166 protein-coding genes and 4 pseudogenes (1 of these 170 only partly in view) are annotated in these 173,488 nt (G+C 64.5%); 84 read left to right on the plus strand and 86 right to left on the minus strand.

Annotated elements, in window-relative coordinates:
- From AAHM38_RS01010 to AAHM38_RS01045, 8 genes are all read right to left on the minus strand, one after another.
- Positions 1-1,068, minus strand: the 5' portion of a protein-coding gene (locus AAHM38_RS01010) for a porin (RefSeq protein WP_116575011.1). Its footprint begins 36 nt before the window's first position; 1,068 of the gene's 1,104 nt are visible here — the first part of the coding sequence; the start codon lies at positions 1,066-1,068; its stop codon lies beyond the left edge, outside the window.
- A gap of 46 nt (positions 1,069-1,114) precedes the next feature.
- Positions 1,115-1,756, minus strand: coding sequence for a maleylacetoacetate isomerase (gene maiA / locus AAHM38_RS01015; RefSeq protein WP_116575012.1), 642 nt, complete (start codon positions 1,754-1,756; stop codon positions 1,115-1,117).
- 10 nt (positions 1,757-1,766) lie between these two features.
- A complete protein-coding gene (locus AAHM38_RS01020; RefSeq protein ID WP_116575013.1) occupies positions 1,767-2,465 on the minus strand; it encodes a fumarylacetoacetate hydrolase family protein in 699 nt (232 codons plus the stop codon).
- A gap of 101 nt (positions 2,466-2,566) precedes the next feature.
- A complete protein-coding gene (gene gtdA / locus AAHM38_RS01025; protein WP_116575136.1) occupies positions 2,567-3,613 on the minus strand; it encodes a gentisate 1,2-dioxygenase in 1,047 nt (348 codons plus the stop codon).
- Between the two features lie 11 nt (positions 3,614-3,624).
- Positions 3,625-3,948 (minus strand): non-heme iron oxygenase ferredoxin subunit, encoded by a 324-nt coding sequence (locus tag AAHM38_RS01030; RefSeq protein ID WP_116575014.1) that lies wholly within the window; start codon positions 3,946-3,948, stop codon positions 3,625-3,627.
- Positions 3,949-3,957: 9 nt separating this feature from the next.
- The gene (locus tag AAHM38_RS01035) at positions 3,958-4,449 is read right to left on the minus strand and encodes an aromatic-ring-hydroxylating dioxygenase subunit beta (RefSeq protein ID WP_116575015.1); all 492 of its coding nucleotides are present in this window, start codon (positions 4,447-4,449) and stop codon (positions 3,958-3,960) included.
- A 1-nt stretch (position 4,450) separates the two neighbouring features.
- Positions 4,451-5,707: an aromatic ring-hydroxylating dioxygenase subunit alpha gene (locus AAHM38_RS01040; RefSeq protein WP_116575016.1), complete on the minus strand. Its 1,257-nt coding sequence runs from the start codon at positions 5,705-5,707 to the stop codon at positions 4,451-4,453.
- 34 nt (positions 5,708-5,741) lie between these two features.
- The gene (locus AAHM38_RS01045) at positions 5,742-6,728 is read right to left on the minus strand and encodes a 2Fe-2S iron-sulfur cluster-binding protein (protein ID WP_116575017.1); all 987 of its coding nucleotides are present in this window, start codon (positions 6,726-6,728) and stop codon (positions 5,742-5,744) included.
- A 130-nt stretch (positions 6,729-6,858) separates the two neighbouring features.
- Between AAHM38_RS01045 and AAHM38_RS01050 the strand changes: the two genes are divergently transcribed.
- Entirely contained in the window at positions 6,859-7,761 is a 903-nt protein-coding gene (locus tag AAHM38_RS01050; RefSeq protein ID WP_116575018.1) for a LysR family transcriptional regulator, read from the plus strand.
- A gap of 476 nt (positions 7,762-8,237) precedes the next feature.
- Here AAHM38_RS01050 and AAHM38_RS01055 read toward each other — a convergent pair whose 3' ends face one another.
- From AAHM38_RS01055 to AAHM38_RS01090, 8 genes are all read right to left on the minus strand, one after another.
- Positions 8,238-9,593, minus strand: coding sequence for an MFS transporter (locus tag AAHM38_RS01055; RefSeq protein ID WP_116575019.1), 1,356 nt, complete (start codon positions 9,591-9,593; stop codon positions 8,238-8,240).
- A gap of 165 nt (positions 9,594-9,758) precedes the next feature.
- Entirely contained in the window at positions 9,759-10,106 is a 348-nt protein-coding gene (locus AAHM38_RS01060) for a cytochrome C oxidase subunit IV family protein (RefSeq protein WP_116575020.1), read from the minus strand.
- Positions 10,107-10,113: 7 nt separating this feature from the next.
- Positions 10,114-10,806 carry a heme-copper oxidase subunit III family protein gene (locus tag AAHM38_RS01065; protein ID WP_009240112.1) on the minus strand — a complete coding sequence of 231 codons (693 nt, stop codon included), beginning with the start codon at positions 10,804-10,806 and terminating at the stop codon, positions 10,114-10,116.
- Positions 10,803-11,411, minus strand: coding sequence for a cytochrome c oxidase subunit 3 (locus AAHM38_RS01070; RefSeq protein WP_009240111.1), 609 nt, complete (start codon positions 11,409-11,411; stop codon positions 10,803-10,805). Before AAHM38_RS01070 ends, AAHM38_RS01065 begins: the two co-directional genes overlap by 4 nt.
- A complete protein-coding gene (gene ctaD / locus AAHM38_RS01075; RefSeq protein ID WP_116575021.1) occupies positions 11,408-13,201 on the minus strand; it encodes a cytochrome c oxidase subunit I in 1,794 nt (597 codons plus the stop codon). Before ctaD ends, AAHM38_RS01070 begins: the two co-directional genes overlap by 4 nt.
- A gap of 12 nt (positions 13,202-13,213) precedes the next feature.
- Positions 13,214-14,371 (minus strand): cytochrome c oxidase subunit II, encoded by a 1,158-nt coding sequence (locus AAHM38_RS01080; RefSeq protein WP_116575022.1) that lies wholly within the window; start codon positions 14,369-14,371, stop codon positions 13,214-13,216.
- A 234-nt stretch (positions 14,372-14,605) separates the two neighbouring features.
- On the minus strand, positions 14,606-15,118 hold the full coding sequence (locus AAHM38_RS01085) for a hypothetical protein (RefSeq protein WP_009240108.1): 513 nt from the start codon (positions 15,116-15,118) through the stop codon (positions 14,606-14,608).
- 97 nt (positions 15,119-15,215) lie between these two features.
- On the minus strand, positions 15,216-15,674 hold the full coding sequence (locus AAHM38_RS01090) for a DUF3293 domain-containing protein (RefSeq protein WP_009240107.1): 459 nt from the start codon (positions 15,672-15,674) through the stop codon (positions 15,216-15,218).
- 137 nt (positions 15,675-15,811) lie between these two features.
- Here AAHM38_RS01090 and AAHM38_RS01095 point away from each other — a divergent pair, with 137 nt between their 5' ends.
- Positions 15,812-16,267, plus strand: a complete 456-nt coding sequence (locus tag AAHM38_RS01095; RefSeq protein WP_116575023.1) for a universal stress protein — start codon at positions 15,812-15,814, stop codon at positions 16,265-16,267.
- A 105-nt stretch (positions 16,268-16,372) separates the two neighbouring features.
- Entirely contained in the window at positions 16,373-17,071 is a 699-nt protein-coding gene (locus tag AAHM38_RS01100) for a YceH family protein (RefSeq protein WP_116575024.1), read from the plus strand.
- A gap of 48 nt (positions 17,072-17,119) precedes the next feature.
- Here AAHM38_RS01100 and edd read toward each other — a convergent pair whose 3' ends face one another.
- A complete protein-coding gene (edd, locus tag AAHM38_RS01105) occupies positions 17,120-18,949 on the minus strand; it encodes a phosphogluconate dehydratase (protein ID WP_116575025.1) in 1,830 nt (609 codons plus the stop codon).
- A 313-nt stretch (positions 18,950-19,262) separates the two neighbouring features.
- On the opposite strand from edd, the gene zwf reads away from it, so the two are divergent.
- Genes zwf through AAHM38_RS01120 form a run of 3 tightly spaced genes read left to right on the plus strand, consistent with a single transcriptional unit; the run spans position 19,263 to position 22,481 of the window.
- The gene (gene zwf / locus AAHM38_RS01110) at positions 19,263-20,732 is read left to right on the plus strand and encodes a glucose-6-phosphate dehydrogenase (RefSeq protein WP_116575026.1); all 1,470 of its coding nucleotides are present in this window, start codon (positions 19,263-19,265) and stop codon (positions 20,730-20,732) included.
- Positions 20,732-21,436 carry a 6-phosphogluconolactonase gene (pgl, locus tag AAHM38_RS01115; RefSeq protein WP_116575027.1) on the plus strand — a complete coding sequence of 235 codons (705 nt, stop codon included), beginning with the start codon at positions 20,732-20,734 and terminating at the stop codon, positions 21,434-21,436. Before zwf ends, pgl begins: the two co-directional genes overlap by 1 nt.
- The gene (locus AAHM38_RS01120; RefSeq protein WP_116575028.1) at positions 21,417-22,481 is read left to right on the plus strand and encodes a glucokinase; all 1,065 of its coding nucleotides are present in this window, start codon (positions 21,417-21,419) and stop codon (positions 22,479-22,481) included. Before pgl ends, AAHM38_RS01120 begins: the two co-directional genes overlap by 20 nt.
- 13 nt (positions 22,482-22,494) lie before the next feature.
- Here the strand turns inward: AAHM38_RS01120 and AAHM38_RS01125 are convergent, their stop codons facing one another.
- Positions 22,495-23,328, minus strand: a complete 834-nt coding sequence (locus tag AAHM38_RS01125) for a MurR/RpiR family transcriptional regulator (protein ID WP_116575137.1) — start codon at positions 23,326-23,328, stop codon at positions 22,495-22,497.
- Positions 23,329-23,543: 215 nt separating this feature from the next.
- On the opposite strand from AAHM38_RS01125, the gene AAHM38_RS01130 reads away from it, so the two are divergent.
- From AAHM38_RS01130 to AAHM38_RS01145, 4 genes are all read left to right on the plus strand, one after another.
- Positions 23,544-25,268 carry a S53 family peptidase gene (locus AAHM38_RS01130; protein ID WP_116575029.1) on the plus strand — a complete coding sequence of 575 codons (1,725 nt, stop codon included), beginning with the start codon at positions 23,544-23,546 and terminating at the stop codon, positions 25,266-25,268.
- A 96-nt stretch (positions 25,269-25,364) separates the two neighbouring features.
- Positions 25,365-26,099, plus strand: coding sequence for a response regulator (locus tag AAHM38_RS01135; protein ID WP_116575030.1), 735 nt, complete (start codon positions 25,365-25,367; stop codon positions 26,097-26,099).
- A gap of 3 nt (positions 26,100-26,102) precedes the next feature.
- A complete protein-coding gene (locus tag AAHM38_RS01140; protein WP_116575031.1) occupies positions 26,103-27,419 on the plus strand; it encodes a sensor histidine kinase in 1,317 nt (438 codons plus the stop codon).
- Between the two features lie 147 nt (positions 27,420-27,566).
- Positions 27,567-29,048 carry a DegQ family serine endoprotease gene (locus AAHM38_RS01145; RefSeq protein WP_116575032.1) on the plus strand — a complete coding sequence of 494 codons (1,482 nt, stop codon included), beginning with the start codon at positions 27,567-27,569 and terminating at the stop codon, positions 29,046-29,048.
- Positions 29,049-29,173: 125 nt separating this feature from the next.
- On the opposite strand, the gene AAHM38_RS01150 is transcribed toward AAHM38_RS01145, so the two are convergent.
- Positions 29,174-29,752 carry a chorismate mutase gene (locus AAHM38_RS01150; RefSeq protein WP_371316219.1) on the minus strand — a complete coding sequence of 193 codons (579 nt, stop codon included), beginning with the start codon at positions 29,750-29,752 and terminating at the stop codon, positions 29,174-29,176.
- Positions 29,753-29,960: 208 nt separating this feature from the next.
- On the opposite strand from AAHM38_RS01150, the gene AAHM38_RS01155 reads away from it, so the two are divergent.
- The 3 genes from AAHM38_RS01155 to AAHM38_RS01165 all read left to right on the plus strand — a co-directional run bounded on the left by AAHM38_RS01155 (position 29,961) and on the right by AAHM38_RS01165 (position 31,988).
- Complete coding sequence (locus tag AAHM38_RS01155) at positions 29,961-30,311, plus strand: hypothetical protein (protein WP_004632707.1); 351 nt, start codon at positions 29,961-29,963, stop codon at positions 30,309-30,311.
- Between the two features lie 73 nt (positions 30,312-30,384).
- A complete protein-coding gene (locus tag AAHM38_RS01160) occupies positions 30,385-30,711 on the plus strand; it encodes a hypothetical protein (protein ID WP_179817517.1) in 327 nt (108 codons plus the stop codon).
- A gap of 104 nt (positions 30,712-30,815) precedes the next feature.
- Entirely contained in the window at positions 30,816-31,988 is a 1,173-nt protein-coding gene (locus AAHM38_RS01165; RefSeq protein WP_116575034.1) for a GGDEF domain-containing protein, read from the plus strand.
- A 130-nt stretch (positions 31,989-32,118) separates the two neighbouring features.
- Here AAHM38_RS01165 and AAHM38_RS01170 read toward each other — a convergent pair whose 3' ends face one another.
- On the minus strand, positions 32,119-32,502 hold the full coding sequence (locus tag AAHM38_RS01170) for a VOC family protein (RefSeq protein ID WP_116575035.1): 384 nt from the start codon (positions 32,500-32,502) through the stop codon (positions 32,119-32,121).
- A 150-nt stretch (positions 32,503-32,652) separates the two neighbouring features.
- On the opposite strand from AAHM38_RS01170, the gene AAHM38_RS01175 reads away from it, so the two are divergent.
- Genes AAHM38_RS01175 through AAHM38_RS01185 form a run of 3 tightly spaced genes read left to right on the plus strand, consistent with a single transcriptional unit; the run spans position 32,653 to position 34,084 of the window.
- Positions 32,653-32,958, plus strand: coding sequence for a DUF2164 domain-containing protein (locus AAHM38_RS01175; RefSeq protein WP_179817516.1), 306 nt, complete (start codon positions 32,653-32,655; stop codon positions 32,956-32,958).
- Positions 32,959-33,003: 45 nt separating this feature from the next.
- Positions 33,004-33,375, plus strand: coding sequence for a 2OG-Fe(II) oxygenase (locus tag AAHM38_RS01180; RefSeq protein ID WP_116575140.1), 372 nt, complete (start codon positions 33,004-33,006; stop codon positions 33,373-33,375).
- 19 nt (positions 33,376-33,394) lie between these two features.
- On the plus strand, positions 33,395-34,084 hold the full coding sequence (locus AAHM38_RS01185; protein ID WP_179817513.1) for a Crp/Fnr family transcriptional regulator: 690 nt from the start codon (positions 33,395-33,397) through the stop codon (positions 34,082-34,084).
- Here AAHM38_RS01185 and AAHM38_RS01190 read toward each other — a convergent pair.
- From AAHM38_RS01190 to AAHM38_RS01200, 3 genes are all read right to left on the minus strand, one after another.
- Positions 34,081-35,094 carry a 2-dehydropantoate 2-reductase gene (locus tag AAHM38_RS01190; protein ID WP_116575037.1) on the minus strand — a complete coding sequence of 338 codons (1,014 nt, stop codon included), beginning with the start codon at positions 35,092-35,094 and terminating at the stop codon, positions 34,081-34,083. The genes AAHM38_RS01185 and AAHM38_RS01190 overlap by 4 nt on opposite strands.
- 27 nt (positions 35,095-35,121) lie before the next feature.
- Positions 35,122-36,774: an alkaline phosphatase D family protein gene (locus tag AAHM38_RS01195; RefSeq protein WP_116575038.1), complete on the minus strand. Its 1,653-nt coding sequence runs from the start codon at positions 36,772-36,774 to the stop codon at positions 35,122-35,124.
- A 194-nt stretch (positions 36,775-36,968) separates the two neighbouring features.
- Positions 36,969-38,387, minus strand: coding sequence for a discoidin domain-containing protein (locus tag AAHM38_RS01200; RefSeq protein ID WP_116575039.1), 1,419 nt, complete (start codon positions 38,385-38,387; stop codon positions 36,969-36,971).
- 933 nt (positions 38,388-39,320) lie between these two features.
- Here AAHM38_RS01200 and AAHM38_RS01205 point away from each other — a divergent pair.
- Positions 39,321-40,073: an autoinducer binding domain-containing protein gene (locus tag AAHM38_RS01205; RefSeq protein ID WP_116575040.1), complete on the plus strand. Its 753-nt coding sequence runs from the start codon at positions 39,321-39,323 to the stop codon at positions 40,071-40,073.
- A 16-nt stretch (positions 40,074-40,089) separates the two neighbouring features.
- Here AAHM38_RS01205 and AAHM38_RS01210 read toward each other — a convergent pair whose 3' ends face one another.
- Positions 40,090-41,874: a phosphodiesterase gene (locus AAHM38_RS01210; protein ID WP_179817512.1), complete on the minus strand. Its 1,785-nt coding sequence runs from the start codon at positions 41,872-41,874 to the stop codon at positions 40,090-40,092.
- Positions 41,875-42,130: 256 nt separating this feature from the next.
- Here AAHM38_RS01210 and AAHM38_RS25645 point away from each other — a divergent pair.
- Positions 42,131-42,316, plus strand: a pseudogene (locus tag AAHM38_RS25645) (MerR family DNA-binding transcriptional regulator); the annotation flags it as partial.
- A gap of 354 nt (positions 42,317-42,670) precedes the next feature.
- On the opposite strand, the pseudogene AAHM38_RS01220 reads toward AAHM38_RS25645, so the two are convergent.
- The 3 genes and pseudogenes from AAHM38_RS01220 to AAHM38_RS01230 form a co-directional block, all read right to left on the minus strand.
- Positions 42,671-43,441 (minus strand): annotated as a pseudogene (locus AAHM38_RS01220) (succinylglutamate desuccinylase/aspartoacylase family protein); the annotation flags it as partial.
- Positions 43,425-43,618, minus strand: a pseudogene (locus AAHM38_RS01225) (helix-turn-helix domain-containing protein); the annotation flags it as partial. The pseudogenes AAHM38_RS01220 and AAHM38_RS01225, both read right to left, overlap by 17 nt.
- Positions 43,619-43,709: 91 nt before the next feature.
- Positions 43,710-44,594: an aldo/keto reductase family oxidoreductase gene (locus AAHM38_RS01230; RefSeq protein ID WP_116575042.1), complete on the minus strand. Its 885-nt coding sequence runs from the start codon at positions 44,592-44,594 to the stop codon at positions 43,710-43,712.
- Positions 44,595-44,703: 109 nt separating this feature from the next.
- Between AAHM38_RS01230 and AAHM38_RS01235 the strand changes: the two genes are divergently transcribed.
- Positions 44,704-45,606: a LysR family transcriptional regulator gene (locus tag AAHM38_RS01235; protein ID WP_116575043.1), complete on the plus strand. Its 903-nt coding sequence runs from the start codon at positions 44,704-44,706 to the stop codon at positions 45,604-45,606.
- 117 nt (positions 45,607-45,723) lie between these two features.
- On the opposite strand, the gene AAHM38_RS01240 is transcribed toward AAHM38_RS01235, so the two are convergent.
- Positions 45,724-47,373, minus strand: coding sequence for an APC family permease (locus AAHM38_RS01240; protein WP_116575044.1), 1,650 nt, complete (start codon positions 47,371-47,373; stop codon positions 45,724-45,726).
- A gap of 361 nt (positions 47,374-47,734) precedes the next feature.
- Between AAHM38_RS01240 and AAHM38_RS01245 the strand changes: the two genes are divergently transcribed.
- Positions 47,735-49,090, plus strand: coding sequence for an MATE family efflux transporter (locus AAHM38_RS01245; RefSeq protein WP_116575045.1), 1,356 nt, complete (start codon positions 47,735-47,737; stop codon positions 49,088-49,090).
- A 20-nt stretch (positions 49,091-49,110) separates the two neighbouring features.
- On the opposite strand, the gene AAHM38_RS01250 is transcribed toward AAHM38_RS01245, so the two are convergent.
- A complete protein-coding gene (locus AAHM38_RS01250; RefSeq protein WP_103518701.1) occupies positions 49,111-49,707 on the minus strand; it encodes a helix-turn-helix domain-containing protein in 597 nt (198 codons plus the stop codon).
- 87 nt (positions 49,708-49,794) lie between these two features.
- On the opposite strand from AAHM38_RS01250, the gene kbl reads away from it, so the two are divergent.
- The 10 genes from kbl to AAHM38_RS01300 all read left to right on the plus strand — a co-directional run bounded on the left by kbl (position 49,795) and on the right by AAHM38_RS01300 (position 61,941).
- Entirely contained in the window at positions 49,795-51,012 is a 1,218-nt protein-coding gene (gene kbl / locus AAHM38_RS01255) for a glycine C-acetyltransferase (protein ID WP_116575046.1), read from the plus strand.
- A complete protein-coding gene (locus AAHM38_RS01260; protein ID WP_116575047.1) occupies positions 51,012-51,995 on the plus strand; it encodes an NAD-dependent epimerase/dehydratase family protein in 984 nt (327 codons plus the stop codon). The genes kbl and AAHM38_RS01260 overlap by 1 nt, the downstream gene beginning before the upstream one ends.
- Positions 51,996-52,077: 82 nt before the next feature.
- Positions 52,078-52,347: a hypothetical protein gene (locus tag AAHM38_RS01265; RefSeq protein ID WP_223293312.1), complete on the plus strand. Its 270-nt coding sequence runs from the start codon at positions 52,078-52,080 to the stop codon at positions 52,345-52,347.
- A gap of 578 nt (positions 52,348-52,925) precedes the next feature.
- Complete coding sequence (locus tag AAHM38_RS01270) at positions 52,926-53,939, plus strand: LuxR C-terminal-related transcriptional regulator (RefSeq protein ID WP_009240074.1); 1,014 nt, start codon at positions 52,926-52,928, stop codon at positions 53,937-53,939.
- Between the two features lie 73 nt (positions 53,940-54,012).
- The gene (gene pgaA / locus AAHM38_RS01275; protein ID WP_116575048.1) at positions 54,013-56,484 is read left to right on the plus strand and encodes a poly-beta-1,6 N-acetyl-D-glucosamine export porin PgaA; all 2,472 of its coding nucleotides are present in this window, start codon (positions 54,013-54,015) and stop codon (positions 56,482-56,484) included.
- Positions 56,485-56,489: 5 nt separating this feature from the next.
- Positions 56,490-58,697: a poly-beta-1,6-N-acetyl-D-glucosamine N-deacetylase PgaB gene (gene pgaB, locus AAHM38_RS01280; protein ID WP_371316218.1), complete on the plus strand. Its 2,208-nt coding sequence runs from the start codon at positions 56,490-56,492 to the stop codon at positions 58,695-58,697.
- Between the two features lies 1 nt (position 58,698).
- Positions 58,699-59,982 (plus strand): poly-beta-1,6-N-acetyl-D-glucosamine synthase, encoded by a 1,284-nt coding sequence (gene pgaC / locus AAHM38_RS01285; RefSeq protein WP_103518706.1) that lies wholly within the window; start codon positions 58,699-58,701, stop codon positions 59,980-59,982.
- Positions 59,979-60,989: a PgaD family protein gene (locus AAHM38_RS01290; RefSeq protein ID WP_103518707.1), complete on the plus strand. Its 1,011-nt coding sequence runs from the start codon at positions 59,979-59,981 to the stop codon at positions 60,987-60,989. The genes pgaC and AAHM38_RS01290 overlap by 4 nt, the downstream gene beginning before the upstream one ends.
- A gap of 379 nt (positions 60,990-61,368) precedes the next feature.
- Positions 61,369-61,599 carry a hypothetical protein gene (locus tag AAHM38_RS01295; protein ID WP_004631329.1) on the plus strand — a complete coding sequence of 77 codons (231 nt, stop codon included), beginning with the start codon at positions 61,369-61,371 and terminating at the stop codon, positions 61,597-61,599.
- A gap of 156 nt (positions 61,600-61,755) precedes the next feature.
- Positions 61,756-61,941 (plus strand): hypothetical protein, encoded by a 186-nt coding sequence (locus tag AAHM38_RS01300; protein WP_009240069.1) that lies wholly within the window; start codon positions 61,756-61,758, stop codon positions 61,939-61,941.
- A gap of 7 nt (positions 61,942-61,948) precedes the next feature.
- Here the strand turns inward: AAHM38_RS01300 and AAHM38_RS01305 are convergent, their stop codons facing one another.
- Complete coding sequence (locus AAHM38_RS01305; RefSeq protein WP_116575050.1) at positions 61,949-62,872, minus strand: LysR family transcriptional regulator; 924 nt, start codon at positions 62,870-62,872, stop codon at positions 61,949-61,951.
- Positions 62,873-62,998: 126 nt separating this feature from the next.
- Here AAHM38_RS01305 and AAHM38_RS01310 point away from each other — a divergent pair, with 126 nt between their 5' ends.
- From AAHM38_RS01310 to AAHM38_RS01325, 4 genes are all read left to right on the plus strand, one after another.
- A complete protein-coding gene (locus AAHM38_RS01310; protein WP_004631332.1) occupies positions 62,999-64,087 on the plus strand; it encodes a tartrate dehydrogenase in 1,089 nt (362 codons plus the stop codon).
- A gap of 246 nt (positions 64,088-64,333) precedes the next feature.
- Positions 64,334-65,620 (plus strand): glycerate kinase type-2 family protein, encoded by a 1,287-nt coding sequence (locus AAHM38_RS01315; RefSeq protein ID WP_116575051.1) that lies wholly within the window; start codon positions 64,334-64,336, stop codon positions 65,618-65,620.
- Positions 65,617-67,035: a pyruvate kinase gene (pyk, locus tag AAHM38_RS01320; RefSeq protein WP_009240066.1), complete on the plus strand. Its 1,419-nt coding sequence runs from the start codon at positions 65,617-65,619 to the stop codon at positions 67,033-67,035. Before AAHM38_RS01315 ends, pyk begins: the two co-directional genes overlap by 4 nt.
- 101 nt (positions 67,036-67,136) lie before the next feature.
- Positions 67,137-68,438 (plus strand): MFS transporter, encoded by a 1,302-nt coding sequence (locus tag AAHM38_RS01325; RefSeq protein ID WP_039374424.1) that lies wholly within the window; start codon positions 67,137-67,139, stop codon positions 68,436-68,438.
- An 8-nt stretch (positions 68,439-68,446) separates the two neighbouring features.
- On the opposite strand, the gene AAHM38_RS01330 is transcribed toward AAHM38_RS01325, so the two are convergent.
- Positions 68,447-68,638 (minus strand): hypothetical protein, encoded by a 192-nt coding sequence (locus tag AAHM38_RS01330; RefSeq protein WP_125472811.1) that lies wholly within the window; start codon positions 68,636-68,638, stop codon positions 68,447-68,449.
- Positions 68,639-68,708: 70 nt separating this feature from the next.
- On the opposite strand from AAHM38_RS01330, the pseudogene AAHM38_RS01335 reads away from it, so the two are divergent.
- Positions 68,709-69,022: pseudogene (locus AAHM38_RS01335) on the plus strand (phosphatidylserine decarboxylase); the annotation flags it as partial.
- Positions 69,023-69,031: 9 nt separating this feature from the next.
- On the opposite strand, the gene AAHM38_RS01340 reads toward AAHM38_RS01335, so the two are convergent.
- From AAHM38_RS01340 to AAHM38_RS01350, 3 genes are all read right to left on the minus strand, one after another.
- Positions 69,032-73,966, minus strand: coding sequence for an NAD-glutamate dehydrogenase (locus tag AAHM38_RS01340; RefSeq protein WP_116575052.1), 4,935 nt, complete (start codon positions 73,964-73,966; stop codon positions 69,032-69,034).
- A 159-nt stretch (positions 73,967-74,125) separates the two neighbouring features.
- Complete coding sequence (locus AAHM38_RS01345) at positions 74,126-74,455, minus strand: DUF2322 family protein (protein WP_116575053.1); 330 nt, start codon at positions 74,453-74,455, stop codon at positions 74,126-74,128.
- 77 nt (positions 74,456-74,532) lie between these two features.
- A complete protein-coding gene (locus tag AAHM38_RS01350) occupies positions 74,533-74,928 on the minus strand; it encodes a DUF1801 domain-containing protein (RefSeq protein ID WP_116575054.1) in 396 nt (131 codons plus the stop codon).
- Positions 74,929-75,390: 462 nt separating this feature from the next.
- Between AAHM38_RS01350 and AAHM38_RS01355 the strand changes: the two genes are divergently transcribed.
- From AAHM38_RS01355 to AAHM38_RS01375, 5 genes are all read left to right on the plus strand, one after another.
- Positions 75,391-77,775 carry an ATP-binding protein gene (locus AAHM38_RS01355; RefSeq protein ID WP_116575055.1) on the plus strand — a complete coding sequence of 795 codons (2,385 nt, stop codon included), beginning with the start codon at positions 75,391-75,393 and terminating at the stop codon, positions 77,773-77,775.
- A complete protein-coding gene (locus tag AAHM38_RS01360; RefSeq protein ID WP_009240058.1) occupies positions 77,775-78,491 on the plus strand; it encodes a methyl-accepting chemotaxis protein in 717 nt (238 codons plus the stop codon). The genes AAHM38_RS01355 and AAHM38_RS01360 overlap by 1 nt, the downstream gene beginning before the upstream one ends.
- Positions 78,492-78,502: 11 nt before the next feature.
- Complete coding sequence (locus AAHM38_RS01365; protein WP_116575056.1) at positions 78,503-79,036, plus strand: hypothetical protein; 534 nt, start codon at positions 78,503-78,505, stop codon at positions 79,034-79,036.
- Between the two features lie 29 nt (positions 79,037-79,065).
- Positions 79,066-79,431, plus strand: a complete 366-nt coding sequence (locus AAHM38_RS01370) for a response regulator (protein ID WP_004631346.1) — start codon at positions 79,066-79,068, stop codon at positions 79,429-79,431.
- Between the two features lie 118 nt (positions 79,432-79,549).
- Positions 79,550-79,882 (plus strand): hypothetical protein, encoded by a 333-nt coding sequence (locus AAHM38_RS01375; protein ID WP_004631347.1) that lies wholly within the window; start codon positions 79,550-79,552, stop codon positions 79,880-79,882.
- A gap of 12 nt (positions 79,883-79,894) precedes the next feature.
- Here AAHM38_RS01375 and AAHM38_RS01380 read toward each other — a convergent pair whose 3' ends face one another.
- From AAHM38_RS01380 to AAHM38_RS01390, 3 genes are all read right to left on the minus strand, one after another.
- On the minus strand, positions 79,895-80,755 hold the full coding sequence (locus AAHM38_RS01380; protein WP_116575057.1) for a class I SAM-dependent methyltransferase: 861 nt from the start codon (positions 80,753-80,755) through the stop codon (positions 79,895-79,897).
- 24 nt (positions 80,756-80,779) lie between these two features.
- Positions 80,780-81,469, minus strand: a complete 690-nt coding sequence (locus AAHM38_RS01385; RefSeq protein WP_116575058.1) for a glutathione S-transferase — start codon at positions 81,467-81,469, stop codon at positions 80,780-80,782.
- 63 nt (positions 81,470-81,532) lie between these two features.
- Entirely contained in the window at positions 81,533-82,504 is a 972-nt protein-coding gene (locus tag AAHM38_RS01390; protein WP_116575059.1) for a GlxA family transcriptional regulator, read from the minus strand.
- 89 nt (positions 82,505-82,593) lie between these two features.
- Here AAHM38_RS01390 and AAHM38_RS01395 point away from each other — a divergent pair, with 89 nt between their 5' ends.
- The 6 genes from AAHM38_RS01395 to AAHM38_RS01420 all read left to right on the plus strand — a co-directional run bounded on the left by AAHM38_RS01395 (position 82,594) and on the right by AAHM38_RS01420 (position 89,146).
- Positions 82,594-83,853 (plus strand): MFS transporter, encoded by a 1,260-nt coding sequence (locus tag AAHM38_RS01395; RefSeq protein WP_103519440.1) that lies wholly within the window; start codon positions 82,594-82,596, stop codon positions 83,851-83,853.
- A gap of 76 nt (positions 83,854-83,929) precedes the next feature.
- Entirely contained in the window at positions 83,930-85,336 is a 1,407-nt protein-coding gene (locus tag AAHM38_RS01400) for an alkaline phosphatase family protein (RefSeq protein ID WP_116575060.1), read from the plus strand.
- Positions 85,337-85,338: 2 nt separating this feature from the next.
- Positions 85,339-85,596, plus strand: a complete 258-nt coding sequence (locus AAHM38_RS01405) for a hypothetical protein (protein WP_165835772.1) — start codon at positions 85,339-85,341, stop codon at positions 85,594-85,596.
- 57 nt (positions 85,597-85,653) lie between these two features.
- Positions 85,654-85,893, plus strand: coding sequence for a hypothetical protein (locus AAHM38_RS01410; RefSeq protein ID WP_257019798.1), 240 nt, complete (start codon positions 85,654-85,656; stop codon positions 85,891-85,893).
- A gap of 77 nt (positions 85,894-85,970) precedes the next feature.
- On the plus strand, positions 85,971-87,518 hold the full coding sequence (locus tag AAHM38_RS01415) for a methyl-accepting chemotaxis protein (protein WP_103518719.1): 1,548 nt from the start codon (positions 85,971-85,973) through the stop codon (positions 87,516-87,518).
- A gap of 191 nt (positions 87,519-87,709) precedes the next feature.
- Positions 87,710-89,146, plus strand: a complete 1,437-nt coding sequence (locus tag AAHM38_RS01420) for a M20/M25/M40 family metallo-hydrolase (protein WP_116575061.1) — start codon at positions 87,710-87,712, stop codon at positions 89,144-89,146.
- 324 nt (positions 89,147-89,470) lie between these two features.
- Here AAHM38_RS01420 and AAHM38_RS01425 read toward each other — a convergent pair whose 3' ends face one another.
- The gene (locus tag AAHM38_RS01425) at positions 89,471-90,244 is read right to left on the minus strand and encodes an SDR family NAD(P)-dependent oxidoreductase (protein WP_039375787.1); all 774 of its coding nucleotides are present in this window, start codon (positions 90,242-90,244) and stop codon (positions 89,471-89,473) included.
- A gap of 117 nt (positions 90,245-90,361) precedes the next feature.
- Positions 90,362-90,946, minus strand: a complete 585-nt coding sequence (locus AAHM38_RS01430) for a CGNR zinc finger domain-containing protein (RefSeq protein ID WP_103518721.1) — start codon at positions 90,944-90,946, stop codon at positions 90,362-90,364.
- A gap of 149 nt (positions 90,947-91,095) precedes the next feature.
- Between AAHM38_RS01430 and AAHM38_RS01435 the strand changes: the two genes are divergently transcribed.
- Both AAHM38_RS01435 and AAHM38_RS01440 read left to right on the plus strand, forming a co-directional pair.
- A complete protein-coding gene (locus tag AAHM38_RS01435; RefSeq protein ID WP_103518722.1) occupies positions 91,096-92,166 on the plus strand; it encodes an NAD(P)H-dependent flavin oxidoreductase in 1,071 nt (356 codons plus the stop codon).
- Between the two features lie 173 nt (positions 92,167-92,339).
- The gene (locus tag AAHM38_RS01440; protein WP_103518723.1) at positions 92,340-93,248 is read left to right on the plus strand and encodes an alpha/beta fold hydrolase; all 909 of its coding nucleotides are present in this window, start codon (positions 92,340-92,342) and stop codon (positions 93,246-93,248) included.
- Between the two features lie 9 nt (positions 93,249-93,257).
- On the opposite strand, the gene AAHM38_RS01445 is transcribed toward AAHM38_RS01440, so the two are convergent.
- Positions 93,258-94,175 carry a LysR family transcriptional regulator gene (locus AAHM38_RS01445; protein ID WP_103518724.1) on the minus strand — a complete coding sequence of 306 codons (918 nt, stop codon included), beginning with the start codon at positions 94,173-94,175 and terminating at the stop codon, positions 93,258-93,260.
- A 182-nt stretch (positions 94,176-94,357) separates the two neighbouring features.
- Here AAHM38_RS01445 and AAHM38_RS01450 point away from each other — a divergent pair, with 182 nt between their 5' ends.
- Positions 94,358-95,623: a serine hydrolase domain-containing protein gene (locus AAHM38_RS01450; protein ID WP_116575062.1), complete on the plus strand. Its 1,266-nt coding sequence runs from the start codon at positions 94,358-94,360 to the stop codon at positions 95,621-95,623.
- A gap of 70 nt (positions 95,624-95,693) precedes the next feature.
- Here the strand turns inward: AAHM38_RS01450 and amaB are convergent, their stop codons facing one another.
- The 3 genes from amaB to AAHM38_RS01465 all read right to left on the minus strand — a co-directional run bounded on the left by amaB (position 95,694) and on the right by AAHM38_RS01465 (position 98,192).
- A complete protein-coding gene (amaB, locus tag AAHM38_RS01455; RefSeq protein ID WP_116575063.1) occupies positions 95,694-97,226 on the minus strand; it encodes an L-piperidine-6-carboxylate dehydrogenase in 1,533 nt (510 codons plus the stop codon).
- Positions 97,227-97,293: 67 nt separating this feature from the next.
- Entirely contained in the window at positions 97,294-97,470 is a 177-nt protein-coding gene (locus tag AAHM38_RS01460) for an ABC transporter substrate-binding protein (protein ID WP_116575064.1), read from the minus strand.
- A 158-nt stretch (positions 97,471-97,628) separates the two neighbouring features.
- Positions 97,629-98,192 (minus strand): AAA family ATPase, encoded by a 564-nt coding sequence (locus AAHM38_RS01465; RefSeq protein WP_103518728.1) that lies wholly within the window; start codon positions 98,190-98,192, stop codon positions 97,629-97,631.
- A 911-nt stretch (positions 98,193-99,103) separates the two neighbouring features.
- On the opposite strand from AAHM38_RS01465, the gene AAHM38_RS01470 reads away from it, so the two are divergent.
- Positions 99,104-99,640 (plus strand): PadR family transcriptional regulator, encoded by a 537-nt coding sequence (locus AAHM38_RS01470; RefSeq protein ID WP_009277076.1) that lies wholly within the window; start codon positions 99,104-99,106, stop codon positions 99,638-99,640.
- Positions 99,641-99,643: 3 nt separating this feature from the next.
- On the opposite strand, the gene AAHM38_RS01475 is transcribed toward AAHM38_RS01470, so the two are convergent.
- The 7 genes from AAHM38_RS01475 to AAHM38_RS01505 form a co-directional block, all read right to left on the minus strand.
- Positions 99,644-100,648: an NAD(P)H-dependent flavin oxidoreductase gene (locus tag AAHM38_RS01475; protein WP_116575065.1), complete on the minus strand. Its 1,005-nt coding sequence runs from the start codon at positions 100,646-100,648 to the stop codon at positions 99,644-99,646.
- A gap of 51 nt (positions 100,649-100,699) precedes the next feature.
- Positions 100,700-101,143, minus strand: a complete 444-nt coding sequence (locus AAHM38_RS01480; protein WP_116575066.1) for a nuclear transport factor 2 family protein — start codon at positions 101,141-101,143, stop codon at positions 100,700-100,702.
- A 105-nt stretch (positions 101,144-101,248) separates the two neighbouring features.
- Positions 101,249-101,716, minus strand: coding sequence for a universal stress protein (locus AAHM38_RS01485; protein ID WP_116575067.1), 468 nt, complete (start codon positions 101,714-101,716; stop codon positions 101,249-101,251).
- 91 nt (positions 101,717-101,807) lie between these two features.
- Positions 101,808-102,707 carry a LysR family transcriptional regulator gene (locus tag AAHM38_RS01490; RefSeq protein ID WP_065858644.1) on the minus strand — a complete coding sequence of 300 codons (900 nt, stop codon included), beginning with the start codon at positions 102,705-102,707 and terminating at the stop codon, positions 101,808-101,810.
- A 26-nt stretch (positions 102,708-102,733) separates the two neighbouring features.
- On the minus strand, positions 102,734-103,054 hold the full coding sequence (locus tag AAHM38_RS01495) for an AtuA-related protein (protein ID WP_009240033.1): 321 nt from the start codon (positions 103,052-103,054) through the stop codon (positions 102,734-102,736).
- A gap of 1 nt (position 103,055) precedes the next feature.
- Complete coding sequence (locus AAHM38_RS01500; protein ID WP_116575068.1) at positions 103,056-104,411, minus strand: acyclic terpene utilization AtuA family protein; 1,356 nt, start codon at positions 104,409-104,411, stop codon at positions 103,056-103,058.
- 4 nt (positions 104,412-104,415) lie between these two features.
- The gene (locus AAHM38_RS01505; protein WP_116575069.1) at positions 104,416-105,714 is read right to left on the minus strand and encodes a CitMHS family transporter; all 1,299 of its coding nucleotides are present in this window, start codon (positions 105,712-105,714) and stop codon (positions 104,416-104,418) included.
- A 194-nt stretch (positions 105,715-105,908) separates the two neighbouring features.
- Here AAHM38_RS01505 and AAHM38_RS01510 point away from each other — a divergent pair, with 194 nt between their 5' ends.
- Positions 105,909-106,457 carry an RBBP9/YdeN family alpha/beta hydrolase gene (locus tag AAHM38_RS01510; RefSeq protein WP_116575070.1) on the plus strand — a complete coding sequence of 183 codons (549 nt, stop codon included), beginning with the start codon at positions 105,909-105,911 and terminating at the stop codon, positions 106,455-106,457.
- A 55-nt stretch (positions 106,458-106,512) separates the two neighbouring features.
- Complete coding sequence (locus AAHM38_RS01520; RefSeq protein WP_116575071.1) at positions 106,513-108,912, plus strand: heavy metal translocating P-type ATPase; 2,400 nt, start codon at positions 106,513-106,515, stop codon at positions 108,910-108,912.
- 216 nt (positions 108,913-109,128) lie between these two features.
- On the opposite strand, the gene cadR is transcribed toward AAHM38_RS01520, so the two are convergent.
- From cadR to leuA, 3 genes are all read right to left on the minus strand, one after another.
- Positions 109,129-109,605 (minus strand): Cd(II)/Pb(II)-responsive transcriptional regulator, encoded by a 477-nt coding sequence (gene cadR / locus AAHM38_RS01525; RefSeq protein WP_116575072.1) that lies wholly within the window; start codon positions 109,603-109,605, stop codon positions 109,129-109,131.
- 18 nt (positions 109,606-109,623) lie between these two features.
- On the minus strand, positions 109,624-110,010 hold the full coding sequence (locus AAHM38_RS01530) for a four-helix bundle copper-binding protein (RefSeq protein ID WP_103518736.1): 387 nt from the start codon (positions 110,008-110,010) through the stop codon (positions 109,624-109,626).
- Positions 110,011-110,137: 127 nt separating this feature from the next.
- A complete protein-coding gene (leuA, locus tag AAHM38_RS01535) occupies positions 110,138-111,850 on the minus strand; it encodes a 2-isopropylmalate synthase (RefSeq protein ID WP_116575073.1) in 1,713 nt (570 codons plus the stop codon).
- Positions 111,851-112,478: 628 nt separating this feature from the next.
- On the opposite strand from leuA, the gene AAHM38_RS01540 reads away from it, so the two are divergent.
- The 5 genes from AAHM38_RS01540 to AAHM38_RS01560 all read left to right on the plus strand — a co-directional run bounded on the left by AAHM38_RS01540 (position 112,479) and on the right by AAHM38_RS01560 (position 117,097).
- Positions 112,479-112,937: a (2Fe-2S)-binding protein gene (locus tag AAHM38_RS01540; RefSeq protein ID WP_116575074.1), complete on the plus strand. Its 459-nt coding sequence runs from the start codon at positions 112,479-112,481 to the stop codon at positions 112,935-112,937.
- 20 nt (positions 112,938-112,957) lie between these two features.
- Complete coding sequence (locus tag AAHM38_RS01545) at positions 112,958-115,201, plus strand: xanthine dehydrogenase family protein molybdopterin-binding subunit (protein WP_116575075.1); 2,244 nt, start codon at positions 112,958-112,960, stop codon at positions 115,199-115,201.
- Between the two features lie 150 nt (positions 115,202-115,351).
- Positions 115,352-115,786 (plus strand): organic hydroperoxide resistance protein, encoded by a 435-nt coding sequence (locus AAHM38_RS01550; protein WP_009240025.1) that lies wholly within the window; start codon positions 115,352-115,354, stop codon positions 115,784-115,786.
- Positions 115,786-116,382: a nucleotidyltransferase family protein gene (locus AAHM38_RS01555; RefSeq protein WP_009240024.1), complete on the plus strand. Its 597-nt coding sequence runs from the start codon at positions 115,786-115,788 to the stop codon at positions 116,380-116,382. The genes AAHM38_RS01550 and AAHM38_RS01555 overlap by 1 nt, the downstream gene beginning before the upstream one ends.
- A gap of 511 nt (positions 116,383-116,893) precedes the next feature.
- Positions 116,894-117,097: a hypothetical protein gene (locus tag AAHM38_RS01560; RefSeq protein WP_009277078.1), complete on the plus strand. Its 204-nt coding sequence runs from the start codon at positions 116,894-116,896 to the stop codon at positions 117,095-117,097.
- Positions 117,098-117,164: 67 nt separating this feature from the next.
- Here AAHM38_RS01560 and AAHM38_RS01565 read toward each other — a convergent pair whose 3' ends face one another.
- Together AAHM38_RS01565 and AAHM38_RS01570 are read right to left on the minus strand one after the other, a co-directional pair.
- The gene (locus tag AAHM38_RS01565; protein WP_116575076.1) at positions 117,165-119,834 is read right to left on the minus strand and encodes a putative bifunctional diguanylate cyclase/phosphodiesterase; all 2,670 of its coding nucleotides are present in this window, start codon (positions 119,832-119,834) and stop codon (positions 117,165-117,167) included.
- Positions 119,835-119,971: 137 nt separating this feature from the next.
- On the minus strand, positions 119,972-120,331 hold the full coding sequence (locus AAHM38_RS01570) for a hypothetical protein (protein WP_116575077.1): 360 nt from the start codon (positions 120,329-120,331) through the stop codon (positions 119,972-119,974).
- 455 nt (positions 120,332-120,786) lie between these two features.
- Here AAHM38_RS01570 and AAHM38_RS01575 point away from each other — a divergent pair, with 455 nt between their 5' ends.
- From AAHM38_RS01575 to AAHM38_RS01585, 3 genes are all read left to right on the plus strand, one after another.
- On the plus strand, positions 120,787-121,077 hold the full coding sequence (locus tag AAHM38_RS01575; protein WP_009240021.1) for an H-NS histone family protein: 291 nt from the start codon (positions 120,787-120,789) through the stop codon (positions 121,075-121,077).
- A 108-nt stretch (positions 121,078-121,185) separates the two neighbouring features.
- Complete coding sequence (locus AAHM38_RS01580) at positions 121,186-121,914, plus strand: GntR family transcriptional regulator (protein ID WP_037028890.1); 729 nt, start codon at positions 121,186-121,188, stop codon at positions 121,912-121,914.
- 260 nt (positions 121,915-122,174) lie between these two features.
- The gene (locus AAHM38_RS01585; protein ID WP_116575078.1) at positions 122,175-123,236 is read left to right on the plus strand and encodes a porin; all 1,062 of its coding nucleotides are present in this window, start codon (positions 122,175-122,177) and stop codon (positions 123,234-123,236) included.
- Positions 123,237-123,358: 122 nt separating this feature from the next.
- Here the strand turns inward: AAHM38_RS01585 and AAHM38_RS01590 are convergent, their stop codons facing one another.
- The 4 genes from AAHM38_RS01590 to flgA form a co-directional block, all read right to left on the minus strand.
- Positions 123,359-124,081 (minus strand): LuxR C-terminal-related transcriptional regulator, encoded by a 723-nt coding sequence (locus AAHM38_RS01590; RefSeq protein WP_116575079.1) that lies wholly within the window; start codon positions 124,079-124,081, stop codon positions 123,359-123,361.
- A gap of 459 nt (positions 124,082-124,540) precedes the next feature.
- Positions 124,541-125,002 (minus strand): flagella synthesis protein FlgN, encoded by a 462-nt coding sequence (locus AAHM38_RS01595; RefSeq protein WP_009240017.1) that lies wholly within the window; start codon positions 125,000-125,002, stop codon positions 124,541-124,543.
- A 127-nt stretch (positions 125,003-125,129) separates the two neighbouring features.
- Complete coding sequence (flgM, locus tag AAHM38_RS01600; RefSeq protein ID WP_116575080.1) at positions 125,130-125,450, minus strand: flagellar biosynthesis anti-sigma factor FlgM; 321 nt, start codon at positions 125,448-125,450, stop codon at positions 125,130-125,132.
- Between the two features lie 122 nt (positions 125,451-125,572).
- Positions 125,573-126,436 carry a flagellar basal body P-ring formation chaperone FlgA gene (gene flgA, locus AAHM38_RS01605; protein ID WP_179817511.1) on the minus strand — a complete coding sequence of 288 codons (864 nt, stop codon included), beginning with the start codon at positions 126,434-126,436 and terminating at the stop codon, positions 125,573-125,575.
- A gap of 422 nt (positions 126,437-126,858) precedes the next feature.
- On the opposite strand from flgA, the gene flgB reads away from it, so the two are divergent.
- The 12 genes from flgB to AAHM38_RS01665 all read left to right on the plus strand — a co-directional run bounded on the left by flgB (position 126,859) and on the right by AAHM38_RS01665 (position 138,395).
- Complete coding sequence (gene flgB / locus AAHM38_RS01610) at positions 126,859-127,314, plus strand: flagellar basal body rod protein FlgB (protein ID WP_103519443.1); 456 nt, start codon at positions 126,859-126,861, stop codon at positions 127,312-127,314.
- 215 nt (positions 127,315-127,529) lie between these two features.
- On the plus strand, positions 127,530-127,937 hold the full coding sequence (gene flgC, locus AAHM38_RS01615; RefSeq protein WP_065855977.1) for a flagellar basal body rod protein FlgC: 408 nt from the start codon (positions 127,530-127,532) through the stop codon (positions 127,935-127,937).
- Positions 127,938-127,964: 27 nt separating this feature from the next.
- Positions 127,965-128,621 carry a flagellar hook assembly protein FlgD gene (locus AAHM38_RS01620; RefSeq protein ID WP_116575081.1) on the plus strand — a complete coding sequence of 219 codons (657 nt, stop codon included), beginning with the start codon at positions 127,965-127,967 and terminating at the stop codon, positions 128,619-128,621.
- A gap of 54 nt (positions 128,622-128,675) precedes the next feature.
- Positions 128,676-129,884 (plus strand): flagellar hook protein FlgE, encoded by a 1,209-nt coding sequence (gene flgE / locus AAHM38_RS01625; RefSeq protein WP_116575082.1) that lies wholly within the window; start codon positions 128,676-128,678, stop codon positions 129,882-129,884.
- Positions 129,885-129,929: 45 nt separating this feature from the next.
- Complete coding sequence (flgF, locus tag AAHM38_RS01630) at positions 129,930-130,667, plus strand: flagellar basal-body rod protein FlgF (RefSeq protein ID WP_116575083.1); 738 nt, start codon at positions 129,930-129,932, stop codon at positions 130,665-130,667.
- A gap of 40 nt (positions 130,668-130,707) precedes the next feature.
- Positions 130,708-131,490, plus strand: coding sequence for a flagellar basal-body rod protein FlgG (flgG, locus tag AAHM38_RS01635; RefSeq protein ID WP_009240010.1), 783 nt, complete (start codon positions 130,708-130,710; stop codon positions 131,488-131,490).
- Positions 131,491-131,523: 33 nt separating this feature from the next.
- Positions 131,524-132,276, plus strand: a complete 753-nt coding sequence (locus AAHM38_RS01640; RefSeq protein ID WP_116575084.1) for a flagellar basal body L-ring protein FlgH — start codon at positions 131,524-131,526, stop codon at positions 132,274-132,276.
- Positions 132,277-132,286: 10 nt separating this feature from the next.
- Positions 132,287-133,405 carry a flagellar basal body P-ring protein FlgI gene (locus tag AAHM38_RS01645; protein ID WP_116575085.1) on the plus strand — a complete coding sequence of 373 codons (1,119 nt, stop codon included), beginning with the start codon at positions 132,287-132,289 and terminating at the stop codon, positions 133,403-133,405.
- Positions 133,406-133,421: 16 nt separating this feature from the next.
- Entirely contained in the window at positions 133,422-134,507 is a 1,086-nt protein-coding gene (gene flgJ, locus AAHM38_RS01650; RefSeq protein WP_116575086.1) for a flagellar assembly peptidoglycan hydrolase FlgJ, read from the plus strand.
- Positions 134,508-134,621: 114 nt separating this feature from the next.
- Entirely contained in the window at positions 134,622-136,559 is a 1,938-nt protein-coding gene (gene flgK, locus AAHM38_RS01655) for a flagellar hook-associated protein FlgK (protein ID WP_116575087.1), read from the plus strand.
- A gap of 65 nt (positions 136,560-136,624) precedes the next feature.
- Positions 136,625-137,584: a flagellar hook-associated protein FlgL gene (flgL, locus tag AAHM38_RS01660; RefSeq protein WP_103518749.1), complete on the plus strand. Its 960-nt coding sequence runs from the start codon at positions 136,625-136,627 to the stop codon at positions 137,582-137,584.
- A 67-nt stretch (positions 137,585-137,651) separates the two neighbouring features.
- Positions 137,652-138,395: a YoaK family protein gene (locus AAHM38_RS01665; RefSeq protein ID WP_116575088.1), complete on the plus strand. Its 744-nt coding sequence runs from the start codon at positions 137,652-137,654 to the stop codon at positions 138,393-138,395.
- Positions 138,396-138,409: 14 nt separating this feature from the next.
- Here AAHM38_RS01665 and AAHM38_RS01670 read toward each other — a convergent pair whose 3' ends face one another.
- The 9 genes from AAHM38_RS01670 to fliL form a co-directional block, all read right to left on the minus strand.
- Entirely contained in the window at positions 138,410-138,556 is a 147-nt protein-coding gene (locus tag AAHM38_RS01670; RefSeq protein ID WP_165835773.1) for a hypothetical protein, read from the minus strand.
- Positions 138,556-139,284, minus strand: a complete 729-nt coding sequence (locus tag AAHM38_RS01675) for a 3-ketoacyl-ACP reductase FabG2 (RefSeq protein WP_103518751.1) — start codon at positions 139,282-139,284, stop codon at positions 138,556-138,558. Before AAHM38_RS01675 ends, AAHM38_RS01670 begins: the two co-directional genes overlap by 1 nt.
- 85 nt (positions 139,285-139,369) lie before the next feature.
- Complete coding sequence (fliR, locus tag AAHM38_RS01680) at positions 139,370-140,164, minus strand: flagellar biosynthetic protein FliR (protein ID WP_103518752.1); 795 nt, start codon at positions 140,162-140,164, stop codon at positions 139,370-139,372.
- A 33-nt stretch (positions 140,165-140,197) separates the two neighbouring features.
- Positions 140,198-140,467 (minus strand): flagellar biosynthesis protein FliQ, encoded by a 270-nt coding sequence (gene fliQ, locus AAHM38_RS01685; RefSeq protein ID WP_004631435.1) that lies wholly within the window; start codon positions 140,465-140,467, stop codon positions 140,198-140,200.
- A gap of 19 nt (positions 140,468-140,486) precedes the next feature.
- Positions 140,487-141,236, minus strand: a complete 750-nt coding sequence (gene fliP / locus AAHM38_RS01690; RefSeq protein WP_116575089.1) for a flagellar type III secretion system pore protein FliP — start codon at positions 141,234-141,236, stop codon at positions 140,487-140,489.
- Positions 141,233-141,634, minus strand: coding sequence for a flagellar biosynthetic protein FliO (gene fliO / locus AAHM38_RS01695; RefSeq protein ID WP_116575090.1), 402 nt, complete (start codon positions 141,632-141,634; stop codon positions 141,233-141,235). Before fliO ends, fliP begins: the two co-directional genes overlap by 4 nt.
- Positions 141,635-141,702: 68 nt before the next feature.
- Positions 141,703-142,155 (minus strand): flagellar motor switch protein FliN, encoded by a 453-nt coding sequence (fliN, locus tag AAHM38_RS01700; RefSeq protein WP_065855871.1) that lies wholly within the window; start codon positions 142,153-142,155, stop codon positions 141,703-141,705.
- Positions 142,145-143,155 (minus strand): flagellar motor switch protein FliM, encoded by a 1,011-nt coding sequence (gene fliM / locus AAHM38_RS01705; protein WP_102065409.1) that lies wholly within the window; start codon positions 143,153-143,155, stop codon positions 142,145-142,147. The genes fliN and fliM overlap by 11 nt, the downstream gene beginning before the upstream one ends.
- A gap of 1 nt (position 143,156) precedes the next feature.
- On the minus strand, positions 143,157-143,654 hold the full coding sequence (gene fliL / locus AAHM38_RS01710) for a flagellar basal body-associated protein FliL (protein ID WP_116575091.1): 498 nt from the start codon (positions 143,652-143,654) through the stop codon (positions 143,157-143,159).
- A gap of 512 nt (positions 143,655-144,166) precedes the next feature.
- Between fliL and AAHM38_RS01715 the strand changes: the two genes are divergently transcribed.
- Entirely contained in the window at positions 144,167-145,903 is a 1,737-nt protein-coding gene (locus AAHM38_RS01715; protein ID WP_103519444.1) for a putative bifunctional diguanylate cyclase/phosphodiesterase, read from the plus strand.
- Between the two features lie 5 nt (positions 145,904-145,908).
- Here the strand turns inward: AAHM38_RS01715 and AAHM38_RS01720 are convergent, their stop codons facing one another.
- The gene (locus tag AAHM38_RS01720) at positions 145,909-146,544 is read right to left on the minus strand and encodes a LuxR C-terminal-related transcriptional regulator (RefSeq protein WP_009239997.1); all 636 of its coding nucleotides are present in this window, start codon (positions 146,542-146,544) and stop codon (positions 145,909-145,911) included.
- Positions 146,545-146,950: 406 nt separating this feature from the next.
- On the opposite strand from AAHM38_RS01720, the gene AAHM38_RS01725 reads away from it, so the two are divergent.
- From AAHM38_RS01725 to AAHM38_RS01740, 4 genes are all read left to right on the plus strand, one after another.
- Positions 146,951-147,772 carry a flagellin N-terminal helical domain-containing protein gene (locus tag AAHM38_RS01725; RefSeq protein ID WP_103518755.1) on the plus strand — a complete coding sequence of 274 codons (822 nt, stop codon included), beginning with the start codon at positions 146,951-146,953 and terminating at the stop codon, positions 147,770-147,772.
- A 198-nt stretch (positions 147,773-147,970) separates the two neighbouring features.
- Positions 147,971-150,019 carry a flagellar filament capping protein FliD gene (fliD, locus tag AAHM38_RS01730; RefSeq protein WP_116575092.1) on the plus strand — a complete coding sequence of 683 codons (2,049 nt, stop codon included), beginning with the start codon at positions 147,971-147,973 and terminating at the stop codon, positions 150,017-150,019.
- A 59-nt stretch (positions 150,020-150,078) separates the two neighbouring features.
- Positions 150,079-150,516 (plus strand): flagellar export chaperone FliS, encoded by a 438-nt coding sequence (gene fliS, locus AAHM38_RS01735; protein ID WP_065855861.1) that lies wholly within the window; start codon positions 150,079-150,081, stop codon positions 150,514-150,516.
- A gap of 58 nt (positions 150,517-150,574) precedes the next feature.
- Positions 150,575-150,931 carry a flagellar protein FliT gene (locus tag AAHM38_RS01740; protein ID WP_009239993.1) on the plus strand — a complete coding sequence of 119 codons (357 nt, stop codon included), beginning with the start codon at positions 150,575-150,577 and terminating at the stop codon, positions 150,929-150,931.
- On the opposite strand, the gene AAHM38_RS01745 is transcribed toward AAHM38_RS01740, so the two are convergent.
- The 15 genes from AAHM38_RS01745 to fliE (AAHM38_RS01815) form a co-directional block, all read right to left on the minus strand.
- Complete coding sequence (locus tag AAHM38_RS01745) at positions 150,925-152,007, minus strand: glycosyltransferase family 2 protein (RefSeq protein ID WP_116575093.1); 1,083 nt, start codon at positions 152,005-152,007, stop codon at positions 150,925-150,927. The two genes, AAHM38_RS01740 and AAHM38_RS01745, sit on opposite strands and share 7 nt — an antisense overlap.
- Positions 152,004-152,447, minus strand: a complete 444-nt coding sequence (locus tag AAHM38_RS01750; protein WP_065855855.1) for a MarR family winged helix-turn-helix transcriptional regulator — start codon at positions 152,445-152,447, stop codon at positions 152,004-152,006. Before AAHM38_RS01750 ends, AAHM38_RS01745 begins: the two co-directional genes overlap by 4 nt.
- Positions 152,448-152,522: 75 nt before the next feature.
- Positions 152,523-152,945: an organic hydroperoxide resistance protein gene (locus AAHM38_RS01755; protein ID WP_065855853.1), complete on the minus strand. Its 423-nt coding sequence runs from the start codon at positions 152,943-152,945 to the stop codon at positions 152,523-152,525.
- A gap of 152 nt (positions 152,946-153,097) precedes the next feature.
- Positions 153,098-153,427, minus strand: coding sequence for a flagellar hook-basal body complex protein FliE (gene fliE / locus AAHM38_RS01760; RefSeq protein ID WP_116575094.1), 330 nt, complete (start codon positions 153,425-153,427; stop codon positions 153,098-153,100).
- A gap of 18 nt (positions 153,428-153,445) precedes the next feature.
- The gene (locus AAHM38_RS01765; RefSeq protein WP_116575095.1) at positions 153,446-154,720 is read right to left on the minus strand and encodes a glycosyltransferase family 2 protein; all 1,275 of its coding nucleotides are present in this window, start codon (positions 154,718-154,720) and stop codon (positions 153,446-153,448) included.
- Positions 154,717-155,430, minus strand: coding sequence for a WbqC family protein (locus AAHM38_RS01770; protein WP_116575096.1), 714 nt, complete (start codon positions 155,428-155,430; stop codon positions 154,717-154,719). The genes AAHM38_RS01765 and AAHM38_RS01770 overlap by 4 nt, the downstream gene beginning before the upstream one ends.
- Positions 155,427-155,942 (minus strand): GNAT family N-acetyltransferase, encoded by a 516-nt coding sequence (locus AAHM38_RS01775; RefSeq protein ID WP_116575097.1) that lies wholly within the window; start codon positions 155,940-155,942, stop codon positions 155,427-155,429. Before AAHM38_RS01775 ends, AAHM38_RS01770 begins: the two co-directional genes overlap by 4 nt.
- The gene (locus AAHM38_RS01780; RefSeq protein WP_116575098.1) at positions 155,939-157,126 is read right to left on the minus strand and encodes a class I SAM-dependent methyltransferase; all 1,188 of its coding nucleotides are present in this window, start codon (positions 157,124-157,126) and stop codon (positions 155,939-155,941) included. The genes AAHM38_RS01775 and AAHM38_RS01780 overlap by 4 nt, the downstream gene beginning before the upstream one ends.
- 2 nt (positions 157,127-157,128) lie before the next feature.
- Complete coding sequence (locus AAHM38_RS01785) at positions 157,129-157,971, minus strand: phytanoyl-CoA dioxygenase family protein (protein ID WP_116575099.1); 843 nt, start codon at positions 157,969-157,971, stop codon at positions 157,129-157,131.
- Entirely contained in the window at positions 157,956-159,095 is a 1,140-nt protein-coding gene (locus AAHM38_RS01790; protein WP_103518763.1) for a DegT/DnrJ/EryC1/StrS family aminotransferase, read from the minus strand. The genes AAHM38_RS01785 and AAHM38_RS01790 overlap by 16 nt, the downstream gene beginning before the upstream one ends.
- Positions 159,092-159,685, minus strand: coding sequence for a dTDP-4-dehydrorhamnose 3,5-epimerase (gene rfbC, locus AAHM38_RS01795; protein ID WP_116575100.1), 594 nt, complete (start codon positions 159,683-159,685; stop codon positions 159,092-159,094). Before rfbC ends, AAHM38_RS01790 begins: the two co-directional genes overlap by 4 nt.
- On the minus strand, positions 159,682-160,788 hold the full coding sequence (gene rfbG, locus AAHM38_RS01800; RefSeq protein ID WP_116575101.1) for a CDP-glucose 4,6-dehydratase: 1,107 nt from the start codon (positions 160,786-160,788) through the stop codon (positions 159,682-159,684). The genes rfbC and rfbG overlap by 4 nt, the downstream gene beginning before the upstream one ends.
- Positions 160,773-161,546 carry a glucose-1-phosphate cytidylyltransferase gene (gene rfbF, locus AAHM38_RS01805; RefSeq protein WP_116575102.1) on the minus strand — a complete coding sequence of 258 codons (774 nt, stop codon included), beginning with the start codon at positions 161,544-161,546 and terminating at the stop codon, positions 160,773-160,775. The genes rfbG and rfbF overlap by 16 nt, the downstream gene beginning before the upstream one ends.
- Positions 161,547-161,556: 10 nt before the next feature.
- Complete coding sequence (locus AAHM38_RS01810) at positions 161,557-162,675, minus strand: glycosyltransferase family 2 protein (protein ID WP_116575103.1); 1,119 nt, start codon at positions 162,673-162,675, stop codon at positions 161,557-161,559.
- Between the two features lie 36 nt (positions 162,676-162,711).
- The gene (gene fliE, locus AAHM38_RS01815) at positions 162,712-163,053 is read right to left on the minus strand and encodes a flagellar hook-basal body complex protein FliE (RefSeq protein ID WP_116575104.1); all 342 of its coding nucleotides are present in this window, start codon (positions 163,051-163,053) and stop codon (positions 162,712-162,714) included.
- A 281-nt stretch (positions 163,054-163,334) separates the two neighbouring features.
- Here fliE (AAHM38_RS01815) and fliF point away from each other — a divergent pair, with 281 nt between their 5' ends.
- From fliF to AAHM38_RS01845, 6 genes are all read left to right on the plus strand, one after another.
- Positions 163,335-165,167, plus strand: coding sequence for a flagellar basal-body MS-ring/collar protein FliF (gene fliF, locus AAHM38_RS01820; protein ID WP_116575105.1), 1,833 nt, complete (start codon positions 163,335-163,337; stop codon positions 165,165-165,167).
- Positions 165,164-166,156: a flagellar motor switch protein FliG gene (gene fliG / locus AAHM38_RS01825; protein ID WP_004631464.1), complete on the plus strand. Its 993-nt coding sequence runs from the start codon at positions 165,164-165,166 to the stop codon at positions 166,154-166,156. Before fliF ends, fliG begins: the two co-directional genes overlap by 4 nt.
- 35 nt (positions 166,157-166,191) lie before the next feature.
- Positions 166,192-166,935, plus strand: a complete 744-nt coding sequence (fliH, locus tag AAHM38_RS01830; protein WP_103518769.1) for a flagellar assembly protein FliH — start codon at positions 166,192-166,194, stop codon at positions 166,933-166,935.
- Positions 166,925-168,385 carry a flagellar protein export ATPase FliI gene (gene fliI / locus AAHM38_RS01835; protein ID WP_116575106.1) on the plus strand — a complete coding sequence of 487 codons (1,461 nt, stop codon included), beginning with the start codon at positions 166,925-166,927 and terminating at the stop codon, positions 168,383-168,385. Before fliH ends, fliI begins: the two co-directional genes overlap by 11 nt.
- Positions 168,386-168,493: 108 nt before the next feature.
- Positions 168,494-168,958 (plus strand): flagellar export protein FliJ, encoded by a 465-nt coding sequence (fliJ, locus tag AAHM38_RS01840; RefSeq protein ID WP_065855816.1) that lies wholly within the window; start codon positions 168,494-168,496, stop codon positions 168,956-168,958.
- Positions 168,959-168,996: 38 nt separating this feature from the next.
- Complete coding sequence (locus AAHM38_RS01845) at positions 168,997-170,571, plus strand: flagellar hook-length control protein FliK (RefSeq protein WP_116575142.1); 1,575 nt, start codon at positions 168,997-168,999, stop codon at positions 170,569-170,571.
- Between the two features lie 374 nt (positions 170,572-170,945).
- Here AAHM38_RS01845 and AAHM38_RS01850 read toward each other — a convergent pair whose 3' ends face one another.
- The gene (locus AAHM38_RS01850; protein ID WP_009239973.1) at positions 170,946-171,923 is read right to left on the minus strand and encodes a DedA family protein/thiosulfate sulfurtransferase GlpE; all 978 of its coding nucleotides are present in this window, start codon (positions 171,921-171,923) and stop codon (positions 170,946-170,948) included.
- Between the two features lie 168 nt (positions 171,924-172,091).
- On the opposite strand from AAHM38_RS01850, the gene AAHM38_RS01855 reads away from it, so the two are divergent.
- On the plus strand, positions 172,092-172,628 hold the full coding sequence (locus AAHM38_RS01855) for a GNAT family N-acetyltransferase (protein WP_009239972.1): 537 nt from the start codon (positions 172,092-172,094) through the stop codon (positions 172,626-172,628).
- Between the two features lie 98 nt (positions 172,629-172,726).
- On the opposite strand, the gene AAHM38_RS01860 is transcribed toward AAHM38_RS01855, so the two are convergent.
- Positions 172,727-172,894, minus strand: a complete 168-nt coding sequence (locus AAHM38_RS01860) for a DUF6726 family protein (RefSeq protein ID WP_009277085.1) — start codon at positions 172,892-172,894, stop codon at positions 172,727-172,729.
- Positions 172,895-173,488 lie beyond the last annotated feature (594 nt).

Raw genomic sequence — 173,488 nt, forward strand, 5'->3', positions numbered from 1 at the left:
CTGGTTTCCACCGGCGGCGGGTGCGGCCCCCGTGGCGGCACTGTCTACAGACAGTGCCAGGCTGCCGCGGTTGTCGATATAGCCGACCGTGGCATACACCGACGAGCGCTTGCTGAACGCGTAGCTGGCGCGCACTGCCCCCAGCCATGCCTTGTTGGCGCTGTTGTGGAACCGCAGGTGGAAGACCTCGCCCGAGAGCGTGAGTGCCGGTGTCAGGTCGTACGCGGCGCCCGCATAGAAGAGGTCGCTGCGCGGCGTGGCCGATGCGCCATTGCGGCGGCCGATCCAGCCCAGGCCGATCTTTGCGCGATCGAACAGCCCATACCCACCGATGGCTAGGCGGTCATCCTTGAGCGAACTCGATGTCAAGCCGGCAAACGCGCCCGGGCCACCGCGCTGCGAGTCATACGCCGCAGACACGCCCCACTTACCGGTCTCGTACATCAGCATGGCCGACCACTCGCGGCAGGCCAGGGTGTCAGCCGGGTTCTCTCCACCGCAGTTGGTGCCGGACGGGCTGGGCCCGGCGTTGACGGCATCTCGGCCAAAGCTGTAGGTCGCACCGACCGTGAACCCGCCGAACTTGCCCTTGTAGGCAATGGCGTTGTCGGCCCGGGCATTGGGCAGGTAAGTGTCGAGCGAGCTGGAGCCGTACGCGTTGGGGCCGAGCAGGTCGGTATCGAGCGTGGCCCAGAACAGCATCGTGTACTGACGGCCGAGGCTGATTTGCCCCCAGTTGTTGGACAGGCCCACCAACGCCTGCCGACCGAACAGGCGGCCGCCCTGGTTGCTCGTGCCGCTGTCGGGCGCAAAGCCCGATTCCAAGGTGAACAGCGCCTTGGCGCCGCCGCCCAGGTCTTCGGTGCCGCGCAGGCCCCAGCGCGAGGGTACGGTGCTGCTCAGGTTGGGCATGCGCACGACGCTATTGCCGGTCGAGCCGATGCGGTTGACGTATTCGACGCCCGTATCGATGACGCCGTACAGCGTCACGGACTGGGCTGCTGATTGTGCGGCGGCAAGCGCGGGCGCAGCCAGCAGCAAGGGGAACGCCAGTTGGCGCAGGTTCATGAGGTCTCCTCCGTTGTGATTGTTTTTCAGCGATGCGTGATGTGCATCAGGCGGCGAAATCTGGTTGTTGTGCCGGCGCGGCAGCCTTGAAGGCCGGATGCGCACTGGCGTGTTGGTAGATCGCCATCGCGTGCTCGTACCGCTCCAGCGAACAGCCCATGCGCAGCGCGTTGGCAACCTGCGGGACGAGCGCAACGTCGGCGAGGGTCGGTGCATCGCCAAAGCACCATGGGCCGGCGCCATATCGCGCAAGCAAACGCTCGACGGTGGCCATGCCTTCGTCGATCCAGTGGCGATACCACGCGTCTTTCTGCTCGGGCGTGATCTTCAGCACGTCTTGCAGATAGCGCAGCACGCGCAGGTTGTTGATGGGGTGGATGTCGCAAGCGATGGCGTTGGCCAGTTCCAGCACGCGCGCCCGCTGCAATGGTTCGAGCGGAATGAGCCGTGGCTCGGGGTGGCGCGCATCGAGGTAATCGATGATCGCGAGCGACTGGCTCAATTGCATCTCGCCGTCGATGAGCGCCGGTACGCCCGCCGACGGGTTGATGTGCTCCACATAGCCTGCCGCGCGATGCTCGCCGGTGCGGATGTTCACCGGCAGCGTCTCGAACGGCAGCCCCTTGAGCGCCAGTGCAATGCGCACCCGATACGACGTCGAGCTGTTGAAGAAGCTGTAGAGCTGCATGGTGCGGCGCTTAGACGATGCAGGCCTTGAGCTCGCCCAGGCCATCGACGCCCATGACGATGCTGTCGCCACGCTTCACGGCCCCCACACCCTCCGGCGTGCCGGTAAAGACCACGTCGCCCGGCTCCAGACGGAAGAACTGCGAGAGGTACGCCACCGTTTCCGCCACCGACCAGATCAGGTGCGATACGTCGCTGCGCTGTTTGGTCTCGCCATTGACGGTCAGCCAGATCCCGGCTTGCTGCGGATGGCCGATCTTGCTGACCGGATGGATGGGGCCCATCGGTGCGGACACATCGAATGCCTTGCCGATTTCCCAAGGGCGGCCCATCTCACGCATCTTCATCTGCAGGTCGCGGCGGGTCATGTCCAGCCCGACGGCGTAGCCCCACACATGGTCGAGCGCGGTGTCCACGGAGATGTCGGCGCCGGATTTGCCGATCACGGCCACCAGCTCGGCTTCATAGTGGTAGTTCTGCGTTTGCGAGGGGTACGGCAGTTCAAGCGTTTGACCACCCGCCACCGGCACGATGGCGTCGGTGGGCTTGCAGAAGAAGAACGGCGGTTCGCGGTCAGGGTCGTAGCCCATCTCGCGGGCGTGGGCGGCGTAGTTGCGGCCGACGCAATAGACGCGGCGGACGGCAAACTGGTTGCTGCTGCCTGCAACGGGCACAGAGGTGAGGGCAGGGGGCGTGAAGACGTAGGTCATGGTCGGCTCAATGTGATCAATCACGGCGCAGGGGTCAGGGGTGAATGGGCCCGGCGGCGGTGCCGTCTGGAACGCCGCAAGAGCAATGGAGTGGGGTCTCGTCAGGTGCGCGCTTCGCGCAGCAGATTCAGCGCAGACTGCACGGGCCTGTCGGAATAGCTGAACAGCACCGCATTCTCCGATGCGTTGAGTTGCACCGGCGCCCACGACGGCGCGACAAACACGTCGCGCGGCTCGAACTCGAATTGCGCCTCGCCAATGCATACCGTGCCGCGGCCTTCCACCACGCTGTAGACGGTGGCGTCGGTGCTGCGGTAGGTCTTACCCGCAAAGCCCTTGGGCAGGAACTGCATGAAGGTGGCGATGGTCGGCATCGGCCAGCCGCCGGTGGCGGGATTCACATAACGCAGCTTCACGCCGTCCCAGGGGTCCAGTTCGCCGTGGCGGTAGAGCGTGTCGAGCGCTTCGAGCGAGCGCGCATACGGGTAGCTGAAGATCGGTGACGTGGGGTCGGTCACGCGATGGCGCACCGGCACCATGTTGTGGCCGAAGCGTGCGTAGCTGTCGCCTTCCGGGCGCATCAGGGGTTGCTGCGCTTCCGGGTAGTTCTCGGCAAAGCCGCAGTCGAACTGCTGCACCAGCGGAATGTCGAGGCCGTCCAGCCAGACGACGGGTTCGCCGCCATCCTCAAGCGTCGGGCAGCCGTGGTCGTGCCACGTCCACGAGGGCGTGATGATGAAATCGCCGGGGTGCATCGTGGTGCGTTCGCCGTTGACGGCCGTCCACGCGCCACGGCCTTCGACAATGAAGCGCAGCGCCGATTGCGTATGCCGGTGGCTCGGCGCGATCTCGCCCGGCAGGATCAACTGCAGCCCCGCGTACAGCGTGGATGTCACGCTGGCCTTACCCGGCAGCCCCGGGTTCTCCAGGATCAGAACGCGGCGCACGGCCTCTTCGGCGCTGATGACCGCGCCGGCCTGCATCACCAGCGGGCGCACGTCGTTGTACTTCCAGATGGCGGGCACGATGCGCGGCTTGGGCTCGCGCGGCACCAGCGAATGCAGCGATTCCCACAGCGGCGCCAGTCGCTCGCCATCGAGTTGCGCGTAGTACGCGCCGCGCTCGGCCTGCAGCGTGGTTGATGTCATGGCCATCCCCCTTACAGCTCGACAAAGACGTGGCCGTCTTCGATCTTGATCGGGAACGTGCGCACGTCGGTCGTGAGCGGTTCGCACATCGCCTTGCCCGAGCGTACGTCGAACTTGCCCTGGTGCAGCGGGCATTCGATCTCGTAGCCGTCGAGAAAACCGTCGCACAGGCGCGCGTGGCCGTGCGTGCAGACGTTGTCGGTGGCGAAGACTTCACCGGCAACGCGGTACACCGCGATCTCCGCGTCGCCGGCACTGACGGCAATCACGTCGTCGTCCGGCAGGTCGTCAACGCTGATGAGCTTGAGCCAGGTGGTGGTTGATGTATCGGTCATGGGCAGACCTCAGATCGGATAGATGATCGAGTTCGGGATCATTTCGCTGTCGAACACGCAGGTGCGCGACTTGAGTTTCAATCCCGTTTCGGTGCGGACGATGGTGTCGATGTAGCGGCCGACGTTGAACACCGTCGACAACTCATCGGGCTTGGTACGGAACACGGCGTAGTTGGCCTGCGCTTCAAAGCGGTCGCCTTCCACGTGCGTGACCTCGGGTAGGCCAACCACATGACGCTGGTAGTACGGGTCGTGGAAGATCGTCTCTGTGATGCCGTAGATGCGGTCCTTCAACATGCCCTTGCTTTCGAACGACAGCGTGGCGAGCGGAAAGCCGCGTTCGTAGTTTTCGCGCGGCTGGACCTTGTAAGTGCAGTCGTCGACGAAGAGGTCGGTCCATTGATCCCACGCCGCGTTGTCCACGGCGGCGGCGTAACGGGTATAGAGGGCCAGCAGTTGCTTGTAGGTCGAGAAATCGAGCGTGTCAGTCACGTCAGCCATGTCAGATCTCCATCACCTTGCGCCAGTATTCATACATGCCGCGGATGAGCGTTTCGGTGACCATGTGGTCGGTGTCGCCCACTTCGCGGCCGCCGAGTTCAGCTACGGTGCGGTGGCCCGGCTTCTGCTCGAAACCTTCCTGCGAGAACTCGATGACCTCGCCGTCATCTGCCGAGACAAAGCCGGCGGGCCCGAACAGGTTGGCCTGGCGCAGTCGGCGCTGCGTCATCTCTTCGGTGTCGTTTTCAAAGCCGAAGTGGGTCCAGACGAAATCGAATGAGCCGTGGCCATTGGGCTGGATGTGTCGTGTCGACACGGAATTGACCTGCTGCTGGATGATCACGCTCGGGAAGACGGTCATCATCACGGCCGTCGGGCCGCCCCACCAGGGTTCCTGCACGACATCGAGAAAGCGGTCGTCGTGCAGCGTCATCTTCTCTTTGAAGCTGGTGACGCCGCTGGTGACGGCGCCTTTCCCACCGGTGCCGCGCGTGGAGATCATCGCGGCGTGGCGATGCTGGGCATCCATCTTCAGCTCGGATTTGTTGTCCGCTCGCCAGAGCCCGAACGTGACGAACCATGTGTGCAGAAGCCCCGGGTGATACGGGTCTTTGATGTTCTCCTGCATCAGCTTCCAGTTGCCCGGAATGCGCTGCTTGTTGTAGCCAAGGATCTTCAGCTTGCGACCGTCGAACACGCGGTCGAAATAGCCAAGGATGGTAGGCCCGAGAAAGTCTTCCAAAGACGGCAGGTCGTGGTCGAACGAGGCAAAGATGACCCCGTTGCGCACGGCCACGTTGAGTTGCGTGAGGCCGTGTTCCTTCGGATCGAAATCGGCAGGCATGCCGCCCTGCACCCTGCCTTCGGACTTCACCCCCCGCCGAAAGGGCACGCCGATCAGGTTGCCTTTCAGGTCGTAGTTCCACTGGTGGTAGGGGCAAGTGAAGTCTTTGCGGTTGCCGGACCTCTCGCGGCAGAAGCGCACGCCGCGGTGCGCGCAGACGTTCTCCACCACGGAAATCGAGCTGTCCGGCGTGCGTGTGACGATCACCGAACGTTCGCCCACCACCGTGCGCTTGAAATCGCCCGCGTTGGGTATCTCCGCTTCCAGGCCGACGTAGCACCAGTGCCCGTTGTAGAACAGGCGTTCCAGCTCGCGCTGGTGGATCTCGTCGTCGGTGTAGGCGCGGAATGGAATCCGGCTGGAGCCATCGTCTTTCCAGACGGGTCTGGAAAACGTGAGGGTCGACTCTTTCATGGGTGTCTCCGAGGCTTGTAATGGGCGTGCTGCTTCAGACGCCAACGGCGTAGAAGGCATCCGCGTAGATGTGTTCGGGCAGCACGCCGCGCTGGCGCAACAGCAGGCTCGCGGCGTCCACCATGACGGGTGCGCCGGCCAGGTAAGCGCGCCAGCCCGCGAGGCTCTGCCAGTCGCTCGCCACTGCGTCGGTCACGACGCCCGAGCGGTAGCGGTGGTCTGTGTTGGATGTCGTGATGACTACGTGCGTGTGCAGGTTCGGCAGGCGCTCGCGCAGCGCATCCAGCCAATGCGTACCGTACACGTCGATGGGTGAGCGCACACCGAAGTACACGTGTACCGGGTTGGTCATGCGCGCATCGGCCATGCCGCGCAGGATGGAGAGAATGGGCGCGAGGCCGGTGCCGCCCGCAACGCAAACGATCGGGTCTGCATTCCGGCGGCGCAGATACGCCGTGCCCAGCGGGCCACTCACGCGCACGTCATCGCCCACCTTGAGCTCGCTGGCAACGTACGAAGTGACACGGCCATCCGGCACCACACGCACATGGAACTCAAGCGTGCTCCCTTCGTTGGCCACGGCCATCGAGTATGGCCGCACATGCTTGGGCGTGAACTGCAGCGTGGCGTACTGGCCGGGCGAGTAATCGAGTGGCTTGACGAGGTCCAGACGGATGCGCTTGATGTCGTGAGTCATGTCCTCGATGGACGCGACCTTCGACTTGACGATCCTGGCGGGGTGCACGACCACTTCGTCCACTTCCGGCAATTCGATTGCGCAGTCTTCCACCAGCGTGGTCTGGCAGGCCAGCACGATCTGGCCCGAGGCCGAGGGGCTGTTCATGTCGGCACCACCCGTGACGGCCACATTGCCGGATACGACCCGGCACCGGCACGTGCCGCAGCGGCCGGCCATGCAGCTATACGAGATGGGGACTTCGTTGGTGCGAAGGACTTCGAGCAGGTTATCGCCCGCGCGCGCGCTGACGATGCGCTGCAGTGGGGTGACGGTGACGTCCATGCCGTGTCTCCGGGCTAGTCGTTTTTCTGTGTGGAAGCATCATGGCCCGCTTGACGACATACATAAATAGAAGCAACCTGATGTCTCATATCACTCGCAGTGATAATGCAAGAACACGAGGAGACACGCGGTGGAACTGCAGGACATCGACCTCAACCTGTTGGTCGTCTTCAATGAATTGCTTCGGCAACGTCGTGTCTCTGCCGTGGCGGAAACACTGGGCATCTCGCAACCGGCTATCAGCAACGCGCTGAACCGCATGCGCAAGTTGTTTGGAGATGAGCTGTTCATCCGCACATCCAAAGGCATGGTGCCGACGCCCTTTGCCGAGACGCTTGCCGAACCCATCGCCTACGCGCTCGGGGCGATCTACAACTCGCTCAACGCCACGACCAAATTCGACCCCAAGACGAGCACACGCGCCTTCACCATCGCGATGACGGACATCGGCGAGATCTACTTTCTGCCCAGTCTGATGCGCCGCCTGGAGAAGGACGCACCCGGGGTCACCATCAGCACGGTGCGCAATCATGCCGACACGCTGCGCGATGAGATGGAGGCCGGCCGTGTGGATCTCGCCATTGGTTTTCTGCCGGACCTGAAGGCGGGGTTCTTCCAACGCAGGCTGTTCAAGCAGCGCTACGTGTGCCTCTTCCGAAAAGGCCATCCGCTCGCCAGGAACGGCATGACGATGAAGAGCTTCCTGGAAGCCGAGCACGTGTCCATCGTGGCCGAGGGAACGGGCCATGGCATGGTGGATTCAACCATCCTGCGGGCAGGGATGCCGCGGCGGGTGAGCCTGCGTGTGCCGCACTTCGTGGCGCTGGGGCACATCCTGCAGTCGACCGACATGATTGCGGTAGTGCCCGAGGCCTATGCCACGCGTACGCTCAAACCGTTTGACCTCGCCACGGCACCTTGCCCGGCCAAGATTCCGGATATCACCATCAATGTGCTGTGGCACGGACGCAATCACCGCGAGCCGGCCAACCAGTGGCTGCGGCAGTTGTTGTTCGAGATGTTTGCTATCTAGGCGGGCAGCGGGGGTGTGCCGCCTCGTTGCTTGCAAGTGCTAGAGCAGCGTTCCACCGTCGAACACTCGAATACCCGCAGGAGATCGTCATGATTGAGGCTCGAACACTGACGCGCCAACACCCGAGGGTCGAGCATCGGGCTCGATCGCTCGACGATGGCGCTCTGATGGACAAACTCCACCGTCTGGGAGTTGTGCCTCACTCTTGAACACTCGGCTGCCGCGTGCGGAGGCTCACGTTTCAGCCTCGAAGGCTCGAACGCGACTGTTGGAGGCTCGTGCTCGGCCCTGAAACATTCGACCCTTCTGTGCTTCGAGGCTCGCAATCCGCCTTCGGACCGTCGAGTTCGGCGGGTTGGGGCTGGCGTTCCGCTCTCAGATGGTCGAACGACGCGCTCTGAGGTCGAAATTTTCGACCTCAGACAGTGTCACTCCACTGTTTGAGGTCCCTCATCCGCCCGCAACAGGCCGAATGCTTACGAGCCTTCCGGGGCAATGGGCAATGCCGGCCCGGCGCCGGTACGTTTTGCCTGGCTGCCGCATAGGAAGATGGCCACCGCCGCAATTGCCGCCGGCACCGCCACGATCAGGAACAGCAACTGGAACCCGATGGTTGCCGTCAGCAATACGCCGCCCACCAATGCGCCACACACCGAACCGAGACGGCCTACGCCCAGTGCCCAACTGATCCCTGTCACACGGTTGGCGGTGGGGTAGAACTGGGCCGAGAATGCGTTCGCGCCGATTTGCGAGCCGCTGATGCAGAAGCCCACACCCGTGACGGCAAAGGCGAGCATCGTGCCTTGCGTCACGCCTGTCAGGGCAAGAAATATGGCACCCAGGCCGTAGGTGCCGCACAGCACGATCGTCGCGGGGTACCGATCCATCAACCGTCCGATGATGAGAGCGCCGATGGTGCCGCCCACCTGGTACATCACCGCAATGCGCGACGCCAGCGCGAGCGACACGCCACCCGCGTGAATGAGCGTGGGCAGCCAGTTCGTCAACAGATAGACGATCAGCAGGCTCATGAAGAACACCGTCCACAGCAGCAGGGTGCCCGTGCGGAAAGCCGGCAGGAAGAGCTGTCGCACCGGCGACCCCGGCGCCTTGGCTTCATGCAGCGCGAAGCGCGTGTCGGGCGTGACGGCCAATGGCGCAATGCGGTTGAGCAGCTTGCCGACCGTAGTGTTGCCTGCACCACTGGACACCAAGTAGCGCACCGACTCTGGCAGCGCAAAGGCCATCAATGGCACCAGCGCCAGTGGCACGACGCCGCCAAACAGCAGCACGCTGCGCCAGCCGAAATCGGGCACCAGTTGCGCCGCGACGATGCCGCCAAAGCCCGAGCCCAATGTGAAGCCGCAGAACATGACCGTGGTGAGGAAGGACCGCCGGCGCTCCGGGCAATATTCAGACGTGAGGGCGATGGCGTTGGGCATGGCGCCACCCAGGCCGAGCCCTGTTAGGAACCGCAACGCGATCAGCGCGCTGACGTTCGGCGCAGACGCCGATGCCACGGTGGCAACGCCAAACGCCGCCACCGTGATCAGCAGCGTGCGTTTGCGCCCGATGCGGTCGGCCAGTGGGCCAAAGGCAAGCGCTCCAACCATCAGCCCCGCCAGGCCGGCACTGAACACGGTGCCCAACACGCCGGGGGTGACGTGCCAGTCCTGCACGAGCGCCGGCGCGATGAAGCCGACGCAGGCTGTGTCGAAGCCGTCAATGGCGACGATGAAGAAGCACAGCGCAACGACGCGCCATTGGAACGCGGAAAACCGTTGGCCGTCGAGCCACGCTCGCACGTCGATGGTTGTAGGGCGGGGCAGCATGGTGTCTCCTCAGCTTTTTTGTAGGTGTGCGCTGAAGGTAGCGGGCACCGAGGAGGCACGCCAGTCGGCTGGTGAATGCGCGACATTCACCAGATTGATACTGGACGAAAACGGTAGACGTGGCCCGGCCTGGGCCAGCCGGTCAAGCGACAGTCGCGAGGCGACTCAGTGGAAGAACAACATGCGCATCCCGAACGTGTGATGTGCTTCCGCCGCCATCAGCACCATCAGCACCAGCAACGCCAGCGGCGGCAGCAGGATGGCGTACACCAGTGCCAACCGCTCCCACATCATGTGCATGAACACAGAGACGATCAGCCCCGCCTTGGCGATCATCAGCACGACGATCAGCACCCAGCGTGTGAGGCCTTCCACGCGAAAGTAATCGACCAGGTACGACAGCGTGCTGAGCACGAACAGCAGGCCCCAGATTTTCAGGTAGACGCTGATGCTGTGCTGCTGGCCGTGGCTGTCTGGTGCTACGGGTGTGGGCGATGGGTCGGTGTGGTTCATGGCTGCCTCACCACAGGTAGAACAACGCGAAGATGAACACCCAGACGAGATCGACGAAGTGCCAGTAGAGGCCCGCGATCTCCACGATCTGGAAGTTGCCGTGCTCGGCAAAGCCCGGTTGCCGGATCTTGCGTGCGACCAGCAGCAGGTAGATCACGCCGCAAGTCACGTGAAAGCCGTGGAACCCGGTGATCATGAAGAAGCACGCGCCAAACTGAGCTGCACCCAGGGGGTTGCCCCAGGGGCGCACGCCTTCGAGCACGATCAGCTTGGTCCATTCGAACGCCTGCAAGCTGACGAAGCAGACCCCCAGCAATGCCGTGGCCAGCATGAGCGCGGCGGCACGCTTTGCATTGCGCCGGTATCCGAAGTTGACGGCCATGGCCATGGTGCCGCTGCTGCTGATGAGCACGAAGGTCATGATGGCGATCAGCAGCAACGGCACCTCCACGCCCCCGATCTTCATGCCGAACACTTCGGCCGTATCGGGCCACGGCACCGTGGTCGACATGCGCACCGTCATGTAGCCGATCAGGAAACTGCTGAAGACGAAGGTGTCCGACAGCAGGAAGATCCACATCATGGCCTTGCCCCACGGCACCTTGAAGGTTTCGCGGTCGCCCGACCAATCGTTGACGATGCCGGGCCAGCCCTCGGGCAAGGCGTGGGTTGAGTCGGTGGGAAGCGTGGGGTTGCTCATGGCGTGGCTCCGTACAACGGCCCGCAGATGGCGCTGACGAAGGCGGGCGTGATCCACCACATCGCGGCCAGCAGCACGAGCCACACGGCCAGCAGGAAGTGCCAGTACGTCGCGCAGAGGTCAATGGCACGCCGGGTGCGATCGGCATGCTTGCGCACGCGTGCCACCGTCACCGCCCAGACGACGAGGCCACCGATGACATGCGCCGCATGCAGGCCGGTGAACACATACAAAAAGCTGTTGGACGGGTTGACCGCCACGCCTTGCCCGGTGGCCGACAGTTGCTGCCACGCTGCCCATTGGCCGAAGACGAACAGTGCGGCAAGCGCGCCACCCGCTAGCAGCCAGATTGTGAGGTGCGCGCGCGCGCGCCGTGCCAGTTCCATGGCGGCGCTGGCCAACGCCAGCACGCCGGTGTTCCACCACAGCAGAACCGGGTGCGGAACCGGCATCCAGTCCGGCTCGCGCATCCGCATGGCATAGGCGAGGATCAGCAACGAGAACAGCGCCGTCACCACGGCCATGAAGACGCGCAGGCCAATGCGCCCCGCGTGGGGCAATGCGGGCGACGCATTGGGTGCGAAGTGGCGGGGCAGGGTCGTCATGTGCGCACCCCGCTGGCGGGGAGGATGGAGGTTGCCGGCGCCGCTTCCGTTTCCGCTCCCATGTCGGGGGCGCCGGTGGGCGGTTCGTTCTGCGGCACGAAGTCATCCGCACGGCCGGGCGGGCTGTATTCGTATGCCCACCGGTAGACCACCGGCAGCGTCGGCCCCCAGTTGCCGTGCACGGGCGGTGTCTGCGGCGTCTGCCATTCGAGCGTGGTCGCCCGCCACGGGTTGGCCTCGGCCTTCCTGCCGCGCACGAGGCTCCACGCCAGGTTGAAGAGGAACAGCAGCTGCGCCAGCCCTACGATGATGGCGATGACGGTGATGAACGTGTTCAGCGTCTGCGCGGACGGCGGGATGAAGCTGTAACCCTCATACGCGTAGTACCGGCGGGGCATGCCGAGCACACCCAGGTAATGCATCGGGAAGTAGATCAGGTACGTGCCGATGAAGGTGATCCAGAAATGCGCGCGCCCCAGCGTGTCTTTCAGCATGCGGCCCGTCACCTTGGGATACCAGTGGTAGAGCCCGCCGAACACCACGAGGATCGGTGAGACGCCCATCACCATATGGAAGTGCGCGACCACGAAGTACGTGTTGGAAAGCGGAATGTCGACGCTGACGTTGCCGAGGAACAGCCCCGTCAACCCGCCGATCACGAACGTGCTGATGAAGCCGATGGCAAACAGCATCGGTACGGTCAGGTGGATGTCGCCCCGCCACAGCGTCAGCACCCAGTTGTAGACCTTGAGCGCGGTCGGGATGGCGATGATGAGCGTGGTGGTGGCAAAGAAGAACCCGAAGTACGGGTTCATGCCCGCCACGAACATGTGGTGCGCCCAGACGACGAACGACAGCACACCGATGATGAGGATGGCCCACACCATCATCCGGTAGCCGAAGATATTCTTGCGCGCGTGCGTGCTGATGAGGTCCGACACGATGCCGAAGGCGGGCAGCGCGACGATGTACACCTCGGGGTGTCCGAAGAACCAGAACAGGTGCTGGAACAGCAGCGGGCTGCCGCCGCTGTGCTTGAGCTGCTGCCCCATTGACACCACCGCCGGCACGAAGAAGCTGGTGCCCAGCGTCTTGTCGAGCAGCATCATGATGGCCGACACGAACAGCGCGGGAAACGCCAGCAGCGCCAGCACGGTCGCCGTAAAGATGCCCCATACCGTGAGTGGCATGCGCATGAGCGTCATGCCGCGCGTGCGCGCCTGCAGCGTAGTGGTCACGTAGTTCAGCCCGCCCATGGTGGCCGCCACGATGAAGATCGCGAGCGACACCAGCATCAGCACGATGCCCCATTCGGTGCCCGGGGTGCCCGGCAGGATCGCCTGCGGCGGATACAACGTCCAACCCGCACCGGTAGGCCCGCCCGGCACGAAAAAGCTCGCCACCAGCACCAGTACGGCCAGCAGATACACCCAGTAGCTGAGCATGTTCAGAAACGGAAACACCATGTCGCGCGCGCCCAGCATCAGCGGGATCAGGTAGTTGCCGAAGCCGCCCAGGAACAGCGCCGTGAGCAGGTAGATCACCATGATCATTCCGTGCATGGTGACGAACTGGTAGTAGTGGTTGGCGTCGATAAAGTCGAACTTGCCCGGAAAGCCCAGCTGCAGCCGCATCAGGTTCGACAGCACGAGCCCCACCAGCCCGATGGCGATGGCCGTGAGCGAATACTGCACCGCGATGACCTTGTGGTCCTGGCTCCAGACGTAGCGCGTCCAGAAGCTCTGCGGTGCGTGGCTGTGGTCGCCGTGGTCATTCTTGCCGTAGGACATCGTGCCTCCTCGCTACGGTTTTGCGGCTGTGGCGGGTGCCGGCCCACCTTGCGCCTTGATATAGGCCACGAGCGCCGAGACTTCCTGCTCGCTCAGGTCGAACATCGGCATGATCGGCGCGAAGCCCTTGACCACGCGCGCTTTCGGATCGCGGATGAAGGCACGCAGATAGGCTTCATCGGCCACAGCGGTCGAGCCGTCGGCCATGATCTGCGTGGAGCCGTACAAACCCTTCCATGTCGGGCCGACGCCAGGGCTGCCATTCACCGAGTGGCAGGCGACGCAGCCCTTGGCCTGGGCGAGCGTCTGGCCTTGCTCGGCCAATGCCTGGCCGCTGCCGCCGGCAACGCCTGAGGCGTCCTGCACTTTCGCCTTCTGACTCTGTTCGAAGGTGGTCTGCTGTGCCAGCCAGCGTGCAAACGATGCCTCGTCTTCCACGACCACCACACCGCGCATGTTGGAGTGCCCGATGCCGCAGAGCTGCGCGCACAGGATGTCGTAACGCCCTGCCTTGGTGGGCGTGAACCAGAACGTGGTGATCATGCCCGGCACCATATTCATGCGCGCACGGAACGGCGGCACGTAAAAGTCATGCAGCACATCGCGCGAGCGCGCCAGTACCTGGATCGGGCGATTGATCGGCAGGTGCAACTCGGGCGTTTCGATCAGGACGTTGTCGCGTCCGTTCGGGTCGGCCGGGTTCATGCCGAACGGGTTGTCGTTGCTCATGTAGCGCACGTCGGTCGTGCCGAGCTTGCCGCCGGGGCCGGCAAAGCGGAAGCGCCATTGCCACTGCTGGCCGAGCACTTCCATCTGCAGGGCGTTCGGTGGCGGCCGTACGTAATCGGCATAGACGAACAGGCCGGGCGCGAGCAGCGCCGCCACACCCACGCTGGTCATGCCGATCAGCCACCATTCCAGGCGCTTGTTGTGCGGCTCGTAGGCGGCGCGCCGGTTGGGCTGGCCATCGCGATGGCGATAGCGCAGCAGCGCCGCGACGACGAAGAGGTTGATGGCGACAAACAGCACACCGGTGATGACGATCGTGATCGTCAGCGTGTCGTCCATGCGCACCCAGTTGGAGGCGATTGGGGTGATCCACCAGGGGCTGGCAAAGTGAAACCCCACCGCCAGCACGACGATCAGCACGAGCGCAATCGCAAGGGCCATGGGCACCTCCCGGCGAGGGACTCCCTCAACACGCTAAAGACAGGCTAGGTCGCGCACCCGGATCGTGCAAGGCAACGTAAGGACGAGGCGCACCCCGCGTACGGATAGCGCCGATGTGGCATTTGTGTGCTGCGCCGCAATGTAAAACGGCCGCCTCCGGCATGCGTTGCCCGAGGCGGCCGCCTCCTGAAGGCGCCGCTCAGCTTGCGGCGCCGCAGGAAAAAGGTGGGGGTGTCAGTGCATCGGTTCGGGCATGCGCCGCTCCAGCATGCCGTACGTGATCGCCGTCACGACGCCAAACAGCAGGTTGGCAAGCAATGGCCCCGAGCCGCGCTCCGAAACAAACCACGGGAACACGGCCGTCATGCCGTAGAAGTTGACCACGTACGCCACGATCCCGAAGACCACGCCGACGGCCGCGAGCATGCCGGGGCTCGAATCGAAGTGGAACGGCGCGATGATGGCCCCCAGGATCATGCCCATGAGGGCGCCCAGCACGAAGTGCAGCACGAGCGCCGTCCCCACGATGCTGAAGCTGAACAGGGACATCTCTTCCAGTGCGCCGCGGCCCATGATCATGGCGGCGATCTTGTGGGTCGGGCGCCAGGGGCTTTCATTGAGCACCATGGTCGACCAGAAGAACTCGAGCACGATGACCAGTGCCCCGCCCACGAGGCCTGCCACGCTGGCGGCGAGCCAGTCTGGCATACGGCGCTCCCAATGATGCGATTGCATATGCAGTTCCATACAAACCTCCTGCTGATGTATCTACGCAAGCACTTAGGAATCGGAAGCGCCACTTGCGGTGCCGCAAAGCGCTGTGCGCCAAGTGCCCTGTGCAGAATCAGTCTGGCAGATACGGGTGCCAACGCAAGGTACAAAATCCATGCGCATCACACAGCACGACGGCGTTCTGCTCGAACGTGAGCATCAGCGTGTCGGCGATGGCCTCGTCTTCGATGAACAGCAGCAGGCTCGGCTCGGGCGGCCACGTGTTCGAAGGCGCATCCCCCGGCGGGCCGCCTTCGCCAGGCAGCCATGCCATGCCGCGCGCGATGGCCCAGGCAAGCAGCTCGGCCTGCCGCGCAGCGTTTTCATCGGCAGATACCGCGCGGGAGAAAGGCTGATGCGCCGTCACGAAGACGGCCCACGGTGAGTCGGCTTGCGTGAGCAAGGCCGCCACGCATGGGTTGATGGCGTCGACGCGCAGCAGGACATCGCCTTCCGGCGTGCTGACGCGGTACCGCGCGCTGCGGTAAGCGGCAATCAACTCAGGCGTAGGGGCGGGCGGATGGCGGTGCATTGTTGCGTCGCATGGTTGCGGCCATCTGATCTGGCGCAACGCAAAAGGGCCGTGGATGTCACAGAATAATGCGTGGGCGGCCATGTTGCTGCCCCGGCACAGTATTCCGACAACCACTCCCCTGAGAGGCTTGAACCATGTACAAGAAGATTCTGGTCGCCGTTGATGGCAGCGAAACCAGCAAGCTGGCCCTGGCCGAGGCCGTGCGCCTGGCCAAGGCATTCCAGAGCACCGTTCGCGCCGTCTATATCGTCGACAGCCCGGCCATGTTGTTCGACGTCGGCTATTACGACCCGACGGAGCTGCGCAAGTCGTTCATCGAAGCCGGCACGGCGTTGCTCGCCGACACCGCCGCGACGCTTACCTCCGCCGGCCTGCAGCAGGAGACCGTGCTGGTTGAAACCCAGCACGTGGGCGAGGATGTGGCGGGCGCCCTGCAGGCCGAAGCCGTGCGAAGCGGCGCCGATGTGGTCGTGCTCGGCACGCACGGCCGCCGTGGGCTGGCACATGCGATGTTGGGCAGCGTCGCCGAAAAGTTCATCCGCCAGGCGACCACGCCGGTGCTGCTGGTGCGCGGTGCGGCCAAGGGCTGAGTTTCGATTGTTGTTGCGCAGGCAGGGCCGCCTGCCTGCGTGCGCCGGATATGATGTTGGCGTTCGAATTTGCCCCAACCCAAGCGTATCCGTTGCCGTCCCGCCATGAATATCCATTCCGACGCCGTGCAGCGTCGCGCCCTCCGTACCCTGACCGCGCTTGAAGGACGTGTTCTCGGCGTCCTGGTCGAAAAACAGCACACGGTGCCCGACACTTATCCGCTCACGCTCAACGCGCTGGCGGCCGGCTGCAATCAAAAAACCGCACGTGCACCGGTCATGTCCGTCACCGAAGCCGAAATCCTTACGGCCATCGACGGGCTGAAAACGTTGAGCCTAGTCATGGAAGGCAGCAGCAGCCGTGTGCCGCGGTTCGAGCACAACATGAACCGCGTGCTGGGTGTGCCAAGCCAATCCGTCGCGTTGCTCACCGTGCTGCTGCTGCGCGGCCCGCAGACGGCGGCCGAGCTGCGACTGAACGCGGCGCGGTTCCACGCCTTTGCCGATATTTCATCCGTTGAAGCGTTTCTGGACGAACTGGCAGAGCACGATCCGCCCTATGTCGTGAAGCTGCCGCGCATGCCGGGCGAGCGTGAAAGCCGCTGGATGCACTTGCTGTGCGGTGAAGTTGCACAGGCCGAGATTCGGCAGCCAGGCGCCGTTGACGAGTCGATCGCGCCGTCGGAGTTCGAAGCGCTGAAAGCGGAGCAGAAGCAGTTGGCCGACAAGGTGGCGAGGCTTCAAATGCTGGTCGAACAGATGGCCGGTGAGCTGGGCATCTCGATCGACAAATCCATGCTGTAAACCCGGCCGGCCGAGGCACTGGGCCTGGGCCGGCTGCAGCATCCTGGCTTATGCGCCGGCCGAAACGAACAACGTGCAGGCGCCTTCTTCCGCTGGCGACACATTGCGGCGGAAACCCGAGAACAAGTCCCGCCCAACGCCTGCGTGGTAATGCGAGAGATCCGGCGCGGTGACCTGGCGGGCATTCCACTCCGCCTCCGGCACGCGCACTTGCAGCGTGCCCGCTTCCGCATCCAGCACGACGATGTCGCCATCGCGCACGCGCGCCAGCGGCCCGCCGTTGAGCGCTTCCGGCGTGATGTGAATGGCGGCCGGCACCTTGCCCGACGCGCCCGACATACGGCCGTCCGTCACCAGCGCCACCTTGAAACCGCGCTCCTGCAGCACCGACAGCGTCGGCGTGAGCTTGTGCAGTTCGGGCATGCCGTTGGCGGCCGGGCCCTGATACGGCAGTACGGCCACGAAATCGCGCTCCAGTTCACCGGCCTTGAACGCGTTGATCAGATCGTCCTGGGCGAGGAACACGCGCGCCGGCGCTTCCACAAAACGATGTTCCGGCTTGACCGCCGACACCTTGATCACCGAGCGTCCGATGTTGCCGTCGAGCACCCGCAGGCCGCCGTCCGGCGAGAACGGCTCGGCCACGCCGCGCACGATGTTGGTATCGAGCGAGGCAGCTGCGCCATCGCGCCAGACGAGTTTCTCACCGTCCAGGAACGGCTCCTGCGCATGACGGCGCAGGCCCTTGCCCATGATCGTTGTCACGTCGTCGTGCAGCAGGCCGGCGTCGATCAGTTCGCGAATGACGATGGAGAGGCCCCCCGCGGCCTGGAACTCGTTCACGTCGGCCTTGCCGTTCGGGTAGACGCGCGCCAGCAGCGGAATCACGCTCGACAAATCGTTGAAATCGTCCCACGTGAGCAGGATGCCGGCCGCACGCGCCATTGCAACCAGGTGCAGCGTGTGGTTGGTCGAGCCGCCGGTGGCCAGCAGGCCGACGATGCCGTTGACGAAGGCGCGCTCATCCAGCACGTCGGCAATGGGGGTGTATTGGTCGCCGCTGAAGACGAGCTTGAGCGCCTGGCGCGCCGACTCACGCGTGAGCGCCTCGCGCAGCGGTGTATTCGGGTTGATGAAGGCGGTGCCCGGCAGGTGCAGGCCCATCACCTCCATCAGCATCTGGTTGGAGTTGGCCGTGCCGTAGAACGTGCACGTGCCCGGGCCGTGGTACGACTTGGATTCGGCTTCGAGCAGATCGGCGCGCGAGAGCTTGCCCTCGGCATAAAGCTGCCGCGTGCGGGCTTTTTCATCATTGCTGATGCCGGTGGTCATGGGACCGGCCGGCACGAACACGGCGGGTAGGTGGCCGAACGACAGCGCGCCAATCACCAGCCCCGGCACGATCTTGTCGCACACGCCCAGGTACAGCGCCGCGTCGAACATCTGATGCGACAGCGCCACGGCCGTCGACAGGGCAATCGTGTCGCGCGAGAACAGCGACAGCTCCATCCCGTCCTGGCCCTGCGTCACGCCATCACACATGGCGGGCACGCCGCCCGCAAACTGGGCCGTGCCGCCGGCGTCCAGCGCCGCCTGCTTGACCCACGCCGGAAACGCCTCCAGCGGCTGATGTGCCGACAGCATGTCGTTGTACGCCGAGACAATGCCGAGGTTCGGCCGCTCCAGCGCTTTCAGGCGGATCTTCGCTTCGCCCGGCATGGCCGCAAAACCGTGGGCGAGGTTCGTGCACGAGAGCAGCGTACGCTCGACCCTGCGGCCGGCGTTCTTGCGGGTGACGTCCAGATAGGCCTGGCGGGGGCCGCGGCTGCGGTCGATGATGCGCTGGGTGACGGCGGCCAGAGTGCGGTGCAGGGCCATGCGGGTTCTCCTGGAAGTGGGGACTGTCCGGGTGGGACGAATCCTGTAATTTTCCTACAAACGGGCCGGTCGTGGGACAGGGTTTTCCACAGGTACCGAACTTGTCACTACCGTCGCGCACGCGAATTGCGTGCTACAAAGCGCGCCAAGAGCCAAGCGAATTCGGAAATGACGGGCCGCAAGCGCTTGCTCGGGCAGTTGCATACACGCCTTGCTTGCGATGTAGTAATACTACAAAATGCGCTAAAAACACGTGGTGTCTTGCTAGTCAGCTAGGCTAGCCTAATCGATGGCTCACACACAGGAGATGACGATGTCGGTGCCCGCATTCGACATGGTGTTGTTCGGCGGTACGGGCGATCTTGCCCGCCGCAAGCTGATTCCGGCCTTGTTCGATGCGCATCAGGGCGGCGAACTGCACCCGCGCGGGCGGATCTTCGCCATCGGCACGCAGCCGCTGGAGACAGCCGGCTACCTCGCCCTGCTGGAGCGCGAAACGCGCCCGACCATGCGCCTGTATTCCGGCGCACCCGTCTCCGACGACGCCTGGGCCTCGTTTGCCGAGCGCATCGTTTATCAGCAGGTGGACGCCCGCAAACCCGAGCAGTTCGACGCGCTGGCCGCCGCGCTGGGCGAGGACCGCGCCCCGGTCACGGTCTGCTATCTGGCCACGGCGCCGGGCTTCTTCATCGATATCTGCAAGCAGCTTGCCCGTGTCGGGCTGAATACGCCGAATGTGCGGCTGGTGCTGGAAAAGCCGCTGGGCACTGATCTCGCGTCGAACGAGCGCATCAACTCGGCCGTGGCCGAGTTCTTTGCCGAAGACCAGATCTACCGGATCGATCACTACCTCGGGAAAGAGTCCGTCCAGAACCTGATGGCAATCCGCTTCGGCAACGCGCTGTTCGAGCCGCTGTGGCGCCGCGAGTGGATCAAGGACGTGCAGATCACCATTGCCGAGCAGCTCGGCGTGGAAAAGCGCGGCGATTTCTACGACGGCGTCGGCGCGCTGCGCGACATGGTGCAGAACCACCTGCTGCAACTGCTGTGCATCGTCGCCATGGAGCCGCCGTCGAGCCTGTCGCAAGATGCCATCCGCGACGAAAAGCTGAAGATCCTCAAGGCGCTCAAGCCGATCCCGCTGCAAGAGGTGCCTGAGAAGACCGTGCGCGGCCAGTACCAGGAAGGCGCCATCGCGGGCCAGCCGGTGCAGGGCTATCTGCATGAGCAGGGCATTCCGCCCGACAGCCGTACCGAAACCTTCGTCGCCATCAAGGCCGAAATTGCCAACTGGCGCTGGGCCGGCGTGCCGTTCTACCTGCGCACCGGCAAGCGCATGCCGCAACGGCTGGCGGAGATTGTGGTGCGCTTTCATGACGTGCCGCACGCGCTGTTTCCAAAACCGCTGATCCAGTTTCCGGAGAACCGCCTCGTCATTCGCCTGCAGCCGGAAGAGAGCATCCGCCTGCAATTCCTGACCAAGACGCCGGGCGCGGCACTGGGCCTGCAGCCGTCCACGCTGGACCTGGACTTTACCGACCACGGCGGCGTGCGCCATGCCGGCGCGTATGAGCGTCTGCTGATGGATGCCGTCAACGGCAAGCTCGGCCTCTTCGTGCGGCGCGATGAGCAGGCCGAAGCCTGGCGCTGGGTCGAGCCGATCATCGAGGCGTGGAACGAAGCGCGCATTCCGCCCAAGGGCTACACCGCGGGCAGTTGGGGGCCGGCGGCATCGAGCGCACTGCTCTCGCGCGACAACGCCGCGTGGCACGAGGAGATGTAATGGCGATGCGCTGGCACGCAGTTCCGGAGGCCGCCGCGCAGGTGCAAGCGTTGGCAGCGTCCATTGCGAACACGCTCACGCATGTGATCGAGGTGCAGGGCAGTGCCTGCCTGGCCGTGTCGGGCGGGCGCTCGCCCATTGCGCTGTTTGCCGCGCTGCGCGTGTTGCCGCTGCGCTGGGCCGACGTGTCGATCACCCTGGTCGACGAGCGTGCCGTGCCGCCCGAGCATGCCGACAGCAACGCGCGGCTCGTCCGCGAGCACCTCTTGCAGGATGCAGCGGCGGCGGCGCGCTTCTTTCCGCTGGTGTTGTCGCCGCATGTGCATGGTGAATCGGTTGACGTGGATGCATGCGTGGCGACCGCCAACGATCCGTTTCAGCAACCCGACGTAGTGATTCTCGGCATGGGCGACGATGGGCATACCGCATCGTTGTTTCCCGACGCGCCCGAATTGGACGATGGCATCGACCGCACGCGTGCGCCGGGGTATCTGCCGGTACGCCCGGGCGCCGCGCCGCATCGGCGGATCAGCCTGAATCTGTCTGCGCTGTGTGCGGCGCGGCGGCTGTTCCTGTCGATTTCGGGATCGGTCAAGCGCGGTGTGTTCGACGAAGCCGCGCGAGGCGAGGCGCAGCGCGCGCTGCCGGTGAGCTATGTCATTCATCAGCGGGAGGTGCCGCTCGATGTCTATTGGACTGCATGACGTGAACGCGGGCAGCGCGGCCGAGCTGGCCGACACCTTGGCCTACCCGCGGCTGGTGGCCGACGTGGGCGGCACCAACGTGCGCTTTGCGTTGGAGATGGCGCCCATGCGCCTGGCTCATATCGGTGTGCTGGCCGGCGACGATTATCCGTCGCTCGAAGCGGCGATGCGCGCCTACCTGGCATCGCTGCCGCCGGAAATCGCGGCGGCGGGCGTGCGGCATGCCGCCATCGGCATCGCCAACCCGGTGCTGGGCGACCAGATTCGCATGACCAATCGCGACTGGGCGTTCTCGATCGAGGCAATGCGCCAGTCGCTGGGCTTCGACACCTTTGTCGTGCTCAACGACTTCGCGGCGCTGGCGCACGCATTGCCGTATCTGCCCGCCGACGAGCTGGAGCAGGTCGGCGGCGGTGCCAGCCTGGCGGATGCACCGCGCGCGCTGCTGGGCGCCGGCACGGGGTTGGGCGTTGCATCGCTGCTGCCGACGCCGGAAGGCCGCTACATCGCCGTGGCCGGCGAGGGCGGTCATGTCGCCTTCCCGCCGATGAACGACGAGGAAGCCGCGATCTGGCGCTTCGCACGTGAGCGCTTCGGTCATGTGTCAGCCGAGCGGCTGATTTCCGGCATGGGCCTGGAGCTGATCTACGAGGCCCTGGGTGCGTGCTTCGACCTCTGGCAGCAAGGCCCCACCTTGCGCCGCGCCGCCGACATCACCGCCATCGCGCTCGGCGATATGGAAGACGACGCCGGCGACCACGCACGCTGCCGATATGCCGTCGATACGTTCTGCGCGTTCCTCGGCACCATCGCGGCCAACCTGGCGGTTACGCTGGGCGCGCGCGGCGGCGTGTACATCGGCGGCGGCATCGTGCCGCGTCTGGGGCCGGCGTTTGCCAACTCACCGTTCCGGCGGCGCTTTGAAGACAAGGGCCGCTTCTCGGCCTATGTGGCATCAATGCCGGTGTATGTGATTCATTCACCGTACCCGGGGTTGATCGGCCTCTGTGCTGCCATGGACCACGCCGTGGCCCAGGGACACTGACGCCGCTTCAGCGCTACTCGGGTTGATCCGCGTGCTGAAGTGCGCTGCCCTTGCGCAGCGCCACTTCCAGCACCAGCGCATCGAGCAGCGCCAGGTGCAACAGGCGCGCGACCATTGAACGGTCGGCTACGGCATCGTCCACGTCGGCGGGCAGCACCACATCGGCGAGTGCCGCGAGCGGGCTGCCGGGTGCTGTCACGGCAATCACGTGCACGCCCAGTTCGCGCACGCGCTCCACTGCTGTCTGCAGTTCGGGCAACGCGCCCGATTTGGAAATGGCGATCACCACGTCGCCCGCCTGCAGCACGTTCAACGACATCGACACGAGATACGGATCGCTATACGCATTCGCGGGAATGCCGTAGCGGAAGAATTTCGTCTGCGCATCGAGCGCGACCACGCCCGAGCTGCCGAAGCCGTACAGGTCGATGCGGTGTGCGCTGTCGACCAGCGCCACCGCTGCATCGAGCGTGCGCGGGTCGAATCGATCTTGCAGCGTGGTGAGCGAATCGATGGCGTTCTGCAGGACGCGCGTGCCGGAGGGGGAAGCGATGCGCGCCGGCGCGGTATCCCGGGCGACGTTGCCTTGCGCTAGCCGCAGCTTGAAGTCCGACAGGCCGTGGCAGCCCATCGAGCGGCAGAAGCGGATCACGGTCGGCTGGCTGACACCGGCCTCACGCGCGATGGCGGCCACCGGCAGGCTCAGCACCGTACCGGGCTGGCGCAGCACCCAATCCGCCACCTGGCGTTCGGCCGGCGAGAGCGACGGGCGCGCCGCGCGAATGCGCTCGCGCAGGTCGGTCGGTGAATCAGGGGTGGCGGGGGAAGTGGCTTGCTGGGCGCTCATCTGCGCGCGGGTTCGAATGGCGGATCGCATCACGATAAAGGCAAGCGCTGCCTTGCGCAACCGCCCGGCGAGGGGTTGCTAGATGCAGCGCGCTCCGGATGCAACTGACTCTTTTTGCACTGTTGCAAGGGCAGCGCGTTGGATACGGTGAACGACGCCCACGTCGTCACAAGCGGCGTGGTCCCGCAACGTCGTACTCCTCAAAAGGACATCCGATGCTCCGTACTGCTCTCCCCATGCAGCGTTTTTCCACCCTGTGCCGCCATCTGGCGTATGCATGGCCGCTGGTGTTCGCGGCCGGGCCGCTGCATGCCGCCACCGACTGGGTCGACACCCACACCAAGGCGTTCGTGACCGGCCCGCAACTCCTGGCACGCGGTGCCACCAACGAGGTCGCCCCCGGCCAGACCACCGATGTGCTGGTCAGCCTCAAACTGCGCAACGAGGCCACGCTGAAGGCGCTCGCGCACGATGTGAACGACCCGCGCAGCCCGCGCTACCGCAAGTACCTGACCAGCGAGCAGTTCCTCGCCGACCACGCGCCCACGCAGGCGCTGGTGGATGCCGTGGTGCGTTATCTGCGGCAGAACGGCTTTGTCGATATCGATGTCGCGCCCAACCGCCTGCTGGTGTCGGCGCGCGGTACGGCCGGCACGGTCAAGGCGGCGTTCAACACGCCGCTGGTGCACTACCAGCTGGCCGGCCGCAGCGGGTTTGCGAACAGCGGCAAGGCGCAGGTGCCGCGCGCGCTGGGCGGCATCGTCGGCTCGGTGCTGGGCCTACAGAACGTGGCACGTGCGCGTCCGCTGCTGCGTGTGGGGGATGTGGCCGAAGCGCGCACGCTGGCGGCCGGCACCGCGACGGGCCACTACCCGAAGGAATTCCCGGCGCTGTACGGCGCGACCGGCGTGCCGACGGCGGCGGGCACCACCGTGGGCGTCATCACCATCGGCGGTGTATCGCAAACGTTGCGTGACCTGCGCACGTTCACGAGCAACAACGGCTACGCCGCGGTGTCCACCACCACGATCAAGACCAACGGCACCAGCGGCAACTACACCGACGACCAGGAGGGCCAGGGCGAGTGGAACCTCGACAGCCAGTCCATCGTTGGCGCGGCCGGCGGTGCGGTCGGCAAGCTGGCCTTTTACATGGCGGATCTGAATGCGCCGGGCAACACGGGCCTGACCAGGGCTTTCAACAAGGCGGTGACCGACAACACGGCCAAGATCATCAACGTGTCGCTCGGCTGGTGCGAGAACGACGCCAGCGCCGACGGTACGCTCGATGCCGAAGAGGCCATCTTCACCACCGCCGCTGCGCAGGGGCAGACGTTCTCCGTGTCTTCCGGCGACGAGGGCGTCTACGAGTGCAACAACCGCGGCTATCCGGACGGCGGCAACTACAGCGTGTCGTGGCCGGCATCGTCGCCGCACGTGCTCGCCATTGGCGGCACCACGCTCTACACCAGCGGGTCGAGCTTTGCCAGCGAGACCGTGTGGAACGAAGGCCTGGACGGCAACGGCAAGCTCTGGGCCACGGGCGGCGGCATCAGCCAGATCCTGCCGGCGCCGAGCTGGCAGGGCGGCAACGCGCGCCTGCTGCCCGATGTGTCGTTCGACGCAGCACAGAGCACTGGCGCCTACATCTACAACTACGGGCAACTGCAGCAGATTGGTGGCACGAGCCTGGCGTCGCCCATCTTCGTCGGCTTCTGGGCACGGCTGCTGGCGGCCAACGGCAACCTGGGCTTCCCGGCGGCGCGCCTGTACAGCGCCATTCCGGCCAACGCGTCGCTGTTGCGCTATGACGTGGTTTCGGGCAATAACGGTTACCAGGGCTACGGTTACAGCGCCGCCACGGGCTGGGACTACCCGACGGGTTGGGGCAGCCTGAACATCGGCGCGCTGAATCAGTTGATCAAATCGGGCGGGTTCTGATGCGGAGGTGAGTTTGTGGGCGGCTCTGCACAAAGTGTGAGCCGCCCGCGCGGCAGTTCTACAATGAGCCTTCCCCGGCTTATTTCTGATGCGTCCATGCGCGTACTGCTCGTAGAAGACGACGACATGATCGGCGACAGCGTGCGCAAGGGTTTGCGCCACGACGGTTTCGCCATCGATTGGGTGCGTGACGGCGAGGCAGCCGTGCACGCGGTCACGGCGCCTGGCGCTGCCGGTGCAGAATCAGGCAGCACCCTGTTCGACCTCATGCTGCTCGACCTCGGCTTGCCCAAGCGCGACGGGCTCGACGTGGTGCGCGAAGTGCGTCAGCGCGGCATCGCCATTCCCATCCTGATCCTGACCGCGCGCGATGCGGTGGCCGACCGCGTGGCCGGTCTCAACGCTGGCGCAGACGACTACCTCGTCAAGCCATTTGACCTGCAAGAGCTGGCGGCGCGCATGCACGCGTTGCTGCGCAGACAGGGCGGCCGTGCCGATCCGCTCATGCGCCACGGCGACGTGCTGCTCAACCCCGTCACCCGCGAGGTGCTGCGCGCAGGGGTGCCGGTCAAGCTGTCGGGCCGCGAGTTTGCGGTGCTGCATGCGTTGCTCGCGCGGCCTGGCAAGGTGTGGTCGATCGCCCAGTTGCAGGACAACCTCTACGGCTGGGACGAAGAGGTCGGCAGCAACACGGTCGAGGTCTACATCCATGCGCTGCGCAAGAAGCTCGGCAGCCATTTCATCCAGAACATCCGCGGCGTGGGGTATGTGATTCCACGTGAGGCGTCAACGTCGCCTGCGGAACCTGCCGACGGCGACGCGCACCAATAATCCATGCAATCGATCCGTAAAACCCTGCTGTGGTGGCTGGCCGGCGGCCTGCTGGCGGGCATCGTCATCGCCACCGGCCTGATCTACGCGCAGGCACGCCAGGAAGCCAACGCGCTGTTCGACTACCAGATGCAGCAGGTGGCCGCTGCGCTGCCGAGCCAGTGGATCGACCCGCCGCCGCCGGCGCTTGCCGGCATTGCGCGTGACGATGATGTCGTGATCCGCATCTGGGACGGCACCGGCCGCAGCCTGTATCTCTCGCACGCGCGCCCAAATCTGCCGGACCAGGCCGAGCTGGGCTTTTCCGACGCAAATACGCCGGAGGGCCCCTGGCGCATCTACAGCGTCGCCTTCGGGCCTGCCGTGGTGCAGATCGCCCAGCCGTACAGCGCGCGGCACGAAGTGGCGGCGCGCATGGCGTTGCGCACAGTGGCGCCGCTGCTGATCCTCTTGCCCCTGCTGGGCTGGATCGTGTGGCTGGCGGTCGGGCGCGGGCTGGCGCCGCTGGGCTCCGTGGCGAGGCAGGTGCAGGCGCGCGATGCGGCTGCGCTGTCGCCGTTGCCCACGCACGATTTGCCGGACGAGATCCGCCCGCTGACGAATGCATTGAACGATCTGCTGGCGCGACTCGGCACCGCACTGGCACACCAGCGCGCGTTCGTCGCCGATGCGGCACACGCGCTGCGCACGCCGCTGGCCGCGCTCAAGCTGCAGTTGCAGGTGGCCGACCGTGCCGAGAACGAAGACGAACGCCGCGCCGCGCATGCCGATCTGCATCGCGGAGTGGAGCGCATGATTCGCCTCGTTGGTCAGTTGCTGACGCTGGCGCGGCAGGAGCCGGGCGCTGCCGATACGCAGCGCGCAACGGTTGCGCTCGACGCCGTGGCGGCCGACGTGGTTGCCGAACTGTCACCGGCGGCGGTGCAAAAGCGCATTGACCTGGGGATCGCGGTGGAGTCGCAGCCGGCATCCGTGATTGGGAATGCCGATGCGCTGCGCGTGCTGCTGGTCAACCTTGTCGACAACGCATTGAAATACTGTCCGGCCGGCGCGCGCGTCGATGTGTCGACCGCACATACGCCCGACGGCGGCGCGCAGCTCGTGGTCGAGGACAACGGCCCGGGCATCCCCGCGGAGGAACGCGAGCGCGTGCTCGATCGGTTCTATCGTCCCGCGCAGGCGCCCACCGGAGGCAGCGGCCTGGGGCTCGCCATCGTTCGGGAGATCGCGCAGGCGCATGACGCTACCCTGGCGCTGGAAGCGCGCGAAGGCGGCGGCTTGCGCGTGGTGCTGCGCTTCCCTTTCAAATCCAACGCGTAGAAACATTTGGTTTCGTGTGATGTCCGGGTGCGTCGTCCACCTTTAAGTCTCGTTTAAGTCTGCCCGCCTACGATGCCTTCAACCGATGGGCACGGCAGGCGACTCCGCAGGCCGTGACCCTCGTGCTCAGCAAGAGAGGACACGACAATGACGCGTCAAACCCTGGCACGCAGTGCGGCTGGCCTGGCCGCTGTAGTCGCCGTTGCAGGCGGCTATGCCTATCTTCAGAAAGTCATGATTTCACGTGCGGTGGCGGCACCCGTTGCCACCGCAACGGCAACGACCGCGCCCGCTTCCGGCGTGGCGCCGGTGGCCGTGGCAGCGCCGATGGACTTCTCCGGCATCGTCGACCGTTACGGCCCGGCCGTGGTTAATATCAGCACCACCGCGCATGCCCAGCGCACCAGCATGCAGGGCCTGCCGCCCGGCATGAGCCCGGATGATCCGTTCTCCGAATTCTTCAAGCGGTTCATGCCGCAGATGCCGCAGCAGCGCGGCGACCAGATCGTGCGCGGTCTGGGCTCGGGTTTCATCGTCTCGTCAGATGGGCTGATCCTCACCAACGCCCACGTGGTCGATGGCGCGCAGGAGGTCAACGTCAAGCTGACCGACCGCCGCGAGTTCAAGGCCAAGGTGCTGGGCGTCGATAAGCAATCCGACGTGGCAGTGCTGCGCATCTCGGCCAAGAACCTGCCGGTCGTGCAGATCGGCAGCCCCGCCAACACCAAGGTGGGCGAGCCCGTGCTGGCGATCGGTTCGCCGTACGGTTTCGAGAACACCGTCACGGCGGGCATCGTGAGCGCCAAGTCGCGCTCGCTGCCGGACGACACCTATGTGCCCTTCATCCAGACCGATGTGGCCGTGAACCCCGGCAACTCGGGCGGCCCGCTGTTCAACCAGCGCGGCGAGGTGATCGGCATCAACTCGCAGATCTACAGCCAGACCGGCGGCTACCAGGGCCTGTCGTTTGCGGTGCCGATCGATGTGGCGATGAAGGTGGAGCAGCAGCTTGTGTCCACCGGCAAGGTCACGCGTGGCCGCCTGGGCATTGCGGTGCAGGAGGTCGACCAGTCGCTGGCCGATTCCTTCAAGCTGCCCAAGCCGGAAGGCGCATTGGTGAACTCGGTGGAAGACGGCGGCCCCGCAGCCAAGGCCGGCCTGCAACCTGGCGACGTGATCCTGCAGATTGGCGATGCGCGTATCGACCGGTCGGGCGATCTGCCCGAGCAGGTGGCCGACATCAAGCCGGGCTCGACCGTGCCGCTGCAGATCATCCGCCAGGGCAAGCCGACCACACTGACTGTGACCGTTGGCGCAGCGAAGGAAGCGAAGGTAGCGTCCAATGAAAAGGCGGCGCCGGACCAAGGCCGCCTGGGCCTGGCGGTGCGGCCGCTGCAACCGGAAGAGAAACGCCAGAACGGCCTGCCCGGCGGCCTGGTGGTGATGGACGTGACCGGCCCGTCGGCCAAGGTCGGCATCCAACCGGGTGACGTGATCCTGTCGCTCAATGGCACGCCGGTGTCATCGGTGCAGGAGCTGCGCACGCTGGTGGATCGCGCCGGCAAGCATGTCGCCCTGCTGGTGCAGCGTGACGATACGAAGATTTTTGTGCCTGTGGATTTGGGCTGACGCAAACCCCGGCGCTGCGGCGCTGGGGCCATCACCGCTGCTCGCATAGCCGGTCTCGGAGGCCGGCTTTTTTGTTCCGCTTTGCGGCGCGTCCGACCGATGTGGCCGCCGGGTTCTTCAGAGGATCAGCGGGTGGAGCAGAGCCGTGCCGTTGCACGGTCCAGTGCAATGCGATGCAGGGAATCGAGCGATTTCTCCTGCGCCACACGGCCGGTTTCGTTTGCCACCTGCACGGGGCAGTCCGCCTGGCCGCGTGCCGTGGCAGCCTCGCGCAAGGCTTGCAGGATGGATTTCTGCAGTTCGTCCAGCTTGGGGCGGATCACCTCCGGCAGGCTCTGCCGCTGCGCGGTGGGCGCGGCTCCAGTCCGGCGCCAGTCGTTCAGCAGGGCGTACTGCACTTCCTTGTTCGCCTCGATCTGGTCTGTGAAGACGTCGCTCACGTCCGCCGCCGTCAGGCCGTAGGCGGTCGCCTGCGACGAGGCGTTGGCGATGACCTTGGCTTCGCGCGCGGGGTCGTAGACCGGCTGGCCGCTGTCCCATTTGCTCAGTGCGACCTGATCCGCGGTAACGAGGCGATCGGCCAGATGGCGGAGCAATGGCGCGAAGGCGCTTTCCTGCGCGTGAGCCGGGGCGACGCAGCTTGCCGCCAACAACAGGGCGCAAGCAATTCGGGGTGTCATCAACGTGTTAAAGGTGTTCTTCATGCTCGGTACCGGCAGATTGCCGCGTGTCATGAGGTTGGGAGCGGCCATCATACCGAAGCGAGAAGTGTCCGGCGTGCGCAGCGTTGTTCCGATGCGCGCCGCTAGGCCATTTGCACGTGCTGTCCGCCATAAACCCAGGTATCATGCGGGCTGCGCGCCGTTTTTGTCTGCAAAGCCTGCGGCGGCGCGGCTAGCTGAGCATACGACGATGGATTTCTACCCCGATCTAGAAGGTTTGCCGCTGTTTGCCAAACCCGCTTTCGGCTGGGAGGAACCGGCGTCGGCATCGTCCGCCGAAAACTTCCCGACCAAACCCCGCCGCTTGCGCCGATGGCGCGGCCCAATCACGCATTGGGAACGCGGCTACCGCTCCCACTACTACCGCGACAAGCGTGGCAAGAAGCTCGGTGAAATCCACCTGAGCCCCCGCGGTCAGGCGCCGCTGCTTTACCGCTGGCTGGCCGGCACGCTCTCGGGCATCGAGGGGTCGCTCACGCACGCACGCATGCGGGTGGAGGAGGCAATCGGGTTTGGGATGCGGCAGATGGCGCTGTTCTGAGCGGGCGGCCCCGCGTGTCGCTGGGCACGGCCGATGCGTCAACCTTGGGTTCACCACGACGAGGAGAACCCCCATTCCGACCATCGTCCGCATCTTCACAGACCATGCTGCTGCTGAAGCAGCTCGCCAAGCCGTGTTGAACACCGGCCTTACCCGAGAGCACGTCGCGCTGTCGCACCAGGGTGACGAGGCAGGTGCCTTGTGCGGCAACTTCCTGTGCGGCGACTACGAGCCCGGCGGCGAAAGCGCCGGGACCTACGAGCGCAAATTCCAGAACGTCGTGATCGGGGGGCGCTTTGTGCTGACCGTTGACGCCGAGCCTGCCCAGGTGGACGCCGCCGAAGCCGCGTTGCAACCCGCCGGCGGATATGCCGTAGACGACCTCGGACCTCAGCGTTGAGTTTGGCCGCGGTAGCGGCTGCGGTGTGCCCCACCACCCGGTGATGTTCGCAACGCGCGGCTTTTCGTAGAATCCGCGCCACAAAAGACCTTGCGGGAGTGCTCATGCTGGATCCAGGCGTCGCCATTGCCACGTCGGCGCTGATGAGCTTCGTGCTGCTGGGGTTGCTCGGTTCGCTGCTGCGCGCCGGCAAAGCAGGCATCGCCGAATGGTTTGGCGCCAACTTGGCCGTGGTGGTGGCACTGCCGTTGATCCTGCTGCGCGGGAAGATTCCCGATGGCCTGTCGGTTGTCGTGGCCAATGTCCTGTTGGCCTTGGGTGGGGCTGCGTACTACGCGGGCTGTGCGCGTTTTCTCGGCCGTCGGCCGCAGTGGCCCATCCTGCTGGCAGGTGTGACGGCGGTGGGTGTCGCGGTCATCTACTGGCGCTACGCTGTCGACAGCATCCCCATGCGGGTGTTTTCGACCACGCTGTTTTCAGGCGCCTTCTGTACGGCACTGGTGTGGATGCTGTTGCGCCATTCGCCCGCCGGTCGATCGACGTATCCGTATCGTGTCACGGCCATCATTGCCTTCGTGTTCGGCGTTTGTCAGCTCATACGCGGCGTCTACTTCCTGACGCTGCACGCGGCGTCCAATCCGAGCATGTTTGCCACCGCCGGCAGCGTGCTGTTGCTCGTGGTGGCAGCGGCCATCATGCCCATCCTGTCGATGTCGGCCATGCTGATGGTGCATGACGCCCTGCTGGCAGACGCGCGCGATGCGGCCAACCGCGATTTCCTGACCGGTGCGCTGTCGCGCCAGGGCTTCGAGGCGCTGGCGCGCCGCCATGTTGGCCGTGTGCTGCGGCACGCGAGGCCGCTGGCATTGCTGATTCTCGATCTGGATCATTTCAAGCGCATCAACGACACCCTCGGCCATGCTGCCGGCGATGCTGTGTTACGCGCGTTCGTGCAGATGGCGCAAGCACAGTTGCGGCCCACCGACGTACTCGGGCGCATTGGCGGCGAAGAGTTTGCGCTGCTGCTGCCCGACACGGACAGCGGCAATGCCATGCACCTTGCAGATCGATTGCGCAAGGCCGCTGCCGCGCACGTTGTCATGGCCGGTGCGCAGTCGTGCCGCTACAGCCTCAGCGGTGGCGTGGCCGTGTGGCAGCCCGGCGAATCGTTCGATCGGTTGAGCGCACGCGCAGACCGCGCGCTGTACGACGCCAAGTATCAGGGGCGCGATCGCATCTGCGCGGCCGATGTGGTCAACGTGGCTGCGGTTGCGTAGCGTCGCGCGCAAGGCAACGGCAATCCGCGCGGCTGCTGTCGCGGTGCCGTACAAGATCGTGCCGATGCCTTACGAAGTCCGGCGGATGTGTGCCTTGGTCGCACTGCCCGAGAGGCGCAAGGTATGCGAGCTACGATCCCAGGTCATACGGCCGCGTCATGATCTCCAGAAAATGCCCATCCGGATCGTCGAAGTACAGGCCGCGCCCGCCGTTGTGTTCGTAGGTTTGACCCAGGCGCTTCTTCGCGGGGTCTGCCCAGTACGCCAGTCCCTTCGCCTGGATGCGCGCGAACGCCTGCTCGAATTCGGCATCGCTGACGAGAAAGGCGTAGTGCTGCATCGCGATGGGCGCCTCGCTGTCGAAAAAGTCGAGCGATACGCCGTTCGATAGCGGCACGACCAGCATCTGCCCGAACGGGATCGGCTCGGGCAGGTCGAGGATGTCGCGCAGAAAGCGCGTGGACTTCTGCTTGTCGCGGCACCAGACGATGGTGTGGTTCAGTTCGATACGCATGCGGGTTCCCCGGCGTGGCGTGCGATGCAATCGTGCTGATGACACGATAGGCGACGCATGCCCGCATGCGCAACCGCGCCGCGCATCAGCAAGTTCCTTGCCCGCAGAGCCCGATATGGCGCCATTTCAGCCGCTCCGGCACGCCGGCGTTTGCGCAAAGCCTGTCGATTTGACAACGCTGTCGGCGTCTCTTTTTCTGCACTGGCTTTCCGCGACGTCCGCGAAGAAGCCGTCCAATCCATCCAGCGCTACTTCACCGAGCAGTTGGACGAGCGCATCGGCAACATCCAGGCTGGCGCGCTGCTGAGTTTCTTTCTTGAAGAGATCGGCCCCGCGGTCTACAACCTTGCCGTGCAGGAGGTGCAGGAACGCCTGCAGACGCGCGTGGCCGAGCTGGACTACGAGTGCCACCAGGAGCCGTTCGGGTACTGGAAGAAATTCGACAAGCGCCGATAGTTCCCGGCTACCATGCCCGAATTCCATTCCGGCCGCTTCGTTTCCATGTCTTCCTTGCGCGCATTCTTCAGCACCGCCTTTCGCTGGCAGCGCGGCCGCCAGGGCACGGGCTACGACAAGATGCTGCTGGCCACCGCGTTGTGGCCCATCTCGTTCGACAGCTACCTGATCCGCTATCCGGACGGCTCGGAAATTCCACCGCATACCGACCCCGTCACCAACGGCCGGCACTACCGACTGAACATCGTGCTGAAGTCGCCACGCGCGGGCGGCGAGTTTGTCTGCGCGAAGCCGATCTTCCAGACACGACGCATCAAGCTGTTCCGACCCGATGCGTGTGAGCACAGCGTGACGCGCGTGGTGGGCGGCAGTCGATATGTGTTGTCGGTGGGTTGGGTGTTAGGCCGTCGAGGCTAAGTGCGGAAACTGAATCGTGATGAACGCATTTGCCGCCAACCCCTGGTTCCGGAGCCTCCCTCCGCACGTTGCCGAGGCGCTGCTCGAAGCCACGGTGCCCGTGCAAATCGCCGCCGGCGCATTTCTCTTTCGTCAGGGCGATCCCCTGGACGCCAGTTCGCACGCGTTCTTTGGCGTGGCCAGCGGCGCGCTCAAGCTCTCCATCTTCAATGCCGACGGGGATGAGGCCATCCTCGCATTGGTGGAGCCAGGCAACTGGTTTGGCGGGGTGTCGACGCTCGATCAACAACCGCGCGGCCATTGCGCCATCGCACTGGAAGATTCGGAAGTGCTGGCGGTGAGCGTGGCGCGCTTTGAAGCATTGATGCGTGATGCCGCGTTTGCCGGGGCGATTGCGCGGCTGGTGGCAGCGCGCTTGCGGCTGGCGTATGGCTCGCTGGCGAGTGCGGCACTGCACGGTACGCGGGCGCGTGTGGCGCGGCGCATTGCCTCGCTGGCGCACGGCGATGTGTCGCAATCGGCAGAGGGGCGCGCGAGCATCTCGACCTCGCAAGACGCCTTGGCGATGATGCTGGGCATCAGCCGGCAGACGCTGAGCAAGGAGCTGCAGGCACTGGTCAAGCTCGGTGCGATCCGCCTGCGCTATGGCCACATCGAGATTCAGGACATGGCGTTGTTGCGGGATGCCAGCGAAGCAGGCGCCGACTAACCCGCTGCACGCAAGGCCGCCAACAGATCGTTGCCGGACCAGCTCGGGCGCGTGGCAGCAGATTCGGCGGCATGCACCATCGCACACAGGTGTGCATTCACGGGGGCGCGTTGCCCCAGGCGCTCTGCCAAACGCACCACTTCTCCGTTGATCCAGTCGACCTCCGTCATGCGCCCGGCGGCCAGATCGTCGGACATGGACGAACGCGCGAGCGGATCCATGGCGAGCATCTTGCCGGCCAGCCGCGCAAACACGGCATCCGGCGTGGCAAGCAGGCGTGGAATCCAGGCGGGCGGTATGGGCGTCAGCTTGGCAGGCTGGATGCCCGCACGCGACAGCAGCCGGAGTGCCTCCGTTTGCGCCAGCGCGAGGCAGCGACGGTACGCACGCTGCGACAGCTCTTCCTTCAGCGGCCGGTTGGCCAGTGCATTGATGGCGTTGTTCAGGTTGAGCAGCAGCTTGGCCCATTGCACGGCTGCCATGTCGGTGCGTTCCGTGAGCGGCAGACCGGCGCGGCGGAAGTCATCGAGAAACGGCTGCAGCGTGGGGGATGCCGCCACTTCCAATTCACCGGCCGTGCCCTGATGAAAAGCACCCGGGCCAGGCTGCATCACGTTGAAGGGCACCATGCCGGCCAGTACGATCTGCTGCGGCAGGGCGGCGCGCAGGACGTCGGCATTGCGCAAACCGTTCTGGAAGCTGACGACGATGGCGCCCGCGCGCAGCACCGGCTTCAATTCATCGGCAACGGCTTGCGTGGCAGCGGACTTCACGGTCACCAGCACGAGATCGGCATCGGCGGCGTCGCCGGGCTCGGCCATGTAGCGCACCTCAGCCGGCGCCACGTGCCAGCGGCCGTTGCGGTAGTCCGTCAAGGTGAGGCCGTGTGCGCTCAGTTCGTTGCCGATGCGTGCGCGGCCCACGAGCGAGACATCGGCGCCGGCCGCCAGCAGACGGCCACCCAGGTAACAGCCGATCGAGCCGGCCCCCACGATGCAGATCTTCGCCATGCGTCTCCTTGTTGTTGCGCTGACTTGTCACGCCAGCCGCGGCACCTCGTACACCAGCGCCGGCTGTAGCGTATCGATGGCTTCCACCGGCTCGGGTGGGCGCCACATGAACAGCGAGAAGGTCATTTTCTCGGGCGTCACGTCGATGATGGTAAAGCCGTTTTTCTCCGTCGGGCGTAGCGCCTCCTGCATGGCCACGGACAGTGCCGGCGTGGTCTCGATGCTGCGGAATGCTGAAGGGAAAGCGAGGTCGCCAGTGCCCAGAGTGCCCGTCATGACCGCATGCACCGGTTGCGCGAGCGCCAGATCACCCGAACGCGACATCGACCCGGCCGCCGATGCATGGAAGTCGCCTTGCACGATGACGGCCGCGCGCTGTTTCTGCTGGGCAAGCGTCGCCACCAGGCGCTGGTGCTGGGCGTGCCAACCGCTTTGCCAGCCAGCCTTGGGTTCGTTGGCGACGAGGCGGCCGGTCTTTCTGTCGAGCAGATCCGGATACCAGTCGCCCAGCTTGCCCGACGAATACGCAAACGGCAGCGAGGGCACATGGAAGAAGTGCGCGGTGTCTTCAGCGCGTGTGCGCGCCACGAGCCAGTCTTCCACCCATTGCGGCACGACGCGTGCGTGGATGCCCTTGTTGTCGAGAAAGCGCCGGCAGTCGTACAGCACGGCCTCAAGCAATGCGCCGTAACGCAGCGTGCCGAAAGCGCTGTTGGTGTCGGTGGGCATGCCGGCCTTGTCACCGCCGGGCAACCAGACGGGGCGGTTGGCGTCAGGCAGGAACTCGGGGTAGTAGCGGCGCTGTGTCAGCTCTGCGCCGACCAGCCCGTAAGGCTCCGGCGGCAGGGTGGCCACTTTGTCGTCGAACTCGTCGTTTTCGAACGTGTCGTGATCGTCGGTCAGGAAATACGCGGGCGTGGAGCGCAGCGTGGTGCCGTACAGCCCGCTGATCTGGTAATCGCACACGCGCGTGAAGATGGCTTCGTTATTCGGGTGGGACATCGGCACCGACGTGTCGAGCGCGCCGCCAAACTTCGCCCACATCAGTTCGCGCACCTGGCGTGCGAACGGCTTGTTCTGCGAGGTCTGCAGATCCCAGTAGATGTGGTCGCCGTTGGCGATGACGGTATCTGGTGCAAACGACATGCCGCGTGCCAGCAGGCGCCGGCGCGCGGTCATGTCGAGCCACGCGGTCTTGCCGGCCAAGGGTGGGCCGTCATAACCGCCGGCACAGGTGTAGGCCAGGATGCGCAGTCGCGCGGGCGTGGCATCCGGTGACGGAAAGGTGCGCAGCGGCCACGCGTCGGCCAGCGGCTTGCCGGCCGCATCGACAATGCGCAGCGTGTATTGCGTGGCGGGCTGCAGACCGCGCGCATCGAAGCGCCAGAAGCGGCCGGCGGTATCGGTTTGCTCGCCGGCGACGCGCTTGCCGTTGACCATCAGCCACGGCGCACGTGCAAGCGGTGCGTGGAACGATGCCTTGATGAGAAAGCGTTCGTGGCTGGCGGCCGGGATCAGGTGCGCGAGCTGGCCCGCATGCCAGTCGGCGTCGGCGGCATGCGCGCCTTCCGGCAGGGTCAGACCCAGCGCGCCAAGACCGGCGGCGGCAGTGCTGAGCGTCAGGAAATCGCGCCGGCTCATGCCGTGCGCTGGGGTGTGCGGCGATTTGTGGGAGGGCATCGTCGATCCTCTGGCGTGGTGCGGAGACGCCATCGTGCCGAGCCGTGCCCAGGCTGAATGTTCAGCTTTTGACAATCTAGGGTAGGTCCCAATGCTGGCTGCTGATCGACCCCATGACCGATGACAAACGCCCCGATGGCCGAAGCCACCGGGGCGTTTGTCATGTCACGCGATGCTGATGCGGATACCGCGGCTTAGTAGCCCCACACCTGCATTTCATCCAGCGAGTAACCCCACTGCGTGGCGCGCTGCGTGCCGTACATGCGCACATAGCGACCGCTGCCCTTGAGGTTGGTCAGTGACGTATGGCCCCACGAGGCGCCGCTCGACGTCGAGTAGATGTTCGTCCAGCTCACGCCGTCGTTCGAGGTCTGGATCGAATAGACCTTGGCGCCTGCGTCCCAGTACAGATCGATACCGGTGATGGTGCGGGTCGCGCCCAGATCGACCATCAGCCATTGCGCGCCGGCCACGCCTTCCACGGAATCCCAGCGCGTGCTGGTGGTGTTGCCGTCGAACGCGTAGGCCGGGCCGAGGCTGGCGCTGTAGCTGGACGACGCTCTGGCCGGCTTGCCCTGGGAGAGCAGCGTGATGGCTTTTGCGGCGGCCGTCTGCGTGCCTGCGTAGTAGTTCGAGCCGAGCTTGGCCTTGGTCGTGTCCGAGTTCACACCAAACTGCGACAGGCTCCAGCGCTGGCCGGTACTCGCATCGCCGAGGTAGAGCTGATAGCCGCCGGCGCTGGTCGACGAGAAGAACACGTAGTTCGTGTTGTTCACGGGCGATGGGTCGGAGTTGTTGCTGTTGCAGTCGTTGAGCGCGAGCTGGTTGGGCGTGTCGCTCGGGTTGACCTTGGTGTAGATCTGGTCAGCCTGGCTGGTGGCGTCGAGCCAGCGGGCGTAGAAGACAGTGCCGTCGCTGCGCACGATCGGGTAGTACGTCGCCAGGCCGGCGGGCGTGTCGAACGCCACCTTGGCGGTGCTGCCCACGGTTTGCTTGTACAGCCCCATGTCCGAGCCCGTCCCGGTGGTGTAGAAGATGGCCGTGCCGTCCGGCGTTGCAAACGGCATCGAGTTTTCCAGCGTCGGTGCCGTGCGCGTCAGATTCACGGTGGAGGTGAAGACCGGGCCCGAGCTGGTGTACGACAGCGCGGCCTGCATGACATCGCCGTTCTGCTTGAAGAACAGCGATTTTCCATCGGTGCTGAACTTCGGGTCTTCATTGCGCGTCTGGCCGGTGCTATTGGTGAGGTTGATCGGCATGCTGGTCGAGCCGACTTGCCAGAAGAACACATTCCACGCGTTATTGGTGATGCCCATGAAGGCGATCCACTTGCCGTCAGGGCTGAACACGGCATTCATCGGGTCCTGGATGCCCCAGGCCGCCTTCGACACCTGTTGCAGCGTGCGGGCCGAAAAGTCGTAGATGAAGATCTGGCTGGTGCCGTCGCCGTAGCTGACATAGCTGTGATACGCGAGCTTGCCGGTCAGGCTGGCGGGGAAGGTCGTGTTGGATTGCGTGGGCGGATTGGCAACGCAGTTGGCCTGGGCGCCGGCAGAGAACAGGCCGAGAGCGGCGCTGGCGACAAGACCAAGTGAAATCAGAGTGGAGCGCATGAAACGGAACTTCCTAAACAAGTGGGTTAGTGGAGCGGGGCAACCGCCGCATTAAGTCCGCGTCACTTTTCCGATTTTTGGCAAAGCTCCGCCAATTCCGGAAAATCCGGATTTGAAAAAGCGCCACAAACCGGGGAAGTGACGAGGATGAAGACGCGCCAAAAACCCTGTTGCTTCGAACCGTCGTGTTTTTGTCGGGGTCTCGACTACATCGAGAGGGCGAGTCGCGGGGCAGACTGTAAGGGTTTCGCTGACAGAGCGAAACCCCAATAAGAAAGCCGTTCTTGCCTTAATTCTCTGCTGTGGGAGCAAATCGCCACACGCGCGTGTAAATCTGACACGTCAATTTTCCCGAACGTTGATTAACCTGCACGTACGACGTCGAGATTGTTATTTTTACTGCGGCGTTTTGTCGCTGGAGAGGGGTGCGCTCCTTGCTGGGTGTCGCGTTATCGCACCACCCAATGTGGCGCTGGCGCGCGCTTTGCGGCGTTTTCGACAGCGCAACCCGGCAACCCCTACAGAGGCGCACCTGGGGTGCCAGAGACGGGCAATATTGGAAGCCAACGATACGAATTTCGCTTACCCCGAGTGTGTAAGAAGAACACCCGCCCAGGCGGTGGGAGCGGCAATGTGGGCATGCCGGGCCTAAAAAAAATCAGATTCAAATAATGGGTGCTTTTTTGCGAAAAACCGTTTGGCTATCAATGAATTTATCTCTGTATTGCGCTATTCCAATATTCGAGAAATTCTACTAATTGCATCGGTTATGCACGGCGCGCAATTCGTTTCGGATTATGTATAGTTTCAAAACGCCAGCGATTGCGCTCAGCAAAACACAAGGCCGATCACGCTTTCCGTCAGTTTGAAATGAGGAAGGCCGGATAGCGGGATGCGCATGGCGATTCAGTGTGTGTTCTGGAGGCCGATGGGATGGGCGCTCACAACCAATTGCCGCATGACCGCGCAACAGCCTGGCGTGCGGCATTGCTGCATCAGTTGAACGGACTGCGCGATGCCGATGCTGTCATCCGCAGTCTGCAACCGGCGGTAGCGCTACTCGGTTTCGACTATTGCGCCTATGCCCTGCGTGCAGCGATCCCGATCACGCGCTTCAACACCCTCTGCTGGAGCACTTACCCGGAGCCCTGGTGTGAGCACTACCGCGTGCACGGTTATTTAGCCATCGACCCGGTGTTGCAGTTTGGGCAGCGCTGCGTCAAGCCTGTGCTGTGGTCCGGCATCGCCACGGCAGACGCGCGGTTCTGGGCGGACGCGCGCCAGCACGGGCTCAACCACGGGTGGTCGCACACCATTCGCGACCACACCGGCATCTTCGGCACCTTCAGCCTGGTGCGCCGCGCCACGCCCATCACCGAAGACGAACTGGCCGCCAGCGAGCCCGAAATGATCTGGCTGAGCCAGCATGCACACGCCAGCATCAGCACGCTCATGGCCGAGAAGGTCTTGCCCGATGCCGCCACGCGCCTGAAAGAGGTTGAACGCCAGACGCTGCACTGGACGGCCGAAGGCAAGACGGCGGCGGAAGTTGCGGCCATCCTGGAGATGACCGAGCGCAACGTGAACTTCCACATCCGCAATGCCGTCACCAAGCTCAATGCCGCCAACAAGACGCATGCCGTGGTGAAGGCCGCGCTACTGGGGCTGATTCCAGCGACGCTGTAGCGTTGTCCGAGATGTGTCAGCCCATGGCCCGCACGGGCTGCGTGGGGCGCATGGCTTCCAGATGGAAACCGCTGTCGCTTTGCTTGGCGCGCCGCTTGGCGAGGGCGGCGGCGGTGCCGATGTCGTCGCTGTTATGTGCGGCGCCGGGGAGCACGTGCAGCGCGCCCACCGCCATGGTCACGAAGCGGAAGAACGCCGGCAGCCCCTTGCGGTCTTCTGCATGCATGCCGCCCGCGGCGCGGTCAGCCGGCGTGTACATGGCGAGCGCGTTGGTGTTGAATGCCGCCATGGCCTGCGTGATGCGCGCCTGCCAGTCGGCGCTCTGGAACAGGATCAGGAAATCGTCCCCGCCCACGTGGCCGAGAAAATCCCGCGTGGGTTCGCATGCGTTGGCCAGCACGGCGGCGGCCATCTTCAGCATCTCGTCGCCCTGCCAATAGCCGTACTGATCGTTGAAGGGTTTGAAGTGGTTCAGATCCACATAGCAGGCATAGAACTCCGCGCGCGCTTCCAGCAAACGTTCAATGTGCAGGTTCAACGGAATGTTGCCCGGCAGGAACGTAAGCGGGTTGGCGTAGCGCGCGGCCTCGATGCGGATTTCGGTCACGGTGCGCACCAGTTCTTCGCCGGTGCCCAGGCCCAGGTAGCGGCCATGCTCGGTGATGATGAAACCGTCGGTCAGGTAGCGTTGGTCTTCGCTCATCAGCAGCGCCGACATGTCTTCCAGCGATGCGGATTTTTCCACCAGAACCGGCTGCCGGTTGGCAAATGCCAGCGCCGGCTTCTTGCCGTACAGCTCGCGGTGATACGGCATCGCATAGCGGTCGATGAATGCACGGCGTGCGATGAGCGCGAGCGGGCGTTTGTCTTCATCGAGCAGCGCCACGGTGTGCAGATCGGGGTGGCGGTTGAACAGGTGCAGCACGTCGTCGTTGCTGCTGCGCAGGGGCAGGGTGGGTGCCATGCGCAAGAGCTTGCTGGCCGTGATGGCGCGCCAGCCAACGCGCACGGCCTGCGGAAACACCGCAATCTGCGAAGACTGCAGCACGCGCGCCGCCTGGCTCGACATGTCGCTCGCGGGCTTGTCCTGGGGGCGTGCAAGGAAGAAGCCCTGTCCGAAGCGGATGCCCAGGTCGCGCACCACGCCCAGTTCGTCCTCGGTTTCCAGCCCTTCGGCAATGATGCTGGTGGCGCCGCCCTTGAGCGTCTGCTGCAGCGTGCGCGCGATGTCCAGCTTGGCTGGATGCTTGGCAATGTCACGCAGGAAATACTTGTCGAGCTTAATGAAGTCGGGCGTCAGTTCGATCAGCAGGTTCAGGTTGGCATTGCCGGTGCCGAAATCGTCCAGCGCGCACTGCAGGCCAAAATCGCGTGCCACCGACAGCGCCTCGGCAAAGCTGGCCAGATCATCAATGGGCGTCTGCTCGGTCAGTTCAATGACGATCCGCGAGGGGTGGAGGTCGTGGTCGGCAATGGCATGCAGCAGGCGCGCATGGTCTTGCAGCAACTGCCGCACGCCTTGCGCACTGAAGTTCAGGAACAGCTTGCCCGGCAGACGCATGGCCGAGAAATTGGCGATGGCCAGACGCGCGGCGGTCGTCTCCAGCGCAATCGTGCCCGCGGTGTCCGATGCGGCGGCAAACAGCGCAGCGGGCGACTCCATGGCCGAGCCTGCCGGCCCGCGCAGCAGTGCTTCGTAGCCGAGCACCTCGGTGGTCGACAGGCGGAAGATCGGTTGGAACACCGTGCGCAGCATCTCGGGCGCAATGCCCGGGGGCAAGGGATTCGGTGAGAAAGTCATGACGTTGGCAGCAGACGCTAGATCGGACATTCTGCTAAACGACCCGCTGAACACAGAGTTGAATGAACTTTTTGTGACGCACGCAGCGGCGCGGGTTCGCGGGACATGGTCCCCACGACAGAGGGGCCCGGTTCAGAATGCCGGAAGCGCCTGCGTCTTCACGGGGCGCTGTCCATTGCGATCCATCCATGCCGGGCTTGACCCTCACATTGTGTGAGGTCCTAGCCTGTGTCCAAGCCAGAAGACAGGAGCCACCATGTTGTTGAAAGTGGGCGATCTCGCCAAACGCTGCGGCCTCTCGGTGCGCATGCTGCATCACTACGACACCATCGGTCTGCTCACGCCTTCGGCCCGCTCCGATAGCGGTTACCGGCTGTACGACAAGGCTGACGTCGCGTGCCTGCACCAGATCCAGGCATTGCGGCGCCTCGGCATGTTGCTGGCCGATGTCGGGGCTTCCCTGGCCAATCCGGACATCCCCTTCACCACGATCGTGGAACGGCAGATTGCGATGCTCGATCAGCAGATCACGCAAGCCAGCGTGCTGTGCGATCGGCTGTTGCGCCTGCACGGCCAGCTCGTGCGCGAGGAGGAGCCCGAATTGACCGAGTGGCTCACGACCTTGGAATGGATGACCATGTACGGCAAATATCTTTCGCAGGAAGAACGTGCCCGCGCCGAACGCATGGATGCCGATACCGCCCGTCATGAGCGGTGGGTGGCGCTGGTGTCGACCGTGCAGGATGCGATGAAGCGCCAGGTGGCCTCACGCAGCAGCGAGGCGCAGGCACTCGCCGAAAAGGCGCCCTGCCAGTTGTCGGGCGCGGACTTGGTCGCCCAGGGCGAAGGTCGGCTCGAATACGCCGGCATGCGGTGCGTACACGTAGGGGCGCGCACCTTCCACGCGCTGCAAACCGGCTTCGACGATCGCAAGGTTGCCGGCGTCGCAGCCGGCATGGCCACCGAATTCGCCGCAGAGGAAGAGCTTGCCGTGGCGCTCGGCGGCAGCGGCGAAGGTCCGGTCTTCGCCAAGCAGATCCATGATCATGGTGTGCGGCGCGCCGAACTCGCGCACCAGGTCCAGGTACAGCGCGCGTTGATTCCCATGCGCCGGCGGGGACGCCAGCAGCGTCGGCAGATGGTCGAACGATGCGCCGCCGGCGTGAAGGTCGATCACGACATCTGCGCGCGGCAGCAGTTCGGTTTCGACATCGTGCGCAATCATCTCGGTCAGCTGCCCGTTGCGCACACCAGGAAACATGCGGTTCAGGTTGCCCCGGTCGATCGGGGAAGTGCGCGAGCCATTGATGACCGCCGGGAAATTCAGGCCCGGAATCACGATCAGCCGGCCACGCGTGGCCATCGATGGAAGCCGCTGGAGCAGTTTCATCAGGGCGACAGGGCCTTCGTATTCGTCCCCGTGATTACCACCCGTGAGCAGCACGGTCGGGCCCGTACCGGCGCCGGCATTGCACACCGCAATGGGAATCGGAATATGCCCGTAGGCGGAGCGGTCGTATGACCACGGCAGGCGCAGCGTTCCGGTCTGGAAGCCAACGCGGTCGAAGTGCCGTCAGCTTCAGGCCGCGTGGCGTGCGCTCGAACAGCGCTGCACCGATGGCGTCTTCAAGGTCCTGATCTGGCGCGAGATGGCCGGCTGCGTGACGTGCAACTGCTCCGAAGCCGCCCACACGCTGCGCAGCTCGGCAACAGCGATGAAATAGCGAAGATGCCGAAGCTCCATGATGGTCCCGCGCAGTCAGGTCGCCGGCAATGATAGAGCAGCGCCCGAACGGAATCGGCGGGCGCCGCGGATGCCAAGGCGGGACGTCGGATCAGGCGGCCTCGTCCGTGGAAAGTGCGACAGCGTCGAGTTCGCGCATCGCATCTTCCGGCAACGCAATCGCCGCTGCGCCAAGATTCTCGCGCAGGTGGGCGACTGACGAGGTGCCCGGGATCAGCAGAATGTTCGGCGACCGTTGCAGCAGCCAGGCGAGTGCGGTCTGCATCGGTGTGGCGCCGAGCCGCGCTGCGACATCGTTGAGCGTGGACGACTGCAGCGGGCTGAAACCTCCCAGCGGAAAGTACGGAACATACGCGATGCCGTCGCGGGCAAGCGCGTCGATCAGGCCGTCGTCGTTTCGGTGAGCGAGGTTGTAGTGGTTCTGCACGCAGACGATCTCGCAGATGCGCCGTCCTTCTGCGATCTGGTTGGCCGTGACGTTGCTCAGCCCGATGTGCCGCACCAGCCCCTGCCGTTGCAGTTCCGCCAGGGCGGTGAGGGGTGCCTCGATCGACCCTTCGGCCGGGCCATGCGGGTCGAACATGATCCGCAAATTCACCACGTCCAGCACATCCAGGCCGAGGTTGCGCAGATTGTCGTGCACGGCTTCGGTCAGCGCCTGCGCGGAAAATGCCGGCAGCCACGCGCCCTCGGCACCGCGCCTTGCACCGATCTTGGTGACGATGAGCAGGTCGTCGCGATACGGGTGCAAGGCTTCGCGGATCAGTTGATTCGTGATGTGCGGGCCGTAGAAGTCGCTCGTGTCGATATGGTTGACGCCCAAGGACACGGCCTCGCGCAATACGGCAAGCGCCGCGTCGCGATCCTTGGGTGGGCCGAAGACGCCGGGGCCGGCGAGCTGCATGGCGCCATAGCCGAGGCGGTGCACCTGGTGGCCGCCGATGGAAAACGTGCCGGACTGAACGATGAGAGACATGGTCACACTCCTGTGTCGAAGATCGAAGAAAGGGTGACAGCAGATTAGGCGCAAGCGCGGTGCGCGATAAGGGGACATAATCCGCACGGGTTGTGCGAAAAGGTGAACAATGAAAGTCGATCTGGGTGACCTGAATGCCTTCGCGGCGGTGGCGCAGGCCAAGGGCTTTCGCGAAGGTGCAAGGCTGATGGGCGCGAGCGCATCCGGGCTCAGCGAGGCGGTGCGGCGGCTGGAGACGCAGCTCGGTGTGCGCCTGCTGAACCGCACCACGCGCAGCGTCTCACCCACCGAAGCGGGGCAGCGTCTGCTAAGCCGCCTGCGGCCGGCCTTGAGCGAGGTGGAAGCCGCGCTTGATGTCGTCAACAGCTTTCGCGAAAGGCCCGCCGGCACGCTAAAGCTCAATGTGCCGATGAGCGCCGCGCGGCTTGTGCTGCCTGCCATCATCCCGGGCTTTCTCGACGCCTATCCCGAGATACAGCTGGAGGTCGTGGCGGAAGAGAGCTTTGTTGACATCCTGGCTGCGGGTTTCGACGCAGGCATTCGTTATGACGAGCGGCTCGAACAGGACATGATCGCCGTTCCGATCGGCCCGCGATCGCAGCGCTTCGCAACGGCAGCGGCACCCGGCTATCTCGATCGACGCGGCCGCCCAAACCATCCCCGCGACACGCTGGACCACGCTTGCCTGCGTGGGCGATTTGCGAGCGGCGCCATGCCGCCGTGGGAGTTCGAGCGCGACGGTGAAGTGGTCAATGTTGACCCATCCGGCCCGCTGCTCGTCCGTATTGGGGGCGCGATCGATCTTGTCGTGGACGCCGCTGTTGCCGGCGTCGGCGTCGTGCACCTCTACGAAGACTGGCTGCGTCCACATTTGGCCAGCGGGGCGCTCGAGCCAGTGCTCGAGGCATGGTGGCGTCCGTTCCCAGGGCCGTATCTCTACTATCCGGGGCGGCGGCTTGTACCGGCTCCGCTCAGGGCGTTCATTGATTTCGTCAAGGCCGGTTCGGACTAGGCGCGATCCCAGCTTTAGCGGCCGTGGCTATCGCTGCGGCATCACCGCAGCAGAACAAGAAAAAACGCCCGCCGGCAGAACCGGTCGGGCGTTTTTTTCTTGCGTGCAACAACGGGGTCAGACGCCTTGCGGGACTTCGCGCGGTGCACGCTTGCGGCTGCGCACCTCGGTCTGCTCTTCGTGCACGCTGTCCACCTCATCCAGGTAGCGCGTGTGCCAGCCGCTGGCCACGCCCCAGTGGTAGAAGAACAGCGAAAGCACTGCCACGATGCCCATGTCCCAGCCGTAGGGGATGTAGCCGTGGCCGCCGAACTCCGTGCTGCCGCAGTACGACAGCGCTGCGATGGTCGGCAGGTAGGCGATCATCCACCACGCGCCCTTCAACTCCGTCTTGAAGTCGGGCCAGCCGGCCTTGGCCTGGTAGTAGAAGTACACGGGCAGGGCCACCAGCATCAGCACGATGATCTCGCCGGTCAGCGGCCACTTGGCCCAGTACAGGATGAGCGATGCGCACACAAACGCGAACGGCGCGATGAGCGACAGCCCCGGCAGACGCAGCGGACGATGCAGCTGCGGCGACGTGCGGCGCAGCGACATCACGCTGATCGGCCCCGTCAGGTACGAAATGACCGTTGCCACCGAAATCACGGCAGCCAGTGCACCCCAGCCGCGGAAGAAGAACAGGAAGATGAACGACACCGCCAGGTTGAACCACATGGCCGGACGCGACACGCCGAACAACGGGTGCACGCGGCCGAAGATGGCCGGCATGGTGTTGTTGCGCTCCATCGCATAGATCATGCGGGTGGTGGTGGCCATGTACGTGCTGCCGGTACCCGACGGGCTGACGAAGGCATCGATATACAGCACGATGGCCAGCCAGTTCAGGTTCAGCGCAATCGCCAGCTGGGCGAACGGCGAGTGGTAGTCAATGCCGTGCCAGCCATTGACGAGCGACTCAGGCGGCACCGCGCCCAGGAAGGCCACCTGCAGCGCCACGTAAATCACCGCCGCCAGCAGGATCGAACCGATCACCGCGATGGGCACGTTGCGGCCCGGGTTGCGCGCCTCGCCCGCCAGGTTGATCGGGCTCTGGAAACCGTTGAACGCAAACACGATGCCGCTGGTGGCGATGGCGGTCAGCACCGCAGACCAGCCGTACGGGGCAAACCCTTGACCTGCCACATTCGCGCCCGTGCCCGTGCCGAAGTTGCCCGGATGGAAGCCTGCCGCAACCAGCGCCACCGCAGTCGCGGCCGGAATGATGAACTTGAAGATCGTGATGGCGTTGTTCGCCTTGGCAAATACCTTCACGCCCCAGTAGTTGAGCAGGAAGTACACGACGACGAGCACTGCCGACAGCACTAGCCCAGGCGGCGTCAGCTCACCGTGCTGGAACAGCGACTGCGCCCAGGGCCACGGCCAGCTGCTCATGTACTGGATGGACGCCTCGGCTTCGATGGGGATGACGGTGACGATGGCGATCCAGTTGGCCCAGGCCGCCACGAAACCCACCAGCGAGCCATGCGAGTAGCGTGCATAGCGCACCATGCCGCCCGATTCCGGAAACATTGCGCCCAGTTCGGAATACGTCAGGGCAATGGCCAGGATGACGATGGCGCCGATGATCCAGGTAAAGATGGCTGCGGGGCCCGCGACCTTTGCAGCGTGGCCGGCGCCGAACAGCCAGCCGGAGCCGATGATCGAGCCCAACCCGGTCAACATCAATGCCCAGGCGCCGAGATTGCGTTGTACGTTTTTTTCCAAGAGGAGTCTCCGCCCCGGCGAGTCGGAAGTTCGACAGGGCACCGCGGTTTGCTTACCAGTCCGCTTAGTTCTACCGAGGCGACGCTGTTTGGGCGTCGCCCGCCGTCCTATGTGGTGGGTGTCACCAGCCCAGGACATGCGTGTGCTGGATGATGCGTAGCATCAACCGCACCCGTCCGGCCGCGATGAAAGGCAGAACACGATGTCTGTCTTCCGGGGGGATTCGCGTATAGTCACCGACGACGTTGTGCGGGATGCCGCACTTGCCGCCCGATTCCGGAGCCCGCAATGGGGCGCAATGATAGCGAAATCGTGAGCGGTTGCACCCACTTTTTCATCGTTCCACGCAGTTTTTGTCCCCATGGACTCCTCTTTCGCCACTTCGGTTGCACCTGCGTCCCGGGCCCAGTGGCACCGGCGCGTGCTGACGCTGGCGTTTCCCATCGTGCTGGCCAACCTGACGCAGCCGATCCTCTCGGCGGTGGATACCGCCGTGGCGGGCCACTTGCCGGGGCCGGAATACATCGGCGGCGTGGCGCTGGGCGGGGTCTTCTTCAACTTCGTGTTCTGGGGGTTTGGCTTCCTGCGCATGGGCACCACGGGGCTGGTGTCGCAAGCACACGGCGCGGGCGACGCGCAGGCGTTGCGGGCAAGCGTGGTGCGCGCGCTGCTACTGGCCTTTGCCATTGGAGCGGTATTGCTGGTGCTGCAGGTGCCGGCGATCCGGATCACGCTGGCGCTGCTCGGTGCGAGCGAATCCGTCACCCGCATGGCCGAGGTGTATTGCCACACCCGCATCTGGTCGGCGCCGTTTGCACTGGCCAACTACGTGGTGCTCGGTACGCTGCTCGGGCGACAGCAGGTGCGGCGGGCGTTGCTGCTGCAGGTGTTCATCAACACCGTCAACATGTTGGCCGTGCTGACCCTCGTGCTGGGTGCCCGCATGGGCGTCGGCGGTATTGGCGCCGCAACGGCGCTGGCTGATATCGCAGGGTTTGGGCTCGGCATGCTGCTGCTCTGGCTGCAACGGCCCACTGGTCTGCCGCCGCTCACGCGCGCCGAACTGCTTGCCCGCAACGCTTGGCGCCGCCTGATGGGGCTGAACACCGACATCTTCCTGCGCACGCTTTGCCTCCTGGCTGCCTTCGGCTGGTTTGCCCACGCAGGGGCCAAGCAGGGCGATGTGGTGCTGGCCGCCAACGCGCTGCTGCTCAACTTTCTGACCTTCATGGCTTACGGGCTGGACGGCTTCGCACACGCAGCCGAGGCGCTGGTGGGCGCCGCCATGGGCGCGCGGGACCGTGCTGCGCTGCGCATGGCGGTTCGCGTGTCAACGTTCTGGTCGGTGCTCGGCGCTGGGCTCTTCGCGGCCGTGTACGCGCTGGCGGGTGCCGGCATCATCGGAGTACTGACTGACCAGCCCGCCGTGCGCGAAGCCGCGCGTCACTATCTGGTGTGGGCGGCGCTGCTGCCGATCGTGTCGGTATGGGGCTTCCAGTTTGACGGCGTGTTCATCGGCGCGACGCGCACGCGTGAACTGCTGGTGACGATGGCCGTGGCGGCTGCCGCGTTCTGGGGCTTGTCAGTCACACTGCAGCCGCTGTGGGGCAACCACGGGCTGTGGTTGTCGATGCTGGGGTTCATGGCGCTGCGCGGGCTGATGCTCGGGATGCTGCTGCCGCGCGTGTGGCACGCGCCTGCACTGCAGGCAGCCTAGGCAGCGTCGATCTGCAACGTCTACTGGGCGTATTCGACCACCAGCAACGCCGTCGCCACCGTCTTGCCGGCGTTCGAGATGGCGTGCTGCACATCCACCGGATAGCGCGCCGATTCCCCGTGCCGCACCTTCTTCTCGCTCGGGCCGGATTGCACCGTCACCGTGCCGCTCAACACAGAGATGTGCTCCTTCGAGCCCAGCTCGTGCGGCTCTGAGGCCAGCACGCCGCCAGGCTGGATCGCCAGTTCATACCATTCGAAGCGCGCTGCCAGGTCGACGGGGCCAAGAATCTTCAATTCGCACTTGCCATCCGGGCTTTTGATGACTGGGATGGAGTGAGCGGGAATCACCGTCACCGCAGGCGCTGCATCAGCCGCGCCTTCGGGCGACAGAAAATCGGCCAGCCCCACGCCAAGCGCGGTGGCCAGCCGCCACAGCACCGCGACGGTCGGGTTGGCCAGATTGCGCTCGACTTGAGACAGCATGGATTTGGACACGCCCGCGCGCCGCGACAGTTCATCGAGCGACAGCTTTCGTGCCTGACGCAGCGCTTGCAGCTTGGCGCCAACGGCGGGCGGGCCGTCGGCAAGGACATCGGTGGCGGGGGCTTGTGCCATCGGTTGGTATCTTGTAAATTGAACAAATTATTCGATATATCGAACATGTTCGATTTATCGATCAACGCAGTCTACAGGAGCAGCACCATGGGGACAACGCAAGCCAATGCTTCCACCGACGCCTTCTACGCGCACATCCGGCGTGAACTGGACGCCATCGAGGAAGCCGGTCTCTACAAGACCGAGCGCATCATCACCTCGCCGCAGGGCGCTGTGATCCGCACGGCTGACGGCAAGGAGGTCATCAACCTCTGCGCCAACAATTACCTCGGCTTGTCGTCGCACCCGGAGGTGCTGAAGGCGGCGCACGAGGCGCTCGACTCGCATGGCTTTGGCCTCAGCTCGGTGCGCTTCATCTGCGGCACGCAAGATCTGCACAAGACGCTGGAAGCGCGGCTGGCGAAGTTTCTCGGCACGGAAGACACGATCCTCTATGGCTCGGCGTTCGATGCCAACGGCGGCTTGTTCGAAACGCTGCTGGGCGCGGAAGACGCCGTCATCAGTGACGAGCTGAACCACGCGTCCATCATCGATGGCATCCGCCTGTGCAAGGCGCAGCGCTATCGCTACAAGCACAACGATCTGGACGACCTGCGCGCGCAATTGCAGGCCGCTGACGCGGCGGGCGCGCGCTTCAAGCTGATGTTTACCGACGGCGTGTTCTCGATGGACGGCACCATCGCCCGGCTGGATGAGATCCGCGCCATCTGCGATGAATTCGGTGCGCTGCTGGGCATTGATGAATGCCATGCCACGGGCTTTCTCGGCAAGCGGGGGCGTGGCTCGCACGAACACCGCGGCGTGTTTGGCAAGATCGACATCATCACCGGCACGCTGGGCAAGGGCCTGGGCGGTGCATCGGGCGGCTTCACGAGTGCGCGCAAGGAAGTGGTGGCACTGCTGCGCCAGCGTTCGCGGCCGTATCTGTTCTCGAACACGGTGGCGCCGTGCATTGTCGGGGCCACCATCAAGGTGCTCGATCTGCTGGAAGCCGACACCGCGCTGCGTGACAAGCTGGAAGACAGCGCGCTGTATTTCCGCCGCAAGATCGTCGAACTGGGCTTCGATATCAAGCCGGGCGACCATCCCATCGTGCCGATCATGGTGTACGACGCACAGAAGGCGCAGGCATTGTCCAAACGCCTGCTGGAACTGGGCGTCTACGTGGTCGGCTTCTTCTACCCGGTGGTGCCGAAGGGGCAGGCGCGCATCCGCGTGCAGATCAGCGCAGTGCACGAGCGCGTGCAACTCGATGCGGCGCTCAAGGCGTTTGAAACCGCCGGCAAGGAACTGGGGATTATCTGATGAGCACCGGTACCAGCGCGAATGTTGGAACGGCGCCGCGCATCCTCATCATCGGCGCCAACGGGCAATTGGGGACGGAGCTGGCCGCTGCGTTGGCCGAGCGCTACGGCAACGGCAACGTGGTGACCAGCGACATGGTGCCCCGGGGCCGCCACCCGCAGATCCGCCACGAAACTCTGGATGTGACGGATCGCGGCCAACTGCGCGAGATCATCGAGCGCCACGGGATCACGCAGATCTATCACCTGGCGGCGGCGCTGTCGGCCGCGGCAGAGCAATCGCCCACGTGGGGCTGGGCGCTCAATATGAATGGTTTGCTCAACGTGCTGGAAGCGGCGCGCAATCATCGGCTCGAGCGCATCTTCTGGCCCAGCTCGATCGCCGCGTTCGGACCCACCACGCCTGCGGACAACACGCCGCAGAGCACGATCATGGAGCCCAGGACCGTCTACGGCATTTCGAAGCTGGCGGGAGAGGGCTGGTGCCGCTGGTATTTCGAGCACCACGGTGTGGACGTGCGCAGCCTGCGTTATCCGGGCCTGATCTCGTACAAGACCGCACCGGGCGGCGGCACGACGGACTACGCCATCGACATCTTCCATTCGGCCGTCAAGGGCGAGCGTTATACGTGCTTCCTTGAGCACGACGAGGCGCTCCCCATGATGTATATGCCCGACGCCGTGCGCGCCACGATCGAGTTGATGGAGGCACCGGCCGAGCGCATCAGCGAGCGCGGCAGCTACAACCTGGCCGGCATGAGCTTTACGCCGGAGCAGCTGGCGGCCGAGATCCGCCGGCATCGTCCGTCGTTCGAGGTGGCGTATGCGCCGGATTTCCGCCAGGCGATCGCGGCCAGCTGGCCCAATTCCATCGACGATTCGGTGGCCCGGCGCGACTGGGGCTGGAAGGCCGAATACGGCGTGGCAGAGATGACGGCCGACATGCTGCAGAACCTGGCGCACTTGGCCGCGCACCCCGCCTAGCCAGTTTCAGTCAGCGGAATTGCGGGCATTGCACGGCGCTGTTTTCTGTTTCGCTTCGATTGGTTGTGTTCAACAATGCAGCATGGCCATCACTTCTCCTTCCTGCCGCATGCCCCGTTCGACGCCCGACCCCGCGCCGCGTCATCGCGACGATCCGCCCGCCAAGCGCACATGGTGGGTGCCGGTGCTGCGCATGTCGGTGGCCGCGGGCGTGGTGGCAGCCATTCCGCACACTTCGATTCAACTGCCGTTCGCCGACGGGGCCTGGATGCTGCATACGGCCGCCGGCCTCATCTTCGTGGTGGGCGCCATCGACAGCCTCTTCCTCTTTGCCATGCGCCATAAGCCCTGATGGGGCGCATCGGCCATCTATGCACCCGCGGTCCAGGCGATGATGTGGCACCTGTCGCGCTCACTCGGTAAGTTTTAAAACAGGTTGTAAAAACGTTCAGTGGACAACCGGCGGGATGATCCAGCCTGTCGTCACACGCCTCCGACTCGTAACTCAATCGTTACAGAAATGGAGTGGATTTGCGGCGTCGCACCAATCGCTGCTGCTGGCCGCCAATCCTTTGCCACAGTGGGTTTCCACCGCCTTCTGCACGCCGTCATTTGTGCCGCAAGTGTAAGCAGATGTTGCGCTGCACGGAGGTGGCCCGATGCTTGCTCTGTGTGGTGCGGTCACTCTGTATGTGCAAGGCAGTACCGCCACATACAGACAGGTTTTTCCCATAAGCGAATCCGGAACCGGATTGGTCCCCACGGTCCCCACGGCATTCGCACTTCGCTTCTCCAGAGCCGGCACATCGCCGGCGGCAGGGCGCTTCTCTCGGACGGTCCCGGGGTTTCGACGGTCATATGCGTGTTCGCCCGCAGTTGCAGGCGTGTGCGCGCCTGACCGGAATCGCTTCACAAGAAAACGAGGAAACCATGAAAGCAGTCCTGCTGGAGAATCATCCGTTGCTACGAGCCGGACTTGCGCAGTTGCTCGCGCATCCCACCCTCGGCCTGGAGGTCATCGCCCCCGCATTGCCTGCTGGCGTCCCTGGCGAACTGCATGCTTGCAATGAGCGCGCCGACCTGCTCGTCATCGGTTTGGACGAGCCCGATGGCCCGACTGACGCCGGCCAACTCGCTGCCCAATTGCGCGAGGCCATCGACAGCAGCGAGGCCAGCCGGGTGGTGCTGCTCGCGGCCAGCCTGTCTGCCGACGAGGCGCACGTTGCCATGACGTGCGGTGTGGACGCTTACTGCGCCAAATCGCAACCGCCGGAAGTCTTGCTGGCAATGCTGCGGCTCGTGCTGGCCGGTGGCCAGTCGTATCCGGCGCTGATGCCGCGTGCGGCCAGTGCGGCCATGCCGATGCTCTCGCTGGATGCGTCCGAAGCGGCGCAGCGGCTGAATGTTTCGCTGCGACAGTACGAAGTGCTCGTGCTGCTGTCGCGCGGCCACTCCGTCAAGGGTGTCGGTCGCCTGCTGGGCATTTCGGAGGCCACCGTCAAGACGCACGCGTGCACGCTGTATCGGCGCCTGAACGTGCGCAACAAGAGCGAGGCCGTGTACGCCGCCATGCGCCTGGGGATTCCGCTGGAACTGCAGGGCGGGGCTGCCGCCACCATCGGCGCTGGATCTGCACAGACATCCGTCCAGGTGTCTGGCGATGCGCAAGACGCCGACGTGTTCGTGCAAACCGCTGCACGCGCACCCAATCCGTTCCAGGCCGGCACGCCGGCCCGAGACGCGGTGATGGCGTCGTCTTCCCCCCAGATGGGAGCGCCCGAGCGGACGAATGCGTCGGTGAACGCATCGGTCACTGAACAGGGCGCCGAATCCCGCTGGGCCGCCATGACGCGGGCCTTTGGCGGCGCGACCGGCGGTGTAGCTCCTGCCAAGCCGATGCGCGCCCCGGTGCGCACCGCCAACGGTACGGCCCGCCTCGGCTGACGCAGCCCAGGCACCTCTTCATGCAATGCGGATGACGTGCGCCTGCACGGGCCGCCCACTGGACATGACAACAATGACACTCCACGAGCCACTCTCCTGGAGCCTGCCAGCCGAGCGCACCCGCGCGGCTGTGGCATGGCATCCCCGCCGCTGCGCAATTGCTGCCGCCACCGTTGTGGTGGTCGGTACGGTGCCCATGATCGCGCACGCCGCGACCGACGTTGCTTCCAGCGCGGCCACGCGTCGCCTGATCGACACGCAGTTGGCCGACGCGGCGGGCAAGGGTCCGGCCACCTCAGCATCTACATCTACCACCGTCATCGTCGGCGGTGACGATCTGCCGGTGTCTCCGGCCAGCACGCTGCTGGTTGCACAACAGGCGGTGCCGCCCGCAGAGTCGTCCGTGACGACATCGCCCGCGGCAATCGCGCAGACCCCCGCATCGTCGATGCCTGCTGGCCAGGCAGCCCCCCCGGCGCCTCCGTCTGCACCGCCGTCACCTACGGTGATCCTGCCGCCGGGCGCTCCGACACCGGAACCGGCTGCACAGGCGCCAGCCATGCCGTCGGGCCCGAGCGCTCAGGGTCCGGGCGCCCTGGAACCGCTACAGGTGTCGCCGGAAGCCGCCAATGCCGCCGCCACACATGCCGCCGGCAATGCCCCCGACAACGTGCCTGTCGGCCCGATGCCGACCGACCGCCAGGCCTTTCACGATGAGGTCATGCGGGAGTCGCGCGAAGGTGCCGCCACGCTGGCGCAAGAGCATCTGCGCGAGCATCCGGACTGGTTCAAGGAGAGCGAATCGTGGCACGTCGACCATGCCGCCGCCGCACAGCGCATCCGCTGGGGGCGCCAGCAGTTGAAGGTCATCAACGGACCGGAACGCTTCGTCATCATCGATCAGGCAGTGGCCGAGATCGAAGCGCTGCTCAAGAAGGTGCCCGATACGCCGGAGAACGCGGAGTTCCGCCAGGAAATCGTGGCGGATGAAGTGGTGGCATTGTCCTCGCGCGGGCGCATGAAGGATGCCGTCAAGCGCTACGAAGCCATGTCGCAGACCGGCAAGGTGCCGGCCTATACGCGTGTCGCCGCGGGGGATGCCTATGCGTATCTCGATACGCCGGACAAGGCTGCCGATGCCTACGCCCGCGCGCTCAAGGATGCGAGCCCCGGCGAGATCGAAACCGGTGACGTTCAGGAAGGCCTTTTCTACGCCATGCTCGACACGGGCCGCTTTGAAGAGGCGCGCGCGCTGCTCGACAAGATGAAGGCCGACAATCCGGAATATGTACGCCTGGCGCCGGAAGCCGGTACGCCCAATCCCGATTACTCACGCATCAAGCGGCTGGAAGCGCAGTACCTGATCCTGACGGGCCGCACGCACCAGGGCATTGCCGAGTTGGACAAATGGCGCCACGAAGCGCCGTTCGCCGCCTCGCTCGTCAGCGCTCGTGCCGACGGCGCGATGGTGCAGACCGAGCCGTACCGCTCGCGCGACATGTACAAGACGGCGCTTGCCGAGCACCCGGACGACTTGAGCGTGGTGGCCGGCTATGGCCGTGCATCGCTGGCGGTGGACGATCTGAAGACCGCCAAGGATGTCGCCAATGGGTTGGACGAACGCTTTCCCGAGAACGGTTCGGTGCGTGCGCTGCGCAAGGATCTGGACGTCTACCAGAGCCCGCAGCTGATCATTGAATCCACGGCGGACAAGGGTAATTCGGTGTTCGCCAACAACGAGTACGGCATCAGCACCAAGGCCTACAGCGGGCCGTTTGCCGATCACTACCGGCTGTTCTTCCACAACTTTGCGGGCCGTGCCCAGTTCGACGGCGCATCGCAAAGCCGCGTGCGTAACGGCGCGGGCCTGCAGTGGTTCGACACCGGCGTCGAAGTGAACGGCGAGGTGCACCAGTCGGTTGGTGCGGCGGGCAAGACCGGCGGCACGCTTGATGCCGCGTGGATCCCGAGCGATCACTGGAAGGTGTCGGGCATGGTCACCAACGATGACCTGGAGGTGCCCTACAAGGCGTACCAGGTGGGCGTGAGCGGCAAGACCCTCAGCGGGAACGTGCGCTACACCTGGGATGAAACGCGCTACGCGTCGTTGACCTACGGCGTGTCGCGTTACACCGACAACAACCTTCGCAAGCGCTGGGCGGCGAATTTCTACCAGCAGGTGTTCACCTCGCCGCGCCACACCGTCGGCGTGCTGCTGGGGGCCGATACCAGCACCAACACCATGACCGGCCTGAACTACTTCACGCCGTCGCGCGACTACAGCGGAACGGCCACCGCCATCTGGTCGTGGACGCCCTGGCGCTATGCCGACAAGTCGTTCACGCAGCGCCTGTACCTGACCGGCGGCGTGTACAACCAGCAGTCGTTCGGCAACAGCCCGATGGTCGAAGCGCGGCTGGAACATGTGTGGCAGATCAATCGCAAGACGCAGGTTTCCTACGGCATCGGCTTTGGCCGCCATCGTTACGACGGCCAACCCGAGAACCGCAAGTTCCTGTACCTGAACCTCAACATTCCGCTGTGATGCCCATGCAAGCTCTCCGACAACCGTCATTGCGACGATTCATCGCCTGGATGGCCTTGGCCCTGGTGCTGGCACTCGTGGCCGCCGTTCGCCCTGCTGCCGCCGTCCAGGTCGACTTTCTGCCCAAGCCCGATCCGGACGACGGCAAGACCTTCCGCGTGCTGTGCTTTCACGACATCCGCGACAACCTGCGCGCCAGCTTCGAAACGCTGCCCGACGCGTTTGCCGTCGATACCAAGATGCTGACGAACATGTTCAGCTGGATCCAGGCCAACGGGTACCACCCGGTCACGCTCGCGCAGATTGACGAGGCGCGCCGCGGCGGCAAGCCACTGCCCAAGCGCCCGATCCTGCTGACGTTCGACGATGGCTACGAGAGCCATTACACGAAGGTTTTCCCGCTGCTCAAGCAGTTCCGGTTCCCGGCCGTGTTCGGTCTGGTGACGGAATGGACCAACGCGCCGCCGGGGGCCAAGATCAAGCTGTCGAACACGCAGATCGTCGACCGCGATTTCTTCATGAACTGGAACCAGATCCGCGAGATGCAGGCTTCGGGCCTGGTCGAGTTCGCCACGCACACGCACGACATGCACCACGGTGCGCTCGGTAACCCGCAGGGCAACGAGATGCCGACTGCAACCACGCATGAGTATCTGCCCAAGCTCGGCCGCTACGAGACCGACGACGAGTATCGCCAGCGCGTGCGGGCCGACCTGCAGCGCAGCGTCGACATCATCCAGAAAAACCTCGGCACCAAGGTGCAGACGGTGGTGTGGCCGTATGGCGCCCACAACCTGATGGCTGACCAGGAGGCCGCCAACGTGGGCCTGAAGTACATGCTCACGCTCGAACCAGGGCCGAACACGCCGGATGTACCGCTCACCGCCATCCGCCGCAGCCTAATGGGCTACGACACCAACACGGGCGACCTCGAGCGCTCGCTGCGCGAGCCCGTGACGCACCACGGCATGATCAACCCCGTGCAGCGCGTGGTGCATGTCGATATGGATTACATCTACGACCCGGACCCGAAGCAGCAGGAGGCCAACCTCGGCAAGTTGATCGACCGCATCAAGGACCTCGCCCCGCGCGTGGTCTACCTGCAGGCCTTTGCAGACCCAAAGGGCAACGGCGCGGTGGACGCGGTGTACTTCCCGAACCGCCACATGCCAATGCGTGCGGACCTGTTCTCGCGCGTGTCGTGGCAGTTGAAGACGCGTGCGAAGGTGGAGGTGTACGCCTGGCTGCCGATGCTGTCGTACAAGCTTCCGGCCAACAATCCGGCGGCCACGCACCTGGTGCAGTCGGTGGCCGGTGCGCCGCAGAAGCCGGGCACGGTCAAGCCGCCACGGCTGTCACCGTTCGATCCGCAGGCGCGCCAGATGATCCGCGACATCTATGAAGACCTGGCCAAGAACGCGATCATCGACGGCATCCTGTTCCACGACGACGGCGTGCTCGACGACTACGAAGACGCCAGCCCCGCTGCGCTCAAGGCCTACGAGGCCATGGGCCTGCCCGGTGACATCAACAAGATCCGCCAGTCGCCCGAGCTGATGCAGAAGTGGTCGCGGGCCAAGACCGCTGCGCTGATCTCGTTCTCGAAAGAGTTGATCGCGGTGGCGCAGGGCTATCAGAACGGCCGCGACATGCTGACCGCACGCAACATCTTTGCGGGCCCGGTGCTCGATCCGAAGGCCGAGACGTGGACGGCGCAGAACTATGACGACTTCCTGGAGGCGTACGACTACGTGGCGCTCGAAGCCATGCCGTACATGGAAGAAGCCAAGGATCCGAAGGACTGGATGAAGAAGCTGACGGCCGCCGTGGCCAAGCACAAGGACGGCCTGAAGAAGACGATCTTCGAGCTGCAGGCGGTGGACTGGCGCAACCAGGACAAGCCGATCCCGTCGACCGAACTGCGTGACCAGATGCGCGCGCTGCGTGCGGCCGGCGCGCTCAACTACGGCTACTACCCGGATGACTTCATTGCCGGTCGGCCCGATACCGAGGTGCTGCGCGATGTGATGTCGCTCAAGACGTATATCGAGACACGCAAGCCGCCAGGCGGCAATGCGGCAAGCGTCGAGAAGCTCAACAGCAGCGCTGCGCCGCAGAGCCAGCCGCCAAAGGCCGGCGAGGCGGCTGCAGACAAGAAGCCCGCGACGACGGAAGCGGCCGCGCCGTCCCACACCAACAAGGCGGGAGGCTGAGATGGTGGACGCACTCGCCGCCAAGCGCTGGATCTCCGGCTTTGTTTTCTACTACCCGTTCTTCATGTCGTATTTCTGGATGATCGGCGGGCTGCTGCATTACTTCCTGCTCGAACGGGACACGCAGAATGTGCGGCATCCGCTGGCGCTGCTGGGGGTCAAGACTTACCCCAAGGTGTCGATCATCGTGCCTTGCTACAACGAGGAGGCGAACGTGCGCGAGGTGATCAGCCACCTCGTGCGCATGCGATATCCGAACTACGACATCATCGCGGTGAACGACGGCAGCTCCGACCGCACTGGTGAACGCCTGAACGAACTCGCTGCGGAATACCCGCAGCTGGTGGTGATCCACCAGTCGTCCAACCAGGGCAAGGCGATCGGCCTTACCACCGCCGCACAGGTGACCGATGCCGAGTACCTGATGTGCATCGACGGCGATTCGATTCTCGACGTGGATGCGATTGCCTGGATGATCCGCCACATGTTGGAGAACCCGACCATTGGTGCGGTGACCGGCAACCCGCGCATCCGCACGCGTTCGACCTTGCTCGGTCGCATGCAGGTGGGCGAATTCTCGTCGATCGTGGGGCTCATCAAGCGGACGCAGCAGATCTATGGGCGGCTGCTGACGGTGTCGGGCGTGGTCGTGATGTTCCGCAAGCACGCCATCGAGGATGTCGGCTACTGGAGCAACGACATGCTCACCGAGGACATCGACATCAGCTGGAAGCTGCAGGTGGGCGGCTGGATGATCCGCTACGAGCCGCGCGCGCTGTCGTGGATCCTGATGCCCGAGACCTTCCGCGGCCTGTACAAGCAGCGCCTGCGCTGGGCCAAGGGCGGCATCCAGGCGCTGATCAAATACGCGCCGGCGATGGCGAGCCTGCGGCAGTCGATGATGTGGCCGATCTTCTTCGAGTACGCACTGTCGGTGGTGTGGGCGTACAACATGCTGATCGTCATCACGTGGTCGTTGCTCGGTTTCTTCATTACCCTGCCGCCCGAATGGCGTATGGAAGCGCTCCCGCGCTGGCACGGCACGCTGCTCTTCATCACCTGTGTGCTGCAGTTGCTGGTCGGTTGCTTTATCGATCGCCGCTACGACGACAATATCCTGCGCTATTTCATCGACACGGTCTGGTATCCGGTTGCGTTCTGGATCCTGAACCTTGTCACCACGGTGGTCGGCTTTCCGGCCGTCGCCTTCCAGCGTACGCGTGCCCGTGCCCGCTGGACCAGCCCTGACCGGGGCATCCAACAACAACAGGGGAATTCGCCATGACCATGCTCGTCATTGATGTTTCGCGAAACTCGATCCGACAGTCGTTCTCGGATAAGGGCGTCGTCGGTACCTTGCACCACGTGCTGTGGTTCCGCATTTTCCGGCCGGTGCTCGTGATCTCGATCTGGGGCCTGCTGGGGCTGTATGTGGGCTACTCCATCAGCAGCGTGGGCCCGAGCGGCCTGCCGTTCGAGCAACTGCGCATGTACGGCAACATCATCGCCGGCATGGGTGGCGTGCTGGTGGTGTGGATGATCCTGTCTCGGCTGGACCGCGCCGTTCGACGCAAGATCGCCCGTACGCCGGCTGTGCCGACGGCATCGGCGGGCGCCGCCGTCCGTGCGTCGCGCGGGGCGCTGCACGGACAGCAGCAACCCGCCTGGCAGCGCCCACGCAACACGCGTCTGCTGGTGGTCGACCACGACGACGACGGCGATATCACCCATGTGCGTTCGTGGCAGGAATGGGCGGGCCGCCCGGCACCTGCTGGCACCGCGACGCCGCCCACGCCGTTCACCCGCAGCCCGGAATACGACCCCGACGAGCCGGTGCTCGGCTCCCGCCCTGTCGGCGAGGCGATCGTGCTGGAGACACTCGACCGCGCCGAGCCTTCGCTGGCAGGTTCGGATGCGCCTGCCCAGCCGCCGCGTGACGTCGTGAAGGCCGTGGATGCGGTCACGGCGGATGCCGCAGGCTTCCATCGCTTCGGCTATCGCGGCCGTCTGGGCCGTAGCGATTGGGTCGAGCCGACCCCGCACGAGTCGGCAGCGCAGACGTATGTGATGCGCCCCGGCATGGCCCGCTATTACGGCAGCGTGACGGCCGTGGTGCACGGCCGTGCTGCAGTGCAGGCAGCGGACCGGGCGACGGAACACCACCGCACGTTGCATGCATTTGGTGCGCACGCACAAGTGGAGGATCCGTACGCGCGGCTCCAACGTGTCGAGCACATCGACCCGCTGCACGGCTTCGGCCGTCGCGGCAACATCGTCGCCAACGACGCGTAAGGTCTAGTCCGAGCGCAACGCTCACCGCCCCGGTGACGCGAGCCACCGGGGCGCGTTCTTTTGCGCAATTGACTTAGCGCAAACGGACGAGGGACGATTTTTCTGCAATGCGCAATCGTTGCCGCCCGTGCGCTGCACCGCACGGCAAACGGTTGGCCGAGAGCCATCGGCGACGCGGCCGGAAACACCGGCGGGAGAAACGTCCCATTGCCCTCTTGAATGCCGCTGCGCGGATGCCTATGCTGGCTTCTCCTGCAAGCTCAGTTGCTCTCTCCCGATTTCTCGGCGGCTCTTGCAGTGCTCATGGTGTCAGTGAAAACCACGCCCGCCCACCCGCACCGATTGCGTGCGACGGCCAACAGACAAGCTGGAGCCGACTGTGCTGAGTCCCCATGAATTTGCTGTCTTGCTTCTCGTCAACGACGGTGCCGAATCCGACGACCTCGACCGCGCCGACGTCGAAGCGCTCATCGAACGTCAACTCGTGACGCTGGAGCGCCGAGGCCCGGATCATTGCTATGCCCGGGTGACCCTCCAGGGCTACGCGCTACTCAAGGCATCCGGACACGTTCGCACCAGCGGCCGCCGAACGGTCGCCGTGTCTCACTAGGCCATCCTCCTCATGGCAGTGCAGCCAGGCGCTGCCTGGGCGCAAAGTCCAGGCGTCAAGTGACGTGCCTGCGGCCGATACAAACAGAAACACACCGTCTGTCGCCCGGGCGCTGCTTATGCGCGAGCCTGCACGCCGTGGGGCCGACTGCAGCCCATGCCGCCAGCACATCCGGAAGACCACGGTCATGAACGTGCCGAACGCGTGGAGCGCCGCGAGGCGCACCGTGAACTGCGTGCCGAGCATCGCGACATCCGGCGCGACCGCGAAGTCCTGAAGCTCCGTGACCCCGAGGCACGCGAACGTGCGCACGACATCCACGAAGACATGGAACATCGGTGATCGAGCGTCATCCGATACGGGTCTTTTCGAACCTGCCCATCAGAAAATCCACGAACAGCCGGATGCGAGATGAAAGCTGATGGCGTTGGTGGTACACCGCATAGACGTCCGCCTCGGGCGTTGCGTATTGCGGCAACACCTGCACGAGCCGGCCGCTCTTGAGATAGCGCTCGATATCCCATTGGGCGCGCATGACAATGCCGTGCCCCTCCAGCGCCCAGTTCACCGCGATCTCGCCGTCATTGGTGGTGAGATTACCGCGCACGTGCACGGTTTCGGTCCGGCGCTTGGCACCTTTGCCGGATGCCAGCCTCCACACACCATAGGCATCGCTGCCCTGGCGGATACCGATGCAGTTATGGCGTGCCAGCTCGGCCGGCGTTGTGGGCGTTCCGCGCTCGCGCAGGTAGGCGGGCGACGCGCAGAGCAGGCGCCGGTTGGATGCCACCTTGCGCGCGACGATGCGTGCATCGGGTGGCTCGCCAAAGCGCACACACACATCAAACAGGTCCTCATTCAGTGGCGGCGGGTCGGCAGAGAGTTGCAGTTGCACGTCCACGTCTGGATACGCCTTTACATACTCCGAGATGGCCGGCGCGATATGCATGCGCCCGAAGCCGAGCGTGGCGTTGACGCGGAGCAGGCCGCTGGGGCGGCCCTTGGCCTGTGTGAGCAGTTGGTCCAGATCGTCGATCTCGCCCAGGATGCGACGCGCACGTTCCAGGAGGACCTCGCCTTCCGGGGTGAGGCTCATGCGCCGGGTCGTGCGCGTCACGAGGGGCATGCCGATGCGCGCTTCCATCTGCGCCAGGCGCTTGCTGACTGCGGGCGTGGTGATGCCCAGATTACGCGCCGCCGCGCTCAGGCTGCCGGCGGTCGCCAGCGCTACGAAAAAGCCGAGTTCTGCAGGTTGGACGCCAGGAGCCGACACCGTTTTACCTTTAACTCATAGTTAAGAATGGATTAACTTTAGAGCCGATCAGCAACCGTGTCCACGCCTGAGAATCGCTGCACACCCCACGGCGACGCACCGCCGGTTCCATTCAGGAGACACCCCATGAAGACATACCGTATTGCAACCATCCCTGGCGACGGCATTGGGAAGGAGGTCGTGCCGGCCGGTCGGGAAGTCATGGAAGCGCTGGCTGCCGCGGGCGCCGGCTTCGGCTTCGAGTTCGAGAACTTCGAGTGGGGCGGTGACTATTACCGCCAGCATGGCGCGATGATGCCGGAGGACGGCCTGGACGCCCTGCGCGACAAGGACGCCATCCTGTTCGGCTCGGCCGGTGACGCGCAGATTCCCGATCACATCACGCTGTGGGGGCTGCGCCTGAAGATCTGCCAGGGTTTCGATCAGTACGCCAACGTGCGCCCGACACGAATCCTGCCCGGCATCGACGCGCCGCTAAAGCGCTGCGGCCCGAAGGACCTCGACTGGGTGATCGTTCGTGAAAACTCCGAAGGCGAATACGCCGGCGTGGGCGGTCGTGTGCACCAGGGCCACCCGATCGAGGCTGCCACCGACGTGTCGATGATGACCCGAGCCGGTGTCGAACGGATCATGCGCTTCGCCTTCAAGCTGGCGCAGTCGCGTCCGCGCAAGCTCCTGACTGTCATCACCAAGTCCAACGCCCAGCGCCATGCCATGGTGATGTGGGACGAGATCGCCGTGCAGATTGCCAAGGAATTCCCAGACGTGAAGTGGGACAAGGAACTCGTGGACGCCGCCACCGCGCGCATGGTCAACCGCCCGGCCACGCTCGACACCATCGTTGCAACCAACCTGCACGCCGACATACTGAGTGATCTGGCCGCCGCGCTGGCCGGCAGCCTGGGTATCGCGCCCACCGGAAACATCGATCCGGAGCGCCGGTACCCGTCCATGTTCGAGCCGATCCACGGTTCGGCCTTCGACATCATGGGCAAGGGGCTGGCCAATCCAGTCGGCACCTTCTGGTCGGTCGTGATGCTGCTTGAACACCTCGGCGAGACCGAGGCCGCGCGTCAGGTCATGGCTGCCATTGAAGCGGTGACCGGCAACCCGGCACTGCACACCGGCGATTTGGGGGGCAAGGCGACCACTGCGCAGGTGACCCAGGCCGTCTGCCAATACCTCGCTACGAACCGAACAGCCAAAGCCGCATGACAGCGGGGCGGGCCAGGAGGCTCGCCCGTGAGACCGTCCCCGCACGAAAAGCACGTAATCACTGAAGCAGACGAAAAAGAGCTGCAGGCGTGTGTCAACTACAAGGCAGATAGGAGACAGCAATGACTCGACGCGTGTTCGGCGAGCCTTGTGCCTGCTCGGTGGTAAAGCGCACCCGGCAAGCTCGGCATCCCGCAGTGCCATCTCTGCGCCAGCGCGCTGCTGGCTAACCCGATGAGACATGACATGCGCGACGACACCGCCCGCAAGCTGCTGCGCGATATGTTTGACGCTGCTATCGCCGCCGCGCAGCCGGCACTGACGTTGCCCACGTATCTGCCGGAACGCCCGAAAGGCCGCACGATCGTGATCGGAGCGGGGAAGGCGTCGGCCGCGATGGCGCACGTTTTCGAACAGGCGTGGGGCACATCGGTGAACGGGCTTGTCGTGACGCGGTACGGATATGCCGTCCCGTGCAAACAGATTCGCATTGTCGAAGCGGCGCATCCCGTGCCGGACGCCGCTGGCCTTCTGGCCGCCCGCGAGATGCTCGACCTGGTGTCGGGGCTCACGGAGGATGACCTGGTGGTCTGCCTGATCTCGGGCGGCGGCTCATCACTCCTGCCGCTACCCCTGCCGGGTATTTCGCTTGCCGACAAGCAGGCCGTGAACCGTGCGCTGCTGGACTCCGGCGCGACCATCACCGAAATGAACTGCGTGCGGCGCCATCTTTCAGCCATCAAGGGCGGACGCCTGGCCGCGGCCTGTTATCCGGCGCGCGTCTGCAATCTGCTGCTTTCCGACGTGCCAGGCGATGATCCGGTCGATATCGCGTCCGGGCCTACCGTTCCCGATACGACCACGCTGACCGATGCGCTCGACATCATCCGCCGTTACGACATTGCGATCCCTCCACCGGTGCGCAATGTCCTCACCTCTAAAGACGCGGAGACCATCAAGCCGGGCGACACACGCCTGCCGCGCATCGAAACCCGGTTGATCGCGACACCACGCATGGCATTACAGGCTGCCGCGCGTGTGGCTCGCGAAGCCGGCCTCGCCGCATACGTTCTGGGTGACGCCATCGAAGGTGAAGCGCGCGACGTCGGCAAGGTGTTAGGCGGCATGGCACTGGAGGTGGCGCGCCACGCTGAACCGTTCCCGGTCCCGTGCGTGTTGCTCTCGGGCGGCGAGACAACGGTCACCGTTCGCGGCAAGGGCAGGGGCGGGCGCAATGTTGAATTCCTCTTGTCACTCGCGCTCGCATTGCGCGGGCAGCCCGGGGTTCACGCGATTGCGGGCGATACCGATGGCGTCGATGGGTTGGAGGAGATCGCCGGCGCCATCGTCACACCGGACACATTGCAGCGCGCCTGGCAGCTCGGCCTCCGCGCGCAGGACGCGCTGGCTTGCAACGATGGACACGGCTTCTTCGAGGCGCTGGGCGACGCGGTTGTGACCGGCCCCACGATGACCAACGTGAACGACTTCCGCGCGATCCTGATCGCGCCTGATCTGGAGCAACTCCCATGAGACGCCTGCGCAACGCGAAGATCGTCGCCACCCTGGGCCCGGCGAGTACCACCCCGGAGGTTATTGACGCCCTGTTCGAGGCGGGGGCCGATGTCTTCCGGCTGAACTTCAGCCATGGCACGCACGACGACCACCGGCAGCGCCTGGATACGATCCGCGTGATCGAGCGCGAGCGCGGCCGGCCCATCGGTGTCCTGCTGGACCTGCAGGGTCCGAAGCTGCGCATCGGTACCTTCGAGAATGGTCCCGTCCAACTGGCTTCCGGCGATGCATTCCGACTCGATCTCGACCGCGATGCACCCGGCTCGCGCCAGCGTGTCGGCATGCCGCATCCGGAGATCTTCGCCGCTCTGCACAAGGGCACGGAGCTGCTACTCGACGACGGCAAGATCCGGTTGCGCGTAGACACCTGCGGCGCTGATTTTGCAGACACCACGGTTGTCAACGGCGGCACGTTGTCGGATCGCAAAGGTGTGAACGTGCCGGGCGTCGTGCTGCCTCTGTCGGCGTTGACTGAGAAGGACCGCCGCGACCTCGATTTCGGTCTGACACTCGGCATCGACTGGATTGCGCTGTCGTTCGTCCAGCGGCCCGAAGACATCCGGGAGCTCAAGGCGATCGTCCAGGGGCGCGCCAGCATCGTCGCCAAGCTCGAGAAGCCTGCCGCCATTCAAAGCCTGGAAGCGATCATTGACGAAGCGGATGCCGTGATGGTGGCCCGCGGTGACCTTGGCGTGGAGATGCCTGCCGAGCAGGTGCCTTCCATCCAGAAGCAGATCGTGCGTGTTTGCCGCAAGGCGGGCAAACCGGTGATCGTTGCCACGCAGATGCTCGAGTCGATGATCACGGCGCCGGTGCCCACGCGCGCCGAGGCATCCGACGTTGCGACCGCTGTCTACGATGGCGCCGATGCGGTCATGTTGTCGGCGGAATCGGCATCCGGCCGCTATCCGATTGAAGCCGTGACGATGATGGACAGCATCATCCGACGGACCGAATCCGATCCGCTCTATCACGACGCCATCCAGGCCTCCCATACGCCTCCGCGCGCAGACGCCGCTGATGCAATCGGCTATGCGGTGCGCCATGTGGCGGGGCTGCTCAAGGTGCCCGCCACCGTCGCCTACACCAGCTCCGGATACTCCGCGCTGCGCATGGCGCGAGAGCGCCCCGAAGTGCCGATCCTCGGCATGACGCCACGCATGGCCACCGCGCGCCGACTGGCGCTTGCCTGGGGCGTGCATGCGGTGTTGTGCCACGAAGTGGTCGACGTGCTTGAGATGACAGAGCTGGCCAGCCGGACCGTCCTCGACGAGCACTTCGGCGAGCGTGGCCAGTCCATCGTGATCTCTGCGGGGCTGCCCTTCACGGTCGCCGGCACAACCAACCTACTGCGCATCGCGCAGGTTCAGTGATGGAGCACGCAGGAACGTGACCAGCGAAGTGCGATGAGAACTCGATAAAGAACGAGCCCGCACCGAGCTTGGGATTGTATGGAGCACCAAGGAGACAAAAAATGGAACTCGATATCGAAAAGCGTACGCTGCGCAAGATCAGTTGGCGCATCGTGCCGTTCATCATGCTGCTGTACTTCATCGCCTACATCGACCGGGTGAACATCGGCTTTGCGGCCCTGACGATGAAGGCGGACCTCGGCTTTACGGCGTCGATTCTTGGCTTTGGAGCGGGCATTTTCTTCTGGGGCTATTTCCTGTTTGAAGTGCCCTCCAACATCGTGCTGCACAAGATCGGGGCGCGCATTTGGATTGCCCGCGTCATGGTCACGTGGGGGATCATCTCGGCAGCGATGGCCTTCGTCCAGGGGGCAACCAGCTTCTACATCATCCGGTTCCTGCTTGGCGCCGCAGAGGCTGGATTCTTCCCCGGCATCATCCTGTATCTCAGCTATTGGTTTCCGGCGCGTCACCGGGCAGGGGTCACCGCATTCTTCATGGCTGCCGCGCCACTGTCCACCGCACTGGGCTCGCCGATATCTGCCGCATTGCTGGAAATGCAAGGTGTGATGGGACTGGCCGGCTGGCAGTGGATGTTCATTCTCGAGGCCATTCCGGCATTCATTCTCGGCGTGGTGGTGTTCTTCTACATGACGGATCGCCCGGAACAGGCGTCCTGGCTGAAAGAAGACGAACGCGCGTGGCTGGTCAAAGTCATGCACGAGGAATCCAGCAGCAACACAGCGAGCGCTAATCACAGCATTCTGCGTGGCCTGGCTGATCTGCGGGTGATCGCGTTGGCGCTGATCTATTTCGGCACCTCCGCCGGCCTCTACACGCTCGGCATCTGGGCGCCCCAGATCATCAAGCAGCTGGGCATGTCATCCATGAGGGTTGGTCTGCTGAACGCCATTCCGCCAATCGTCTCGGTGGTCGCGATGGTCTTCTGGTCTCGCCATTCCGATCGGAGTGGGGAACGTACGTGGCACGTCGTGATTGCGTGCGTGGCTGCCGCCGTGGGTCTGGTGGTGGCCGGCAGTGCCAGCGGTGTGATTGGCCTCATTGCGGCACTCACGCTCGTGAACGTCGGGATCAGCTGCGCCAAGCCGCCGCTCTGGAGCATGCCTACGATGTTCCTGTCCGGGGCGGCCGCCGCCACTGGCATCGCCACCATCAACTCAATCGGCAACCTTGGCGGTTTCTTTGGCCCCGCGATGATCGGCTGGATCAAAGACCGAACCGGTAGCTTCGCAGGCGGACTCTATTTCGTCGCCGGCCTGCTCATGCTCTCGGCTGTACTCACGCTGGTGCTGTCAAGCACGCAGAAGTCGAAGGCGGCTGCAGCGCAGGCTGTGGCTCACTGAAACGGCTTTCACGTTGGGCCGTCGATACGGCTTGTGGTGCCGGTGGCGGTGGAGCTGTTCGCATTGGTGGCGGGCGCGTTGTCGCTGGTGCCGGATGGTGCGCCCGTTACCTGTGCGAACACAGCGCTGCTGCCCAGAGCAACGAACATTGCCGCCGCCACGCAGAACGCACGTGCGGAGGATGGGGTGCGATGCATCATGTTCCTCTCGTGAAGTGGCAGTGTCGTTGCCACGGACGCAACTCGCGGGCCCGTGCGCTTACCTGCCGGCGGCCAGAACGATTCGCAAGGCTACGGCGCGGCCATGGCCGCCCGCGCCATCATCACCATCGCCTGCGACGACCCGGACCTGGCACCGTGGGTTGCGTGTTCATCGGCATGGCCGAGGTGTCGTCGTGCATGGTCGACGTGACGCCGGGCCAGCATGTACGCAAGGGCGAGGAGCTTGGCTTCTTCCAATGCGGCGGCTCGACGTACTGCCTGTTCTTCGAGCCCGGCGTGGTGGATGCCTTCGTTGTGCGGCCGCCGTTTTCGCACGACACGCCGCCGGTGCGCGTCAATGGGGCACTGGCGCGTGCCCGATAGCGGACTGCATCAGGCATCGACCTCGGCCAGTGCCCGGAGCCCCACCGACAGCATCGCCAGGTCAGGCGAGCCGGTAGCCACCTGGTCGGCGATGACGCGGTTGTAGCGCGCCAGCGCTTCCTGCCGTGTTGCCCGCCAGGTCTCGATGAGGGCGTCGGCGCTTGCGCCGGGCGCCGCATCTTGCAACACCGACTGCGTAAGCCGCCGTCGCAGTTGCCCCAGTTCTTCGAGCAGCGTTGCACGCGCCAGCATCTGCCAATGCGTTTGCGTCGGCAGGCCGAGGATGCCGCCTTGCAGCCATCCGTAACCCAGCGGCTGGTCGAGGGCAAAGTACACGCGGGCGGCGAGCCGTGCATCGCAGCCGCGGGTGGTTGCAACTTCGGCAATGTCGAGCAACGACACGCGCGCCGGCACACCGGTCGCCACACGCGCCAGCGTTTCCGGCACACCGGCTTCGCTGAACACCTGCTGCTGTTGCGCGGCGGCCCGCGCGGATTCCTCCGTTTGCAGCGCGCTGATTTCGGGAGCGAGCGCATCCACCGCAGCCCGGAACCGTTCCACCGCAGTCGGTACGTCCGACACGCGCCGCCGCAGGAACCACAGGGTGGCGCGCTCGTGCAGTTGCGCGAGTGAGGTGAACAGGGCGGTTTGCGTCTCGTGCGGCACCTGCGCATCGAGGGCATCGACTTCTTCCCAGAGCGCATCGAGCCGGTAGACTGCGCGCGCAACAAGGCTTGCCCACACCACTGCAAGCGGTTCCGCGCCGGTTTCTTCGGCCATTCGGTGCACGAACGTCACGCCGGCTCGGTTGACGAGCGCGTTCGCATGCATCGTCGCCAGGATCTCGCGCCGCAGCGTGTGCCGAGGGATCGACGTGGCGCAGCGCGTGTGCAGCGGCTTCGGAAAGTACGCCGGCAGGCCTTCGGCCACGAAAGGCTGGTCGGGCAGGTCGCTGCCCAGCAGCACGTCGTACAACCACATCTTGCTGTAGGCCATCAGCACGGCGCGTTCGGGCGTGGTCAGGCCACCGCCGCTTGCACGGCGAGCGTCGATCTCTTCATCGGCAGGCAGGAATTCGATCGCACGGTTCAGGCGACCGCTGCGCTCCAGATGCCGCATCAGCCGTGCTTCCGGGTCAAGCCACAGCGCCGTGCGCGTACGCGCCAGTGACAGCGCTTGCGTCTGGAAGTAGTTGTCGCGCAGCACCAGTTCGCCCACCTCGTCGGTCATCTCGGCCAACAGCGTGTTGCGTTGCTTGAGCGTCATCTCGCCGTCGGCCACGACCAGGCCCAGCAGGATCTTGATGTTGACCTCGTGGTCGGAGCAGTCCACCCCGGCGGAGTTGTCGATGGCGTCGGTGTTGATGCGCCCGCCATGCTGCGCGTATTCGATGCGGCCAAGCTGGGTGCTGCCCAGGTTGCCGCCCTCGGCCACAACCTTGCAGCGCAGCTCGGCGCCGTTCACCCGCAGGCCGTCGTTGGCGCGGTCGCCCACCTGGGCATGCGTTTCGGTGCTGGCTTTGATGTACGTGCCGATACCGCCGTTGTAGAGCAGATCGGCGGGCGCCTTGAGGATGGCGTGCAGCAGGTCGTTCGGGGCCATCTCGGTGGCCGTCACGTCCAGCATGGCGCGCACCTCGGGCGTGAGCGGGATCGACTTCACCGTGCGCGGGAAGACGCCGCCGCCCGGGCTGATCAATGCCCGGTCGTAGTCGGCCCAACTCGAGCGTGGCAGGTTGAACAGCCGCTCGCGCTCCGCAAAGCTTGTCGCCGCATCGGGCGACGGGTCGAGAAAGATGTGGCGATGGTCGAACGCCGCGAGCAAGCGGATATGGCGCGAGAGCAGCATGCCGTTGCCGAACACATCGCCCGACATGTCGCCCACGCCCACGACGGTGAAATCTTGCGTCTGCGTATCGACGCCCATCTCGCTGAAGTGGCGCTTGACCGATTCCCATGCGCCGCGGGCGGTGATGGCCATCTTCTTGTGGTCGTAGCCTACCGAGCCGCCGGAGGCGAACGCATCGCCCAGCCAGAAGCCGTATTCGGCCGAGATGGCGTTGGCGTAGTCGGAGAACGTGGCCGTGCCCTTGTCGGCGGCAACGACCAGGTACGGGTCGTCTTCGTCATAGCGCACGACATCGCGCGGCGGCACGACGCGGCCGTCGACGTAGTTGTCGGTCAGGTCGAGCAGCCCGCGCAAGAAGGTCTGGTAGCACGCCACGCCCTCGGCCAGATACGCATCGCGGTCGGTGGCCGGAGGCGGTTGTTTGACGACAAAGCCCCCCTTGGAACCCACCGGTACAATCACCGTGTTCTTGACCATCTGCGCCTTGACCAGGCCCAGCACCTCGGTGCGGAAATCCTCGCGCCGGTCAGACCAGCGCAAGCCGCCGCGCGCGACTTTGCCGCCGCGCAGGTGCACGCCTTCCACGCGCGGTGAATACACCCAGATTTCGAACATCGGCTTGGGCTCGGGCAGGCCGGGCACGCGCGCCGGGTCGAATTTGAACGAGAGATACGGCTTGGGCTGCCCCTTTCCGTGGCCGTGTGCCGTGTCCGGCGGGCTCTGGAAGTAGTTCGTGCGCAGCGTGGCTTCCAGCACGCCCAGGAACTGCCGCAGGATGCGGTCTTCATCGAGGTTGGGCACGTCTTCGAGCGCCTCGTCGATCTGCTTGCGCAGCGTTTCGCTGGCACGCGAGCGCTCGGCCTCGGCAAGCGCAGGGTCGAATCGCACCAGGAACAGCCGCACCAGCGCACGCGCGATCGCCGGATTGCCGTTCAGCGCGCTTTCCATATACGCGTTGCTGAAGGTCGAACCGATCTGGCGGATGTAGCGCGCATACGCGCGCAGGATGCGCACCTCGCGCCAGGTCAGACCAGCCTGCAGCACGAGGCGGTTGAGATCGTCGTTCTCCAGCTCGCCGCTCCAGATGCGCGCGAACGCGTCTTCAAAGCGTGCACGGGCTTCGTCCAGTTCGACTTCGCTGCCGTCGATGGTCTCCATGCCGAAGTCATGCATCCAGATGGGGGCGGCATCGGCGGGTTCGATGCAGTAGGGCCGCTCTTCGTTGACGCGCACGCCCAGGTGTTCAAGCATCGGCAGGCTGTGCGACAGCGAAGTCGGCTGGCCAGCGCGGTAGATCTTGAAACGCAGCGCGCCGGGCGGCGCTTCGAGCGGCCGGTAGAGCTGCATGGTTAGCAGGTTGTCCGCCGCATTGGCGGCGAGCAGCGGCTCCATCAGTTCGATGTCGCGCACGGCCAGGCGTGCGGCGTAGTCCTCGCGGAAACCGGCGGGAAACGCGCTGGCATAGCGGCGCAGCAGGCGGTTGCCGCGCTCTTCGCCGCCGCGTTCGAGAAGCGCGTCGGCCAGGTCGTCCTGCCAGCGCCGGGCGGCCTGCACGATGCGGTCTTCCAACTCGGCCACGTCCACCTCGGGCACGTTGCCCGGCTGGGTGCGCACGGTGATATGGATGCGCGCCAGCATCGACTCCGACAGCTGCGGCGTGAACTCCACGGCGGTGCCGCGATACGCCGCCTGCAGCAGGCCCTGGATGCGCACGCGCAGGTCGGTGTTGAACTTCTCGCGCGGCACGAACACGAGGCACGACACGAAGCGGTCAAACGGATCGCGCCGCACGAACAGGCGCGTGCGCTGGCGCTCCTGCAACCGCAGGATGCCCAGTGCGATGTCGTGCAGCGCTTCGGCGTCTATCTGAAACAGTTCGTCGCGGGGGTATTGCTCCAGGATCGTGACCAGTGTCTTGGCAAGATGCCCGTCGGGAAGGAAGCCCGTGCGTCGGATGACGTCGGCCACCTTGCGGCGCACCAGCGGAATGTCCTCGGCCGGGACCATGTAGACGTTCGACGTGTACATCCCCAGGAAGCGCCGTTGCCCGCAGACTCGGCCTTCGGCGTCGAACAGCTTGATGCCGATGTAGTCGAGATACCCGGGCCGGTGCACGGTGGCGCGCGAATTGGCCTTGGTGAGGAAGATGGGCTCGGGCGCGTCGATGAATTTTGCGGCCCCCGGTGCCAGGCGCGTCGTGTCCGGCGTGGAAGTGTCGCGCAGCGCCTCACGCAGCACGCCCAGGCCTGTGCCGGGTATGCCGCGCAGGTAATGGCCATCGTCTTGCGTAATCAGTTCGTAGTCACGATAGCCAAGGAAGGTGAAGTGCCGCTCGAGCATCCAACTGAGGAAGGCCTGCGTTTCGGCAATCTCGGCGCGTTCCACGTCGCCAGTCGAGGGCTGTGCGGCACGTGCGGCCAGCGCGTCGATGGCGGCCTGGGCGGCGGCCTGCATGGGATTCCAGTCTTCCACCGCAGCGCGCACGTCGCCCAGCACACGCATCAGGCCGTCGTGCAAAGCCTGCAGGCGGTCCGCCTCGGAGAACCGGTCGACCTCGATGTGGATAGTCGACTCGAAGCGGGCAACGCCGTGAGCTTCTTTGTCCGCAACGGCGGGCGTGTCGGGCATGTCGCCCGCGAGTGCCGCCGGGCGCTGTACGCCGCCGCCGGCCTCGACCGCCACGCGCATGCCTGCGCCATCGCGCTGTACGCGGTAGACCGGGTGGAAGGCGGAATGCAGCGCCAGTCCCTGCCGGTTGATTTCCATGGTCACGGAGTCGAACAGAAACGGCATGTCGTCGTTGACGATTTCAACGACCGTGTGGCTGCAGTACCAGCCGTGCTGTTCGAGGCTCGGGTTGTAGACGCGTACGCGCGGTTGCCCCGACACGAATTTCTGACCCAGCTGCCAGTGCGCCATCGCTGCGCCGTAGAGGTCGGCCACGCTGCGCGAGATCACGTCTTGGGGGTCTGCCAGACCGTAGTAATGCCGCAGGAACGGCTCGAACAGGTCGGCAATATCGGGCGCACGTTCGCGCGCCAGGGCCACGGCGTCCGCCATGTGCTGACGGACCTTGTCTTCGTGCTGGGCAGACATGAGGCGGCTCCCGAAGAAGGGCTGCTTCATGCTACGCCGCGTGCCCATGGCTGGCAATCAGCGTGCGCGGTGGCCGGCTTTCTGGATGCTGCTGTGTGCGGTGCAGCGAGAAAACGGGTGGTTCACTCGCTACTAGCAGCGGACTTCAGCGATATGTCATCAGGCCTTCACGACGTTGATGCGCAGTGCCGGCTCACCGGCCGCGATGGCCAGCAGGCGGTCCACATTCGGGTGGGCGCCGGGGCGGTTGCGTGCGTCGATGGTGTGCTCGGCAAACACGGCCAGGCCGTGTTCCGCGGCCGTGGCATCGAGCTGGCCGAACGTCTGCTGCAGGTAGTGGTACACCGCCACCGAACCTTGCTTGCCCGGCTTGTTTTCGATATCGGCGACCACGGCACCCTGGCCGTCGACCAGATCGATACGTTCGATGCCGTCAATGGCGGGCAGTTGGGCGAGGTTGTCCTTGAATACGCTGGTCGGTTGAATCACTGCGGTTGCTCCGTTGGTTGATCAGGCGGGCCGTATGTTAACGGCTCCGGCCCGACCCGCGCGAGCTTGCCTGTGCTTCAACGCTTGGCGCAGGCCTCGTTCACGGCGATGGCCGCCTGGATGAGCGCCTTCAGCGCTTTCTCGTTCACCTTGTCGCCCTCGCGGAAATCGATGGCGCGGCGCGTGTTGCCGTCCAGGCTGGAATTGAACAGGCCGGCAGGGTCCGGCACGGAGGCCCCCTTCGCAAACGTCATCTTGACCGTCTGCTTATAGGCCTCGCCGGTGCAGATCAGGCCATGGTGCGACCAAACGGGCACGTTCCATTTCCATTCTTCCGCCACGTCGGGGTCGGCTGCGCGGATGACGGCGCGCAGGCGGGCGAGCATCTCGCCGCGCCAGTCGTTCAGCTCTGCAATGCGTGCGTCGATCAGCTCGGACGCGGATGCGGCGGTGTCCTGCGTGCTTTTCTTCATGTGTCTGCCTCGGTTGGGGGGCCAAGCAGAACATTCTGGCAGGAACATGGGCCGGTAGCCAATTCGCAACAGTGGGCGAGACGCCCCATCAGGCTGCATGCCGGGAAACTGAGAAATACCCTTTTTCTATTTTTGGAATCAAAGCGAAAGAATCATTCGCGAAATAAAAGAAAAATAAAAAGGCAATTAATTAACGGCGACTGGGAAAATAACTTTAGCGCTTTCGCACAATTCCCCACTTGAGTAGGGGTGCCAAACGATTTCGCCTGTAACCAAGTGACGAGCGCGTACGCGCCGCAATGCCATCGCCACCGGAGATGCAATGCCGAAATGCCCGGAAGGTTGATGTGGCAGTCATCGATTGGTCATCTTCTGACTCCAATAATTGCGCCTTCGATGTTTAGGAAAGCATATTGGACTACCCCCTTCTTTCGGGGGGCGGTTGAATCGAGAGAATTTCAAATGACCATTCGTCATCGCATTACATTGCTGGTGGTGTTGATGTTTGTCGCGCTGGCGGCCATCGGCGGATACGCGGTCTACCAGACCCGCAGCAGCGCTGCAGAGGTCCGCCAGGTGACCGAGGGTGTGGTGCCGAGCGCGCTGGCGTCGGCCGACCTGGTATCGCTCGTCAAGGACGTGCAGTTGGCGACGATGGTGTTGGTGTATGCACCGGACGCCAACATCGTCGCGCAGGCCAAGGACGACCTGAAGGCGAAAGAAGCCGCCCTGCGTGCGGCATTGGATGTACAGGCCAAGCGCGCCAACAGCCACGCGCAGGAAGGTCTGGTTGCCCAGGCCAAGGAGGCCGTCGACAGCTACGTCGACGCTATCCAGCAGACCACCGACATGAAGCTCGCGGGCAAGGACGAGTTGGCACAGGCCTTCCTGTTTGCCAACGTGGCCAGCTACCGCGACGTGCTGGAAAAGATTGTCGAGACGCTGCGCATCGAGAAGAACCGCGAAAAGGATGAAGCCATTGCCGGCCTGAACGGCAAGCTCGCCAGCACGGCCACCACCATCGGCGTGGTGAGCGGCGTGGCGGTCGTCCTGCTCACCGCCATCGGCATGCTGCTGTATCGCCAGATCACCCGGCCGCTCACGCGCATGCAGGCCGAGATGAGCGAGATCGCCACCAGCCAGGATTTCACGCGCCGCGTGCCGGTGGGCCGCATGGACGAGATCGGCCATTCCGTCGTTGCGTTCAACCAGATGATCGAGAAGATCCAGGAGAACGCCGCGCTGCTCAAGCAGAAGACGGCCGACATCCAGGCCATGCTTCAGAACATGCAGCAGGGCATCCTGACCGTGGTCGAGGGCGGCGTGGTGCACGAGGAATATTCGGTCTACCTCGAATCGATCTTCGAGACGCAGGAGATCGCCGGCCGCAGGCTGATGGAGCTGATCTTTGCCGATACCAGCCTTGGCGCCGATACGCTGTCGCAGGTGGAAGCAGCCGTCGATGCATGCCTCGGGCAGGACATCATCAACTTCGCGTTCAATCAGCACCTGCTGGCGAGCGAGGTGGAAAAGCGCATGCCGGACGGGCGCACGAAGACGCTGGACCTGTCCTGGTCGGCCATCACCGATGAAAGCGACACAATCCTGCGCCTGATGCTGTGCGTGCGCGATGTGACCGAGCTGCGCAAGTTGGCGGCCGAAGCCAGCGAGCAGCGCCGCAACCTGGAGATGATTGGCGAGATCCTGGCGGTGAGCCAGGAGAAGTTCCAGCACTTCATCGACAGCTCCACGACCTTCGTGCACGAGAACGAACGGATCATCCGTCAGTACTCGCAGGCCGACAGCCAGGCCATTGCGGCGCTGTTCCGCAACATGCACACCATCAAGGGCAACGCGCGCACGTACAACCTGCAGCACCTGACCAACGTGGTGCACGAGACCGAGCAGACCTACCATGCGCTGCGCGAAGCCGACAGCGAACACACCTGGGACCAGGACTGGCTGATGCAAGAACTGGCGCGCGTGCGCGAGGCCATCGAGAACTACGCCCGCATCAACGAGGTGAAGCTGGGCCGCAAGGGCGACGCGGCGCCGGGCAATGCCTCGCAGGCAGCGCCGGACGTGATGGCGCGCATTCAGGAAAGCCTGCGTCTGCTGGAGTCAGCCAACCCGGGCAGTCTGTATGAACTCGTGGCGATGCGCGATTCGGTCTATCAACTGCTGCGCCTGCTCGGCAGCGAGACGGTGGACGCGCTGTTGTCGGGCACGCTGCAATCGCTGCCGTCGCTGGCGCAGGAGCTGGGCAAGGAGCCCGTGGCCGTGCGCATCGACGACAACGGCTACCGCGTGCGCACCGAGGCCCGCGGCATCCTGCAGAACGTGTTCATGCACCTGCTGCGCAACTCTATCGACCATGGCATTGAACCCGCCGAAGAGCGTATCGCTCAGGGCAAGCCAGCTTCCGGCACGATCGACATCGAATTGGGCGTTGACCAGGGCATGCTGCAGATCACCCTGTGCGATGACGGCCGCGGCCTGGCGCTCGAGCGCATCCGCAGCATCGCCGTGGAGCGCGGCTGGCTCGGCGCAGACCAGCACGCCACCGACGAAGACATCGCGCAGTGCATCTTCCGCCCGGGTTTCTCGACTGCCGACAAGGTGACGGAAGTGTCCGGGCGCGGCGTCGGCATGGATGCCGTGCAGGAATTTCTCAAGCGCGAGCAGGGCCGCATCGAACTGCGCTTCACCGACGACCACAAGGGCGCAGCGTTCCGCCAGTTCCAGACGGTGGTGTGCCTGCCCGAACGCTTTGCCGTTGACAGCGTGAACGCGACGCTCGGCGCGGCACCGGCAGTACGCGTGGATCTTGATAAGGAAGCATCGTGATGGGGACGATTGTTATGGCCGTCATCGCTGGCGGCTTGGTTGCCGGTGTGCTGATGTGGGTGATCCGGCAGCGGAAGGTGAATGCGCTCGTGCGCACCTTGGGCGATGCCGATCGCCGCATTGCTGATCTGTCAGCGGATCTTACGAAGCACGCCGCGCAGGTCGAAACGGGCATGCGGGAAGTTGCTGCACTGGAAACCACGGTCGGCCAGATGCGCGATGCCGCTGCCGATCAGCTGGAGGTCATCGAGCAACTGCGTACCGAATTGCAGTCGGCCACGGCTGCCAAGGAGCACTGGGCGAGCCGCGCGGGGCAGATTGCCGAAGAAGCGGTGCGCCTGCGCGGCCTGGCGCTGACGTTCGAGCGCTGGCATGAGCAGATGATCTCGCTCATGGAGCAGAACCACGACATGCACGCGAAGAACGAGGAACTGCAGTCCATCGTCCGGCATGTGGTGATCGTCTCGCTCAACGCGTCCATCGAGGCGGCGCGTGCGGGGACGGCGGGCCGCGGTTTTGCCGTAGTGGCCAGTGAGGTGCGTGCGCTGGCGGCGCGTTCGGAAGAATTGTCGAAGAGCTATCGCAACAGCCTGCACTTGAACGATCTGACCACCACCGCCACGTTCCAGGACATCCAGGCGGGCGGCAAGATGATCACTGCATCGCTGTCGAGCGTCGAGGCGCTGGCCAGCCAGTTTCAACACCAGCTTCACTAGGCAGGTCTGACGTGATCCGCAGCAACGCACAAGAGAGTTTCGATCGCATCTTCCGCAAGGCCGCGCGTACGCGGCTTGTGCGGCAGGCCGAAGACATGTGCCAGATCGGCACCGCAGCCGAAGGCGATTCCGTCAACGGCGAAGAGGCACTGATCCTCACCATCTCGTCCATCGCCTTTCGTCTTCTGTTGGTGCTGCGATTTGATGAATCCGACGCCACGCGCACGTACTTCACGGGCGAAGGCGCCGGGCGTTCTTTTGAAGAAGCGCGTCTGGAAATCGGCAACCTGTGCTGCGGCGCGCTGAACCAGGAACTGCTGCAGGTGTTTCCAGACCTTGGCATGTCCACGCCCTATGTGGTGAGCGCGCGCTGCCTGCCGTATCTGGATGTGCTCAAGCCCGGCTACGTGGCCACCTACGCGGTCACCATCAACGACACGGTGCGCGTGGATGCCACCGTGTGCGTGTGTGCCCATGCTCCCCTGGATTTCGTGGCCGATGTGAGCGACGAAGTGGAATCCGGTGGCGAGCTGGAATTGTTTTGATTTGGAAGTTTGAGAACGAGGAAAGCGTCATGAGCAAGATTCTGGTTGTCGACGATTCGAGCACCGTCCGAGATGAGGTGGCCGGCTTCCTGAAGAAGCACGGGCTGGCGGTCGACACTGCCGTGGACGGCAAGGACGGCCTGGCCAAGATCAAGGCGAACCCGGGCGTCAAGCTCGTCATCAGTGACGTGAACATGCCCAACATGGACGGTTTGACCATGGTTGAGAAGGTGCGCGGCGAGCTGGGCAACAAGACGGTCAACGTCATCATGCTCACCACCGAAAGCAGCCCTGCCATGAAAGACCGTGGCAAGGCCGCTGGCGTGAAGGGCTGGATCGTCAAGCCGTTCAAGGGCGACGCGGTGCTTGAGACGTTCAAGAAGCTGGCAAGCTGAGAGGCGAGGCGGTGCAGCCGGGTGCGCCATGCTCAACCCGGCGCTGCAGGGCATGGCGCCCGCGCGATTTTGGAGCCAAACTTGCTTGCGTGAAGCTGGTTTGGCCGAGGGAGCCATCATGCAAGAGCTCGCCTTTCGCACGCTGCTGTACCGCTACTTCTTCTTCGGCTGGCTGTTCAAGGACGCCAGCCGCGGCAACCTGTTCGAACGGTCGGCCGCCTGGCGTTTCAACCAGGCGCACGCCCACTGGCTGCTGGCCTATATGCGACGCTGGCTGTGGTGCGGATTGCTCTGCTATACGCTGGGCGGCGTACTGGAACTGGGGCTCAACACGCCGGGGCTGTCGGTGCTGTTCTATGTGCCCAGCGCGTTGAGCGTGCCAGTCAACGTGGTCATCGGGGTGCTTTGGATCGGCCTGAAAGCGCTGCCAGGGCCGCTGCGCGAGCGGTAGGCACTTGCGCGCCTAGGCCGTCGCCAGCAGCAGTTCTTCTGCGTTGCGCGGCGGGCGCAGGCCATCGGTCCGGCCGGAGAAATAGCGTTCCGTCAATGTGTCAGCCGAAATATGCTGGGCATCGCGAAAGCCGTTTTCGCGGGCCAGCGCGAGCATCTCTGGCGGCGTGAAGAAGCTGATGAATGGTGTGCCGCTCGCACGTGCGCCTTTCTCCGCCATCTCAAGGCCGGGCCGGACGTCCGGGTCCGCCATCTCCAGCGGCAGCAGGAATGTCATCGCCAGCATCGACCCCGGCGCCAGCGACGCCACCTGCCGCAGCGTCGCCGCATTGGCTTCCTTCGACAGATACATGCTCACACCCGTGGAGACCACGATGGCCGGCCTGCGCGTATCAAACCCGGCCGCGACCAGCGCATCCTGCCAGGATTCGCGCGCCTCGAAATCCACCGGCACGAAGCGCAGCCAACGCGGAATGCCGAAGCCCAGCGCTTGCAGACGCTGGCGCTTCCAGGCCTGCGGGCCGAGCTGATCGACTTCAAACACCGTCATGCGCGATGCCACATCGGGCCGGCGTTGCGCAAAGCTGTCCAGCCCCGCCCCCAGAATCACGTACTGGCTCAAGCCACGGCCCGCTTGTTCGATGACGAGGTCTTCGATAAAGCGCGCACGCGCCACAATGGACGCGCGAAACGGACGCGTGAACTGCGGGTCCATGTCGCCCCGTTGTTGCCAGCCGGGCTCCGGGGCGAGCAGCTTCAAGCCTACTGCGTCTTCCAGCACGTGCGGCGGTGCATCGCTGTGCATGTGCAAGGCGCGCCACAACGCGACGCGTGCTGCGGTGCTGTCGGGGGATGCTGTCTGTAGGTCGTCCATTGCTTACACGCCTCCATCGGTGGATCAGTCGGTCAGTCGGTCAGTGGATCCATCCAGATGCTGATACTCGGGAAACACGGCAACGGCCTGCACGGGTTGCTTCGTCATGCAGACCTCGAACAGGCGGCTGGTGAGCCACCCGGCCAGCCAGGCCTGTATTGCGGGCAGCGGCTGGCGGGCAAACCAGTCCGGCTCCACCGCCGCAAACTGCCGCACGAACGGAAAGATCGCCAGATCCGCCGCGCACGGCGTTGGGCCGCCAAGATAGCGTTGGTCTAGCAAGCGCGATTCCAGCGGCATCAGCAGCGTTTCTGTTGCCCGGGCACGCGCCGTCTCGCGCGGCGTTGCCTCTTGCGGATAGCGATCGGGGTATTTGTAGCGATCGAGCTGGCGCTTGAACTCGCCGTCGTTGGTGCGCAGCAGGGCGAGGTTGTCGTCGGATTGTGCGCGGCTCCACCAGCCTTCCGGGTCGCGTGTTTCGAAGGCCCAGCGCATGATGTCGAGGCTTTCTTCCAGCACGCTGCCATCGGTCAAACGCAAGACGGGAACGGTCCCTTTGGGAGACAGCGCCAGCAGTTCGGCAGGCTTGTCGCGCATGACGATCTCGAAGGTCTGGAAGCGTCGATTGGCTTGCAGCATAGCCAGGCGCGCACGCATGGCGTAGGGGCATCGGCGATAGCTGTAGAGCAGGGGCAAGACTGGATTGTCGGACATCGGTGCGAATGCGAGGCTACGGATTTCAGGCGCGCCAGGGTAGCGGATGCATGGCGCGGCGCGCTAGGCCACCAGGCGTGTGTGCCCCGGTCGTCCTGACCGCCCCGAGCGCCGCACTGATTGTGGCGGCTGGCCGAACACGCGGATGAACGCCCGCCGCATGCGTTCGGGGTCGGCAAAGCCGACGGCGCGCGCAATGTGTTCCAGCGATTCGTCACCCGCTTCCACGCGGGGCCGGGCGATTTCGGCACGGAGCTTTTCGATGGCCTTGGCGGGCGTCTGGCCGGTCTCCGCCACAAAGGCGCGGTCGAACTGGCGGCGGCTCAGGTGAGCAACTTCGGCCAGGCGGTCGACGTCCAGCGCCTCGTGCAGGTGCTCGCGCGCATAGCCCAGCGCCCGCGCAATGCGGCTCGATGCCGGGTCCAGCTCCAGCAAGGTCGAGAACTGCGATTGCCCGCCGGGCCGCCGGTGATAGACCACCAGCTCGCGGGCCACGGCGCGCGACACGTCGACACCCAGGTCTTCCTCGATGAGCGCGAGCGCCAGGTCGATGCCGGACGAGATGCCGGCCGACGTCCACACAGGGCCGTCGTGGATGAAGATGTGATCGCTCTGCACCTGCACGCGCGGATAGCGCCGCTGCAGCAGCGCCGCCATGCGCCAGTGCGTGGTGGCGCGGCGGCCGTCGAGCAGGCCCGCCGCCGCCAGCGCAAAGGCGCCGGAGCACACGCTCGTCATGCGCCGTGAATGCGCTGCCGCTGCCCGCACGAAGGCGATCAGCCGCGGCGAGAACGCATCTTCGCGCGGGCCGTTGCCGCCCGAGATGACCAACGTATCGAAGGCCGGATCGTCCAGGCCCTGCGTCTGCATGACGAGGCCGGGCGCGCTCTGCACCTGCGCGCCGCCTTCGGACAGCACGTCGATCCGGTACGCCGGCTGTGGCGCGAGCCGGTTCGCCACGTCAAAGGCCGTCAACGGGCCGGTGAAATCGAGCAGGCTGCAGCCCGGAAACACCAGAAAGCCGATTCTGCGCATGATGTCTTGAAATGAGGGATTAACGTCATTTAGGCCTGATGTTGCTCCGCCAGACTGCTGCTGTCAAACGCATTTCTGGAGAGACGATCATGACAACCGCGATGGGCTTGCCGGCCACGTCGACGCCCCTGCCGCGCCATCACCGCTGGAAGGTGCTGGGCGCGGGCGTGGCGGCCAATGCGAGCTTTTCGGCAGCGTTTTCGGGCATCCCGACGACTGCCGTGTTCATCCGCTCGGCGTATCACCTGGGCAATGCGGAGCTGGGCGTGGCGCTGGGCGCGCTGGGGCTTGGCATTGCCATCAGCGAGCTGCCGTGGGGCTTGCTGACCGACCGCTGGGGCGATCGCACGGTGCTGCTGGCGGGGCTGGGGCTGACCGCGCTGGCGCTGTTCGTGATGGCATGTTGCGTGGTGCCGCTGCATGGCAACGTGCCGCCGCTCGCGTGGCTGGTGGGCGGCATGCTCAGCGTCGGCCTGCTGGGCGGCAGCGTGAACGGATCGAGCGGCCGCGCCGTCATGGGCTGGTTTCGCGAAGGCGAGCGGGGGCTCGCCATGAGCATCCGCCAGACCGCCGTACCGCTGGGCGGCGGCATTGGCGCGCTCGTGCTGCCGACTATCGCCGCGCACGCGGGGTTTGCCGCCGTCTATGGCGTGCTGGCGGCCGCATGTGCGTTGACTGCGGTACTGACGTGGCTGTGGGTGCATGACGCGCCGGACACGGTGAATGCGGTTGCGCAAGCAGCCCCGCCCGGGGGCACTGGCCCGCTGCGCGATCCAACGCTGTTGCGCATGGCCCTGGCCATTGGGCTGCTGTGCGTGCCGCAAGGCGCGGTGGTCGCTTTTGCCACGGTGTTCCTGCGCGACTTCGCACACGCCAATGTGCTCACACTCAGCCTCACCATGGCAGCGGTGCAGGGCGGGGCGGCCGTCATGCGCGTATGGAGCGGGCGTTGGACCGACCGCCACGGCAATCGCCGCGCCTATCTGCTCGCGTGTGCGCGGTTGAGCGTTGCGCTGTTCGTTGGGCTGGCCGGCGTGGCGTGGATGACGTCGGCGCTGTCGATCGATCTGTCGGTCATGCGCGTTGCGCTGGTGGCGGCCGTGGTGGCGGGCGGCATTTGCGTATCAGCGTGGCATGGCGTGGGCTATACCGAGCTGGCGACGCTGGCCGGTGCGCAGCGCGCCGGCACGGCGCTGGGGCTCGGCAACACGGGCGCGTTTGCGGCACTCGGGCTGACGTCGCTGTGCCTGCCGCAGGTGTTGGCGTGGTCGTCGTGGCCGGTGGTGTGGCTGGTGGCGGCCGGCAGCGCGCTGATTGCATGGCGTGTGCTGCCGGCGGTACGTCAGTAGACGCGCGCAACGCCAATCCCCTCGTTTCTTCCTATAGTGGCCCGCAGAACAACGCAACGAAACGAGGGGGGCCACCATGGCAGGCTTGAATGCAATCGAGCACGTGGTCGTGCTGATGTTGGAGAACCGGTCGTTCGACAACCTGTTCGGCACGCTCTATTCAAAGAGCGCAGAGTTCGACGGCCTGTCTGGCGAAGAGACCAACCCCGACGGCGGCGGCCAGCCCATCCGGGTGTGGACAACCCCCGCGCCGCCCAACGTGATGACGCTGCCCAACCCCGACCCGGGCGAGCTGTTCACCGACATCAACCAGCAGCTCTTCGGCCAGCAGATGCCGCTGGGGCAGACGCCCACCATGCAGGGCTTCACCACCAACTACGCCAAGAACGGTGGCGACCCGCGCGACATCATGCATTTCTTCACGGCGGACCAAGTGCCAGCACTGAGCACGCTGGCGCGCAATTACGCCGTATGCGATGCGTGGTTTGCCTCGGCGCCGTGCCAGACGTGGCCCAACCGGTTCTTTGTGCACACCGGTACCGCGCACGGTTATCCGAACAATTCGCCGGTGCACTTTCCGTACTTGATGCCGACGCTGTTCAATGCGCTCGACGGCGTGGTGCCCGACGATTGGGCTGTCTATTACCACGACTTCGCGCAGTCGCTCACGCTGACGCGGCTGTGGCTGCACCTGGATCACTTTCACCTGTTCGACGATTTTCTCGACGATGCGTCCAGCGGAAAGCTGCCCTCGTACAGCTTTATCGAGCCACGTTACTTTGCCGATCTCGACTGGCCCAACGACATGCATCCGCCGCACGACATCGGCTACGGCGATGCTTTGGTCGCGCAGGTGTACAACGCGCTGCGCAATTCGCCGCAGTGGCATCAGACCCTGCTCGTGATCACCTTCGATGAGCACGGTGGCTGTTTCGACCACGTGCCGCCGCCCGCCGTGGTGCCGCCCAGCCCGCCGCAGCCGGGGCAGCTCTTCGCGTTCGACCGGCTGGGCGTGCGCGTGCCGGCGGTGGTGGTGTCGCCGTGGATTCCCAAGGGCACGATCTTCCGCTCGACCGCGGCGCAGCCGTACGACCACACCGCCATCATCAAGACGCTGCGCATGCGGTACAACATCCAGACGCCGCTTACCGCGCGCGATGCCAGTGCGCCCGACCTTGGCCACGTGTTGGAGCTGAGCGTGCCCGACGACAACCGCGAGCCCGTCGTCGCCCGTACCATGGCAGCGAACCCGGCCGGTTTGCAGGCGGCACGCAACGCACCGCTCAACGACTTCCAATGGGCCATGCACGAATCGGCGGCGATGCTGGCGCCGCTGGGTACCGGTATCAGCATTGATGACCACGTGCGCAATCTGTCGACTGATCAGCAGCCGCCCGTGCCCGCCGCACAGAATGCCCAGCAGGCGGCGCAGCACATCAAGGATGTGCTGGCGTCGATGGATCTGCCGCATGCGGGGCAATGATCATGAACGCACCGCTTCAACACCCCCCCGTCGTCATACGCACTTTCAGAATTGGGGACGAGCCGTTCCTGCACGCTGTCTTTCGTTCTGCCGTGCACGGCATCGCCGCCCGCCGATACACGCCCGAACAATGCGAAGCCTGGGCCCCGACCGACTACGACGTCGCCCAGTGGCATGAGCGCATCCGCCGCATCCAGCCGTTCGTGGCGGAACCCGACGCGCAGCCCGTCGCTTATGCCGAGTTGCAGGCGAATGGATAGATCGATCACTTCTTCGTATCCGGCAACCATGCGCGACAAGGCATCGCGCAACAACTCATGAGCCACATCCTCGGGTTGGCAGCGCAGCGCGACATGCCGCGTGTGCAAGCGCACGCGCGCTTGAACGCCGAGCCCTTCATTGCCCGCAACGGGTTTGACGTGGTCGCACGCCAGGCGGTGACGGTGCGCCGGTCTTGCTCGATAACGCGGCGATGGCGCGCATGCAGGCGTGAGCCAAGAGCGGCACGAGGCTTTGTTCTTCGGGGAAACCCTAGGAATGGAGTTAAAGTCTTTTGAAGATCTGTCGTTAGTTTTGTTGAATTCGGATCCCTGAGAGGAACCACTTCACGCTCCCCCAACTTCGCGCGACAGATATGAAGACGCTCTCCATCAAGGCACGGCTGGCGCTGGTGCTGTTTGTTCTGGCTGCATTCCTGACGGGTGTCGGCGCGCTGGGACTGGTCGGCAACCTGCGCTCCAACGCAGCGCTCAAGGAAACCTTCTCCAATAACCTTCCTTCCACCCGCGCGCTGGGGCTGGCCGAATCCAAGCTTGCGCAAGCACGCACCGCGTTGGATCGCGCCATCTTCGAGCCCGATCCGTCCAAGAGCGCGGACGCGCTGGGCCGCATCGCAACGCAGATTGAGAGCAGCGAGAAAGCGTGGAAGGACTATCTGGCCCTGCCGTTTTCGACGCCCGAGGAGGAGCGCATTGCGGGCGAGGCCGGCAAGCAGCGCAGCCTCATCATCAAGGATGGGATCGGTGGGGCGATCGATGCGCTCCGGCGTGGCGACAAGGATGCCGCGCGCGTTCTCGCACTCGAAAAAATCCCGACGCAGTTCCGTGTCTACGCAGAGCAGTCCGATCGCCTGAATGCGATTCAGGAGGAAGTGTCCTCGGCTGCCTACGCGGCATCGCAGTCGTTCTTCAACGGGCTGCTGTGGACCTTCGGTCTCGTGATCGCCATCGGGCTGGCGCTGGCCGCCGGTTGCTATGTCGTGCTCTCGCGTGCCATCTCGCGCCCGCTCGCAGAAATGCTCGTGCACTTCCACGAAATTTCGGGCGGCAACCTGACCACCGACGTGCGCATCCACTCGCGTGACGAGATGGGCCTGCTGATGGAAGGCCTGCAGCAGATGCAAGCCAAGCTGAAGGAAACCGTGGTGACGGTGCGTCGCGGCAGCGAGTCGATCGCCTCTGCCACGCAGCAGATCGCCGCGGGCAACACCAATCTGTCGCAGCGCACGGAAGAACAGGCCAGCTCGCTGGAAGAAACCGCGTCGAGCATGGAAGAGCTGACGAGCATCGTGAAGCAGAACGCCGACAACGCGCGTCAGGCGAGCACGCTGGCCGTCAACGCCTCCGAGATCGCCGTGCAGGGCGGTGCCGTGGTGCAGGACGTGGTGACCACCATGGGCCAGATCAGCGAATCGTCGCGCAAGATCACCGACATCATCGCCGTGATCGAAGGTATTGCGTTCCAGACCAATATCCTGGCGCTCAACGCTGCGGTGGAAGCCGCGCGTGCCGGTGAACAGGGCCGCGGCTTTGCCGTGGTGGCCGGTGAAGTGCGCACGCTGGCACAGCGCAGCGCAGGTGCTGCCAAGGAAATCAAATCGTTGATCGAAGATTCCGCTACGCGTGTGGAATCGGGCTCGACGCTGGTGGCGCGCGCGGGCAAGACGATGGAAGAGATCGTCGTGGCCGTGAAGCGCGTGACCGACATCATGGGCGAGATCAGCGCGGGCTCGGCCGAGCAAAGCACCGGTATCGAGCAGATCAACGAAGCCGTCACGCAGATGGACGACGTCACGCAGCAAAACGCCGCGCTCGTGGAGGAAGCCGCTGCTGCCGCACAGGCCCTGGAAGAACAGGCGGACGAGCTGCGCCGCGCTGTGGCGGTGTTCCGCGTGGCGATGTAAAGCACGATTCCTGATGGGTTGCCCTGGCAGCGAAATGGCTGCCGCGGCGCTACACTGCGGGGTCGACCTTCGGGTCGGCCCCGCTTTGTTTTATGCGGTGCACTCAGAAGCCGGTCATGGCCTTGTTACGCCCCTCGAGCCATCCGCTACGTGCCATGAGCCGGTTCACATAACGATTATCCGGAGGTGTCATGCGTTTCCAGTGTCGTCGTGTTCCCGTTCGCGTCCTGGTGTCTGCAGCCGTGTTGGCATGCAGCGCCGGCGCGTTCGCTCAGAGCATTCCCGCCAGCAAGCCCGCCCCCACCACGCTCACGCCCGAGCAGCAGCGCTACCACGACATCTACAAAGAGCTGGTCGAGATCAACACGACGCATTCGGCAGGTGACACCACCAAGGCCGCTCGCGCGATGGAAAAACGCCTGCGCGATGCCGGCTTTGCCGCCGCCGACATGCAGGTGCTCGAGCCTTTCCCGAAGAAGGGCAACCTGGTGCTGCGTTTCAAGGGCAGCGGTGCCAAGCAGCCCATGCTGCTGCTGGCCCACATTGACGTGGTGGAAGCCAAGCGCGAAGACTGGAAGACGGACCCCTTCACGCTGCAGGAGACCGACGGCTATTTCACCGCACGTGGCGCGATCGACGACAAGGCGATGGCCTCGGCCTTCGTGTCGGTGCTCGGGCAGCTCAAGCAGGAAGGCTTCAAGCCCTCGCGCGACATCATCCTGGCGCTGACCACCGACGAGGAGCGTGGCGATGTGCCGACCAATGGCGCGTACTGGATCGTCAACAACAAGCCGGAACTGGTGAAGGCCGAGTTCGGCATCAACGAGGGCGGCGGTGGCGAGTTGCGCAACGGCAAGCCGGTGCTGCACCGCATTCAGGTGGCCGAGAAGATGTACACGACGTACGAGCTGGAAGTGCGTGACGTGGGCGGCCACAGCTCGGTGCCGACGAAGACGAACCCGATCTATGCATTGTCGGCGGCGCTGGATCGGCTGGGGGCGTATCAGTTTCCCGTCAAGCTGGCCGACGTGACGCAGACCTACTTCGCGCGCAGCGCGCCGCTGGCGACGGGGCAACTGGCGGACGACATGCGTTCGGTCGGCACCGGCAAGCCGGACCAGGCCGCGATCGATCGGCTGTCGGCCATTCCGTTCTACAACGCGCAGTTGCGCACGACGTGCGTGGCGACCATGGTCAACGCCGGCCACGCCGAGAACGCGCTGCCGCAATCGGCCAAGGCGACGGTCAATTGCCGCATCCTGCCGCACGATGATCCGGAGGATATCGATCGTCAGCTGAAGCAGGTGATCGACAACGAGAAGATCAGCGTGCGCTACGTCAACAAGCCGCTGGCGAGCCCCGCGTCGCCGCTCAATGGCGACCTGGTAAAGACCGTGGAAGCGCTGACGCATCAGATGTGGAATGTGCCGGTGATTCCGGCGATGAGCACCGGTGCGACCGACAGCCGGTTCATGCGCAATGCCGGCATTCCGATGTATGGCGTGTCGGGGTTGTTTACCGAGCCGGCTGACCTGCGCACGCATGGTCTGGACGAGCGTATCGAGATTGCGCGCTTGTATGACGGGCGGGAGTTTCTTTATCGGCTTGTGAAGCAGTTGGCCGAGTAAATTGTTGGGCGCTGCGCTCGTGTTTGTCTTCGGGCGCGGCTTGTTGGTGCTGGTTTTTTGTTGGGTTTCGGCCCCTGGCGGGGCCGACTTACTTTCTTTGTCTCGCCAAAGAAAGGTAAGCAAAGAAAGGCGCGCCCGAGATGGCGACTTCCCCTTGGATTTGTGTCACGGGGAGGGAGGGGAGGCAAACTCGCTGCGCTCAGACAGCCTCCCCTCTTTTTCCTCCCCGAGACAAAAATCCAAGGCGCCATCTAGGGCAGGGTACGGCCACACCGTCTGGGTGCCGGGGTTGGCGGCGCGGTGCGCGTTTTGGGCGGTTACTGCTCAGATGAAGCCGCCGTCGGTCATCAAGGTGCGGCCGGTGATCCAGCGGGCGTCGTCCGATGCAAGGAAGGCGATGGCGTCGGCAATATCGTCCGGTTCGGCCAGACGGCCCATCGGTGTCGATTCGCGCATGTGTGCTTTCACTTCATCGGGAATCGGGGCGGTCATGTCGGTGCGCGTGAGGGCGGGGGCCACGGCGTTGACGGTGATGTTTCGCGGGCCCAGTTCTACGGCAAACGCGTGGGTGAGGGCGCTGACGGCGGCCTTGCTTGCCGTATACACCGCCAGCCCTGCGCGGGGCCGGTACACCAGGCTCGACGACACGTTCACGATATGCCCGCCGCGCGCCGGCACATGCGGCAGCACGGCTTGCGTGACGAGAATCGTCGAGAACGCATTGGTGCGGAACTGCGCGTCGAACGATGCGAGGTCGATGCTGCCGACCGGCTGGTTTTCCAGAATGCCGGCATTGTTGACCAGGATGTCGATGGCGCCGAAGGCTTCGCGCACGGTGCTTACCATTGCATCGACGGACAATGCGTCGCTCACATGGGCCTGTACGGCAATGGCCTGCGCGCCGGTGCTTCGGATGCTGTTGACCACGGCATCGGCTTCTGCGGCGTTGCTGCGATAGACCACGGCCACCCGCGCGCCGTCGGCGGCCAGTCGATGCGCGACGGCAGCGCCGATGCCGCGCGAGCCTCCGGTGACGATGGCGGTGCGGCCTGCCAAGCGTTGCGCGGTCGTGGATGGGGTGGTTTGAGTTGCGGACATGCTGTTCTCCTGAATGGGTGCGATGTTTCGGGAGAACAGGTTACGAACGAGCGGGCTTGTGCGCAGCCCGTTCGGCCGCGACGCGGCGTTCCAGCACTGGAACGACCGGGGCCGCGATCAGCCCTGCTGGCGTTTGCGGTATTCCGCCACCTTGTGCCGGTTGCCGCAGACGGCCATGCTGCACCAGCGGCGCTTGTGCGACTTGGTGCGGTCGTAAAACCACAGCGTGCATTCGGGGTGTTCGCACACGCGCACGAGCTGGAAATCGCCTTCGGCGAGCAGATGCGCGGCGGCTTCCGCCAGCGGCGCCAGACATTGCTCGACAGAATCGGAGGGCCGCAGGCGCTCGACGCGCGGGGTGCCGTTTTCCCAGACCAACACAGGATGGCTTGGCGCCTGCCGCAGGAACACATTGAGCGCATCGGCGCTGGCCGCACGGCCCGACTTGCGTGCCTCCACCAAGGTGCGAATCACTTCGCGCAGGTGCCGCGCCACGGCCAGCAGCACGCCAGGCGGATAACGGCCTGCCACAGGCTCCGCGAGCCAGCCGGCGCGCACCAGCCAATCGGAGACATCGACGTCGCTCTGCCAGAAATCGTGGGGCTGGCCGTTGACGTTGGCCACGGTGTTGAGCATGTCCAGTACCGGATCGTCGGCAATCAACAGGGGCGCATCGGCGGTGGCGGAAGCGGTGGAGGACATGGCGATCTGCAAGAAAAATCGATAGTGGAATTGTAACCAATTTAACGCGCTATTCCAGTTACTTGTTGCATGCGCGTTCTAACGGATCAATCCGATGAAAAGCTCGCCGCATTACCATGTGTCGTCCAAGTTCCTTGCCGGAGATGATCATGAGCTCATGGCCTGATGCACGCGTGCTGGCGTTGTTCAATATCGAAGTGCCCATCGTGCTGGGGCCGATGGCGGGCGTGGCCGGCGTGGAGCTGGCGATTGCCGTGGCGCGGGGCGGGGGCCTTGGTTCGCTGCCGTGCGCGATGCTCAGTGTCGAACAGATCCGCCAGCAGGTCGAGCAGTTTCGGGCGGCCGTGCGCGGCCCCATCAACCTGAACTTCTTCTGTCACACGCCGCCGCAGCCGGACCCCGAGCGCGATGCCAAGTGGCGTGCCCATCTGGCGCCGTACTACGCCGAGTTCGGTATCGATTTGAATGCGCAAGCGCCGGCCGTGAACCGCGCGCCGTTCGACGAAGCGACCTGCGCGCTGGTGGAGGAATTGAAGCCGGAAGTGGTGAGCTTCCACTTCGGCCTGCCTTCGCCGGAATTGCAGGCCCGCGTGAAGGCCACAGGGGCGAAGATCATCTCCGCTGCCACCACGGTGGAAGAGGCGCGCTGGCTGGAAGCGCGCGGCGTAGACGCCATCATCGCCATGGGCAACGAGGCAGGCGGCCATCGCGGCATGTTCCTTGCCAAGACGATCGAATCGCAGGTCGGCACGTTCGCGCTGGTGCCGCAAGTGGCAGATGCGGTGAAGGTGCCGATCATCGCAGCAGGCGGCATTGGCGATGCGCGCGGCGTGGTGGCGGCGTTGGCGCTGGGGGCATCGGCGGTGCAGATCGGCACGGCCTACATGCTGTCGCCGGAGGCCAAGACATCGGCCATTCATCGCGCGGCGCTCAAGCAGGCTACAGACGCCGACACCGCGCTCACCAACCTGTTTACCGGCCGGCCGGCGCGCGGCATCGTCAACCGGCTGATGCGTGAGATTGGCCCGATGAGCACGTTTGCGCCGGCCTTTCCGACAGCCGGCGGCGCGTTGGCGCCGCTGCGCGCCAAGACGGAGCCGACCGGCTCAGGCGATTTCATCAACCTGTGGTCCGGCCAAGCGGGCCGGCTGGCCACGGAAGACTCGGCCGAAGCCATCACGCGGCGCATTGCCGCCCAGGCGCTCGAGCGGCTCACCTGAGTTTTCCTGCTGCATTGTTTCCCGCGCGGGCACGCCAGACGGCGTGCCCGTTTTGTTTCGCATCTCAAATCGGCATGCGAGCGATGGGAAAATTTCATGTAACTTGAAAAACTGTATTTATGCGGTTACGATGGTTTCGTTGCTCTTTCTCGAAACCCATCCGGAGCCTTGCCATGAACGCCCCTGTCCGAACCGCTGATCTGGCTGTCGATGCGTATGCCCCCACTGCTGTGCGTCATCGCACGGTGGATGTCGAAGGTGTGCGCGTGTTCTACCGAGAGGCGGGCCCAGCCGATGCGCCGACCGTGCTGTTGTTGCATGGCTTTCCGAGCGCATCGCATATGTTCCGCAACCTGATTCCCCAGTTGGCCGGGCGCTATCACGTGGTGGCGCCGGACTTTCCCGGCTTTGGCCTGACGCAGGTGCCGAACGGTTTCCGCTACACGTTCGACAACCTCGCGCATGTGGTGGACGGCTTTACGCAGGCGATTGGCCTGTCGCGGTATGCAATCTACGTATTCGACTACGGCGCGCCGGTCGGCTGGCGTCTGGCGATGGCGCATCCGGAGCGCATCAGCGCCATCGTTACGCAGAACGGCAACGGCTACGAAGAAGGGTTGGGCGAGGGGCCATGGGCGCCGATCAGGGCGTATTGGAACCACCCGGACGAAGCGCATCGCCGCGCGCTGCATGCGCTCGTGTCAGATGAGATGACGCAGTGGCAATACCTGGATGGCGTGCCGGACCCGACGCGCGTGGCGCCGGATGGCTATCTGCTCGATCAATATTTCCTGAGCCGTCCAGGCCAGCTCGACATCCAGATGGATCTGTTCCTGGATTACGCGAGCAACGTGGCGCTGTATCCGGCGCTGCATGCGTATTTCCGCGCGCATCGTCCGCCGCTGCTGGCGGTATGGGGTCGCAATGACACCATTTTCATTCCGCCCGGCGGGGAGGCCTTCAAGCGCGACCTGCCGGATGCGGAGATTCACTTTGTCGACAGCGGCCACTTTGCGCTGGAGACGCACCATGCGGAAATTGGTGCCCGCATGCTGGACTTCCTTGGCCGCGTGGTGAAGTAACGCGCGGCGTCAAGGCATCGGCTGCATGGTGGCTTCGGCGGCAAAGCGTTCGCGCAGGAACGCCACCACGGCCTTCACTGAAGGCGGCACACCTGCGCGCGACGGATAGAGCGCGTGCAGGTCGGCCGGTTCAGGCGTCCAGCCGCGCAGCACCCTGCGCAGTTGGCCACTGGCAAGCGCCGCATGGCAGCAATGCTGCGGCAGGATGGTCAGGCCCAGGCCCGCGATGGCGGCTTCACGCAGGGCGATGATGTTGTCGCTGGCAAAGCGCGGGCGAATCGGCAGCGACAGCCGATGGCCGCGCGCATCCTGCAGCACCCAATCGCGGCTGCGGGTGAGCGAGCCTTGCCCCAGGCAGGGGAGATCTTCCAGCGCGGCGGGCGTGTCGGGCTCGCCCACACGCGCAATCAACGCGGGGCTGGCCACCAGCACGCGCGGCGAGACCACCAGATGCCGCGCCACCACATCGCGTGAGGGCAGCGGCCCCGTGGCCGCGCGGATCGCCACGTCAATGCGTTGCTCGATCAGGTCGACATAGGTGTTGGACAAGTCCAGCTCGATGCGCAGCTTCGGATGCGCATCGGCAAACTCGGCCAGCCAGCCTGCCACCAGCGTTTCTGCCAGCAACGGCGACGTGCCGACGCGCAGCACACCGGCCGGTTCGGTGCGCGCGGCCCCGGCCAGCGCTTCAATGGCCGCCGACGCATCGGCCATATCGCGCGCATGCCGATACACCGCTTCGCCCACCGGCGTGACGGCTACACGATGGCTTGAGCGCTGCAGCAGCCGCGTGCCGAGCTGCACCTCCAATTCGGCAATGCGACGGCTCAGGCGTGACTTGGGGATGCCCGTGGCGCGTTCGGCTGCGGAAAAGCCGCCGGCTTCCACCACGCGCGTGAAGAGGTACAGGTCGTCGAAGCGCTTCATATTGGGACGGGGTTGCGGTCGAACTGCATTGAAGCATAAGCGCCGGCAGGGCACGCTCGCGGGCAACAGATCAGCGCTGTACAGTGTCGCTGGGCAGGTCTGCGCGCGTCGGAATGCCGCGCAGGCCGGATCGGGGTCTGGTACGCCTGCGCCTCGCGCGGGCATCAATGCAAGGAGAAAGCATGGACAGGCAAGGCATGCAAACGCAGGGGATGTCCCGCGAGCGGCTCGAACGGGTCGAGCGCTTTATCGACGACGCCTACATTGCCACCGGCAAGCTGCCCGGCGCGCTGGTCCAGGTGTGGCGGCGGGGCGAACTGGCCTTGAACTCCTTGCTGGGCCTGGCCGACCGAGAACGTCAGGTGCCGCTGGCCGAAGATTCGATCTTCCGCATCTACTCCATGACGAAGCCGATCACGTCGGTGGCGTTCATGATGCTGGTGGAGGACTGCAAGGTCGCGCTGGACGATCCGGTCAGCAAATTCATCCCCGCGTGGGCGAACCTGGGCGTGCACGCCGGCGGCTTCATGGAGGGCTTCCAGTCCCATCCGGTCAAGCGCCCCATGCGCATGGTCGACCTGCTGCGCCACACCTCCGGCCTGACCTACGGCTTTCACCAGAACACGAATGTCGACGCAGCGTATCGACGGCTGAAACTGGGCGATATCGCCACCGCTGGCACGCTCGACGAGATGATTGAGAAGCTGGCCGGCGTGCCGCTGGAGTTCTCGCCGGGCGACGCGTGGAACTACTCCGTTTCCACCGATGTGCTGGGCTACCTGGTCGGTAAGATCAGCGGCATGCCGTTCGAGACGTTCCTGAAGGAGCGGATTTTTGATCCGCTGGGCATGGTCGACACGGCCTTCCATGTGCCGGAGGAGAAGGCGTCGCGCTTCTGCGCGTGCTATGCCGTGGGGGCGCTGGGCTCGAAGGCGGTGTCCGATCATGGGCCGGTCTTGCAGGACGATCCCCGCACCAGTCTTTACCTGAAGCCGCCCAGCTTCATTTCGGGCGGTGGCGGCTTGGTTTCCACGGCAGCAGACTACCTGCGTTTTTCGCGCATGCTGCTGCAGGGCGGCGAGCTGGATGGCGTGCGCCTGCTGGGGCCGAAAACGCTGTCGCTGATGACCGCCAACCACCTCCCGGGCGGGCGCGACATGTCGAGCCTGTCGTCACATTCGATGTTCAGCGAGGCCGCGTATGACGGCGTCGGATTCGGACTGGGGTTCGCGACCACGATCTCTCAGGCCGCCACCTTGATTCCCGGCAGCACGGGCGATTTCTTCTGGGGCGGCGCGGCCGGCACCTTCTTCTGGGTGGATCCGCAGGAAGACCTGATCGGCCTGTTCCTGACGCAGGTGCTGCCTTCGTCTGCCTACCCTGTGCGGCGGCAATTGCGCACGCTGGTCTACAGCGCGATCACCGACGTGGGCGGCGCGGCGCGTTGAGTTCGCGCTGACAATCAGGGCGGCAGAGCATTCCGCGCCGCCGCCCGAACATCACGTCGATCGAGCGCGATCAAACGTCGAACCGGACGCCCTGCGCCAGCGGCAGCGCGCCGCTGTAGTTGACGGTGTTGGTGGCGCGGCGCATGTAGCCCTTCCATGCGTCCGAGCCGGATTCGCGGCCGCCGCCGGTTTCCTTTTCGCCGCCGAATGCGCCGCCGATCTCGGCGCCCGACGTGCCGATGTTGACGTTGGCGATGCCGCAGTCGCTACCCGCCGACGACATGAAGCGCTCGGCATCGCTCAGGTTTGCCGTGAAGATCGCAGAGGACAGGCCCTGCGGCACGCCGTTCTGGATGGCGATCGCCTGCTTGATGTCGCCGTCGTACGTCACGACATAGAGGATCGGCGCGAAGGTCTCGCTTTCCATCACCTTGGTCGGCTTCGGCATCTTGACCAGCGCAGGACGGACGTACCAGGCGTCGGCGCCCAGGTCTTCGCGCACGCGCTCGCCGCCCAGCACTTCGCCGCCTTCGGCGCGGGCCTGCGCGAGCGCCTGCTGCATGCCGTCGAAGGCGGCCTGGTCGATCAACGGGCCGACCAGCGTGCCGTCAGCCAGCGGGTCGCCAATGGCGATGCTCTGGTAGATCTTTTCCAGGCGAGCCAGCAGCGTATCGGCCACCGAGCGGTGCACGATCAAACGTCGCAGCGACGTGCAGCGTTGGCCCGCGGTGCCGACGGCGGCAAACGTGATGGCGCGCGCGGCCAGTTCCAGATCCGCCGACGGCGTGACGATCATCGCGTTGTTGCCGCCCAGCTCCAGGATCGAGCGGCCGAAGCGCTCTGCCACCTTCACGCCCACTTGGCGGCCCATGCGCGTCGAGCCCGTGGCGCTGACCACCGGCACCAGGTGGCTGGCCACCAGCGCTTCGCCCACGTCGCGCCCGCCAATCAGCAGTTGGCTCAGTCCGGCAGGAATGGCGCCCGGCTTCTCTGCATTGAACGCGTCGACCACCTGCTGCATCAGGTGCTGACAAGCGATGGCGGTGAGCGGCGTTTTCTCCGACGGCTTCCACACGATGGCGTTGCCGCACACCAGGGCGAGCGCGACGTTCCACGACCACACCGCCACCGGAAAATTGAACGCCGAGATGATGCCCACCACGCCCATCGGATGCCACGTTTCCATCATCCGGTGCCCAGGGCGCTCGCTGGCGATGGTCAGGCCATGCAGTTGCCGCGACAGACCGACGGCGAAGTCGCAGATGTCGATCATCTCCTGCACTTCGCCCAGGCCCTCGGAGGTGATCTTGCCCGCCTCCAGCGACACCAGTTCGCCCAGCGCTGCCTTGTGCGTGCGCAGGACTTCGCCCAAGCGGCGCACGAGTTCGCCGCGCACGGGTGCCGGCACAATGCGCCATGCCAGATACGCCTGATGCGCGCTCTGGATGGCCGCCTCGGCCTGGCCGGCGGTATGTGATTTCACGGTTGCCAATACCGCGCCATCGCGCGGGGCGCGGCTTGTCCAGTCGGTGCCTTCATAGGCCTTCAGGTCCAGCCCGAGGGCCTTCAGTACGGTCTGCAATCGTGTTCGGGAATCTGACATGGCGTGAATCCTTGCTCTTCTCTCGTGTTCAATCGAAAAACTGTTGCGATGCGGTGATGTGTAACGCTTAACGCTCGACGATGCGGTTCCAGCGCTTGCTCCACTCGGGGCGCTCGGCGTTGATCACGTCCCAGTCCAGCGCAACGGCCGTCTTCAGGATGGTGTTCATTTTGTTCTGCTCTTCCGCCGCCTTGCCCTTGAGCGGGGCCTTGGGGTTGACTGGATTGTAGGAGCCGTTTTCCATGGCGAGCGCCTGATCGCGATCTTCCCGGACCGCCCGAATACGACAGAAATGGTGTGCGGCTGTGTGAGCCGCGAAAATATTCCGGTGTCAGGGGCCGCTCTACCGTTCCGTCGTCGCTGGAGGGTCGAGCTTTTTGTACGGACATTCGACACGCGTTTTCATGCAGCCTCGCCCGCTCTGAGCCGGCGCACGTGAGCAAGAATGAATGCAACGCGCCGTTCTACCGATACCTTGGGAAGTACGCATGTTGTGTAGCCCTCGTCCACGTAGGCCAGCACGGTCGGCTCGAACGAGCGAGCAGCGCGCGCAAATGGCGCACGTCGCCATTGATCGCAAACGTAAATCTCTGGCCAAGGCTCCGCCACGAACACGGTGTTTGCATAGCGTCGCGCTTGCGATGCCTCAACGTATGCGGGATTTCTGTCGAGGCTTAGTCGCTTCATGTGCGCTATGCATTCCGGCGTGCCGCGATCAAAGAACACCGGTGGTGGCAGGGACTTCGCCGCCTCATACGCCCTGATGTTTCGCTCCATCACTGCGTTCATGAACGCCTGCAGGTCGGTGCCCGGAAGGCGCGTTCCATCGGAGCTTTCCTGTTCCTGAACGATTGAGAGCGCGGCCTCGGGCATGACTGAAATGCCCCGTTCGCCCAGCGCGTTCAAAAGAGTCGACTTGCCAGCACCAGAAGCGCCGGTGATGACATAGAACTTCTCGCAACTCATCAAAGGCTCATGCTCCGGGTTTCGCTAATCGGCATTAGCTCGGCAACTCGCATAGCTCAATCTTCGTTGCGGGAGGCCCAATTGGTATAGGACGCTGTGACGTCGCTTGCAGAATTCCCTTCGTGAAGGCCATAGGCCGTTACGCAGAAGAGATTCTGGTTGCCGGCCGACGTTCCCAAAGCGCCCGCTGCTAAGCGAAGACACAATGGTCACTTGTGTTATGGCATTCGCTGTCGACGTGTCACTAGAGCGGCTCCGGCAGAGGACGATGGTGTGCGGACCAGTTCCAACAGCTGAAGTCGCTGGAGATCAGACCACCATCGATGCCCGCCGCACGTCGGCTCGCGAGCAGAGCGATCAAGCGACGAGCGACTACGACCGTGAAAAACTGCAAGAGCGCGTGACGAAAGTCGCTGGAGGCGTTGCCCTGGTCTGGCGCGCCTGAGACGGTGCGTGTCAAAGGATCACCGCCGTGCGTCTCGTTGAGGCGCGCCTTGAACGGCGCCTACCACCGCATTCACGAACATGTCAGAGGCTTCAATGTGCTGTGCTTTGGCAGATCAGCACCGCGGGCTTCTTCTTTGTGCCCACGGAAGTTTCGCGCGGATGTCGGTTTGAATTTCGATACCTCGACAATCGGCTTCGTCAATGGCTACGAGCCCAGTTCCGGCCAGCCCAGCATGATTGGCGTGGTCATCGAGGCAGACTTGCTGGCGGAGTTTCATCGTATACCTAGGCTCAGCGGACACTGTTCTGTAAAGTTCGCGAATTGGACAGGTTAAGGGTGTTCAAAACCCTATCCTAAGTCATTGATTCTATTGCCTTGCAAGGCCTTGTTTTGGGCTTGAAAATTCTGCCAAAAATTGCCGATTTTTCTTTCAAAAACAACGACTTGCGTTATATCTCCGCCCATGTCCATCCAACACGCGCTGCTGACATCCCTGCTGGAAAAGCCCTCGTCGGGCTACGAGCTTGCCCGACGCTTTGACAAGTCGATGGGTTATTTCTGGAGCGCCACGCATCAGCAGATCTACCGCGAACTCGGGCGCATGGCCGAAGCCGGCTGGGTGAGCGTGGAGGAAGAGGAAGACAGCCGCAAGAAGACCTACACCGTGCTGCCGCCGGGCCGCGACGAACTCGCGCGCTGGGTGCTGGAGCCGACCGTGTCGTCGGACAACCGCGAAGAAGTGCTGGTGAAGCTGCGCGCCGACGCAGTGATCGGCCCGCTCGGTTTTGCGGAAGAGATGCAGCGCCTGATCGAGCAGCACCGCACGCGGCTGAATACGTTCCGCGAGATCGAACAGCGCGATTTTGCCCGGGCTGACCTCACGCGTGCGCAGCAGCTGCAGCACGCGGTGCTTCAGCGCGGCATCGTTTACGAAGAAGGCTGGCTCGCGTGGGCAGACGATGTGCTGCCGTTGCTGGAGCCAGCCTCAGTGACCGCTTAAGCCTTAAGCCGTCGCCCTACTATCGGCCGCGGTGCGCAGCGCTTCGATGTTGTTCAGGCGCCGGCGTGCCACCTCGAACTCCTCGGCAAAGCGCTTGACGAGTTCCGCCGCCGGCACCACGCGCTTGACCGCGCCAACGCCCTGGCCGGCGCCCCAGATGTCTTTCCACGCCTTGGCCTTTGCGCCGCCGCCCGAGCCGAAGTTCATCTTGCTCGGGTCCGATTCCGGCAGCGCGTCCGGGTCCAGGCCGGCGCCTTCGATGCTCTTGCGCAGGTAGTTGCCGTGCACGCCGGTGAACAGGTTCGTGTAGACGATATCGCTGGCGGTGCTTTCCACGATCGCTTGCTTGTAGCCCTCGATCGCATTCGCTTCTTCGGTGGCGATGAACGCGGAGCCGACATAGGCCAGATCAGCGCCGGCTGCCAGCGCCGCCAGGATGGCGTTGCCGTTGGCGATGGCGCCCGACAGCAGCAACGGGCCATCGAACCATTCGCGAATTTCGTGGATCAGCGCAAACGGCGAGGTTGTGCCCGCATGGCCGCCCGCGCCCGCCGCCACGGCGATCAGGCCATCCGCGCCTTTCTCGATCGCCTTCTTGGCGAATTTATTGTTGATGACGTCGTGCAGCACGATGCCGCCGTAGCTGTGCACCGCCTGGTTCACGTCTTCACGCGCGCCCAGCGACGTGATAACGATGGGCACCTTGTACTTCACGCACAGCTCCAGGTCGTGCTCCAGGCGGTCGTTCGACTTGTGCACGATCTGGTTGACGGCAAACGGCGCCGACGGCGTGTCAGGGTGCTGGGCGTCGTATTCGGCCAGCTCCGTGGTGATGCGCTGCAGCCAGGTCTCCAGCAGCTCGGCCGGCCGCGCATTGAGCGCCGGGAACGAGCCGACCACGCCCGCCTTGCACTGTGCGATGACGAGGTCGGGGTTGGAAATGATGAACAGCGGCGAGCCCACCACGGGCACGGACAGGCGGTTTTGCAGGATCGGGGGCAGCGACATGGCAGTCTCCGTTGGGATCGTTATGGAATAAGGGAACATAGGGGGAGCGGGTCAGGCTTCAGCCTTGAGCAGCGCGAGCTTGTCGCCCAGCTTGGCGCCCATGGCCGCGCCGAGGGCCTGCAGGCCGCTGGCCGGGCGCACCATGACTTCAAACTCGACGATCTTGCCTTCAGCGTCGAAGCGCACCATGTCGATGCCCTTGAGGGCCTTGCCGCTCACGTTGGCACTGAATTCGAGCACCACGCTGGCGCCGTCGCCGGTGACGAAGCTGCGGTGGTAGTTGAAGTCTTCAAAGACGGTGTTGACGGTGCGAAGCACCAGCGTGGTCGCCGTGCGGCCCGGGTAAGGCGTGTGCGCCACGGGTGAGCGGAAGACCACTTCATCGGCGAACAGCCGGTCGAGATCGTCCATGTTGCCGCTCTCGAGCATGGCATGCCAGGCCTCGAGCGTGGCCTGCGCGGGCGCGTTCAGTGTCTGGGGAATCGGCTGCGGCATGCTGGCTCCTGGGCAAAAAGTGCAACGGATTGCATCAACGTGGGACGCAACATAGCACAGTCAACTTTTTCTATGCAACAGGTTGCATAGTGGGGCTATTCGACTTCAGCCGGCTGCATGCTGAGGGTGCTGGGCGCGTACCACGACAACGGTGCGGTGCGACAGGCGCGTCGTTCGCTCGGCCACACTGCCCAGTAGCAGGCGCGCGAGCCCGTGCTTGCCTTGCGAGCCCACGACGATGGTGTCGGCCTGCCAGCGTTCGGCTTCGTGCTCGAGCGCGTTGCCGATATCGTCATCGGTGGCGTCGAGCATCAGCACGCCGGTGTCGGCGGGGGTGCCTTCGGCGTCGAACTGGCGCTGCAACTCGACCAGCGATGCGCTGGCTGTGCGGTGTGCCTCTTCGCGCAGTTTGTCGACGCTATAGATTTCGCGCGACTCAGGCATGGCAGGCGAACCGATCGCCCAGACGACCCGGACGCGGCCGTTGAAAGCGCGGGCAAGGGCGGCTGCTTCCTCGACCGCCAAGTGGGCTTCATGGGTGCCGTCGAAAGCGGCAAGAATGCGCTGATGCATGGGGCGCTCCGCAGAATCGGAATGGGATGCCTCACTGTAGCAGCGCAGGTGGGCGATGCTGCACCCCCGGATGTGCCCGGGTTGCGCGCCGTCAAACTGGCGCCGCCGCGCGCGCCGGGTGCGCCAGCAGCAAGTCCAGCAACCCTTGCGCCGCCACCGAAAGGCTGCGCCCGTCGCGCCGGATGACATACAGCGTGCGCACCAGCCCCGGCAGGGGCAGCGGTCGCACCACCAGCTCCGGCAGGCGGAACTGGAACAGCGCCAGCGCAGGAATGACGGTGATGCCCAGGTTGGCCGCCACCAGCGCCGCCGCCGTGGCCAGATGTTCGACTTCCATGCCGCTGCGCAGCTTCGTTGGATGCAGCGCCGCATCCAGGTATTGCCGGATGCTCGTGTTGCGCGCAAGGTGGATGAACGGCGTATCGACAAGATCGCCCACGGCCAGCGCCGGCTTGCGCGAAAGCGGGTGCTCCTGATGGCAGACGAGGTGGAAGTCGTCGGTGCAGAACGGCTGGGCGGCCAGGCCTGCCATGTCAGCGCCCATGGCCGCGATGGCGAAGTCCGCCGCCCCGCGCCGGACCATGTCGATGCATGAGTCCGACAGTTGATCGTGCAGCGCCAGTTGAATGCCCGGATGCTCTGCAGAGAATGTGGCCAGCACGCCAGGCAGAATCCCCGCCGCGATCGACGGCAGCGCGGCCACTGTCACGCGTCCGGTGCGTGCCGCGGCGCGATCGCGCAGCTCGGAGAACGTCGCCTCGAAATCGGCCAGCAGGCGCAGCGCCGATTCCGCAAAGGCTTCGCCCTCGGGGGTCAGCTCAACATGGCGCGTATTGCGGTCGAACAGGCGGACGCCGGCATCGGCCTCCAGGTTCTGGATCAGCGCGCTGAAAGCCGATTGCGACAAATGGCACGTCTGTGCCGCCTGCGTGAAGTTCTTGTGCTCGCGCAGCGCGGCAAAGGCGCGGAGCTGCTTGACGGAGAGGTTCATGGCGATGCCGGGCGTGGTGCGCCAGCTTAGCCTGGAATCTCCAGCGTGAGCAGTGCGCTGGACAGCGACTTGCCATGCGCATCCAGCGCCAGCGAGCGCGTCACGCCGCCGGCCAGGGCACCGTGGAGTACGAAGTTGAGCGCGCCAAGCTGCGGCAGCACGTAGCGTTCGACCTCGCCGCAAACGAGTTCAGCGAAATGCGCGCGCACGCGTTCTGCCGTGACGTGCTGCTCAAGCAAGGCAAATTCTTCCGCACATTCCGGACGGAGCGCGATGACAGAGATGCATGAGATGTCGCCCTTGTCGCCGGCGCGGGTGTGGGCGAGGTCGCGGAGGGTGCGGGGCATGTCAGCTCTCCAGGATGTGCACGGCGTGCGGTGCGAGTTCAGCAGGAATCAACGTCGATTCCACCGCGATGATTTCGCGCGCGCTCTTGGTCGCCCCGCCGCCGCCCGACGGGCCGCACGTTAGCAAGGTTTCCACTTCGTTGCCGACGCGCACGGCTTCGGCCATCGATTCGGTGCGCGCGGCCACGCGCACGCGCACTTCATACGGTTCGGCATCGGCGCGGGAAAGGGCTGCGCCGTGCAGCGCATCCACGCCGATCAGCTCAAAGCGCGTTTCCGTCATCTGCACGCCGGTGAGCGCCAACCGCTCGCGCACGATGTCGAGCGCCAGCTTGCCGCGCGCCATCGCGTTGGGGCCGGCATAGCTGATCTGGCCTTCGCCGATATAGCTGTCGAGATAGCCGATCGAGACCTTCAACTGGCCCGTGCGCGGTGTGCCGGTGGCCCCTTCAATGACAACGCAGTCTTTGCCGTCGGCGTGCATGCGCACGTTGGAGAAGTCCGCCACCACATCCGGCGTGAGGTAGCGCGCCGGGTCGTGGATCTCGTACAGCAACTGCTCCTTGCACGTGGCTTCGGTGACAAGGCCACCGGCCGTGGCGACCTTGGTGATGCGCACCGAGCCGTCTTCGCCCACCTCGCCAATGGGAAAGCCCAGGCGTGCCAGGTCAGGTACGTCCTTGATGCCGGGGTCGGCAAAGTAGCCGCCGGTGATTTGTCCCGCGCATTCGAGCAGGTGCCCGGCGAGCGTGCCGCAGCCCAGGCGGTGCCAGTCGTCCATGCGCCATCCAAACGCATGGACGAGCGGCCCAAGCGCCAGCGCCGGATCGGCCACGCGCCCGGTGATGACGACGTCCGCGCCTTGCGCCAGCGCATCGACAATGCCCTGCGCGCCGAGGTACGCATTGGCCGACACCATACGTGCCTGCAGCGATGCGACTGGCGCGCCGCCATCCATCAGCGTGAAGTCCTGGCCGCGGGCTTGCAGCAGGTCGAACACGTCGTCGCCCGTCACGGCCGCCACGCGCAGCTTGAGGCCCAGCTCGCGGGCGATGTCGCGCGTGCGCTCCGCCGCCGCCTGCGGGTTGGCCGCGCCCATGTTGGTGATGATGCCGATGCCGCGTGCCGCGCAGGCCGGCAGTACTGCCCGCATGCGCGCTTCGAGCAGCGGGTCGTAGCCATGCGACGGGTCTTTGCGGCGCACCTGCTGCGCGAGCGCGATGGTGCGCTCGGCCAGGCATTCGAACATCAGCACGTCGATGTCGCCGTGCTCTGCCAGTTCCAGCGCCGGTTCGATGCGGTCGCCCGAATAACCGGCGCCGCCGCCGATGCGCAGTGTTTTCAACGCGGTCTTCATGCCATCACCACGGAAGCACGCCCAGCACCACGGCCACTGCGGTCATCAGCAGCGAGGCACCGAACAGGAAGGGGATCGAGAATTTCTGGTGGTCGGCTAACTCGATGCCGCACAGGCCCACCACGAGGAACGTCGCCGGTGTGAGCGGGCTGACCGGAAAGCCGGTGGTCATCTGGCCGAGCACGGCCGCCTGTGCCACATGCACCGGCGCAACGCCCAGCATCTTCGACGCTTCGGCCACGACGGGCACCACACCGAAGTAGAACGAATCCGGATCGAACAGCAGCGACAGCGGCATCGACAGCACGCCCAGCACCACCGGGATGTGGTGCGCCATGCCGGGCGGAATGAAATCGACCGCCGTCTTCGCCATTGCGGTGAGCATGCCGGACTTGCTCATGATGCCGGTGAACACGCCTGCCGCCAGCAGGATGCTCGCCATCATCAGCGCGGCCTTGGCGTGGGCGTCCACGCGCTGGCGTTGCTGATCGACGTTCGGGTAGTTGATCAGCAGCGCGGCCACCACGCCCAGCATGAACATCACCACCGGGTCCACCTTGCCGCTCACCATCACGCCCATCACCACGACGGTGAGGATGAGGTTGATCCAGAAATTGCGCGGGCGGCGCAGCGCCTGCTCTGCATCCGTCAGGGGGCGAGTGACGACCTGCGTGCCGCCGGCGTGGTTGGCCAGGCCCAGGCGCTTCTCCTCACGCTTGCCGAGCAGCCATGCGCACGCGAACACGAAAACGAGCCCGGCAATCTGCACCGGGATCAGCGGGTTGAAGATGTCCGTGACCGGCATATGCAGCGAGGCCGAGGCGCGGATCATCGGCCCCGTCCAGGGCAGGAAGTTCACGCCGCACGCCATCGACGTCACGCACGCCAGGATGCGGCGGTCCATGCCGAGGCGGTCATAAAGCGGCAGCATGGCCGGAATGGTGATGAGGAACGCCACCGCGCCCGAGCCGTCCAGGTGGATCAGCAGCGCCAGCAGGGCAGAACCCACCACGATGCGCGGCGGGCGGCTGCCCACGGTGCGCAGAATGCGGTCGATGATCGGGTCCAGCATGCCGGCGTCGGTCACGATGCCGAAGTACAGGATGGCGAAGATGAACATCCCCGCCACGGGCGCAACGTCCTTGATGCCGCCGATGATGAATTTGCTGGTGTTCAGCCCGAAGCCGCCTACGAGCGCGGCGATGACGGGTATGGCGATGAGCGCGACCAGCGGCGACATGCGTTTGGTCAGGATGACGACAAACAGCGCGACGATGGTCAACAGCCCGAGCAGTGCGAGCATGGTCTCCTCCGAGTGTTGGATTCGGAATCCCTGTTGGCGGGATTTCAGAGCGACTCTAGAAGTTGGCGATCTGCCTGTGAAACAGAATATTTGGATGGATTGAGCGGATTTGTCGATGAGTGGCGCCGACGCCGCCCACGAAATCCCGGCAGAATGTCGCGCATCTCAATTCACCATCCGCTGCGGGAGACATCGTGAGCGCCACCCCCACCGTCTTGATCCTCCCCGGCTGGCAGAACTCTGGCCCGGAGCATTGGCAATCGCGCTGGGAACGCCTGCATGGTGACCGCCGTGTCGAACAGCGCGATTGGTTGACCCCGAAGCGTGCCGATTGGGTGGCCGCGCTCGAAGCCGAAGTCAGCGCAGCGCCCGGCGATGTCGTTTTGGTGGCGCACAGCCTGGGCTGCGTGCTGACGGCCCATTGGGCGGCCACTTCGGCGCGTGCCGTGCGGGTGCGTGGGGCCTTGCTGGTTGCTCCGCCGCAACTGGATCACGCCGGCATGCCGCCGGAACTGGCAGACTTCCAGCCGATTCCGCAGCAGCGTTTGCCGTTTCCCGCCGTGCTCGTCTTCAGCACCGACGATCCGTTCAGCGACGCCGCCTGGAGCCACGGTCAAGCCGAAGCGTGGGGTGCGGAGCCTGTGAACCTGGGCGCGCGCGGCCATATCAATGCGGAATCGGGCCTGGGCGACTGGCCGGAAGCCCGTGCCATCGTCGCCAAGTGGATGAAAGACCTTATCTGAAGCAGCGGTATGCGGGGCTTGACCCTGAAGTTTCTTCAGGGTTTTGAATGGAGGCATGAAACCCGATCTCGCCTCCACCCTGCCTGTCCACGACCACGCCAAGCCGGAAGCCTCCGGCTGCGGCGGTTGCTGCGGTCATGCGCGACCGGTCGCAAGGAACGCTGCCCAACCTGCGCATGACCATGGCCACGATCATCACGATCACGATCACCACGGTCATGATCATGATCATGATCATGGCCACGCGCCGGTAGCCGCGGCCCCCTTCGATGCCCAAGCTCGCGCAGCCGCCACCGGCCGCACCGTCGTACGCATCGAGCAAATGGATTGCCCGACCGAAGAGCGCATGATCCGCACCAAGCTGGGTAGCGCCGATGGCGTCGTCGCGCTCGATTTCAATTTGCTTGAGCGGCATCTCACCATCCACCACACCGTTGACGATGTGGCGCCCTTCCTGGAGGCGCTGCGGGCCATCGGCATGGATGGCGAGGTGCTTGAACAGCGCGAGCGCGAGCGCCTGTCCGCAGCATCTGCGGAGCCCACCCGGATCTCGCGCCGCACGTGGCTGCTCGGTATCGGCGGCGTGACTGCCTTCGGTGCGGAAGCCATCGCCTGGTCGCTGGGCGATCACGCCTGGCCGGTGTTGGCGTTGGCACTGGCTTCCATCGCATTGGCCGGCGGTCCCACGCTGCGCAAGGGCTGGATTGCCGTGCGCGCGCTCACGTTCAACATCAACTTCCTGATGGCGGTGGCCGTCATCGGCGCGCTGCTGATCGGCAAGTGGGCCGAAGCGGCCATGGTGATTTTTCTGTTTGCTGTGGCAGAAGCGATCGAAGCACGCGCGCTGGTGCGGGCCCGCGATGCCGTGCGCGCCCTGACGGCCATCGCACCGGACACAGCAGAGTTGGCCGATGGCGCGGGCGGCTGGCGCGATGTGGCGGTCGACAGCGTTGTCGTTGGCGCGCGCGTGCGTGTGCGCACCGGCAGCCGCGTGCCGGTCGATGCGCGCATCGTGAGCGGTCGCGCGGCGCTGGACGAATCGCCCGTCACGGGCGAGAGCCTGCCGGTGGAGAAGGCCGTCGGCGACACCATCCTGGCCGGCACGATCGTCACCGACGGCGTGGTCGAGGTGCAAGCCACGGCGGTGGCTGCGGACAGCACGCTGGCGCGTATCGCCGGGGCCATCCAGCAAGCGCAATCGCAGCGCGCGCCCACGCAGCGCTTTGTCGACAAGTTCTCTTCCATCTACACGCCCGCGATGATGTTGCTGGCGTTGGCGGTGGCCGTCATCGGCCCGCTGGTCACGGCCGACGGTTGGCTGGCGTGGACCTATCGCGCACTCGTGCTGCTGGTGATTGCCTGCCCGTGCGCGCTCGTGATCTCCACGCCGGTCACGGTCGTCAGCGGCCTGGCTGCCGCCGCACGCCGTGGCATCGTCGTCAAGGGCGGCGTGTATCTGGAAAGCGGCCGGCGCCTACGCGCGCTGGCGCTGGACAAGACCGGCACGCTCACTGCCGGCCGCCCGGTGCTCGATGCGGTGATGTTGCCGGGTGGCGCCCGCCGCGCCATCGCAGCGTTGAACGCCGCAACCGACACGGCGCAATTGCATGCATTGGCAGTGGCTGCAGCGCTGGATGCCAACACCACGCACCCGATTGCCGTGGCCATTGTGCAGGCGGCCGCAGCGCACGGCGCGGTCGATGCGAACTCGGTGCAAGACCTGTCGGTGCTGCCGGGCCGTGGCGTGGCCGGCACGCTCAACGGTGTGCGCTGGCATCTGGGCAACGCGGCGCTCGTCGCAGAGCGTGGCTTCGATACCTCCGACTGGCGTGCCGCTGCGGAGTCACTGCAAGCCGAGGGCATGTCCGCCGTCACGCTCTGCGATGCGAACGGCGCCGTGGCGCTCTTTGGCGTGCGCGACCGCGAGCGCGCGGAAAGCGCCGAGGCCATCGCCGCATTGCGCGCGCTGGACGTGACGCCCGTCATGCTCACCGGCGACGACCGCCGCGCCGCACAGGCTATCGCCAAGACGGTCGGCATCGGCAACGTGCACGCGCAGCAGCTGCCGGCCGACAAGCAACGCGTGGTCGGTGAACTGGCCGCCCAACACGGCTTCGTCGGCATGGTCGGCGACGGCATCAACGACGCCCCGGCGCTGGCGCGCGCCGACATCGGTTTCGCCATGGGCGCCGCCGGTACAGCCACCGCGCTGGAAGCCGCCGATGTTGCCATCATGGACGACGACCCGCGCAAGCTCGCCAGCTTCATCCGCATCAGCCGACGCACGGTGGCCGTGCTGCGCCAGAACATCGTGCTGGCGCTTGGCATCAAGGCGGTGTTTCTGGCGCTGGCCGTGATGGGCGACGCCACGTTGTGGATGGCGATCTTTGCCGATGTGGGCGCGAGCCTGCTGGTGGTGTTCAACGGCCTGCGGGTGATGCGCGTGCGCGCTTGATGTGCCGACGCGCAAGGTCACTCGATGAGCCCAGTTAGGCGATGGGGCCGTCAGCCGAGTGGCGGGCGCTTTCGCCGGTAGGAAGCGCCTGCTCCCACGCGATCACGCCGGGGTGGCGTTTCCTATTGCGCTAGGCTGGTACCAGCGTGGAGGCCGAATCCACCTTGATGTCGTCGGACTGGACCACCGGCGTAGCGTCCACAATCTGCACATCGCTCAGCGATGCACGCCGCGAATATGCCGGTGCGCGTGTTCGCCCTCGCCATGTTCGTGACTGTGGCCTTGCGGATGGGCGGCGACGGGCTCTTCGTGCAACGACTGCAGCACGCCGCACTCAGCCACGGACGCTGCCGTCGTGCAGCGTTGCCCGATCGCCTCGATCTGGCACTTGAGATCGGTCAGCTCTGCGATACGCGCTTCAACGTGGCGCAGGTGCTCGTCCAGCAGGTTGTTGATCTCTTCGCATGAGGCCTGCGGGTTGGCCTGCAGTTCGAGTAGACGGCGGATTTCGGTGTGCGCCATGTCGAGCGACCGGCACTTCGCAATGAAGGCCAACTGCTCGACATGCTCCGGGGTGTAGACGCGATAGTTGTTGGCGGCGCGTGCAGCCGGGGGCAGCAGGCCCTGCGCTTCATAGAAGCGGATGGTCTCGATGCTGATGCCCGTGCGCTGGGCGAGTTCGCCAATTTTCATACGCGTTGAAAAAAAGAATCAGAAGACAGTCGGCTCGGCGGTGATGGCTTCGACGCCGGCGACTTTCAGGCAGGCGTCCAAGCAGGCGCGGCAGGCCGCTGCACAGGCGCTGCAGTGGCCTTGGCCGTGATGATCGCATTCTTCCGCGCATTGGGAACAGATCTCGGCGCAGTCTTCCAGAAGCAGTTCTGCAAATTCGCTGTTGCGCTCCAGGAATTTGCGCGTGAGGGCGCAATATTCGGCGCAATCCGTGCACACACCGATGCAGCGCGCCATGGCTTCGGCGTGGCCGTTCTTGCCGAATTCCGTCGCGCAGTGAGTGCAAGCGGCCTCGCATGCCTGCAGCGCCTGGATCACACTGGCAAAACGCTTGGCATTCTCTTTCGCGGTCGGACGAGTGGTCATGTCGGTTCTCCTGTAGCAGTGGATGTGCACGCTGGCGCGCTTGGGAAGGGATGAGCCCGGGCGCGGCCCGAGCCTCATCTCTTCAATTTAGCAACTCGCGCTCCACTGTGTGAGGCCGACTTGTGCGTTACACCGCTTCTGCCGCGCTCTTGCCGCTGCGCAGCATGCCGTTACCGGCGCGTGCGATCAAACGATTGACGCCGCCCACCACGGCGCGAATCGACGCCGTTGTCAGGTTGGCATCCACGCCCACGCCGAAGACGCTGCCCGCCACGCCCGGCGCGGCCATTTCTGCAAACGCGATGGCATCGGCATTGGCACCCTGGCCGAGTGCACGCTCCTCGTAGTGATGGATCGACACGGGCGCTGCCAGCACGTGCGACAGCGCATGCACCAGCGCATCGAGCGGCCCGTTGCCGGAGCCTTCGCAGATGTGCTCGCGGTCAGCAATGTTCACCACCAGGCGAATATGCTGGCTGCCGTCATCGCGCTCGGTCAGGCGGTGCGATACGTAGCCGATCGCGCCATCGCCGCGCAGATAGGTCTGCTGGAACAGCGCCCAGATGTCGGCACCGGTGGCTTCGCGGCCGCTCTGGTCGGTCAGCTGTTGCACGGTGCTGCTGAATTCCACCTGCAGGCGGCGCGGCATGGCCACGCCATAGCCGGATTCCAGCAGATAGGCGATGCCGCCCTTGCCCGACTGGCTGTTCACGCGAATGATCGAGTCATACGTGCGGCCCACGTCGGCGGGGTCGATCGGCAGGTAAGGCATTTCCCACAGCGCATCGCGCTTCTGCACCGCAAAGCCTTTCTTGATCGCATCCTGGTGCGAGCCCGAGAATGCCGTGAACACCAGATCGCCGACGTACGGATGGCGAGGATGCACCGGCAGTTGCGTGCAGTCTTCGCAGGTCCGTGCCACGTCATTGATGTGCGAGAAATCCAGTTCCGGATCCACGCCCTGCGAGTACAGGTTCAACGCAAGCGTCACGAGATCCACGTTGCCAGTGCGCTCGCCATTGCCGAACAGGCAACCTTCCACGCGATCGGCGCCGGCCATCACGGCCAGCTCAGCGGCTGCCACGGCCGTGCCGCGGTCGTTGTGCGGGTGCACCGAGAGGATGATCGAATCGCGGCGCGCCAGGTTGCGGTGCATCCATTCGATCTGGTCGGCATAGATGTTTGGCGTGGCCATCTCCACCGTGGCAGGCAGATTGAAGATGATCTTGTGTTCGGGCGTCGGCTCCCAGACTTCGGTCACCGCGTTGCACACCTCCAGCGCGAAATCCAGTTCGGTGCCGCTGAAGACTTCCGGGCTGTACTGATACGTCCACTGCGTCTCGGGCATCGTTTCCGCAATCTCGCGGATCAGCCTGGCGCTTTGCACGGCAATGCGCTTGACGCCGTCGCGGTCGGTGTTGAACACCGTGCGGCGGAACACCGGCGCCGTTGCGTTGTAGACGTGGATGATGGCGCGTTTGGCGCCCCGCAGGGATTCCATCGTGCGGCGAATCAGGTCTTCGCGCGCCTGCGTGAGCACTTCGATGGCCACGCCGTCGGGGATGTGTCCGCCTTCGATCAGCTCGCGCACAAAATCAAAATCGGTTTGGGAGGCGGCGGGGAAAGCGGCTTCGATTTCCTTGAAGCCGATCTGCACGAGCATCTTGAACATGCGCATCTTGCGCTCGGCGTTCATGGGCTCGAACAGGGCCTGGTTGCCGTCGCGCAGGTCCGTGCTCATCCAGATCGGGGCACGGGTGATGGTCTTGTTGGCCCAGGTGCGATCGGCGAGGGCGATGGTGGGGAAGGGGCGGTACTTGGTGGCGGGGTTCTTCAACATGGTGTGTGCGTCCTGTGAGATCGAGATCGGTTTCGTACAACGGGGACGGCCGCGCGGGCGGCGTCCGGGGTGGCCGGAATCGGGGTCGGGATGTGGCGGCCAGACAGCCACGGGCGCGTGGTCTGGCAACCGGTCGGTAGTCGTAGCGAAAACAGGATCGAGGCAGGCATGAGAGGCTCCAACGATTCGGCGCACGGATTGCGCCACACACAAGGCCCGTCGCCGTTTAGGGCACGGACCGGTCAAACACCGGAACGAGGGGGAAAGAGAGGTCTACGCGCTTACACGCGTAGTAGAGAAGCGGATAGCAGACCGCGCACGCACGAGAGGGTGCGGGCAGGAACGGTACGGAGGGTGGTCTGCTGAGAATGCATCTGGCGATAGTGATGGCGGCGCCGGGGTGTTGTCAAGCTGCGTGGGCGGATTCCGGACGGTTTTTTGGGACAGATGAAACACCGGATCCGAGAGCCGACGAAAACGTGTGCAGCCCGCCAGAAGCCATGTGATGTGGGCGCCAGCAGAACCCATCCGAACCTGCTTTAATACACCCCGTCCATGCCGCCAGCCCGCTATATCAAGGGGTTTATAACGGCAAGACTCCCTCACGCCCCACAAGGAGAATCCCACAATGGTCACGTTGAACATCAACGGTAAACCGGTGGAAGTTGATGCTGATCCGTCGACGCCGCTGCTCTGGGCGTTGCGCGACAACCTCGGTCTGACTGGCACGAAATTCGGTTGCGGTGTCGCGTCGTGCGGCGCCTGCACGGTGCATCTGAACGGCCAGCCGACGCGCAGCTGCGTGCTGCCGATTTCTGCGGTGGTCGGCCAGCAGATCACCACGTCCGAACACATCGCCGATGACAAGGTCGGCAAGGCCGTGCTTGACGCCTGGGTCAAGCACGACGTGGCGCAATGCGGCTACTGCCAGAGCGGCCAGATGATGAGCGCGGTGGGTTTGCTGCGCACCAAGAAGAAGCCGACCGACGCCGATATCGACAGCGCGATGGCCGGCAACCTGTGCCGCTGTGCGACGTACCAGCGCATTCGCGCGGCCATTCACGACGCGGCGAAATCGCTGGCCTGAGCCCCACCGGAGAATTCACGATGCGTATTCGAAATCTTGAAGCGCTGGCCGGTGGCGGCGCGCAACATCAGCCGGCGTCTGCGGATGCCGGGCCGGCAACGCTCGATCGCCGCAGCTTTCTGAAGCTCACGACGCTGGCTGGCGGCGGTCTGGCGCTGGGTGTGGCGCCGATGCTGGCCGGCGCGCAGGACGCCAAGGCCAAGCCGCCATCGCCGCCGCAGGCGTTCATCATCATCGCGCCGGACAACACCGTCACCGTGGCGGTCAACCGGCTCGAATTCGGTCAGGGCGTGCATACAGCATTGCCGATGGCGCTGGCCGAAGAACTCGACGTGGACTGGCGCAATGTGCGCGGCATGTTGGCCCCCGCGGGCGACCCTTACAAAGACCCGGGCTTCGGCATCCAGATGACGGGCGGTTCGACCGCGCTGAACCACTCGTTCCAGCAATACCGCGAGCTGGGCGGTCGCGCGCGTGCCATGCTGATCTCGGCAGCGGCGGAGCGCTGGAAGGTCGATCCGTCGACATGCCGCACCGCCAATGGCGTGGTCACGTCGGGCAGCCACCGCGCCACGTATGGAGAACTGGCCCAGGCGGCGATGGCGTTGCCGGTGCCGGCGCAGGTCACGCTGAAGAATCCGTCGCAGTTCCGCATTGTCGGCAAGCCGACGCCGCGCCTCGATGCGCGCGCGAAGCTCGACAGCTCGCTCAAGTTTGGCCTCGACACGCGCCTGCCCAACATGAAGGTGGCGGTGCTGGCCCGCCCGCCGCGCTTTGGCGGCAAGGTGGCCAAGTACGACGCGGCGGCGGCCAAGGCGGTGAAGGGCGTGGTCGATGTGCTGCAGATCCCGACCGACCGTGGCGGCACGGGTGTGGCCGTGATTGCCGACGGGTACTGGCCAGCCAAGCAGGGCCGCGATGCGTTGCAGGTCACGTGGGAAGACGCCGGCTCGACGGTGTCCACACCGGCGCTGATGGCGGAGTACAAGAAGCTCGCGGGCCAGCCCGGCACGGTGGCCAAGGCCGCCGATATGAGCGCAATCCAATCTGCCGCAACGCGCATTCAGGCCGATTACGAATTCCCGTACCTCGCGCACGCGCCCATGGAGCCGCTGAACTGCACGATCGATTTGCAGAAGGACGGCGGCAAGACCACGGGCGCGAAGGTGTGGGTCGGCTCGCAGTTCCAGACCATCGACCAGGGTGCCATCGCCAAGGTGCTCGGCGTATCGCCCGAGAAGATCGAGCTGAACACGATGATGGCGGGCGGTGGTTTTGGCCGGCGCGCGATCGTCACGTCGGACTACGTGGTGGAAGCCGCCAATGTGGCCAAGGCTTATGCGGCGGCCGGACATAACGGCCCCGTCAAGGTGATCTGGAGCCGCGAAGACGACATCCGCGGCGGCTACTACCGCCCGATGCACCTGCACCGCGTCAACGTGGGCGTGGACAACAGCGGCAAGGTCGTCGGCTGGGACCACGTGATCGTCGGTCAGTCGATCCTCAAGGGCACGCCGTTCGAAGCCTTCATGGTCAAGAACGGTGTGGACGAGACCATGGTCGAGGGCGTGATCGAAAACGACTACGGCTTCCCGATGCAGTTGACGGTGCACCATCCGGACGTGAACGTGCCGGTGCTGTGGTGGCGTTCCGTGGGCCACACCCATACGGCCTACGTGATGGAAACGATGGTTGACGAGGTTGCGCACGCGGCCAAGCAAGACCCCGTCGCTTTCCGCCTCGCGCGCTTTACGGGCAAGGAACATGAACGCCATCGTGCGGCGCTGCAGCTCGCCGTCGACAAGTCCGGCTACGGCAAGCGCAAGCTGCCCAAGGGTCAGGCCTGGGGCGTGGCGGTGCATGCGTCGTTCGAATCGGTGGTGGCGTACGTGGTTGAGGTGTCGGTCGACCAGGGCAAGCCGCGCGTGCATCGCGTCACGGCCGGCGTGCATGCCAACCGCGTGGTCAACCCGATGGGCGCGGAAGCGCAGATCCAGGGCGCGTGCGTGTTCGGTCTGGCGATGATTCAACCCGGCTTTGCCATCGACATCGAAAACGGCGCCACCAAGAACAGCAACTTCACCGATTTCCCGCCCGTGCGCATGCCGGACGCGCCGCCGGTGAACGTGTTCTTCGTGCCGTCGGAAGACAACCCGACCGGCCTGGGCGAACCCGGCACGCCGCCGATTGCACCGGCGGTAGCCAATGCGCTGTTCACCCTGACCGGCAAGCGTCAGCGCAAGCTGCCGTTTGAGACGGTTTAGTTTCTAGTTGTCATCATCGCGTGATGTGATGGAAGCCGGCATGCAGTCCTGTGTGCCGGCTTTCTTGTTCTTGCAGCCTCGTATCTCCCAGTTTTGCGGACCGATTCTTGCGTCCGCGATTGCGTCGTTCACCCATCGGAGGAGCATGTCATGGCATTGAATATCCTGTACACCGCCCACGCCAAGGCCACAGGTGGCCGCAACGGCCACACGCAAACCGAAGACGGCCAGGTCTCGCACGACCTGTCGGTGCCCAAGGCCATGGGCGGCCCCGGCAAGCCCAATACCACCACGCCCGAAGACCTGTTTGCCGCCGGCTATGCCGCGTGCTTCGGCTCGGCGTGCGACTTTGTCGCCAAGAGCATGCTCAAGCTCAACCCGAGCAACATCGAAATCCACTGCGATGTGGGTATCGGTACGCGCGAGGAAGGCGGTTTCGGCCTGAAGGTGGGCCTGACCGCACGGATCAGCGGTCTGTCGCAAGCCGATGCCGAGAAACTGGTGGCCCAGGCGCACCAGGTGTGCCCGTATTCGAACGCCACGCGTAACAACGTGGAAGTCACGCTCAAGACCGAGGTGGTCTGATGCCGCAGCGGCCTGTTGTTGGTGTGTTGCTGGCCGCGGGCCGCGGCAGCCGGTTCGACGCGGCGGGCGTGGCCAACAAGCTGCTTGCCCCGCTGCCCGATGGAACCCCCGTGGCGGTGCAGGCCGCGCGGCACCTGATGCAGGCGCTGAGCGACGTGGTGGCAGTGGTGCCCGCCGCTGCCACGCATGGCGCGCAGGTCGATCAACTGGCAACGCTGTTGGCCGAGGCCGGCTGCGAAGTCTTGCGCTGTCCCAATGCTGCACGTGGCATGGGCGCCAGCCTGGCTGCCGGCGTAGCCGCACGCCCGCAAGCCGGCGGGTGGATCATCGCCCTGGCCGACATGCCATGGATTGCCCCTGAGACCATCACCCAAGTCGCCAACGCAGTGGATCCACACGGTTGCGTTGCGCTCTTTCATGCCGGCCAGCGGGGCCACCCGATCGGCTTCGGGGCCGACTTCTTCGCGGGCCTGACAGCGCTCGACGGCGACGAGGGCGCGCGGCGGCTGATCGATCCTGCCAAGCTCATCTCCATCGAGACCGATGATGCCGGCATCCTGCGCGACGTCGACACGCCGGCCGATCTGGCCCGCTGATCGAACGTTTGCCCGTGGGCATGGGGTGTTCGGGGCTCAGGCGGGCGGTCCTGCGAAGATTGGCTAACAAGAGCCGCGTTTCCGGCCAACCCCACTTGTCCACAGCAACGCGCACACCGCTTGCAAAACCCCCCGCAAGCAGTTGACGGAAAAGGGTTTGTTGCACGATGTAACAGGGCTGCCGAATGTGGATAACTTTGTGCGGGTGCGCAGGTTTTACGTGCGTTGCATGTTTGCCCAAACCCGTCAAGCCCTTTTGTGGGTTGGGTCTCTGGAGGTGGCGCCGGTTATGCACAGAACATGTGGATAAGTCTGTGGGAAACACCATCCGAGCGGCGTGGCGACGGCTTTCGGTCGGCGCTGCTTGCGAATGCGGCACGGCCTCTCAGACGCGCCCGCCCTGCACATTGCAACGATTGATTACAACTTGAAACAGCAAGTCCGGCACTCGTTGGCCAAACTCCCGATACGCGATGGCTTGATCGCGACCGACGCATTCAAGGAGAAAAACATGGTTCGGGTACTGACGATTCTGCTGGCCGGTGCGACGTTGCTGACCGCAACCGGCTGTGCCGACATGACGGCACGTCAACGCAATACCGCCATTGGTGCGGGTGTGGGCGGGTTGGCCGGCGCTGCTTTGATTGGCGGCCCGGGTGCCACGCTGGGCGGTGCCGCACTGGGCGGCCTGGTGGGCAACGTATCGACGCGTTGATTTCGGTTCGACCTGCGCGTCGACTCAAAAAGAAACGGACCCGGGGTTAAACCTTCGGGTCCGTTTTTTATACCTGTGCGCGGCTTCGGGTGCGCAGCAATTCTTCCAGTGCCGACACTTCCAGCGGACGTCCAAACAGGAAGCCCTGCACTTCGTCGCACGCATGTGCAGTCAGGAAAGCCGTTTGCTCCGGGGTTTCCACACCTTCGGCCGTGACCGTCATATTCAGCGCGCGGGCCATCGCGATGATGGTCTTGGTGAGCGCCACGCAGTCGGGCACCCCAGGCACGCCGCTGATGAACGAACGATCGATCTTGATGTTGTGGATTGGCAAGCTGCGCAGATACGACAGCGACGAGAACCCGATGCCGAAATCATCGAGCGAGATGCGCACGCCCCGCGCGGCCAGGCTCATGAGCAGGCGCTGTGTCGATTGCCGGTCGGCCAGCAGCACGCTTTCCGTCAGTTCCAGTTCCAGCCGGCCGGGCGCCATGCCCGAAGCCTTGAGCGCTTCATCGACGTCGCGCTCGATCACGCCCGCATCGCATTGCCGCGCGGACACATTCACCGCCATGCGCCCCGTGAAGCCGAACTTTCGTGCCCATGCCTCGCCCTGCGCGCAGGCTTGCATGAGTGCCCAGCGGCCAAGTTCGAGGATGTAGCCCGACTCTTCTGCCACGTCGATGAACTCGGAGGGCGACACTGCGCCCAGTTCGGGGTCGGACCACCGCATCAGCGCTTCAACCGCCACCAGTTCGCCTGAGTCGAGTGCGTACTTCGGCTGATACACCAGCCGCACCTGACCGCGCGCCAGCGCACGCCGCATGCGCTCGTTGAGTGTGAAGCGGCGCAGCATCTGTGTTTCCAGCGCGCGCGAATACCGCGTGATGCGGTTGCGCCCGTTTTCCTTGGCGCGGTACATGGCGGCTTCGGCATGGCTGACCAGCGTGGCCGCATCGCCGCCGTCTTCCGGGTAGGCCGCTACACCGATGCTGGCCGACAGGTGCACTTCACGTTCGCCACCGGTGAAGGGGCGGGCCAGCGCGTCGAGCACCTGTTGTGCGAGCGTGTCGGCAGCGTTCGGGTCATCGATGGCCACGCAGAACTGGTCGCCACCGAGGCGTGCCAGCAGCGCGCGCTGGCCCGCCTTGCCGCGGATGCGCTGCGCCGCCATGTTCAGCACCTGGTTGCCCATGTGGTGCCCCATCGCCTCATTCACGGTCTTGAAGTGGTCCAGCCCGATATACAGCAGCGCGGATTCCCCGGTGGACGGCAGCGCCAGCCGCGCATCGAGCCGCTCGATGAACGCCGCGCGATTGGGCAGGCCGGTGAGCGAATCCTTGGTCTCCAGCAGGCGCAGCTGCTCGTAGGCGGAACGCTCGGCCGTGATGTCGGTAAAGATGACCAGCACCGCGTGCGGGGATGCGCTGTCCGGCGAGAACATCGGCAGCACCGATTCACGCAGCCACACGATCTGCCCATTGCCGGCCGGCACGCCCACGACGACGTTGCTGATCGCTCGCCCCGTGCGGGCCGCCAGGGTGGAGGGCCATGCGGCGCGCGGCAGGATGGCGCCGTCTTCACCCAACATCATGTCGTTCAATGCCACACGCGGGCGGCCTTTCCATGACGCGCCCGACATGCGCAGGATCTCGGCCGCGCTGCGGTTGTACGAAAGCACGCGGCCGTCGGTGGACAGCGTCAGCACGCCTTCGCTCAGATGGTTGACCACCAGCCGATACTGATCGCGCAGCTCGCGGGACTGGCGATATTCATTCTCCAGGCGCAGCAGCTTGACCAGGGCCGCGACGTAGCGGCCGCAGTCTGCGCGCAGCGTTGCGTCGTCGGGCGGGTTGGCAGTTGGGAAGAAGAGGCAGAGCAGATCATCGGCGACGGCCATGCCGCCATGTTGGGCCGGGATGCGGCACAGCCATGTCGGATGCGCGGTGTCCAACACGCGGACGAGTGCTTCGTGCAAAGCCGTGGGCGCATTGGCTTCGTGAACCAGTTCGATGGGCGCCAGCTCATTGAGCAGCGGCGCGATGCGAGCCAGTTCGATATCGAACTCACCCTGTGCCGCGGTGGGCAGGTGCGCCGCGTGGTCGTCGCGCAATGCCAGCTTCGCCCGTGCGCGCTGCGTGCCGTAGAGCCTTGCCCGCCCGGAGACGACACGCACCACCATGCACAGCGCCGACGACAAGGCAGCCTCCAGCGCCCGCAGCGCAGCATGCAGCCGCTCGCCGAGCGAGGCGGCGGAAGGCAGCGTGGAAAGCAGATGATCGAGATGCTCGTGCGGTAACGCGGCACCGATGGCTTCGGCGCTCAGCACGCGCTCGCCGGCCTTGCCCGGCAATTGCGCATCGAGCGGCAGCGGCAATCCGTGCACGACCACCTGCTGCGCTGGCAGCCCATCAAAGCGGGTTGGCGTCACCGTCAGCCTGACGCTGACCACCTCGTTGGAATCACCGGCAGAAAGTGCGGAGACGAGCTGTGCCGCCGGAATGGCCCGAGCATCGGGCTGCGTCGCATCGGCGTCTTCTCCGGTAAGGGCCTCCAGCCATGCGGGAATGTCCTGGAAGAAGCGCGAGAAGGGCTCGCCGAGCAGTTGGTCGGAGGACAGCGCCCGCACCATGCAAACGCCGGCTGCATTGGCAAAGACGATGCGGCCTTCGAGCACCACATAGAGCGGAACCGGAAGGCTTTGCGCCGACAACGGGTAGGAAATTTCGTCTGGCATCCCACGCTCCAACTGAGGCATTGCCCGGCATCTCTGTCAGCACGGACTTCGGGCGACACTGGCCGCGAGAACGCCGGCTACCGGAAGTCAGAGGCAATGGTCTTCATAATGCGCAAAAGTCGTGCGCGGCGCAAAATCTAGTTTGTGGTCGATACAACACATTTTGAATGCGTTTTGTCGGCCGCGCTGTTGTTGATTTGTCGCGCAGGTTTCAAAACGATTGGCTGCGGGTCTGGTGCGAGCGACGGTTCCATTTGGGCATGCGGGCCATGTTCACTTTCCTGGGCGGCGAAATGCTGCTCGATCCAGCGATGCGTCAGTGTCAACCCGATTGCACACATCAACACGCATGTTCCCGTTGTCAGGATGAAATAAGCGCTGATCCGTTCGACCGAACGTTCTGGAAAGAAAACAGTCGCGGCGACAAACAGCGTGCCTGCCAGTACGCCAAAGACCAAAAGCAGATAGTAAAAACGACGCGGTAAGGGCGAATTCATCGTTGTCTCATCCAACTGCAACCAAGAGGGGGGTGCTTTGAATCGTTTTACCGCCCCCGCCAAATGGCATGCCATCGCGGTGCAATGGCATGCCTGGCCGGAGGCTTGCGCATGAATTGATATTGCGTTCGCTGTACTGCTGCGATGCTGCAGTTTGCCGCCTGCGGCGCAAGCGGGAATTGCGGGACCCGGCAGCGCTTGCTATGGTGGTGGCACTGAAATACAGCGCGATACCAGTTTGCGGCCTTACATCATCGCGTACGCTAATCCGATGCGTCAATCCGACTTTCCGGTTGAAACTGAGCATCCGGTGTGGCATGAGTTGATGTCTGGCTTAGTGGGGCGGTTTGACGGGTCACGATCAAAAACGTTGAAATTTGATTTCAGTTATGAATACAATTGATCTAATATCTGATCCAGACCAGATTTCACACCAGAATTTAACGGGAGCGCATATGGCGACATACAAGGAATTGATTGCACAAAAGGCCAAACTGGAAGAGCAGATCGAAACTGCGCGCGCCAAAGAACTGGAAGCGGTTATCCAGCAAGTGCGTCAGACGGTTGCCGAATATGGTCTGACCGCTGAAGACCTGGGCCTGGCCCAGCGCCGCGGCCGCCGTGCCGGTGCGAAGGCGCCGGTGCCGGCAAAGTATCGCGACCCGAAGACCGGCGCGACGTGGTCCGGCCGCGGCCGTGCGCCGGCCTGGATCGGCAAGAACCGCGATAAATTCCTGATCGCCTGATCTGTCGGACCCTACCTGGCGCGCGCAAGCGTGCAACGTAAATGGCCCACCTGTCCGGTGGGCCATTTGCATTGCTGCGCGCGATGATCGTTCATGTATAACGACGGCATGACGCCCCGCCTGCCCAAATACCTCGAACTGGCCGACCGCATTCGGCTCGACATCCTGCACGGAGCGCTGCCGGCCGGCAGCATCGCACCCAGCGAGAATGAAGTCGCTCAGCGCTACGGTGTATCCCGTCTGACGGCGCGCCGCACGCTGAATGAGCTGGCGGCGCGCGGGCTGCTCAAGCGTTCGCGTGGGCAGCGCAGCGTGGTGCTCGATCGCGTGGGGCCGCATCGGCCGGTGCTGTATGCGCCGGGCCAGTCTGACGCCGCGCTGGAATATGTGCCGGGCGCCGTCTATACGGTCAGTGCATTCCGGCTGGAGGCGGCCGACGACACCGTGGCCGCCGCACTCGACCTGTCGGTGGGCGCACAGGTGGCGTTTGTCGAGCGCCGTGCTCAGGTGGCGGGGCAGCCCATCATGCTGCTGCGTACCTGGCTGACGTCGCGGCTGGCGGCGATGCTGGAGGCGCGCGACTTTGAGGATCGCCTGTTCGTGCAGGTGTTTCAGCGCGCCAATCTGACTATCGCGCGCTCGCGCGAGGCACCGCTGGCTTGTGTGGCCGACGCCCACCAGGCTGCGCAGCTGGGCGTGGATGCAGGCGTGCCGCTGGTGCGCGTGCGCCGCATCGGCTACAGCGTGGCGGACACGCCGATTTCCCTCACGTACTGCGATTTTTCGCCCGAGCGCTACACGCGCGAAGTCGACATCCGGGTGCTTCAAAACGACTGAAAGCGCACTGCGCCAGACCGGTGCAGAAACGGCGCCACACACCCCGCGATGGGGACTTGTCCGCCTGGGGTATTCAAGCTAGTCTGCGCCCCTTCCCAGGAAAACGTATTCATTTGTGAAGCGACGCTTTGCCGACAACGTATTGGCACGGCAGTTGCATTCACGGCGCCATCTCAGCGGCGGCGGGTTGAGCCACCTGCCGCCTCAACGCTGATTCAGTCGATTCAACACAACGGAACCACACGAGGGAGAACTCAACAATGCAACTCAAGCGACGTTTTTCGCTGGCCGTGCTGGCTGCCGCCGCCGGTTTGACCGCAGGCGCAGCGCAGGCCCAATCGTCTGTGACGCTGTACGGCCAGGTGGATGCCTGGGCCGGCGCCACCAAGAACCTGGGCCAGGACCGCGCATGGGGTGTCAACTCGGGCGGCATGTCGACGTCGTACTGGGGCCTGAAGGGCAGTGAAGATCTGGGCAACGGCCTGAAGGCGATCTTCACGCTGGAAGCGTTCTTCCGCCCTGATACGGGCAAGTCCGGCCGCTTTGATGGCGACCACTTCTTCGCACGTAATTCGTTTGTCGGCCTGCAGTCGAACACCTGGGGCTCGATCAAGCTCGGCCGCAACACGCCCCCGTACTTCGTTTCGACGATCCTGTTTAACCCGTTCATCGATTCGTACACCTTCTCGCCGATGGTGTTCCACACCTACCTCGGCAACGGCCGTTCGGGCGCCGCGGGCATCTCGGGCCTGGTGGGCGATTCGGGCTGGGACAACTCGATCATGTATTCCACGCCGGACATGGGCGGCCTGACAGGTACCCTGATCTACGGCGCAGGCGAGCAAGCCGGCCACAACGGCCAGAACAAGTGGGGCGGCAGCCTGCTGTACTTCCGCGGCAATTTTGCGGCTACGGCGGCGTTCCAGCAGGTGCGCTACGACAGCGCGCCGGGCGACCTGAACAGCCTGGTGGCTGGCTTTTCGCGCCAGACGGCGGGGCAGCTGGGCGCGACGTATGACTTTGGCGTGGTCAAGCTGTACGGCCAATACCAGTACATCAAGAACACGATCAGCACGGGCGACGCCAAGAGCAACGGCGGCCAGCTCGGCGTGTCGATCCCGGTCGGCCCGGGCAGCATCCTGGCCTCGTACGCGTACACGAAGACGTCGGGCGCCGCAGACGTGAAGCGCAACACCTGGGCAGTCGGTTACGACTATTCGCTGTCAAAGCGCACCGATGTGTATGCGGCGTATTTCCGCGACAAGGTGTCGGATCTGTCGACGGCCGACACCTTCGGCGTAGGCGTCCGCGCAAAGTTTTAAGCTTTTCGCGATCTGCTTTCCTTGTCGCCGCCCGCGTCTCGACAGCGTGGGCGGCCATGTGCAACGGCGTCCGGATTCCGGGCGCCGTTTTTTGTCGTGTGGACAACCGGCCAGGGCTGGCGTCAGCCTGTGCGCGCCAGGCGCAGCGGCCGGGCGGGCGGCGGAGCGGTCTCCGCTCCAATGTTCGGCTGATTCAGCAGCATGGCGCCGCGCTGCGTAGCAACAAAGACGGCCTCGGTACGGCTGCGTACTTCGAGCCGACGATACAGCGCGTTGATATGCGCCTTTGTTGTCGCCTCGGAAATGCTCAGCATGCGGCTGATGGTTTTGACCGGATGCCCGCGTGAGAGCAAGACCAGAATCTCATATTGACGCTGTGTCAGGCCGAGCAAGGCGCAATCGTCATTACCATTTCCGCTGGAAGAACCTGCCGCATTGGCTTCGGGCCGTGTCAGCACAATCGATGCCGGCACATAACGGCCGCCCGCGAGCACCAATTCCAAAGCTGCCGCAATCAATTTGCCGGAATAGCTTTTCAGCAGATAGGCCGAAACATTCAATTGCATCAGCGTGCGCACATGCGCGGCGGAATCGGTTTCGCCGAGCACGGCAACGTGTCGGGGATGGGGCTGCTGCAACAGCCGCGAGAGGGCCGGCAGATCGTCGATGCCGGGCAAGGGCAGGCCGATCAGGGCCAATTCGGCGTCCGCATGCGCCGCAAGATTTTCAAAGAGGGCTTCGTCCGGCTCGACGCTGACCACCTCGCTAATGGCCGGCAGGGATTGCAACACATGGGTCGCGCCGGCACGCACCAAAGGGTGTGCCTCCACTACGATTGATTTCACTGCGCCGCCTGTCTGGTTATGGTTTGTTTGTCCATTTCCGGAATCAGCTTGTTGCCGCGTCTATATTTGAACCTGCGGTCCAAAATGAATGCGGCCGTGCCCATGGAAAATGCTTTTAGCGCGCGGTCTCGGTATATTTCCCCGTTCAACCGGCAGTCACCGCGGTGCGGTGCCGTCGGGCCGAAACCTTGGCACGCCATTAGGCGCAATTTCCTTCCGGTTTTTCTTGTTTATGTCGCCAGGCGCGGAGGATTAACTCCGCCGAAATCGCAGAATAAATCCCCAGCATGCTTGTTGCACCCATCAATGGGATGTAAACCTTTTTGTTTACCCCGATTGGTGGTGTGCTAGACCCCTCTATACATAGCAGGATCAGACGGCAGCAGCTAGCCCCACTTCACGCCCATTGACGTGGGCGTAAAGGGCGGCTTTTGTGCTCAAAAGATGGGTTCTGGTGGCTTATTGCGCGACCACCGAGAAGCGCGGCATCGACAGCGGCTGTTTGCCGTCACGGCCGTAGGGCGTGCCGCCGCCGTTGTTTGCGGCATGCAGGACAGACAGTGCGTTCTGCGTGGCGCGCAGGCGCAGGTCGATCAGGGTGCCGTTGTCGATGTTGCGCTGGCGCAGCAGGCGGGCCAAGGCCAGGTTCTCGTCGAACAGGCGGCTGGCGTTTTCGTCGGTGCGCAGGTATTTGACCAGCCCGTACGGATCGGCCCCGCCATGCTGGGCCCACCACAGGCGGCGGTCGCGGTCGGCCTCACCCAGGGCGGCGAGCTGTTTTTGCTTGGTCTGGGTGATGCGTTCGAGCTCGACCATGTCGCCATCGCGCAACGCCTGCGCTTCGGCATCCAGGGTGAGGGTGGCGGCGCGCAGCAGTTCCTGCTCGTCGGCAAGGGTGCGGATCAGCAGTGTGTTGTCCATGGTGACTACCTCAGGCTCAGGCTTGGAAGCTTGGGCAGCCGCCGGCTGGCACACCGCCCCGCCGCGATCAGTCCGAACGGACCGGCGGCGTCGGAAAATACAGGGGACGGACGACGGGAAATCCCCGTCAGACCTTCTTGGAGCGCGTGGAGAGCAGCGATTGCGCGTCGGAAAGCGCCGCATCGGCGATCTTGCCGGCGTCCATCTTGAGCGTGCCGTTCTGAATGGCAGTGCGGATCTGCTCGACGCGCGCGGCGTCGAAGTCGCCGCTGCCCACTTGGCGCGAGACTTGTTGGACCGACAGCGACGGCGAATCGCCAGTGTGGCGCGTGGTGCCCGAAGCCGTCGTGGTGGCCGGGGACGAGCCGGTGGCGCGCGTCGACCCGGACGCAGCGTCCTTGGTCGGCGCAACGGCCGGCGTGTTGTTCACGATATGGTTGATTTTCACGGGTGTCTCCGAAGAGCGCGTTCATCCTAACACCCATATCGGCCAACCCCGGCCCAAACTTTAGCGGCAGGTATCGATTACGCATCACAGCAGAAAAGTGATCCGCCGTTATCAATTTGATCTTAAAACTGGATCGCCACGACGCCGGCGGACTGTGCGATGCCCGAGACGACATTGCCGTTGGCGGTTCGCACCTGGGCCACTTGGCCTACAGCGGCCTGGTTCAAGGCCCGACCGTCGCTGCTGACCTGGAAGCCACCGCCCTCGGCAATGAGCTTGACGGTCTGGCCGGCCTGCACCGCCATCGGCAGGCGCAGGCTTTCCGCGCGCAGCGGCTGGTTGGCGGCCACGCTGGTGAGCAGTACATGTCCCACCACATCGGCCGGCTGCTGCACGACCGACGCCGGCAGCGTGGAGAGATCGCCGGTACGGGCCTCCAGATCGCCCAGATCGAGCGTCTTGCCCGGCGACAGCTGGTGCGAGGCGACGTAATACGTCCCCGTAATCTGAATCGTGGCCGGCACCCAGGCCGCCCAGGCATGCGGCGACCGGCAGCGCACGCCTACTTGTATACGGCCGCGCAGGCGGTTGGCCGCGGGCAGCATCAGGTCGATCTGGTCGCAAGGCTGGTTGGCCACGCGTGCATCCACGGGGCCAACTTCCACCGACGCACGTGGCACGCCCGTCTCATTCGTGCCGCCCAGGATGTCCAGTTGCGACTGCAGCTGTTGCTGAATCTGCATCTGGATGGCGTTCGGGCCCTGGATGGTGGTGGGCTGCGCGGCCTGCTGCGCCACTGGAGCCTGGGCCGGCGGATAGCCGACGCGCACCATGCCCTGTGCATGCGCCAGGATCGGGTGCACGACGCTGGCCAGCAGGCCCAGCGCCAGGATCAGCAGCAGCTTGCGCTGGCGCCCCGCCAGCGGCATGGCCTTGGTGGCAGGTCGGGTCGGGTGGTGCGCGCTGCGCGCAAACCGCGTGGACATGGAGAGCCCCTTCATCAAAAGTCCAGTGAAGTGTAGCCACGCGTGCGCGAGCGCCAAATGCGGAAATGTCGGCCAATCCCCCCCTTATTCGGACGAATGGTCTTGCACACCGGCCCCTAGACTTTGCAACGTGGTGAAGTCCCTGGCGTTGTGCGGTTCCTGGCCGTACAGCCTGCCCCGGTGGAAGGTTTCCCGGCCAACCTCTGGATTCGCAGACAGGTCTTTTCCACTGAGGCTGCATGACGGCAACTCAGCAAGACAAGCGGTTCAGCGGTTTTGGAGACGGCATCGGCGGTTTTGAAGGGGCCGCTGATGCCGGGCCCTCCTGCCGAACGGAACGCGCAACAAGCAAACGCAAGACGGAACGCAACCCCGGCGGGTGGCAGCAATCACCAGGACGCCACGCGCAAGGAATGACAGACATGGTCGACAAGCTGGATCAGTTGTTCGGTTTTCAGGAGCAGGCGTTGCACCTGCGCTCGCAGCGGCACCAGATTCTGGCCTCGAACATCGCCAACGCCGATACGCCCAACTACAAGGCACGCGACTTCGACTTTCAGTCGGCGCTGCAGAAGGCGGTCGGCCAGCAAGGCGGTAACAGCCTGCCGATGTCGGCAACGGCTGCGGGCCACCTGAGTGTGGATGGCGCGCCGGCCGGCGATGTGTCGCTGATGCAGGCATCGCTCTCGCAGCAGACCAAGGCGCTGCAGGGCGAGGTGCAGTACCGCACGTCGCAGCAGCCGTCCATCGACGGCAACACGGTCGACATGGACGGTGAGCGCATGCGCTTTGCCGACAACACCGTGCGCTACGAGGCCGACCTGAGCATCGTGACGCAAAAGATCAAGTCGATGCTGGCGGCCATTCAGAACAGCTAGCGCGATGTAGCAACAGCAGCAAGAGCAGCAAGAGCAGCAAGAGCAGCAGACAGGCATTAAGACGACCGCGCAGCAATCACGCGCGGCGAAAGAGGGGCGGGAACTGTGTGGCGCTCCGGGCCGGGAGATAGCGGTCCGGAGCAAGCCGCCATACAGAACACCGGATGGGTCCGGCAGCCATGCCGGCAACAGTGTTTGAAGACATCGGAATCAACATGTCGCTATTCAAGGTGATGGATGTAGCTGGCAGCGCGCTCACCGCGCAGTCCAAGCGCATGAACGTGGTCGCCTCCAACCTGGCCAACGCCGAAAGCGTGACGGGCCCGGACGGAACGGCGTACCGCGCCAAGCAGGTGGTGTTCTCGCCCGCGCAGCAGTCTGACGACTACGCCACCGGCGTGTCGGTCGACCGCGTGGTGGAGGACACCGTCACCCCCATGAAGCGCATGCACCAGCCGGGCAACCCGCTGGCCGATGCCGACGGCTACGTGACCATGCCGAACGTCGATGTGGTGGACGAAATGGTCAACATGATTTCTGCGTCGCGCTCGTACCAGGCCAACGTGGAGGTCGCCAACACCACCAAGACGATGGCTTCCAAGGCTCTGACCCTGGGCCAGTAAGCGGCACATTCCTAGCGAGACAAGAACATGACCGTCAGCTCAACGACCAACACGACCAGCACCGCGGGCACGACCTCCGGCAACCAGCTTGCCATCACCAAGGGCAGCGACCTGCAGAACACGTTCATGCAACTGCTCGTGGCGCAGTTGAAGAACCAGGATCCGCTCAACCCGATGGACAACTCGCAGATGACCTCGCAGCTTGCGCAGATCAACACTGTGAACGGCATCCAGCAGCTGAACACCACGATGTCGAGCATGCTCACGCAGAACGCGACCACGCAGGCGTCGTCGATGATCGGCCGCACGGTGCAGGTGCCCACTAGCAACCTGACGCTGGCATCGGGCGCGGCCAACTTCGGCGTCTCGGTGCCCAACGGCGCCGACGATGTCGTCGTCACGATCACGAACGCCGCAGGCGTTGCCGTGCGCACTGTCGACCTCGGCCAGATGACGGCCGGCAGCGGCAACTACACCTGGAACGGCAAGGACGACAAGGGCAACCAGCTCGCCGATGGCGCCTACTCCATCAAGTTGACGGCCACGCAGGGCGGGAAGGTCGTCACGGCAAACGCCCTGGGCACCGACAAGGTGGCCGGCGTCACCATCAACAACGGCACGATGCAGCTGGTGTTGGCCTCTGGCGGAACCGCCAAGCTGTCCGACGTGGCATCGATTCAGTAACCACGGGTCAACTGCGGGCAGACCCCGCGCTTCTATCTTCTACGGGAGAACACAATGGGATTCCAGCAAGGCCTGAGCGGTCTCGACGCCGCCGCTGCCAACCTCGACGTGATCGGCAGCAACGTGGCAAACGCCAACACTGTCGGCTACAAGAAGTCGACCGCCGAATTTGGCGACGTGTACGCACGCTCGCTGGTGGGTGCGTCCGACAACCAGATCGGCCAGGGCGTGAGCGTGACCAAGGTCTCGCAGTCGTTCACGCAGGGCAATGTGACCAACACCGGCAACCCGCTGGACATCGCGATCAACGGCACGGGCTTCTACCGTATGGTCGATCCGTCCAGCGGCCAGGTGTCGTACACGCGTAACGGCCAGTTCCAGACCGACAAGAATGGCTTCATCATCTCGGCCACCGGCCAGAACCTGACGGGCTACGGCGTGGATTCGACCGGCAAGGTCAATACCGCCGTGCTGACCAACCTGAAGATTCCCGTCAATGACCTAGCGCCGCTGGCCACCACCAACACCGCATTCGGTGTGAACCTGGATGCGGCGGCCACGGTGCCGACCACCACGCCGTTCTCGCCCACCAACTCGGCCACGTTCAACCACTCGGTTTCGGAGCAGGTGTACGACGGTACGGGCACGGCCCACATGCTGACCAACTACTACGTGCGTACCGCCGCCGGCTGGGATGTGTATTCGCAGGTGAATGGCAACAACCCGACGGGCGGCAACCCCGTGACGTCGCTCACGTTCAACAGCAGCGGCCAGCTCACCTCGGCACCCAGCAAGGTCAACGTGGCCTTTGGCGGCATGAGCATCGCCACCATGGATTTCACGGGTACCACGCAGTACGGCGGCGGCTATAACGACACCGCCCCGGGCGTGACGCAAGACGGTTACGCCACCGGCCGCCTGGCCAGCTACACGGTCGGTACCGATGGGACCGTCACCGCACGCTACTCCAATGGCCGCACCTCGACGCTGGGCCAGATCGCCATGGCCAACTTCAAGGCACCGGAAGGCCTGCAGAACATCGGTGGCAACCAGTGGGTGGAAACGTCCAACTCCGGCGCGCCGAACCTGGGCACGCCGGGCATGGGTTCGTTCGGCCTGCTGCAATCGTCGGCGGTAGAGCAATCCAACGTGGACCTGTCTGCGGAACTGGTCAACATGATCATTGCCCAGCGCTCGTATCAAGCCAACGCGCAGACCATCAAGACGCAGGACACCATCCTGCAGACGCTGGTGACGTTGTAATTGTCGTTGCCTCAAGCTGACTGACCGCACACCAAGGACACTCGCATGGACCGCTCGATCTACGTGTCGATGACTGGCGTAAAGCACCTGTTTGACCAGCAGGCTGCCAGCGCCAACAACCTCGCCAACGCCAGCACCACGGGCTTCAAGGCGCAGATCGACGCGTTCCATACGGTGGGTGTGCAAGGCGATGGCTCGCCCACGCGCAGCTACGTCATGGCTTCGGCCATCGGTACGGACCTCGCACCCGGCCCGATCGAGACCACCGGCCGCAGCCTGGACGTGGCCATCGACGGGCCCGGCTTCTTTGCCGTGCAGACGCCGGATGGCGGTGAGGCTTACACCCGCGCCGGTACGTTCCAACTGGGCCCGGACGGCACGATCCAGACGCTCTCCGGCCAGCCCGTACTGGGCGACGGCGGCCCGATCACGCTGCCGCCCAACACCACGGTGCAGTTTGCCAAGGACGGTACGGTCAACGCGATCAGTGCCGACAGCCGTACGCCGCCGGTGTCGCTGGGCCGCCTGAAACTGGTGAGCATCGACCCGGCGAACATCGACCGCGGCGCGGACGGCCTGTTCCGCCAGCGCGACGGCCAGGACGCAGGCGTGGATGAAAAAGTCCGCATCACCGGCGGGGCGCTGGAGGGCAGCAACGTCAACCTGACCGACTCGCTGGTCAACATGATCGAAATCTCGCGCCAGCTCGAAATGCAGATGAAATCGCTGCACACGAGCGACACGAATGCCCAGTCGGCCAATGAACTGCTGCGCCACGCCTGAACGGCCGGCGCATTGAATTGAATCAACCAAGGACTCGAACATGATTCGCTCCCTGTGGATTTCCAAAACCGGGATGGACGCCCAGCAATCGCAGCTGGATGTCATCTCGAACAACCTGGCGAACGTCAACACGACGGGCTTCAAGCGCTCGCGCGCCGTGTTCGAAGACTTGCTGTATCAGAACGTGCGCGAGCCGGGTGCGCAGTCGTCGCAACAGACCACGCTGCCTTCCGGCATGCAGATCGGTACGGGTACGCGCATCGTCGCCACCGAGCGCCTGCACACGCAGGGCAACCTGCAGCAGACCGGCAACTCGACCGACGTGGCCATCAACGGCAACGGCTTCTTCCAGGTGCAGATGCCCGACGGCACGCTGGCCTATACGCGTGACGGCAGCTTCCAGATCAACGCACAGGGTCAGCTGGTGACCTCCAGTGGCTACCCGGTCCAGCCGGCCGTGACGGTGCCGCAGAACGCCACCAGCCTGACGATCGGCAAGGACGGCGTTGTGACGGTCACCACGCCGGGCACGGTCAACAACACGCAGGTGGGCACGTTCCAGCTGGCCAACTTCATCAACCCGGCCGGCCTGCGCAGCATGGGCGAAAACCTGTACGCCGAAACCGAAGCGTCGGGTACCGCCAACCTTGCCAACCCGGGCTCGAACGGTGTGGGCGCGCTCAACCAGAACTACGTTGAAACGTCCAACGTGAACGTGGTGGAAGAAATGGTCAACATGATCCAGACGCAGCGCGCGTACGAGATCAACAGCAAATCGGTCCAGACGTCGGACCAGATGCTGGAGAAGCTGTCACAGCTTTGAGCTGGACAGCGCAGTTTTTGAGGATGTAGTGCGATGCATACCCCCCCGGTTCACTCGCTCCAGTATGGCAAGCACAGCGGCCGCGCTGTGCTAGCTGTTCGAGTCGTTCGATTGGTCGTGCTCGGCACGGCCGCCTTGCTCGCTACGGCGTGCGGCATGCTGCCGCCGCCTGCTCCGATCGTGCAAGGTCCGACAACCGCGCGCCCGCCGATGCCGGTGATGGCGCCGCGTCAGAACGGGGCGATTTACCAGGAAGTGGCATCGGGCAGCGGTGGGTTTCGCGGTATGTTCGAAGACCGCCGCGCGCACATGGTGGGCGACACGATCACGATCGTGATCACCGAGAACACGGCGGCCAGCAAGCAGACTTCGGGCAGCGTCAACCGCACGGGCAGCTTGACCGCTTCGGTGCCGACATTTGCTGGCATGAACCCGGGCGTGCTGTCGCTGCTGGGTGTGTCGGCCAGCGACGCAAACAAGTTCGACAGCAAGGGCGCCAACGGTGCGCAGAACAACTTCACGGCCACCATCACGGTGACGGTGGTGGAGGTGCTCTCCAACGGCAACCTGGTGGTCAGCGGCGAGAAGCAGACCGCCGTGGGCCAGGGCACCGAGTCGGTCAAGTTCTCGGGCGTGGTCAACCCCACGACCGTCAACAATCAAAACACCGTGCTGTCCACCCAGGTGGCGGACGCACGCATGGAATATCGCGGCACGGGCTATGTGGCCGAGTCGCAGCAGATGGGCTGGCTGTCGCGGTTCTTCCTGACCGTGTCGCCGTTCTGAGGAATCTGCCATGACTTTGCATCGCATCATCGGCGCAGCCCTGGTGGCACTGAGCGCAATTTCGGCGGTGGTTCCGAGCACGGCACACGCCGACCGCATCAAGGATCTGACCACCGTTGCCGGCGTTCGCGACAACGCGCTGATCGGCTACGGCCTTGTCGTCGGCCTGGACGGCAGCGGTGACCAGACCACGCAGACGCCGTTCACGGTCCAGAGCTTCAACAACATGCTCACGCAATTCGGCATCAACGTGCCGGCCGGCGCGAGCATCCAGCTCAAAAACACCGCTGCCGTGGTGGTGACGGCCACGCTGCCCGCCTTCGTGCGGCCCGGCCAGACCATCGACGTGACGGTGTCGTCCATCGGTAACGCCAAGAGCCTGCGCGGCGGCACGCTGCTGCTCACGCCGCTCAAGGGCGTGGACGGCCAGCTCTACGCATTGGCACAGGGCAACGTGGTGATTGGCGGTGCGGGCGCATCGGCCAATGGCAGCAAGGTGCAGATCAACCAGCTCGGCGCGGGCCGCATCGCCAATGGCGCCACGGTGGAGCGCGCCGTGCAGGCCACGGTGGGCGAGGCGGGCAGCATCCAGCTCGATACGGGCACGACGGATTTCGGCACCGTGCAGAACATCGTCACCGCCATCAACAAGCAGTTCGGCACGGATACGGCGCAAGCCGCCGACGGCCGCACGATCAACGTGCGCGCACCTGCGCTGGCGTCGGACCGCGTGGGCTTTCTGGCCAAGCTGCAGAACATTGACGTTACGCCGGCGCTGGCCGCCGCGCGTGTGGTGGTCAACGCCCGCACGGGCTCAGTGGTGATGAACCAGCTCGTCAAGCTCGAGCCCTGCGCGGTGGCGCACGGCAGCCTGTCGGTCACCATCAGCACGGACCCGGTGGTGAGCCAGCCCGCGCCCTTCTCGCAAGGGCAGACGGTGGCGGGCGCGCGCTCGAACATCGAGGTCAAGCAGCAAGGCGGCAGCCTCATCAACGTCAAGGGCGGCACCAACCTGGCGGATGTGGTCAAGGCCATCAACGCGATTGGCGCCAACCCGCAAGACCTGATCTCGATCCTGCAGGCGATGAAGGCGGCCAACGCGCTGCGCGCCGACCTGGAAATCATCTGACGCTGCGGAGGCCACGATGAACCAAACCGACCTCACCAGCCGCCTGGCGCTCGATTCCCGAGGGTTCGAGTCGCTCAAGCAGACGGCGCGTACCGATCCGAACGGCGCGGCCAAGACCGTCGCCAAGCAGTTCGACGCGATCTTCGTGAACATGATGCTCAAGCAGATGCGCGATGCATCGCCGCAGAACGGGCCGCTCGATTCGTCTTCAAGCAAGATGTACACGTCGATGCTCGACCAGCAGCTGTCGCAGACCATGGCCTCGCGCGGCGTGGGCGTGGCAGATCAGCTCTTGAAGCAGATGCTGCGTCAGGCCAACCATGTGAACCCGGATGCGGGTGGCAAGGTGAATACCGCGCTGTCCAATACGACGGCGACCAATACCGCGCTGCCGGGGGCCGCCGGTGCCACTAGCGATGCCGCCAAGGCCATCGCCCGTTCGTCGCTCAACAGCATGGCTGCAGCTGTTGCGCCCGGCACGGAAGACGACGGCTCGGGCATCAGCACCGTGCCGCGCCCGGGCCTGGAAGAACGCGTGCAGCGTGCGCTGGCCGCGTTGCGCAAGCAGGCGGACGCGCAGGCGCAGAGTCCAAGCGCGCCGCCCGAGGTCGATCTGTCGACGGTGGCATCGGAGCCGCGCGGCGAGCGCATGACCAGCTTCTACAACAAGCTGATCGGCCACGCATCGCAGGCTGCGCAGGAAACCGGCATTCCGGCCAACTTCATGATCGGCCATGCCGCGCTGGAGTCCGGCTGGGGCCGCCGCGAGATCAAGGCAAAGGACGGCACGAACACGCACAACCTGTTCGGCATCAAGGCCGGTGGCTCGTGGGCCGGCAAGACTGCCACGGTGACCACCACCGAATACATCGGCGGCGTCGCCCACAAGGTTCAGGAGAAGTTCCGCGCCTACAGCTCGTACGCCGAGGCGTTCAAGGACTACGCCAATCTGTTGGCCAACAACCCCCGCTACAGCAACGTCGTGGCAGCCGGCAACGGCAACGATGCGGCGTCGTTCGCCAAGGGCTTGCAGCGCGCAGGCTACGCCACCGATCCGAACTACGCCCACAAGATCATGGCGGTGCTCAAGCAGATCGCCTAAGTGACTTAGTAAGCATATTTTGCAACATCGGCCGGCTCAAGTTTGTTCTTGTCCGGCCGATGTTGTTTCTAGAGCTTATTTCGGCGGCTTCGTGCTGCCCGCACCGAGACAACTATGAGCAGCTCCCTTCTGAATATTGGCGCGTCCGGCCTGCGGGTGGCCGATATCAACCTGCAGGTGACCGGCAACAACATTGCCAACGCCAGCACGCCCGGCTATTCGCGCCAGGAAGCCGTGCAGACGGAAAACATTCCGCTCTACGCGGGCGTGGGCTATCTCGGCCAGGGCGCCAACGTCACGACCGTCAAGCGCATCTACGACCAGTTCCTGACGGCACAGGTGCAAAGCGGTCAGGCCTCGACCAGCGCAGCCGATCAGCTCAACAGCCTGGTGTCGGGCCTGAGCAAGTACATGTCGGACAGCAACAGCGGCCTGACTTCGTCGCTCACCAGCTTCTTCAACGCTGCCGATGGCCTGGCCTCCAAGCCTTCGGACACCACCGCGCGCCAGGTTTTCCTGAACGCTGCAGCCGGCCTGCAAAGCCGCTTCAATTCGATTGCCGGCCAGTTGAGTTCGCTCAACAGCCAGGTCAACACGCAGGTGCAGACGCAGATCAGCGCGGTCAATGGCACCGCGCAGCAGATCGCCGCGTTGAACGACCAGATTTCCAAGGCGGAAGCGTCGACCGGTCAGCCGGCAAACGATCTGCGCGACCAGCGCGACCAGCTTGTCCAGACGCTCAATCAGTCGATCAAGGCCAGCGTGGTACAGACCGGCGACGGCCAGTTCAACATCTACGTGGGCAACGGCCAGGCGCTCGTGCAGGGCAACCAGAGCTACCAGCTGACGGCGGTGCCGTCGCAGTACGACCCGACGCAATTGTCGGTGGGCTACAAGAGCCCGGGCGGCACGGTCAACATCGACGACAGCCAGCTCGGCGGCGGGGCGCTGGGCGGCCTGATGGATTTCCGCAACAACACGCTCATTCCGGCGCAGAACAGCCTTGGCCGCCTGGCCACGGCCGTGTCGGCCGACGTGAACGCGCAGAACAAACTCGGCATGGACGCCAACGGCAAGATGGGCACGGACCTCTTCTCCGTGGCCAACCCGAGCGTCGCGCCCAGCACCAACAACACCGGCAGCGGCTCGCTCACCGCCAGCATCACCAACGCCAATGCGGGGCAGGGCTACGACTACCAGGTCAAGTACCAGGGCGGCGCCTACACCGTTTCGCACTATCCGGACGGCTTCGCCTCCGTAACGGTGTCGAGCTGGCCGACCACGATCGACGGTGTCACGCTCAACCTGTCGGGCACGATGAACAGCGGTGACTCGTTCCTGGTGCGCCCGACCGCCAACGCGGCGGCCACCATGCAGACGCTCACCACCGACTACCACAACGTGGCCGCAGCGTCGCCGGTGGTGCTCAACCAGGGCAGCAACAACACGGGCAGCGCCTCGGTGTCGTCGCTGGGCGTGGACAGCACGTATGCCGGATCGCCGCTCACCTCGCCGATCAACCTGACGTACAGCTCGGCCGTTGGCGGCTCGCTGTCGGGCTTCCCGGGCAGCGTCACCGTCACGGTGGGCGGCACGTCGACCACGTACGCGGGCGGCACGGCACCGTACACGCAGGGCGCGACGTACGCGTTCAACGGCGTACAGATGAAGCTTTCGGGTTCGCCCGGCAACGGTGACACATTCGCCATTTCGGCCAACACCGCCAACAGCACCGACAACCGCAACGCCAGCGCGCTGGCCAAGCTGCGCAACAGCAATCTGCTGGACGGCGGCACGACCTCGATCGGCTCGGCGTGGAACAACCTCGTCACCCAGGTGGGTGTGCAGGCCAACCGCGCCAGCACCAACCTGACCTCGCAGAAGGCGCTGCTGGCCAGCTCCACGCAACAGCAGCAGTCGGTGTCGGGGGTGAACCTGGATGAGGAGGCGATGAACCTGATGAAATACCAGCAGGCCTACCAGGCCTCCGCCAAGGTAATGCAGACGGCCAATTCGCTGTTCGCCAGCCTGCTGTCGATTGCCGGCGGCTGATCGGGCAGCTGAAGAAAACGCCCCGCCTGCCGATAACGTCCTAAAGCCCTTCGTCCGGACCGATCATGCGAGTCAGTAGCGCCCAATTCTTTGCCGCGTCTTCCGCTTCGATGCAGAACACGCAATCGAACCTGCTCACGCTGCAGCAGCAGATTGCGAGCGGCATCGCGCTCACCAGTGCGGGCGACAACCCCAGCGCGTTTGGTCAGATGGCGCAATTGCAGCAAACGCAGGACACCAACGACCAATACCAGTCCAACCGTGACACCACCGACGCGCGCCTGACCAGCGTGTCTTCGGCGCTGACCAACCTGGTGACCACGCTGCAGCAGGGCAAGCAGACCTTGGTGGGCGCCAACACCTCGCTGATGACGGAGTCACAGCGCGTTGGTGTGCTGGCGCAGGTCAAGCAGCAGTACCAGCAACTGCTGTCGACGGCCAATCAGCGCGATGCCGCGGGCGTAGCCCTGTTTGGCGGCGCCAACGGCACGACCGATCCGTTCACCAACACCGGCGGTTCCGTGCAATACGTCGGCAGCGGCCAGCCACCCGTGGTGCAGGTGTCCCAGAACATCTCGATGCCGAATTCGGTGGCGGGCGATTCGGTGTTCGTGCGCATCCCCAACTCGGATGCGTCCAACCCGAACGCTAATCAGAGCATCTTCAAGACGTACGAGAAGCTGATCACGGCGCTGTCGACCCCGATCAACGCAGCCACGCAGGCTACCGACGTCGCCAACCTGCAAAAGGCCGTGCAGACGGCGCAGGGCAATCTGGACAACGCTTACCAAGTGGCCCTGCAGGCGCAGGTGACGGTGGGCACGCAGCAGGCGCAGCTCACCACGCTCAACAGCAGCGGCTCGAACTACGGCGAGCAGTTGAAGGAACAGATCTCGAAGCTGCAATCGGTGGACTACACTTCTGCCATCTCGCAGTTCTCTCAGCAGCAAGTGTCGCTGCAGGCCGCGCAGAAGACCTTCACGGCCATGCAGGGCATGTCGCTGTTCCAGTACATCAATCCTTGATGCGGCGCGGTCGGGCGGTCGGGGAGCGCGGCGTATCATGTCGGCTCACCTACCGTCAGGACTGGTCATGCCCATCCAGTATCTTCGCCGCCTGACCAGCCCGGAACGCTCAGAAGACGCCAACCGGCGCCTCGGTCAGTCACTGGCCTTCGTGGCGGGCGCCGCCAACGCAGGCGGATTCCTCGCCGTCAAGCAATACACCTCGCACATGTCCGGCATCGTCTCGGCGATCGCCGACGACCTCGTGCTGGGTGACGTTGTCCTTGTGTTTGCGGGCTTTGCTTCGCTGCTGGCGTTTCTGTGCGGCGCGGCGTGTACGGCGGTGCTCGTCAACTGGGGGCGCCGCCGCAGCACGCAGAGTGAATTCGCGCTGCCGCTCATGCTGGAGGCCGCGCTGCTGCTGCTCTTCGGCCTGATGGGCACAACGCTCGGGCAATACCGGGTCGTGTTCGTGCCGGCTACCGTGGCATTGCTGTGCTTCCTGATGGGGCTGCAGAACGCCATCATCACCAAGATTTCGAAGGCGGAGATCCGCACCACGCACGTGACCGGTCTGGCCACCGACATCGGCATCGAAATCGGCAAGGCGCTGTACTGGAATCATGGGCATCACACTCTGCCGGCCGTGGTCGCCAACCGGCCCAAGCTGCGGCTGCTGGCGTCCCTGCTCGGGATGTTCTTTGTGGGCGGCATGGTCGGTGCGTTGGGCTTCCGGCACCTCGGCTATACGGCCACGATTCCGCTGGCGTCGATTCTGATGCTGCTGGCGGTGGTGCCGGTGGTGGATGATCTGCTGGCGCGACGTCGGTAGAGAACGGGCGCAGCTCAGCAGCTTGTTGCACGCCACACCCCACGCAGCGACCACAGCACGATCAGGACGACATGCATGCGCAGCGCGGAGCGCCTCGCCAGTTGGCGCGTGAAGTGATGCTTGAGCGTGGGCGCGGCGCCCAGTGGGGCGGCCCTGCGCATCACACCATCCCGCCATTCACGCCGATCACTTGCCGCGTGACGTACGACGCCGCATCCGACATCAGGAAACCGACCACTGCAGCCACTTCCGCAGGCTGTCCGACCCGCTGCATCGGGACGGCCTGCAGGGCTTGGTCGACGTGTTCCATGTGGGCGAGCATGTCCGTTTCGATCAGCCCGGGTGCGACACAGTTGACGGTGATCTTGCGCGACGCAAGCTCGACGGCCAGCGCCTTGGTGGCACCGATCAGCCCGGCCTTGGCGGCGCTGTAGTTGACCTGCCCGCGATTGCCCATCACCCCGGAAACAGAGGCGATGGTGACGATGCGTCCGCCCTTGCGCGCACGCACCATCGGCATGGTGAGCGGGTGGACGACGTTGTAGAAGCCATCGAGACCGGTCTCGAGGACGATGTCCCAGTCTTCGTCGGTCAGGGCAGGGAAGGCGGCGTCGCGCGTGACGCCTGCACACAGGACGATGCCGTAGTAGGCGCCGTGGGCCTCAACGTCGGCGTCGAGCTGGGTGCGGCAGGCGGCGCGGTCGCGCACGTCGAACTGCAGCACGCGGGCGCTGCCCTTGTTTGCTTGGATATCTACGACGATGGCGTCGGCCTCGGCACGGCCGCTGCGGCAATGCACGGACACGTCAAACCCGTCGGAGGCGAGTTGGTAGGCGATGGCGCGGCCAATGCCGCGGCTGGCACCCGTCACAAGAACGCGGCGGCTCATGTGGTGAGACTCCCTTGAAGATCGGTCGGCGGAATACCGCGATCATCGCACGCGCGGCAGGCGTTGCTGCGGCGGCGCGCGCTGCTTATCGAGGCAGGGTGCTGAACTGGCTGAACGCCCGCCCACCCAAGTCCAGCGCATCCATCACAGACCGCTCCACCACCGGCGCCAGCGACGTCATCATCACCATGACCAGCATCAGCCCCACCACCAGCGTGGCGGCGATGCCCACGGCAAACGGGTTGAGCGCCTGCGCCGTGCGCGAAAGCACGGCAAAGCCGAGGTTGACGATCATCATGATCGCGATGATGGGCAGGGCGATGCGCAGGGCGAGCGCAAAGACGATCGTGCCGCCGCCAGCCAGCGTCTGCCAGCCCGGGTTGCCCAGCGGCGCCGCCGAGACGGGCAGGGCGGTGAAGCTGTCGAACAGGGCGTGCAGGAGCACGAGATGGCCGTCGCCGGCAATGAACGCGGTGACGGCCGTGAGGCTGAGGAAGCGGCCAAGCAGCATGCTGCTCTCGGTTTGTGTTGGGTCGAGCAGGGATGCGAAGCCCAGGCCCATCTGCACCGACATCACCTCGCCCGCGCCGCTGACGGCCGAGAACACGAGCTGCACACAAAAGCCGAGTACCAGCCCGATCAACACCTGCACCAGCGTAATCCACAGCCCCTCATAGGAGCCCACCGACACGCCTGCCGGCACCGGCAGCATGGGCGCCAGCGCCACCGTGATGACCACGCCGAACGCCACCTTGATGGACGTCGGGATCTCGGTATTGGCAAACGGCGGTGCAATGGCGATGAATGCCAGCACGCGCACCAGCGGCCACCAGTACATGGCGATCCAGCCGTTGAGCTGCGTGGCGGTGAATTGGATCATCGTGGATTGGGCGGCTGCGTCAGCTCGGTGACGTCAATTCACGTAGTTGGGAATGTTGGTCAGCACCCCGCGCGTGTAGTCGACGATGACCGCGACGATCCACGGGCCGGCCAGCACCATCGTGGCAGCCACGGCCAGCAGCTTGGGGATGAACGACAGCGTCTGCTCGTTGAGCTGCGTGGCCGCCTGGAACACCGCCACGAGCAGCCCGACCACGAGCGACACCAGCAACATCGGCGCGCCGACCATCATGGCGACCTGCATGGCCTGACGGGCCATATCGAGAACGTACTCGGGGGTCATGTCGGTTTCCTATCGACGCTCATTGCACAAAGCTCTGGGCCAGCGAGCCCAGCAGCAGGTGCCAGCCATCCACCAGCACGAACAGCATGATCTTGAACGGCAGCGAGAAGATCGACGGCGTGACCATCATCATCCCCATCGACATCAGCACGGCCGCCACCACGATGTCGATCACCAGGAACGGGATGAAGATGGCAAACCCGATCTGGAACGCGCTTTTCAGCTCGCTCGTGACGAAGGCCGGGATGAGCGCACGCATGGGCGTTTGCTCGGGCGAGGCGATGGCCGGCATGTTGCCCATCTTGACGAACAGGGCGAGGTCGGGCTCGCGCGTCTGCTTGAGCATGAACTGGCGCAGCGGCGTGGCGGCGGTGTCCATGGCCTGCTCGACGGTGATCTTGCTGTCGCGCAGCGGCACGTAGGCGTCGGTGTACACCTTGTCGAGCACCGGCGACATGACAAAGAACGTGAGGAACAGCGCCAGCCCGATCAGCACCTGATTGGGCGGCGTGGTTTGCGTACCGAGCGCATGGCGCAGCAGCGACAGCACGATGATGATGCGCGTGAAGCTGCTCATCATCAGAATGATGGCCGGCAGAAACCCGAGCGACGTCAGGAAGACCAGCGTCTGCACGGGCAGGGAATAGCTCTGGCCGCCGGCGGTGCCCGTGAGCAGCGGCAGACCCGGTTGTGCCTGTGCAAACACCGCGGGCGCAGCGCCCAGCAGCGCCAACGCCATCAGGCAACGGAGGAAGATACGCACGTTCATTCCGACTTCCCCGTCAGGTGACGCTTGAGCTGGATGGACAGTGCATCGGCAAAGCGGGGTGGCTTGCCGGAGCCGGAAGTGCCGTCGCCGGATGGGTCGTCCGGGGTGGAAGCGGCTTCTGCCGGGCGCGGCAGCGTGTGGAGCTTCTGCACGTGCTGCTGCGTGACGCCCAGCACGAGCCATGTGCCTTCCACATCGACGACGACAACCTTCTCGCGCGCGCCCAGCATCTGCTGCGCGACCACGGTAATCACCTGGCTGCGGCGCCGGCCCAAACCCGCAGGGCCCATGCCCGCGCGCTGCTGCAGGCGGCGCAGCAGCCAGCCGGCCGCCACGATCATCGCCAATACTACAAACAGCCCGCCTAGGGTGCGGGCCCAATCCACTGCATGGTTCATTTCAACACCTTGCCCGGGGGGAGCATTGGTTGCTGTCAGGGTGCCGAGTGACGGCGTATTTGTGCGGCTTAACGGTTCAACTTACGGATGCGTTCCGACGGCGTGATGATGTCGGTCAGGCGGATGCCGAACTTCTCGTTGACGACCACCACTTCACCTTGGGCGATCAGGTAACCGTTGACAAGGACATCCATCGGCTCACCGGCCAGTGCGTCGAGTTCCACCACCGAACCCTGCGCAAGCTGCAGCAGGTTCTTGATGGGCACCTTGGTGCGGCCCAGTTCCACCGTCAGCTGCACGGGGATGTCCAGGATCATGTCGATGTCGTTGCGCTGCGCAGCACCCAGGCCATCGGCCGTCAGGGGCTTGAACACCGGGCTGGACTCGGCGGCGGGCGCGGCGGCCGGCGGGTTGGCCGCCGCACGCTGCGCGGCTTCCAGGGCCATGGCCTCTTCCATCGTCATCTCGACATCGACGTCGTCGGCGTTGGCTTCGGGGTTCATGGTCGGTTCAGTTGTCATCGTCAGACTCCGTGGCAGGCTCGCTGCCGCTCATATTCAGCATGCGGTTGACCCGCAGCGCGTATTGGCCGTTGAACGTGCCGTAGTTGCATTCCATGACGGGCACGCCGTCTACCTTGGCGGTCACGCAGTCATCCAGCTCCAGCGGAATGACGTCGCCCACCTTCATGTTCAGGATGTCCGACACCTGCACCTTGGCCGTGGCGAGGTCGGCAATCAGCTCGACCTCGGCGGTCTGCACCTGTTGCGACAGCAGTCGCAGCCAACGCTTGTCCACTTCCAGCGCTTCGCCCTGGATGGCGGAAGTGAGCCGGTCGCGGATCGGCTCGATCATTGTGTAGGGCATGCAGATGTGCACGTCGCCGCCGTTGCTGCCCAGCTCAATGCTGAAGCTGGTGGTGACCACCACTTCATTGGGCGTGGCCACGTTGGCGAACTCGGTGTGCATTTCCATGCGCAGGAATTCGAAATCGATCGGGTAGACCGGCTGCCACGCCTTGGCGTAGTGCTCGAAGACGAGGTGCAGCATGCGCTGGATGATGCGCTGCTCGACGTCGGTAAAGTCGCGGCCTTCCACGCGCATGTGGAAGCGGCCATCGCCACCGAACAGGTTGTCGACCACCAGGAAGATCAGATTGGGGTCGAACACGAACAGCGCCGTGCCGCGCAGCGGCTTGACGTGCACGAGGTTGAGCGAAGTCGGCACCACCAGGTTGCGGATGAACTCGCTGTACTTCTGCACCTTCACCGGCCCGACGGAGATCTCCGCGTTGCGCCGCATGAAGTTGAACAGCCCGATGCGCCAGTTGCGCGCGAACCGCTCGTTGATGATTTCGAGCGTGGGCATGCGCCCGCGGACGATGCGCTCCTGCGAGCCCAGGTTGTACGAGCGTATGCCCGAGGGGTCGGCGGCTTCGACGGGGTCGTCGTCCGCGTCATCGGACACGCCCTTCAGGAGCGCGTCGATTTCCTCCTGGGAAAGAAACTCTTCCTTGAGCATGTCACTGGATCACAAAGTTGGTGAACAAGACATCTGCAACCGGCGATTCCTTGCCGACAGCCTTGAAGACGTGTTCGCACAGTTCAACGATTTCCTTGGCCAGCTTGACCTTGCCATCTGCCGGATACAGCTCGGTGGGCGTCTTGCTGGCCAGCAGCATCAGGACCTTGCTGCGCAGTTCGGGCGTGTAGGTCTTGATCTGCTCCTCGGCATGTTTGTCGAAGCTCTTGAACGTGATGCCGATCTGCAGGTAACGGTCGTTGCCCTCTTCGGGCTGCAGATTGACGGTCAAGGTTTCCATCGGCACGAACACCGGCTCTTTGGGCTTGGACGGAGCGGCGGGGCCGGACGCGGCGTGATTGCCGCCTCCGAGGAAGAACCAGGCGGCGCCGCCGCCCATGCCGACGAGCAGGAGCACGATCAGGATGATCAGCAGCAGCTTGGTGGAGCCGCCCTTTGCGGGGGCGGGGGCGGTAGTGGCAGCAGCAGCTTCAGCCATGGGGATCACTCGGGGACGAAGGGGGGGTGGGCTTTCCCGGCTCACGTCGTGCAAGTCACCGTAAAACAACGCAACGCACAGAGTCGGGTTCTCGGATGGCATTCTTCCCCACCTCTGTCCAGCTCATTCCAGCAAGAAACGCGGTCAATCCCGCTTATCTCGGGCGTTTGCGGTGGACGGGGTAGCCCGTCGGTCGTGTCATAAGTAAATTATGAGTCACTTTTTAGGGCGATGAGGCTTCCCCTAGTGCACTCCCATCCCTGCTGGCGCGCGGTCACGCCAAAAAGTGACGTTGGCCCGAAAGATTTACCCGCGCTTGCCGTTGTAATGAGGGAAGGCGCCGGCACGTTCCGGCCCTGCATTTCTGCGTTGCCTTGTCGGAAGCCGCCTTGAATTCCTTGCCCTTTCCCTCCCGTGTTGACTTTGCGCTCGTCGATGCCGATGGCTTGTCGGCCGACTGTCCTGCACGCGGCGCACTGCCGAGCTTCTGCCCGAAGCTGGACCTGCTGTCGATGGTCAATGCGCTGACGGAGGGCATCCTCGTGTGCGGGGCGGATCGCCGCGTCACCTATGCCAACCCGAGCGCCGCACGGCTGCTGGGTTTGCCGGTGGATGCCCTAGTGGGGCGCCTGCTGCCCACGGTGGTCACCTCTGCCGTGGACGAATTCGACGCCTCCATCCACGAGGCGGACTGGCCCGATCAGGACGTGATCGCCGAGGGCCAGCCGCAGTTGAACCAGATTTTCGGAATGCACTGTGTGGATGGCCGCACGGTGTGGGTTTCGAGCAACTGGACGCCACTGTTTGCCGATGGCAGCCATTCGATGACGGCCTCGGCGCGCGCCTCGGAAGCCGGCGCCACGCCCTATTCGGTGCTGGTGTCGCTGGTCGACATCACGCAGATCCGCGAAGCGCAGCAGCGCATCCGGCATCTGGCCACGCACGATACGCTCACGGGCCTGCTGAACCGCTCCGCGCTGGAAGACCGGCTGGAGCACGCGCTGGCGCTTGCGCGCCGCAACCAGTCGCGCGTCTCGGTCATGTTTCTCGACCTGGATCGTTTCAAGAACGTCAACGACACGCTGGGCCACCAGTTTGGCGACATGCTGCTGCGTGAAGTGGCAGCCCGCCTGCAGGCCTGCGCGCGTGAAGCCGACACCGTTGCGCGCCTGGGCGGCGATGAATTTGTCGTCATGCTCGAAGCGCTCGATGGCCTGGGCACGCGGCGCGTGGCCGAGCGCATCCTCTCGGCCATCAGCGCGCCGTTCCATATCGAAGGGCAGGAGCTGTATCTGGGCGTGTCGATCGGCATTGCCGTGGCACCGCACGACGGCGACGATCCGAACACGCTGCTGCGCAAGGCCGACGCCGCCATGTACCTGGCCAAAGAGCGCGGGCGCAACAACTTCCAGACCTTCACCAGCGACCTTGACGACCGCGTCTCGCGCCGCTTCCGCATTGAATCGGGCCTGCGCCGCGCGAGCGACCGCAACGAGTTCTATGCCGACTACCAGCCGCGCGTGGATGTGCGCAGCGGCCGTATCGTCAGCGTGGAAGCGCTCATCCGCTGGAACTCCGCCGATTTCGGCCACATGATGCCCGGCCAGTTCATTCAGGACGCCGAAGAAACCGGCCTGATCGTCGAGATCGACCGCTGGATCCTGCGCGCCGCCTGCGACCAGCTTGCACGCTGGCGCCGCATCGGGCTGCCGGACTTGCGCATGTCGATCAACCTGTCGGGGCAGGCATTCAGTTCGGGGCAGCTGAGCGGGATGGTGCGCGGCGCGCTATTGACCAGCGGCTTGCCCGGCAACGCGGTGGAACTGGAGATGACCGAAGGCATTCTGATTCGCGACGATCCGTCATTGCATGCGCTGCTGACCGAGCTGCGCGCGATGGGCGTATCGCTGGCGCTGGACGATTTCGGTACCGGATATTCATCGCTGTCGTATCTGCACCGCTTCCCGATCGATACGCTGAAGATCGACCGGTCGTTCGTGCAAGACCTGCCGCACGTGGTCGAGCGCGCGGCCATCACGCGGGCCATCATCATGATGGCGCAAGCCATGGGAATGAAGACCGTGGCCGAAGGCGTGGAAACCCTCGGCCAGCTTGAATTTTTGCGCGAAGTCGGCTGCGACGAGTTTCAGGGCTATCTGCTGACGCGGCCGCTGGAGCCGGCAGCGGTGCAGGACCTCGTGCGCGAGAACGCCCGCCGTTACGGCGAGCGTGTCCCGCGGTTCTCATAGCGCGCTCAGATCTGCAAGCTGTTGCTGACCACGTACATGGTCAGCTCGGCGTTGTTGCGCAGCTTCATCTTCGAGAGCACGCGCCCCCGATACACGCTCACTGTCTTGACACTGATCTGCAGTGCCTCGGCAATCTCGCCCAGCGTGCGGCCGGAGCCGAGCATGCGCAGCGTCTGGAATTCGCGGTCAGAGAGGATGTCGTGCCGGGGCTTGTCCCAGTCGACATTCAGGTTGTCGGCCAGGACTTCCACAAGGTCCGAAGGCAGGTATTTCTTGCCTTTCGAGATGGCGTTCACGGCTGCCAGCAGTTGCGGCTGACTGGCGTCCATCGGCAGATAGCCGGCTGCGCCCGCCTTGAGCGCCCGTACGGCCAGCAGCGCTTCCGGGTGGCGGCCCAGCGCCAGCACGGCCAAACGCGCATGCTGCTGGCGCACGGTCTTGATGGTCTGGAATTCGTCTCCGGTGGCCGATTCCACCGAGAAGAGCATGACGTCCCACTCGCGCTGGGCGAGGAGGTCGTTATTGGCATCGCGCAGGTCCGGCACGGCCTCGATCTGGCGGGCCAGGCGCGAATCCTTGAGGATCTGGCGCAGGCCGACACGGGCGATATCGTGCGGTTCGACGATCAGGACATTGAGCATGGTGGGTGTTGCGGGTCAAACGCGGGCTCGCTTCGAGCTCTTATTTCCGCCGGCAGGCCTTGGGCCGTCCGGCGGGCTTGCAACTCCCCATCTGTGCCGTGTGTGGCGCTCTATATAGAGAGATGCAGGCGCCTATGAACTGGTCGAACGAGTATAGCCGAGGGCCTGCCGGCCAAGAAGCAGACGCACCGCCTCTTTTGGAGGGGTGTCGGAAGTCAGGTGGCCGCAAGCCCAAACCGCCGCCGACGCACAAATTTGTCAAGGCGACCCTAAACTTTCCTCAGCGGCCACCGATAACCTGAGTACAACGCAGACCTGATCCCCTTCAAGTTGCAGGTCACGTTGCCCGGCCTAGCCGGAATTAGCAAACACGGGCAACAAACCATCGGGAAACTTAGGAGCCGTCATGTCCCTCAGCCTCAATACCAACATCTCGTCCCTGCAAACGCAGCAAGCACTGTCTGCATCGAAGGATGCCCTGCAGACCTCGCTGGAACGTCTGTCGACCGGCCTGCGCGTGAACAGCGCCAAGGACGATGCCGCCGCTTATGCTGTGGCCTCCAGCTTGACCACCACGCTGAACTCGCAAACGCAAGGTATCCAGAACTCCAACCAGGCGATGTCGTATCTGCAAACGGCCGACTCGTACCTGGGCCAGGTTGAAAACAACCTGCAACGTATGCGCCAACTGGCTGTGGAAGCCAACAACGGCGGTCTGTCGACCACCGACCAGGCCAACCTGGACAAGGAATACCAGAAGCTGGCCACCGCCAACAAGAACATCGAGACCAACGCGAACTACAACGGCAACAAGCTGTTCGACGGTTCGGTCACGTCCACGACGTTCCAATACGGCCAGAATGCGGCGACCGATGTGACCTCGGTCTCCAACGCCAACCTGTCGACCTTCGGTACGCTGAGCGGCACGAGCGTGACCTCGACTGCCAACGCGACCGCCGCACAGGCGGCCATCGACACCGATCTGACCAACCTGAAGGCGGCTCGCGCCAACCTGGGTGCTCAGCAAAGTGGTCTGAACTCGACGATCAACACGCTGACGTCGAACAACACCGCGCTGTCGGCTGCCAAGTCGTCCTTGATCGATACGGACTATGCGTCGGAAACCTCGAACATGACCCGTCAGAACATCCTGCAGCAAGCGGGTACGGCGATGCTGGCGCAAGCCAACTCGGCACCGAACAGCATCCTGAGCCTGCTGAAGGGCTAATCAGGCAGTTGGATGCAGTCCAGCCGCTCCGGCGGTTAGGCTAAGGGCCGGCGCTCCTCGGGGCGTCGGCCTTTTTTCTTTGGTCGGATACCCCCCTTTTTCGTGGGTGGCGCCTGCATAACCTGCCCTAAAGAAGCGGCAGCCCGTGCCGTTGTGTAGAGAGACTTCCGCCGGCGCAGATGCTTATCGGACCCGATCATGGCGACTACCACTACCACCTCCTCGACCAGCAACTACGTTCCGCCGATCTCCATTCCCGGCATCGGGACGAGCATCGACGTCAATTCGCTGGTGACCAGCCTCATGAAGGTGGAAAGCCAGCCGCTGACGCAGCTGCAGACGCAGCAAAGCTCGTACCAGACGCAGCTTTCGGCGGTGGGCACGCTCAAGAGTGCGCTGTCGACCTTCCAGACTGCGCTGTCGAGCCTGACCAGTGCATCGAACTACAGCGCCATGAAGGCCAGCGGCTACGACACCTCGATGCTGAGTGCATCGGTGACGGGCTCGGCACCGGCAGGTTCCTACGCCGTCAATGTCACGCAGCTTGCGCAATCGCAGGTGCTGGCGGCGCAGGGGCAAGCTTCCACCACCACCGCCATCGGCAGCGGCGCATCGACCACGATTTCGTTCTCGTTCGGCGCGGTGTCGGGCGGCTCGCTTTCCGGCGGCAAGTACACCGGTTCGACGTTCACGCAGAACGGCAACCTCGCCGGCGGCTCGATCACGATCGATTCGTCCAACAACACGCTTGCCGGCATCCGTGATGCGATCAATTCGGCCAACCTGGGCGTCTCGGCCAGCATCGTCAACGACGGCAGCGGCAGCCCGTACCGTCTGGTGCTGACGTCCACCGCGGGCGGTTCCAGCTCGGAGATGAAGATTTCGGTGTCGGGCGACTCGACGCTGCAATCGCTGCTCTCGCAAGACCCGGCCGGCACGCAGAACATGACCGAGGTGACCACGGGCCAGAATGCCCTGGCCACCATCAACGGCATTGCCGTGCAAAGCCCGACCAACACGTTGTCGAACGTGGTGGATGGCACGTCGTTCACGCTGTCCAAGACAGGCAGTACCAACGTGACCGTGGCCAACGATCCGACCGCCACCACCACGGCCGTCACCAACTTCGTGAACGGCTACAACGCGCTGCGTACGCAACTGAACGGGCTCACCAACATCGACACCGCCAACAAGGCCAACAACGGCCCGCTCGCTGGCGACGTGAGTACCAAGACGCTCATCAACCAGATTACCGACGTGCTGGGCCAGGCGGTCGGCAACGGCAACTACCAGTCGCTCGGCAGCGTGGGCGTGACGATGAACTCCGACGGCACGCTGTCGGTGGACAACACCAAGCTGTCGGCTGCCATTGCAAAGTCGCCCAGCCAGGTTGCCGGTTTGTTTGCCGGTACCGGCACGGCCACCGACTCGCTTGTCAGTGTGCCGACGTTCTCGGATTCCACGCAGGCCGGCAGCTACGCCGTCAACGTCACGCAGTTGGCGACGCAGGGCACGCTCACAGGGTCGGCCGCCGCCAACACGACCATCACGGCGGGTGTCAACGACACGCTCGCGTTCAACATCAGCGGGGTGTCCGTCAACGTGACGTTGGCGGCCGGCAGCTACACGGCCGCGACGCTGGCCACACAGATTCAAAGTCAGATCAACGCTTCGACCGCGCTGCAGAACGCCAAGGTCAACGCTTCGGTGTCGGCCAATGCCGGCGGCGTGCTGAGCATTACCGATAGCCAGTTTGGCTCCGTGTCGGCGGTCTCGGTATCGGGCGCGGGGGCTTCGTCGCTCTTCGGCGCGAGCCCGACGGCCACCAACGGTGTGGATGTGCAGGGCACCATCAACGGCGTGGCTGCGACTGGTTCGGGGCAGAACCTGTATGGCATTGCCGGTTCCGCCACCGACGGCTTGACCGTGCAGATTGCAGGCGGTCCGCTGGGCGCTCGCGGCACGGTCACGGTGCAGCGGGGTTACGCCGCCCAGCTCAACACTGTGATGACCAACCTGCTGTCGTCCAGCGGCATGGTGCAGAACGAGACGGACTCGATCAACAGTTCGCTGACTTCGCTTGCCAGCCAGATCACCGCCATGCAGACGCGCCTGGATAACAAGCAGGCGCTGTACTACACGCAATTCAATGCGTTGTCCTCCGCGGTGGCCAGCATGACGAACACCAGCAATTACCTGACGACGCAGCTTGCGGCCATTACAAAGCAAACTTCGAGCAACAACTAAGCCGGGTTTAGGCTTAGAGCACAACCCAAAACAAACAGACCACAGCGAGGACCATTTCCATGTACGCTGCACGCCGTGCCATCGGTGCCTATGCGCAAGTCGGCATCGAGACGTCCGTGGTAGACGCCAATCCGCACCGCCTGATCGCCATGCTGTTTGAAGGCGCGCGCGCCGCCATCAACCTGGCCAGTGCCGCCATGCAGCGCGGCGACGTGCTGGCCAAGGTGCGGGCGTTCGACAAGGCCATCTCGATCATCGGCCAGGGGCTGCAGGCCAGCCTGGACCACCAGCGCGGCGGCGAGATTGCCGTGCAACTGAACAATCTGTACGACTATATGCTGCGCCGCCTGCTGTTGGCGAACGCGAACAACGATCTGACGATCCTCGCGGAGGTGGATGCTTTGCTGGTCCCGCTGCAGGATGCGTGGCTCGCCATCGGCCAGGCCGGCCAACCGGGTGCTGCTGCGGCAAACAGCCACCTCAGCGTTGTGAGCTGATTGCACGTCGTTTGTAGTAAAGCGACCTTTGACTGAATTCGGCCCAACTGGAGCCAATATGCACCGCAACATCCCGATCAAGGACAGCGAAAGTCTGTTCGCCTGCTACGAAGCCATCGCAAGTCTGACCGCTGAAATGGTCAGCGCGGCCGAAGTGGGTAACTGGGAAGTCGTCAGTACGCTGGAACGCGAAAGCGCCGCCTATGTGGATGCGCTGCGCCGTTCCGAACCGCATCCGCAGCTCTCGCGTGCCGATGTGGAGCGCAAGCGCACGCTGCTCGTGCGCATTCTGGAAGATGACGCACGCGTGCGTGCCATGGTGTATCCGCGCCTGGACCGCCTGCAGAAGCGCATCGACACGGCACGCCGTGCCACCAACGCCAGCAACGCTTACGGCAGCATGGCGCGTTATTGAGACGACGCGTCCTGCAGCTGTTTTGACAGCGTCAGATAGTGCTCGGACTTGCGTGCGAGCGCTTGGCTCTGCATCTGGTACACGATCGCCAGTTGCTGGGCTGCCAGGAAGCTGCCCCGGCCGACGACGCTGCCGTCCATCTCCGGCTGATCGCCGATTTCCAGACAGCGGTTGAAGACCTGCTCCGCCAACGGTAGCCACCGCGCACCTGCCTCGTCAGGGTGCTTGGCTGCCGCATCCAGCAAGACCAATCCCAGCGCAAAGCACAGATCCGGAAAGTCCGGCCACGTCTGGATGGCGACATCGCCTTGCGCCAGTGCCTCGTCAACGCGGTCTGCCTTGCCCAGGCTGTACACATAACGCAGCGCCAGGTTACGGCGGTACGGCGCATCTGCGGGCGCCAGGCTGAAGGCGCGCGCGTAGTAGTTCACGGCCTTTGCATAGTCTTCATGATGCAGCTCGGTTTCCTTGCCAAGCTGATACAGCACATACGGGTCATCCGGCCGATGCGCGAGTTCATCCAGCAGCAGTTGGGTATTGCGCTCGCCTTTCTTCTGCATCTTGGCCGCGGTATAGCCATCGTGGCGCACCACGATCGGTACGCGTGTCGACGGCAAGGACGACACCGGCTGCTCATGGATCCGCCCCGTGTAGTGCACGCCACGCGGCAGCAGTCGCGGAATCCACGCTATCAACTGGCTGGCGGATTCGGTTGCATCGGTATCGTTCTTGACGCACACCACGCCGACGGACGGGGCCGCACCGCTGAGCGTGCGCAGATGCTCGCCGCCGCTTTCGAGCCATTCGTCAGCGTCGAGGATAAGGTTCCAGTCGGCATTGGCGGCCTGCAGTGCGGTGTTGCGCGCTGCCGAGAAATCGTTCGTCCAGGTCATGTGGCTGACGAGCGCGCCGCATGACTGCGCAATGGCGGCGGTGTCGTCTGTCGAGCCCGTATCGAGTACCACCATGCGGTCGACAAACGGCTTGGCGCTGAGCAGGCAGCGCGCAATGCTGTCGGCTTCATTGCGTGCGATGACAACCAGCGCCAGATCGGCGGAAGCAGACGGTGCGCTCATTCGCGGTCGTCCGCTGTGGCCAGAGCGTCGAGCAGCTTGCGCAGCACGTCGCGCGTGGCGCCGATTTCGTCCAATTCCAGCGGAATCTTGCAGGCAAGAGCTTCAGGCACTTTGGACGCGCGTTCGCGCAGTGCACGGCCGGCGTCGGTCAATTCGATGACGACGCGGCGCTGATCATCAGGATCGCGCGTGCGCGTGACGAGGCCTTGTTCTTCGAGGCGCTTGAGCAGGGGCGTCAGCGTGCCCGTGTCGAGGTACAGACGGCGGCCGAGGTCGCCGACCGCACATGGCGCCTGCTGCCAGCACGCCAGCATCACCAGGTACTGGGGATAGGTCAGCCCCAGCTCGTCGAGTAGCGGGCGGTAGAGGCGCGTCAGCAAGTGGCCGGCGGCATACAAAGGAAAGCAGAGCTGCTGATCGAGCGCCAGCACGTCGTTCACGGAAAACTCCCGGGGAGACGGTCTGGCGCTCGAGCGGCGAGTGCCGCTTCGGCCCAACAGGGCGGAGCAAAAGGCTCAGCGCGTGACCGTGTTCAATTGGACGTCAATATTGCCACGGACGGCATGCGAATAGGGGCACACGCCATGTGCCGCAGCCACAAGCGCTTCAGCGGTCGCCTGATCGACGCCGCCCAGGGTGGCCGCCAGCGACACCGTCAATGCAAAGCCGCCGTCTTCGCGCGGGCCGATGCCGACCGTGGCCGTGACCGAGGTCGACGCCAGCTTGATCTGCTTGGCACGTGCCACATGCAGCACTGCATTTTCGAAGCAGGCCGCATAACCGGCGGCAAACAGTTGCTCGGGATTCGTAGCTGCACCGCCTGCGCCACCGAGTTCGCGCGGTAGCGAGAGGGGCAGATCCAGCGTGCCATCGGCGCTACGAACGTGGCCGGCACGGCCACCTTCCGCGGTGACTTGCGTCTGGTAGAGCGTTTTCATGGTCGGGTCCTCTTATTGGGAAGCCCGGTCGGCGACATGTCGGCCGGGAGATCGATCTAAAATCGATGACACAATTATATTGAACACAATATAAATGGCAAGGAGGACTGGAAACCCTTCTCCGCCACGTGGAAAGGGGGTGCAGCGAGATGTCAGATCGACATGCTCATGATGCTTTGGTAGGCCGAGACGAGCTTGTTGCGCACCTGCACGGCCGTTTGCATGTCGATGTTGGCCTTCTGCAGCGAGAGCATCACGCCGTGCAGGTCGACGTCGTTATTGCCCATTTCAAAGCTGCGGGAGATCGAGTCGGCCTTCTTCTGGGAAGCGTCGACACGGTCGAGCGACGACTTGAGCACGGAGCCGAAGTCGACACTGGGTTTGCCGGCGTCGCCGCTGGCGCTGCTGCCGCCGACGGCGCTTGTCGGTGCCAGCACGCTGTTCATCAGCGAGACGACGGAATGGGCGTTGGAAAGATCCATGTGGGCGTGACCAGTGACTCAGGGAAATTTGGCGAGTGTTTCGAGTTCCGAGACGAAGCGGACTTCACGGCCGGCAGGCACCGCAATGTCCATCGGAATCGGCGTGACGATGACGGTGTGATGGGGAATCGCGGCATCGTCGTCGAGCACCAGAAACTCGGTGTCGGCAAAGGCTTGCGCGTGATGAAAGACCTGCAGTGGCGCGCGGCGCAGGGTGGCGTACTTGGGCGGCTGGGGCTGGAATGGGTCGAGCTTGGTCACGTATTCGAACGCGGCATTGACGCGGTACAGGTCATACGGCGCGGGCAAGTCCGCCACTTCGCCCAGCGCGCGGACGCGGTTGGCGATGTAGTAGTTGTTGATCCAGTCGCCGCCCTCCTGGGTGCGCAGGCGTAGCGCCACCTTCATGCGCAGCAGGATGAACTGGTTGACGGCATTCAGCCACTCCGGCCGCTCGGCTGCGGGTAGCGTGTGACAGAACTTGCCGAACAGGTATTCCAGACCGCCGCGATAGCGGTCCCACGCGAACTTCACTTGTTCGTTGCCGGCCTGGGCGCGCGTCTCGTCGGCAAAGTAGCGCGAGACCGAGCGATAGAACGGTGTCTTGCTGAAGTACACCGCGCTGGAGCCGAGCATTTCCGCCGCATGCACGAAGGCGTAGAAGGCATGCTCCGGCGCGCTGAAATAGAGGTTGTTCATCACCTCGCGGCGCGCGATGTAGATCTCCGGAAACAGGTGGTGCGACAGCACCAGCGCCAGCAGCTTGGCGTAGTCGTGCTGCTCGATCAGGTAGTTGTCGTCCTGACGGTAGAAGGCGGTCAGGTCTTGCCGCGTCGGCAGGTCGTGGATGAACCACGGCGCGAAGACAACACCCACGCCCGGATTGCGTTCCAGGATATCGATGTTGTTGTTGATCTCTGCAAGGATCGGCAGATCGTCGTCGGCATGATAGAGAACGTACTTGCCCTGTGCAGAGCGGTACAGCTCACTCAGGTTTCTGTCGGAACCGAGGTTCGATGGGCGCCGGAAATACCGGATGTTCAGCTTGTCCTGGTAGCGGCCCACGACTTCTTCGGTGGCATCCGTCGAGCAGTTGTCGCCGATCAGCAATTCGTAGCTGAACTTCAGCTCGCCAGTCTGCGAGACGAGTTCTGCAAGCAGATTCTCGAGATAGCGGGCGCGGTTGTAGGTCGGGATGCAGACGCTCAGCGCAACCTGCTGGATGGCCTCGGCCTGCTTCACAGGCGCCACGTCTTGCGGCGCTTCGGGTTGGATTGCTTCGATTTCACTCATTGGATGAACTCGCGCCAGTGGAGGGTCTGAGGGCACATGTACTGCTTGCCGGCCGGGCCATGATTGGCAATCAGGTCCAGGCTGCTGACAAACGGGGTGAACGCGCCATGCAATTGCGGATACGGCCGCATGGCGTAGTTCATGTATTCGACGGCAACGCCTTGCTGCTCGAAATCTTCGTGGGCCAGGTAGTTCTTGGCGCCGTGTCCGGTGATGTAGGTGTCGCCTTGCAGCTTCTTCACGATGGCGAGCACGCGGTCGGTGTTGCGCCCGGGAATGTCCAGCTCCGGCGCGTCGACAAACTTGCGGTCCAGCTCGATGCCCAGGTAACGGCACACCGCCCGCATGGATGCCAGTGCCAGCGCACCCATGTTGGTGTAGTCGGCTTCGTACACGGAGCGCACGAGCGCCAGCATGTCGCTTGCATGCGGCGCGGCCTCGTAGGCCTGCTCCAGCATGCGCAGATGCTGCGCTCGCCAGTCGACGTTGGTGGCGGGTTTGACTTCGTCGATGCGCGCACCGAGGTGGAACTTCTCCAGCGGCACCGTCATCCAGCGCGTGCCGGCGGGCTCCTTGATCTGCACGCGGTTGGTGAAGCTGCCCTTGGAGAACTGAACGTCAGCGTAATTGACGAGCACGTCGGCCAGCATGATCTGCTCGAGCAGACCGACCCACGGGAACAGCATTGGTTGAGTGATCACGACTTTCATGACGCGAGCATCCGTTCCATGAGGACAACGTCGTGCCAGCGGTTGTCTTGCAGGTAGTGGCCGGCCAACGTGCCGACGGTGCGGAAGTCGAGCTTCTCGTACAGCGCGATGGCGCGCGTGTTTTCGGCCAGCACTTCCAGCGTGATCTTGCGCAGGCACAGCGTTTCGCTGGCGTAGGCAAACGCGGCTTCGCATGCGGCCCGCCCGTGGCCCTTGCATTGCGCGGACGACGCCAGGCAGATGCCCAGCGAAGCGTGTCGGTTGACCGCATCGATGTGGTTCAGCTGCAGGTAGCCCAGCACGCTGTCATCTGCCTGGCTGGCAATGACGAAAAGCACTAGGTCGCTCTGCTTCGATTTTGCGATCAGCCAGTCGCGCACGCTCGCGGCCGAGTTGGGCCGCGGACGCGTCATGAGTTGCAGCTGCGTCGGCACATCGTTGCGCAACGGCACCAGTTGGGCGATGTCGCTCTCGCGCCATTCCCGAAGGACGAGGGAGCCGCGCGCGATCATGGCTGGAAGCGGAAATAGCGGAAGCGATTCGGATACGCGGCTTCCACGGTGTGCCGCACTTCATCGGCAATGACTGGGTTCACGGCCAGGTACACCACTTCGACTTCGTCCGGAATGCTGTCCAGCGCCACCACCGGTTTGCCCGCCAGGGAAGACCCTTGCAGGTACGGGTTCTGATCGACAAAAGCGCGCAGGGCATGCGGCTGTTGCAGGTTGCTTGCCGTGTAGGCACCGTAGAAACCCGCGCCGTAAATGACGGCGGGGGCGCTGCCGTGCTGCGTTTCAAAGTCCGTCAGATGGCTGGAGGCCTGTTGCCAGAAGTGGGCGAGCTTGCGAGCGGCGCTCTGCGTGTCGGCCAATGCTTGCGCATCGAGCACCGGCGCGAGTTTGCTGTCGCCAGGACGGCGCACGGCGGTCACGACGAATGCGCCACGGTGGCTGTGCGCGTCGGCCTTGAGCAAGTCAAACCCATGGTTGGCCAGCAGCGTCTGCAGCGACGTGTGGGTGAAGTGGTTGACGTGATCCGCCACCAGAAAATCCACCGAATTGGTGAACGTGTTCGGCACGATCGCGTACAGCACGCCGCCATCCCGCAGCAGGCCGTGAATGTTGCGCAGCGCTGTCGTCAGGTCGGGGATGTGTTCGAGAGAGAAGAACGAGCTGACGACATCGAACGAACGCTGCCATGCCGGCGGGATCGTGTACGTCGCCCATTGTTCGGGGCTCAGGAATTTTTCCCAGAAGCCGACGTAGCGGTCGCTGATGTCGAACAGATGGACATTTACGTCGGGGCGCTGCTGCTTGAGCAGGCGCATGGTGGCGCTCTTTGCACAGCCGAAGTCGACTACGCGCGCGCCCTCATGCAACGCGCCTTGCAATGCCAGCTTGCCCTGGAACGTGGCGACCTGGTGGTCGGCGCGGAAGATCTTCTGGCCGTTTTCGACCGCATAGATCTGGTCTTCTTCCTCGCTGTTGACGAGGATGTCGTACTCGGTGTCGTAGAAGCTGCCGTTGTCGCACAGCTCGGCGGTCTGAATATGGCCGCACGCAGCGCAGCAGAAGACCTCGAGCGTGCCGTCCATGGCGCGGCGCAGAGAAGACAGCGAGCTTTGCGGCGCGGCGCGATAAATCGGTTCTGGCAGCGGCTGCTGGCAGACGTTGCAGGGCAGTGCACCTTGGATCATGGTCAGGCTTCCACGGAGAGTTCGGGGTGGACGGTACGGAAATCGACGCCGTTGGCGTACGAGCCCTTCCAGCCGTGCGAGCGCCCGGTCGGCTCGCAGAAATTGAAGTAGCGGAACTGCATCGACCAGCGCGAACGCTGGCTTGTGTTGTGTCCCGAGGCGTGCAGCACCAGGAAGTCAACCATCACCAGATCGCCGGGCTTGGTCAGCGGTTGCACGTGCGGATAGCGCGCGAGGTAGCTCGCCTCGTCCTTGATCAGCAATGCGTAGGCGCCTTGCTTGCCCGCGTTGTCCGGGTCGGCGCTGAAGACGGGCAGCGGGCCTTCGACGTGCGAGCCGGGGCAGAACTCCACCGGCCCGATCTCGGGCGTGATTTCGACGAGCGGGCTCCAGAACACCACGCCGTCCAGGCTGCGCAACTGGGCCGGATATTCCTGATGCCAGTTGGCGCGAAATTTCTCTTCGCGCGGGTTGTCGATGCGGATGCCGGAGCCGGCGTGCGCAATGCCCGGCAGGGCACCAGGGCGCACGCTGCGAACGAGCTGCTCATGGCGCTCGTCGCCCAGCAGCCGGACAAACGCCGGGATCTGTTTGACTGCGTCATACACCTCGGCGCCGTACTTGCGATTGGCTTTGATCAGCGCCTGATAACCGTCGTCGAACCGTTCCGGTGCAAACGGCGCACGCTCGATGTCGAGCCGGTACTTGTCGATGACCAGACCGATAATGTTGTAGATCGCACGTTGGATCGGCACCACCTGGTCCGGCGCATAAAAGTCACGCAGGATCAGCAGGCCGTCGCGCTGGAAGGTCTCGATCTGATCGGGGGTCAGGATGCCAGGCACGTCTGCTTCTCCTGATGTTCTTGCACGAGATCGAGCACCACTTGCGACACGGTGTCGATGTCTGCGCTCGACATGTCGTGATATGACGGCAGGTTGATGGCGCGCTCGGCAATTGCGTAGCTGTTGGGCGTGTTGCCTGGTGCGTCACCAAAGAGGCCCATCTGGCTCAGGGGATAGAAGAACACGCGTGCATCGATGCCGCGGCGCGAGAACGCGGCCAGCAATCCATCGCGCGTGATGCCCAGTGCCTCGTCAAACACGACGGTGGGCATCCAGTAGCTGTTGAGCGTGCCAGGTGACTCCGGGTTGAGCGCAAGGGCACCAACGTCACCCAGATGCTTCTGGTATGCCGCGAAGATCTCGCGCTTGCGTGCAACCAGCGCGTCGATGCGCTCAAGCTGCGCGCAGCCAATGGCGGCCTGCACGTTGGAAATGCGGTACTTGAAGCCGATGAAGTCAGACCAGAACTGCTTGCCGCCGGGCACGCGGCCATGGTTGTTCAGCGTCATCACGCGGTCGTACAGCGCGCGGTCGTTGGTGACGAACATGCCGCCTTCGCCCGTCGTCATGGTCTTGGTGCCATGGAACGAGAACGTGCCGAAGATGCCCTGCGAGCCGGTTGCGTGCCCGTGCCAGCGCGAGCCGACGGCTTCGGCCGCGTCTTCGATGACGGGAATGCCGTGGCGCTTGCCGATGTCCAGCAGGCGGTCCATCTCGCACAGGTTGCCGTAGAGGTGCGTGGCGATGATCGCCTTCGTGCGCGGTGTGATGGCCGCTTCCACGAGCGCCGGGTCAAGGCACCACGTATCCGGCAGGATGTCGACAAACACCGGCGTGGCGCCTACGTAGGTGATGGGCGACGCCGTGGCGATCCAGTTCGTGTCGGCCAGGATCACCTCGTCGCCGGCGCCGATGCCGAGCGCGGCCAGGCCCATGTGCATGGCACCGGTGCAGCTTGAGGTGGCAATGGCGTACTGCGTGCCGACAAACGCGGCAAACTGCTTTTCGAAGCGGTTGATGTAGGCGTAGCACTGGTCGCCCCAGCCGTTGCGTGCGGCGTCGGTGGCGTATTCGACTTCCAGCTCGGTGATCGACGGCTTCGAGTACAGAATCTTTTGGGTCATGGCTGTTCCTGCAGTTCAGGATTCAGGGCTCGCAACGCGATGCCTGCAAATGCGTCGGTCAGCGGCGGATGGTTGCGGTCCCGGTCGGAGCATTCGGTCATGTCGAGTGGCCACGCGATGGCCAGGCGGCTGTCGGTCGGGTTGAGGCCGTCTTCAGCGGCTTGCGCGTACGGCGTCGAGGTCAGATACAGCAGCTCGCAATCGTCTTCCAGCGCCTGGAAGCCGTGGGCAAAGCCGCGCGGAACCAGCAGGCTGTTGTGGCGGTCGGCGGACAACTCCACCGCATGCCATTGCAGGAACGTCGGCGAGCCTGCACGCAGGTCAACGGCCACGTCGAACACACGGCCGCGCACGCAACTCACCAGCTTGATCTCGGCATGCGGCGGGTACTGAAAATGCAGCCCACGCACGGTGCCGCGCTTGGCGGAATACGAGTGATTGATTTGCGCGATCGGGCTGTCAAAGCCGGCGGCGGCGAGTTCGTCTGCGCAGAAAAAGCGCGTGAAGTAGCCGCGATGGTCACCGATCACCTTGCGGTTGATTTCGACCACGCCGGCCAGCGGCGTCGGTTGGATGGTGAAGCGGCTCATGCGGCGCTCCTGAATGCGGCAGCAGATGCGGCGGCGGTGAAGCGGTCGATCTGCTGGTCGCACAGCGCGCGCGCATCCGCGGTTTTTTCATGCAGATGCCGATACCACGCGGCGGTCTGTTCCAGCGCGGTCTCGAACTGCCACGCCGTTTGCCAGCCTAGATGCTGGCGCGCCCGGCTGGCGTCGAGATGCAGCATGCCAGCTTCATGGCGGCCGGTGGTGGCATTGGCGTCCAGTTGCCAGATCAGCGCGGGCCAATGTTGCTGCAAGCCTTGCAAGACCTGTTCGACCGTGCGCGTGGCAGCGCTGTCCGGGCCGAAGTTCCAGGCGGTTGCGCACGAGGCGTCACCCGCCAGCAGCCGTTGCGCGAGCACCAGGTACCCATGCAGGCAATCCAGAACGTGCTGCCACGGCCGCGTGGCGTGCGGCGAGCGGATGACCAGCGGCGTACCGGCACGCATGGCACGCTCGGCATCGGGGATGAGCCTGTCTTCCGACCAATCACCGCCGCCTATCACATTGCCTGCGCGGCCCGTGGCCAGCAGCGGGCCGTTGGCGAAGAAGGCGCGCCGGTAGCTTGCGGCCACCAGTTCTGCGCAGGCCTTGGATGCGCTGTACGGATCATGGCCGCCGAGTGCATCCGTCTCGCGGTAGCCCCACGCCCATTCGCGGTTGTCGTAGCACTTGTCGGTGGTGGCGACCACGATCGCCGACAGGCCGGCGCACGCGCGCGCGGCTTCCAGCACGTTCACGGTGCCCATCACGTTGGTGGCGTAAGTGCCGACCGGGTCCTGGTACGACGCACGTACCAGTGGTTGCGCCGCGAGGTGAAACACCACGTCGGGCCGCGCCGCCGTCATCGCGGCACGCAGGCCATCCGCGTCACGGATATCGCCCAGCGTGTGGCCGGCCATGACGGATTCCACCTCGGCCAGCGTAAAGAGATTTGGGTTCGTTTCCGGCGCCAGGCTGAAGCCGGTCACATTGGCCCCAAGCTGGCGCAGCCACAGCGCCAGCCAGCTGCCCTTGAAGCCAGTGTGCCCGGTCAGGAAGACGCGCTTGCCCGCCCACGCACGCGGGTCGAGCGTCACCACTTTTTCCACGGTGCACTCCCCGATTGCCACATGGCTTCGAGACTGTTCTTGTCGCGCAGCGTGTCCATCGGCTGCCAGAAGCCCTGGTGCTCGAACGTGCTCAACTCGCCCATCTCGGCCAGGCGATTCATCGGCTCGCCTTCCCAGTGGGTGTCTTCACCCGCGATGTATTCGATGACGGCCGGGTTCAGCACAAAGAAGCCGCCGTTGATCCAGGTGCCGCCGTCGCCGGGTGGTTTCTCCGTGAAACCGGTCACACGGTTGCCATCGCGCTGGAGCATGCCGTAGCGGCCCGGCGGCTGCACGGCCGTCACCGTTGCCATCTTGCCGTGTGCGCGGTGGAAGGCGATCTTGCGGGTGATATCGACGTCGGACACACCGTCGCCGTAGGTAAAGCAGAAGGGCTCGTTCGGATCGAGATACGCGGCAACACGCTTCAGGCGCCCGCCGGTCATGGACTGCTCGCCGGTATCCACCAGCGTGATGCGCCATGGCTCGGCATGGCGCTCATGCACCGTCACTTCGTTCTTCGACATGTCGAACGTCACGTCCGACATGTGCAGGAAGTAGTTGGCGAAGTACTCCTTGATGACGTAGCCCTTGTAACCGAGGCAGATGATGAAATCGTTGATGCCGTGCGCGGCATAGATCTTCATGATGTGCCACAGGATCGGGCGGCCACCAATTTCGATCATCGGCTTGGGCCGCAGGTGCGATTCCTCACTGATGCGCGTGCCGAGGCCCCCGGCCAGGATGACTGTCTTCATGATTGCGTACTCATGCGGCGACGGCGGCGCTGCGCTCCTGCATCTGCCGCGCAATGTCGGAATATTGGTTCGACTTGATGGCCAGCGTGTCGGCCAGGGCCCGGTAGGTCAGCGCCAGGTACTTTGCGGCGGCAAAGCTGCCGCGCCCGAATACGGCGGCGTCCAGTTTGGGCTGCTCGCCAATTTCCAGGCACTTCAGGAAGGCGTTTTCTGCCATCGGCAGCCATTGCTTTTCGGCTTGTGCAGGGTCTTGCGCGGCGGCTTCGAACATCAGGTGTCCGAGCATGTAGAAGTAGTCTGGCGAGCCGGACCACTCCTCCATCCATTCACCCGCCAGCGTGATGGCCGCGTCGAGTTGCTTCGATTTGGAAAGACACGCCAGCAGGCAAATGCACAGGTCATGCCGATATGGCGCCACCTTGGGTGCCCTTGCGAGCGCGCGCTGATAGTGCGCAGCGGCCTCTGCGGGGTCTTTCTGGTTGATCTCGAAGTCTTTGCCGAGCTGGTACAGCACATACGGGTCATCCGGATGCGCGGCCAGCTCGAGTTGCAACAGCGTGTGGTTGCGCCCACGCTTGCGGTCCAGCTTGGCGTTCATGTAGCCGTCGTGACCAATCACGAGCGGCAGGCGCACCCGCTGCAGGTTGGCCGCGGTTACGACCGGCTGCTCGTGGATGCGGCCCTGATAGCGCACGCCACGCGGCAACAGACGTGCGATCCAGCTGTTGGAATGCTCCACATGGCCGGAAATGTCGTATTCGCTGCGGATGCAAACCACGCCGAGCAGCGGGCCAAAGCTGCAAGCGTTGCGTAGCTCTTCAGTGCCGCCCTCGATCCATTCGTCGGCGTCCAGCACGAGGTTCCAGTCGGCATTGGCGGCGGCCAGCGCGGCATTGCGGGCGGCGGAAAAGTCATCCACCCACGTGAAATGCTGCACCTGGGCGCCGCACGCCTTGGCGATCGCCACGGTGTCGTCGGTCGAGCCGGTGTCCAGCACGATCATGCGATCGACGTGCGGCTTGGCGCTCATCAGGCAGCGCTCGATGCAGGCGGCTTCGTCGCGGGCAATGACGACCAGCGCCAGACTGCCCTTGGCCGGCTTGGCGCGATGTTTGGCGTGCTTGGACATGCGGCGAAGAAAAAGAGGCGTAGAAAAAAAGTGATTTCAGATCGACATGCTCATGATGCTCTGGTACGCCGAGACAAACTTGTTGCGCACCTGCACCGCCGTCTGCATGTCGATGTTGGCCTTCTGCAGCGAGAGCATCACGTCATGCAGATCCACGTCGTTGTTGCCCATTTCGAAGCTGCGCGAGACGGACTCGGCCTTCTGCTGCGAGGCATCCACGCGGTCCAGCGACGACTTGAGTACCGCGCCAAAGTCGACGCTGACCTTGGCGTCGTCGCCGGAGGCCACGCCGCCCGCGCCAATGCCGCCCACCTTGGTGGAGGGCGCCAGCACGCTGTTCATCAGCGAGACCACTGAATTGGCGTTCGTAATATCCATGTGAAGTCGACTCCTCTTTGCTCGTATTACTTGCGGCGCCGCTGCTTGGCTGCCTGGGCCGGCTTTCCTGAGCGTTTTTCGCCCTGGCCGGTTGGTCGCTATGGCGCCACGGTGATGCAAAGGTAGCCGCCCGCCCGCCGTTCCCAAGCGCCCAAAAGAACGGGAAAAGGCCCTCTTCTTGGCAATTTGCTTGCGCACCCGCTGCCGATAATGGCAACCACGGAGCCTTGCCCGGACATTGGGCGAGGGCTCAAGCAACGTAGTCAGTCAGGAGATTTTGGATGCCAACGACAGCCGATTCGGTTGCTGTCGCCGACACGCTCGGTACGGTGGATATGCCGGCGGTGGGCCAGGGCGCGATGACGCGCCAGAAAGCGGGAGGAGCAGGTGCGCTGGGCGCCCTGGGCCCGCTCGGCCGTCTGTCGCCGCGTCTGCTGATGATGATCGGCGGTGCCGCGCTGGTGGCCGTCATTGCCGCCGCGATGCTGTGGAGCCGGGCGCCGGACTATCGCGTCCTGTACAGCAATGTGTCCGACAGCGACGGCGGGGCGATCATCGCTGCGCTGCAACAGATGAACGTGCCGTACCGCTTCGCCGAAGGCGGCACCGCCATCATGGTGCCCGAGGCGAGCGTGCATGAAGCCCGTCTGAAGCTGGCTTCGCAAGGGCTGCCCAAGGGCGGCCAGGCCGGCTTCGAGCTGATGGAGAACCAGAAATTCGGTACCAGCCAGTTCACCGAGCAAGTCAATTACCAGCGCGCCCTGGAAGGCGAGCTGGCCCGCACCATCCAGGCCATGCAAGAGGTGCAGTCCGCCCGCGTGCATCTGGCAATGACCAAGCCGTCGGTGTTCGTGCGGGAGCAGGCCAAGCCCAGCGCGTCGGTGCTGCTCAAGCTCTATCCGGGCCGCATGCTCGACCGCTCGCAGGTGCAGGCCATTGGCCACCTGGTGTCGAGCAGCGTGCCGAACCTGCCGCTGGCCAATGTGACGGTGGTCGACCAATCCGGCCGCCTGCTGTCGTCGTCGTTCCAGGACAACGCCTCGGGCCTCGACCCGACGCAACTGAGCTACGTGCGCGACGTCGAGCAGGGCTATATCAAGCGCATCGAAGCCATCCTCGGCCCCGTGGTGGGCGAAGACAACGTGCGTGCGCAGGTGACGGCCGACGTCGATCTGGACAACACCGAGCAGATGGCCGAGAGCTACCGTCCGAACCAGGACCCGGCCAACGCCGCCGTGCGCAGCACGCACACCGCTGAAGCCACGCAGACTAAGGCCGACGCCCAGGGTGGCGTGCCGGGCGCGCTGTCCAATCAGCCGCCGACCGCGCCGCGCATGCTGCCGACCGCACCGGCTCCGGCCTCGGCGTCGCAACCGGCTGCAACCGGCCCGAATGGCCAACCGCAACAAGTGGCGGCTGCCAACACGGGCGGCACCGCGGCCAGCGGCAATTCGTCGAGCACCCGCGACACCACCACCAACTACGAAGTCGACAAGACCGTGCGTCGTACCCGCGCCGCAGTGGGCACCGTGCGCCGCCTGTCGGTGGCCGTGGTGGTCAACTACCGCGGCGACGGCAAGACCTGGAAGCCGCTGTCGGAAGCCGAGATGGTCAAGCTCAACGCGCTGGTCAAGGACGCCGTGGGCTTTGACGCCAAGCGCGGCGACTCCGTGAACGTGGTCAACAGCCAGTTCTCGGGCACGCTGCCGATGTCCAAGGACGACCTGCCGCTGTGGAAGCAGCCGGACATGATCCAGTACGCCATCCAGGCTGCCAAGTACCTGGCGCTGGCCATCGGCTTCCTGATCCTCGTGTTTGCCGTGATCCGTCCGGCGATCCGCTCGATGGGCAAGAAGGCCGAGCCGGTCACGCCCACGTTCGTTGGCCGCGAGGGCGAAGACCCGAACGCACCGATCATCACCGGCGCCGCGGCTTCGGCCGGGCCGGAACTGGAAGGTCCGGCGGCGGGCGCCGATTCCGAAGAGCTGCCGGACGCGCTGCCGCAACTCAAGAACAACGACTTCGAGAAGAAGCTCGAGACCATGCGCCGTGTGGCGCAGAGCAACCCGCGCGCCGTCGCGGCCGTCATCAAACAATGGGTGAGTAACGAATGAGCGCCGAAGGACTCCAACGCAGCGCCATCCTCATGATGTCGCTGGGCGAAAGCGAAGCCGCCGAAGTGCTCAAGCACCTGGGCCCGCGCGAGGTGCAGAAGCTGGGCGCGACCATGGCCGCGCTGAAGAACGTCTCGCGCGAGCGTGTGCTCGACGCCTTTGACGCCTTCTTTGTCGAAGCCGAAGACCTGCCGCTGGACGTGGATTCGAACGAGTACATCCGCACCGTCTTCCGCAAGGCATTGGGCGACGACCGCGCCGCCAACATCATCGACCGCATCCTATCGGGCGGTGACACAAGCGGCATCGAAGGCCTGAAGTGGATGGATGCATCGTCGGTGGCGGAACTGATCCGCAACGAGCACCCGCAGATCATCGCCACGATCCTGGTGCACCTTGACCGCGACCAGGCTTCGGAAATCCTGACCTATTTCACCGAGCGCCTGCGCAACGACACCATCCTGCGTATCGCCACGCTTGACGGCATTCAGCCCAGCGCCCTGCGCGAGCTGAACGACGTGCTGACCAAGCTGCTGCAAGGCAACGACCACCGCAAGAAGAACGCGATGGGCGGCGTGCTCACGGCAGCGGAAATTCTCAACCTGGTGCCGAGCGCCGTGGAGAGCGCGGTCATCGAAGGCGTGCGTTCGCGCGATCCGGAACTGGCCGACGCCATCGTCGAGAAGATGTTCGTGTTCGACAACCTGATCGATCTGGACGGCCGTGCGCTGCAGACGCTGCTGCGAGAGATCAGCCAGGACGTTCTGGTGGTGGCGCTCAAGGGCGCCAAGCAGGAGTTCCGCGACAAGGTATTCGCCAACATGTCGCAGCGTGCCGGCACGATGCTCAAGGAAGAGCTGGAAGTGCTGGGGCCCGTCAAGGTGTCGGAAGTCGAAGCGCAGCAGAAGGAGATCCTGGTCGTTGCGCGCCGCCTGGCCGACGAAGGCGAGATCACCATCGGCCGCAAGGCGGAGGACGCCTATGTCTGACCGTGCCGGCCGCTTTGCTGTAACGGAGCGCTGAGATGCCGCGTCCGCCGATCATCCCGCGCGACACGCTGGTCGAATACCAGCGGTGGGAACTGATCGACTTCGAGCGCCAGGCCGAGCTTGCCGCCGCCGCGGCGGCACCGCCTCCGCCTCCGCCTCCGCCCGAACCCGAAGAGCCTCCGATTTCCGAAGAGGAATGGCAGGCCGCGCTGGACGCCGAGCTTGCCACCGCCCGTGACGAAGGTCGCCGCGATGGTTTCGCGCAAGGTTTTCAGGATGGCTTTGAACAAGGGCGCCGCCAGGGCGAAGAAGATTCCAAGCACATCGCCACGCTCATGCAGTCCGTGCGCGAGGCGATCGATCAGTTGAACGGCAGCGTTGCCGAAGAGCTGGTCGATCTGGCGCTGCAACTGACGCAGCAGTTTCTGCACGGTGCGCTGCATGCGCAGCCCGAGCGTATCCTGCCGCTGATTCGCGAAGTGCTGGGCGACGCGCCCACCGCACCGGCACCTGCCATGCTGCGCGTCCATGCCGATGACGCAGCGTTGATTCGCCAGACGCTGGGCACGGAGCTGGCCGCTGCCGGTTGGACGCTCATCGTCGATGCCGCCATCGAGCGCGGCGGCTGCCGCGTGCAGACCCGCTTTGGCGAAACCGATGCCACGCTGCAAACCCGCTGGGCCGAACTGACCCGCGCGTTGGGCCGCGATACCGCATGGCTTGCCAGCGAGCGCGCGGAAGCCGAACGCATTGCAGGAGGCGCACTCCATGTCGCCTGAGACCGTGCAGCCCGCAGCGGGGGTTGGCCACAACGCTGCCGCCAACAATCCCAACGTGCGCATGTGGCGCACCCACCTGCAGCAGACCGCGCAGCGTGCGCGTCTGGCCCGTCCGGTGGTGACGTGCGGCAAGCTCACGCGTGTGGCCGGCCTGGTCATGGAAGCCGTTGGCCTGAAGCTGCCGGTGGGCAGCGCCTGCCGCGTGGAACTGCCGCATGGGCGCCACGTGCTGGCTGAAGTGGTCGGCTTTGCCGAAGAGCGCGCCTTCCTGATGCCGCAAACGGATCTGGTGGGCGTGGTGCCAGGCGCGCGCGTGTTCCCGCTGGAGCCGCAACGCCTGCCGGTGTCGAGCGAAGACGGCGCCGACCCGACGATTTCACACAGCAAATTCCTGCCCGTGGGGCCGCGCCTGCTGGGCCGCGTGGTGGACGCCAACGGTGAACCGCTCGACGGCAAGGGGCCGCTGGGCGCGCATGAAGACCTGGCCTGGGGCACGTTGAACCCGGCACCGCTGAACCCGCTCAAGCGCAAGCCGATCGAGCATGTGCTCGACGTGGGCGTGCGCGCCATCAATGGTCTGCTGACCGTTGGCCAGGGGCAGCGTCTGGGCCTGTTCGCCGGCTCCGGCGTGGGCAAGAGCGTGCTGCTGGGCATGATGGCCCGCTACACGCAGGCCGACGTGGTGGTGGTGGGCCTGATCGGCGAGCGCGGCCGCGAAGTCAAGGAATTCATCGACGAGATTCTTGGCGACGAAGGCCTGGCGCGCTCGGCCGTGGTGGCCGCGCCGGCCGACACCTCGCCGCTGATGCGCCTGCAGGGCGCTGCTTACGCCCACACGATTGCCGAATACTTCCGCGATCGCGGTTGCAACGTGCTGCTGATTGTCGATTCGCTCACGCGTTATGCGATGGCGCAGCGCGAGATCGCCCTGGCCATCGGCGAGCCGCCGGCCACCAAGGGCTATCCGCCTTCGGCGTTTGCCAAGCTGCCGGCGCTGGTTGAGCGTGCCGGCAACGGCATGGTTGATGCCAACGGCCGCGGCGGCTCCATCACCGCGTTCTACACCGTGCTGGCCGAAGGCGATGACCAGCAGGACCCGATTGCCGATGCGGCACGCGCCATTCTTGACGGCCACTTCGTGCTCTCGCGCAAGCTGGCCGAGCAGGGCCACTACCCGGCCATCGATATCGAACAGTCGATCAGCCGCGTGATGTCGGCGATCGTGCCGCGCGAGCAGCTCGACACGGCCCGCCGCTTCAAGCAGCTCTACGCACGCTACCAGCGCAACCGCGACCTGATTGCCGTGGGCGCCTATGCACGTGGCAGCGACCCGGTGACCGACCAGGCCATCGCGCGCTACCCCGACATGGAAGCGTTCCTGCAGCAGGGCATGTTCGAAAACGAAAGCCGCGAGCACACGCTGGAGAAGATGCACGGAGTGCTGGCGTGATGTGCCCGCTTGACACCGTGAAGCCGCAAGCGTTGCGCAAGCCGGAGGCTAAAGCCGCCGGGTTTGCGTCCGATGGGTTGATGTAACGGGAAGCTGGAGGGTCCACCGATGACCACCATGAACAAGCCGTTCCGCCTCGAAACCGTGTTGGAACTGGCCCAGAAGGACACCGAAAAAGCCACGCAGGAAGTCGGCCGCCTGATGAACACGCGCGAGGCCGCCACGCAAAAGCTGGCACTGCTGTCCGACTACCGCAACAACTACCACCAGCAGATGCTGAGCAGCGCTGAAGGCGGCATGGACGTCACGCGCCTGCGCAACTACGCGGCCTTTATCGACCGCCTGGGCAATGCCGTGCACCAGCAGAAAGGCACCATCAACGCGCTGGAGCAGCAGCTTGCGATGAGCCGTGCGAACTGGCTTGAAAAGCAACGCCGCGAGCAGTCGTTCGACATCCTGCGCCAGCGCCACATTGAAGAGCAGCGCCTGGACGAAGAACGCCGTGCCCAGCGCGACAACGACGAACACGCCGCCAAGGTGATCCGCATGCGTGCGGCCCAGGGCGGCAATTGAAGACCAACGCGAACACGCAGTCGCAAGATGGAGTCAACGTGGGCTTGAGTGCCACCCCCAACGCCGCTGCCAAAGACCTGGGCGCCATGCTGTCGGCCGGCAATACTGCCGCCGCCGACAAGACGCAGGCCCCGTCGTCGGGCAACGATACCTTCGGCAACCTGTTGTCGGACCGCATGGCCCAGGACGCCGCGCGCCGTCGCGCTGATGCACAGTCGGCCGCCGACGATGCCGGCCGCCGCGCCGATATCGCGCGCAAGGACGCGACGCGCACCAGCGCCGCCAGCAACGATCAGGACGCCAAGCCGGCCGACGGCAATACGCCCGTGCCGAGCATCACCACGCCTGCCGCCAGCACCGCCGATACGGCGACTGCCAAGCAGTCGCAACCGGCCAGCGCCAAGGATCTCGATACCGCCGCGAAGCAGGCCGCGGTCGATCCGGCTGCACAACTGGCCGCGCAGATCGAGGCTGCACGCCAGGCCGCGCAGCAGGCCGCAGCCGCGCAACTGCCGGTTGCCTTACCCGCCTCCCCATCGACCTCCAACACCGATACCGAGGCGACGTCGTCGGCAGCGAGCAAATCGCCTGCCAATGGCGCCGCCGCACTGGCCGCCGCAAGTGCAGCCGCCAACGGGGCGCAGGGTTCCGCAGACCCGGCCGCGATGGCACAGGCCGGCCTGGCCGGACTGCCTGCCGCGAAGGACGCGAAGGCAAACGCCGCTAACACGCCGACGCCGCCCGCCACCGCGTTGCCCGATAGCGGCACGCTGGCCCAGGCTATGGCTCGCACACGCGCCGCTGCTGACAACACGCCGGCTGCCGTGCGCCAGCTCGGCAGCGCGTCGTCCGGGCAGGGCGTCAATGCCGATCGCGGCCTGCCGCGCCGCGATCTGAGCCCACACAACGCCCCCGCGCAACCGGCCGCCGCCGCCGTAACCGATGCCATCAGCCACGCCAGCAATGGTGGCAACACCGGCAACACCGATAACGCTGGCACGCAATCCAACGCGCAGGGCAACGGCATGCAGTTCCAGGGCGTGCTGTCGCGCGCCACTGGCGACGCGGGCATGGCCGCGCCTACCTTTGCGGTGGGCGGTGCCAACGCAGGCGCAGCGGCTGGGGCATCGATCACGCCGCAACAAGTCCACACGCTGCCCACCTTCGGCGACGCCGCATGGCCGCAGAGCATGGCCAGCCAGCTGGCTTTCATGCAAGTGCATCGCCAATCGTCGGCCGAACTGCAGTTGAACCCGGCCGAGCTGGGCGGCATGCACGTCAAGCTGGAAGTGGACAACGGCGCCGTCAACGCGAGCTTTGTCTGCCAGCACCAGGCCGTGGCCGAACTCGTGCAGGACGCCATGCCGCGCCTGCGCGACGCCATGCAGCAAGGCGGGATGCAGCTTGCGCAAACGTCAGTCAGCACGGGCGACTTCAGCCAGCAGCAGAACGCATCGCAGGGCTCGTCGGCGCAAAACCAAGGTAGCGGTTCGGGCAACGGGGGGAGTGGCAGTCGTTATGGCAGCAGCGGCTCGCAAGACCGCCCCGATACGGTGACGGCGGCACCGCGCCGTGTTTCCAGCCACGAAGGTGCGATCGATACATTTGCCTGACGATTGGGGCGGCGCCTAAAGTTCGACGCGACGCTGCCGTTAGTACGCAGGAGTGCCACGCAAAAATGGCCAGCCGCGAGGCTACAAAGGAAGGACGGGAAATCACAACGCGAGCTCGCCGCGCATAGGTTTGAAGCGGCAGCGTTGCAAATGAATAACAAGGGGGTCAAGTCCGACTGGCGAAGAAGGGATCAAACGGGGATCATTTCGCCACATCCGTCCTTGGGCGGATGCAGACGGACCGATGCGGGGTGTCCGAGCCGGGGGGCTGGCGCACCGCATGTTTGCCGTACTTACGGGAGAGCGCACCGCGAGGTGCGCTTTTTGTTTTTGTGCGCCAGCTTCGTCGTTGCGGCGCACCTGCGTGCGGAGTCTCAGGCGCCCGCTTCCGCCGTTGCGAGTGTGGCGGGCGTGACCGATATCACGTGCTCCACGCCATAGCCGCGCTGCACCCATGCATCGATACCGCCATGCAACGGACGCACGCGCTTGAAGCCGCGTCCCATCAGCGTGCGCGCCAGCATGACGGCAGACGCCTCGTTGGGACAGGCGCAGTAGATGATGATCTCTCGGTCGGGGCCGTCGATCTCAATCGCGCGTTTGCTGCTGGACATGTCATACAGCATGGCTCCCGGAATGCGTTGCGGCTGCAGCATGCGCGAGCTGTCGGCGCGTACATCGATGATGACGGGTGCCGCGCCCGATTCGATCAGCGCGTGCAGCTCATCGGGCGAGATGCGCGCCATCTCCAGCATCTTGCGAAAGCGCCAGCGCTGCAGCCAGCGCGCCGCCACATACACCGCCGCCAGCAATGCGATCAGCAGCACGGCACGCGCGCCCAGCATGTCGAGCTGGCGCAGCGCCTGGTCGATGCTGTCATGCGCTACGCGGCCCAGCAGCAGCCAGAGCGTTGCCCACGCCGCCGAGCCCACCAGGTTGTACAGCGCAAACCTGCTGAACGGCGTGCGCATGGTGCCCAGCAGCGCCGACGACACGGTCGACAAGCCCGGAATGAACTTCGCGATCAGCAGCATCGGCGCGCCCCAGCGCTCGAACTGCGTGCGCGTGCGCCGCACGCAGGAGTCGGGCGACAGCGACACGCGGCACAGCAGTGCCATGACGTGCCTGCCGTAGCGCTTGCCTGCGAAGTACCACAGGCCGTCACCCAGCAGCGCACCGGACACCGCAGCGGGCGCAAGCTCTATGAAGTAGAGCGGCCCCTGGAATGTGAGCGCGCCGGCCACCAGTAGCGTCGGCACGGCCGGCAGCGGGGCGCCGGCTTGCGTCAGCAGCACATTGAGGAACACGGCAAACGCGCCGTATTCGGCGATCAAGGGAAACAGGTCATGCATGGCAGGAAGGGCGCGGCGGGGGCAAATGCGTCTGCCAAGTTACCGCATTCCGCCGCCGCCCGATAGCCATGTCACCGGAATGCGCTCGGCGATATGCGATTCGTGTTGAATTGGCGTGACAATGAACGCTTCACACCGCTTCCAGCTCCTGCCGCCATGCCTTCTGCAATGCCCATCGACGCTTCCGGATCCGTGCGCGAATCCGGTGCGGTTGCCATTCGTCCCGCTATCGAGGCGGATCTGCCGACCATCGTCGGCATCTATGCACATCATGTGCGTACCGGCACCGCCAGCTTTGAGATCGATGCCCCCGATCTGGCCGAGATGACGCGCCGCTTTCATGCCTTGCAGGAAGCCGGCATGCCTTACGTGGTGGCCGAAGCGGGCGGTGCGCTGCTCGGTTATGCGTATGCCGGCCCGCATCGTGCGCGGCCTGCGTATCGCCATACGGTGGAAGACTCCATCTACCTCGACACCGCCGCTCAGGGGAGGGGCGTTGGGACGTTGCTGCTGGAGGCGCTCATCCGCGAATGCCAGGCGCGCGATTTCAAGCAGATGGTGGCTGTGGTAGGGGGCGGCCGCGAGAACCCGGGGTCAGCCAAGCTGCACGCCCGTTGCGGGTTTCGCGAGGTGGGCGTGCTGGAGGCGGTAGGCTACAAGTTTGGTCGCTGGCTGGATTGTCTGCTGATGCAGCGGGCCCTGTGAGGCAGCGGCACTGGTTAAGGTTCAGTGAAGAACGGTAGATGCTTTCCTGAGTGGCCCAAGCCTTCTGAGCTCAATTCACAGCGCTTTGATTACTACGCTCAATCGATGATGTCGGCGCAGGCGTCGGTGGGCGCGGCCGCCACATGCCCCACCAGCGGCACCATCTTCAGGCCCGCCGATGCCACGCGGCACGGCGCGGCCACCACGCCGCACCCGGAAAGGAGTGCAGCAACGAGCAGGGACACAGCGAGGAGAAGGCGTTTCATCGTGGGTGCGTTTGAAAGCGAATGCCGTGCAGTGTGACACAGGGTCATTCGCCAACCTCTGCGCGTGTGTATCGGGAAATGACAATCTGTGCGCGTCGCACAACCATGATGCGATGCGTCAGAACCCAACAATAAAACCCGTTCGAAAGCCGTACAACGCTGACTTTGGGTGAAAAAGTCACATTCTGCGTTTGCGCAAATTAACCCGCAAGCCTTTGTCGCAGGCCGCAAAACCACTGGTGATGCGGGTTTTCCCGTAATTTCACATATCGCAACAATAAATTGCCTGTCGCGACATTTATTGTCTGAACAGGCTCGCCTACGATGACTTCATCGAATGCGGCGCCGCAGCGAAAAAGAAGATCCCGGAAACGTCCGGGTCACCTGCCCGACGCGCTGCGCCCTTCTGGAGAAGACATCATGAAAGCCCAACGTACTCTGATTGCCGCCCTGATCGCCCTGGCAAGTGTGCCGGCCCTGGCGGCAGCCAAGTTTGACGTGTACACGCAAGGTGCTGCGCAAGTCAGCCAACGCTTCGACGTGTACTCGGATGGTGCCAAGGTTGGTGACAAGTTCGATCCGTACACCCAGGGT

This window comes from Ralstonia sp. OTU4908 (assembly GCF_038440115.1).
GTDB lineage: Bacteria > Pseudomonadota > Gammaproteobacteria > Burkholderiales > Burkholderiaceae > Ralstonia > Ralstonia pickettii.

Coding starts and splice junctions, on each gene's coding strand:
- AAHM38_RS01435 (WP_103518722.1), top strand. CDS start 91,096: ATGAGCTCATGGCCTGATGCACGCGTGCTGGCGTTGTTCAATATCGAA.
- AAHM38_RS01330 (WP_125472811.1), bottom strand. CDS start 68,638: ATGATGCATCGCACCCCATCCTCCGCACGTGCGTTCTGCGTGGCGGCG.
- AAHM38_RS01530 (WP_103518736.1), bottom strand. CDS start 110,010: ATGACCACTCGTCCGACCGCGAAAGAGAATGCCAAGCGTTTTGCCAGT.
- AAHM38_RS01725 (WP_103518755.1), top strand. CDS start 146,951: ATGTCCCTCAGCCTCAATACCAACATCTCGTCCCTGCAAACGCAGCAA.
- AAHM38_RS01185 (WP_179817513.1), top strand. CDS start 33,395: ATGAACGCATTTGCCGCCAACCCCTGGTTCCGGAGCCTCCCTCCGCAC.
- AAHM38_RS01040 (WP_116575016.1), bottom strand. CDS start 5,707: ATGAAAGAGTCGACCCTCACGTTTTCCAGACCCGTCTGGAAAGACGAT.
- AAHM38_RS01140 (WP_116575031.1), top strand. CDS start 26,103: ATGCAATCGATCCGTAAAACCCTGCTGTGGTGGCTGGCCGGCGGCCTG.
- AAHM38_RS01755 (WP_065855853.1), bottom strand. CDS start 152,945: ATGAAAACGCTCTACCAGACGCAAGTCACCGCGGAAGGTGGCCGTGCC.
- flgJ (WP_116575086.1), top strand. CDS start 133,422: ATGAACCAAACCGACCTCACCAGCCGCCTGGCGCTCGATTCCCGAGGG.
- flgK (WP_116575087.1), top strand. CDS start 134,622: ATGAGCAGCTCCCTTCTGAATATTGGCGCGTCCGGCCTGCGGGTGGCC.
- AAHM38_RS01475 (WP_116575065.1), bottom strand. CDS start 100,648: ATGTCGCTGCCCCCGATCCTGCAAAACCGCCTGTCCGTGCCCGTGGTG.
- AAHM38_RS01130 (WP_116575029.1), top strand. CDS start 23,544: ATGCTCCGTACTGCTCTCCCCATGCAGCGTTTTTCCACCCTGTGCCGC.
- AAHM38_RS01620 (WP_116575081.1), top strand. CDS start 127,965: ATGACCGTCAGCTCAACGACCAACACGACCAGCACCGCGGGCACGACC.
- flgF (WP_116575083.1), top strand. CDS start 129,930: ATGGACCGCTCGATCTACGTGTCGATGACTGGCGTAAAGCACCTGTTT.
- ctaD (WP_116575021.1), bottom strand. CDS start 13,201: ATGTCCTACGGCAAGAATGACCACGGCGACCACAGCCACGCACCGCAG.
- AAHM38_RS01405 (WP_165835772.1), top strand. CDS start 85,339: ATGAACGCACCGCTTCAACACCCCCCCGTCGTCATACGCACTTTCAGA.
- AAHM38_RS01045 (WP_116575017.1), bottom strand. CDS start 6,728: ATGGACGTCACCGTCACCCCACTGCAGCGCATCGTCAGCGCGCGCGCG.
- AAHM38_RS01470 (WP_009277076.1), top strand. CDS start 99,104: ATGTCCATCCAACACGCGCTGCTGACATCCCTGCTGGAAAAGCCCTCG.
- AAHM38_RS01205 (WP_116575040.1), top strand. CDS start 39,321: ATGGGCGCTCACAACCAATTGCCGCATGACCGCGCAACAGCCTGGCGT.
- pgaC (WP_103518706.1), top strand. CDS start 58,699: ATGGTGGACGCACTCGCCGCCAAGCGCTGGATCTCCGGCTTTGTTTTC.
- AAHM38_RS01055 (WP_116575019.1), bottom strand. CDS start 9,593: ATGCTGCCCCGCCCTACAACCATCGACGTGCGAGCGTGGCTCGACGGC.
- fliE (WP_116575104.1), bottom strand. CDS start 163,053: ATGGATATTACGAACGCCAATTCAGTGGTCTCGCTGATGAACAGCGTG.
- AAHM38_RS01380 (WP_116575057.1), bottom strand. CDS start 80,755: ATGGACGACCTACAGACAGCATCCCCCGACAGCACCGCAGCACGCGTC.
- AAHM38_RS01670 (WP_165835773.1), bottom strand. CDS start 138,556: ATGCGCAGGGCCGCCCCACTGGGCGCCGCGCCCACGCTCAAGCATCAC.
- AAHM38_RS01030 (WP_116575014.1), bottom strand. CDS start 3,948: ATGACCGATACATCAACCACCACCTGGCTCAAGCTCATCAGCGTTGAC.
- AAHM38_RS01390 (WP_116575059.1), bottom strand. CDS start 82,504: ATGCGCAGAATCGGCTTTCTGGTGTTTCCGGGCTGCAGCCTGCTCGAT.
- AAHM38_RS01745 (WP_116575093.1), bottom strand. CDS start 152,007: ATGAGCGCACCGTCTGCTTCCGCCGATCTGGCGCTGGTTGTCATCGCA.
- AAHM38_RS01855 (WP_009239972.1), top strand. CDS start 172,092: ATGCCCATCGACGCTTCCGGATCCGTGCGCGAATCCGGTGCGGTTGCC.
- AAHM38_RS01540 (WP_116575074.1), top strand. CDS start 112,479: ATGGTCACGTTGAACATCAACGGTAAACCGGTGGAAGTTGATGCTGAT.
- AAHM38_RS01775 (WP_116575097.1), bottom strand. CDS start 155,942: ATGATCGCGCGCGGCTCCCTCGTCCTTCGGGAATGGCGCGAGAGCGAC.
- AAHM38_RS01555 (WP_009240024.1), top strand. CDS start 115,786: ATGCCGCAGCGGCCTGTTGTTGGTGTGTTGCTGGCCGCGGGCCGCGGC.
- AAHM38_RS01410 (WP_257019798.1), top strand. CDS start 85,654: ATGAGCCACATCCTCGGGTTGGCAGCGCAGCGCGACATGCCGCGTGTG.
- fliS (WP_065855861.1), top strand. CDS start 150,079: ATGTACGCTGCACGCCGTGCCATCGGTGCCTATGCGCAAGTCGGCATC.
- AAHM38_RS01425 (WP_039375787.1), bottom strand. CDS start 90,244: ATGTCCGCAACTCAAACCACCCCATCCACGACCGCGCAACGCTTGGCA.
- AAHM38_RS01480 (WP_116575066.1), bottom strand. CDS start 101,143: ATGCCGCAGCCGATTCCCCAGACACTGAACGCGCCCGCGCAGGCCACG.
- fliI (WP_116575106.1), top strand. CDS start 166,925: ATGTCGCCTGAGACCGTGCAGCCCGCAGCGGGGGTTGGCCACAACGCT.
- AAHM38_RS01245 (WP_116575045.1), top strand. CDS start 47,735: ATGGACTCCTCTTTCGCCACTTCGGTTGCACCTGCGTCCCGGGCCCAG.
- AAHM38_RS01580 (WP_037028890.1), top strand. CDS start 121,186: ATGACGCCCCGCCTGCCCAAATACCTCGAACTGGCCGACCGCATTCGG.
- leuA (WP_116575073.1), bottom strand. CDS start 111,850: ATGTTGAAGAACCCCGCCACCAAGTACCGCCCCTTCCCCACCATCGCC.
- AAHM38_RS01310 (WP_004631332.1), top strand. CDS start 62,999: ATGAAGACATACCGTATTGCAACCATCCCTGGCGACGGCATTGGGAAG.
- AAHM38_RS01095 (WP_116575023.1), top strand. CDS start 15,812: ATGTACAAGAAGATTCTGGTCGCCGTTGATGGCAGCGAAACCAGCAAG.
- AAHM38_RS01150 (WP_371316219.1), bottom strand. CDS start 29,752: ATGAAGAACACCTTTAACACGTTGATGACACCCCGAATTGCTTGCGCC.
- AAHM38_RS01570 (WP_116575077.1), bottom strand. CDS start 120,331: ATGAATTCGCCCTTACCGCGTCGTTTTTACTATCTGCTTTTGGTCTTT.
- AAHM38_RS01375 (WP_004631347.1), top strand. CDS start 79,550: ATGCAAGAGCTCGCCTTTCGCACGCTGCTGTACCGCTACTTCTTCTTC.
- AAHM38_RS01465 (WP_103518728.1), bottom strand. CDS start 98,192: ATGAGTTGCGAGAAGTTCTATGTCATCACCGGCGCTTCTGGTGCTGGC.
- AAHM38_RS01485 (WP_116575067.1), bottom strand. CDS start 101,716: ATGCATCAGCGCATTCTTGCCGCTTTCGACGGCACCCATGAAGCCCAC.
- AAHM38_RS01230 (WP_116575042.1), bottom strand. CDS start 44,594: ATGTCTCTCATCGTTCAGTCCGGCACGTTTTCCATCGGCGGCCACCAG.
- AAHM38_RS01270 (WP_009240074.1), top strand. CDS start 52,926: ATGAAAGCAGTCCTGCTGGAGAATCATCCGTTGCTACGAGCCGGACTT.
- AAHM38_RS01770 (WP_116575096.1), bottom strand. CDS start 155,430: ATGAAAGTCGTGATCACTCAACCAATGCTGTTCCCGTGGGTCGGTCTG.
- pgaB (WP_371316218.1), top strand. CDS start 56,490: ATGCAAGCTCTCCGACAACCGTCATTGCGACGATTCATCGCCTGGATG.
- AAHM38_RS01300 (WP_009240069.1), top strand. CDS start 61,756: ATGCCGCCAGCACATCCGGAAGACCACGGTCATGAACGTGCCGAACGC.
- pgaA (WP_116575048.1), top strand. CDS start 54,013: ATGACACTCCACGAGCCACTCTCCTGGAGCCTGCCAGCCGAGCGCACC.
- AAHM38_RS01575 (WP_009240021.1), top strand. CDS start 120,787: ATGGCGACATACAAGGAATTGATTGCACAAAAGGCCAAACTGGAAGAG.
- fliM (WP_102065409.1), bottom strand. CDS start 143,155: ATGCTCAAGGAAGAGTTTCTTTCCCAGGAGGAAATCGACGCGCTCCTG.
- AAHM38_RS01235 (WP_116575043.1), top strand. CDS start 44,704: ATGAAAGTCGATCTGGGTGACCTGAATGCCTTCGCGGCGGTGGCGCAG.
- AAHM38_RS01200 (WP_116575039.1), bottom strand. CDS start 38,387: ATGCGCTCCACTCTGATTTCACTTGGTCTTGTCGCCAGCGCCGCTCTC.
- gtdA (WP_116575136.1), bottom strand. CDS start 3,613: ATGACATCAACCACGCTGCAGGCCGAGCGCGGCGCGTACTACGCGCAA.
- AAHM38_RS01265 (WP_223293312.1), top strand. CDS start 52,078: ATGGCCATCACTTCTCCTTCCTGCCGCATGCCCCGTTCGACGCCCGAC.
- cadR (WP_116575072.1), bottom strand. CDS start 109,605: ATGAAAATTGGCGAACTCGCCCAGCGCACGGGCATCAGCATCGAGACC.
- AAHM38_RS01850 (WP_009239973.1), bottom strand. CDS start 171,923: ATGCATGACCTGTTTCCCTTGATCGCCGAATACGGCGCGTTTGCCGTG.
- AAHM38_RS01740 (WP_009239993.1), top strand. CDS start 150,575: ATGCACCGCAACATCCCGATCAAGGACAGCGAAAGTCTGTTCGCCTGC.
- AAHM38_RS01665 (WP_116575088.1), top strand. CDS start 137,652: ATGCCCATCCAGTATCTTCGCCGCCTGACCAGCCCGGAACGCTCAGAA.
- AAHM38_RS01065 (WP_009240112.1), bottom strand. CDS start 10,806: ATGAGCAACCCCACGCTTCCCACCGACTCAACCCACGCCTTGCCCGAG.
- AAHM38_RS01460 (WP_116575064.1), bottom strand. CDS start 97,470: ATGGAAAACGGCTCCTACAATCCAGTCAACCCCAAGGCCCCGCTCAAG.
- AAHM38_RS01520 (WP_116575071.1), top strand. CDS start 106,513: ATGAAACCCGATCTCGCCTCCACCCTGCCTGTCCACGACCACGCCAAG.
- AAHM38_RS01355 (WP_116575055.1), top strand. CDS start 75,391: ATGACCATTCGTCATCGCATTACATTGCTGGTGGTGTTGATGTTTGTC.
- AAHM38_RS01190 (WP_116575037.1), bottom strand. CDS start 35,094: ATGGCGAAGATCTGCATCGTGGGGGCCGGCTCGATCGGCTGTTACCTG.
- AAHM38_RS01250 (WP_103518701.1), bottom strand. CDS start 49,707: ATGGCACAAGCCCCCGCCACCGATGTCCTTGCCGACGGCCCGCCCGCC.
- AAHM38_RS01340 (WP_116575052.1), bottom strand. CDS start 73,966: ATGTCTGCCCAGCACGAAGACAAGGTCCGTCAGCACATGGCGGACGCC.
- AAHM38_RS01400 (WP_116575060.1), top strand. CDS start 83,930: ATGGCAGGCTTGAATGCAATCGAGCACGTGGTCGTGCTGATGTTGGAG.
- AAHM38_RS01545 (WP_116575075.1), top strand. CDS start 112,958: ATGCGTATTCGAAATCTTGAAGCGCTGGCCGGTGGCGGCGCGCAACAT.
- flgC (WP_065855977.1), top strand. CDS start 127,530: ATGTCGCTATTCAAGGTGATGGATGTAGCTGGCAGCGCGCTCACCGCG.
- AAHM38_RS01585 (WP_116575078.1), top strand. CDS start 122,175: ATGCAACTCAAGCGACGTTTTTCGCTGGCCGTGCTGGCTGCCGCCGCC.
- pgl (WP_116575027.1), top strand. CDS start 20,732: ATGGCGATGCGCTGGCACGCAGTTCCGGAGGCCGCCGCGCAGGTGCAA.
- AAHM38_RS01060 (WP_116575020.1), bottom strand. CDS start 10,106: ATGAACCACACCGACCCATCGCCCACACCCGTAGCACCAGACAGCCAC.
- fliQ (WP_004631435.1), bottom strand. CDS start 140,467: ATGACCCCCGAGTACGTTCTCGATATGGCCCGTCAGGCCATGCAGGTC.
- AAHM38_RS01715 (WP_103519444.1), top strand. CDS start 144,167: ATGGTCAATGCGCTGACGGAGGGCATCCTCGTGTGCGGGGCGGATCGC.
- AAHM38_RS01135 (WP_116575030.1), top strand. CDS start 25,365: ATGCGCGTACTGCTCGTAGAAGACGACGACATGATCGGCGACAGCGTG.
- AAHM38_RS01560 (WP_009277078.1), top strand. CDS start 116,894: ATGGTTCGGGTACTGACGATTCTGCTGGCCGGTGCGACGTTGCTGACC.
- AAHM38_RS01645 (WP_116575085.1), top strand. CDS start 132,287: ATGACTTTGCATCGCATCATCGGCGCAGCCCTGGTGGCACTGAGCGCA.
- AAHM38_RS01505 (WP_116575069.1), bottom strand. CDS start 105,714: ATGCTCGCACTGCTCGGGCTGTTGACCATCGTCGCGCTGTTTGTCGTC.
- AAHM38_RS01495 (WP_009240033.1), bottom strand. CDS start 103,054: ATGCCCCGCACCCTCCGCGACCTCGCCCACACCCGCGCCGGCGACAAG.
- AAHM38_RS01500 (WP_116575068.1), bottom strand. CDS start 104,411: ATGAAGACCGCGTTGAAAACACTGCGCATCGGCGGCGGCGCCGGTTAT.
- fliG (WP_004631464.1), top strand. CDS start 165,164: ATGAGCGCCGAAGGACTCCAACGCAGCGCCATCCTCATGATGTCGCTG.
- AAHM38_RS01370 (WP_004631346.1), top strand. CDS start 79,066: ATGAGCAAGATTCTGGTTGTCGACGATTCGAGCACCGTCCGAGATGAG.
- AAHM38_RS01360 (WP_009240058.1), top strand. CDS start 77,775: ATGGGGACGATTGTTATGGCCGTCATCGCTGGCGGCTTGGTTGCCGGT.
- rfbF (WP_116575102.1), bottom strand. CDS start 161,546: ATGAAGACAGTCATCCTGGCCGGGGGCCTCGGCACGCGCATCAGTGAG.
- AAHM38_RS01315 (WP_116575051.1), top strand. CDS start 64,334: ATGCGCGACGACACCGCCCGCAAGCTGCTGCGCGATATGTTTGACGCT.
- AAHM38_RS01550 (WP_009240025.1), top strand. CDS start 115,352: ATGGCATTGAATATCCTGTACACCGCCCACGCCAAGGCCACAGGTGGC.
- flgG (WP_009240010.1), top strand. CDS start 130,708: ATGATTCGCTCCCTGTGGATTTCCAAAACCGGGATGGACGCCCAGCAA.
- fliJ (WP_065855816.1), top strand. CDS start 168,494: ATGACCACCATGAACAAGCCGTTCCGCCTCGAAACCGTGTTGGAACTG.
- AAHM38_RS01210 (WP_179817512.1), bottom strand. CDS start 41,874: ATGACTTTCTCACCGAATCCCTTGCCCCCGGGCATTGCGCCCGAGATG.
- AAHM38_RS01035 (WP_116575015.1), bottom strand. CDS start 4,449: ATGGCTGACGTGACTGACACGCTCGATTTCTCGACCTACAAGCAACTG.
- AAHM38_RS01385 (WP_116575058.1), bottom strand. CDS start 81,469: ATGTCCGACAATCCAGTCTTGCCCCTGCTCTACAGCTATCGCCGATGC.
- AAHM38_RS01790 (WP_103518763.1), bottom strand. CDS start 159,095: ATGACCCAAAAGATTCTGTACTCGAAGCCGTCGATCACCGAGCTGGAA.
- AAHM38_RS01170 (WP_116575035.1), bottom strand. CDS start 32,502: ATGCGTATCGAACTGAACCACACCATCGTCTGGTGCCGCGACAAGCAG.
- fliN (WP_065855871.1), bottom strand. CDS start 142,155: ATGACAACTGAACCGACCATGAACCCCGAAGCCAACGCCGACGACGTC.
- AAHM38_RS01120 (WP_116575028.1), top strand. CDS start 21,417: ATGTCTATTGGACTGCATGACGTGAACGCGGGCAGCGCGGCCGAGCTG.
- fliP (WP_116575089.1), bottom strand. CDS start 141,236: ATGAACGTGCGTATCTTCCTCCGTTGCCTGATGGCGTTGGCGCTGCTG.
- kbl (WP_116575046.1), top strand. CDS start 49,795: ATGGGGACAACGCAAGCCAATGCTTCCACCGACGCCTTCTACGCGCAC.
- fliH (WP_103518769.1), top strand. CDS start 166,192: ATGCCGCGTCCGCCGATCATCCCGCGCGACACGCTGGTCGAATACCAG.
- AAHM38_RS01595 (WP_009240017.1), bottom strand. CDS start 125,002: ATGGACAACACACTGCTGATCCGCACCCTTGCCGACGAGCAGGAACTG.
- AAHM38_RS01085 (WP_009240108.1), bottom strand. CDS start 15,118: ATGGAACTGCATATGCAATCGCATCATTGGGAGCGCCGTATGCCAGAC.
- AAHM38_RS01810 (WP_116575103.1), bottom strand. CDS start 162,675: ATGTCCAAGCACGCCAAACATCGCGCCAAGCCGGCCAAGGGCAGTCTG.
- AAHM38_RS01070 (WP_009240111.1), bottom strand. CDS start 11,411: ATGACGACCCTGCCCCGCCACTTCGCACCCAATGCGTCGCCCGCATTG.
- AAHM38_RS01290 (WP_103518707.1), top strand. CDS start 59,979: ATGACCATGCTCGTCATTGATGTTTCGCGAAACTCGATCCGACAGTCG.
- fliR (WP_103518752.1), bottom strand. CDS start 140,164: ATGATCCAATTCACCGCCACGCAGCTCAACGGCTGGATCGCCATGTAC.
- AAHM38_RS01020 (WP_116575013.1), bottom strand. CDS start 2,465: ATGACCTACGTCTTCACGCCCCCTGCCCTCACCTCTGTGCCCGTTGCA.
- flgA (WP_179817511.1), bottom strand. CDS start 126,436: ATGTCCACGCGGTTTGCGCGCAGCGCGCACCACCCGACCCGACCTGCC.
- flgE (WP_116575082.1), top strand. CDS start 128,676: ATGGGATTCCAGCAAGGCCTGAGCGGTCTCGACGCCGCCGCTGCCAAC.
- AAHM38_RS01145 (WP_116575032.1), top strand. CDS start 27,567: ATGACGCGTCAAACCCTGGCACGCAGTGCGGCTGGCCTGGCCGCTGTA.
- AAHM38_RS01565 (WP_116575076.1), bottom strand. CDS start 119,834: ATGCCAGACGAAATTTCCTACCCGTTGTCGGCGCAAAGCCTTCCGGTT.
- maiA (WP_116575012.1), bottom strand. CDS start 1,756: ATGCAGCTCTACAGCTTCTTCAACAGCTCGACGTCGTATCGGGTGCGC.
- AAHM38_RS01325 (WP_039374424.1), top strand. CDS start 67,137: ATGGAACTCGATATCGAAAAGCGTACGCTGCGCAAGATCAGTTGGCGC.
- AAHM38_RS01195 (WP_116575038.1), bottom strand. CDS start 36,774: ATGCCCTCCCACAAATCGCCGCACACCCCAGCGCACGGCATGAGCCGG.
- AAHM38_RS01860 (WP_009277085.1), bottom strand. CDS start 172,894: ATGAAACGCCTTCTCCTCGCTGTGTCCCTGCTCGTTGCTGCACTCCTT.
- AAHM38_RS01780 (WP_116575098.1), bottom strand. CDS start 157,126: ATGATCCAAGGTGCACTGCCCTGCAACGTCTGCCAGCAGCCGCTGCCA.
- amaB (WP_116575063.1), bottom strand. CDS start 97,226: ATGTCAGATTCCCGAACACGATTGCAGACCGTACTGAAGGCCCTCGGG.
- fliD (WP_116575092.1), top strand. CDS start 147,971: ATGGCGACTACCACTACCACCTCCTCGACCAGCAACTACGTTCCGCCG.
- fliO (WP_116575090.1), bottom strand. CDS start 141,634: ATGAACCATGCAGTGGATTGGGCCCGCACCCTAGGCGGGCTGTTTGTA.
- AAHM38_RS01675 (WP_103518751.1), bottom strand. CDS start 139,284: ATGAGCCGCCGCGTTCTTGTGACGGGTGCCAGCCGCGGCATTGGCCGC.
- flgB (WP_103519443.1), top strand. CDS start 126,859: ATGGTCGACAAGCTGGATCAGTTGTTCGGTTTTCAGGAGCAGGCGTTG.
- AAHM38_RS01100 (WP_116575024.1), top strand. CDS start 16,373: ATGAATATCCATTCCGACGCCGTGCAGCGTCGCGCCCTCCGTACCCTG.
- zwf (WP_116575026.1), top strand. CDS start 19,263: ATGTCGGTGCCCGCATTCGACATGGTGTTGTTCGGCGGTACGGGCGAT.
- AAHM38_RS01450 (WP_116575062.1), top strand. CDS start 94,358: ATGGACAGGCAAGGCATGCAAACGCAGGGGATGTCCCGCGAGCGGCTC.
- AAHM38_RS01165 (WP_116575034.1), top strand. CDS start 30,816: ATGCTGGATCCAGGCGTCGCCATTGCCACGTCGGCGCTGATGAGCTTC.
- rfbC (WP_116575100.1), bottom strand. CDS start 159,685: ATGAGCCGCTTCACCATCCAACCGACGCCGCTGGCCGGCGTGGTCGAA.
- AAHM38_RS01395 (WP_103519440.1), top strand. CDS start 82,594: ATGACAACCGCGATGGGCTTGCCGGCCACGTCGACGCCCCTGCCGCGC.
- AAHM38_RS01420 (WP_116575061.1), top strand. CDS start 87,710: ATGCGTTTCCAGTGTCGTCGTGTTCCCGTTCGCGTCCTGGTGTCTGCA.
- AAHM38_RS01720 (WP_009239997.1), bottom strand. CDS start 146,544: ATGCTCAATGTCCTGATCGTCGAACCGCACGATATCGCCCGTGTCGGC.
- AAHM38_RS01090 (WP_009240107.1), bottom strand. CDS start 15,674: ATGCACCGCCATCCGCCCGCCCCTACGCCTGAGTTGATTGCCGCTTAC.
- fliF (WP_116575105.1), top strand. CDS start 163,335: ATGCCAACGACAGCCGATTCGGTTGCTGTCGCCGACACGCTCGGTACG.
- fliL (WP_116575091.1), bottom strand. CDS start 143,654: ATGGCTGAAGCTGCTGCTGCCACTACCGCCCCCGCCCCCGCAAAGGGC.
- AAHM38_RS01445 (WP_103518724.1), bottom strand. CDS start 94,175: ATGAAGCGCTTCGACGACCTGTACCTCTTCACGCGCGTGGTGGAAGCC.
- fliE (WP_116575094.1), bottom strand. CDS start 153,427: ATGGATCTTTCCAACGCCCATTCCGTCGTCTCGCTGATGAACAGCGTG.
- AAHM38_RS01260 (WP_116575047.1), top strand. CDS start 51,012: ATGAGCACCGGTACCAGCGCGAATGTTGGAACGGCGCCGCGCATCCTC.
- AAHM38_RS01765 (WP_116575095.1), bottom strand. CDS start 154,720: ATGAGTGAAATCGAAGCAATCCAACCCGAAGCGCCGCAAGACGTGGCG.
- AAHM38_RS01180 (WP_116575140.1), top strand. CDS start 33,004: ATGTCTTCCTTGCGCGCATTCTTCAGCACCGCCTTTCGCTGGCAGCGC.
- AAHM38_RS01080 (WP_116575022.1), bottom strand. CDS start 14,371: ATGGCCCTTGCGATTGCGCTCGTGCTGATCGTCGTGCTGGCGGTGGGG.
- AAHM38_RS01125 (WP_116575137.1), bottom strand. CDS start 23,328: ATGAGCGCCCAGCAAGCCACTTCCCCCGCCACCCCTGATTCACCGACC.
- AAHM38_RS01155 (WP_004632707.1), top strand. CDS start 29,961: ATGGATTTCTACCCCGATCTAGAAGGTTTGCCGCTGTTTGCCAAACCC.
- edd (WP_116575025.1), bottom strand. CDS start 18,949: ATGGCCCTGCACCGCACTCTGGCCGCCGTCACCCAGCGCATCATCGAC.
- AAHM38_RS01430 (WP_103518721.1), bottom strand. CDS start 90,946: ATGTCCTCCACCGCTTCCGCCACCGCCGATGCGCCCCTGTTGATTGCC.
- flgL (WP_103518749.1), top strand. CDS start 136,625: ATGCGAGTCAGTAGCGCCCAATTCTTTGCCGCGTCTTCCGCTTCGATG.
- pyk (WP_009240066.1), top strand. CDS start 65,617: ATGAGACGCCTGCGCAACGCGAAGATCGTCGCCACCCTGGGCCCGGCG.
- AAHM38_RS01440 (WP_103518723.1), top strand. CDS start 92,340: ATGAACGCCCCTGTCCGAACCGCTGATCTGGCTGTCGATGCGTATGCC.
- AAHM38_RS01415 (WP_103518719.1), top strand. CDS start 85,971: ATGAAGACGCTCTCCATCAAGGCACGGCTGGCGCTGGTGCTGTTTGTT.
- AAHM38_RS01490 (WP_065858644.1), bottom strand. CDS start 102,707: ATGAACCTCTCCGTCAAGCAGCTCCGCGCCTTTGCCGCGCTGCGCGAG.
- AAHM38_RS01350 (WP_116575054.1), bottom strand. CDS start 74,928: ATGAAGAAAAGCACGCAGGACACCGCCGCATCCGCGTCCGAGCTGATC.
- AAHM38_RS01640 (WP_116575084.1), top strand. CDS start 131,524: ATGCATACCCCCCCGGTTCACTCGCTCCAGTATGGCAAGCACAGCGGC.